Annotated in this window: 163 protein-coding genes and 2 tRNA genes (1 of these 165 only partly in view); 83 read left to right on the forward strand and 82 right to left on the reverse strand. The window is 69.8% G+C overall.

The genetic code is table 11. From position 1 onward, the window contains the following. The 3 genes from FHT26_RS22460 to FHT26_RS22470 form a co-directional block, all read right to left on the reverse strand. Positions 1 to 1,451: the 5' portion of a bifunctional metallophosphatase/5'-nucleotidase gene (locus tag FHT26_RS22460; RefSeq protein ID WP_168562328.1), read on the reverse strand. Its footprint begins 421 nt before the window's first position; the window shows 1,451 of its 1,872 coding nt (coding positions 1–1,451); it begins with the start codon at positions 1,449 to 1,451; its stop codon lies beyond the left edge, outside the window. Between the two features lie 87 nt (positions 1,452 to 1,538). Next, positions 1,539 to 2,144 carry a PEPxxWA-CTERM sorting domain-containing protein gene (locus FHT26_RS22465; protein WP_168562329.1) on the reverse strand — a complete coding sequence of 202 codons (606 nt, stop codon included), beginning with the start codon at positions 2,142 to 2,144 and terminating at the stop codon, positions 1,539 to 1,541. A gap of 92 nt (positions 2,145 to 2,236) precedes the next feature. Beyond that, positions 2,237 to 3,193 (reverse strand): LysR family transcriptional regulator, encoded by a 957-nt coding sequence (locus FHT26_RS22470; RefSeq protein WP_210427538.1) that lies wholly within the window; start codon positions 3,191 to 3,193, stop codon positions 2,237 to 2,239. 101 nt (positions 3,194 to 3,294) lie between these two features. On the opposite strand from FHT26_RS22470, the gene FHT26_RS22475 reads away from it, so the two are divergent. After that, complete coding sequence (locus tag FHT26_RS22475) at positions 3,295 to 4,515, forward strand: MFS transporter (protein WP_168562330.1); 1,221 nt, start codon at positions 3,295 to 3,297, stop codon at positions 4,513 to 4,515. A gap of 13 nt (positions 4,516 to 4,528) precedes the next feature. On the opposite strand, the gene FHT26_RS22480 is transcribed toward FHT26_RS22475, so the two are convergent. Then, a complete protein-coding gene (locus FHT26_RS22480; RefSeq protein WP_168562331.1) occupies positions 4,529 to 5,539 on the reverse strand; it encodes a transporter in 1,011 nt (336 codons plus the stop codon). Between the two features lie 171 nt (positions 5,540 to 5,710). On the opposite strand from FHT26_RS22480, the gene FHT26_RS22485 reads away from it, so the two are divergent. Then, positions 5,711 to 7,885, forward strand: a complete 2,175-nt coding sequence (locus tag FHT26_RS22485) for a M66 family metalloprotease (RefSeq protein ID WP_168562332.1) — start codon at positions 5,711 to 5,713, stop codon at positions 7,883 to 7,885. Between the two features lie 92 nt (positions 7,886 to 7,977). Then, the gene (locus FHT26_RS22490; RefSeq protein ID WP_168562333.1) at positions 7,978 to 8,736 is read left to right on the forward strand and encodes a substrate-binding domain-containing protein; all 759 of its coding nucleotides are present in this window, start codon (positions 7,978 to 7,980) and stop codon (positions 8,734 to 8,736) included. A 34-nt stretch (positions 8,737 to 8,770) separates the two neighbouring features. Here the strand turns inward: FHT26_RS22490 and pcp are convergent, their stop codons facing one another. Then, on the reverse strand, positions 8,771 to 9,436 hold the full coding sequence (gene pcp / locus FHT26_RS22495) for a pyroglutamyl-peptidase I (protein WP_168562334.1): 666 nt from the start codon (positions 9,434 to 9,436) through the stop codon (positions 8,771 to 8,773). 119 nt (positions 9,437 to 9,555) lie between these two features. Between pcp and FHT26_RS22500 the strand changes: the two genes are divergently transcribed. Together FHT26_RS22500 and FHT26_RS22505 are read left to right on the forward strand one after the other, a co-directional pair. Then, positions 9,556 to 10,116, forward strand: a complete 561-nt coding sequence (locus tag FHT26_RS22500) for a YgjV family protein (RefSeq protein ID WP_168562335.1) — start codon at positions 9,556 to 9,558, stop codon at positions 10,114 to 10,116. Between the two features lie 43 nt (positions 10,117 to 10,159). Next, entirely contained in the window at positions 10,160 to 11,272 is a 1,113-nt protein-coding gene (locus tag FHT26_RS22505) for a DUF748 domain-containing protein (RefSeq protein ID WP_168562336.1), read from the forward strand. Here the strand turns inward: FHT26_RS22505 and FHT26_RS22510 are convergent. Together FHT26_RS22510 and FHT26_RS22515 are read right to left on the reverse strand one after the other, a co-directional pair. Beyond that, a complete protein-coding gene (locus FHT26_RS22510; RefSeq protein ID WP_168562337.1) occupies positions 11,229 to 11,750 on the reverse strand; it encodes a DNA-binding protein in 522 nt (173 codons plus the stop codon). The genes FHT26_RS22505 and FHT26_RS22510 overlap by 44 nt on opposite strands. Positions 11,751 to 11,795: 45 nt before the next feature. Further along, positions 11,796 to 12,635 carry a class II glutamine amidotransferase gene (locus FHT26_RS22515; RefSeq protein ID WP_168562338.1) on the reverse strand — a complete coding sequence of 280 codons (840 nt, stop codon included), beginning with the start codon at positions 12,633 to 12,635 and terminating at the stop codon, positions 11,796 to 11,798. Positions 12,636 to 12,850: 215 nt separating this feature from the next. Between FHT26_RS22515 and FHT26_RS22520 the strand changes: the two genes are divergently transcribed. Then, entirely contained in the window at positions 12,851 to 14,752 is a 1,902-nt protein-coding gene (locus FHT26_RS22520) for a TonB-dependent receptor plug domain-containing protein (protein WP_168562339.1), read from the forward strand. Positions 14,753 to 14,777: 25 nt separating this feature from the next. Here FHT26_RS22520 and FHT26_RS22525 read toward each other — a convergent pair whose 3' ends face one another. Further along, positions 14,778 to 18,485 (reverse strand): ATP-binding protein, encoded by a 3,708-nt coding sequence (locus FHT26_RS22525; RefSeq protein ID WP_168562340.1) that lies wholly within the window; start codon positions 18,483 to 18,485, stop codon positions 14,778 to 14,780. 124 nt (positions 18,486 to 18,609) lie between these two features. Between FHT26_RS22525 and FHT26_RS22530 the strand changes: the two genes are divergently transcribed. Then, positions 18,610 to 18,963 (forward strand): hypothetical protein, encoded by a 354-nt coding sequence (locus tag FHT26_RS22530; protein ID WP_168562341.1) that lies wholly within the window; start codon positions 18,610 to 18,612, stop codon positions 18,961 to 18,963. On the opposite strand, the gene dapA is transcribed toward FHT26_RS22530, so the two are convergent. Together dapA and FHT26_RS22540 are read right to left on the reverse strand one after the other, a co-directional pair. Further along, positions 18,947 to 19,828 (reverse strand): 4-hydroxy-tetrahydrodipicolinate synthase, encoded by an 882-nt coding sequence (dapA, locus tag FHT26_RS22535; RefSeq protein ID WP_168562342.1) that lies wholly within the window; start codon positions 19,826 to 19,828, stop codon positions 18,947 to 18,949. The two genes, FHT26_RS22530 and dapA, sit on opposite strands and share 17 nt — an antisense overlap. A 111-nt stretch (positions 19,829 to 19,939) precedes the next feature. Further along, positions 19,940 to 20,845: a LysR family transcriptional regulator gene (locus tag FHT26_RS22540; RefSeq protein WP_168562343.1), complete on the reverse strand. Its 906-nt coding sequence runs from the start codon at positions 20,843 to 20,845 to the stop codon at positions 19,940 to 19,942. A gap of 98 nt (positions 20,846 to 20,943) precedes the next feature. Between FHT26_RS22540 and FHT26_RS22545 the strand changes: the two genes are divergently transcribed. Together FHT26_RS22545 and FHT26_RS22550 are read left to right on the forward strand one after the other, a co-directional pair. Then, positions 20,944 to 22,131 (forward strand): MFS transporter, encoded by a 1,188-nt coding sequence (locus tag FHT26_RS22545; RefSeq protein WP_168562344.1) that lies wholly within the window; start codon positions 20,944 to 20,946, stop codon positions 22,129 to 22,131. 13 nt (positions 22,132 to 22,144) lie between these two features. Beyond that, positions 22,145 to 23,398 (forward strand): SGNH/GDSL hydrolase family protein, encoded by a 1,254-nt coding sequence (locus FHT26_RS22550; RefSeq protein ID WP_168562345.1) that lies wholly within the window; start codon positions 22,145 to 22,147, stop codon positions 23,396 to 23,398. Here the strand turns inward: FHT26_RS22550 and FHT26_RS22555 are convergent. From FHT26_RS22555 to FHT26_RS22600, 10 genes are all read right to left on the reverse strand, one after another. Then, positions 23,377 to 24,585, reverse strand: coding sequence for a beta-propeller fold lactonase family protein (locus FHT26_RS22555; protein WP_168562346.1), 1,209 nt, complete (start codon positions 24,583 to 24,585; stop codon positions 23,377 to 23,379). The genes FHT26_RS22550 and FHT26_RS22555 overlap by 22 nt on opposite strands. A 168-nt stretch (positions 24,586 to 24,753) precedes the next feature. Then, positions 24,754 to 24,951 carry a zf-HC2 domain-containing protein gene (locus FHT26_RS22560; RefSeq protein ID WP_168562347.1) on the reverse strand — a complete coding sequence of 66 codons (198 nt, stop codon included), beginning with the start codon at positions 24,949 to 24,951 and terminating at the stop codon, positions 24,754 to 24,756. Beyond that, positions 24,948 to 25,505, reverse strand: coding sequence for a sigma-70 family RNA polymerase sigma factor (locus FHT26_RS22565; protein WP_168562348.1), 558 nt, complete (start codon positions 25,503 to 25,505; stop codon positions 24,948 to 24,950). The genes FHT26_RS22560 and FHT26_RS22565 overlap by 4 nt, the downstream gene beginning before the upstream one ends. Before the next feature lie 268 nt (positions 25,506 to 25,773). Next, a complete protein-coding gene (rbsD, locus tag FHT26_RS22570; RefSeq protein ID WP_168562349.1) occupies positions 25,774 to 26,169 on the reverse strand; it encodes a D-ribose pyranase in 396 nt (131 codons plus the stop codon). Continuing rightward, the gene (gene rbsK, locus FHT26_RS22575; RefSeq protein ID WP_168562350.1) at positions 26,166 to 27,071 is read right to left on the reverse strand and encodes a ribokinase; all 906 of its coding nucleotides are present in this window, start codon (positions 27,069 to 27,071) and stop codon (positions 26,166 to 26,168) included. Before rbsK ends, rbsD begins: the two co-directional genes overlap by 4 nt. Then, positions 27,068 to 28,144 (reverse strand): LacI family DNA-binding transcriptional regulator, encoded by a 1,077-nt coding sequence (locus tag FHT26_RS22580; protein WP_210427539.1) that lies wholly within the window; start codon positions 28,142 to 28,144, stop codon positions 27,068 to 27,070. Before FHT26_RS22580 ends, rbsK begins: the two co-directional genes overlap by 4 nt. Continuing rightward, a complete protein-coding gene (locus FHT26_RS22585; RefSeq protein WP_210427540.1) occupies positions 28,141 to 29,151 on the reverse strand; it encodes an ABC transporter permease in 1,011 nt (336 codons plus the stop codon). Before FHT26_RS22585 ends, FHT26_RS22580 begins: the two co-directional genes overlap by 4 nt. Positions 29,152 to 29,187: 36 nt before the next feature. Further along, a complete protein-coding gene (locus FHT26_RS22590) occupies positions 29,188 to 30,780 on the reverse strand; it encodes a sugar ABC transporter ATP-binding protein (RefSeq protein ID WP_349238205.1) in 1,593 nt (530 codons plus the stop codon). A 26-nt stretch (positions 30,781 to 30,806) separates the two neighbouring features. Next, entirely contained in the window at positions 30,807 to 31,766 is a 960-nt protein-coding gene (locus FHT26_RS22595; RefSeq protein WP_168562352.1) for a sugar ABC transporter substrate-binding protein, read from the reverse strand. Between the two features lie 276 nt (positions 31,767 to 32,042). Next, entirely contained in the window at positions 32,043 to 32,471 is a 429-nt protein-coding gene (locus FHT26_RS22600) for an H-NS histone family protein (protein WP_349238206.1), read from the reverse strand. A 136-nt stretch (positions 32,472 to 32,607) separates the two neighbouring features. Here FHT26_RS22600 and FHT26_RS22605 point away from each other — a divergent pair, with 136 nt between their 5' ends. The 4 genes from FHT26_RS22605 to FHT26_RS22620 all read left to right on the forward strand — a co-directional run bounded on the left by FHT26_RS22605 (position 32,608) and on the right by FHT26_RS22620 (position 35,352). Next, on the forward strand, positions 32,608 to 33,342 hold the full coding sequence (locus FHT26_RS22605; RefSeq protein ID WP_168562353.1) for a phosphatase PAP2 family protein: 735 nt from the start codon (positions 32,608 to 32,610) through the stop codon (positions 33,340 to 33,342). Between the two features lie 57 nt (positions 33,343 to 33,399). Then, positions 33,400 to 33,990 carry an SIS domain-containing protein gene (locus FHT26_RS22610; protein WP_168562354.1) on the forward strand — a complete coding sequence of 197 codons (591 nt, stop codon included), beginning with the start codon at positions 33,400 to 33,402 and terminating at the stop codon, positions 33,988 to 33,990. A 19-nt stretch (positions 33,991 to 34,009) separates the two neighbouring features. Then, positions 34,010 to 34,432, forward strand: coding sequence for a thioredoxin TrxC (gene trxC / locus FHT26_RS22615; RefSeq protein WP_168562355.1), 423 nt, complete (start codon positions 34,010 to 34,012; stop codon positions 34,430 to 34,432). A 98-nt stretch (positions 34,433 to 34,530) separates the two neighbouring features. Next, a complete protein-coding gene (locus FHT26_RS22620) occupies positions 34,531 to 35,352 on the forward strand; it encodes a bestrophin-like domain (protein ID WP_168562356.1) in 822 nt (273 codons plus the stop codon). Between the two features lie 125 nt (positions 35,353 to 35,477). Here the strand turns inward: FHT26_RS22620 and FHT26_RS30540 are convergent, their stop codons facing one another. Continuing rightward, positions 35,478 to 35,927 carry a hypothetical protein gene (locus FHT26_RS30540; protein ID WP_210427541.1) on the reverse strand — a complete coding sequence of 150 codons (450 nt, stop codon included), beginning with the start codon at positions 35,925 to 35,927 and terminating at the stop codon, positions 35,478 to 35,480. A gap of 32 nt (positions 35,928 to 35,959) precedes the next feature. On the opposite strand from FHT26_RS30540, the gene FHT26_RS22625 reads away from it, so the two are divergent. Further along, positions 35,960 to 37,048 carry a pectate lyase family protein gene (locus FHT26_RS22625; RefSeq protein WP_210427542.1) on the forward strand — a complete coding sequence of 363 codons (1,089 nt, stop codon included), beginning with the start codon at positions 35,960 to 35,962 and terminating at the stop codon, positions 37,046 to 37,048. A 49-nt stretch (positions 37,049 to 37,097) separates the two neighbouring features. Here FHT26_RS22625 and FHT26_RS22630 read toward each other — a convergent pair whose 3' ends face one another. From FHT26_RS22630 to FHT26_RS22660, 7 genes are all read right to left on the reverse strand, one after another. After that, the gene (locus tag FHT26_RS22630) at positions 37,098 to 37,832 is read right to left on the reverse strand and encodes a hypothetical protein (RefSeq protein WP_168562357.1); all 735 of its coding nucleotides are present in this window, start codon (positions 37,830 to 37,832) and stop codon (positions 37,098 to 37,100) included. Positions 37,833 to 38,176: 344 nt separating this feature from the next. Then, complete coding sequence (locus tag FHT26_RS22635; RefSeq protein WP_168562358.1) at positions 38,177 to 38,632, reverse strand: hypothetical protein; 456 nt, start codon at positions 38,630 to 38,632, stop codon at positions 38,177 to 38,179. A 67-nt stretch (positions 38,633 to 38,699) separates the two neighbouring features. Then, entirely contained in the window at positions 38,700 to 38,864 is a 165-nt protein-coding gene (locus tag FHT26_RS22640; RefSeq protein WP_168562359.1) for a hypothetical protein, read from the reverse strand. A gap of 9 nt (positions 38,865 to 38,873) precedes the next feature. Further along, the gene (locus FHT26_RS30630; RefSeq protein ID WP_168562360.1) at positions 38,874 to 39,041 is read right to left on the reverse strand and encodes a polymorphic toxin type 17 domain-containing protein; all 168 of its coding nucleotides are present in this window, start codon (positions 39,039 to 39,041) and stop codon (positions 38,874 to 38,876) included. A gap of 69 nt (positions 39,042 to 39,110) precedes the next feature. Further along, positions 39,111 to 39,365, reverse strand: a complete 255-nt coding sequence (locus tag FHT26_RS30635) for a DUF7684 family protein (RefSeq protein WP_490362807.1) — start codon at positions 39,363 to 39,365, stop codon at positions 39,111 to 39,113. A gap of 80 nt (positions 39,366 to 39,445) precedes the next feature. After that, entirely contained in the window at positions 39,446 to 39,736 is a 291-nt protein-coding gene (locus tag FHT26_RS22655; RefSeq protein WP_168562361.1) for a hypothetical protein, read from the reverse strand. A gap of 91 nt (positions 39,737 to 39,827) precedes the next feature. Beyond that, positions 39,828 to 40,226, reverse strand: coding sequence for a hypothetical protein (locus tag FHT26_RS22660; RefSeq protein WP_168562362.1), 399 nt, complete (start codon positions 40,224 to 40,226; stop codon positions 39,828 to 39,830). A gap of 471 nt (positions 40,227 to 40,697) precedes the next feature. On the opposite strand from FHT26_RS22660, the gene FHT26_RS22665 reads away from it, so the two are divergent. Then, positions 40,698 to 42,992 (forward strand): carbohydrate-binding protein, encoded by a 2,295-nt coding sequence (locus tag FHT26_RS22665; RefSeq protein WP_168562363.1) that lies wholly within the window; start codon positions 40,698 to 40,700, stop codon positions 42,990 to 42,992. On the opposite strand, the gene FHT26_RS22670 is transcribed toward FHT26_RS22665, so the two are convergent. Genes FHT26_RS22670 through FHT26_RS22700 form a run of 7 tightly spaced genes read right to left on the reverse strand, consistent with a single transcriptional unit; the run spans position 42,946 to position 49,933 of the window. Next, positions 42,946 to 44,127: an MFS transporter gene (locus FHT26_RS22670; protein ID WP_168562364.1), complete on the reverse strand. Its 1,182-nt coding sequence runs from the start codon at positions 44,125 to 44,127 to the stop codon at positions 42,946 to 42,948. The two genes, FHT26_RS22665 and FHT26_RS22670, sit on opposite strands and share 47 nt — an antisense overlap. 28 nt (positions 44,128 to 44,155) lie before the next feature. Then, complete coding sequence (locus tag FHT26_RS22675) at positions 44,156 to 44,803, reverse strand: hypothetical protein (RefSeq protein WP_168562365.1); 648 nt, start codon at positions 44,801 to 44,803, stop codon at positions 44,156 to 44,158. A gap of 4 nt (positions 44,804 to 44,807) precedes the next feature. After that, positions 44,808 to 46,292, reverse strand: a complete 1,485-nt coding sequence (locus FHT26_RS22680; RefSeq protein WP_168562366.1) for an aspartate aminotransferase family protein — start codon at positions 46,290 to 46,292, stop codon at positions 44,808 to 44,810. Beyond that, positions 46,289 to 46,984, reverse strand: a complete 696-nt coding sequence (locus FHT26_RS22685) for a class II aldolase/adducin family protein (RefSeq protein WP_168562367.1) — start codon at positions 46,982 to 46,984, stop codon at positions 46,289 to 46,291. Before FHT26_RS22685 ends, FHT26_RS22680 begins: the two co-directional genes overlap by 4 nt. Continuing rightward, a complete protein-coding gene (locus FHT26_RS22690; protein ID WP_168562368.1) occupies positions 46,981 to 48,570 on the reverse strand; it encodes a xylulokinase in 1,590 nt (529 codons plus the stop codon). The genes FHT26_RS22685 and FHT26_RS22690 overlap by 4 nt, the downstream gene beginning before the upstream one ends. Before the next feature lie 13 nt (positions 48,571 to 48,583). Then, on the reverse strand, positions 48,584 to 49,474 hold the full coding sequence (locus FHT26_RS22695; RefSeq protein ID WP_246868063.1) for a TorF family putative porin: 891 nt from the start codon (positions 49,472 to 49,474) through the stop codon (positions 48,584 to 48,586). A gap of 39 nt (positions 49,475 to 49,513) precedes the next feature. Then, positions 49,514 to 49,933, reverse strand: a complete 420-nt coding sequence (locus FHT26_RS22700; RefSeq protein WP_168562369.1) for a DUF2147 domain-containing protein — start codon at positions 49,931 to 49,933, stop codon at positions 49,514 to 49,516. Between the two features lie 114 nt (positions 49,934 to 50,047). On the opposite strand from FHT26_RS22700, the gene FHT26_RS22705 reads away from it, so the two are divergent. Next, complete coding sequence (locus FHT26_RS22705; RefSeq protein ID WP_168562370.1) at positions 50,048 to 50,731, forward strand: TetR/AcrR family transcriptional regulator; 684 nt, start codon at positions 50,048 to 50,050, stop codon at positions 50,729 to 50,731. Between the two features lie 10 nt (positions 50,732 to 50,741). On the opposite strand, the gene FHT26_RS22710 is transcribed toward FHT26_RS22705, so the two are convergent. The 5 genes from FHT26_RS22710 to FHT26_RS22730 all read right to left on the reverse strand — a co-directional run bounded on the left by FHT26_RS22710 (position 50,742) and on the right by FHT26_RS22730 (position 58,614). Continuing rightward, the gene (locus FHT26_RS22710) at positions 50,742 to 51,239 is read right to left on the reverse strand and encodes a DUF1269 domain-containing protein (RefSeq protein ID WP_168562371.1); all 498 of its coding nucleotides are present in this window, start codon (positions 51,237 to 51,239) and stop codon (positions 50,742 to 50,744) included. Between the two features lie 405 nt (positions 51,240 to 51,644). Continuing rightward, a complete protein-coding gene (locus FHT26_RS22715; protein WP_168562372.1) occupies positions 51,645 to 53,438 on the reverse strand; it encodes a hybrid sensor histidine kinase/response regulator in 1,794 nt (597 codons plus the stop codon). 93 nt (positions 53,439 to 53,531) lie between these two features. Next, positions 53,532 to 56,315 carry a magnesium-translocating P-type ATPase gene (gene mgtA, locus FHT26_RS22720; protein ID WP_168562373.1) on the reverse strand — a complete coding sequence of 928 codons (2,784 nt, stop codon included), beginning with the start codon at positions 56,313 to 56,315 and terminating at the stop codon, positions 53,532 to 53,534. 78 nt (positions 56,316 to 56,393) lie between these two features. Beyond that, positions 56,394 to 58,025 carry a rhodanese homology domain-containing protein gene (locus tag FHT26_RS22725; protein WP_168562374.1) on the reverse strand — a complete coding sequence of 544 codons (1,632 nt, stop codon included), beginning with the start codon at positions 58,023 to 58,025 and terminating at the stop codon, positions 56,394 to 56,396. A 22-nt stretch (positions 58,026 to 58,047) separates the two neighbouring features. Continuing rightward, positions 58,048 to 58,614, reverse strand: coding sequence for a cysteine dioxygenase family protein (locus FHT26_RS22730; RefSeq protein WP_168562375.1), 567 nt, complete (start codon positions 58,612 to 58,614; stop codon positions 58,048 to 58,050). A 149-nt stretch (positions 58,615 to 58,763) separates the two neighbouring features. On the opposite strand from FHT26_RS22730, the gene FHT26_RS22735 reads away from it, so the two are divergent. Together FHT26_RS22735 and FHT26_RS22740 are read left to right on the forward strand one after the other, a co-directional pair. Then, a complete protein-coding gene (locus tag FHT26_RS22735; protein WP_168562376.1) occupies positions 58,764 to 59,855 on the forward strand; it encodes an LLM class flavin-dependent oxidoreductase in 1,092 nt (363 codons plus the stop codon). A 40-nt stretch (positions 59,856 to 59,895) separates the two neighbouring features. Further along, positions 59,896 to 60,810, forward strand: coding sequence for an ABC transporter substrate-binding protein (locus tag FHT26_RS22740; protein ID WP_210427550.1), 915 nt, complete (start codon positions 59,896 to 59,898; stop codon positions 60,808 to 60,810). Positions 60,811 to 60,857: 47 nt separating this feature from the next. On the opposite strand, the gene FHT26_RS22745 is transcribed toward FHT26_RS22740, so the two are convergent. After that, the gene (locus FHT26_RS22745) at positions 60,858 to 63,119 is read right to left on the reverse strand and encodes an arginine/lysine/ornithine decarboxylase (protein WP_168562377.1); all 2,262 of its coding nucleotides are present in this window, start codon (positions 63,117 to 63,119) and stop codon (positions 60,858 to 60,860) included. Positions 63,120 to 63,262: 143 nt separating this feature from the next. Here FHT26_RS22745 and FHT26_RS22750 point away from each other — a divergent pair, with 143 nt between their 5' ends. The 23 genes from FHT26_RS22750 (at position 63,263) to FHT26_RS22860 (ending at position 76,146) form a co-directional block, all read left to right on the forward strand. After that, positions 63,263 to 63,703, forward strand: coding sequence for an NfeD family protein (locus tag FHT26_RS22750; protein ID WP_349238207.1), 441 nt, complete (start codon positions 63,263 to 63,265; stop codon positions 63,701 to 63,703). 36 nt (positions 63,704 to 63,739) lie between these two features. Continuing rightward, entirely contained in the window at positions 63,740 to 64,657 is a 918-nt protein-coding gene (locus FHT26_RS22755) for an SPFH domain-containing protein (RefSeq protein WP_168562378.1), read from the forward strand. Between the two features lie 68 nt (positions 64,658 to 64,725). Further along, a tRNA-Ser gene (locus FHT26_RS22760) sits at positions 64,726 to 64,816 on the forward strand. Positions 64,817 to 64,980: 164 nt separating this feature from the next. Further along, entirely contained in the window at positions 64,981 to 66,189 is a 1,209-nt protein-coding gene (locus FHT26_RS22765; protein WP_168562379.1) for a tyrosine-type recombinase/integrase, read from the forward strand. Between the two features lie 232 nt (positions 66,190 to 66,421). Then, positions 66,422 to 66,613, forward strand: coding sequence for a hypothetical protein (locus tag FHT26_RS22770; protein WP_168562380.1), 192 nt, complete (start codon positions 66,422 to 66,424; stop codon positions 66,611 to 66,613). A 95-nt stretch (positions 66,614 to 66,708) separates the two neighbouring features. Further along, on the forward strand, positions 66,709 to 66,990 hold the full coding sequence (locus tag FHT26_RS22775; protein ID WP_168562381.1) for a hypothetical protein: 282 nt from the start codon (positions 66,709 to 66,711) through the stop codon (positions 66,988 to 66,990). Continuing rightward, positions 66,983 to 67,237, forward strand: a complete 255-nt coding sequence (locus FHT26_RS22780; RefSeq protein WP_168562382.1) for a hypothetical protein — start codon at positions 66,983 to 66,985, stop codon at positions 67,235 to 67,237. Before FHT26_RS22775 ends, FHT26_RS22780 begins: the two co-directional genes overlap by 8 nt. 123 nt (positions 67,238 to 67,360) lie before the next feature. Then, positions 67,361 to 67,852 (forward strand): HNH endonuclease, encoded by a 492-nt coding sequence (locus tag FHT26_RS22785; RefSeq protein ID WP_168562383.1) that lies wholly within the window; start codon positions 67,361 to 67,363, stop codon positions 67,850 to 67,852. After that, complete coding sequence (locus FHT26_RS22790; protein WP_168562384.1) at positions 67,845 to 68,102, forward strand: hypothetical protein; 258 nt, start codon at positions 67,845 to 67,847, stop codon at positions 68,100 to 68,102. Before FHT26_RS22785 ends, FHT26_RS22790 begins: the two co-directional genes overlap by 8 nt. A 156-nt stretch (positions 68,103 to 68,258) precedes the next feature. Then, a complete protein-coding gene (locus tag FHT26_RS29575) occupies positions 68,259 to 68,903 on the forward strand; it encodes a helix-turn-helix domain-containing protein (RefSeq protein ID WP_210427543.1) in 645 nt (214 codons plus the stop codon). A gap of 142 nt (positions 68,904 to 69,045) precedes the next feature. Continuing rightward, positions 69,046 to 69,267 carry a DNA-binding protein gene (locus FHT26_RS22800; RefSeq protein WP_168562385.1) on the forward strand — a complete coding sequence of 74 codons (222 nt, stop codon included), beginning with the start codon at positions 69,046 to 69,048 and terminating at the stop codon, positions 69,265 to 69,267. An 8-nt stretch (positions 69,268 to 69,275) separates the two neighbouring features. Further along, a complete protein-coding gene (locus FHT26_RS30130) occupies positions 69,276 to 69,563 on the forward strand; it encodes a helix-turn-helix transcriptional regulator (protein WP_246868064.1) in 288 nt (95 codons plus the stop codon). Next, positions 69,560 to 69,784: a hypothetical protein gene (locus tag FHT26_RS22810; protein WP_168562387.1), complete on the forward strand. Its 225-nt coding sequence runs from the start codon at positions 69,560 to 69,562 to the stop codon at positions 69,782 to 69,784. Before FHT26_RS30130 ends, FHT26_RS22810 begins: the two co-directional genes overlap by 4 nt. Continuing rightward, entirely contained in the window at positions 69,781 to 70,593 is an 813-nt protein-coding gene (locus tag FHT26_RS22815) for a helix-turn-helix domain-containing protein (RefSeq protein WP_168562388.1), read from the forward strand. Before FHT26_RS22810 ends, FHT26_RS22815 begins: the two co-directional genes overlap by 4 nt. After that, positions 70,590 to 71,939 carry a replicative DNA helicase gene (locus FHT26_RS22820; RefSeq protein WP_168562389.1) on the forward strand — a complete coding sequence of 450 codons (1,350 nt, stop codon included), beginning with the start codon at positions 70,590 to 70,592 and terminating at the stop codon, positions 71,937 to 71,939. The genes FHT26_RS22815 and FHT26_RS22820 overlap by 4 nt, the downstream gene beginning before the upstream one ends. A gap of 208 nt (positions 71,940 to 72,147) precedes the next feature. Further along, the gene (locus tag FHT26_RS22825; protein WP_168562390.1) at positions 72,148 to 72,579 is read left to right on the forward strand and encodes a DUF5681 domain-containing protein; all 432 of its coding nucleotides are present in this window, start codon (positions 72,148 to 72,150) and stop codon (positions 72,577 to 72,579) included. After that, positions 72,576 to 72,815: a hypothetical protein gene (locus FHT26_RS22830; RefSeq protein ID WP_168562391.1), complete on the forward strand. Its 240-nt coding sequence runs from the start codon at positions 72,576 to 72,578 to the stop codon at positions 72,813 to 72,815. The genes FHT26_RS22825 and FHT26_RS22830 overlap by 4 nt, the downstream gene beginning before the upstream one ends. Beyond that, positions 72,808 to 73,947: a hypothetical protein gene (locus FHT26_RS22835; protein WP_168562392.1), complete on the forward strand. Its 1,140-nt coding sequence runs from the start codon at positions 72,808 to 72,810 to the stop codon at positions 73,945 to 73,947. Before FHT26_RS22830 ends, FHT26_RS22835 begins: the two co-directional genes overlap by 8 nt. A 38-nt stretch (positions 73,948 to 73,985) precedes the next feature. Beyond that, positions 73,986 to 74,498 (forward strand): DUF2280 domain-containing protein, encoded by a 513-nt coding sequence (locus FHT26_RS22840; RefSeq protein WP_168562393.1) that lies wholly within the window; start codon positions 73,986 to 73,988, stop codon positions 74,496 to 74,498. Then, positions 74,485 to 74,751, forward strand: a complete 267-nt coding sequence (locus tag FHT26_RS22845) for a hypothetical protein (protein WP_168562394.1) — start codon at positions 74,485 to 74,487, stop codon at positions 74,749 to 74,751. The genes FHT26_RS22840 and FHT26_RS22845 overlap by 14 nt, the downstream gene beginning before the upstream one ends. Before the next feature lie 65 nt (positions 74,752 to 74,816). Next, the gene (locus tag FHT26_RS22850) at positions 74,817 to 75,302 is read left to right on the forward strand and encodes a hypothetical protein (RefSeq protein WP_168562395.1); all 486 of its coding nucleotides are present in this window, start codon (positions 74,817 to 74,819) and stop codon (positions 75,300 to 75,302) included. A gap of 170 nt (positions 75,303 to 75,472) precedes the next feature. After that, positions 75,473 to 75,811 (forward strand): hypothetical protein, encoded by a 339-nt coding sequence (locus tag FHT26_RS22855; protein ID WP_168562396.1) that lies wholly within the window; start codon positions 75,473 to 75,475, stop codon positions 75,809 to 75,811. 8 nt (positions 75,812 to 75,819) lie between these two features. Continuing rightward, positions 75,820 to 76,146, forward strand: a complete 327-nt coding sequence (locus tag FHT26_RS22860) for a hypothetical protein (RefSeq protein ID WP_168562397.1) — start codon at positions 75,820 to 75,822, stop codon at positions 76,144 to 76,146. 239 nt (positions 76,147 to 76,385) lie between these two features. Here FHT26_RS22860 and FHT26_RS22865 read toward each other — a convergent pair whose 3' ends face one another. The 3 genes from FHT26_RS22865 to FHT26_RS22875 form a co-directional block, all read right to left on the reverse strand. After that, positions 76,386 to 76,874, reverse strand: coding sequence for a hypothetical protein (locus FHT26_RS22865; protein WP_168562398.1), 489 nt, complete (start codon positions 76,872 to 76,874; stop codon positions 76,386 to 76,388). A 122-nt stretch (positions 76,875 to 76,996) separates the two neighbouring features. After that, entirely contained in the window at positions 76,997 to 77,620 is a 624-nt protein-coding gene (locus FHT26_RS22870; protein WP_168562399.1) for a hypothetical protein, read from the reverse strand. 67 nt (positions 77,621 to 77,687) lie between these two features. Continuing rightward, a complete protein-coding gene (locus tag FHT26_RS22875) occupies positions 77,688 to 78,032 on the reverse strand; it encodes a hypothetical protein (protein WP_168562400.1) in 345 nt (114 codons plus the stop codon). A 28-nt stretch (positions 78,033 to 78,060) separates the two neighbouring features. On the opposite strand from FHT26_RS22875, the gene FHT26_RS22880 reads away from it, so the two are divergent. From FHT26_RS22880 to FHT26_RS22890, 3 genes are all read left to right on the forward strand, one after another. Beyond that, on the forward strand, positions 78,061 to 78,279 hold the full coding sequence (locus FHT26_RS22880; protein WP_168562401.1) for a hypothetical protein: 219 nt from the start codon (positions 78,061 to 78,063) through the stop codon (positions 78,277 to 78,279). 96 nt (positions 78,280 to 78,375) lie between these two features. Beyond that, complete coding sequence (locus FHT26_RS22885; protein ID WP_168562402.1) at positions 78,376 to 78,666, forward strand: hypothetical protein; 291 nt, start codon at positions 78,376 to 78,378, stop codon at positions 78,664 to 78,666. Positions 78,667 to 78,692: 26 nt separating this feature from the next. Beyond that, positions 78,693 to 78,986 (forward strand): hypothetical protein, encoded by a 294-nt coding sequence (locus FHT26_RS22890; RefSeq protein ID WP_168562403.1) that lies wholly within the window; start codon positions 78,693 to 78,695, stop codon positions 78,984 to 78,986. 128 nt (positions 78,987 to 79,114) lie between these two features. On the opposite strand, the gene FHT26_RS22895 is transcribed toward FHT26_RS22890, so the two are convergent. From FHT26_RS22895 to FHT26_RS22910, 4 genes are all read right to left on the reverse strand, one after another. Next, complete coding sequence (locus FHT26_RS22895; RefSeq protein WP_168562404.1) at positions 79,115 to 79,903, reverse strand: hypothetical protein; 789 nt, start codon at positions 79,901 to 79,903, stop codon at positions 79,115 to 79,117. Between the two features lie 24 nt (positions 79,904 to 79,927). Next, the gene (locus tag FHT26_RS22900; RefSeq protein WP_210427544.1) at positions 79,928 to 80,326 is read right to left on the reverse strand and encodes an SHOCT domain-containing protein; all 399 of its coding nucleotides are present in this window, start codon (positions 80,324 to 80,326) and stop codon (positions 79,928 to 79,930) included. A gap of 276 nt (positions 80,327 to 80,602) precedes the next feature. After that, entirely contained in the window at positions 80,603 to 82,093 is a 1,491-nt protein-coding gene (locus FHT26_RS22905) for an ATP-binding protein (protein ID WP_168562405.1), read from the reverse strand. Continuing rightward, positions 82,090 to 82,770: a response regulator gene (locus tag FHT26_RS22910; protein ID WP_073467003.1), complete on the reverse strand. Its 681-nt coding sequence runs from the start codon at positions 82,768 to 82,770 to the stop codon at positions 82,090 to 82,092. The genes FHT26_RS22905 and FHT26_RS22910 overlap by 4 nt, the downstream gene beginning before the upstream one ends. A 187-nt stretch (positions 82,771 to 82,957) precedes the next feature. On the opposite strand from FHT26_RS22910, the gene FHT26_RS22915 reads away from it, so the two are divergent. Both FHT26_RS22915 and FHT26_RS22920 read left to right on the forward strand, forming a co-directional pair. Further along, positions 82,958 to 83,815, forward strand: a complete 858-nt coding sequence (locus tag FHT26_RS22915; RefSeq protein ID WP_168562406.1) for a MipA/OmpV family protein — start codon at positions 82,958 to 82,960, stop codon at positions 83,813 to 83,815. Between the two features lie 115 nt (positions 83,816 to 83,930). After that, positions 83,931 to 84,374: a DUF2000 domain-containing protein gene (locus FHT26_RS22920; protein WP_349238208.1), complete on the forward strand. Its 444-nt coding sequence runs from the start codon at positions 83,931 to 83,933 to the stop codon at positions 84,372 to 84,374. 1 nt (position 84,375) lies between these two features. On the opposite strand, the gene FHT26_RS22925 is transcribed toward FHT26_RS22920, so the two are convergent. Then, the gene (locus FHT26_RS22925) at positions 84,376 to 85,194 is read right to left on the reverse strand and encodes a helix-turn-helix transcriptional regulator (RefSeq protein WP_168562408.1); all 819 of its coding nucleotides are present in this window, start codon (positions 85,192 to 85,194) and stop codon (positions 84,376 to 84,378) included. Positions 85,195 to 85,329: 135 nt separating this feature from the next. Here FHT26_RS22925 and FHT26_RS22930 point away from each other — a divergent pair, with 135 nt between their 5' ends. Further along, a complete protein-coding gene (locus FHT26_RS22930; protein WP_246868065.1) occupies positions 85,330 to 86,844 on the forward strand; it encodes a methyl-accepting chemotaxis protein in 1,515 nt (504 codons plus the stop codon). Between the two features lie 86 nt (positions 86,845 to 86,930). Next, positions 86,931 to 89,534, forward strand: a complete 2,604-nt coding sequence (locus FHT26_RS22935; protein ID WP_168562410.1) for a serine/threonine-protein kinase — start codon at positions 86,931 to 86,933, stop codon at positions 89,532 to 89,534. 12 nt (positions 89,535 to 89,546) lie between these two features. Here FHT26_RS22935 and FHT26_RS22940 read toward each other — a convergent pair whose 3' ends face one another. Together FHT26_RS22940 and FHT26_RS22945 are read right to left on the reverse strand one after the other, a co-directional pair. Continuing rightward, positions 89,547 to 90,146 carry a M15 family metallopeptidase gene (locus FHT26_RS22940; protein ID WP_168562411.1) on the reverse strand — a complete coding sequence of 200 codons (600 nt, stop codon included), beginning with the start codon at positions 90,144 to 90,146 and terminating at the stop codon, positions 89,547 to 89,549. A gap of 2 nt (positions 90,147 to 90,148) precedes the next feature. Beyond that, on the reverse strand, positions 90,149 to 90,625 hold the full coding sequence (locus tag FHT26_RS22945) for an MgtC/SapB family protein (protein WP_168562412.1): 477 nt from the start codon (positions 90,623 to 90,625) through the stop codon (positions 90,149 to 90,151). Positions 90,626 to 90,807: 182 nt separating this feature from the next. Here FHT26_RS22945 and FHT26_RS22950 point away from each other — a divergent pair, with 182 nt between their 5' ends. Together FHT26_RS22950 and FHT26_RS22955 are read left to right on the forward strand one after the other, a co-directional pair. Beyond that, positions 90,808 to 91,992 (forward strand): hypothetical protein, encoded by a 1,185-nt coding sequence (locus tag FHT26_RS22950; RefSeq protein WP_168562413.1) that lies wholly within the window; start codon positions 90,808 to 90,810, stop codon positions 91,990 to 91,992. Beyond that, positions 91,989 to 93,266 carry an HAF repeat-containing PEP-CTERM protein gene (locus tag FHT26_RS22955; protein WP_168562414.1) on the forward strand — a complete coding sequence of 426 codons (1,278 nt, stop codon included), beginning with the start codon at positions 91,989 to 91,991 and terminating at the stop codon, positions 93,264 to 93,266. Before FHT26_RS22950 ends, FHT26_RS22955 begins: the two co-directional genes overlap by 4 nt. On the opposite strand, the gene FHT26_RS22960 is transcribed toward FHT26_RS22955, so the two are convergent. Together FHT26_RS22960 and FHT26_RS22965 are read right to left on the reverse strand one after the other, a co-directional pair. Continuing rightward, positions 93,187 to 93,825 carry a LysE/ArgO family amino acid transporter gene (locus tag FHT26_RS22960; protein ID WP_168562415.1) on the reverse strand — a complete coding sequence of 213 codons (639 nt, stop codon included), beginning with the start codon at positions 93,823 to 93,825 and terminating at the stop codon, positions 93,187 to 93,189. The genes FHT26_RS22955 and FHT26_RS22960 overlap by 80 nt on opposite strands. Before the next feature lie 106 nt (positions 93,826 to 93,931). After that, complete coding sequence (locus FHT26_RS22965; RefSeq protein WP_168562416.1) at positions 93,932 to 95,932, reverse strand: putative bifunctional diguanylate cyclase/phosphodiesterase; 2,001 nt, start codon at positions 95,930 to 95,932, stop codon at positions 93,932 to 93,934. A gap of 235 nt (positions 95,933 to 96,167) precedes the next feature. On the opposite strand from FHT26_RS22965, the gene FHT26_RS30545 reads away from it, so the two are divergent. The 3 genes from FHT26_RS30545 to FHT26_RS22980 all read left to right on the forward strand — a co-directional run bounded on the left by FHT26_RS30545 (position 96,168) and on the right by FHT26_RS22980 (position 98,842). Next, positions 96,168 to 97,316, forward strand: a complete 1,149-nt coding sequence (locus FHT26_RS30545) for a diguanylate cyclase (RefSeq protein ID WP_168562417.1) — start codon at positions 96,168 to 96,170, stop codon at positions 97,314 to 97,316. A gap of 73 nt (positions 97,317 to 97,389) precedes the next feature. After that, positions 97,390 to 98,388, forward strand: a complete 999-nt coding sequence (locus FHT26_RS22975; RefSeq protein WP_349238209.1) for a S1C family serine protease — start codon at positions 97,390 to 97,392, stop codon at positions 98,386 to 98,388. 106 nt (positions 98,389 to 98,494) lie between these two features. After that, complete coding sequence (locus FHT26_RS22980; RefSeq protein WP_168562419.1) at positions 98,495 to 98,842, forward strand: CU044_2847 family protein; 348 nt, start codon at positions 98,495 to 98,497, stop codon at positions 98,840 to 98,842. On the opposite strand, the gene FHT26_RS22985 is transcribed toward FHT26_RS22980, so the two are convergent. Then, positions 98,808 to 103,391 (reverse strand): nSTAND1 domain-containing NTPase, encoded by a 4,584-nt coding sequence (locus tag FHT26_RS22985; protein ID WP_168562420.1) that lies wholly within the window; start codon positions 103,389 to 103,391, stop codon positions 98,808 to 98,810. The genes FHT26_RS22980 and FHT26_RS22985 overlap by 35 nt on opposite strands. Beyond that, complete coding sequence (locus FHT26_RS22990) at positions 103,388 to 105,430, reverse strand: CHAT domain-containing protein (RefSeq protein ID WP_168562421.1); 2,043 nt, start codon at positions 105,428 to 105,430, stop codon at positions 103,388 to 103,390. Before FHT26_RS22990 ends, FHT26_RS22985 begins: the two co-directional genes overlap by 4 nt. Positions 105,431 to 105,648: 218 nt before the next feature. Here FHT26_RS22990 and FHT26_RS22995 point away from each other — a divergent pair, with 218 nt between their 5' ends. The 6 genes from FHT26_RS22995 to FHT26_RS23020 all read left to right on the forward strand — a co-directional run bounded on the left by FHT26_RS22995 (position 105,649) and on the right by FHT26_RS23020 (position 115,895). Continuing rightward, entirely contained in the window at positions 105,649 to 108,075 is a 2,427-nt protein-coding gene (locus FHT26_RS22995; protein WP_168562422.1) for a hypothetical protein, read from the forward strand. Then, on the forward strand, positions 108,068 to 109,354 hold the full coding sequence (locus FHT26_RS23000; protein ID WP_168562423.1) for a hypothetical protein: 1,287 nt from the start codon (positions 108,068 to 108,070) through the stop codon (positions 109,352 to 109,354). The genes FHT26_RS22995 and FHT26_RS23000 overlap by 8 nt, the downstream gene beginning before the upstream one ends. 53 nt (positions 109,355 to 109,407) lie before the next feature. Beyond that, on the forward strand, positions 109,408 to 109,713 hold the full coding sequence (locus FHT26_RS23005; protein ID WP_168562424.1) for a hypothetical protein: 306 nt from the start codon (positions 109,408 to 109,410) through the stop codon (positions 109,711 to 109,713). 29 nt (positions 109,714 to 109,742) lie between these two features. Next, positions 109,743 to 110,870, forward strand: coding sequence for a hypothetical protein (locus FHT26_RS23010; RefSeq protein ID WP_168562425.1), 1,128 nt, complete (start codon positions 109,743 to 109,745; stop codon positions 110,868 to 110,870). Positions 110,871 to 110,887: 17 nt separating this feature from the next. After that, entirely contained in the window at positions 110,888 to 114,919 is a 4,032-nt protein-coding gene (locus FHT26_RS23015; RefSeq protein WP_168562426.1) for a D-alanyl-D-alanine carboxypeptidase family protein, read from the forward strand. Positions 114,920 to 114,986: 67 nt separating this feature from the next. Further along, on the forward strand, positions 114,987 to 115,895 hold the full coding sequence (locus FHT26_RS23020; RefSeq protein WP_168562427.1) for a cation diffusion facilitator family transporter: 909 nt from the start codon (positions 114,987 to 114,989) through the stop codon (positions 115,893 to 115,895). Between the two features lie 24 nt (positions 115,896 to 115,919). Here FHT26_RS23020 and FHT26_RS23025 read toward each other — a convergent pair whose 3' ends face one another. The 8 genes from FHT26_RS23025 to FHT26_RS23060 all read right to left on the reverse strand — a co-directional run bounded on the left by FHT26_RS23025 (position 115,920) and on the right by FHT26_RS23060 (position 129,557). Further along, positions 115,920 to 117,020: a PA0069 family radical SAM protein gene (locus FHT26_RS23025; protein WP_168562428.1), complete on the reverse strand. Its 1,101-nt coding sequence runs from the start codon at positions 117,018 to 117,020 to the stop codon at positions 115,920 to 115,922. A gap of 74 nt (positions 117,021 to 117,094) precedes the next feature. Beyond that, on the reverse strand, positions 117,095 to 118,156 hold the full coding sequence (locus FHT26_RS23030) for an SDR family oxidoreductase (protein ID WP_168562429.1): 1,062 nt from the start codon (positions 118,154 to 118,156) through the stop codon (positions 117,095 to 117,097). 65 nt (positions 118,157 to 118,221) lie between these two features. After that, positions 118,222 to 118,926, reverse strand: a complete 705-nt coding sequence (locus FHT26_RS23035; RefSeq protein WP_168562430.1) for a hypothetical protein — start codon at positions 118,924 to 118,926, stop codon at positions 118,222 to 118,224. A 125-nt stretch (positions 118,927 to 119,051) separates the two neighbouring features. Further along, the gene (locus FHT26_RS23040) at positions 119,052 to 122,423 is read right to left on the reverse strand and encodes a hypothetical protein (RefSeq protein WP_168562431.1); all 3,372 of its coding nucleotides are present in this window, start codon (positions 122,421 to 122,423) and stop codon (positions 119,052 to 119,054) included. A 295-nt stretch (positions 122,424 to 122,718) separates the two neighbouring features. Further along, positions 122,719 to 124,128: a DUF3999 family protein gene (locus FHT26_RS23045; RefSeq protein WP_168562432.1), complete on the reverse strand. Its 1,410-nt coding sequence runs from the start codon at positions 124,126 to 124,128 to the stop codon at positions 122,719 to 122,721. Beyond that, positions 124,125 to 127,880 (reverse strand): DUF2339 domain-containing protein, encoded by a 3,756-nt coding sequence (locus FHT26_RS23050; protein WP_246868067.1) that lies wholly within the window; start codon positions 127,878 to 127,880, stop codon positions 124,125 to 124,127. Before FHT26_RS23050 ends, FHT26_RS23045 begins: the two co-directional genes overlap by 4 nt. Before the next feature lie 92 nt (positions 127,881 to 127,972). Next, positions 127,973 to 129,010, reverse strand: a complete 1,038-nt coding sequence (locus tag FHT26_RS23055; RefSeq protein WP_349238210.1) for a DNA topoisomerase IB — start codon at positions 129,008 to 129,010, stop codon at positions 127,973 to 127,975. A gap of 85 nt (positions 129,011 to 129,095) precedes the next feature. Continuing rightward, entirely contained in the window at positions 129,096 to 129,557 is a 462-nt protein-coding gene (locus tag FHT26_RS23060; RefSeq protein ID WP_168562433.1) for a PA2169 family four-helix-bundle protein, read from the reverse strand. Between the two features lie 214 nt (positions 129,558 to 129,771). On the opposite strand from FHT26_RS23060, the gene rpoN reads away from it, so the two are divergent. Together rpoN and FHT26_RS23070 are read left to right on the forward strand one after the other, a co-directional pair. Beyond that, the gene (gene rpoN, locus FHT26_RS23065; protein ID WP_168562434.1) at positions 129,772 to 131,247 is read left to right on the forward strand and encodes an RNA polymerase factor sigma-54; all 1,476 of its coding nucleotides are present in this window, start codon (positions 129,772 to 129,774) and stop codon (positions 131,245 to 131,247) included. Positions 131,248 to 131,389: 142 nt separating this feature from the next. Then, positions 131,390 to 133,288 carry a PAS domain S-box protein gene (locus FHT26_RS23070; RefSeq protein ID WP_168562435.1) on the forward strand — a complete coding sequence of 633 codons (1,899 nt, stop codon included), beginning with the start codon at positions 131,390 to 131,392 and terminating at the stop codon, positions 133,286 to 133,288. Between the two features lie 64 nt (positions 133,289 to 133,352). Here the strand turns inward: FHT26_RS23070 and FHT26_RS23075 are convergent, their stop codons facing one another. Continuing rightward, on the reverse strand, positions 133,353 to 134,807 hold the full coding sequence (locus FHT26_RS23075; RefSeq protein ID WP_168562436.1) for a sigma-54-dependent transcriptional regulator: 1,455 nt from the start codon (positions 134,805 to 134,807) through the stop codon (positions 133,353 to 133,355). Between FHT26_RS23075 and FHT26_RS30550 the strand changes: the two genes are divergently transcribed. Continuing rightward, on the forward strand, positions 134,728 to 135,495 hold the full coding sequence (locus FHT26_RS30550; protein ID WP_349238211.1) for a DUF1003 domain-containing protein: 768 nt from the start codon (positions 134,728 to 134,730) through the stop codon (positions 135,493 to 135,495). The two genes, FHT26_RS23075 and FHT26_RS30550, sit on opposite strands and share 80 nt — an antisense overlap. A 319-nt stretch (positions 135,496 to 135,814) precedes the next feature. Here the strand turns inward: FHT26_RS30550 and FHT26_RS23085 are convergent, their stop codons facing one another. Then, a complete protein-coding gene (locus tag FHT26_RS23085) occupies positions 135,815 to 136,105 on the reverse strand; it encodes a hypothetical protein (RefSeq protein WP_168562437.1) in 291 nt (96 codons plus the stop codon). 281 nt (positions 136,106 to 136,386) lie between these two features. On the opposite strand from FHT26_RS23085, the gene FHT26_RS23090 reads away from it, so the two are divergent. Continuing rightward, positions 136,387 to 136,896: a hypothetical protein gene (locus FHT26_RS23090; protein ID WP_168562438.1), complete on the forward strand. Its 510-nt coding sequence runs from the start codon at positions 136,387 to 136,389 to the stop codon at positions 136,894 to 136,896. 84 nt (positions 136,897 to 136,980) lie between these two features. Here the strand turns inward: FHT26_RS23090 and FHT26_RS23095 are convergent, their stop codons facing one another. Continuing rightward, positions 136,981 to 138,930: a GGDEF domain-containing protein gene (locus tag FHT26_RS23095; protein WP_168562439.1), complete on the reverse strand. Its 1,950-nt coding sequence runs from the start codon at positions 138,928 to 138,930 to the stop codon at positions 136,981 to 136,983. A gap of 267 nt (positions 138,931 to 139,197) precedes the next feature. Between FHT26_RS23095 and FHT26_RS23100 the strand changes: the two genes are divergently transcribed. Next, complete coding sequence (locus FHT26_RS23100) at positions 139,198 to 141,210, forward strand: DEAD/DEAH box helicase (RefSeq protein WP_168562440.1); 2,013 nt, start codon at positions 139,198 to 139,200, stop codon at positions 141,208 to 141,210. Positions 141,211 to 141,218: 8 nt separating this feature from the next. Here the strand turns inward: FHT26_RS23100 and FHT26_RS23105 are convergent, their stop codons facing one another. The 3 genes from FHT26_RS23105 to FHT26_RS23115 are packed head-to-tail and all read right to left on the reverse strand — an operon-like array spanning position 141,219 to position 144,876. After that, complete coding sequence (locus FHT26_RS23105; RefSeq protein WP_168562441.1) at positions 141,219 to 142,745, reverse strand: amidase; 1,527 nt, start codon at positions 142,743 to 142,745, stop codon at positions 141,219 to 141,221. Between the two features lie 5 nt (positions 142,746 to 142,750). After that, positions 142,751 to 143,722, reverse strand: coding sequence for a Bug family tripartite tricarboxylate transporter substrate binding protein (locus tag FHT26_RS23110; RefSeq protein ID WP_168562442.1), 972 nt, complete (start codon positions 143,720 to 143,722; stop codon positions 142,751 to 142,753). A 26-nt stretch (positions 143,723 to 143,748) separates the two neighbouring features. Then, positions 143,749 to 144,876 (reverse strand): NAD(P)/FAD-dependent oxidoreductase, encoded by a 1,128-nt coding sequence (locus FHT26_RS23115; RefSeq protein WP_168562443.1) that lies wholly within the window; start codon positions 144,874 to 144,876, stop codon positions 143,749 to 143,751. A gap of 53 nt (positions 144,877 to 144,929) precedes the next feature. Here FHT26_RS23115 and FHT26_RS23120 point away from each other — a divergent pair, with 53 nt between their 5' ends. The 3 genes from FHT26_RS23120 (at position 144,930) to FHT26_RS23130 (ending at position 146,753) form a co-directional block, all read left to right on the forward strand. Then, positions 144,930 to 145,553, forward strand: coding sequence for a helix-turn-helix domain-containing protein (locus tag FHT26_RS23120; protein ID WP_168562444.1), 624 nt, complete (start codon positions 144,930 to 144,932; stop codon positions 145,551 to 145,553). 71 nt (positions 145,554 to 145,624) lie between these two features. After that, positions 145,625 to 145,912, forward strand: a complete 288-nt coding sequence (locus tag FHT26_RS23125; RefSeq protein WP_168562445.1) for an immunity protein Imm33 domain-containing protein — start codon at positions 145,625 to 145,627, stop codon at positions 145,910 to 145,912. Between the two features lie 64 nt (positions 145,913 to 145,976). Next, positions 145,977 to 146,753, forward strand: a complete 777-nt coding sequence (locus FHT26_RS23130; protein ID WP_168562446.1) for an FmdB family zinc ribbon protein — start codon at positions 145,977 to 145,979, stop codon at positions 146,751 to 146,753. Between the two features lie 251 nt (positions 146,754 to 147,004). Here the strand turns inward: FHT26_RS23130 and FHT26_RS23135 are convergent, their stop codons facing one another. The 7 genes from FHT26_RS23135 to cysS form a co-directional block, all read right to left on the reverse strand. Further along, entirely contained in the window at positions 147,005 to 147,721 is a 717-nt protein-coding gene (locus tag FHT26_RS23135; protein WP_168562447.1) for a hypothetical protein, read from the reverse strand. Between the two features lie 1,132 nt (positions 147,722 to 148,853). Further along, positions 148,854 to 148,946, reverse strand: a tRNA-Ser gene (locus FHT26_RS23140). Positions 148,947 to 148,983: 37 nt separating this feature from the next. Then, complete coding sequence (locus tag FHT26_RS23145; RefSeq protein ID WP_056808167.1) at positions 148,984 to 150,252, reverse strand: aspartate kinase; 1,269 nt, start codon at positions 150,250 to 150,252, stop codon at positions 148,984 to 148,986. 71 nt (positions 150,253 to 150,323) lie between these two features. Continuing rightward, positions 150,324 to 151,631 (reverse strand): tRNA lysidine(34) synthetase TilS, encoded by a 1,308-nt coding sequence (tilS, locus tag FHT26_RS30555; RefSeq protein WP_168562448.1) that lies wholly within the window; start codon positions 151,629 to 151,631, stop codon positions 150,324 to 150,326. A 7-nt stretch (positions 151,632 to 151,638) separates the two neighbouring features. Next, positions 151,639 to 152,610 carry an acetyl-CoA carboxylase carboxyltransferase subunit alpha gene (locus FHT26_RS23155; RefSeq protein ID WP_168562449.1) on the reverse strand — a complete coding sequence of 324 codons (972 nt, stop codon included), beginning with the start codon at positions 152,608 to 152,610 and terminating at the stop codon, positions 151,639 to 151,641. 63 nt (positions 152,611 to 152,673) lie between these two features. After that, on the reverse strand, positions 152,674 to 153,315 hold the full coding sequence (locus tag FHT26_RS23160) for a DNA-3-methyladenine glycosylase family protein (RefSeq protein WP_056808161.1): 642 nt from the start codon (positions 153,313 to 153,315) through the stop codon (positions 152,674 to 152,676). A 3-nt stretch (positions 153,316 to 153,318) separates the two neighbouring features. Then, positions 153,319 to 154,707, reverse strand: coding sequence for a cysteine--tRNA ligase (gene cysS / locus FHT26_RS23165; RefSeq protein ID WP_168562450.1), 1,389 nt, complete (start codon positions 154,705 to 154,707; stop codon positions 153,319 to 153,321). Positions 154,708 to 154,934: 227 nt separating this feature from the next. Here cysS and FHT26_RS23170 point away from each other — a divergent pair, with 227 nt between their 5' ends. The 6 genes from FHT26_RS23170 to FHT26_RS23195 all read left to right on the forward strand — a co-directional run bounded on the left by FHT26_RS23170 (position 154,935) and on the right by FHT26_RS23195 (position 160,022). Then, entirely contained in the window at positions 154,935 to 156,005 is a 1,071-nt protein-coding gene (locus FHT26_RS23170; RefSeq protein ID WP_168562451.1) for a nuclear transport factor 2 family protein, read from the forward strand. Further along, positions 156,002 to 157,258, forward strand: a complete 1,257-nt coding sequence (locus FHT26_RS23175; protein WP_349238212.1) for a L,D-transpeptidase family protein — start codon at positions 156,002 to 156,004, stop codon at positions 157,256 to 157,258. Before FHT26_RS23170 ends, FHT26_RS23175 begins: the two co-directional genes overlap by 4 nt. Positions 157,259 to 157,284: 26 nt before the next feature. Next, the gene (locus FHT26_RS23180; protein ID WP_246868078.1) at positions 157,285 to 157,836 is read left to right on the forward strand and encodes a peptidylprolyl isomerase; all 552 of its coding nucleotides are present in this window, start codon (positions 157,285 to 157,287) and stop codon (positions 157,834 to 157,836) included. A 1-nt stretch (position 157,837) separates the two neighbouring features. Then, entirely contained in the window at positions 157,838 to 158,338 is a 501-nt protein-coding gene (locus FHT26_RS23185) for a peptidylprolyl isomerase (protein WP_168562453.1), read from the forward strand. A 61-nt stretch (positions 158,339 to 158,399) separates the two neighbouring features. After that, positions 158,400 to 159,212, forward strand: coding sequence for a UDP-2,3-diacylglucosamine diphosphatase (locus tag FHT26_RS23190; protein ID WP_168562454.1), 813 nt, complete (start codon positions 158,400 to 158,402; stop codon positions 159,210 to 159,212). Between the two features lie 6 nt (positions 159,213 to 159,218). Beyond that, positions 159,219 to 160,022: a zinc-dependent peptidase gene (locus FHT26_RS23195; RefSeq protein WP_168562455.1), complete on the forward strand. Its 804-nt coding sequence runs from the start codon at positions 159,219 to 159,221 to the stop codon at positions 160,020 to 160,022. A gap of 64 nt (positions 160,023 to 160,086) precedes the next feature. On the opposite strand, the gene clpA is transcribed toward FHT26_RS23195, so the two are convergent. After that, complete coding sequence (gene clpA, locus FHT26_RS23200; protein ID WP_168562456.1) at positions 160,087 to 162,390, reverse strand: ATP-dependent Clp protease ATP-binding subunit ClpA; 2,304 nt, start codon at positions 162,388 to 162,390, stop codon at positions 160,087 to 160,089. After that, on the reverse strand, positions 162,387 to 162,740 hold the full coding sequence (gene clpS / locus FHT26_RS23205; protein WP_082541734.1) for an ATP-dependent Clp protease adapter ClpS: 354 nt from the start codon (positions 162,738 to 162,740) through the stop codon (positions 162,387 to 162,389). Before clpS ends, clpA begins: the two co-directional genes overlap by 4 nt. A 226-nt stretch (positions 162,741 to 162,966) precedes the next feature. On the opposite strand from clpS, the gene FHT26_RS23210 reads away from it, so the two are divergent. After that, positions 162,967 to 163,248 (forward strand): cold-shock protein, encoded by a 282-nt coding sequence (locus tag FHT26_RS23210; protein ID WP_056808144.1) that lies wholly within the window; start codon positions 162,967 to 162,969, stop codon positions 163,246 to 163,248. Between the two features lie 362 nt (positions 163,249 to 163,610). On the opposite strand, the gene icd is transcribed toward FHT26_RS23210, so the two are convergent. Then, positions 163,611 to 164,864, reverse strand: coding sequence for an NADP-dependent isocitrate dehydrogenase (gene icd, locus FHT26_RS23215; protein ID WP_168562457.1), 1,254 nt, complete (start codon positions 164,862 to 164,864; stop codon positions 163,611 to 163,613). A gap of 163 nt (positions 164,865 to 165,027) precedes the next feature. Between icd and FHT26_RS23220 the strand changes: the two genes are divergently transcribed. Continuing rightward, on the forward strand, positions 165,028 to 165,225 hold the full coding sequence (locus FHT26_RS23220; RefSeq protein ID WP_056808139.1) for a hypothetical protein: 198 nt from the start codon (positions 165,028 to 165,030) through the stop codon (positions 165,223 to 165,225). Between the two features lie 160 nt (positions 165,226 to 165,385). Continuing rightward, positions 165,386 to 165,838, forward strand: coding sequence for a DUF192 domain-containing protein (locus FHT26_RS23225; RefSeq protein ID WP_168562458.1), 453 nt, complete (start codon positions 165,386 to 165,388; stop codon positions 165,836 to 165,838). Positions 165,839 to 165,944: 106 nt separating this feature from the next. On the opposite strand, the gene FHT26_RS23230 is transcribed toward FHT26_RS23225, so the two are convergent. Both FHT26_RS23230 and xseA read right to left on the reverse strand, forming a co-directional pair. Continuing rightward, positions 165,945 to 166,526 (reverse strand): Fe-Mn family superoxide dismutase, encoded by a 582-nt coding sequence (locus FHT26_RS23230; protein WP_056808135.1) that lies wholly within the window; start codon positions 166,524 to 166,526, stop codon positions 165,945 to 165,947. Between the two features lie 23 nt (positions 166,527 to 166,549). Next, positions 166,550 to 167,890 (reverse strand): exodeoxyribonuclease VII large subunit, encoded by a 1,341-nt coding sequence (gene xseA, locus FHT26_RS23235; RefSeq protein ID WP_168562459.1) that lies wholly within the window; start codon positions 167,888 to 167,890, stop codon positions 166,550 to 166,552. A gap of 442 nt (positions 167,891 to 168,332) precedes the next feature. On the opposite strand from xseA, the gene FHT26_RS23240 reads away from it, so the two are divergent. From FHT26_RS23240 to FHT26_RS23270, 7 genes are all read left to right on the forward strand, one after another. Continuing rightward, a complete protein-coding gene (locus FHT26_RS23240) occupies positions 168,333 to 168,968 on the forward strand; it encodes a MotA/TolQ/ExbB proton channel family protein (RefSeq protein WP_056808131.1) in 636 nt (211 codons plus the stop codon). Positions 168,969 to 168,980: 12 nt separating this feature from the next. Continuing rightward, positions 168,981 to 169,409, forward strand: coding sequence for an ExbD/TolR family protein (locus FHT26_RS23245; RefSeq protein WP_168562460.1), 429 nt, complete (start codon positions 168,981 to 168,983; stop codon positions 169,407 to 169,409). Positions 169,410 to 169,452: 43 nt separating this feature from the next. Continuing rightward, positions 169,453 to 170,484 (forward strand): tetraacyldisaccharide 4'-kinase, encoded by a 1,032-nt coding sequence (lpxK, locus tag FHT26_RS23250; protein WP_168562461.1) that lies wholly within the window; start codon positions 169,453 to 169,455, stop codon positions 170,482 to 170,484. Positions 170,485 to 170,498: 14 nt separating this feature from the next. Further along, entirely contained in the window at positions 170,499 to 170,702 is a 204-nt protein-coding gene (locus FHT26_RS23255) for a Trm112 family protein (protein WP_056808127.1), read from the forward strand. Beyond that, the gene (gene kdsB / locus FHT26_RS23260; protein WP_168562462.1) at positions 170,699 to 171,451 is read left to right on the forward strand and encodes a 3-deoxy-manno-octulosonate cytidylyltransferase; all 753 of its coding nucleotides are present in this window, start codon (positions 170,699 to 170,701) and stop codon (positions 171,449 to 171,451) included. Before FHT26_RS23255 ends, kdsB begins: the two co-directional genes overlap by 4 nt. A gap of 187 nt (positions 171,452 to 171,638) precedes the next feature. Then, the gene (gene adk / locus FHT26_RS23265; protein ID WP_168562463.1) at positions 171,639 to 172,292 is read left to right on the forward strand and encodes an adenylate kinase; all 654 of its coding nucleotides are present in this window, start codon (positions 171,639 to 171,641) and stop codon (positions 172,290 to 172,292) included. A gap of 10 nt (positions 172,293 to 172,302) precedes the next feature. Continuing rightward, the gene (locus FHT26_RS23270; RefSeq protein WP_168562464.1) at positions 172,303 to 173,061 is read left to right on the forward strand and encodes a 3-hydroxyacyl-CoA dehydrogenase; all 759 of its coding nucleotides are present in this window, start codon (positions 172,303 to 172,305) and stop codon (positions 173,059 to 173,061) included. Between the two features lie 194 nt (positions 173,062 to 173,255). Here FHT26_RS23270 and FHT26_RS23275 read toward each other — a convergent pair. Continuing rightward, positions 173,256 to 174,143: hypothetical protein (locus tag FHT26_RS23275; protein WP_168562465.1), on the reverse strand; the 888-nt coding region annotated here is incomplete at its 5' end.

Raw genomic sequence — 174,143 nt, forward strand, 5'->3', positions numbered from 1 at the left:
CAGCCGGCGAACTGCTGTTCGAGCACGTCCTTGATGTTCTGCGTCGTCAGCGTCAGCGTCACCAGGCTGTTGCCGAACGGCTGCACCGTGAAGGCCTCGCCGTAGGTGATGTTGCCGTCGCCCTCGCCGACCGCGCTCGACGCGAAGTTGAAGCCCGGGCTGCGCACGCCGCCGCGGTTCATCAACGCGAACTGCGCGCCGCCGAATTGCGGCGCGGCGGTCGCCGCGAGCTGCGCATCGGCCACCAGTTCGCCGGCCGGCGTGTTGCAGGCCGCATCGGCGGTCACCGGCAGCGCCTGCGTGATGCTGCCGATCACCTGGTTGGCGATCGGCGCGACCAGCGTGCCGTAGGCCGACACCAGCGCCGCCACCGCCGCATTCGGCGTGGTCGCCGCATCGCTGCGGTCGACGACGCGGTTGGTCGCGCTGACGGCTGTCACGTCGCCGTTGGACGGGTTGATCGTCAGGTCGATGTCGCTGACGACGCGGCCGAACGCACCCGCCTGCGTCACCGGAATCATCCGCCCGGCCGCGTTCGGCAGCTGGCAGTTGTAGGCGGTGTGGGTGTGGCCGCTGACCACCAGGTCGACCGCGTTGTCGAGCTGGCGCACCACGTCGGCGATGGCCGAGCCGGCCAGCCCGCCGGCACAGCCGTTGATGTCGTTGCTGCCGACTTGCGAGCCGCCCTGGTGCACCAGCACGACGATCGCCTCGACGCCGAGCGCGCGCAGCCGCGGCACCAGCGCATTGACGGTGTCGGCCTCGTTGCGGAATTCGAGCCCGGCAACGCCGCTGGGCGTCACGATGGTCGGCGTGTCACGCAGCGTCATGCCGATGAAGGCGACGCGCACGCCGTCGAAGCTCTTGATGCCGTAGGCCGGCAGCAGCGTCTTGCCGGTCGCCGTGACGTAGACGTTGGCCGACAGCCACTTGAACGACGCGCCCTCGAACGGCACCGGCGTGCCGACCTGCGCGCCGCGGCAGCTGTTGGGGTCGGCCGCGCCGCCGGGCAGCGTCGCGCAGCCGCCGCGCTGCAGGCGCAGCAGGTCGGGCGAGCCGTGGTCGAACTCGTGGTTGCCGACCGCATTGAACTCGAGGCCGATGCGGTTCATCGCCTCGACGGTCGGCTCGTCGTGGAACAGCGCCGACACCAGCGGCGATGCGCCGACGATGTCGCCGGCGCCGACCACCGCGTTCAGCGGGTTCTGCGCCTTCAGCCGCGCGACGAAGCCGGCCAGCATGTCGGCGCCGCCGGCGGGCACCAGGCCGGCACCGCTGGTCGAGCTCTGCGTCGCCGGGCTGAAGTTGCCGGGCGATTGCAGGTTGCCGTGGAAATCGTTGAAGCCGATGAGCTTGACGTGGACGGGCGCGCTGCTTTGCGTCGCGGTGACAGGTGCGCAGGCGCACAGCGCGACGGCGGCGGCCGCCATCAGGTTGCGAAGGAAATGCATGAAGGTCCTTGTTGGGTGTTGCGAGCCCGGATGGGCATCCGGGCTGCACGGCTGGCAGCCCGGACGCCGATCCGGGACGCGCGTTTCTCAGCGGCGGCGGCGCGCGGCGATGCCGACCGCGGCCAGCCCGGCGAGCATCAGCGCCCACGCGGCCGGCTCGGGCACCGGCGTCAGCATCACCGCGCCGACGGTCGCGTTCAGCGGCGTGCCGTCGAGCCCGACGCTGTGCAGCAGCGAACCGGTGACGGTGTAGTCGCCGGGCGTGCTCAGCAGCCACGCACCATGGCTGTAGGCCGGGTTGGCCCAGGCCGCGTCGAAGTTCAGGCCGACGTTCGGCGCACTGCCGACGCTGCCGGCCGGCACGTCGCTGGTCGACCAGTTCTGGCCGTTCACCCGCACGTTGAAGCTGTCGCCGGCATAGCCCGCATCGACCACGCGCAGCCAGGTCGGCGTCGTGATCGCGAAGCTGAACGACAGCAAGGAGCCGTCGCTGATGTCCATCCATTCGAGGCCGGACGATGCGGCCGTCTGCTCGTCGACGTCGAAGGCCACCCACTGGCCGAGGCCGGGTTGCACGGTGGTGGCGTGGGCCGGACCGACCGCGCCGACCAGGGCCAGCACCCCGGCCGTCGCAGCGCGCAGCGTGGGTCGTCGGAACCGGTCGGACAGCTGGAATCGCTTGGTGTTTTTCATGATCCTCCTTGAGACGGCATCCACTCGGGCCGCGGGACCGACTTTCGCGGCTCTGGCCGACCGCTGTCCATCCCCTTTTTGCGACAGGGGAATCAGACCGGCCGCGTCACCTCGGCCAGCGCGGCGGGCAACTTCGCCCGCATCGCTTCGATGAAGCGGCGCAGACGCGCCGGATGGAAGCGCGACGGCGGGTAGATCAGGTGCACCGGCAGCGCCGCGGCGCGCCATTGCGGTGCAAGGTGCAGCAGCCGCCCGGCCGCGATCTCGTCGGCCAGCATCCAGGTCGACATCAGCCCGACGCCGATGCCGCGCACCGCGGCACTGCGCAGCGCGTAGAAGCTGTCGGTGGTGAAGCGCGGGCGGAAGGTCACGCGATGCGCCTCGCCGGTGTCGACATGGCTCAGCAGCACCTCGGTGCGGTAGAAGTTGCGCGCACTCAACCAGGGCAGCGCGGCGAGTTCGCGTGCATGCACCGGCATCGCGCGCCCGGCCATCAGCGACGGAGCGGCGACCACGATGCGCGGCACCTCCGACAGCTTGATCGCGACCACCGACGGATCGGTCACCTCGCCGACCTGGATCGCGCAGTCGATGCCGTCGCCGACGAAGTCCGGCGTGCGGTCCTGGGTGCTGTCGTACAGCAGCCACTCGACCGTGACGCGCGGGTGGTCGCGCATGTAGTCGGACAGCGGGCCGACCAGCAGTTGCTGGCCGAACGCATGCGGCGCCACCACGCGCAGCAGGCCCTCGGGCTCGTCCTCCGCGCCGCGCAGCTCGGACTCGAAGACTCGCCAGCTCGCGATCAGCTCCTTCGCGCCGTCGTAGCAGCGCTCGCCGTCGGCGGTCAGCGTCATCGCGTGGGTCGAGCGCTGCAGCAGCCGCAGTCCGAGCGATCGCTCCAGCGCCTGCAGGCGCCGGCTCACCGTCGGCTGGGTCGTGCCCATCTGGGCCGCTGCGGCCGACAGGCTGCCGGCCTCGACGATGCGCACGAAGGTTTCCATCAGCTCGATGCGGTCGGCCGGCGGGCTCGCGGTGCTGGGCTTGCTCATGCGCCGAGCGTATAGCAATTCTGCGGACCGCCGGGCTACACAGACGCGGTCGTCCTGGAGACACTGCAGCCCTTCGTTCATGCACTCAGGGTTTACGCGAGATGACCACCATTCCTTCAACGCATGCCGCACCGATCGCCTTGACGCCGTCCGGCAATGTCCCGCTGCCGATGGTGCTGCTGCTGGCCACCGGCACCGGGCTCGGCGTGGCCTCGCTGTACTACAGCCAGCCGATGCTCGGCGTGCTGGGTGCCGAGATCGGCGGCAGCGCAAGCGGTGGCCAGGCCATCGGCTTCGTGCCGACGATGACGCAGCTCGGCTACGCACTCGGCATCCTGTTCCTCGCGCCGCTCGGCGACCGCTACGACCGGCGCCGCATCATCCTCGCGAAGGCGGCCGTGCTGTGCGCGGCGCTGCTGCTGGCCGGCGCGTCGCCGTCGGTCGGCGTGCTGCTGGTCGCAAGCCTCGCGATCGGGCTGGCCGCGACGATGGCGCAGGACATCGTGCCGGCTGCAGCGACGCTCGCACCCGATGCGCACCGCGGCAAGGTGGTCGGCAGCGTGATGACCGGGCTGTTGCTCGGCATCCTGCTGTCGCGGGTGGTCAGCGGTTTCGTCGCCGAGCATTTCGGCTGGCGCACGATGTTCATCGCCGCCGCGGCCGCGATCGCGCTGCTCGGCGTGGCGCTGTGGCGCGGGTTGCCGCGGCTGAAGCCGACCACGCACCTGGCCTACCGCGCACTGCTCGGCTCGCTCGGCAAGCTGTGGCTGAAGCACGGTGCGCTGCGCCGCGCGGCGCTGGCGCAAGGGCTGCTGTCGGTCGGCTTCAGCGCGTTCTGGTCGACGCTGGCGGTGATGCTGCACGGCGAACCGTTCCACCTCGGCAGCTCGGCAGCCGGTGCGTTCGGGCTGGCCGGTGCGGCGGGCGCCCTCGCGGCACCGATCGCCGGCCGCATGGCCGACCGCCGCGGGCCGGAGCTGGTGACGCGCGTCGGCGCGGCCCTGGTGCTGGTGTCGTTCGCGGTGATGGGGCTGATGCCGTTCGTGCCGCCGCAGGCGCAGCTCGGCCTGCTGGTCGCGAGCGCGGTCGGCTTCGACCTCGGCATCCAGGTCGCGCTGATCGCGCACCAGACCATCGTCTACGGCATCGACCCCGGCGCCCGCAGCCGCCTGAACGCGGTGCTGTTCACCACCGTCTTCATCGGCATGGCAACCGGCTCGGCGCTGGGCAGCGTGGCGCTCGCGCACTGGGGATGGATGGCGGTGACGGCGCTGTCGGCGGGTGCGGCCGCCCTGGCGCTGGCGGTGCGCCTCTGGCGCTGAGTCCAGTCCGGGTTCAGTCTTTCTTGCGAAAGGCCAGCCAGCCCGCCAGCGCGGTGAACACCACGACCAGCAGCACCACCACCAGGAAGCCGTGCTTGTGCTCGCCGAACGGGATGCCGCCGACGTTCATGCCGAAGAAGCCGGTCGTGATGTTGATGGGCAGCGCGAGCACCGTGACCATCGTCAACGTGAACAGGCTGCGGTTGGTCTGCTCGCCGACCTCGGCGGCGATCTCTTCCTGCAGCAACTTGATGCGCTCCTGGAGCGCGGCCAGGTCGCGGATCACCAGCGAGAACTCCTCGGTGGCCTGGCGCAATTCGTCGAGGTCGTTGGCCGCGACCCACGGCGGCGGCTGGCGCAGCAGCCGGAACAGCGCGCCCGGCTCCGGCGCCAGCAGGCGCTGCAGCCGCACCAGCACCCGGCGCAGCTGGCCGAGCTCGGCGCGGCGGCGGTCGAGGCGGCCGCGCAGCAGGCTGTCCTCGATGCCGTCGACCTTCAGCGTGGCTTCGCGCACGATGCGCACCAGCACGTCGCCCTGGTCCTTCAGCAGGTGGTTCAGCAGGTCGACCGACGAGCCGAAGCGCACGCCCTGCTTCACCGCCTCGCGCAGCCGGTCGATCGAACGCAGCGGATGCGCCCGCGCGCTGACGGCCAGCCGCGCATCGACGCTCATCCACAGCGTCGCGATCTCCGACGGGTCGAACGCGAACTCGTAGGCCACGTCGTTGACGACGGCGATCAGGTTGTCCTGCGCGTCCTCGATGCGCGTCGAGCGCGAGCCCTGCTGCAGCGCCTCGAAGAACTCCGGCGCGAGCGGCAGGTTGGCCTGCATCCAGGCCTGCGACGTGGCGGAGGTCAGGTCGAAGTGCAGCCAGATGAAGGCACCGTCGCCGGGCCGGGCGTCGGGCGGCGTCTTCAGCCACTCGACGGCCTGGGCCAGGTCGATCGGCTCGCCGCAGGCACTGGGCGCAAAGCGGTAGCCGCACAGCAGGCCGTTCTGCTGGGCTCCGTAGGTGATGGGCATTGGGGGCTCCTCCTGTGATGCACGCGCGGCAACCCGCGATGAGAACACGGCTTGATGACACGCGCCTGCAGTTGCAAGCGGGTGTAAAAGCAGAAAGGGGCAAGGTGCCGTGAATGCGCTTTCATGATTCTTCGCGGATCATCGCGGCGCTGCCACCCCGGACCCCGAAGCATGAAGCGCCTGCCCCTGCCCACGACGACCCGCATCGCCCTGCTGTTCACTGCCGTCGCGCTCGCCGCATGCGGCGGCAAGGACGATGGCGACGCCTCCGCGCCGCCGCCGGTGTCGACACCGTCGCCCGCCCCTGCGCCGGCGCCGGCCCCCGCGCCTGCGCCGGCTCCATCGCCGGCACCGTCTCCCGCACCTGCACCTTCCCCGGCTCCATCCCCGGCTCCATCCCCGGCGCCGGCCCCTTCGCCTGCGCCCGCACCGGCCCCCTCGCCTGCTCCAGCACCCGCCCCGGCCCCGACTCCCGCGCTCTCCAGCGTCGAGCTCGCGCAGACCCACGTCATCCCGGCCACCGGCCGCAGCATGCAGTCGCCGAACGACGTGAAGAACAAGGTCACGAAGCGCCTGCTGCTGGTGGCCGACCGTGCCGCGCTGCTGATGGTGCAGCCGGCCGCCAGCGTCAGCTCGCTGGTGGTGCGCGCCAAGCTCGCCGACGGTCGCATGCTCGGCCCGCTGGCGATGACCCCGCCGGCGAAGCTGCCCGCCACCGACGGCGGCCGCCCGGCGTATTCGAGCGTCAAGTACAGCGCGCTGCTGCCGCGCGAATGGATCCAGATCGGCAGCACGCTCGAGGTCGGCCAGGGCGATTTCTCGTCGCCGCGCAGCGTCGCGCTCAGCGTCACGCCGGCCACCACGCTGACGCACCACACGATCCCGGTCTACCTGTTCGGCGCACGCGCCGCGCAGTCGGTGGTGCCCGACTGGGCGCTGTCGTCGGCCTCGACCAACGGCTACACGCTCGACCAGGAGTACCAGCAGAAGCTGCCGATCGCGAAGCTCGCGCAGGTGACGACCGGCGCCGTCACGATCGACCAGCTCGCCGTCGGCCCGCGCAACGACGACCAGTTCTGCTACCCGGCGATGAGCTTCGGCTCGTGGGCCGACTTCAAGGCCGCCGGCGGCGACACCAACGCCCGCATCTACCGGCTGCTGTCCGACATGCGCGGCAACAGCGCGAACCGCAACGGCTCTTTCGCCGACGGCTTCTACGGCTTCGTGCAGACGGTCGACGGCGGCCGGCAGGTCGCCGCGTCGACCGGCGGCGGGCTGGGCGGCGGTGGCGTCGGCACCTCGGGCGGAGACTACCGGCCCGACCAGGTCTACTCGGCCATCTTCAACCACGAGATGGGCCACGCCTACGGCTTGCCGCATGCCGACGCCGCGGCCGATGCCGGCGACTACCCGTACCCGATGGGCACGAAGAGCGGCTCGACCTGGGGCTACGACGCGCTGAAGAACCAGCTGCTGACGACGCTGGAGTACAGCGGCCAGTCGTGCGACGGCCGCACCGTCGACGGCACCTGCTTCCAGCGCACGCCGATGTCCGGCGGCGACGACGACCGCGACGGCAAGACCTACCGCTGGAACGCGTTCTCCGACTACCAGGCCGCGCAGATGCAGGAAGGCTTCCTCGACAAGGTGTTCCCCGACGACAGCTACGACGGCGGATACAAGCGCTGGAACCGCGGCACCGGCGCGTTCGAGAAGCTCTCCGCCAGCGACCGCGCCCGCATCGGCACCGACGTCGTGAAGACCGGGCAATCGGTGCAGACGGTGATCGGCACGGTGTCGCACTTCAACCTGTCGCCGACCGCCAGCGGCATGGTGGTGACGCCGGCGTGGACCGGCAACCTGCCGAAGCAGCTCGACCCGACGGTGCAGGCCGACCTGGACCTGACGCTCGGCAGCGCGCCCGGCGCCTGGGGCGGCTACTACTGCGTCTACAACGGCTGCGACTACACGCTGGTGGCGACCTATGCCGACGGCACCGTGCTGCGCAACCTGCTGTCGATGGGCTACCACGTGATGGACGGCGACGTGCGGCCGAGCACGAAAGACGTGCTGAGCGGCGACAACTTCGCGAGCTATGCGGTGAACCTGCCGACCGGCCATGGCGGGCTCTCGAAGCTGCAGCTGTTCAACACGCCGTTCGGCTCGAAGTGGCAGGCGAAGCTGACCGCGATCCGCGTGGCCGACCTCGGCACCAGCGGCTACCCGTTGGTCAACGAATGGACGCCGGCCGCCGGTTTCGGCGGCGGCCCGGGCGCGCCGGGTGTGACGCAGTTCGATGCCGGGGCCTGCAAGCCCGGCGCGGTGGTCAAGCGGCCGGCGCGCTGACGGCCGGCTGAAATGAGCCGACGCACACGCTGACACACGCCACGCCCGGTCGGGGCACACTGCGGGCCTTGCCGCTTCCAGGAGGTCTTGCGATGCACCGATCCTTCTCGTCACTGACGTTGGCCTGGCTGGTGCTGGCCGCCGCCCCGGCCACGGCCGACACCGTGAAGGTGCTGACCAGCGGCGCGTTCAAGCCGGTGGTCGCCGCGATGGTGCCGGCCTTCGAGGCGCGCACCGGCCACAAGGTGGAGGTCGCGAACGACACCGCCGGCGCGCTCGCGAAGCGCGTGGCCGGCGGCGAGGCCTTCGACGTGCTGGTGCTGACGCCGGCGGCGCTGCAGCCGCTCGCGAAGGACGGCAAGGTGCTGCCCGACAGCATCGCGCCGCTCGCGAAGGTGGGCATCGGCGTCGCGGTGAAGGCCGGCGCACCGAAGCCGGCGATCGGCACCGTCGAGGAATTCAGGCATGCATTGATCGACGTGCGCAGGATCGCCTACATCGATCCGGCCTCGGGCGGCTCCAGCGGCATCTACCTCGACGGGCTGTTCGAGAAGCTCGGCGTCGCGCCGCTGGTGCGGCCGAAGGCGGTGCTGGTGAGCGGCGGGCTGGCGGCCGACAAGCTGGTCAGCGGCGAGGCCGACCTGGCGATGCAACAGGTCAGCGAGATCCTGCCGGTGGCTGGCGTCGACCTGGTCGGGCTGCTGCCGCCGGAGATCCAGAACTACACGACCTATGCCGGCGCGCTCGGTGCCGGCAGCACGCACCGGGCGGCGGCGGCCGATTTCCTGAAGGGCCTCGCGAGCGAGGACGCCCGGCAGGCGCTGCGCAGCAAGGGAATGCTGCCGCCCTGAGCCTGCTTCAGTTCGCGGCCTCCATGCGCGTTTTTCAGTGCGTGCTTCCGGCAGCCAGCCGGATGTCGCGCTCGACCGCGAGCGCCGTCGCCGCCATCACCCGCACCGCCCTCACCACCGCCTCGAGCGCGAGGCTCGGCGCGCCCGCGTGGCGCGTTGCCATCACCGGCAGGTATGGCACGTGGATGAAGCCGCCGCGCAGCGCCGGCCGTTCGCTCGCGGCGTAGTGCGACAGCGCGTAGAACACCGCATTGCACACATACGTGCCGGCGGTCGACGAGATCGATGCCGGGATGCCGTCGTCGTGCAGCGCGCGCAGCATCGCCTTGATCGGCAGCGTCGAGAAATACGCGGCGGGCCCGCCCTCCACCACCGGCTCGTCGACCGGCTGCCGGCCGGCGTTGTCGGGGATGCGCGCATCGACGATGTTGATCGCCACCCGCTCGATCGAGACATCGGTGCGCCCGCCGGCCAGGCCGAGGCACAGCACCAGCGCCGGGTCCAGCGCCTCGATCGCGTCGATCAGCGCCGGCCCGGCGTCGTCGACCACGCAGGGCAGCCGGCGCGCCGCGAACACCGCGTCGCCGAGGCGTTCGCCGTCGAGCGTGCGGGCCGCCTCCCACGACGGGTTGAGGGTCTCGCCGCCGAACGGCTCGAAGCCGGTGACGAGCACGGTCTGCGGGGGGCGGGGTCGGGTCATGCGGCATCCTACGGCTTCGAGGGGCTTTGGCGGCGCCGAGGCCGGAGATGGGCCTGCAACCCGGGTCGATTCCGCGGACCGGCACCGCGGCGGCGGCCGGAGACTGTCGGCATCCCGCCATGCCGATCGACGACCTGCTCATCCATGCCACCGGCCTCGCCGCGCTGGCCCTGAACGCCTTCGCGATGCTGCGCCGCTGCGAGAAATCGCTGCGGCTGCAGTCCGGTTTCGCCGGGCTGCTGTGGGCGCTGAACAACGTGCTGATCGGCGCCCACACCGCGGCGGCGCTGAACCTGGTCAGCGCCGGCCGCACGGCCACCTCGGCCGCCACGCTGCAGCATGGCGATGGCGCACGCAGCCTCGGCCTGGCCGCGTTCGGCGTCCTGACGGTCGCCACCGGCCTGCTGACCTGGACCGGCTGGAGCACGCTGTTCCTGATCGGCGCGTCGCTGTGGTCGACCTACGCGATGTTCTACATGACCGGCCGTTCGCTGCGGCGCTCGATGCTCGCGATCTCGGCGCTGTGGATGTACCACGCGTGGAGCTACGAGGCCTGGGAGCAGATGGCGGCCAACGTGCTGACCGCTGCCGCGGCGCTCTACGGCGCCTGGCGTTTCGACCGCGAAACCGTGGACGACGGCACCGAAAGCGACGACAACGTCGCCCCCGCGCCGCGCTGACCCCCGGCATTGGGTAGCATGGCGCCCGCCCATGATTGCCCCGATGCTCGCCCGCCTTTCGACCCTCACCCGCCTCCAGCGCCGCGTCGCCATCGCCGGTGCGATCTTCGTCGCCCTGCTCGTGCTCGCCGTCGTCGCGCTGCAGATCGCGACGCGCCAGCTGCAGGCCGAGGTGGCGCTGGCGCTCGGCCCGCGCGCCAGCATCGGCGCGATCCGCCCCGGCTGGACCGGCATCGACGTGCTCGACCTGCGCATCCAGGGCCCTGCCGGCTGGCCTGCCGCCGACGAACTGCGCGCCAGCCGCGTGCGCATCACGCCCGATCCGCGCAGCCTGTTCGGCGGGCCGTGGCGGATTGCGCAGGTGCGCGTCGAAGGCGCCTACCTGGCGGTGCTGCGCACCCGCGACGGCAAGACCCGCGTGCTGCCGTCGCTGCTGGAGCGGCCGCAGGACAAGGCCAGACCGGCGTCCGGCGCCGCGAAGCCCGACCCGCAGGCGAAGCCGCTGCTGGTCATCGGCCGGGTCGCGCTCGACGCGGCGCAGGTGGAGTTCTTCGACAACTCGGTGCGCCAGCCGGCACTGCGCCTGACGCTCGACGCGGTCGATGCCGACGTCGGCCCGCTGGTGCTGCCGCAACTCGACAAGCCGCTGCAGGTGCAGCTCGACGGCGTGTTCAAGGGCGTGCAGCGCGACGGCCGCATCCGCATCGACGGCGACTACACGGTGGCGTCGCGCGATGCCGACATCCACGCCCGCTTCAACGACGTCGACCTGGTCGCGCTGCAGCCCTACCTGCTGAAGGTGGCCGACAAGGGCATCCGCCGCGGCAAGCTCGACCTCGACCTGCGCGCCACCGTCGTGCGCAACCAGCTGAAGGCGCCCGGCAAGCTGACGCTGACCGGCCTCGAGTTCGCGAGCGACGGCGCGCTGTCGACCTTCGCCGGCGTGCCGCGCCAGGCGGTGCTGGCCGCGATGTCGAAGGACGGCAGGATCGACGTGAAGTTCACGCTCGAAGGGCGGCTCGACGACCCGGCCTTCTCGCTCAACGAGAACCTCGCGACCCGCATCGCGTCCGGCATGGCCGAAAGCCTCGGCGTCAGCCTGTCGGGCATGGTCAAGGGGCTGGGCGGGATGGTGAAGGGCCTGTTCGGGCGCTGAGCTCGCGGTCCAGTTCGTCGATGCGCCGCTGCGCTTGGGCCAGCGCCGCATCGCGCCGCGCCAGTTCGGCCTGCAGCCGCACGGCCCGGCCCGCGGCTTCGAACGCGGCCGCGTCGGCGATCGCCGCCCGCTCCTTCTCGGCCTCGACGTTGGCGACCGCGGCCGCCATCGCCTCGCGCAGCCGCTGCTCGAAGACCCGCTGGTCGACATCGCGCCGGGCTTCGGCCTGCGCCACCTCCCAGACATGGCGCGCCGCCTGCATCACCGGCTCGGGCACGTCGGGCGGCACGCCGAACGCGCCAGGGTCCTTCAGGCGTCCGCCGAGGTGGCGGTACCAGTCGTCGAGCAAGGGACTGACGGTGTTCGGCGATCCACGGCCCAGCTGGCGCCGCACGCGCTCGATGGTCGGGCGCTCGCCGGCCAGCAGCAGCGCGTCGCACGCTGCCCAGACGTCCTTCGCTTGGATGCCGGTGGCCATGTTGCGCATCATACAAACGCTGTATGAAATGCAACAGCCCGCCGCTCAGGTCGCCGCCACCGCCTCGCGTTCGTCGGCCGGCGCGAAGGCCTGGGTGCGCGGGTCGACCTGGCGCCAGACGGTCTCGCCGCCGACGAACACCCGCATCTCGCCGGTCGCGAGCCGCACCCACGGCTCGGCATCGGTCAGCGGCTCGGTCGCGACCAGCGCCATGCGGTCGTCGACGCCGTTCAGCCGGCCGAGGTCGAGGCTGATGTCGCAGTCGAGCAGCCGCGCGGTCGGGAACGGGTGCTGGCGCTGCAGCAGGTAGAGCTTGCTGGAGCAGTGGGCGTAGAGCGCCTCGCCGTTCGACAGCAGGAAGTTGAAGTTGCCGTGGCGCGCGATGCGCTCGGCGAGCAGCGCGATCTGCGGCGCCAGTTCGGCCCAGCTGACCGGCCGCACGCGGTCGGCGAACTGCGCGCGCAGTTCCTGCAGCAGCCAGCAGAACGCCCGCTCGCTGTCGGTGCCGCCGATCGGGCGGTAGGGGCCGGTCAGCGTGGGTTCGAACCCGCGCAGGTCGCCGTTGTGCGAGAACAGCCACGGCTGCCCCATCCACTCCCGCTGGAATGGATGGCAATTGGCCAGCGACCGCACGCCCTGCGTCGCGCGGCGCAGGTGGGAAATGACGATCGCCGACGGAATCGGGTAGTCGCCGAGAAAGGCGGCCAACGGCGATTCGCTCGCCGGCTGGTCGTCATGGAAGACCCGGCAGCCGCCCGGCTCATAGAAGCCGACACCCCAGCCGTCCACATGGTGCGAGGTGCGCCCGCCCCGTTGCCGGAAGCCGGTGAACGAGAACGTGATCGAGGCCTTGCTGTTGCAGTTCATGCCGAGAAGCTGGCACATGTGGATGCATCCGGAAGATCTGGTTGCGCAATGGTTTGCGTCATGCAGACATCGTGCCCGGGCCGAGGTGACGAATCGCGCACTCTCCAAATCCTGCAGCGACCCTGCCCCGTGATCCAGGGGGTCAGACAGATGTCCCTTGTGGGTTTCGCCGTAGTTGATTTGACGGAAGCATTCCTACACTTTGTTTCACAACATGAAGTGAGCGAGGTTGTATGCGAGCCCACCACCGCACCCCGACGTCCGTTGCCGCCCGTGACCGATTTCCATTCTCCCGAAGCGCCGTCGCACTGCTCGCGGCGCTGGCCTGCAGCGACGGCCTGCGCGCCGAGGCGCTGCTCGATCAACCGCTCGAAGCCTTGATGGACATGCAACTCACGACGCTCGGGCGCCGGGTCCAGCCCGAGCAGGACCTGGCCATCGCGACCAGCGTCTTTTCCGGCGACGACCTGCGCCGTGGCGGCGCGCGCACCGTGCTCGACGCGCTGGACTGGATGCCGGGCGTGTCGGTCTCGGCCTTCAACGGCCGCACCACCAGCGTGGCCACGCGCGGCGACGGGAGTTCGCTGATCGCGCACAACACGCTGATCATGCGCGACGGCCGCCCGCAGGAGAGCGCCGGCGGCGGCCCGCCCTGGGCGTTCCTGAACATGCCGATCGAGCACGTGCAACGCATCGAGGTCCAGCGCGGCGCCGGCAACACGCTGTGGGGATCGAGCGCCGCCAACTGCGTGATCAACATCGTCACGCGCAGCGCGGGCGACAGCAACACCGGCGCGGTCGACGTCGACAGCAAAGGGCGGCAGGCCGCGGCGGCCCAATGGGGAATGCGCACGCCGTCGGGTTGGAGCAACTCGTTCTGGATCGCCGGCAACCACCAGCCCGGCACCGACAGCTTCGCCGGGCGGGACGACTGGGACAACGTCGACGAACGCTCGATCGATGCGACGGCCCGCCTGGCGGTCGACGGTGGCAGCGAAGCGACCTTCAACCTCAACACCTACGACGGCGTCGGCGGCAGCAGCGCGACCGTCGGCCGCGCGGTGCTGCGCCGCGAACAGCGCACCGTCCATCGCGAAGCCAGTGCCCGGCTGACCGTGCCCCAGGCCGACGGCGGACAGGTCGAGGTGGCCGGCTACACGCAGGACATCAAGGTCCTGACCGAAGGCGGCGGGCGCTCGACCCGCCGCAACAACGACGTGTCCGGCCGACGCTTCTGGCGCCTGGGCGCGCACGACGTGATGGCCGGCGGCAGCGTGCACAGCACCTCGGCGACACGTGGCGCAGCCGTCACGACGGAGGAACAGGACCTGCAGGTCTACGCGCAGGACGAATGGCACTTCGGCGACGACCGCGGCGCGCTGATCGTCGGTGCGCAGGCCCAGCGCGAGTTCACCAGCTCGGACGTCGACAACATCTACGCCGCGACGCTGCGGCTGCGCTGGGCGGCGACACCGCAGCTGTCGCTATGGGCCGGCCTGTCGCGCTCCGGCACCTCGCCCAACGGCGGCCAGAAGCTGGACATCCCGTCCTTCGAGACCGGGCTGCGCTGGCGGGCCGGTCCCGGCCTGCAGGTCAACGCAGCGGTGTTCGAACAGCGCTTCGCCTCGTTGCAGGTGTCGAACTCGGCCGGACCGGGGCAGCCGGTGCCGCCGGGACCGCCCGTGCCGCCGCTGGACACCCGGCTGCGGGTGCACGGGGCAGAGGCCGATCTGCACTGGCAGGCGGCACCGCGCTGCAGGGTCGATGCGTCGTTCGCCGCGATACGGGCCCGCTTCGACATCGCCGGCAACCGCAGCTCGCCGCTGGCCACCGAGGCGGGCTACTTCGGCGCGACGCCGCGCAACACGCTGAAGGCGCGAGCCCTGTACGAGATCGACGAAAGACAGTCGGTCGAGCTCGGCTTGCGTGCCCGGTCGAACCTCGACTTCGGCTCCTCGCCCGGGCGCGGCGTGCTCGACCTGGCGTGGCGCCATCGCCTGCCGGACGCCGTCGAGCTGGGCGTCGCGATCAAGCAGTTGAACCACGACAGCCTGCCCGACTTCCGCCCGGCCAACACGCCGTTCGCGTACCGCGAGGTGCGCACGCTGGCGCTGTGGCTGTCGTGGGGCGTCTGAGCCTGCGCCGGCTCGACGACCGCCCTCAGCGCAGCAGCTGCAGCAGCGTGTCCATGTCGACCGGCTTCACGAGGTGCTCGTCGAAGCCGTGCGCGGCCGACTTGAGCCGGTCGTCGGCCTGGCCGTAGCCGGTCAGCGCGATCAGCTTGAGCACGCTGCCGCCCGCCTTCGCGCGGATGCGCTGCGCGAGTTCATAGCCGTCCATCACCGGCAGCCCGATGTCGAGCACCGCGATGTCGACCGGATGCTGTTCCAGCAGCTGCAGCGCCGACGGCCCGTCGTGCGCCACCAGCGGCCGATGGCCGAGCGCCTCCAGCAAGGTGGCCATCGTGGTCGCCGCGTCCTGGTTGTCGTCGACGACCAGCACGCGCCGCACGCTGTCGTTCGCGGCGACGCGCCAGGCATCGGCGGCGGCCGGCGCTTCGGCCCGCACATCGGCGGCCAGCAGCGGCAGCCGCAGCGTGAACCGGCTGCCGCGTCCCGGTCCGTCGCTCTGCGCGCCGAGCGTGCCGCCGTGCAGCGCCGCCAGGCTGCGCGCGATCGCGAGGCCCAGGCCGAGCCCGCCATGCGGCCGGTTCAGCGCCTGCCGCTTGCCCTGCACGAAGGGCTCGAACACCACCGCCAGCTCGTCGGACGACATGCCGATACCTTCGTCCTCGACCTCCAGCAGCGCATCGTCGCCGTCGCGCCGCGCGTGCAGCGTCACATGGCCGCCGACCTCGGTGAACTTGGTCGCATTGGTCAGCAGGTTCGCGACGATCTGCCCCAGCCGCACCGCATCGCCGTGCAGCGGCAGGTCTTGCGCCACCTGCACCTGCAGGCGCTGGCGCTTCTGCTCGAACAGCGGGCTCACCGTCTCGACCGCCTGGCCGATCACCGTGCCGAGGTCGAGCGGCGCGCGCTGCAGCTCGACGCGCCCGCGCGTGATGCGCGCGACATCGAGCAGGTCGTCGACCAGCCGCACCATGTGCCGCACCTGGCGCTCGATGATGCCGCGCTCCTTGATCGCCGCGTCCTGCCAGTTCATGCGCATCAGGTGCAGCGCGGTCAGGATCGGCGCCAGCGGGTTGCGCAGTTCGTGGCCGAGCATCGCGAGGAACTCGTCCTTCGCGCGGCTCGCGTCCTCGGCCTGCTGGCGCGCGCCCAGCTGCTCGGTCACCTCGTAGGCGACGACGGCGATCTTGACCGGCTCGGCACCGTCCGGCTCGGTCAGCGGCTGGTAGACGAAATCGAAGTAGCGCGGACCGGACATCCGCACCTCGAAGGCCTTCTCGAAATGCGGTTCGCCGGTACGCATCACGCGGGCGAGCACCTCCTGCAGGCCCAGCCCCTGCAGCTCGGGCAGCGCCTGCATCAGCGGCAGGCCGAGCAGCGGACGGTCGCCGACCAGCCGCCGCTGCTCGTCGTTCGCATAGCTGAACACATGCTGCGGCCCGTCGAGCAGCGCGACCGCGACCGGCGCGTTGTCGAACACCGCGACCAGCCGGCGGTTCGCCGCGTCGCGCACCGCATGCATCTGCTCGCGCACCAGCAGCACCTCGACGCGCGCCGCCAGTTCGCGTGCCGAGAACGGCTTCACGACATAGTCGTCGGCGCCCTTGGCCAGCCCGTGCAGCCGCGCCTCTTCGCCGGCATGCGCCGACAGCAGGATCACCGGCAGCGTGCGCAGCGCGTCGTGGCCGCGGATGCGCTCGAGCAGGCCGAAGCCGTCTAGCGCCGGCATCATCACGTCGGTCACGACCACGTCGGGCCGGCGGCGCGCGATCGCGTCGAGCGCCTGCAGGCCGTCGGCCGCCCCTTCGACGTTCCAGCGCGCGCCCAGCACGCCCGCGATGTAGCTGCGCATGTCGGCGTTGTCGTCGACGACCAGCACGGTCGCACGCGACGCATCGGCGGCCCGCTCCGGGCGCTGCGCCACGGGCGGTGCATGACCGGCCCGCAAGGCGTCCTCGACGAACGCGTCCAGTGCCGCCGGCGCGCCCACCGCCGCCGGCGCGACGCCCACGCGGTGCGCCGGCAGGTGCGCCGCGCCCAGCGGCACGCGCACCGTGAAGCAGCTGCCGCGCCCCGGCGCGCTGGTCACGGTGACGCTGCCGCCGTGCAGCCGCACCAGCTCCTTCACCAGCGCGAGCCCGATGCCGGTGCCCTCGTGCGAGCGCGAGCGTGCCCCGGCAACGCGGTGGAAGCGGTCGAACACATGGGCGAGCGCGTCGTCGTCCATGCCGATGCCGGTGTCGCGCACCTCCAGCACGGCCTCGCCGGCCTCGGTGCGCAGCGACAGCGCGATCTCGCCGTCGAAGGTGAACTTGAAGGCGTTCGACAGCAGGTTCAGGACCACCTTCTCCCACATGTCGACATCGACGAACACCTCGTTCGCGAGCGCCTCGCAGTCGACCACGAAGCGCAGCCCGGCATGCTCGATCGCCGAGCGGAAGGCCGATGCGAAATCGCGCGTCAGCGCCGCCAGGTCGGTGGGCTGGTAGCTGGCCTCGACGCGCCCGGCCTCGATGCGCGAGAACTCCAGCAGCGAATTGACGAGCTTGCGCAGCCGCTCGCCGTTGCGGTGCGCGAGCCGCAGCGCCTCGGCCAGGTCGGGCGGCAGGTCGGGGCGCAGCAGCGCATCCTGCAGCGGCCCGAGCATCAGCGTCAGCGGCGTGCGCAGCTCGTGGCTCACGTTGCTGAAGAACAGGTTCTTCGCGCGGTCGAGCTCGGCCAGCGCCTCGGCCTTCTGGCGCTCCTCCAGGCGCGCGCGCACCTCGCCGAGCCGCGACGCGACCTGCGAGGCGACCAGCGACAGGAAGCTGCGGTAGTCGTCGTCGAGCCGCCGGCGCGGGCTGATGCCGACCACCAGCGCGCCGACGTTCGGCGCCTGCCCGGCCACCACCAGCGGCAGCACGACCGCCTGCTGCACCGGCTCGGTCCAGGCCCCGCGGATCTCGCCGAAGTGCGCCGCGATGCCGTCGGCCAGTTGCGGCAGCCCGCTCAGTTCGGCCTGGCGAACCGGCAGCGGCGACGTCGCGTCGCGCGCCAGCCGGCGCGGCAGCGCGTCGGGCGGCACGTTGGCGGTCTGCGTGACGCGTGCCAGTTCCGGGCCGCGGCCGTCGGCCGCATCGGGCAGGTACAGCGCGGCGAACGGCAGGTCCTGCGGGCTGTTGCCGAGCGTCGAGACGAGCTGCGCCGCGGCGGCCGCGAGCGACGGCAGTTCGCGGATCGGCAGCGCAGCCAGTTCGCGCAGCAGGCGCAGCCGGCGCTCGCCGATCGCGCGCCCGGTGTCTTCGACCACCACGCACAGCATGCCGGCCACGCCGCCGGCATCGTCGTAGACCGGGCTGTACGAGAAGGTATGGAAAGTTTCCTCGGGGTAGCCGCTGCGTTCGAGGAACAGCTGCAGGCCTTCGTCCCAGGTGGCGGTGCCGGTGCTCAGCACCTGGCCGATGCGCGGGCCGATGTCGTGCCAGATCTCGGCCCAGACCACGTCGGCGCGCGCGCCGAGCACCCAGTCGCGCTTGATGCCGACGGTGGGCAGGTAGGCGTCGTTGCAGAAGAACGTGGCCTCGCTGCCCCAGGCCATCCACATCGCGAAGCGCGAGTCGAGCATCACCCGCACGATGGTCTTCAGGCTCTGCGGCCAGCCGCGCGGGTCGCCGAGCGGCGTGCGCCCCCAGTCGAACGCGCGCATGCGCTCGCCCATCTCACCGCCCCGCTCCAGGAACCTCAATGATGCGTCGACCATCGTCAGATGCTAGCGTCGAAAGCAACAGCCGGTGACGCGCGTTACGGCCGGACCGCAGGCTGCATCACCCACGGCCGGTGGCGGCTCGGTTAACCTCGTGGACCTTGCAACTCCGACCCGTCCCATGCGCCTCGTGCCGATCGCCTGCCTGCTGTGGTTCTCCTGCGCCGCCATCGCGCAACCCGTCGCGTCGAAGGACGACGTCGTCGAAGGCGGGCTGCAGTCCGGCCAGCGTTACCAGCTGGCGCAGCATTGCGGCGCGAGCGATGCCGCGCTCGACGCCTACAAGGACCGTTTCGAGGCCGAGGCGCGCGGCCGCCAGGACCTGCTGGCCAGGCTGGACATCAACATCCTGAAGCTGTTCATGCAGGGCCGCCTGAACGGCGACCTGGCGTTCGAGGAACTGAAGGCCAGGCCGCAGGCCGAGCGTGACGCCGCCTGCCGGCAGGCGCTGAAGTCGATCAGCCCGACAGGCTGACCCCGGCCTGCTGCCAGGCCTCGCGCAGCGCGGCCGCCACCAGCGCGCTGGCCGCGGTCATCGGCGCGCGCAACGCCGGGCCGACCTGGCCGAGCGCCGCGAGCTGCGCCTTCAGCGGGCCCGGGTTCGGCTCGGCGAACAGCGCGCCGACCATCGGCGCCAGCGCATGGTGAAGCCGGCGGGCGCGCGGCAGGTCGCCCGCCTGCACCGCGTCGTACATCTCGACGAAGCGCCGCGGGTGCAGGTGCGCACTGGCCGCGATGGCGCCCTGCCCGCCCTGGCACAGCGTCGTGAAGATGTTGTGGTCTTCGCCGGACAGCACCGCGAGCCGGCCGTCGGCGATCAGCGCCTGCGTCTTGCGCGGGTCGCCGCCGCAATCCTTCAGCCCGCGCACGCCGGGGATCGCTGCAATGCTGCGCAGCGTCGCCAGGCTCATCTCGGTGCCTGTGCGGTACGGGATGTCGTAGACCACGATCGCGCTCGGCGCGGCGGCCGCGACCTCGCGGTAGAACTCGACGATGCCCTGCTGCGACGGCCGCACGTACGACGGCGGCGGCACCAGGAAGCCCGCGACCGGCTGCTCGCCGAAGCGCCGGCAGGCGGCGGCGACCTCGCGCGGCGCGATGCCGCTGACGCCCATCAGCACCTTGCGCCCGCCGGCGGCCCGCAGCACGGTGCGCAGCACCGCGGCCTGCTCGGCCTCGTCGAGCGTGGCCGCTTCGCCGGTCGTGCCGCAGGCCACCAGGCCGTGGATGCCGTCGGCCACCAGGCCGGCGACCAGCGCCGCGAGCCGTTCATGGTCGACCCGACCGTCGGCCGCGAACGGCGTGACGACGGGAACCCAGATGCCGGAAAGTTGCTGCATGACGGCCTTCCTCTCGTGCGCCGGGGGAGAACAGGGAGCACCCGGACAGGCTGGGCATTCTAGGCACCCTGGCCAGGTCGGCCTGGCGGGCGCCCCCGAGGTGCCGCACCGTCAGCCGATCCGCACGTTCTCCACCAGGAAATCCAGCAGCGCCCGCACCCGCGACGGCAGGTGGCCGCCCTGGCCGACGAACACCGCGTGCACCTCTTCGACATCGCCGGGGTTGAACGCTTCCAGCACCGCCACCAGCCGCCCGGCGGCCAGGTCGTCGCGCACCTGGAAGGCCGCCAGCCTCGCCAGCCCGAGCCCCGCCACCGCGAGCCGGCGCAGCGATTCGCCATCGCTCACCTGCGCATTGCCGTTCAGCGGCATCGGCACGACCTGCCCGTCCTGCAGCAGCGGCCAGCCCTCCAGCGCCCGTGCATAGGTGAAGCCGAGGCGGTTGTGCAAGGCCAGGTCGGCCGGCGTCATCGGCGTACCGCGCTGCTGCAGGTAGGCCGGCGAGCCGACGATCAGCTTGCGCGTCTCGCCGAGCTTGCGGGCCAGCAGCCGCGAGCTCTTCAGCGGCCCGGCGCGCACCGCGACGTCGGTGCGGCGTTCGAGCAGGTCGATCACCTCGTCGGTCAGCACCAGGTCGAGCGTGACCTCGGGATGCAGCGCCAGGAAGGCCGGCACCAGCGGCAGCAGGAAATGCTCGCCGAACGGCACGTTGACGTTCACGCTGAGCCGCCCGCGCGGCGCATCGTTGGTGGCTGCGCCGCGCTCGGCTTCGTCGAGGTCGGCCAGCACGCGCACCGCGCGCTCGTAAAACACGCAGCCCTCCGGCGTCAGCTGCACCTGGCGCGTCGAGCGGGTGACCAGCCGCACCGCGAGCCGCGCCTCCAGCCGGCCGACCAGCTTGCTGACGGCCGACGGCGTCATCCGGAACGCCCGGGCCGCGGCCGAGAAGCCGCCCAGCTCGACGACCCGTACGAACACCTCCATCTCGCCCGAACGGTTCACCTCCAGCCGTGCCATGTTGAACTCGGTTCACAAGTGTTTTTCCGGCGGGCAGTCTAGTTCAAGAGGGGATTCGAACTCATCATTTCCCACTCGATGGCATTTGAATTCACAACATGAAGAACACCAGACTGGCGCTGTATGCGCTGACCGTCGGCGCCTTCGGCATCGGCGTCACCGAATTCGTGATCATGGGCCTGCTGCTCGACGTCGGCACCGACCTCGGTGTGTCCGTGTCGGCCGCCGGGCTGCTGATCTCCGGCTATGCGCTCGGCGTGGTGGTCGGCGCGCCGCTGCTGACCGCGCTGACGCAGCACTGGCCGCGCAAGACGCTGCTGCTGGCGCTGATGGCGATCTTCACGCTCGGCAACCTGAGCTGCGCGCTGGCACCGAACTACGAGCTGCTGATGGCCGCGCGCGTGCTGACGGCGCTGGCCCACGGCAGCTTCTTCGGCGTCGGCTCGGTCGTCGCAACCGGGCTGGTGCCGCCGCAACAACGGGCGTCGGCGATCGCGATCATGTTCACCGGCCTCACGGTGGCCAACATCCTCGGCGTGCCGTTCGGCACCTGGCTGGGCCAGCAGGTCGGCTGGCGGGCCACCTTCTGGGCCGTCGGCGCGGTCGGGGTGCTGGCGATGGCGGCGCTCGCGCTGTTCGTGCCGGCGCAGCCCGCCAGCCGCGACGGCAGCTCGCTGCGGGCCGACCTCGACGCGCTGCTGCGCCGCCCGGTGCTGCTCGGCTTCGCGACGACGGTGCTTGGGTTCGCCGGGCTGTTCGCGCTGTTCACCTACATCGCGCCGCTGCTGACGCAGGTCAGCGGCTTCAGCGCCGCGGCGGTGTCGCCGATCCTGCTGGTGTTCGGCGGCGGCCTGGTGATCGGCAACCTGGCCGGCGGCAAGCTGGCCGACAGGCACCTCGCCCGCACCGTGCTCGGCTCGCTGGCGTTGCTGGCGGTGGTGCTCGCGCTGACCGGCTGGGCGCTGCACAGCCGGGTGGCCGCGGTGCTGTTCGTCGGGCTGCTCGGCGCCGCATCGTTCGCGACCGTCGCGCCGCTGCAGATGTGGGTGCTCGACAAGGCCCAAGGCGCCGGGCAGAGCCTGGCATCGAGCTTCAACATCGCCGCCTTCAACCTGGGCAACGCGCTCGGTGCGTGGCTGGGCGGCGCGGTGATCGCGAACGGGCCGGGCCTGGGCTCGCTCGCGTGGGTTGCCGCGCTGCTGCCGCTGGCGGGCCTGGCCATCGCCGCGCTCGCGATGGCGCTGGACCGCACGCCGGCGCCGATCGCTTCCTCTGCCAACGCCTGACCCGGGAGACCCCATGACTGCACGCCGCACGCTGCGGCGCGGCCTCGCCGCGACCGTGTCCGCCCTCGCCTGCCTCGCCGCGATGCCCTCGCGCGCCGAGCCCGCATGGATCACCAGCTGGACCGCCAGTCCCGAAGCGAGCTGGGGCGCGGAGTTCGCGCTGCCGACCGGCACGCCGCCGTTGCTCGACAACCAGACGCTGCGCCAGGTCGTGCGGCTGAGCCTCGGCGGGCGCCGCGTGCGGCTGCAGCTGTCGAACGAGTACGGCCGCGAGCCGCTGGTGATCGGTGCCGCGCAGGTGGCGCCGGCGGCGGCCCCCGGGCGCGGTCGCGTGGTCCGCTTCGGCGGCCGGGCCGGCATCGTCGTACCGCCGGGCGCTTCTGTTCAAAGCGACCCGGTGGACCTGAAGGTGGCCGCGCTCGCGCCCCTGGCCGTCAGCCTCTACCTGCCCGGCCCCACGCCGACCCGCACCTTCCACTGGGATGGCCGGCAGGCCGCGTCGCTCGCGCCCGGCAACCAGGTGGCGGCCGCACGGCTGCCGCCCACGCCGGGGCTCAGTGCACGGCTGTTCGTGAGCGGCATCGCGGTCGAAGCCGACGCGCCGAACGGCAGCGTCGCCGTGATCGGCGATTCGATCACCGACGGCAACGGCGCGACGATGGATGCCGACACGCGCTGGCCCGATTTCCTCGCGGCCCGGCTCGCGCCGCAGCGCGTCGCGGTGCTGAACGCCGGCATCTCGGGCGGCCGCCTGCTGAGCGACGGCATGGGGCCGAGCGCGCTCGCCCGCTTCGACCGCGACGTGCTGATGCAGCCCGGCGTGCGCAGCGTGATCGTGCTGATCGGCATCAACGACATCAGCTGGCCCGGCACGGCCTTCGACCCGCAGCGCCGGCCGCCCGAGCTCGCCGAGCTGATCGCCGGCCATCGCCAGCTGATCGCCCGTGCGCACCGGCGCGGCGTGCGCGTGCTCGGCGCGACGCTGACGCCGTTCGAAGGCGCCCTCGCCGGCACGCCGCTCGCCGACTATTTCCAGCCGACCAAGGACGCGCTGCGCCGGCAACTCAACGCGTGGATCCGCGACAGCGGCGAGTTCGATGCGGTGCTCGACTTCGACGCGCTGCTGCGCGACCCGTCGCAGCCGTCGCGCCTGCAGCCGGCCTTCGACTCCGGCGACCACCTGCACCCGGGCGACGCCGGGCACCGCGCGATGGCCGACGCGGTGCCGCTGCGGGCGCTGTTCGATCAGATCCCGACCAGGCCCTGAAGGCTCAGGTGCGTCGCGGTGCCGATCACCGATTCGCCCAGCTTCGCCAGCGAGCCGTTCAGCCCGATCGCGTACGCGACGACCTTGTCGTCGCCGAGGTACGCGGTGTACAGGAACTTGCCGTCCGGGCTGATCCACGAATCGGCTGCAACACTGTTGACCCCGGCCTGCGCCGGCGGTTCGAGCGCCGCGGTGGCGTCGAGCAGCGTCAACGTGTTGCCGCTGATCGCATACGACGAGATCGACCCCGAGCCGTTGCCGACGAACGCCGTCTTGCCGTCGGGCGTGACGACCAGCCAGCACGGCGCCGCGGTGCCCGGCGCGCTGGCCTGGCCCAGCGCCGCGAGTGCGCCGGTCGCGGAGAACGAGAACGCGTTCAGCGATTGCGTCGAGATGCCGGTCGACAGGTAGACCGGCGACGCGGCGCCCGGCACGAAGGCACCGGCGAACGGCGTGGCCAGCACGCCGGCCGACGTGACCGGGGTGCCGAGCGTCCCGTCGGCCGCGATCGGGAACGACAGGATCGCGTTGCTGCCGGTGCCGGCGCTGACGACCGCGAAGCCGCCGTCCGGCGACACGATGACCTGCGTCGGCGCGGCGCTCGCGAGGCCGCCGAGGGCGAGCAGGTCGTAGCTGCCGAGCTGGGTCAGCCCGCCATCCGCCTCGACCTTGAAGGCGGCCAGCTGCGACGCGCCGCCGATGAAGGTGGCGTACAGCACGCCGTGGTTCAGCGCGAGGCTGTTCGGGATGTGGCCGGCCGCCGTCGTGCTGCGCTTCTTCAGCGTCAGCGCGCCGGTGCCGGGGTTGACCGACATCACCGAGATCGAATCGTCGCCGCCGTTGACGACGAACACCAGCGAGCCGTCGGGGCTCGCGATGATGCTGTGCTGGCTGACCAGCGAATCGGGCACGGTGTTGCCGGCGGCGTTGACCGCATTGGTGCCGGCACCGCCGGTCGGCGTGGTCTCGCCGCGCAGCAGCGTGCCGTCGGCCCGTCGGGTGAAGTGCACGACGGCGTTGGCCGTCTCGTTGGTCTCGGTGTAGAGCTGGTTCGACAGCACGGGCTGCGGGGCCGGCGTTGGCGCGTCGTCGTCGCCACCACCGCAGGCGGCGACGAGCAGCGTGGCGGCGAGTGCGGTGGCGAGCAACGCGACGCGGTGGCTTGAAAGGTTCCTGGCGTGGTGCATGTTGTTTCCTTCGAGTGATGTGGGCAGCGCCAAAGCCTTGGCGCCGCGGTTCGTCGAAGGAAAACCGACCCACTTACCCGTTGGATGCACCCGTTCCGAAATGTGATGCTCGCGTGATCTTCGGGGACGCGGACCGGGCGCCGGCCCGCTTGACGCCGCACATGGAAGCTACGAGCTGCCGAGTTGCCGCACCGCGTCGCGCAACACCCCCAGCTGGCCCTGCACGTGGCGGCACATGCTGCAGACGCCCAGGTGCTCGACCAGCCGCCGCTCGTCGTCCGGCGGCAGCGCCGCGTCCTGCGCTGCGCTCAACAGGTGCGATGCCGCGCGGCAGTCGATGCCGTCGTCTTCGGTCGTCTCGCTCATGTCGCGTCCTCGAACCAGCGCAGTTGCAGGCACTCGCGCAGCTGCATGCGGGCACGGTACAGCATCACGCTGCAGTTGTTGCTGGTGATCTGCAGCTCGCCGCAGATGCCGTCGATCTCCAGCTCGAGCCACTCGCGCATCATGAAGATGCGCGCGAGCTTCGGCGGCAGGTTGTCGATGCACAGCTGCAGCGTGTCGAAGAACTGCGCCTGCTCCAGCGCCCGCTCCGGATGCTGCCAGGCCGGCGGCGCCTCGCGCCAGTGCCCGTCCGCCGCGAACAGCGCATCGAGCGCGTCGTCGACGCTCTGCTCGGCCAGCGGCTCCACATGGATCTCGCGGCCGCGCCGGCGCAGCACGTCGATGATCTTGAACTTCAGGATGCCGGTCGCGTAGGTCTTCAGCGAGCTGCGGCCCTCGAAGCGCTCCGGCGTCTCGAGGATCGCCAGCAGCGTCTCCGACACCACGTCTTCGGCCAGGCTGTCGTGGCGCAGCTGAAGCTGCGCGAAGCGCAGCAGCGGCTGGTGCAGGCTCGACAGTTCGGCGGCGATGTCCATGGGCCGCGACTGTATCGCGCCGGAGAACCGTTCGGGCTGAGCTTGTCGAAGCCCGGTGCCGCGCGCGCAGGCGTTTCGACAAGCTCAACGCGAACGATTTCCCTTTCGGGCTGAGCCTGTCGAAGCCCTGGTTCAAGGCGAACGGGCCCTTCGACAGGCTCAGGGCGAACGGGGGTTGTCGCTCAGAAAACCGTTCATCGAAGCACCTCGGCGCCCGCGCGTGCCTGGCTTCGCGGCGGCTGGCGCGTTCAGTGCTTCGAAGCAACGCTCAGAACACGACCCCGGCGTACAGCAGCAGGTTCGCATACGGCGTGAACTCGCCGGTGCGCACGATCGCGCGCGCCGAGGCACTGCGCCGCTTCAGTTCGTCGTGCGACAGGCGTTCGACCGGCACGCCCGGCAGGCGCTCGCCCGCCTGCGCGACGAACGCCGGGCTGCGCTGCAGCGCTTCTTCGGCCAGCGCCGCGCGTTCCACCTGCATCTCGCTGAGCAGCGCCTGCAGCACCTGGTCGAACGACGGCACGCCGCGCGTCAGCGCGAGGTCGATGCACGGCGTGCCGGCCGGCACCGGCAACCCGGCATCGGCGATCACGACCAGGTCGCCATGGCCCAGCCCCGCCACCAGCTGCGACAGGCCGACGTGCAACAGCGCGGTCTTCTTCACGAGGGGGACAGCGCCGTTTGCAGGTCGCGCGCGTAAGGCATCGCGTCGATCGTGCCGGGCCGCGCGACGCTGAACGCCGCGGCCTGCTGCGCATGCGCGATGGCCGCATGCAGCGGCGCGCCGGCGCAGCGTGCGGCCGCGAACGCGCCGATGAAGGTGTCGCCGGCGCCGGTGGTGTCGACCGCCTGCGTGCGCGGCGCCGGTGCGTGCAGGTTGGAGTGCTCGTCGGCGCACTGCACGCCCTCGGCACCCAGCGTGACGATCACCGTCGACGGCCCGCGCTCGCGCAGCCGCGCCGCCGCCTCGGCCGGTGCGAGCGCCGCGCCGAGCAGCACCGCCGCCTCGCTCTCGTTCGGCACCAGGATGTCGACCTGCCGCAGCAACGCCGCCGGCAAGGCCTGCGCCGGCGCCGGGTTCAGCAGCACCGGCACGCCGGCCGCATGGGCGATGGCAATCGCCCGCGCCACCGCCGCGAGCGGCGATTCGAGCTGGCACACCAGCAGCACCGCCGACCCGATCAGCGCCGCCGCCGCATCGACCTGCGCCACGCCGAGCGCCGCGTTCGCGCCGGCCGACAGCGCGATGCTGTTCTGCCCGCGGTCGTCGACCAGGATCATCGCGACACCGGTCGGCTCTGCCACCTCGGCCAGGTGCGCGAGCGCGATGCCTTCGGCCGCCAGCCGGCGCCGCGCCTCGCGCCCATGGTCGTCGGCACCGACGCAGCCGATGAAGCTGACGGCTGCGCCGAGCCGCGCCGCGGCCACCGCCTGGTTCGCCCCCTTGCCGCCGGGCAGCACCTTGAATTCGCGCCCATGCACCGTTTCGCCGGGGCCGGGCAAGCGTTCGCAGCGCAGCACCAGGTCGGCATTGACGCTGCCGAGCACGACGATCGGCCCCGTCATGTCGCCACCGGCCCGGTCGACTGCCGCACCGTCAGCGACGGCTGCAGGATCTCGCGCTGCAGCGCCCGCCCGCGGTCGGCGATGCGCTGCATCAGCAGCTGCGCCGCCAGCTCGCCGGTGCGGTGCTTCGGCTGCGCGACCGTCGTCAGCGGCGGGTTGCTGTAGGCCGACAGCGCGATGTCGTCGAAGCCGATCACCGACAGGTCCTGCGGTATGCGCAAGCCATGCGACGCGGCCGCGCAGATCGCGCCGATCGCCATCAGGTCGTTCGAGACGAACACCGCGGTCGGCTGCACGCTGCCGTCGAGCAGCGACGCCATCGCGGCATGGCCGCCGGCGCTGGTGAAATCGGCGCTGCGCAGCAGCCGGTCGTCGACCGACAGGCCGGCCTCGCGCAGCGCGCGGTGGTAGCCGAGCACGCGCTGGCGCGCCGACGACAGCGTCTGCGGCCCGGCGATGCAGGCGATGCGGCGGTGCCCGAGCGACAGCAGGTGCTGCGTCGCGATCACGCCGCCCGCCTCGTGGTTGACCTCGACCAGGTCGGCCTCCAGGTCGTCGATCTCGCGGTCGACCACCACCTGCGGCATGTTGGCGTCGCGCAGCGTGTCGAGCAGCTCGCCGTCGGCGCCGGACGACATCACGATCAGCCCGTCGACCTGCTTCTCGCTGAGCAGGCGCACGTAGGTGCTCTGTTTCAGCGGGTCGTCGTCGGAATTGCACAGGATCACGTTGAAGCCGGCCTCGTAGCAGGTGTCCTCGATGCCGCGGATGATCTCGGCGAAATACGGGTTCGAGCTGTTCGGGATCATCATCCCGACGGTGTGCGTCCGGTTGCTCTTCAGGCTGCGCGCCAGCGCGCTCGGCACGTAGCGCAGCTCCTCGATGGCCTGCTGCACCCGCTGGCGCGCCGCCTCGCTGACGAAGCGCGTGCCGTTGACCACGTGCGACACCGTCGTCACCGACACCTGGGCCTGCAGCGCGACGTCCTTGATCGTGCTGATGCGCGCCGGCGCGCGGGCCGGCGTGCGGGCCTCGCGGCCCGGGCTGCTGCCGCTGCGTTCGCCGCCGTTCATCGCGCTGCACGCTGCGCCAGGCGTGCGCGCAGCACGTCCAGCACCACCGCGAGGATGATGACGAAACCGGTGACCATCTGCCGAAGGAAGTCGCTCATGCCGATCAGGATCAGGCCGTTGGCCAGGACCCCGATGATGCACGCGCCGAGCAGCGTGCCGATGATCGAGCCGCGCCCGCCCGACAGGCTGGTGCCGCCGATGATCACCGCCGCGATCGCGTTCAGCTCGAAGCCGATGCCCGAGATCGGGCTCGCGATCGTCAGCCGCGTCATGTAGATCACCGCGCCGACGCCGACCGCCGCGCCGCAGATCACGAAGGCCGCGATCTTGTAGAAGCGCACGCTGTGGCCGGCCAGCCGCACCGCCTCTTCGTTGTTGCCGATCGCGTAGACCAGCCGGCCGAACACGGTGCGGTTCAGCACGAACCAGCCGGCCAGCACCAGCGCCAGCGCCACCAGGAAGATCGCCGGCACGCCCAGCAGCGTGGCGCTGCCGAAGTTGTTGAAGGCATCGGGGAATTCGTAGATGGAGCGGGCCTGCGTCCATTGCAGCGCCGCGCCGCGCGCGATGTTCAGCATGCCCAGCGTGACGATGAACGACGGGATGGCCCACCAGGCCGACACCGCGCCGTTGACCAGCCCGCACACCGCGCCGACCGCGATGCTGGCCGCCAGCGCCAGCGCGATCGCCAGCGCCGGGTCGAGCCCGTCGAGCTTCAGCACCGTGCCGGCGACCACCGCGCAGAACGCCATCACGGAGCCGACCGACAGGTCGATGCCGCCGATCAGGATCACGAAGGTCATGCCGACCGCGAGGATCACGTTGATCGAGATCTGCGTGAAGATGTTGGTGATGTTGCCGGCGGTCAGGAAGATCGGCGACAGCAGCGCGAAAACGCCCAGCAGCACCAGCAGCGCCAGTCCGATGCCGGCCTCGCGCAGCACCAGCGCGGCGCGGTCGCCCATCGAGGCGGCGGCGGCAGGGGTCGAAGAAGAAGTCAGGTTCATCGCTTGCATTGCATCCAGGCCTGTGCCGTTTGTCGCTCAAGCCGCTTGCTGCGGCCGAACGAGGTATTCGCGGTACGCCATCGCGAGGATGGCCTCTTCATCGAACTGCGCGCGCGGCAGCTCGCCGACCAGCACGCCGCGGCTCATCACCAGCATGCGGTCGCACAGCCCGATCAGCTCGCGCAGGTCGGACGACACCACCAGCACCGCCATGCCCTGCGCCGCCATGCGTTCGAGCAGCGCGTGGATCTCGGCCTTCGCGCCGACGTCGACGCCGCGCGTCGGCTCGTCGAGCAGCAGCACCTTCGGGTCGCGCAGCAGCCACTTGCCGAGCACCACCTTCTGCTGGTTGCCGCCCGACAGCTGGCGCACCGGCTGCGCGATCGACGCGAGCCGGATCTGCAGCTCGCCAGCCATGCGGCGCGCGGCCGCGTTCTCGGCCTCGGCGCTCAGCAGCCCGCCGCGCGATACCGCGCCGAGGCGGGCCAGGCTCAGGTTGGCGCGGATCGGCAGGTCGAGCACCAAGCCTTCTTCCTTGCGGTTCTCGGTGACCAGGCAGATGCCATGCGCCAGCGCATCCCGCGGGCTGGCGATGCGCACTGGCTGCTCGTCGCGCAGGATGCGGCCGGCGGCGGCGCGGTCGGCACCGAAGATCGCGCGCAGCGTCTCGGTGCGGCCGGAGCCGACCAGGCCGGCCAGCCCGACGATCTCGCCATAGTGCAGGCTGAAATCGATCGTTGGTGCAGTGGACGAGGTGTCGCGCCGGCCGGCGTGGCGCAGGCCCTCGACGCGCAGCGCGGCCGGGCGCCCCGCATCGAGCAGCGGCGCGACGCGGGCCGGCCGCTCGACCAGCTCGCGTCCGACCATCAGCCGGACCAGCTCGCCGGTCGAGGTGCCGGCCATCGGCTGCGTGGCCACGTGCCGGCCGTTGCGCAGCACCGTGACGCGGTCGCAGACCTCGAACAGCTCCTGCAGGTGGTGCGACACGAACACCACCGTGACGCCGTCGTCGCGCAGCTTGCGGATGATCGCGAGCAGCCGATCGGTCTCGCGCGGCGTCAGCGTCGCGGTCGGCTCGTCCATGATGACGATGCGGGCTGCGCCCCCCCTTTGGTTCGACAGCGCCTTCGCGATCTCCAGCAGCTGCTGCTGCGCCATGCCGAGCGTGCCGACGCGCGTCGCCGGCGACAGCTCGTCGAGCCCGACCAGCGCGAGCAGCTCGCGCGCCCGGCGGTCCATCGCGGCGCGGTCGAGCAGCCCGAGCCGGGTGCGCGGCAGCCGCTCGAACAGCAGGTTCTCGGCGACCGACAGCTCGCCCAGCATGTGCAGCTCCTGGTGCACGACGCGGATGCCGGCGCGCATCGCGGCCAGCGGCGTCTGCGGCGCATAGGCCTCGCCGAACAGCCGCATGCGGCCGGCGTCGGGGCGGTCGGCGCCGCACAGGATCTTGATCAGGCTGGACTTGCCGGCACCGTTCTCGCCGGCCAGCGCATGCACCTCGCCGCGCATCAGCGTCAGGTCGACGCCGTCGAGCGCCGTCACGCCGGGATGCCGGCGCGTCAGCCCCTGCAGCTCGAGGGCGACGGCGGCCAAGCCGGCGCCGGTTCGGAGGGTGTCGTCGTGGTCCACGCGCGGGCTCCCGGGGGCAGCGCGGCTTACTTCAGGTTCTTCGCCGTGACCAGCTCGATCGGCGTCTTGACCCAGCCCTTCAGCGGCTGCTTGTCCTTGCGCGACTTGATGCCGTAGTCGATCGCGTTGGCCGCCATGTCGGTGCCGAACTGGTCGACCGTCGCCAGCACCTTGCCCTGCTTGATCAGCGGGCGGATGGCCGGGATGTTGTCGAAGCCGACCACCTTGATCTGCCCGGACTTGCCGGCGGCATCGAGCGCCTTCGAGACGCCGAGCGCCATCGAGTCGTTGGCCACCATCACGCCCTTGATGTCGGGATTGGCCGTCAGGATGTTCGTGAAGACCGCGTTGGCTTCCTCGGTCTCCCAGTGCGCCGTCTGCGATGCGACGATGTTCAGCTTGCCGGCCTTGGCCGCGTCCTCGAAGCCGAGCTTGCGCTGCAGCGCGTTGTCGGCGCCGGGGTTGCCTTCGATGATGACGATCTTGGCGCCCGGGCCGATCGCCTTCGCCAGCTCGTCGCCGGCCAGCTTCGCGCCGGCGCGGTTGTCGGGACCGACGAACGCAAGGTCGAGGCCGGCCTTCTTCATCGCTGCCGGGTCGAGCGCGACGTCGAAGTTGACGACGGTGATGCCCGCCTTCAGCGCCTTCGCGATCGGCGCGACCATCGCACGCGAATCGGCCGGTGCGATCACGATCACGTCGTACTTCTGCGTCACGAAGTTCTCGACCGCCGCGGTCTGCGCGTCGAAGTCGGTTTCGGATTGCATGCCGACCGCCTTCAGCGTGAAGTCGCCGCGCTTCTTCTCGTGGGCCAGCGCGCCTTCGGTCATGTTCTTGAAGAACTCGTTGGCCAGCGATTTCATCACCAGGCCGACGCGCGGCTTGGCGTCGTCGGCGTGGGCGGCGGTCAGGAAGAAGCCGGCGGCCAGGGCGGCTGCGGCCACCGCGATGCCGCGGCGCTGGCGGCTGTTGAAAGCGATCGTCATGTTCGTGTGTCTCCTCGAAGCGTGGATTGTTGCCCGGGCGGCGGGACGATCAACACCCGGACGGTACTGCGTTCGCACCACGTTCTGGTTGCGGCGGTCCATCCCGTACGCAAACGTTTGCGCGAACGTTTGCTATTTGAGGATCGCCAGGAGACTGACGCCAGAGGGAATACCCGCAGTGGCGGCGGAAGCGGGCCGAGCGCCGGGTGGCCCCAGGCCGGCCCGCATTCCGTTGGGAAATCGGTCGACGTACCCGTCGACCGAGGGGCTGTCACCTCAAACTGCGAAATCCGTGAGCTGCTTGCCGGCCGCGAGCGCATCGCGCAGCCACTTCGGGCGCGGGCCGCGGCCGCCCCACACGTTGCCGTTCTCGTCGCGGAACTTGACCGCGCCATCCGCCTTCTTGCGGCCGCGCTTCGCGGCGACCTTCTTGCCGGCCGCCTTCGGGCCGCGCTTCGCGCCGCCGAGGCCCAGGTCGGCGGCGGTGAGCCCGTAGGCTTCGATCGCTTCCTTGATGCGGACGACGACGCCTTCGATTTCCTTGCGTTGCAGCTTCTCGGCTTCACGCGTGAGGTTGGCAATCTCTTTTTTCAGTTGGGCCAAAGTTTTCGACATCGGAGTTTCCATGAGTTGCGACAGGCGCCGCCTCCCGTGCCGGTTCTTGATGTGACCGACTTTCCTTCGTACGCCGAGACCGGACCGCACGCCGTGGGCTGAGCCCCGCAGCGTGCCGGCGCGACCATAGCACAGCGTCCAGGGGGCGTGATGGAGTTGGCGCCGCCGCGTCGGCAACTGCCCCAGCTAAGGCGGGCCTAAGTCTGGCTCGCGAGCATCGCGGCCCATGTCTCCCGTCCTTTCTGACACGCCGGCCCGGCCTGCGGACCTGCTGCGCGCCGACCTGCGGGTCGTGCTGCTGTCGCTGGCCGTGCTGCTCGCGTGGGACCTGAGCGGCCTCGACTTCACGCTCACCGCCTGGTTCGGCAACGCCCACGGCTTCGCGTGGCGCGACCGCTGGCTCACCGCCACGCTGCTCCACGATGCCGCGCGCTACCCGGCCTGGGCGCTGTTCGGCGTGCTGCTGGTCGGCATCTGGAAGCCGCTGCCGTTCGCCCGCGCGCTGAGCCGGCGCGAGCGGGTCTGGTGGGTGTCGACCACGCTGGCCTGCGTGGTGCTGATCCCGCTGCTGAAGCGCAACAGCGCCACCAGCTGCCCGTGGGACCTGGCCCGCTTCGGCGGCGACGTGCTCGACTACGTGCCGCACTGGCAATTCTGGAAGCGCGACGGCGGCCCCGGCCGCTGCTTTCCGTCGGGCCATGCGTCGACCGCCTTCTCGTTCCTGGCCGGCTGGTTCGCGCTGCGCCGGGCGTCGCCGGTCGCGGCGCGCCGCTGGCTCGCGGTCACGCTGGCCTGCGGCGGCCTCTTCGCCTGGGTGCAGGTGATGCGCGGCGCGCACTACCTGAGCCACTCGCTGTGGACCGCGTGGGCCTGCTGGACGGTCTGCGTGCTGGCCGTTCACGCCGCGCGGCTGCGGCGTGCGGTGCCGGCGGCGGCCGGACTGGGTGCGGCCAAGGGTTAACCTCGGGGCATTGCGGACGGGCTGGCCGTCCCCAGATGCCTTGATGGAACACCCGCCATGATCGAACACATCCAATCCAACCTGCGCGAAGCCCAGCGCGCGCTCGACGCGCTGCTGTCCGACGGCCCGGCACTCGCGAGCGTCGAGCAGGCCGCCGCGCTGCTGATCCAGGTCTTCGAGCGCAAGGGCCGCGTCTACTCATGCGGCAACGGCGGCTCGATGTGCGATGCGATGCACTTCGCCGAAGAGCTGACCGGCCGCTACCGCGACGACCGCCCGCCGCTCGGCGCGGCCGCCATCAGCGACGCCAGCCACATGAGCTGCGTCGGCAACGACCTCGGCTACGAGCAGGTGTTCTCGCGCTATGTCGAGGCGCACGGCCGGCCGGGCGACTGCCTGCTGGCGATCAGCACCAGCGGTACCAGCAAGAACATCCTGCGCGCCGCCCGCGCCGCGAAGGACAACGGCCTGTCGGTGATCGCGCTGACCGGCAAGCGCAACCCTGCGTTCGAGGCGCTCGCCGACGTCTACGTCTGCACGCCCGGCGGCCGCTATGCCGACCGCGTTCAGGAACTGCACATCAAGGTGCTGCACATCCTGATCGAACTGATCGAACGCCGTTTCTTCCCCGAGAACTACGCGGCCTGAGGACCGCCCGGAGCCCTGCATGCAACTCGTCTGCCCCGCCTGCCTGACCCGCAACCGCGTGCCCGATGCGCGGCTGGCCGATGACCCGTTGTGCGGCCAGTGCGGCGCGAAGCTGCTGCCGGCGCACCCGATCGACGTCGACGACGCGAGCCTGGAGCGCCATGTGGCCGGCAACGAGATGCCACTGCTGGTGGATTGCTGGGCCGCGTGGTGCGGGCCCTGCCGTTCGATGGCGCCGCAGTTCGAAGCGGCCTCGCGGCAACTGCCCGGGGTGCGCTTCGCAAAGCTCGACACCGAGGCGGCCCAGCGCAGCGCGGCAGCCTACGGCATCCGCAGCATCCCCACGCTGCTGCTGTTCCGCGGCGGCAAGGAGATCGCACGGCGCAGCGGGGCCTTGCCGGCGCAGGAGATCGTCTCTTGGGTGCGCTCGCAGGGCGCTTAGGCTGAGCCGCCCGCGGCGGCCCGCTCGCGGTTTTTTCGAAGGTCGATCTCAGCATCCCGCTGATGGCCGCTCACGCCGGGCGTGGCTATCGTGCCGGCATGCCTCTCGCCTTCTACGACCTTCCGAACTGGCTCTTCGGCCTGTTGATCAGCGGCGGCTGGGTGCTGGTCGGGCTCGGCGGCTACCTGGTCTTCCAGCGCGTCTGCCGCGTCACGTTCGCGGAAGGAGACCGCAACCTCGCGATCGCGCTGCTCGGCGTGATCGCCACCATCAACTCGCTGCTGCTGGCGTTCTCGGCGATCTCGGTCTGGGAGTCGTTCGGCTCGGCCGAGAAGGCGGTGCGCAACGAGGCGGTCATCATGACGGCGCTGGGCCGCGACCTGATGGTGTTCGACACCGTGCAGTCGCGCCATGCACGGGACCTGCTTCAGAAGTACGGCACGGCGGTGGTCGACCAGGAGTGGTCGGCGATGCGCCGGGGCGAACTGCCCGAACAGGCGCGGGACTTGCTCGACGACATGTTCCGCGCGGTCGGGCGCATCGATCCGCTCGGCGCGCGCGAAGCGGCGTTGATGCCGGAGATCTGGGCCCGCACCAACGAGCTGGTCAAGGCCCGCCGGGAACGCACGCAGGCGAGCGAAGCGCAGGTGCCGGGCACGCTGTGGAGCGTGGTCGTGCTGGCCACGATGCTCACGCTCGTGACCACCTACGTGCTGCCGCGCTCGGCCTTCAATCTGGTTGCGGTGGGCCTGCTCTCGGGCGTGTTCGGGCTGGTGTTCTTCTTCATCGCCGCGATGGACCGGCCGTTCGCCGGCGCCGAAAGCATCGGCCCGGAGCCGATCCAGCGGACCGTGCAGACGATGGCGCGGTGGTCCGCGCAGGCGGCCGAGCCATCGGCCGCGAAGACCGCGGCGCGCTGAGGCCGGCGCCCGCGCAGCTTCTGTCACTTTGGTGCAATTCGCGGCACCCGCGCCGCCGGATCGATGTCGCCCCATGTGCTGCGGCTTGCATCTTGTTGCACCGCGTCTCGTGGCGCCAACGGCAGTCATGGTGCGCACAGTTTCTTCAATGTTCCGTCAAGTCTTCCGTCATCGCGCCTCCCAGAATCGCGCCGGACTTCAAGAGCAACGCGACGGGACCTGGACGATGAGCACGCAACGACACCCCCTCTCACGAACCGGCGCAGCGAGCGCCCTGCTGTGCACGATGCTGCTGTCGGCCTGCGGTGGCAGCAGCGACTCGGCCAGCACTGGGGCACCGGCCCCCAGTTCAGCGGCTCCTGCACCTGCACCTGCACCTGCACCTGCACCTGCACCTGCACCTGCACCTGCGCCTGCGCCTGCGCCTGCGCCTGCGCCTGCGCCTGCGCCTGCGCCTGCGCCTGCGCCTGCGCCTGCGCCTGCGCCTGCGCCTGCGCCTGCACCCGCACCCGCACCCGCACCCGCGCCTGCGCCTGCGCCTGCGCCCGCGCCTGCGCCCGCTCCGGCACCGGCACCCACGCCGGCTGCCGACGACAACACCCGGGACGTGGCACCGGCCACTGGCTGGGCAAGCGAAGCGGGTGGCACCAGCGGCGGCTCGGCGGCTGTGTCCACGGCGGTCTACAAGGTGACGACGGCCACCGAGCTGCTGGCCGCGTTGAAGGCCGGCGGCAGCGCGCCGACGATCGTCAAGGTGATCGGCACCATCGACATGGCTGCGGCCGACAACGGCGGCGCCTTCAAGAGCACCAGCGACCAGAAGGCCCGCGCCCGGCTCTCGCTGAAGGCCAATACCACGCTGATCGGCACCGGCAGCAATGCCGGCCTCGTCAACGCGTACATCCAGGTCAGCGGGGTCCAGAACGTCATCATCCGCAACCTGCACATCGTGAACCCCTGCGACGTCGGCCCCGTCTGGGACCCGAACGACGGCGACGCCGGCAACTGGAATTCGGAATACGACGGCATCACGGTCGATGGCTCGAACCATGTCTGGATCGACCACAACACCTTCACCGACGCACCGCAGACCGATGACCTGTCACCGGTCGAGAACGGCAAGATCAAGCAGTGCCACGACGGCGCCCTCGACGTGAAGAACGGCTCCGACTACGTGACGGTGTCGAACAACATCTTCGACCAGCACGACAAGAACAACCTGATCGGCTCGTCGGACAGCGCGACCAGCGACGACACCCACCTGACCGTCACCTTCCACGGCAACCTGTTCAGCCAGGTGACCGAGCGCGCCCCGCGCGTGCGCTTCGGCAGCGTGCACGTCTACAACAACTACTACGAAGGCAGCAAGTCGCACCCGGTGTACGCCCACCAGTACAGCATCGGCGTGGCCTACAAGGCGAAGATCATTTCCGAGAACAACGCCTTCGACATCCAGGGCGCGAGCGGTTGCGGCAGCGTGCTGAAGAACCCCGGCTCGTCGAGCAAGACCGGCGCGATCAAGGAAAGCGGTTCGCTGCTGAACGGGGCTGCGCTCGACCTGTCCGCCTGCAGCTTCAGCAACGCGGTCGGCTGGACCGTGCCCTACGCCTACGGCAAGGCCTTGCTGCCGGCCGCGAGCGTGAAGGCGGCCGTCAAGGCGTCGGCGGGGTCGGGCAAGCTGGTTGCGGCGCCGTAGCTCGAGACGGTCAGGTCTTCGGGGCGGACCGGCGTCGCGCGGACCGGATTCAGGGCTGCGTGGCGAGCAACGCTTCGACCGCCTTCGGCACGTGCTCGTCGATGAGTTCCTTCAGCGCATCGATCTTGCCTTTCGACGTCAGCGCATCCCAGGCGTCCGGCGACTGTGCGACACCCACCGACGCCGCCGATTGATTCACCTTGATGCGGGCTTCGCTCACCACCTGCAGCGACGCGAGGTCGATCAACGAGACCTTCGCGAAGACGTACGGCGCAAAGAACCCGCGGCCGGTTTCTCCGGTGGTGAACCGGATCATCTCGACGGCGCGGTCGATGTAGAAACCCAGGCCCTGCAGTTGGCCGCTGCCCAGGCTCTCGTGCTCGCCTGCCTGCAGCTGTGCGGTCGAGAGCAGCTTGGTGATCAGCACCAGGTGCGTGGCGCCGTCCTTGCGCATCGCCGCCACGACGGCCGGCGAGAACTTCAGCCGGCCGCCTTCGACGAAGCGGTCCTGCTGTTCGAACATCGCTGGCGACGACAGATCGTACAAAGTCACACGCGCGCCGGCGTCGAGGCGCTTCAGCGCCGCTTCGACCTGCGTCATGGCTTCGGCATCGAACACGCCACCGCCCACCGGCAGCGCCTGCGTGCGATTGCGCTCGATCGTCGTGCCGGTGCTCGCCTCGTGCGTCACCACCGAGAGCTTGTCGCCGATCAGCGAGACCACCGCATACCCGGGGCGCGGTACGTCGGCCGCCCAGGTGACGGCGCTTGCTGCCAGCAGCAATGCGCCGATCCATCCACGAAACACAAAACCACTCGTCTTCACTCTCATCAAAGGACTCCTTCTATTGATTCCATTTGCGGCCACGCAAGGGCCTCAATTCAAGCTGTCGGCATACGTCGCGACGGCGGCAAAGCTCTCATTGGAATTGTCTGAACCTGCATCCAGGTAGCGAGTGCGCTGACGGTAGGGATACCGTCCGTCTATCAGCGTGTCGCTCGCAAGCATTGCCTACGGCAGCAATGCCAATAGCTGCACTGCCTGCATGCCGAATTCTCTTATTTGATCCTCCAGCATTCGAAACAGCGACTCATCGGGAAGGTGGTGGCTCGCACTGTTTGCCCCAACTAATCGGAACTTGATCCGACAAGAACTGTTGCCATCTCATTTCCGAAGAAGGCGTATGCGAAGTCCCAAAAGACTGGATATGCTGGATGCCCTGCAGCAAACCAAAAGCGCTTGATAGTCTTCGCTTGGCTAGTCAACTGCGAGATATCACCTTCCAACTCCGTTAGCAACTCGGAAAGCTCCTTTGACCCAAGCACCGGTTCGGCCGGGCCGGCTCCCGGGTCACCAGCGTACCGTAGGAGTCCATCCATTTCGGCGATGAGATTCGCGGCGGTGATCTCCTCGGCGCCGCCAATCTCCGCATCTGCGCGCATGGCCTCACGAATGCAGGCTTCAAGATCGTCGGCGCCACTTGCCGTCGATAGCTGATAGAGCCGAAGGAAGACGGTGTAGTTGGTTGCATCACGGTTGAGCAACCCGGCAATTCGGTCCAGCAAACCTTGAGTGAGTGTCATGGATTTCTCGGCGTATTGGTGGGGAAGCCGGTGACTATGCGGCCGCCTCGGTTGTCCGGCTCGACGATCAGAAACGGCCGGCAATCGCCTCAAGCCACATCGCCCCGAGTCGGGCTGCCACACCCTTTGCCTCGTCACATCCTTGGCCGACGATGTGATGCTGGACGCGGTCCGCGTCGCCGTCAATGAGTGGAACGACCACCGCGCGAAGCTCAAGTCGAAGCTTCTCCATGCATGGCTTTCAGTGTGTGATTTTTCCTGTCCAGGAGACATTGGCATGCCCACCGGTTCCGTCGTTCAACTGCACATCCCACTCGAAAGTTTCTCCCGCAGTGCGCGATGGACCCTTCACCCACTCGCGACCCAAAGTGTCGGCAATTGCAGCCAGAAGACCGCGTGAGCTATGCAAGCCTACAGCAGCGAGGCTTTGGAGTGCGGACCATCGCGCGGACGCTCGACCTCAAGACCTGCCGTGCAATCACCTCTTGCTTGGCACTACAGCGCGAACAGCCTTCAGAAGCTCATCCACACCAGCGACCGCGTCATCATAGCCAACGCAACAGCACAGCCTGCTTTCGCCGGGCACTGCAGCGTTCGCCATGAACCAAGCAACGTCATCAGCTGGCTCCCCTTTGTGGGACGCCGTGACAGCGGCCAAGGAATCGCCACCTCGATCTTCGAGCACTTCATCCAACGCGTCGTGTAGCTCCTCAGCTGCCGCGCCCCAAGTCATGAAGTAGCGGCATCCGGCAGGAACCAGGCGATCAACTAGCGCCGAGAGATCGAGCGACGGACCGAATGGTGGGGTTCGCCTTACGCCTTTTTTTCTTCCCGAGTCAGCTCTCGCTCGTTCGAGTTCTCATCATCAGGCGGCGGCGAAGCACCACCCGCTGCAGTGTTTGCCCCACCCGCATCCGCCTCCAGACTCGAAGGCGCCGAACTCTCCCCCGCCGCGTTGATTTCCTGAACGATGGCGATCAACACGCCGCTGACAAGGATAGCCGCGCCCGCTGCATCATTGCCTGGATTGCCTGCCCCTGCTGCTGCCACCATCGCACCGAGCCGGGCAGCCCGCACCGTCGCTGCGCCGACGTCGCTGCTCAACGGGGCTGCGCTCGATGTGTCCGCCTGAAGCTTCAGCAACGCGATCGGCTGGGCCGTGCCCTACACCTTATGTCAAGGCCGCCGGTGCTGATCACCGCTGTCCGTCGCAGCGGAACGCAATCACTCGACGCGGATGACTCTCTCTGCAAAGGCGCATCCCGATTGCAAGCGCGTCGGGATCATTGCCGGCACTCAAGACGACTGGATCGCCGTGGCCTGCCGTCACGACGTCGTGGGAGAACGCGGCCACCACAACCTCATGCCGGATGCTGTTGACGCCTGCCTCCGGCATGGGAGTGACGCTGCTGAAGAGATTGCCGACATTGGATCCGCCATGGCCGAGAGCGAGCCAGTCCCTGTCTGCGGAGACGGCAAACCAATCCTGCTCTCGGAGGACTCGAACGTCTGTTGCGCCAAGCGCCAGTGAATCGACGACCAACAGCTGCGCGAGCTTCACACCCAGATGAATATCGCCGGCCGGCAGGTACATGCCTGGGTTGAGCCGTATGTATTCAAGGACAGGCACGGAGAGGATTCGAATTGAGTCAGTCATGGCTTGATCTGCCCTTCTCGCCGAAGCGCCTCAAAAGCCGGAAACGCAGTAGCGGAACAAAGAACTCATTACCCGGCAGCCGACCTCCTGTTCCCTGCGGGATCGGTCGAACAATTGCTCCCAAGCCCAACAAATCGACAACAAACCGCACTGCTTTTGAACGCAGGCTGGTCAGTCGACCGCCCTCACTGCTGGCGCGGGTCGGTGAACCCGCAAGAAGGCGCGGATCGTAGGGAGAGTTCGTGGGAGCGTCAACATCTGCTTACGCGTCGCCCGCAAAGAGACGGCCCTTGCCGGCACCGACCGATGCACAATCGATTCACTGGTACTTAATTGGTTATGTTCGTGCCAGAGCTGTCAAAGCGCGGCCCCTGCGGGGTCACGACCAACATTTCAGGGCGAACTCCAATGGTCCATTCCCACCTCACGCAGGGCGTCACCGCACGCCGCACCCTTGCCGCATTGACGCTGGCCGTGGCGGCCGTCGCGGCGCATGCCGCCTATCCCGCCTGGAAGGCCGACACCTTCTACCCGGCCGGCACCATCGTGTCGTACGCCGGGCACGACTACAAGGCCTGGGTCGCGCAGACCGACTACACCGGCACCGGCTGGAACCCGACGACGGCGAGCCTGTGGCAGGACCTCGGACCGAGCAGCGGCACGCCGCCCGCGCCGGCACCCGCACCGGCGCCGACCCCTGTGCCCGCGCCGGCACCAGCCCCTGCACCCACACCCTCACCGGCGCCCTCACCCGCTCCCGCGCCAGCCCCATCGCCGTCGCCGGCACCAGCTCCTGCCCCGGCTCCCGCGCCTGCACCAGCACCGGCCCCCGTCGGCGCACCCGCCAAGCCCACGCTGCAGATCCAGAACTACGACCACGCCGGCAACTTCCCGATTGTCTGGAACAAGTGGTGGGGCATCAGCGGCACCGCGTGGGAGCTGTATGAAGACGGCGTCAAGGTGCAGTCCGGCACGCTGGCCGACGTCGGCAACGCCGCGCAGACCGCGACGATCCAGATCACCGGCAAGAAGCTCGGCCTCTACACCTACCAGCTGAAGCTGATCAACGCCGCCGGCGCCACGCTCAGCGATGCATCGTCGACCACCGTCGGCAACGCGTCGCTGATCGGCATCAAGCAGTGGGACATCGGCGGCCAGTCGCTGCAGAGCACGCTCGCGACCGGCTCGGTCACGCTCGACCTCAGCGTCGCCGGTGTCGCCTACCCGACGTTCACCGTCGCGTCCAACAACCCGAAGGTCGCGACCGTCTCGGTCAGCGGCAGCAAGCTCACCGTCACCGCGCTCGGCGCCGGCCGCGCCGGCATCCGCATCCTCGACAACAACGGCAACGGCCGCTGGGTCGGCGTGCGCGTGAAGAAGCCCGACGGCAGCCTGCCGGGCCTGCCGTCGCACGTGTCGATCGGCTCCGTCTCGGACGACAGCGGCAGCGCGCTCGCGAACTGGCAGAACTTCGGCACCGGCGACCTCAACACCCGCGCCGACCTGCGCTACATCTACCTGAACGGCGGCGCCTCGGTGCCCGGCAACACCAGTTGGTGCACCTGGACCACGGTGCCGTGCTTCCGCGCCACCAGCTTCATCCGCGAGTCGAAGAAGCTCGGCATGGTGCCGGTCTTCGTGTTCTACAACATCGCCGACGGCGGCGAGAGCTACCCGACCGACCTGGCCCACATCCAGGACGCGACCTACATGGCCGCCTACTTCAAGGACTGGGTCAGGACCATCGACATCGCGAACACCGAGGCCGGCGACGACCCGGTGGGCTACGTGATCGAGCCGGACTTCATCGGCTACATGATGCAGAACTCCGGCCTGCAGCCTTCGCAGATCACCGCGCGCGTCGACCAGGCCTACGCCGCCGGCGTGCTGACCGCGAGCGACCCGCAGTTCCCGAACACGCTCGAGGGCCTGGTCAAGGCGGTCAACTACATCGTGCAGAAGCGCAGCCGCAACGCGTGGTACGGCTGGCAGATCAACATCTGGAGCGATGCGCAGAGCGGTGCCTCGACCAACGGCCTGATGCACATCACCGACACCGCCGAGAAGGGCTGGAGCGCCGGCCGGCCGTACATCGCCGCCAGCGCGCAACGCGTCGCGAACTACTACAACGCCGCCGGCATCACCAGCTACGGCGCGAGCTTCATCTCGTTCGACAAGTACGGCTACGACGGCGGCGCGGCCGGCAACGCGAAGTGGCAGTTCAACGCCGACCACTGGAGCAACTACCTGTACTACGTGCAGACGCTGAATGCCGCGCTGAAGAAGCCGGTGGTGCTGTGGCAGCTGCCGGCCGGCCATGTGAACGGCTCGGTGGGCAACAACCCGGCCACCGGGGCACCGTTCGCGACGCTGACCAACGCCAGCAGCCGGCACTACGAGGACACCGCGCCGACGTATTTCTTCGGCGACACCTTCACCGCGACACCGAGCGTCTTCGCCGCGAGCTACTACCAGACCAACGCCGCCGGCGACCCGAAGGTGACGTCCAACGGCGCGCAGATCACCTGGGGCAGCCACCTGCAGGAGGCGAAGAATGCCGGCGTGGTGTCGCTGATGTTCGGCGCCGGCGTCGGCGATTCGACCGACAACATCGGCCTCGGCAACCTGCCGCTGACCGATGACCGCTGGTGGCTCGTCAAGGCGAACCGGTACCTGCAGGGCGCGCCCGTGCCGCTGCCCTGAAGGCGACGAGGGCCAGCAACAGCGCCGCGGCCGCCACCGCGAACGCGGCGCTGAGCCAGGGCACGGCGCCGGCATCGTCGCCTTCGACGATGAACGACGCCATCAGCGGCCCGAACGCGCTGCCCAACAGCTGCGCGGCCGGCACCAGCCCGGCCAGCCGGCCGCTGGGGTCGACCCCGAAGGCCAGGCCGATGTGGAACGGCAGCATGAACATCCACACGAAGCCGAACAGCGCGCAGCCGATCGCGAAATCGAACGAGCGCCCGGCCGGCAGCGCGTGCAGCACGAGCATCACCCCGACCAGCACCGCCGAGCAGGCGACCAGCGTCGCCCGCGCCGGCAAGCGTCCGACCGCGAACGCGGCGATGCTGCCGCCGATGACCTGCATCACCAGCACGCCGGCGATCAGCGTCTGCGCAGCCTTGGCATCGAAGCCCGCGGCTTTGCCCAGCGGCTCCAGGTAGGCCCAGAACGCGCCCAGCGTGGCCAGTTGCAGGAAGGCCACCGCCAGCGGTAGCCCCGTCGGCAGCGACCAGCGGAAGCCCGACACCGCCGGTGCCGCCAGCGGCGCGAGCCGCGCCGGCTGCCGGAAGGCCAGCATGCAGGGCAGCAGCGTCAACCCCGCGAGCACCGCGAAGCCGCCCTGCCACCCCGCGCGCGGAATCACCGCGTGGGCCAGCACCGCGCCGAGCGCCGCCTGCGCGATCGTCTGCACGACGAAGAAGATGCCGCCGAGGCGCGCCGGGTTGGCGTGGCGCACGATGACGCCGGTGGTGCCCCAGACCAGCACGCCCTCGGCCAGGCCGGCGGCGGCGCGCACCGCCGTCATCGCCGCATCGCCCGAGGCGCGCATCGTCAGCAGGTCGAGGCACGCCGCCAGCAGCGCGGCGACCAGCGTGATGCGGCGCAGCTGCGCGCCCGGCAGCAGCGCATCGCCGAGCGCGACCCCGAGGCCGAGCGCGACGATCTCGGCCATCGCGACGATGCCGACGCCCTCCAGGCTCACCTGTTTCGCATCGACCAGCTCACCGAGCAGGATCGGCTGCACGCCGATCATCAGCACGGCGATCGTGCCCACCGCCAGCGCCGCGGCGACCGGGAGGGTGGGCATCGGCGGGGCGTCGTTCGCGGTCATCCGTGGCTCTCCTGTCGGGGTGTCCGGCTCAGTATCCCTTGCTCTCTTCGGGCAACAGGCCTTGCGCGAAGCGGGCTTCGGCCCGCGCTGCATCCTTGCGCATCCGGCCGTTGGCGATCCACCGCACCCACCACGGCAACGCGTGCACGCGGCCGCCGGCGGCCACCGCCAACACATGCGCCTTGACGCATTTCTCGAACAGCTCGGCGTTCAGCGCCAGCCGGGTCGCGGTCGTGCCCAGGCACAGCGGCCGGCGCTGCAGCAGCAGCACGTTGCCGCCGGATCGCAGCGACCGGGTCAACGCTTCGGGCGGATGGGTCGACGCCGCCGGGGCCATCGGACCGAGGTGGCGGGCCTGTTCGTCGAACAGCTGCGGCATCGTGCCGCCGAAGTCGGCGAGCGCGATGCCGAACGACCCGCCACCCCAACCGATGGCCCCCACGTCAGGGCGTGCGCGGTAGACCGCGGCATGGGCGCCCTCTTCCCCTCCTGCGTTGTCTTGCTGCTGCAGCGACACCCGCCGCGGCGCCGCCTCGTGCGCGCCGCCGAACCACATCGCCGCGGCACCGGGCACGCGCAGCGACAGGCTCGCGCCGGTGCCGCCGAGCAGGTGCTTCAGTTGCAGCCGCTCGCGCAGTTGCAGCCATTGCGTGCGCAGGATCTCGTCGATGTCCATCGCGTCAGACGAGCTTGAAGACGTCTTCGAAGCGGTTCAGCGCATCGTCGATCACCTCGTCGGTGTCGGCCAGGCTGGTGTACAGGCGGCTGCCGGCCAGCGTGATCAGGCCGTGCGCGGTGTAGGCCGCGCCCATCTCTTCCATCATGTGCTTGCGCGCCTTGGCCTCGTCCTTCGCGCGGTACAGCTTGTAGAGGCTGCTGGTGTCCATCAGCAGCACGCCCGAGGTCTGCAGGTGCACGATCGAGCCGATGTTGTAGACGACGTATGGCAGGCCGCGCGCCGCGATCAGGCCCTCGAGCCCGCGCCGCAGCCGGTCGCCGGCCCGCCCCGCCACGCCTGCCGCATCGACGCGCTCGGCCTCCTGCAACGCATGGAAGCCGGCGACGCACGACAGCGGATTCGCCGACAGCGTGCCGCCGACGAAGGCGCGCCGCGCGGTGGTGCCGATGCCGCCGACCAGCAGCATCATCACGTCGCGCCGGCCGCCGATCGCGCCGGCCATCGGGTAGCCGCCGGCCAGGCACTTTCCGAGCACCGTCAGGTCGGGCTTCACGCCGAAGTAGCCTTGCGCGCCGCCCATGCCGAGGCGGAACCCGGTGACCACCTCGTCGAAGATCATCAGCGCGCCGAACTCGTCGCACAGCGCGCGCACCTGGCGGTTGTAGTCGGGGTGCACCGGGCGGGTGCCGCTCTCCGGGCCGAGCGGCTCCAGCAGCACGGCCGCGGTGCCGCCTCGCAAACGGTTGAGCTGCAGCCGGCGCCGCAGCGCGTCGAGGTCGTTCGGATGGCACTCCTGCGTGTGCGCCGTCGCGCCGCGCGGGATGCCGACGGCTTCCATGCGGCCGGTGCCGGGCAGCCGCATGCCGTAGACCAGCTGGTCGCTCCAGCCGTGGTACGCGCCGCCGATCTTGATGACCTGTTTGCGCCGCGTCCAGGCCCGCGCGAGACGCACCGCGCCCATCACCGCCTCGGTGCCGGAGCCGAGCAGCCGCAGCATCTCGATGCCCGGCATCGCGCGGCACACCAGCTCGGCGAGCTTCACCTCGTACTCGTGCAGCAGCCCGGTGACCGGACCGCACTCGTCGAGCACGCGGTCGACGGCCTCGCGCACCACCGGGTGGTTCGAGCCGAGCAACGTCGGTCCGCCGGCCTGCAGGAAATCGATGTAGCGGTTGCCGTCGACATCGGTCAGGTGCGCACCCTGCGCCTTCGCCGCCGCGATCGGGAACGGATGGTTGAAGGCCAGGTTGTGCTGCACGCCGCCGGGGATCACCGCCTGCGCCCGCTCGGCCAGGCGGCGCGAACCGGCGCAGCGCTCGTCGAAGTGGCGCAGCACGCCTGCCATCGCATCGCGGCGGATCGGGCGCATTGGCTGCTTCACGAGTTCGTCGAAGCGGCGGTAGAGCGAATCGACGTCGGGCCAGGCCGAGATGGCGCTGGCGGGGGCCGATGCGGCGGCGGAGTGGATCGGTGCGAGGTCGCTCATGGCGTGGGTCTGTCCGGGGTTGCAGGATTCGTGCTCGCGAGATGGATGGCATCGGCCAGCACGGCGTCGAGCCGCGCGAAGACCTCGCGCCGCGCCGGTTCGCGGGCCGCGCGCGCCGCGATGCGCTGCCGCAGGTGCATGCAGGCCAGCGTCTCCAGGTCTTCGACGGCCTGCACCGCCGCGGCGGCATTCGGGCCGCAGCACAGCACGCCGTGGTTCAGCATCAGCCAGGCGTGGGTGTCGTCGCGCAAGCGGCGCGCGAGCCGCGCCGCGAGCCAGGCGGTGCCCGACGGCGCGTAGCCGACGACCGGCACGCGGCGGCCGAGCGAATGCCGCCACGGACCGTCCGGCACCTCGAGCGGCTGCCCGAGCAGCGCACAGGCGCTGGCGATCGGCTGGTGCGTGTGGATGCTGCAGTGCACGCCTGGTCGCGCGCGCAGCACGCGCGCATGCAGCCCGGTCTCGACCGACGGCGGTTTCGTGCCTTCGAGCATCGCGAGATCGGCCAGTCGCAGCACGCACACATCGGCGGCCGTCATCGTCAGGTAGTCGGTGGCCGATGGCGTCACCGCGATGCGTCCGGCATCGATGCGCAGCGCGATGTTGCCGCCGGTGCCGGCCAGGTGGCCGCGCCGCGACAGCGCGACGCACAGGTCGACGACGAGCTGCCGCTCGGCCACGGTGCCGCTCATGCGGCGGCTCCCTGCGGCGCGTTCAGCCGGTGGTACAGCGGCGCGAGGCGCTTGTGCACCTCCTTGAAGGTCTCGAACTTGTCGCCGTACAGCCGGCGCAGCGCGCTCGCCGGCTCGTAGGTGCGGCGCGTGCGGCGCAGCGCCGCCAGGTCGCTGAACTCCAGCGCGCCGATGCCGACCCACGCGATGCTCGCGGCGCCGATCGCATTGGCCTGGATCGCACCGTCGAGCTGGCGGATCGGCTGGCCGGTGACGTCGGCGATGATCTGGCACCACACGTCCGATTGCGCGCCGCCGCCGACCGCGGTGACGGTGCCCACGTCCCGCCCCAGCAGCCGCGCGAACGGCTCCAGCATCCAGCGGGTGTTCAGCGCGACGCCTTCGAGGAAGGCCCGGAAGATGTCCTCGCGCGAATGCTCCAGCGACAGGTTCAGCAGCCCGGCGCGCAGCCGCGGGTCGTCGACCGGCGTGCGCTCGCCGTGCAGCCACGGCGTGTACAGCAGCCCGCGGGCGCCCGGCGGCACGCGCGCGGCGATGCGGTTCAGCAGCTCGTAGACGGCGGGGTGTTCATCGTCGCTCGCCAGCTCGTCCGGGTGGTACAGGATGCGGTCGCGCAGGAACGACAGGTTCGCGCCGGCGGTCGACTGCAGCGCCATCGCGAGGTAGCGGCCGTCGACCGCGCACGGCACCGCGGCGATCTTGTGGCGCACGTCGGTCTTCATCGCCGGCACGTGCGCGCCCAGCCACGACGAGGTGCCGAGGTACAGGTGGGTCTGGTAGTCGCCGACCGCCGCGCCGACCGCCACCGCCGAGGTGTCGATCGCGCCGCCGACCACCACCGTGGCCGGGTCCAGCCCGAGCGCCAGCGCGACGCCGGGCAGCAACGGGCCCAGCACCTCGGTCGAGCGGACGATCTCGGGCAGCTTGTCGGCGTCGACGCCCAGCAGGCGCAGCAGGCCGGCGTCGTAGCGCACCCGGTGCGAGTCGCGGTTGTCGGTGACCCAGCTGGTCAGCGCCGAGTCCTGCGTCGCGCAGAAGCGGCCGGTCAGGCGCAGGTTCAGGTAGTCGGGCACGTTCAGGAACTTGTGCGTGCGCGCGCAGCGCTCGGGATCGTGCGCCTGCAGCCACGCGATGTGCCCGGCCGAATCGCGGCCCGACAGCGACGGCGCGCCGCCGCTCAGCCGCAGCCAGCGCCACAGCTTCAGCGGGCCGTAGCCTTCGATGTTGAGCCCGCGGCCGCGCGCCCGGCGCGCGATGGCATCGGCGCCGCGCGCATCGAGCCAGGTCATCGCGCGGCCGATCGGCTGGCCGGCGCTGTCGACGCACACCGTGCCCTCGGTCTGCGCCGAGCAGCACACCGCGGCCACGCGGCGGCGCAGGCGCTCGTCGGCCAGCAGCTCGCCGGCCGCGCCGATGAAGGCCGTCCACCAGTCGTGCGGATCCTGCTCGGCCGCGGCGCCCTGCACATGCAGCGGCACCGCGCGGAAGGCCCAGGCCTGCACCGTGCCGTCGATCGCCACCAGCGCGCATTTGCAGCCGGAGGTGCCGAGGTCGACCGCGAGCACCAGCCGTTCGTCGGAAGTCATCTCGGGCTCGTGCTCAGAACTTGCGCGAGACCGTCACGAAGAACTTGTTGTTGTCGGTGGCCTTCAGCTCGTCGCCGTCTTGGGCGAGGTACAGCTCGCGCACCCGGGTGTGCGTGGTGACCCAGTCGGCGCTCCATTCGAAGCCCCAGCGCTTGTGCGTGATGCCGACGCGGTAGTCCGAGAAGTTCGCCTCCTTGAAGTTGGCGATCTTCTGGTAGCCGGCATGCAGGTTCAGCGTGGTGGCCGGGTCGAGCGAGTGCTTGTAGTCGAGGTCGTAGAGCCAGCTGCCGCGCGAATCGTGGTCGCCGCGCGCGTAGCACTCGAGTCCGGCGGTCGGGTCGGGCATCAGCGACAGCATCGTGCCGCAGACGCCGCCGGTGTCGGCGCCGCGGTAGGTCTTCGAGATCACGTTCAGCACGCGGCCTTCGATCGCGCCCCAGCCCACTTCGAGCACCGCGAACTGCGAGTTGTAGTTGGTGCTGCGAAAGTCGGTCGGCACGAAGTTGACGAAGTCGAAACCGTGCGGCGCATCGAACTTGGCGCCGGGGAACAGCTCGGCCGCGAGGCCGAGGCCGAAGTGCCAGCCCTCCGGATCGCCGGCGCGGTAGCCGGCGCCGAGCGTCAGCCCGAAGCCGTCGCCCTCGAGGAACTGCTTCTTGCTGACCGACGACACTTCGACCAGCCCGATCGCGCCGCTTTCGTGCGCGGCCTGCACGCTGAGCTTGATGCCCGGGCCGTTCAGCGAATCCGAGATGCCGCGGGTGCGCTGGTCGGAGGTGACGCGCACCTCGGTGTCGACGGCGTAGCTGGCCGTCTGGCTCTCGGCCGCGAACGACGGCACGGTGATCGCGAGCAGCATCAGGCCGATGGGCACCAGGGGCCGGCTGGACAAGGTCGGTTGCATGGGCGTCTCCAGGGGTGGGGTTGAATCAGGGGGGACGGATCAGAGCTTGCAGACCGGCGTGTCGGGCAGCGCCGGCACGCGCTTGAGTTGCTCGGTCTGGCCGAGCACTTCGACGCCGACGAAGGCGCGGATGTGGAGGTCGCCGCCCTTCACGCGCAGCACGCCCTTGTATTTCTTCTTGTCGCGCGGGTCGTAGACCCAGCCGTCGCGCCAGGCGTCGGCGTCGTAGCGCTCGAGCTGGGCGATCAGCACGCCGCAGGTGTCGGCGGGCGTGCCGGCGTCCTTGTCCCAGACGATGCGGCCGCACAGCGCGGAGGGCCTGTCGGAACAAGGCTTGAACTCGATCACCGCGTCTTTCTCGGCGGTCTGCCACAGGCCCTTCGCGTCGTCCGGGCCGGCGGCCGTGGCGCTCAACGCCACCAGGCCCAAGACCATGCCCACGCAAGACATCAACTTCATGCCGCGATCTCCTGATCAGTAGTCATGACTAGTTTATAGTGATGACTATCGTTTTGTCATCGCCTGGAACGACCTCCGATCACCGGACAATCCCTGAGTCACCTGCCCACCACGATGCCGACCCCCCGGAAGAACCAGCCCGCGCTGGCGACCAAGAAGCAGCCGGCGCAGCAGCGCGCGACCGACACCTACGAGCGGATCCTCGAAGTGACGGCGCAGACGCTGGCCGATGTAGGAATCGAGCGGCTGTCGACGAACCTGGTGTGCGAGCGCGCCGGGCTGACGCCGCCGGCGCTGTACCGCTACTTCCCGAACAAGTACGCGCTGCTGAGCGAGCTGGGGCAGCGGCTGATGCAGGCGCAGAACGAGCGCATCGGCGACTGGATTTCGCCGGAGGTGCTCGGGGGTTCGGCCGAGGGGCTGGAGCGTGCGCTGGAGGGGCTGATCCTCGCGACACATGAAGCGACCGCGCAGACCGAAGGCGGCGTGTGGATCATGCGGGCGCTGCGGGCGGTGCCGGCCTTGCAGGAGGTGCGGCTTGCGTCACACGCCGCGGTGACCCGCGAGCAGGCGCAGATGCTGGCGAGTGCGCTGCCGGGGGCGGATGCGGCGCAGCTGCAGCTCGTCAGCCGGATCGTCGTGGAGCTGATCTATGCGACGGTGGAGATGCTGTTCGACGAGCCGCTCGACGCCACCGCCGTGGCGCGCACGGTGGCGGGGATGATCGCCAGTCACCTGGGTCGCGTGAAGCCGGCGGAATTGCCCGGCGCAACGCCCACGCGCCGACGCAGGCGCTGAACCACCGGCCCTACAAGGCCACAGCCCCGCCCGACAAGGCCAGCAGACGCGTGGCGGTGGCCTGGTCCTGTGCCGTGCCGTGCACGACCAGCAGGTACTTGTCGGCCTTGAGCGCCGCATCGTACTTGAGCGCCTTCTCGCGCGGCATGCCGACTTGCGCCAACGCCACGGCGACCGCGGACACCCCGACCACGGCCGCGCCGTCGAGCGCAGCGACCAGCGCTGCCACCATCGGGCCGGCCAACGCGACCACGCCCACCCCCGGCAGGAAAAAGACCGCCGGTGCGATCAGCAAGCCCCAGATGTCGCCCCAGAACGTACCCGCGCCGCCCCACGCCTTGATGCGGTCGCCGACGGTGTAGAAGCCCATCGGCTTCTCGTCGCCGTGGGAGCCCTTGCCGATCAGCGACAGCTTCTTCATGTCGAAACTCGCCTGATCGAGCGCACGGATGGCCCGGTCCGCGGCGGCGCGCGTGTCGAACACACGGAAGGTCGATGACTTCGTCATGTCGGTTCGGGGATGGAGGATGGTCGAGCCTGGATCGGATCCGCGCGCGGGTCTGTGCGCGAGGACACCGACGCGCCCCCGGCGATCGGCTACGGTTGATTCGGCTCGTGCATGCCTGCACGCCACCAGGGAGACCCGATGCCCCCCGACGACGAACCGCAGCGCACCGACGCCGGCAGCTCCAGCCACGCCTGGGCGCGCCGCAGCCCGTCCATCGAGAACGAGCGACTGACGAGCGCCACCGTGCACTGGCTGGATGCGTTGCCCCATGGCGTGCGACCCGTGCACCTGCCCGATGATTTCCCGCGCATCGCCAATGACTTGTGCAGGCTCTGGCCGACCACGCCGGCGCTCGACCTCTTTGCTGGCCCTGCACGTCCACTCGCTGCACACCCGGCCGCTGTCCTACGAAGTGCGGGCGCCGCAGAGGGCATCGCTGCTCGGTTGAACTGCACCCGGCAGCAAGCTCGCCAGGCCGGCCCGGAACGCCTCCAGCGCCAGCGGCTTGGTCCAGTAGTAGAGCGCGCCCAGGTCCAGTGCCGCGGCCACGTCGGCCGGCGTCGCGTTGGCCGATACCGCCACGACCTGCAACGCTGCCGTCGCCGGATCGTCGCGCAGGGCAGACAGCAGCTCGAAGCCGGACAGGTCCGGCAACTGCATGTCCAGCAGGATCAGGTCGGGCTGCCGGCTGCGTGCCAGGGCCAGCCCGTCGCGGCCGTTCACCGCCTGCAGCAGTTGAATGCCCTCGCAGCGCGTCAGCAACTGCTCGACGAGGAGCTGGTTGACCGGCTCGTCCTCGATGTAGAGCACCAGCGCCCCGCCCTTCGGTGACGCCACCGCCGCCGGCTTCGGCATCCCGGCGGCAACCTTGCCCGCCGCGAGGATGCAGGACGGCAGGACCACCCGCGCCCGCGTGCCCGATTCGGGGCTGCTTTCGACCTCGAGCCGGCCGTTCATCAGGCGCATCAGCTGGTGCGCGAGCGTCAACCCGATGCCCGAGCCTTCGACCGCAAGGTCCTCGCGACCCAGCCGGTTGAAGGGCTCGAACAGGTGGTTCAGGTGCTCCTGGGTCATGCCGATGCCGTTGTCCACCACGTCGAGGCAGACCTCGCTGCCGGCCTGCGTCACGTCGATCCTCACCTGGCCGCCAGGGCGGTTGTACTTGCAGGCGTTGCTCAGCAGGTTCAGCAGCACCTGCAGCAGCCGCCGCGGGTCGGCGACGGCACCGATGCCGACGTGCGAGGCCACAGGCTCCGAGAGCTCCAGCCCGCTCGTCCTGGCAAGCGGCTGGGTGAGCGCGACGGCCTCGTCCAGCACCGCCGAGATGTCGCCGCAAACGTTGACGACCTCGATGCGCCCGGCCTCGATGCGCGAGATGTCCATCACGTCGTTGACGAGGCCGAGCAGGTGCCAGCCGGCATGCGTGATCAGCCGCACCCGCTCGGCTTGCGGCGGCGACAGCAGCTCGACCGGGTCGGTGGCCAGCAGTTGTGCAAAGCCCAGCATCGCGTTCAGCGGCGTGCGAAGTTCGTGGCTCATGCGCGCCAGGAACTCGGTCTTGGCCCGGTTGGCGTCCTCGGCCACCTTGCGCGCGTGGTCGGCGAACGACGCTTCGTGCCGCTCGCGCTCGCGGTCGGCGTTGTCGAGCGCGAACGACAGGTCCGCACCGAGTTCGCCCAGCAGCTCGGTGACCTCGCCGTCGAAGTAGCCCGGTGTCTTCGAATGCAGCAGCAGCACGCCGATCGGCATCTCGGCCCGTTTCAGGAGCACGGCTGCCAACGCGCAGACACCCGTCGCCGCGCACCAGGCGCGGGTGTCGTGCAGCCGCTCGTCGGTCGATGCATCGCCGACCACGACGGTGTTGCCGGCGCGCATCGCCAGCGACATCATCAGCGCCTGCATGCGAGCGCCGTCCAGCAGGCTCTGGGGCGACTCGGCCGCCGCACGCCGCATCGTGCCGGCCGTGGCCCGGTGGACCTCCCGGCCCTCCGAGAGGTCGATGACCGCGATGTCCAGGTGCCCGGCCGCCACGCACACCTCGCACACGCCCTTGAACAGCTCGCGGGGGTCGGGTCGCCTCAGGATGAGGCGGTTGACCTGGGACATCACCGCATGGAACCAGGTCAGACGCAGCGCCGCAGCCCGGCCGCGCAGCGGCGGTGAGGGTGGCGAGGGCGTCTGCAGGTTGTTCGAACTCATGCCCCAGTGTGGGCGACCGGGCCCCTGCCCTCCGTGCGCTGTCGCACACAGCCACCGTCGCGCGCCATTGCCCTACACAACTCGCGTACGCCACTACTGCCAGCCGAAGCGTCGGATATAGACGCGCTTCATCAGCGTCGCGAGCGTGCAGTAGCCCAGCAGGATCGCCGCCAGCCACAGGAAATATGGCGGCGGCAGCGCCACCAGCCGGAAATGCGCGGCCAGCGGCGACACCGGCAGCCACAGGCCGAGCGCCATGATGAGCAGCGTCATCGCGATCAGCGGGGCGGCCGCGCGGCTCTGCACGAACGGCAGCCTGGGCGTGCGCACCATGTGCACCACCAGCGTCTGCGTCAGCAGCCCCACGACGAACCAGCCGGTCTGGAACAGCGCCTGCCGCTCGGGGCTGTTCGCCCCCAGCACCCACCACATCACCGCGAACGTCACCAGGTCGAACAGCGAGCTGATCGGCCCGAAGAACAGCATGAAGCGGCCGATGTCGGCCGGGTTCCACTTCAGCGGGCTGGCCACGAGCTCGGCATCGACGTTGTCGAACGGGATCCCGGTCTGGCCGACGTCGTACAGCAGGTTCTGCACCAGCAGCTGCAGCGGCAGCATCGGCAGGAACGGCAGGAAGGCGCTCGCCACGAGCACCGACAGGACGTTGCCGAAGTTCGAGCTCGCCGTCATGCGGATGTACTTCAGCATGTTGCAGAAGGTGGTGCGGCCCTCGACCACGCCGTCGTCCAGCACCAGCAGGCTCTTCTCCAGCAGGATGATGTCGGCCGCTTCCTTGGCGATGTCGACCGCGCTGTCCACCGAGATGCCGATGTCGGCCGCGCGCAGCGCCGGCGCATCGTTGATGCCGTCGCCCATGAAGCCGACGACGTGGCCGTTGGCGCGCAGCGCCCGCACGATGCGCTCCTTGTGCAAGGGCGTCAGCCGCGCGAACACGCCATGGGTCTCCGCGGCCGCCTTCAGCGCCTCGTCGTCCAGTGCCTCGACCTGCGGGCCGAGCAGCATCGCATCCACCGGCAGGCCGACCTGGTGGCATACCTTGCGCGTGACCTGCTCGTTGTCGCCGGTCAGTACCTTCACGGTGATGCCGTGCGCGGCCAGCTTGCGCAAGGCCGGCGCGGCGGACTCCTTCGGCGGATCGAGGAAGGCGATGTAGCCGATCAGCGTCAGCCCGGATTCGTCGGCGACGGAATAAGTGGATTGCGCCGGCGGCATCGTCTTCACCGCGACGGCCACCACGCGCAGCCCTTCCGCGCCGAGCGCCTCGGTGACGGCCTGCGTGCGTGCACGCAACGCGGCATCCAGCGGTTGCGTGGGCATCGCGCGCCCGCCGTCGAGGCAGGCATCGGTCGGGCCCGGCACGCGCACCGACGTGCAGGCGGCCAGCACCTCGGCCACCGCGCCCTTGCAGATCAGCTCGTGGTGCAGGTCCTGCCCGCCTTCGAGCGCCGCGACCACCACCGACATGCGCCGCCGCTCGAAATCGAAGGGGATCTCGTCGACCTTGCGGTAGGCATCCTTCAGCTTCAGCACCGCCGGCAGCTCGACGTGGTCGAGCACCGCATGGTCCAGCAGGTTCTTCAGCCCGGTCTGGTAGTAACTGTTGAGGAAGGCGAAGTTCAGCACCTCGTCGGTGTCCTGCCCATACGCATCGGCATGCCGGGCGAGCGCGATGCGGTCCTGCGTGAGCGTGCCGGTCTTGTCGGTGCACAGCACGTCCATCGCGCCGAAATTCTGGATCGCGTCCAGCCGCTTGACGACCACCTTCTTGCGCGACAGCAGCACCGCGCCCTTGGCCAGCGTGCTGGTGACGATCATCGGCAGCATCTCGGGCGTCAGCCCCACTGCCACCGACAGCGCGAACAGGAAGGCCTGCAGCCAGTCGCCCTTGGTGAAGCCGTTGACGACGAACACGACCGGCACCATCACGCCGGCAAAGCGGATCAGCAGCCAGCTGACGCTGTTGACGCCGGCCTGGAAGGCGTTCGGCGCGGTCGACGCCATGCCTGCATGCGCGGCCAGCGTGCCGAAGCAGCTGCGCGGGCCGGTGGCCACGACGACCGCGGTGGCCGTGCCCGAGACCACGTTGGTGCCCATGAACACCAGGTTGTGCTGGGCCAGCGCGCCCTCGGCGGCCTCGGCATGCGGCTGCACGAACTTCTCGACCGGCAGCGATTCGCCGGTCATCGCGGCCTGCGCGACGAACAGGTCGCGTGCGGCGAGCACGCGGCAGTCGGCCGGGATCATGTCGCCGGCCGACAGCGCGACGATGTCGCCGGCGACCAAGTCGCGTTGCGCGAGCTCGGCCGGCGCAGCCGCACCCGCGCCACCGCCCGCCGGCCGGCGGATCACGCTCGCGGTGTTGCTCACCATCGCGCGCAGGCCTTCGGCCGCGCGGTGCGAGCGGCCCTCCTGCACGAAGCGGATCAGCGTGCTCAGCGCGACCATGGCCGCGATCACCACGGTCGCGCTCGCGTCGGCGCTGACGAAGGACAGCGCGGCCAGCGCGGTGAGCAGCAGGTTGAAGGGATTCAGGTAGCAGCGCCACAGGTGCAGCCAGCCTGGTAGCGGCTTCTCGTGGGCGATGTCGTTCGGACCGTCGCGGGCCAGGCGCCGCGCTGCCTCGTCGGCATCCAGCCCGTCCGCGCGGGATTGCAGGCGATGCAGCACGGCATCGGCCGGGTCGCGCGCGACGGCCAGCAGGTCGGGCGCGAGGAGCACGCCCGCGGAGGCCGGCGGCAGCGCGCGGGTCAGCGACTCGAGCAGCGGGCGGCGCTCGAAATGCCGCTGCGCGCGCCGGTGGTGCAGGAAGGTGCTGAAACCCTGGGTCAGGTGCCGGTGGCGTGCCGCTTTGCTCATGAGGGCCGAGCCTGCAGGCTGGCGGCGGCCGGCACTTGACCTGGATCAAATGGCGTGCCGGCTCTTGTTCGCGCCGTCTCAGACCGGTGCGAAGTGGTGCGTGCCGTCGTGCTTCAACTGCGCGACCAATCCGGATTCCCAATCGAGATACGCCTGCATCGCGGCGTGCGGGTTGTCGGTGCCCTCGTACGGGCGGCGGTAGCGGTCGGTGCGTGGCGAGGCCAGCCGCTGTTCGCCCGCCTCCACCGGCAAGCCCGCGTCGGCCCAGGCCACTGTGCCGCCCTGAAGCACATGCACCTCGGCCTGCGGGCCCAGCAATTCCTGCAGATCCTGCGCCGCGAACGGTGCGAGCAGGCTGGTGCCGCAGGTCACCACATGGCGCTTCGCTGAAGGCAATACCTTCAGCGCCCCGCGCAGCTGCGAGCGCAGCACGAACCATGCGCCGGGGATGTGCCGCTTCACATGGCTCGCGCTGGTGGCCACGTCGATCACCTGCACATCGGCGCCGGGGCTCGCGAGCCAATCGGCCAGCGCCTGCGGCGTGATGGCGTGCACCGCCGGCGGCGCGGGCCGTGGCGGCGCATCGGCGCCGGTCTCCCATCCGTCCGACGCCGCATCGGCCTCGAGCAGCGCCACCTCCCAGCCCATCTGCGCCAGCCACGAGGCACTCATCTCGGCACGCACGCCCGCATCGCGAGACCCGGCCGGCGTGCCGTCGTGGTCGACCAGCACGATGCGCGCGCCGCGCACCGGCGCGTGCACATCGGTCTCCTGCACCAGCTGCCCGCCGGGCGCACTGCGGAACCCTGCGCGATGCCCCGCGGCGTATTCCTCCGGCGTGCGCACGTCGAAGCGGTACGTCGTGCGACCCGGCTCGGCCGCCCAATGCGCGAGCTGCGCGGCACCGATGCGCCGCACGCCCGCCCGCTCGGCCACGGCCCGCGCATCGCGCCGCGCCGCGTCACGTGCCGCATCGCTCGCCGGCCCGAAACGCCGTGCCGCGCCATGCTCCAGATGCTGGCCGGCCAGCGTCCAGCCGATGGTGCCGTTGCGCAGCGCGCTCACCGGGTTCGGGATGCCCGCGTTCAGCAGCGACTGCGTGCCGATGATGCTGCGCGTGCGACCCGCGCAATTGACGATCACCCGCGTCGCCGGATCGGGCGCCAGGTCGCGCACGCGCAGCACCAGTTCGGCACCGGGCACGCTGGTCGAGCCCGGGATGTTCATCGTCTGGTACTCGTCGAAGCGGCGCGCATCGAGCACCACCACGTCGGCCTTCGCGTCGAGCAGCGCCTGCACCTCCTCGGCCGCGAGCGACGGCGTGTGGCGCGCCTCCTCGACCCATTCGCCGAACGACTTGCTCGGCACGTTGACGTCGCGGAACAGCTCCAGCCCCGCGGCCGCCCAGCCGGCCAGCCCGCCGGCCAGCAGGTGCACCTGCGTGTAGCCGAGGCTGCGCAGGCGTTGCGCCGCACGCACCGCGTCATCGGCGCCCTCGCCGTAGACGACGATGCGCGTGTCGCGCCGCGGAATGCGGCCCCACGCGTCGAGCTCGATGCGGCCGAGCGGAAAGTTCGCCGCCCACAGCGGATGCGATTGCGCGAACGGATCTTCCTCGCGCACGTCGAGCAGCGCGGTCTCGTCGCGCGCCAGCAGCGCGGCATGCACATCGGTGGGGTTCAGCGCGGGGATCACGGTGGTGTCGGTCATGGATGGGGTCCGGAGGATTCAATCAAGGCAGCGGCGAATAGCCGGAAACGAACGAGCGGCGCTGGCCGTCTTCGGTGTAGACCGAGCGCTCGACCGCGCCGATGTCGGCGCCATACACATGGATGCTGATCGACGTGCGGTCGTCGAAGGCGTTGGTCACGCGGTGGATGTCGCCGACGCTCGGCGACACCGCGTCGACCGCCCCGCGCTCCAGCCGCACCGGCGCACCGGCCGGCACCAGTTGGCTCGGCCCGGCAAAGCGGTAGCCCTGCGACAGCTCCGCGCCGCGCAGCACGCCGATCAGCCCCCACACGGTGTGGTCGTGGATCGGCGTCGCCTGGCCCGGCCCCCACACGAAGCTGACGACCGAGAAGCGCGCCTGCGGATCGCGGTGCAGCAGGTACTGGCGGTAGCGGTCCGCGCCCGGCTGCGCATGCGAGGCCGGCAGCCAGTCGTCGTGCGCGACCAGGTCGGCGAGCAGCGCGCCGACGTCGCGGCGGATCGCCGCCTCGTCGGACTGCTCGTCGAGCCGGCGTGCGACCCGCTCGATGAAGTGCTGCAACGCGTGCTCGGGATGTTCGGTTCGCATGACGACTCCTTCCTGCGCGCAGGCTACACGCGCCGGTGCGGCTCCCGAATCGCGCAGATCGCATATCGAGCGCCGAAATGATTATTTGCGATGCACGGGCCGCCGTCGCTACCGTCGCCTCTCCCCCTTCCAGACCGCAGGACACCGCAATGAGCATCGAATTCATCGGCATGATCCAGACGCAGAAAGTCTCGGAGACGCACGCGGCGCAGGGCCCGGCGATCGACCGCGACTACGTGCGCCGCTTCGCGCAGGCGCACGAGCAGGCCGGGTTCGACCGCATCCTGGTGCCGCACCATTCCACCGGCCCGAGCGCCACGCTGACGATCTCGTACGCCGCAGCGCACACCGAGAAGATCCACTTCATGCTGGCGCACCGGCCGGGCTTCACCGCGCCGACGCTCGCAGCGCGCCAGATCGCGTCGCTCGACCAGTTCAGCGGCGGGCGCCTGGGCGTGCACGTCATCTCCGGCGGCTCCGACGACGAGCAGCGGCGCGATGGCGACTACCTGACGCACGACCAGCGCTACGAGCGCACCGACGAGTACCTGGCCGTGCTGCGCCGCATCTGGACCGAGGACCAGCCCTTCGACCACGACGGCAGGCACTACCGCTTCCAGGCCGGCTTCTCCGAGGTGAAGCCGCTGCAGCAGCCGCACGTGCCGATCTACTTCGGCGGCGCATCCGATGCGGCGATCCCGGTGGCCGGCAAGCATGCCGACGTCTACGCGCTGTGGGGCGAGTCGCTCGACCAGGTCGCCGAGCTGACCGGCCGCGTGCGCGCTGAAGCCGCGAAGCACGGCCGCAGCGTGCGCTTCTCGGTGTCGTTCCGCCCGATCCTCGCGGCCACCGAAGACCAGGCCTGGGCGCGCGCCGAACGCATCCTCGAAGACACCCGCCGGCTGCGCGTACAGGCCGGCTACAGCCGCGGCGGGCCGCAGCAGAGTGTCGGTGCGCAGCGGCTGCTGGCCGCCGCGGCGAAAGGCTCGCGCGTCGACAAGCGGCTGTGGACGGCCATCGCGCAGGAGACCGGGGGCCGCTCCAACAGCACCGCGCTGGTCGGCACGCCCGAGCAGGTGGCCGAGGCCTTCCTCGACTACCACGCGCTCGGCGTCACCACCTTCCTGATCCGCGGCTTCGACCCGCTGGAAGATGCGATCGACTACGGCCGCGAGCTGATCCCGCGCACGCGGCAGCTGGTGGCCGAACGGCTGGCCGCCGGCACCCGCCGCGCGGCCTGAAGGAGACCCCGTGACCCACCGCCACATCACCCGCCGCCACCTGCTGGTCGGCACCGCTGCCGTGCTGGGCGTCGGCTCGGTGCGCGCCGAGCGGACCCTGCTGAAAGCCGGCGACCAGAAAGGCGGCCTGCGCGCGCTGCTCGAATCCGCCAATGAACTGCAAGGCCTCGCCTATGACATCCAGTGGGCCGAGTTCCCGGCCGCCGCGCCGCTCGCCGAGGCCCTGAATGCCGAGGCCGTCGACCTGGGCCCGATCGGCGATGCGCCGCTGATCTTCGCGCTGTCGAACGGCGTGCGCGTGAAGGCGATCGGCGTGAACCGCTGCGATCCGTACGGCACCGCGGTGCTGGTGCGCCCCGATTCGCCGCTGAAGAGCGCGGCCGACCTGAAGGGCAGGCGCATCGCGACCAACCGCGGCTCGATCGGCCACCACGTCGCGCTGAAGGCGCTGGCCTCGGCCGGGCTGAAGCCCGATGCCGACACCTTCCGCTTCCTGCCGCCGGCCGAGGCCAAGCTCGCGCTGACGCAGGGCTCGGTCGACGCCTGGGCCACCTGGGAACCCTACACCGCGATGGCCGAGACCGCCGGCCACGCGCGCGTGCTGGTCAACGGCCGCGGGCTGTCGTCGGGGCTGAGCTTCCTGGCCGCGACCGACAGCGCGATCGCCGCGAAGCGCCCCGCGCTGCAGGATTTCTCGCAACGCGTCGTGCGCGCGCAGCGCTGGTCGTACCAGCACGTGCCGGAGTTCTCGGCGGCGCTCGCGCGGATCATCGGCATCCCGCCTGACGCCGCGCGGCTGCAGTTCGAGCGCCGCCGGCAGCGCTGGATCGCCGTTGATGCGCAGGTGCTGGCCGACCAGCAGGAAACCGCCGACTTCTACCTCGAGGCCGGGCTGCTGAAGCAGCGGCTCGAGGTGCGCCACGCCTTCGACAGCGGCTTCGCACCGGCCGGCTGAAAGGGTCGCTCAGCGCGGCCCGGCCACCAGCGCGTCGACCGCCGCCATCAGGTTTCCTTCACGCAATCCACGTGGTACGTGCGCGAGCCTTCGCCGCTGTCGTGTTCCACCAGCCCGTGCACGTCGGTGTCGAAGCCGGGGAACTTGCCGTTGAACTCGCGCGTGAACTTCAGGTAGTCGACGATCTTCTTGTTGAAGCGCTCGCCGGGGATCAGCAGCGGGATGCCCGGCGGGTACGGCGTCAGCAGCGAGGTGGTGACACGGCCTTCGAGGTCGTCGATCGCCACCCGCTCGGTGTCGCGGTGCGCGATGCGCGCGAACGCATCGGTCGGCTTCATCGCCGGCTGCAGGTCCGACAGGTACATCTCGGTGGTCAGCCGCGCGATGTCGCCCTTCGCGTACATCTCGTGGATCGACTGGCTCAGGTCGGCCAGCCCCATGCGCTCGTAGCGCGGGTGCGCCGCGACGAACTCCGGCAGCACGCGCCACAGCGGCGCATTGCGGTCGTAGTCGTCCTTGAACTGTTGCAGCGCGGTCAGCAGCGTGTTCCAGCGGCCCTTCGTGATGCCGATCGTGAACATGATGAAGAACGAGTACAGCCCGGTCTTCTCGACCACCACGCCGTGCTCGGCCAGGAACTTGGTGACGATGGACGCCGGGATGCCGGTCTTCGCGAACTTGCCCGAGACGTCGAGCCCGGGCGTGATCAGCGTGCACTTGATCGGGTCGAGCAGGTTGAAGCCGCTCGCCAGGTCGCCGAAGCCGTGCCACTTCTCGCCGGCCTTCAGCACCCAGTCGCTGCTCTTGCCGATGCCTTCGCCGACCAGCTTGTCCGGGCCCCAGACCTTGAACCACCAGTCCTTGCCGTATTCCTTGTCGACCTTGCGCATCGCGCGGCGGAAGTCCATCGACTCGGCGATGCTCTCCTCGACCAGCGCGCGCCCGCCCGGCGCTTCCATCATCGCGGCGGCCACATCGCAGCTCGCGATGATCGCGTACTGCGGGCTGGTCGACGTGTGCATCAGGTAGGCCTCGTTGAAGAGGTGCGTGTCGAGCTTGCGGTGCTGCGCGTCCTGCACCAGCACCTGCGAGGCCTGGCTGATGCCGGCCAGCAGCTTGTGGGTGGACTGCGTCGCGTAGACGATCTGGTCCTTCGGGCGCGGCCGGTTGCGGCCCATCGCATGGAACTCGCCGTAGAACTCGTGGAAGGCGGCGTGCGGCAGCCAGGCTTCGTCGAAATGCAGCGTGTCGATGTAGCCGTCGAGCGATTTCTTGATGCTCTCGGTGTTGTAGAGCACGCCGTCGTAGGTGCTCTGCGTCAGCGTCAGGATGCGCGGCTTGACCTTCTTCGCATCGACACCGGCCAGCAGCGGGTTCTTCGCGATCTTGCGGCGGATGGCCTCGGGCGAGAACTCCGCCTCGGGGATCGGGCCGATGATGCCGTAGTGGTTGCGCGTGGGCGGCAGGAACACCGGCACCGCGCCGGTCATGATGATCGAGTGCAGGATCGACTTGTGGCAGTTGCGGTCGACCACCACCACGTCGCCCGGCGCCACGTTGTGGTGCCACACCATCTTGTTGCTGGTGCTGGTGCCGTTGGTCACGAAGAAGCAGTGGTCGGCGTTGAAGATGCGCGCCGCATTGCGTTCGCTCTCGGCGATCGGGCCGGTATGGTCCAGCAGCTGGCCGAGTTCGTCGACGCTGTTGCAGACGTCGGCGCGCAGCATGTTCTCGCCGAAGAACTGGTGGAACATCCGCCCGACCGGGCTCTTCAGGAACGCGACGCCGCCCGAGTGGCCGGGGCAGTGCCAGGAGTACGAGCCGTCCTGCGCGTAGTCGACCAGCGCACGGAAGAACGGCGGCGCGAGGCCGTCCATGTAAGACTTGGCTTCGCGGATGATGTGGCGGGCCACGAACTCCGGCGTGTCCTCGAACATGTGGATGAAGCCGTGCAGCTCGCGCAGCACGTCGTTGGGCAGGTGCTGCGAGGTGCGCGTCTCGCCGTACAGGTAGATCGGGATCTCGGCGTTCTTGAAGCGGATCTCCTGGATGAACTTGCGCAGGTTCAGCACCACCGGGTCGAGCTCGGGCCCCTGGGTGAACTCGTTGTCGTCGATCGACAGGATGAACGCGCTGGCACGGCTTTGCTGCTGCGCGAACTGCGACAGGTCGCCATAGCTGGTGGCGCCCAGCACCTCGAAGCCTTCCTTCTCGATGGCCGCGGCCAGCGCCCGGATTCCCAGGCCCGAGGTGTTCTCGGAACGGAAGTCTTCGTCGATGATGACGATCGGAAAGTTGAAACGCAGCATGGTCACCTCAAGGAAAACGCCGGGCGGCAACAGAATGGAAGGCGCGAAGTGTAGGGCCGTTCGATGACGGGTGTGGGGCCCCCTTACACTGCCCTTCGGTGCGTGCGGGGTGGACGCAACAGACCTTCAAACGAGGAGAGTCCATGGACATGAGCCCGTCGACGTTCTGGTGGGTGGCAGCCGGGGTGGCCGTGGCCGCCGAGCTGGCCACCGGCACCTTCTACCTGCTGATGTTCGCGCTCGGCCTGGCCGCTGCGGCGCTGGCGGCCCTGCTCGGCTTCAAGCTGCCCGGCCAGCTGGTGATGGCGGCCGTGGTGGGCGGCGGCGCGGTCGCGCTGTGGCACTGGCGGCGCCTGCAGCGGCCAGCCGCCGGCCCGGTGCGAGAGAACCGCGACGTCAACATCGACATCGGCGAGCGGGTGAGCGTGGCGGCCTGGGCCGACGACCGCACCGCCCGCGTGCCCTACCGCGGCTCCACCTGGACCGCGCGGCTCGCCCCCGATGCGCCCGCACTGCCCGGCGAGCACGTGGTGCAGGCGGTGGAAGGCAACTGGCTGGTGCTGGTGCCCGCCGCGGGCCGCTGATCCCTCTCCCCTCCCCTACTCCCTGGAAAGCCTCTCATGGAAATCGCGTTGATTCTGGTGGTGATCGTCGGCATCTTCATCGTGCGCACGCTGAAGATCGTGCCGCAGCAGCATGCCTGGGTGGTCGAGCGGCTGGGCAAGTACGACCGCACGCTGGTGCCGGGGCTGAGCTTCGTGGTGCCGTTCATCGAGCGGGTGGCCTACAAGCATTCGCTGAAGGAAGTGCCGCTCGACGTGCCGAGCCAGGTCTGCATCACGAAGGACAACACGCAGCTGCAGGTCGACGGGATCATCTACTTCCAGATCACCGACCCGATGCGCGCGAGCTACGGCTCGAGCAACTACGTGTTCGCGATCACGCAGCTGGCGCAGACGCTGCTGCGCTCGGTGATCGGCAAGATGGAGCTGGACAAGACCTTCGAGGAACGCGACACGATCAACGGCGCGGTGGTGAGCGCGCTCGACGAGGCGGCCGGCAACTGGGGCGTGAAGGTGCTGCGCTACGAGATCAAGGACCTGACGCCGCCGGCCGAGATCCTGCGCTCGATGCAGGCGCAGATCACCGCCGAGCGCGAGAAGCGCGCGCTGATCGCCGCGTCCGAAGGCCGCAAGCAGGAACAGATCAACATCGCGACCGGCGAGCGCGAGGCCTCGATCGCCCGCTCCGAAGGCGCGCGGCAGGCCGAGATCAACAAGGCGCAGGGCGAGGCCGCGGCGATCACTGCGGTGGCCGACGCCACCGCTGGCGCGATCCGCAAGATCGCCGAGGCGATCCGCGAGCCCGGCGGCGAGCAGGCGGTGCAGCTGAAGGTGGCCGAGAAGGCGGTGGACGCCTATGCGCACCTGGCGCAGAAGAACAATACGATGATCGTGCCGGGGAACATGACCGAGGTCGCCGGGCTGATCGGCACCGCGATGGCGCTGATGAAGGCGAAGGCGCCGGGCCAGGCCTGACGCCCGAGCGAAATTCCCGTGGGGCCGGGCCGAAGCCGCCCCGGAGGTAGGCTAAACTCGCCGGCTCCGGAGAGATGGATGAGCGGTTTAAGTCGCACGCCTGGAAAGCGTGTGGGGGCTAATAACCCCCCGCGGGTTCGAATCCCGCTCTCTCCGCCAGTTATTAATCGCAGGACCTCCAAAGTCCTCGCAAAAGTCGGCTGCAACGGCCGATTTCCCTCGGTAGATCGCCTCAGGTCCTCGCTTTTGGTCCTTTGACATCGCGCCGAACACAGGGGTAGATTCACGACGCCGTACCCCGCGCGGCGCCTCCACTACCCCCAATGCCTCTCACCGACACAGCGATTCGCAACGCGAAGTCCGCACCCAAGCCCGTCAAGATGTTCGACGCCGGCGGGCTGTTCCTGCTGGTGCAGCCGACGGGCTCGAAGCTCTGGCGGTTGAAGTACCGGTTCGGCGGCAAAGAGAAGCTCCTCGCGCTCGGCGCGTACCCCGAGGTGGGCCTGCGCGATGCACGCACGCGCCGCGATCGGGCGCGAGAGCAACTGGCCAATGACGAAGACCCCGGCCAGCTGCGCAAGATCGACAAGCTGCTGAAGCGCACCGCGGCCGACAACGCCTTCGAGAGCGTCGCGCGCGCCTGGTGGCAGAACTGGAAGGCCGACAAGACCGAGCGGCACGCCGACCAGGTGCTGCGCCGGCTCGAGGCCGACGTCTTCCCGGACCTGGGCGCCCTACCCTTGTCGAGCATCACGGCGCCGCTGCTGCTGTCCGTGTGCCTCAAGGTGCAAAACCGCGGCGCGGCCGACATCGCGAAGCGCGCCTACCAAGGCTGCAGCCAGATCTTCCGGTACGCGATCGCCCATGGCCTGATCGACCGGAACCCGGCAGCCGATGTGCGCCCGTCCGATGCGCTGCGCCCGACCAGGAAGGTCAACCACGCCCGCCTCGACGCCAAGGAAGTGCCGGAGTTGCTCCGGAAGATCGAGGCCTACGACGGCTCGCCGCTGACGCGGTGCGCGCTGAAGCTGATGGCGCTGACCTTCGTTCGGACGACCGAGCTGATCGCCGCGCGGTGGTCCGAGTTCGACCTCGAGGCCGGTCAGTGGCGTATCCCGGCGGAGCGGATGAAGAAGCGCCGGCCGCACATCGTGCCGCTGTCGAAGCAGGCCCTGGCGGTCGTCGCGGACCTGCAGACCTTCCGCAACCTGAGCGACATGGTGTTCCCCGGCGAGCGCGATCACGACAAGCCGATGAGCAACAACACGATCCTCTTCGCGCTCTACCGCATGGGCTACCACTCGCGCATGACCGGGCACGGCTTCCGCGGGGTCGCGTCGACCATCCTCCACGAGCTCGGACACCGGCACGACCTCATCGAGCTGCAGCTGGCCCACCAGGAGCAGAACGAGGTCTCCGCCGCGTACAACCACGCGACCTACGTCCCGCAGCGGACGAAGATGATGCAGGAGTGGGCCGACCACCTGGACGCTCTGCGAGACGGCGCGAAGGTACTGCCGTTCGCCGCGTGAAGGCCATGAGCCCGTATCGAAACGAGGCGTCGGCAGGCGCTCGCCCCTGCGGCGGTCGCGTCATGCGAGAGGCCAATGCAGGCACCGCCCATTTCACTCCGAGACCTCTCCAGGCGACGCCTGCTGTCAGCCACCTTGTTTGACAGGGGCAATACAAATCGAGGTCCTCTGCACGGCCCGATCCCAGGAAAGAGCCCTTGCAAATTATTGAAAAAGGATTACTATTTCAATCATGGATGTACCGAGCAAGAAGGGTGGTGCGCGAGCCGGCAGCGGCAGGAAGCCCCTGCAGCCAGGCGTCACGGCCGTCGCCGTGGTGGTGAAGATGACCGCCGCCCAGAAGGAGAAGCTGCAGCGCCTCGGTGGCGCACCGTGGGTCCGCGACAGCATCGACCGAGCGCGCGAGCCGACCCCGAAGGAATGAATCCGGCGCCTCAGCGGCCCTGAGGCAAAGCGGGCCCGCAAGGTGGTGGAACACCAAGCGGGCCCTGACCACAAACGATCGAAAGGAGATCGGATATGGCTACCAGAGATTCTGCCCCTCAGTCGGTCGAGACTGACCGCATCGAACTTGGGCTTGAAGCCCTGAGCGAGCAGCGCGACACATTCCACGCACTCGCGAGCGCCTTGACTGACCGTTTCAGAATGACCAAGGACGCCAACGGGGACATCCGCGACGTTGTCGGCCTGAAGCTGAGCGAGCACCTCGAAGATCTGTTGGCAAGCGCAGCCGACTTCAAGACAGCGCGGGCCCTGATGGGCCTGCCCGAGTGGCCCGCGAAGGAGGATAGTCATGCCTGAGAACCTTGCATCGAACCTGCAGCCCGAGTTGCTCAGACGTGCCCAAGATGCGCTGATGGTCGCATCCAGGATGGGTTGCGCGATGAAGGATCTTGTCGGGCGCGTAGAGGATGACCTCGCCCTGGCCGACCAGTACGGCATCGTCTGCGCCATGCAGGCTTGCATTGACGCGCTGGAGAATGCCGTGCAAAACACGCTCGACGAGATGGGCGGACTTGTGAAGCGGGCGGAGGTGAATCATGGCTGAGGACGCAAAAAGAGCTGCGGCGCTTGAGCGGATGGACGCGCAATGACTGAGCGAGCCTCTGCCCTCCTTCATCGGCCAATCTTCGGCGGCGTCTTCGGCAAGGGTCGTTACGCATTGGCGACGTTGCCGACGGTCACCCGCGGCCTGCACGCCGTCCGCCACCTGGTGATCGAGCCGACCACCGGCACGGTCATCGGCGCCGGCGACGACAAGCTGCAGGCGTTGGCCGCCGCGCGCAAGGTGCTCCGCGCCACCGAGGCACTCGCGCGGGTCGAGGCCCAGGCTCGCGTACAGCTCGAGGGACAGGGCCTGCTGTTCCATCCCGACGAACTGGCGCAGCCGCCGGTGCGCGAACGCGCGCGGCCGGTGTCGAAGCGTCGCCGCGACGTGCACGCGAAGTGCGACGGCCGGTGCCACTACTGCGGCAAGGTGCTCGCGCTCGATGGGTCGTGGCACGTCGAGCACGCTCTGCCTCGCGCGCTGGGCGGTCTCGACGAGATCAGCAACCTGTTCGCCGCGTGCGCTCCGTGCAACCTGGCGAAGCGCGATCGCACGGCGCTGGAGTTCGTCGCTGCGGAACTGCGGCGCATCGCGAAGGGAGGGTCCAATGGCTGACACATCGAGCGCCGCTGAGACAGGCCGTCTGCTTGCCGTCGTCCACGTGCAACTCGCAGCCCTGAGCGCCGTGGTGGCGAGCATCATCGAAGCAGCGCCGGAACAGGAGCGCATCGTCATGCTGGCGAAGGCCCAACAGGCGATCGAGACCATGCACGCCAGCCTGCTCGCGCAGAGCGGGCCCATCTCCGAGATCGAGCTGGGGGCGCTCGAGAACTTTCGGCGGATCCTGCTGGGGGACGTGACGTGAATCGCCGTGACAATTCGGGGGTAGCCCTGGGGGCCCGGTGGATGTCGGCAGGCTGTGGCGCCCAGCGTCGACGCCAGCCACCGGGCGACGTTCGCATCCCTATTGAGCGTCAGAGCGCCATGTCCGCGCAGCGCTCGACCTAGGACGGGCCGCTGCATGGCTACATCCCGTTGGAGAGAGCTTGCGGACGACGGTCTGCAGTACGACGTTTCAGCGGAGACGGAACGGCTACTCGCGGAGGCTCGATCAGTGGAGCGCAGGCGCAAGGAGCCTCACCCCACCCAGCTCTCGGCCATTGGCGCGGCCATTTCGGCGCTGGTGGGCCCCACCGCGACCTTCGCACCCGTCGCGGCTCGCATAGCACTCGACGACGGGAAAACCGAGCCGCCAGCGCGCAGAGTTTCGGCCATCCCGTTCTATGACGTACACGCCCGGCTGAGGGAGGCCCGTGAGTTCGATCGTCAAGAAGCGATTGAGACCGCAAGGCTCGTTGAACTTGCTCGGCTGAGCGCACGCGCCGAGTACGAAGCGCAGATTGGCACCGCATCGTCCGCAGAGGTCCGCGTCGATGCGCGCAGCGCCCGTGAGGCACACGAGCGGCGTCTGACGCCGGCTCAGGAGACGGAGATCCGGGCGCGTCTGGCCAAGGGGGACACGAAGGCTTCGCTGGCCAGGGAATTCGGCGTATCGCGCCCGATCATCGCAAAGTACGAGTCCACCTCTGAGCGTGGCAACGGCGGGCACTCCAACGATCCGTTTGGCCTCGCCGCGGCTCCAAAGGTCAACCGCAAATCGAGGTGAAACCGTTTCAGGGGTTGCACCGTGACACCGCGGCGGCCCGCATGAAATAAGGCTTTGTGCCCGACAGGCGCCAGTCTCTTGACTGCAACTGGGGTTGCACTCAGACAGTTCGGCCATGTTCAACGAATCGAGAGATTCAAGCATGGCTGCAAGCAGCGCTCAACCCCTCCCGCTGGAGCAGGAACGTCGGGCCAATCTACCGACGGCCGACGCGGCTTTCCACCTGAACCGATCGGCCCAGACGCTCCGGCTCTGGGCGTGCAAGGACCTCGGGCCGGTGCACCCGCTGCGCATCAACGGCCGCCTCGCCTGGCCGACGGCTGACCTGCGCCGCGTGCTCGGCATCGAATCGGCCCAGCAGTGAGGGCCGTGATGCAACCGAGCCAATCATCCGCGACCGCGCGCTCAGGCTTGCCCGAAGCCGTCCCGCCGGCCCCCCCGCCCACTTCGCCACGCAGCCGATGGGTACGCGCGAAGGAGCTGTCGCAAACCCTGGGCGTGTGCGAGCAGACGGTCTGGCGCTGGGCAAGCGAGAAGCTGATGCCCGCGCCGGCGAAGCTCAGCGCGCGCACCACCGTGTGGGACATGAACGCCATCGACGCCTGGCTCGACGCGAAGGCCGCCGGCGCGAACCCGGCTCACGCCAAGGGGGCTGCATGAGCACCGATCACGCCTACTGCACCCCGGAGGTCGCAGACCAGGCCGCGGGCGCCATCGAGGCGCAACAGCTGGTCGACGCCATCGCTGACGGCCGACTCGAGCCGCAGCACGCCTGGGTGGCGTTCACCGAGCTGCAGGGCCGCCACGGTCGCAACGCGCAGGCGCTGAAGGCCTTCGTCATCCGCCTCGCGAAGGCGGCCCGCACGGTGCGCAGCGAATGAGCGTCCAGACCATGGCGGCGGTCTGGCGCGGCTCGCAGCACAGCGGCAGTGCCCTGCTGATGATGCTCGCCATCGCCGACTTCTCCGACGACAAGGGCGTCGCCTACCCGGCCGTCTCCACGCTGGCCGAGAAGACGCGCATGAAGCCGCGGAACGCGCACTACCTGCTGACCACGCTGCAGGAGAGCGGTGAACTGGTCGTGAAGATCGGCGCCGGGCCGCGCGGCACGAACCTGTATCGCATCGCCCTTGATCGGCTCGACCGGGTGCAACCGGTTGCAGGGGTGCAAGGCAATGCAGGGATGCAACACGGTGCAGGGCTGCAAGCGGCTGCAGGGATGCAACCCAGTGCGCGAGGGGGTGCAACCGGTTGCGCAAACCCCCTGCACCCCATTGCACCCGAACCATCATTGAACCATCAGGAACCATCAGGTAGGTCGCTGACGCGACCGAAGCGCCCCAAGTTGCCGGTTTGCCCTCACGACGAGATCGTCGACGCGTACCACGAGATCCTTCCCGAACTGCCCCGGGCCTTGCTCATGGAGGCGAAGGGGCGGAAGGAGAAGATCTCCGACTTCTGGGGCTGGGTGCTGACGAGCAAACGCTCGAACGGCACGCGGCGCGCGGAGACGCCGGAAGAGGCCATCGCCTTCATCCGGACCTACTTCGAACGCGCCCGGTCGAACGACTTCATCATGAACCGCGGCGTCCGAAGCGGGGCCCACGCGAAGTGGCGGGCCGACCTCGAGTACGTCATCGGCGACAAGGGCCGTGTCCAGGTCATCGAGCGCACGGAGGTGACGGCATGACCGATGCCATTGAACCGTCTGCGCCCACATCGAGCATCGAGGCCGAGCAATCCGTCCTCGGCGCCTTGCTCGCGGACGACGGCGCATTCGACCAGGTCGCCGACATGCTCACCGCGGCGCACTTCGCGAGCCGCGATCACGCGATGATCTGGACGGCCATCGCGGGCCTCGCGACCGCGCGCCGGCCGGTCGATGCGCTCACGGTGCACGAGGTGCTGCGCGACCGCGGTCAGGACGAGACCTGCGGCGGCGTGACCTATCTCGCCCGGCTTGCTACCGGCTGCCTCACGATCCGGAATGTGCGTCGGCATGCCTCCGTCGTGCTGGACCGCTACGCTGCGCGGATGCTGCTGCATGCGGCGGAACAGGCGCTGGAGATCGCCAGCGCGCACGGCGCCGTCGGCGACAAGGTCGACCAGATCAGCTCGCTGTTCGCCGGCCTGCAGCGCGAACAGGTGCGCAAGGCGCCTCGTCCGATCGCCGACCTGGCCATCGAGCGCATCGGGGAGTACGAAGCCCTGTCCGAGGGTCGGAAGGTCGCCGGCTGGCCCACCAGCATCCCTGCCCTGAACCGCTGGCTGAATGGCGGCGTCCGCCCCGGCTCGCTGTACATGCTCGCCGCACGGCCCGGCATCGGGAAGTCGTCGTTCTCGCAGCAGCTCGGCATGCACTTCGCCGCGGACGGTCTGCCTACCCTGTTCCTCTCGCAGGAGATGGCGGACACCGAAGTCGCGGACCGCGCTGTCGCCAACTCCGGCCGCGTCAGCTACAGCGCGCTGCTCACGGGCAAGATGGAGCGCGAGGACTGGGCTCGCACGACCGAGGCGATGGAGAGCCTGGCGGCCCTGCCCCTCTACATCGACGACCAGCCCGCGCTGACGCTGCGCGACATCCGCTTCAAGGCGAAGCTCGTGCCCGGCCTGAAGGTGCTGATCGTCGACTACCTGCAGCTCACCGCCAGCAGCCGGCGCGACGGCAACCGGAACGCCGAGATCGAGGAGGTCACCCGCGGTCTGAAGACCCTCGCGAAGGAACTCGGCATCGCGGTCATCGCGCTGTCGCAGTTGAATCGAAACGTCGAGACGCGCAACACCAAGCGCCCGATGCTCAGCGACCTCCGCGACTCGGGCGCTGTAGAGCAGGACGCTGACGTCGTGCTGTTCCTCTGGCCGGTCCGCGAGTTCCCGAAGGAAGGCCGCTGCATCGTCGGCCTGTGCGCCGAGAAGAACCGCCAGGGTGCGCGTGGCGAGGTCGGCCTCGACTTTCACGGCGACACGCAGCGCTGGGCCGAGAGCACCGCCGACATCAACCCGCCCGCCCGCAACGCAAGGGACGGCGAGCTGTGACCCACCACACTTCCCCGTCGCAGGCCTGGGCGCGCGCGAACCGCGCCGGCGGCCCAGTGAATGACCAGCAAGCCTCCGAAACCGGCTGCGCGCCCCATGCAATCGCCGAATCGGCGGCCGCGCGGCGCACCGATGTACCCCCGCCCGTATCCCCTCCCCCAGGCCCGTGCGCCGAATCGCCGGCCATTGATAGAGCAGGAAAAGAGCAGTGACGAACGAACAGAAGAAGCGCGGCGGCTGGCAGCCCGGCACGAGCGGCAATCCGCGAGGGCGAAAGCCCGGCACGGGCAAGGTCGCCAAGCTGCGCGCCGAGATCGAGAAAGAGGTGCCCGCCCTCGTGAAGGTGCTGCTGCAGCGCGCGCTGGCCGGGGACGTAGGTGCCGCCCGATTGCTGCTCGAGCGGACGATCGCACCGCTGAAGGCCAGCGAGGTCGCGGCACCGGTGTCCCTGCCCGATGGGTCGCTCACCGACCAGGGCCGCGCCGTCCTCGGTGCTGCCGGCGCCGGCACGCTCACGCCTGGCCAGGCGGCGCAGCTGCTCGCCGGGCTCGGCGCACTCGCGAAGCTCATCGAGACCGATGAACTCGCGCGGCGCATCGCTGCGCTCGAAGAAAAGCAATCCGGCGGAGGCACCCCATGACCGGTTTCTGCGAACTCCCGGACGGCTCGCCGGCCAAGCCGCTGCTGGCGTCGATCGTCCACGTCGGAGACCTGATGGCCGAGCACCCGGATCTGCTGCCGCCGGTGTTCGCCGATGCGTTCTTCCGTTCGCTGTGTGCCGCGGCCCAACTCCTCCTGCGCGCGGAACTTGCCAGCGCTGCCGCAGCGCGCGCAGCCGTCGCAGGCCAGACCGGGCGACCAGACGCGAATGGATGATTGCACCAACCCCATGCGCGTGGCGCTCGACCAACTCCTGACGCTGGTCGGTGAGACGACGGCCCGCGATGTAGTGCGCGAAATCGGGCGTCGATCCGCACAAGTCGAGTTGGAGCGCGTGATCGTGCGCCGCATCGCCATGCAGCTGCTGCAAGAGCGCGCTCCGCGCTGGGCGATCCGCGATCGCCTGGTTTCACGCGGCATCAACTTGCGCACGGCCTATCGCGTGATCGACGCCGTGTTGAGCGCCGGGCCACGTTGTGACAACAACGCCCCTCCGATGACAAACACGCTCCGCAGCATTCGATCTCCTCAATCAACGGCCACGCCCATGACCCTCACCCTGAAAGATCTCACTGCGAAGCGCGAAGCCTTGCAGAGTCAACTGACCCGAATCGACGTCCCGGGCCGCCGCTTGGCGGAAGCGAACGCCCGGGCGAAACACGATCGCCTGAAGAGCGACGGTCGAGACCAGCGGGACCGGAGCGTGAGCGAGGAGCTGCAGGCCGCAAGCCAAGCCGCCGCCCAGGCGCGACGCGATCTTGTATCAGCGGAACACTCGGCCGGTCCCCTCCAACGCGAGTTCAACGAACTGTCGCAAATGCTGGGCGGGGCCGAGGCCGCCGACAGAGCCCAGCACGAATTGGATTCGATCCGCGAAGTGGTAGCCGAGGCCGTGAAGGGTGTGACCAAGGCCGAATCTGCTGTCAAGGCCATGCAGCATCTCATCGAGAGGGAGCAGGCGGCCTTCGAAGTCGCGCGCACCAGCGCAGCGGCCAATCTGTTGGCCGCGGTGAAAGCCGGTGCCGATGCGACGAAGGTGTCCAGTCCGAATCTGGACAAGCTCGCCACACTCGAGTTGGCGAAGGTCAGCGCCGAAGAAGAGTTGGCGGCAGCGAAGGCAACCCTGGATGCCGCGAGGAAGCGCGAGGTGGCCATCAGACATGACCTCCGGGTAGCTCAGGCGGCGGTTGCCTCCCTCGGCCATGAGCTCGCCCTGGCCACCTACACCGAGGCGCTCGGCGCATACATGGCAGCGCACTGGCGCGCATACAACGATCGCTGCGGCACCGCGGATCCGCGCGGCGCCGCCGGCGAGATCGCGCAGCGGCTCTTGGATCGCGAGGGCTGACCACGGGCAGCGGCATTACTCGATCAGGCATTAACGGAATGACAACCCTCAATGAACCCGTGAAGCTGGCGATGGTGCAGGCGCTGGCGTGCTTCGACACCCCCGCCCAGGTGGTCGATCACATCAAGCAGGAATTCGGTGTCGTCATCACTCGCCAGCGGGCCAGCGCCTACGACCCGACGAAGGTCAGCGGCAAGAAGCTCAGCGCAAAGCTGAAGGCGGTGTTCCACGCCAGTCGTGAAGCGTTCCTGACGCAGACGAGCGACATCCCCATCGCGCACCGCTCCTACCGCCTGCGGGTCCTGCAGAGGGAATTGGAGCGGGCCGAGGCACGTGGCAACGTCGCCATGGTTCTGCAGTTGCTTGAGCAGGCGGCCAAAGAGGTGGGCGGCATGTTCACGAACCGACGCGAGGTGTCGGGCCCGGGCGGCGGTCCGGTGCAATCGGTACAGCTGACCGTGCCGATCGACCCCATTGAGGCCGCGGCCGCCTACCAGAAGCTCATGCAGGAACTCGATGTGGCATCGCGGACCGTCCGTGAACTTTACTGAACATGTGCACATGGCAGGAGCCCTGTCGCTGCGGGCGCGGCTCGCGCATCTCGAGCGAGCGGCCAGCGTGGAAGGTGAGTTCCGCGGCGTCATCGAGTTCGACAGCGCGTTCGAATCCGTTGCCGCTGCAGCGGGCCGCGCACCGGCGCCAGGCCTCTACATGCTGGCCGACGCTCGAACGGACGCGGGCTGCCTCATACAGGCGCTGGGTCGCGGCGCATTCAAAGTCATCCACGACGAAATCTCTTCCTAGTATTTCTACAGCCCGACATGGCGAGGGTGAACAGCCGAGAGCCGCGGCGATTGAACGAGGCCCCTATGCCCCAATTCACGACCAACATCCAGCCCGGCGGCCACCCGCCGCCGGCCGACCGGCGCACGACCGCTTCTCCCACCGCCGAGAGGAACGCAGCGCCCACGGCTGAGGAGTTCGAGTGCATGGAGATCGCCGGGCGCCTGAAGCTGAGCCTCAACAGCTGGCTCAGCGTCGAGGATCTCGCCGGGCTCGGGCTGACGCGACTCAAGGAGCTGCAGCAGAAGAATGCCGCCGGGACGCAAACACCTGCACCGGCAAACCGGTATGCGAGCTACGACCTCAACGCGATCAACAGCGGCGAGCCGGACGAAGGTGAGTTGCTGCGGCTGATCAGCGAGGTCGTCTCTTTGGTGCGCGGCGCAGGCACCGAGGCGATGAAGGGCCTGGGTGAGGCAACGCTCAAGGACCTGAAGAAGCGCCTGACGACGGCCAGCAACTCGAATGGCAACTATCTCGGCTACGACCTCAACAACCCTTCGGGCCTGTGACCTCTCGGACCTTCCGCTGCGCACCAGACCTGCTCAGTCGAGTCTCTGGCTGCGCGGTCGCCGCGGCTGAGGCTCCACCGATCGAGCGTGACACGCCGTGGGACCATCCAGTCCACAAACTGACCTCGGCTGCTGCCTGCGATCGGCCAGCCGTCGAGGGTCCGCGGTCGGTGTTCGACCTGGCCGCATGGGACCTGCGCGTCCGCGTCGCGCAGCAGGACGTGGGACCCGCCAACAGCGTCCAAGTCGCGCGCGTCGACGGTGTCACGCGGTGCACCGGCGCTCAGTACCCAGACAACCGCTGGACGGAAGAGAAACAGGAGAAGGAGATCGCCCGCCGCGCGCGGCAGCGGCCGCCGCGCAACAACTGGGGCGCGCGCCGCATCAGCAAGAAGCTCGAGGAGCTGGTGGGCGTGAAGCGCGTCCGGTCCGAACCTCTCGCGAGCGCCAACGACAGCGATGACTTCTCGGACGGCGGCAGCGCGCTCGCTGCGGCGGGCTTCAGGTGATTCGTTGCGTGGGCAACCTACGAACGCGCCTTGCCAATCTCGAATCCGTCTCTGAACGTGGCCGGAGTTCTCGCGACAACGAGTTACAGAACGCCGTATCGGCGCTCTTCGATGCGCTCGAGCGTCACTATCTCCACGGCGGCTACGTCCGTGCCACGGATGGAACGATCGCCCGCCAGACGGCGTGGGTGCAAGTCACCGCGGCGGCGAAACGACTGGAGGCCGGCGCGTTGACCGAGCAGGATCGCGCCGCACTGGAAGCGATGCCCGATGCCGCAATTGGCATCTTCGGGCACACCGCCCAGGCGTTCCTGGTCGCGGCGGGTTTCGGCTGATTCGCTGCTGGACCAGCATTCACATCAACGGATGCCGGCCGCAACCACCGCCTCACCCTACCCGGTTCGCATCAAGCGACACCCCGCGACCTACCCCCAATCCCGGACTCGCTCCGACCCGATTCAGGAATGACCAAAGACGCCGGCGACGATCCTCTAGAAAACGCTGCAGAGCGGCATGTCGAACGAGAAGAAAGCCGGGCAGAGCCGCTACGACAATGGCTAACAGTGCACGCTCGTCAGAACCCGATGCGCGATCGGTTGGGAGTTGGCGAGGAGAGGGTCTGCAGCGTCTCGCCCGCAATCCGCTCGAACAGAGGCGCCAGAGTCGGGCTGGCGTTCTGCGGATCGAAGTCGAACTCAGTGCCGCTGTAGACGATCCGCGCGGCTGCGCCATTCACCGCAAGGCCGATGTTGAACGACTCCGTCAAGTTGTTCGGCGCTGCAGTTTCGTACTTGAGTCGGACTCGAACATACCGGTAACCGTCGTGGCCGCTGGGCATTTTCAACGTTCCAACCAACCCAGCTGGCGCGATAGCAAAGGTGGCCGGCGTGGCCTTCAACTCTTCATCAACCTCGACGAGGCGGAACTTGTCTGTCGAGCACCCGAGGAAAGTGGCGTACTCCCGCACGAATTGATGGGCCATGTACTCGCACTTTTTGGCGTTGCTGTACTCCCTTTGAGACACCACGACTGCAAGCGCAGCGAGTTCCTGGTATTTGGTCATGAAGCCTCCAAGACGTGCCCTGATTCTGATCCAAACGAAGTGCTGCCGACGCTGGCGACTCAGCGAATCACCGCCGACTCTTCATTGTTCGCGGAGGTCGCTCTGTGATGTTCCTTTCCAGTCTATTGACCAGGCGGCGGATCGCTCGGATCGCGCACTGCCCGAAGTGCCCACTGCATCCGCTGAAAGTCGTCATTCACGGCGGCGTACTCCGCGCGCCAATGCGCGTGCGCCTGAGACACACCGTTGGTGGAGATCACCAAGGGACCGACCGGAACCCCGCCCCCCAGTTTTTCTATCGCTTCGTGGGTGCGGTCGATAACGTCGATGACGACATTCACGGAGTAGGCGTTGCTCAGTGTCTGCAGCGGCACGGACTCCAGACTGTCGAGCGCACGTATGAGGGCGGAGCGACTCTTCCGGACCACAGCGATCGTCAAATTCTGGTTGTTCTGTGCGGTCGAGTACAGGCGGTGAAACTGAATGTGTACTTCCCGCACCAGGCTGATGAAGAGGGACAGCACGCGCTCTTCCTCTCGCAATCGGGATTCCTCGGCGCGGGCCTCGGCATGCCGGTGCTGGAGCAGCGGGACGCCAACTGCGATAGCCAATGCTACGACCGCAGCGAAAGCCTGCATCCAAGATGCCCAGTCGCTTCGGGGCATGCAGACAGCGTCCCAGTTGTGGAGCCACAGCAGGCAGTACTGCGGCGTGGGCGGGCTCGCCGGCACGGTCAGAGCATCCATTCGTCTCCTCCTGGCGCGATGGTACGTCGCCCCAAAGCAGCGCGATTGGCGGAGGTGGCAGCTTGAGCTACCTCGCCAGCCTATCTATCGTCTCGAGCAGCTTCATGTACGGCCAGGCCGTCGCGACCAGCGCTGCCACCGCGGTGAAACCACCCAGCATTGCCCATCGCGCTGACACCTCGGCAGCGCGCGCGGAGATCTCCGCGGCAATCGTTTGTCGGCGCATGAACTCGTGGCTCTCATCCTCCCGTGCGAGGTTCCCGGCTTCCTGCTGGCCCTGGAGCCATTCGTGCCCGATCCGGCGGTTCTCCGGGTGCGTGCGCATCGGTGATGCGATCAGGTCGCGCAGTTCGTCGACGCTGTGCTCCGCGACCCATTTATCAACGTCCGCGAAGGTCTGGAAGTTCGCCATCTGTTCTCCCCGAGGGAAAGGTCGAAGTATGGCCGCTCGATCGAAAGGGAAAGCCGACCTGCGCTTTGCCCGCCCGCTGGCCAGCCAGATGAACGCCGGCAACGTGGACATGGTCAAAGCCGCGTGGAACGACGAGTTCACCAACGAGTTAAAGATGTTCCCGAACGGGCGCTACGACGACCAGGTCGACGGCGCCTCGCGCGCGTTCAATGGGCTGCTGCAGCCTGCGGCCGGGATCTTCGCTTGAGGCAGCGTAGGTAAGCTGCGTATCACACGATGCAGGAGTACGCTTTGTGGCTCGCAAGGGAGCGCATGTCGTGCTTCGGCGATCTTGGAGGGGTAGATGAAATACTTCGTGGATTTTCAGCATCACCATGCCGGCTCACCGAGGCCATCAGATGACGGGCCGGCGGCACCGATCGAATTCGACCCAAGCGAGGCATCAGCAATTGTCCCCAATGTTGGTGATTATGTGCAATTGCTTGCCCTGGGGGGGAATGCCGCGCAGTTTTCAGGCAAGGTAAGTTCAAGATTGTTTCGATACTTTGTGAGCGAAGACGGTGTTCAATCCGTTCAGGTAAACGTCGTAGTCAAGGACACCGAGGATGACTGGGGACAACTGGTCAAGGAGTAGGGGATCGCCCTTCCTAGCACGGCCGAATGACCGGGCACCTCCTCGACCAGATCAACATCTTTGACTACGAGACGCGCAACGCCCGCGAGGAGTTCTTCCGCGGCTTCGGCGCGCTGGATGCGAAGCGGCCCAACGCCTGGAAGCAGTACGGCTACCCGGACACGGTCACCTTCGACCAGCTGCTGACGGCCTACCAGCGCGGCGGCCCGCGATCACGCGCGTCGCGATGTACCGAGTCGACGAGACTGACCGGCCGACCCGAGAGGTTCACCGCGGCCAATGGAGACCACTACACGCTGCCGACGGGCAGCGACACATGACGCAATGCGACCAGGTCAGATCTCCTGAGGACGCTCACCAAACTGGCCGCCATAAGGCCTCCGCGCCTGCATTGCCGCTCCGAGCGCTCGAGCGCGACACCTTGACTGAAGCTTGGCCGGCCGACCGACTACACCTCATGCACGCCGTCAATCACTTCTGAAAGGAACCGGCCGAGTGGTCTCATAGGACATGCGGCAATGGCCCTCGATGGTCGATGCCACGCGCTCTGGATGGCGTGCAACCAGTACTTCAATTCCCCGGCCTCGTTCCTTCGCAATCCGAGTATCGGGCCGCCGCTCATGCCGTCGATGTCCGACAGGCCCTCCGGGTGCCCGACATACCCGTACCAGCGTTCAGCTTCGGTTTCTTCGAGATCCGCCGGACGCTGATCGGCCCTGCGGACTGCAGCAACGACCGCAGTCAGGCGGCTGATGGGTTCATCCGGTTGCGCCAAGGTCGATGGGGCGCCGACCAGAAGGTATGCGAAGGCATCTCCCGGCTCGAAGTCCCACGCTTGCTCCGTGATCGCGCGAACACCATTCGCTTGAAGCTGACGTCTTGTGAAGTCGTCAATCAGAAGCAGACCGAAGTCGTTGGCCTCGTCCCTGAACGGGACCGAAGGCAGTGCCGCCTCCCAATCGAACGGAACTGGGTGATCGTGCTTCGCCTGCAAGCCGATACTGTCGATCAGGAAAGCACGGTCCAACTTCCAGCCACTCGTTTCATTCTGACGGACGTCGCGAATGCAGTGCCCCGCAGTGACGAGCAGCCATTGCTGCTGAACCGACAGCACGAAGGACGTGATGATGCGGTGCTTGGTCTCTTGCTCGTTGCGAAATCTCAGCTGGATGGGAACGACATGCTGGAAGAACAGCCCGACGACATGATTGGTCTCCGTCTTCTGCGAATCGTTCATGGGTGGCCATCGAGCTTCGGGTGATCAATTTGAAGCCTTGGCCAGCGCGGCTCGCTTCTGGTGCTGGAACTCCTCATCGGTGAGCACGCCGCGATCACGCAGGCTGGCCAGCTTCTCGAGTTCGTCCGCAACGGAAACAGGCGGCGCCGCGCTCGCGGGGGCCGCCACAGGCGGTGCCACGGACTTCGCGATGGCATTGATCGACGCGACCTGGCGCTCGTGCTCCCGCTGGCGATCAAACGCCGCCTGAGCAGCGTCCTGAGCGACCTGCTTGAGGTTCTTGGTCACGAGCACCGCGATCAGGCCGATCAGTGGCGAAAGGACGAACGAGAGGAGGAAGAAGCCGAACCCGCTACGCCCGCGCGAATCGGCGAGCAGTCCGACGCCGACGCTCAGCACCAGCCACCCAATGACGACTTCCATGCACCCTCCCCGGCCTCGGCGGGCCCGCTGTGATTCGACCGACTGGGCGGCGAACCTGCCCACGGCGATGGTCGAGATCATTACTCGCGCCAGCGCGCGCGTCAAAGCCGACATCGAGCGGGCACCTCGGTGTTTGCCCGCGGACGCGTGTGGCGAACGGCACACAGGAGGAAATATTTCTCGAGCATCCGATCGACCTGATCGAGGCCGAGTGATGCGTGCGCCCGGCGCCGCGCGAGGACTTCCGCCTCGGGGGTATGAACAGGGGTAGAGGAACTATGCTCCGTCGCGGAAATTAAGCATTGGCGCGGCTTTCAAGCCGTCGTGTGGACGCCGCTCTCCCGCCATATTCCAGCGCACCGTCACGCGCAGGCCGCGAGCTTCGGGACCTCCAGGGCCTCCGCTGCCTCCGGCACCTCCGGCACCTCCGGCACCATCAGCCAGTTCAACCGTCGCCCCATGGCGATCGGCCACCGACTTCACGATGGCCAACCCCAGCCCACTGCCCGGCTGCGCCTGGTCGGGCACTCGGAAGAAGCGATCGAACACCCGCTCGCGCCAATCCGCCGCGATGCCCGGACCGGCATCCTCGACCACCAGCGACGCATCGGCCCCCACCCGCACCGACACCGTCGACCCGGCCGGCGCGTACTTGATCGCGTTCTCGACCAGGTTGTCGACCAGCGACGTCAGCCCCTCGCGCTCGGCCTCGATCTCGCAGCGCTCGGCGCACGCGAGCTCCAGTTCGACACCACGCTTCATCGCCAGCCCCGACAGCGCCGCCAGCCGGTCCTGCACCAGCCCGTCGAGCGACAGCCGCACGACCTGGGTGCGCCCGCTGTCGCTGCGCATCAGCCCCAGCAGCTGCGCCACCAGGCGGCTCGCCCGCTCGCCGCTGCGCACCAGCCCGTCGAGCAGCTCGGCATCGCGCGCGTCGCCACGGTGCGCCTGCAGCGCCTCGATGTTGATGCGCATCGCGGCCAGCGGCGTGCGCAGCTCGTGCGCAGCGTCGGCGATGAAGCTGCGCTCGCGCGCCAGGCTCGCCGCCACGCGCGCGAGCAGCGTGTTCACCGCGTCGGCCACCGGCCGCAGCTCGCGGTAGGCGCTGCCGAAGCGCAGCGGCGCCAGGTCGCCGGGGCTGCGCGTCTCGATCTCCTGCGAGAAGCGGCGCCATGGCCGCAACGCCAGCCGCACCGACCACCAGGCCGGCAGCACCAGGAATGGCAGGCTGATCAGCAGCGGCAGGATCAGGATGCCGCGCTCGCCGAGCGCGAACAGGATCGACACCGCGTGGCCCGAACGGATCAGCGTGACGCGCGCCGCGGACCGTGCCGACGGCTGCGTGTAGGTGCGCCACGGCAGGCCGTCGATGACCAGCTTCTCGAGCCGGCGCTGCTGCGTCGCCGGCACCACGCCGGGCGAACCGGGCGAGGCATAGAGCAGCCGGTCGCCGAGCCAGACGTTCATCGACATGCGCAGCGCCAGGTCGTCCTGTTCATGGTTCTCGCGGCGCTGGAACACGTCGAGCTTGCGCAGCACCTCCTGCAGCTGCTCGGGCCGGTCGGCCAGGCTGTCGACCAGCGCGAGGATCATGTCGGCCCGCGGGCCCATGTGGCCGGGCTCGAAGATCTCGTCGTAGCGCGCGGTGTCCCAGACGAAATAGGCCATCGCCGCCGACCACAGCAGCAGCACCGTCAGCATCTGGGCCAGCACCAGGCGGCCGACCAGCGAGCCGCGCAGCCGCCGCCACAGCGCAGCGGCCGTCATGCCCCGCCCCTGGCCGGCGCAGTGCGGTCGATCACGTAGCCGACGCCGCGCACCGTGCGGATGTAGCCCGGCCCGATCTTGCGGCGCAGGTTGGACATGTGCACGTCGAGCACGTTGCTCTCGTTGTCGAGCCCGCCGGGCAGCACCTGCTCTTCGAGCACGCGGCGCGTCAGCACGCGGTCGGCGCGCTTCATCAGCAGGCACAGCAGCTCGAACTCGCTGCGCGACAGCTCGACCGCCCGCTCGTCGACCGTCACGCGCATCGTCGCCTCGTGCAGCGCAAGCTGGCGGATCTCGATCGTGTCGTTGACCAGGCCGAAGCTGCGCCGCGCCAGCGCCCGCACGCGCGACAGCAGCTCGGCCAGCGCGAACGGCTTCACCAGGTAGTCGTCGGCGCCGCTGTCGAGCCCGGCCAGGCGGTCTTCGAGCGCATCGCGCGCCGTCAGGATCAGCACCGGCATCGGCAGGCGCTCGCGGCGCAGGCGCGCCAGCAGCGCCAGGCCGTCGCCGTCGGGCAGGCCCAGGTCAAGCAGCACCAGGTCGCAGGCCTGGGTGTCGATCGCGTGCAGCGCATCGCCCAGCCGGCGCACCCAGGTGACCTGCAGGCCCTGGTCTTCGAGCGCGATGCGCACGCCGTTCCCCAGTTCGAGGTCGTCTTCGATCAGCAGGATCTTCATGGCATGGCTCATGGACACCGATTGGAGACGCCGAACCTGAAGGTTCGGTGAAGCCGCGCCGGGGTCGCGGCGCGCGCCTTCATCGAACCTTCATCAACGGTTCAGGTTCGCTTCAGGCGGGGTTCCGACACTGCCGTCCATCCCAACGTTTTTCCCCTGATCCCGAAGCAACCGAGCGAGACTTCCGATGTTCACCGATTCCAACGCCTTCCGAAAGACCTGCATGACGCTGCGCCAACGCCTCTTCCACCCGATGATCCCGACCCTGCTGACCGGCGCGCTGGCGCTGCTGAGCGCCACGCTCGCCGTGGCGGAAGAACCGGCCGCACCCGCCGACGACGACTGGCAGTTCACCGCCGGCCTCGGCGTCGGCAGCATTCCGAAGTACCCCGGCAGCGCCGAGCACAAGCTGCGCGCGTTCCCGGTGCTGGCCGCCAGCCACGGCCGCTATTTCATCGGCGGCGTGCCCGGCGCCGGCGTGCCGGCCGGCATCGGCGCGTTCATCATCACCGACCCGCACTGGCGCGTCGGCCTGGGCATCGGCGGCGACCTCGAGAAGCCGCGCAAGGAATCCGATGCCGACCGCCTGCGCGGACTGGGCGACATCGACGGCACCGCGCTCGGCGCGGTGTTCGCGAGCTACTCCGACGGCTGGTTCACCGCCCGCGGCAACGTGGTCGGGGACATCGGCGGCAAGCACCAGGGCGGGCGGCTGTCGTTCGACCTCGAAGGCAAGTACAGCCCGGCGCCGGGCCTGATGCTGTCGGCCGGCCCGGGGGTGACCTGGGCCAGCCGCAGCGCAATGCAGACCTGCTTCGGCATCGACGGGCAGCAGGCAGCGCGGTCGGGCCGCGCGGTGTACACGCCGCGCTCCGGCATCGAATCGGTGGGCTTCACCGTCGGGGCCGACTTCCAGATCGACAAGCAGTGGGGCATCGGCACCCGCGTGTCGACGCGCCGCCTGCAACGCGACGCGGCCGACAGCCCGATCACCGAGAAGAAGTCGCAGAACAGCGCCGTGGTGTTCACCGCCTACCGGTTCTGACCGGGCACCAGCCCTCCGACGATCCGTCGCGGCACCTCCAGCTGCAATGGCGTTCAAGACGAGGCCGCGTCCTCGTGGAAGCATCGCCGCTTTCATCGCAGTTGCAGGAGAAAACGTGTCGGAAGCGAATTCGTCTCGAGAAGCGGTGCCGCTGGTGGCGCCGCGTTGCGTGATCGTGGTCGACCAGGCGCTGCCGGTCGGGCGGGCGGCCAACGCCGCGGCCGTGCTGGCGTTGACGGTCGGCCAGCGACACCCCGGCCTGGTCGGTGCCCCGCTGGTGGATGCGAGCGGCGGCGTGCACCCCGGTTTGATTCCTTACGGCATCGCGGTGCTGGCCGCCGAAGCGGATGGGCTGGCCGCGCTGCGGGAACGCGCGCTGGCCGCCGGTTGCGATGTGGTGGACTTCGCGGTGCAAGGCCAGCAGACCACCGACTACCAGGCGTTTCGCGACGCCGTGGCGCTGCTGCCCACCTCGGCACTGGGCTATGTCGGGCTGGCGCTGGTCGGCGAGAAGAAGCCGGTCGGCAAGCTGGTCGCCAACCTCGGGCTGCTGAAGTAGCTCAGGCCGCCACGGCCAGCCGGTACTGTCCGGGCGTGATGCCCATGAAGCGGCGGAACCAGCGCGTCAGGTGCGCCTGGTCGGCAAAGCCCGACAGCGCGCTCGCCTCGCTCAGCGAATGGCGGGTGCGGATCAACTGCATCGCCAGCCGCACCCTTGCCTGCCGCTGGTAACCATGAGGCGTCATGCCGACGGCACGCTCGAAAGCGCGAAACAGCTGGAACGCCGGCAGGCCGGCCGCGCCGGCGATGTCGTCGAGGCTGACGTGGTCCCCCAGGTTCTGGTCGAGGTAGTCGCGGGCCCGGCCGATGGCCGCCTGCTCGCGGCCGACCGGCTCCGGCGTGCCGGCATGGACCAGGTGGCGCTGCACCAGCCGCGACGCGAATTCGAGATAGGCCTCGTCGCGCAGCAGGGCCGGGCCCCGATCCTGCGAGCACCGGTGCATCGCGTACAGCCGCTGCGCCATCTCGGCGTCGCGCACGATCGGGCCGGCCACGCGCAGCGGGTGCGCATGATGCGCATCGCCCGCCAGCCGGCGCAGGTGCTGCAGGTCGACGTACAGCGTGCGCTGGCGCCAGCCCCCGGCATCGACCGGCCAGCCGGCATGCGGCTCGTCGGCATCGATGGCGTAGAGGTCGCCGGCCCGGGCGACGAACTCGCCGCCCCGCATGCGGATGCGGATCGCGCCTTCGGTGAGCAGCGCGAAGCACGCGGTCTCGTGCGTGTGCACGTCGTAGCTGAAGTCGACGAAGCGGCCGCGCAGCAGCTCGGCCTGCAGCTCGGGGGCGTGCCAGAGGGTGATGTCGGGGGCGTCGGGCATGGGGGTCGATTCTGGCTCGAAGCGTCGGGACGTCTTGTCGGATACAGCACGTGCGCCTCAAGTGGCAGGCCGTTCGGTCGACAACCCGAACAGCCCACAGCCCTCCACCCTGGCACCACCATGCGCTCACTGCGATTGACCCTGGTCCTCCTGATCGGCTCTGGCATTGCCGCGGCCAGCGTGCTGATGGCGGTGTCGCTGTGGGGCGCCGGCACGGCCGCCGGCGCGGCCCAGCGCACCTTCGTCGCGAAGGACGTCACCGCCGACATCCTGCCGCCGCCGATGTACCTGATCGAGCTGCGGCTGGTGCTGTCGCAGGCGGTCGAAGGCAGCATCGCCCCTGACAAGGCACAGGCCGAAGCGGCACGCCTCGAGAAGGAATACCAGGAGCGCGTCACCTACTGGCGCGCCCACCCGCCGTATGGCCTCGAGGCGCAGTTGCTGGGCCCGCAGCACGAGGCGGCGGAGCGCTTCATCGCGGCCTCGCGCGGGGTGCTGAAGGCCGCATCCACCGGCGACACCCCGGCGGCGCAGGTCGCCCTGAAATCGGCCGACGCGCTGTACCTGCAGCACCGCGCCGGGGTCGACGCCACCGTCAAGGCGTCGACCGCCTTTGCCGACGCGGCCTCGGCCACCTTCGACGCGACGCTCACCCGCGTGGCCTGGGCGCAATGGAGCGTCTTCGTCGCGGCGGCCGTGCTGCTGCTCGGCTTCGGCCGCTACGCGTGGACGTCGGTCTGGGCCCAGGTCGGCGGCGAACCGGCCGACGTGGCGGCGGTGGCCAATGCGGTGGCCGCCGGCGACCTGCGCCAGCGCGTGCCGCGGGTGGCCGGCGACGACGACAGCATCATGGCCGCGATGGCGGCGATGTGCGAACGGCTGACGCAGGTGGTGGCCACCGTGCGGGCCAGCAGCGATTCGATCGCGACCGGCTCGCAGCAGATCGCGCGCGGCAACGCCGACCTGAGCCAGCGCACCGAGCTGCAGGCCGGCAACCTGCAGCAGACCGCCGCGTCGATGGAGCAACTGACCGGTGCGCTGAAGGCCAGCGCCGATGCGGCCCGCGGCGCGGCGCTGCTGGCGGCCGAGGCCGGTGCGGCCGCCAGCCAGGGCGGCGCGGCCGTGCAGCAGGTGGTGCACACGATGGACAGCATCGCCGAGGGCTCGCAGAAGATCGGCCAGATCGTCTCGGTGATCGATGGCATCGCGTTCCAGACCAACATCCTCGCGCTGAATGCCGCGGTGGAAGCCGCGCGCGCCGGCGAACAGGGCCGCGGCTTCGCGGTGGTCGCCAGCGAGGTGCGTGCGCTGGCGCAGCGCAGCGCCGAGGCCGCGCGGGAGATCAAGGCGTTGATCGGCGCCAGCGTCGAGCGGGTGCAAGCGGGTGCCGAGCTGGTGAACAGCGCCGGCCGCCACATGGGCGGCATGGTCGAGCAGGTGCAGCGCGTGGCGGGCCTGATCGCCGAGATGGGCCAGGCCAGCCAACAGCAGACGGCCGGCCTCGACCAGCTGAACGCGACGGTGGCCGGGCTGGACGAAGCCACGCAGCGCAATGCCGCGCTGGTCGAGCAGTCGGCCGCCGCTGCCGACAGCCTGCATGTGCAGGCGCACCAGCTGGTGGCAGCGGTCGGCATCTTCCGGCTGGCCTGAGCCGTCACAAAGCCACTACAACTTCGCCCGCGCGCCGCAGGTAAGCTCGCTCTCCCCGCCCCCCACCGGGCGGACAGGGAGCCTCGATGGAACCAACTGCACGCAGCGGCGACGACCGCGCGGCCGGGACCGGCAACACCGCTTGCGATCCCGCGCCCGACCAGCCCATGACCCTCGACCGCGAACGCTGGCAGCGCCTGAAGGAGCTGCTGGCCGATACGCTCGAACGCCCCCCGCGCGAGCGCAGGCACTTCATCGCGCAGGCCTGCCCCGACGACGCCGCACTGCGCGCGGAGCTCGAATCGTTGGTCGCCGCGGCCGAAGGCACCGGCCCGCTCGACCAATCTCCCGCGGCCGGGCTGCTCGATGCGCTGTCGGCCGAAGCCGCCGCGGCGCCGCACGACGCCAGCGGCCAGCGCCTGGGCGACTACCGCCTGATCGCGTTGATCGCCCGCGGCGGCATGGGCGAGGTCTACCGGGCCGAGCGCGCCGACGGCCAGTACGAGCAGCAGGTCGCGGTGAAGATCGTGCGCGAAGGCGCCGACACCCGCTTCCTGCTCGACCGCTTCCATGCCGAACGGCGCATCCTCGCGACGCTCGACCATCCGAACCTCGCGAAGCTGCTCGACGCCGGCGTGTCGCCCGAAGGCGCGCACTACGTCGTGATGGACCTGGTCGACGGCGGCCTGCCGATCGACGCTTACTGCACCGAGCACGCGCTGCCGCTGGCCGACCGGCTGCGCCTGTTCCGAAGCCTCTGCCAGGTGGTCGACTATGCGCACCGCCAGGGCGTGGTGCACCGCGACCTGAAGCCCGGCAACATCCTGGTCGGGCGCGACGGCGTCGTGAAGCTGGTCGACTTCGGCATCGCGAAGCGCCTGGACCCCGCCGGCGACCGCACCGCGACCGCGATGCGCGCGCTGACGCCGCAATACGCCAGCCCCGAGCAGGTGCGCGGCGAGCCGGTCACCGCGGCCAGCGACATCTACTCGCTGGGCGTGGTGCTGTACCGCCTGCTGACGCAGGCGAGCCCCTACGGCCGCGCGACCGACGACAACTACGCGCTGACGCGTGCCATCTGCGACACCGAGCCGCCGCCACCGAGCCGGGCGCTCGACGACGCGCCGCGCACCCGGCGGCGCCAGCTCGAAGGCGACCTCGATGCGGTGGTGCTGATGGCGCTGCGCAAGGACCCGCGGCGCCGCTATGCGTCGGCCGAAGCGATGGCCGACGACGTGTTCCGCCACCTCGAAGGCCTGCCGGTGCAGGCGCGCCGCGGCGCGTGGAGCTACCGCGCCGGCCGCTTCGTGCTGCGCCACCGCGCCGCGGTGGGCGCGGTGATGCTGGCCAACCTGGCGCTGGTGGCCGGCATCGCGTTCGCCGGCTACCAGGCCTACGAGGCGCATCGCCAGCGCGAGCGCGCCGAGCGGCATTTCGCGAACGTGCGCAAGCTGGCGAGCTCGATGATGATCCCGATGCACGACGCGATCCGGGTGCTGCCGGGCTCGACGGCGGCGCGCAAGCTGCTGGTCGAGAACGGCCTCGCGTACCTCGAAGGCATCGCGCCCGAGGCGCAGAACGAACCGGCGCTGCAGGTCGAGCTGGCGAACGGCTACCGCAACATCGGCGACATCCAGGGCCGGCCCGGGGTGGCGAGCCTCGGCGATCCGCAGGGCGCGATCAGGAGCTACCGCCGCGCCATCGAGCTGCTGGCGCCGGTGCTGGCCGGGCCGCCACCGCATGACGCGGTATACCGCGACGCGCAACAGGAAGCGGCGGTCGCGCACCAGCGCGAAGGCGCGGTGCTCGGCTTCATCGGCAAGTTCCCCGAGGCCCTGCGCACGCTGCACGCCGGCATTGCGGTGGCCGACAACCTGGCGGCCACCGACCCGTCGAACCGCACCTGGCGGCTGCTGCGCGCCACGCTGTACGGGCAGCTGAGCCAGGTGCAGATGTTCTCGGGCGACATCGACACCTACCTGAAGACCTCGGACGAAGCCGCCGCGCAGCTGGAGGCGCTGGTCGCGCAGGACCCGGCCGACAACGACGCCGGCCTCAACCTGGCTTCCAACTACTCGACGCGCGGCGAACAGCTGATCCAGCGCGACACCACCGTCGAGAGCGCGCAGCTTGCGCTGGCCGCCTTCCGCAAGAGCCTCGGGGTGCTGGAGCGGCTGGCGGCGAAGAGCCCGCAGAACTCCTCGCTCGCGCGGCATGTCGCGACCGACCTGGAGAACGTCGCATGGTGCCTGCGCCGCACCGGCCAGCCGCGCGAGGCGGTGGCGCAGGCGCGGCGCGCGCTCGACATGATGCGCGGGCTGAGCGCCCGCGACCCCGGCAACACGCAGTTCCAGGCCGACGTGGCGAGCATGCAGACCTCGCTCGGCGAGGCACTGCTGGCCGACCGCGACGCGCGCGCCGGCGTGCAGGTGCTGACCGACGCGGTGGCGTCGTTCGCCGCGTTGCCGGCTGGCCTGCGCGAGGACAACTACGTGCACCACCACCAGGGCCTCGCGCACCACCTGCTGGGCGTGGCGCTGCAGGCACGGCAGCAGCCGGGCGATGCCGGCGCGGCCTGCGCCCAGCAGCGGCTCGCGCTGCCGATCCTCGAAGAGATGGACAAGCAGGGCATTCCGCCCGGCGTCACCGGGCCGGGGCCGGTGCGCGACGCGTTGAAGGCGTGCGGATAGCGGGCTCGGCCGTCAGTCCACCCGCATGAACTGCTGCCGCACGCGATGCCGGTCGAGCATCTCGAAGTGCCACCATTCGTTGTCGATGCCGTTGAAGCCGGCCGCGGTCAGCGCGTCGCGCAGCAGCCGGCGGTTGTCGACCTGCACCGGCGTCAGCGCGCCGCTCGCGAGGTGCGCCGCTTCGAGCACCGGATGCGACAGCGCCGTCATCTCGTCGAAGCCGCTGCCCATGTCGAGCTCGCGGCCCTGCGCGTCGAGCACGGTCGCGTCGAGCGCCATGCCGAACGAATGGATCGAGCCGCGCGCCGGGTCGGCAACGTACTGGCGCAGGCCGGTTCCGTCGAGGTGATCCCACAGCTCGATCTGCACGCGGTGCGGGCGCAGCGCGTCCAGCACCAGCAGCCGGTGCCCCGGCGCCACCGCGGCCAGCCGGGCCACGGCCTGCGCGAGCCCGTCGGCGGCCAACCGATGCAGCCAGCCGCAATCGAGCGTGCCGTACAGGTCGCGCCCGACGAAATTGCGCACGCTTGCGTAGCGCAGGTCCACCGCGACGCCTGCGATCGCGGACAGCCGGCGGAAATCGGGATGGGTGGCGATGGCTTCGCAGCGCATGGCTACTTCGGCTTCGAACCGCGATCGACGATGCGCGGCACCAGCATCAGCACGACCAGCGCGAGCAGCGTGCTCAGCAGCGCCGTCGACTCGCGGCCGAGCCCGCAGGCCACGCCGATGGCGGCGGTCATGAAGACGCCGGCCGCGGTCGTCAGGCCCAGCACCTGTTCTTCCGATCGCAGCTTCAGGATCGCGCCGGCCCCCAGGAACCCGACACCCGCGACCACGCCCTGGATCACCCGGCTCAGGTCGCCCACCTGCATGCCGCCCTGCTGCGGCACCAGCACGAACAGTGCCGCGCCCATCGCCACCAGCATGTGCGTGCGAACGCCGGCGGCCTTGCCCTGGCTCTGGCGTTCGTAGCCGAGCATGCCGCCCAGCAGCGCCGCGAGCGTCAGGCGCAGCAGCACGCGGGTGATCTGCTCCGGGTCTGCGAGGTCTGAAAACTCCGCGCGCAACGCCCGCATCACCTGGTCCATCGGCACTCCTTGTTCACGTCGACGGATGCTAATGCGCGCATGCCGACAAAGCCCGGGTAACGAGCCGAAACCGACGTAGGAGCGTACCTACGCCGAGTCGCGCCGATCCGCCTTGTTGGCACCGAGGCCGGCTCCTACAGTCATCTCAATCTCGCGCCGCTGCGAGTTCAAGGGGGAGAAGAATGAAGAAGTCGCTGCGCCTGCTGGCGTCGCTCGCGCTCGGATGCGGCATCGCCGCCGCCGTGCCCGCTCAAGCCACCGAATACACGCTGTTCGACCTCGGCTCGCTGACGCCCGGCCAGCAGATGTGGGCCACCGGCATCAACGACCTCGGCCAGGTCGTCGGCTATTCGTATGGCGACGGCCGCAACGGCGATTCGTCCAGCAACCTGTACAACGCCTTCGTGACCGGGGCGAACGGCACCGGCCTCACCGGCCTGGGCACGCTCGGCGGCAGCTGGAGCCGCGCGTTCGGGATCAACAACGCCGGCCAGGTGGTCGGCGATTCGCAGACGGCGTCGGGCGGCTTCCGCGCATTCATCGGCACCGCCGGCGGCCCGCTCAACGACATCGGCACGCTCGCCGGCAGCACCAGCAGCAGCGCCACCGCGATCAATGCCAGCGGCCAGGTCGTCGGTGTCGCGATCGACCCGATGGGCGGCGACCCGCGCGGCTTCGTTTCCGGCCCGAACGGCAGCAACCTGCAGGCCCTCGGTACCCTGAACGGCCAGCCCCTGTATGGCCACGACATCAACGACAGCGGCCAGGTCGCCGGCGGAGTGACCTACTCCTACCTCAACACCAGCTTCGTGACCGGCCCGAATGCCACCTCGCCCGGTGGCGTCTTCGCCGACACCAGCCGGGTCAACGCGATCAACAACCACGGACAGGTGGCCGGCACCTACGGGGCCGACCTCGTCTACGTCGATGCGTTCATCGGCACGCCCGGCGGAACCGAAACCCACCTCGACTTCCACGGCGTGGCGAACTACGAGTTCGGCCAGCTCGGCGGCTTCGGCCAATACGGTCCGATCTCGCAGAGCCAGGCGCTCGCGTTGAACGACAGCGGCCAGGTGGCCGGCACCTTCAACAACGGCCGCATCGCGGACTATTTCGCGTTCATCACCGCCGCCAACGGCCAGGGCGTCGTCAACCTCGACAGCCTGTTCACGCTCGGCGACGGCGACCATTTCGTCTACGCGACCGGCGTCAACAACGCCGGCCAGTTCATCGCGAACACCGCGCAGGGCCACGCCTACCTGATCTCGCCGATCCCCGAGCCGGTCACGCTCGCGCTGTGGACCGGCGGGCTGCTGCTGGTCGGATGGCGTGGCCGTCACGCCGCCACAACCCGGGAAACCCCATGAAGACTCCGAGCTTCCTCGCTTCGCTGGCGCTCGCCGCCGCATTCGCCTGCACCGCGAGCGCCCAGGCGCAGACCACGCAGTACCAGCTGTTCGACATCGGCCAGCTGAACACCGGCGACCTGATGTACGCGACCGGCATCAACAACAGCGGCCAGGTCAGCGGCTATGCGTACACCAACGGCTTCAACGGCTGGTCGTCGGTCGGCGACTATCGCGCCTTCAGCACCGGTGCCGACGGCAGCGGCGTGACCGCCCTCGGCACGCTCGGCGGCAGCTGGAGCAAGGCCTACGGCATCAACGACGCCGGCCAGGTGGTCGGCACCGCCCAGACGGCCGGCGGCAGCTTCCACGCGTTCCTGCGCGGCGGCACCGGTCCGATGCAGGACCTGGGCACGCTGGGTGCCGTCAACAGCGTCGCCACCGCGATCAATGCCAGCGGCCAGGTGATCGGCAGCACCGGCGGTGGCCCGTTCTCCAGCGACCCGGATTCGCTCGACCCGCAGCAAGGCTTCATCACCGATGCGAACGGCCAGGCGATGCGCTCGCTCGGCAGCCTGAACGGCCAGCCGCTGTTCGGCAACGGCCTCAATGACGCCGGCCGCGTGGTCGGCCACATCGGCTACAGCGAACTGAACCAGGCGGGCACCTTCGTGACCGGCGCGAACGGCAGCGCGCCGGTGGCCTTGAATGCCGCGGTGCACTACCAGGAAAGCTCGATCAACAACGCCGGCCAGATCGCCGGCACCTACATCGGGCCGCAGGACTACACCGGCCGCAACGCCTACATCGGCAACGACTCCGGCACCGTGAAGCCGCTCGATTTCACCGGCGTCCAGTGGTACACGCCGGGCAACGAAGGCGGAGAGGGCCAGTACGGGCCGTCCTCGTTCAGTTTCACCACGGGCATCAACGAGTACGGGCAGGTGGCCGGCTGGATCCAGAACATCCACTTCCGTCGCGACTTCGCGTTCATCACCGGCGCCAACGGCCAGGGCGTGATCGACGTCAACAGCCTGTTCACGCTGGCCGACGGCGACTGGTTTCGCAATGTCACCGGCATCAACGACCAAGGGCAGTTCGTCGTCAACAGCGGCTACGGGCACGTCTACCTGATCTCGCCGGTTCCGGAGCCGGCGACGCTCGCGCTGTGGGGCGTGGGCCTGCTGCTGGTCGGCGGCGCGGCGCGGCGCCGCATCAATGCAGCATCGGGGTCAGCAGGCCGACCCACTGCCACAGCGCGAAACCTGCGAGCAGCAGCGCCGATGCCCTGTTGATCGCACGCCGCCACGCGGGCCGGAAGCTGTGCCGCAACCGGCCCACCGCGACCGACAGCACCAGCCACCACAGCGCCGAGCCGGCGAACACGCCGGCCACCATCACCAGCGGCGAACCGCCGGCCACCTGCGCGCTCATCGCGCCGAAGATCGCGATGAAGGACACGATCGTCATCGGGTTCGACAGCGTCAGCGCGAACGTGGTGGCGAAGCAGGTCCACGCCGAAGGCACCGGTGCCGGCACCGCGCGGGCGTCGTCGCCGGCCGACTGGCGCCAGCCCGACCACGCGAGCCGCAGCAGCACCAGCCCGCCGAACACCGCGAGCCAGGTCTTGGCACCGACCAGCCACGCGATCAACGCGGTGGCTCCGAACGCACCGACCGCGCCGTAGACCGTGTCGGCGACCGCGGCGCCCATGCCGGTCGCGAGGCCGGCGCGCCAGCCGGCATCGAGCGTGCGCTGGATCGTCAGCAGCCCGATCGGGCCGACGGGGGCCGCGATCGACAGGCCGATCAATCCGGACTGGAAGAAGAGAAGCCAGGAGTTCGCGGGCGTCATGACACGCATTGTCAGGGAGGCGTGAGCGGGCCGAGCGCCGGGCCGCCCCAAGCCGGCCCGCGTCCCCCCGGGGGACCGCCCGGCGTACTCGCCGGGCGAGGGGTCGTCATATCACGGGATCCAGGGTGCTCATCCGCGGCCCGCTTTTCGTCGGCCGCCAGCCTTGCGGATCGTCGTGCCGCAGCAGGTGCGCCGGCACCGGCCGGCCGAGCAGGAAGCCCTGGATCTCGTCGCAGCCGTGGGCCCGCAGCCGCGCCAGCTGCGACGCCGTCTCGGCCCCCTCGGCGTTGACCTTCATGCCCAGCGCATGCGACAGCGAGACGATCGAGCCGACGATCAGGTCGACCTTCGGATCGCGCTCCATGTTCTGCGTGAACGCGCGGTCGATCTTGACCTTGTGGAACGGAAAGCGCCACAGGTAGGCCAGGCTCGAATAGCCGGTGCCGAAGTCGTCCATCACGATGCGCGCGCCGAGCGCCTGCAAGGTCCGCAGCGTCTGCAGCACCTGCTCGGTGTTGCGCATCAGCAGCGATTCGGTGATCTCCAGCTGCAGCCGCTGCGGCGCAAGGCCCGAGCGCATCAGGCATTCCGACACCACGCCGACCAGGTCGCCCTGGAACTGCGCAGCCGACAGGTTCACCGACACGTCGAGCTGCGACGGCCAGCGCACCGCCTCTTCGCAGGCGCGCAGCAGCACCCAGCGGCCGAGCGGCTCGATCAGCCCGGCCTGTTCGGCCAGCGGGATGAACTCGGCCGGCGAGATCGCGCCGCGGTCGGGATGCGACCAGCGCGCGAGCGCCTCGTAGCCGCTCAGGCGCAGCGCCTCGGCCTCGAACAGCGGCTGGAAGTGCAGCGTCAGCTGGTCGTCCGCGATCGCGTGGCGCAGGTCGTGCACCAGCGCGCGGCGCAGCTGCAGGTCGGCGTCCATCGCGGCGTCGTAGAAACTGAACTGGCCGCGGCCGTCGGCCTTCGCGCGGTACAGCGCCAGGTCGGCCTTGTGCAGCAGCTCGTCGCGCGTCGAGCCGTCGGTGCCGTAGATCGCCGCACCGACGCTCGCGCCGCCTTCGACGCGCCGTTCGCCGATGTCGTGCGGTGCGGCCAGCACGTCGACCACGCGCTGCGCGAACGACGACACGTCCTCCGAGCCGCGCACGCCGCTCTGCAGGATCGCGAACTCGTCGCCGCCGAGGCGCGCCACCAGGTCGAACTGCCGCACCACCTCGCGCAGCCGCGTCGCCACCAGGCCCAGGCAGGCATCGCCGACCGCCTGGCCGTGCGTGTCGTTGATCAGCTTGAAGTGGTCGAGGTCGAGGCACAGCACCGCGAACTTCGGGCCGCCGGCGCGCGAGCGCGCCTCGGCGTCGCTCAGTGCGGCGTTGAAGCTCGCCCGGTTCATCAGCCCGGTCAGCGGATCGTGTTCGGCCAGGTAGCGCACCTGGTCTTCGGCCTGGCGCTCGCGGCGCGTGCGCACCATCCACTGCCGCAGGCTCAGCCCGAGCAGCAGCGCCAGCGCGGCCACCACCGCGATCGCCACCCGCAGGAAGGCCGACGCGATGCGTGCCGACCGGTCGGCCTGGTCGACATACACCTCGACCACGCCGCCGATGTTGCCGTTGCCGCCCTGCACCGGGATGTAGGCCTCGCTGTAGACGCCCGGCCGGTCGGCGCGCTGCGACCGGCGCAGGTAGACGATGCTGCGCCCGCCGAGCACCAGGTCGCGCACCTCGGGGCTGCGGGCCAGCGTGTCGAGCGGCGCCGCGGCGCGGGCGCGCGCCAGCTCCTCGGCGCCGAGCCCGAGCTGTTCGGACACCAGCAGCTCGCGGCCGTGCGGGTCGTAGAGCTTGAAGCGGAACACCTCGCCGAGGTGGCGCAGGCGGCTGAGCTGCTCGATGGAAGCCGGCGTCAACGGGTCGCCGGCGAAGATGCTGTCGAGCTCGGGCACCGTGTCGCGCACGTAGCTGGCCCATTGCAGCGCACTGTGCTCGGCATCGGCACGCAGCTGTGCGCGCGACGCCGTCTTCATCGCCCAGGCCACCATCGCGCACGCGAGCGCGCCGGCCAGCAGCCAGCCGAGCAGCGCACGCCAGGTGGGATTGAGCGAGGTCATTCGAATGAGGGCCTGTTAGCACTACGGCAACCGTTCGAGCCCGGTCCAACTGCCGGGCGACGGCTTTTCATCGTGGGATATCGGCAGCGTCGGTGCGGACCTGAGCGGCGGCAGGCCGGCGCGCCGGCCTCCTTGCGTGAGGTCTGCACGCCTGCTTGCACCCCGACGGTGCAGCCGTGGACGATGGCACGCCCCGCTGGCTCAAGAAGGGGGCTCCCGGGCCGAGATTGATGGCGTGCACACCCTTCCCCACGGCCTTCAATCCGTTCCATTCCCCGCCGCCGGCAGCCACCTGCCGCCGACCGCGCCGGAAGACGTCCCTGCGCGCGCGCTGCGCCGCCGCGGCGAGCGCATGCGCATGCTGCGCATGGTGGTTGCGAGCTACGCGATCGACGCGGTGCTGCTGTTCCTGTTGCATGCCGCCGGCGCGGTCGGCCTGCTGGCCCCGTTCGTCTACCTGGTCGGCGGCGCCCTGGCCGGCGGGGCCTTCTTCCTGATGCTGCACCGCGGCTGGAGCGAGCGCTTCGCCGATCCCTACCTGACGGGACCGCAGATGCTGACGGCCTCGGGCCTGCAGCTGGTGCTGGTGGTGCTGGCCCCGGAGGTCGGCGTGCTGTCGATCACCATCATCTTCATCGTGTTCGCGTTCAGTGCGCTGCGGCTCACGCCGCGCCAGCTGGTGCCGTTGTGGGTCGCGATCTCGCTCGGGCTGGCGCTGTCGATCGGGCTGGCCGGCAGTGCGCCGGCGCTGCCCTGTGCGACGCCGTGGCAGGCGGCGCTGTCGGCCATGTGGCTGTCGATGGCGATCGGGCGCTGCGCGGTGGTCGGCTTGTATGGCGCCTCGGTGCGGCAATTGCTGGGCACGCGCAACCGCGAGCTCGCGCAGGCGCAGAACCAGCTGCAGGCGCTGGCGACGCGCGACGAGCTGACCGGCGCGCTGAACCGCCGCGCGATCCTCGGCGCACTGGACGACGCGCTGCGGGCCGGTGCGCGGCCCTCGGTCGCGCTGATGGACCTCGATCACTTCAAGCTGGTCAACGACGGCCACGGCCACCTGGTGGGCGACACCGCGCTGCGGCGCTTCGTGCTCGGGGCGGTGCGCTCGCTGCGGGCCGACGACCGCATCGGCCGCTACGGCGGCGAGGAGTTCCTGCTGCTGCTGGCGACCAGCGAGCCGGCCACCGCGCTGGGGATCGCCGAGCGGGTGCGTCGCGCGGTGGCGGGCGAACGCTGGGGGGATGTGGCCGCGGGGCTGCAGCTCACCGTCAGCATCGGGCTGGCGACGGCGCGCGAGGGCGAGAACGCCGAGCAGGTGCTGCAGCGCGCCGACGACGCGCTGTACCGCGCGAAGGCCGACGGCCGCGATCGGGTGGTCGCGGGCTGAATGACCACCCCCGCCCGCCTCCCTTGAAAGCGCCGGGAGCCAGTCCCACATGCGCTGTCTGGAGGATCTCCCCGTGGGTGCGAACGACGGCTTTCTGCTCGATGCCTATTCACAGACCGTGTCCGACGTGGTCGAGCGCGCCGGGCCGAGCGTCGCGTCGGTCAAGCTGGTCGGCAGCAGCAGCAACCGCGATGCCCCGGTCGGCGGCGGCTCCGGCTTCCTGTTCACGCCCGACGGCTACCTGCTGACCAACTCGCACGTGACGCGCGCCGGCGCGGCCACGCTGCCGTCGCCGCAGGTCACGCGCCAGCGGGTGTCGCTGAGCGACGGCCGCGAATTCGACGCGCGCTGGGTCGGCGACGATCCCGACACCGACCTCGCGCTGCTGCACATCGACGGCATGTCGCGCGGCGGACTCACGCCGCTGCCGCTCGGCCGCTCGGCGCTGCTGCGGCGCGGCGAGATCGCGATCGCGATCGGCAACCCGCTCGGCTTCGAGCACACCGTGACCGCCGGCATCGTCAGCGCGCTCGGCCGCAGCATGCGCGCCGGCACCGGGCGGCTGATCCCCGACGTGATCCAGACCGACGCCGCGCTGAACCCCGGCAACTCCGGCGGCCCGCTGCTGAACTCGCGCGGCGAGGTGATCGGCGTCAACACCGCGATCATCCGCGGCGCGCAGTCGATCAGCTTCGCGGTCGCGATCGACATCGCCGAATGGGTGATCCCGCAGCTGCTGCAGCACGGCCGGGTGCAGCGCGGCTACCTCGGCGTCGGCGGCAGCACGACGGTCCTCGACCGCCGCATCGTCGTCGGCCTCGGGCTCGCGCAGTCGCACGGCGTGCGGGTCTCGGCGGTCGAGCCCGGCAGTCCCGCCGCGCGCGCCGGACTGCGCGAAGGCGACCTGCTGATCGGCATCGACGGCCTCGCGATCGAATCGGTCGACCGGCTGCACCAGGCGCTCGACGCGAGCCGCATCAACCGCGACTGCGTGCTGAAGCTGCTGCGCGGCAACGCCACCGGCCAGCCGACGTACCTGACGGTGCGGCCCCTGCCGCAGGCCTCGCGCTGAACCCGGCGGCGGCGCATCCCCAACCCTGACGACGGCGCCGCGGGCCGGGCGGCCTATGCTCGGTGCAGCCCTGAACTTCGCGCGGCAACGCGCCGGGAGAACCGCGATGGCCACACGAGAGATCCTGATCGACGGCGTGCTGCTGAGCGTCGAGGTCGATGCCACCGACGTGATCGCGATGCCGCCCGCTGCCGGCCTCGTCGAGCGCGGCGGCCTCGCCGAACGCGGCGTGGTGGCCGACAAGGTGCGCGACATCGGCCAGGAGATGCGCAGCCTGCTGTCCGCGGTGACGCGGCCGGTGCGCGAGGCGCTGGAGGCCACGCAGCCCGACAGCTGGAGCGTCGAGCTGAACCTCGGCTTCAAGGGCGAGGCCGGCATCCCCTGCCTCACCAAGGGCGAGGCCAACGGCTCGATCAAGGTCAGCGCGAGCTGGAAGAAGCCCGCCGCGGCGTGAGCTTGTTGCCCAGGCAGCCGACCGGCGCCCCGAGCAGCCGGCAGCGCTCGCCGGGGTCGAGGTCGCGGCTGGCCTGGGCCTGCGCTTCCGCCATCACGCGCCGGCCGTCGGTCGGGACGATGCGGCCGTTGCGGTCGACCATGTAGCCGCCCTGCGGCGTCAGCTGCGTCGCGGAAAAGCCCTGCAGGTCGGTCTCGAGCACCGGCTCGGTCGACGGCAGCCGGTAGAGACGCAGCCGCTGCTGGTCCGGCAGGCGCACGGCCATCACGTTGCCGCCGCGGCTGAAGGCCGGCTGCGCCGGCCAGCCCTTCAGCACGATCGGCGGCGCCGCCGGGTCGTCGAGCAGGCGCAGCTCCAGCCCGTCGCCGGACGCGCTCTGGCCGAACGCATGGCGCCCGCTCGGGTCGACGTCCATCTCGGCGCGCAGCCCGCCGAGCAGCGCACCGCCGTGCAGGTCGAGCAGGTCCCAGCCGGACAGGGTGCGCAGCGCGACGAGGCCGGTCGCCTCGTTGACGACCAGCCGGCCGCGCGCCGACGCGCCGAGCTCCATCGACGGCGACGGCGCGTCGCTGCGCAGGTCCCACAGCTCGGTGTGCCGCGCGTCCCACAGCTGCAGCACCCGGCCGCCGCCGCGCAGCGCGATGTTCATGCCGTCCGGCGCCGGCCGTTCGATGCGGCGCAACACCCGCGCCACGCCCTGCTCGATCGCCTGCACCTCGATCCGCACCCGTCCCGGCAGCACGGTCTTGGTCGCGAACAGCCGGGCGTGGCCGAGCACCAGCGCATCGGCGCGCGGGTTGGAGCGGCTCATGCGGCTGTCCCGGGCGGCGCCCTCGGGCTCGGGCATGCGGAACACCGGCTGCTCGGCGGCGGTGTAGAGCAGCCACTCGTCGCCGTCGCGCACCAGGTGCAGGTCGTCGGCACGGGCGATCACGCCATCGTGCCGGTGCCGCGACAGCTGCCGGCCGCTCGCGAGGTCGAAGCCGCTCAGGCACTGCCGCTCGGCGCTCTCGCAGCGGCCCGACAGCACCAGCTGCGACTCGTCCGGCGACACGCCGATCTCCGGCGGCGAGTCGTACAGGTCGGGGGTGTCCAGGTGCTGCAGCAGCTGGCCGTCGCGCAGCCGGCGCAGTTCCAGCCCGTCGCCCGCCGGACCGCGCATCGCGACCAGCATGCGCGTCTCGTCGCGGCTGACCCACCAGGGCGCCACCCGGTCGCCGAGCGGGCGCAGCCGCGGCCGCAGGTCGTAGATGCGCACCGCATCGTCGGCCGCCTTGATCGCCAGCCGGTTGCCCTGCTCGCTCAGGCTCACCAGCGACTCGTAGGACTCGCGCACCGGCATGTCGAACGCCCCCTGCAGGCGCCACAGCCCGCTCGACACCAGGTCCGACACCTGCACCTCGCCGGCGCCGCGCAGCAGCTTGACGATGCGCCGGCCGTCGCGGTTGATGACGATGTCGTCGACGCCGCCCGATTCGCTGCGGTCGATGTGCTGGTACGGCACCCGCCGTTCGCCCTGCAGGCGTTGCAGGTCGAGCAGGCACAGCTGCGGTATCACCGACACGCCCAGCGTGCCGCCGCCTTGCGCGAAGGCATAGCCGAGGTCCTTGCACGGCTGCGCGTCGACGCTCGAGGCCAGCGTCCCGTGGACGTCGTAGCTGAAGAGGCGCACGCCGAAGCCGGGCCAGCCCGGCCGCTGCGCCGCGACGATCTCCTGCCCGCCGTTGCGGAACACCGCGCCCATCAGCCCGCCGACCAGCCCGGTGTCGACGTTCTCGGGGCGCCGGCTGAACAACAGCCGGCCGTCGTCGACCGACCACACCCGCAGTTCGTTCGCATCGGCGGTGATGCCGGCCAGCAGCCGGCCGTCGGGACTGAAGTCCAGGTGGCCGACGTCGCCGCTGCCATCGAGCGCGCGCGGCGGCGCCTCGGCGGTGGCCGTCGACGGCGCCGGCCACAGCACCACGCCGGCGTCGGCGGCGGCCACCACCTGCCCGCGCGGGCCGTAGGCGACGTGGTGCACCGTGCCCGGCGTCGCCGGCCAAGCCAGGCGGCGCTGCGGCCGCAAGGCCGGCAGGCCGAGTTCCCATTCGCCGATGCCGTCGGCACCCGCCACCAGCAGGCGCTGGCCGTCGGGCGCCAGCGCCAGCGCGTCGACCGGCCCCAGTTGCTCCCGGGTCAGCCGCTGCGAGGCCCAGCGGTACTGGGTCGCCTCGATCACGGCCGGCGCCACCGCGTTCTGCCGCTGCGGGTCGTGCTCGACGACGTCGTTGGCGAGCGCCAGGCTCTGCTCGGCGTTCACCGCGGCGACGCTGCCGGCGCGGGAGGCCAGCATCGACAGCCAGGTGTCGTCGCGCTGGCGCTCCGCCTTCGCGGTCGCCGCGTTCGCCGCGGCGGTCTGCCGCTGCGCCGTCGCGGCCTGTTGCCGCGCCTCGTTGCTGACCTGCGTGGCTTCTTGGCTGGTCTTCACCGCGGCCTCGCTGATCTTGCGGGCCTCGACCTGCGCGGCGTTGGCATTGGCGTAGGCCACCTGGGCCTCCGCCTTCGCCTTGCCGAGCAGCGCGACGGCCTCTTCCTTCGCCTTGTCCTTCTCGCGTTCCGCCTGCTTCTGCGCGGCCGACGTGGCGATCCAGCCGAAAATCGCCAGCACGAACAGCCCGAGCGCCGAGAAGCCGGCGATCGTGGCCCAGCGCAGCCGCTTCGCGATGCGGCGGTTCGCATGCAGCTGGTCGGCCGCGGCCTGCGCCTCGATGCGGGCGCGCGCCTCCGCCAGGTCGGCGCGCTCGCTCTCGACGGCGATGCGCCTGGCCTCCTCGTCGGCCCGCGCGTACTGCAGCGCCAGCTCGGCCGCGTCGCTCGCATCGAGGAACTCGCGCTCCAGCGGCGTGATCGCACCGCGGTCGAATTCCGCATTGGCCTGCTCCAGCGCCAGCCCGCCGAGCAGGAACGCCTTGTCGAAATCGCCCTCGCGCCATTTCTCGGCCTGCTTGCGCAAGAAGGCGCGGCGCTCGCGCTCCACCCGCTGCTCGGCGAACAGGTGGTCCAGCAGGTCCCAGTTGCGCAGCAACGATTCGTGCGCGACCTCGGCCACGTCGTCCCGCGGGTCGCCCGACGCGGCCGGCGTGAGCCGCACCAACCGCGCCCGCACGAACTTGTCGAGCACCGCCTCGACGTTGGTCGGGTCGGCCACGCCGTGCAGCACGCGCCGCGTCGCGCGGCTGCGGAACACGCTGGCCGCCTCGCCGGGGCGCGACAGCGCGAGGAACACCTTCTGCGCGGCCAGCTGCTGCTCGCGCGACAGCTGGTTCTCGTACACCCGCCGGGCCGCCTCGGCCATCGCCTGGCGCGGGCTGCCGACCTCGCGGTAGGCGTCGCGCGTGATCAGGTTGCCCTTGCGGCGCGCCCACAGCGAGGTCAGGCTGAACTGCAGCAGCGGCAGGCTCGCGTCCTCGCCGACCACGCTCTTGATCAGCTCGTCGACCAGCCCGGCCTGGAACTTCAGGCCGACCTGCAGGGCCGGGCGCTCGATCGCCTCGCGCAAGCGCGCGGCCTCCATCGAGTACACCGAGAACTCGGCCTCGCCGTAGCGCCGGTTCAGGTCGGGGTACTCGCGCGCCAGCTGCGGCTCGACGTCCTTGCGCATCGTCGCGACGACGCGGTGCGCCGGGCCGGGCGCGTCGACCACCGCGCACAGCGCCGCGACGAACGCCAGGTGCGCGGCCGAGGTCTGCTCGGTGCGCAGCGTCAGCGCCTCTTCGAACTGGTCGACGACCAGCAGCGCCGGCTGCACCAGCGGCGACAGCATCGCGACCGCATGGCCCGGGTCGCGCAGCAGCTGCGCTGCGTGGTCGGCGATGGTTGCCTCGTCCGGCTCGGTGCGGCCGCCCGCCGCCAGCACCAGCGCATGGGCCAGCGCGTGGGCCAACTGCCGCAGCGGCGTCACGCCCGGCGTCAGCGGCGGCGGGTAGACCCAGCCGGCGCTGCCGTCCACCGCACCGCCGCGCAAGGCCGGCAGCAGCCCGGCCAGCACCAGCGACGATTTGCCGCTGCCCGACGCGCCGGTGACGATCAGCAGCCGCTGCCGCCGCAAGCGCTCCAGCAGCGCGGCGATCTGGTCGTCGCGGCCGAAGAAGTGCTTCGCATCGGACTCGCCGAACGCGGCCAGCCCGAGGTAGGGGCAGGCCTCGTCCGCCAGCTGCGGCAGCAGCGCGGGGTCGTGCGGCACGAGCAGCGGCCGCGTGACGTCCAGGCCGTGGCTGTAGCAGCGGCCGGCCCAGTAGTCGAGCATCGCCTGGCAGGCGCGCCGCTCCCGGGTCTCGTCGAGGTAGGCGCCGCCGGCCGAGCCGCGCTGCAGGAACGCGGCGACGTCGGGGAACATGCCCAGCAGGTGCTGCCGCTCGCGCTCGGCATGCCCGTCGTCCCGGGCGTCGCCCACCTCGGCCATCACGTCGGCCTCGATCTCCACCTGGTCCAGCCGCAGCATCAAGGCCTCGTGGACCTCCTGGAACTCGGCGATCGTCTGGAACGGCAGTCGCTCCGGCGGGTTCATGCGCGCCGCCCGCCGGACACCCGGTCCTTCATGTCGCCGCACAGGTTCTTCAGGTCGGTGTCGATGGTGTAGAAGCCGTAGTCGAAGTCGTCGCAGAACTCGCCGAACGCGGTGCAGGTCGACAGCGCATCGTTGGCCGCGACGCCGATGCGCAGCAGCTCGGCATGGCGGCCCAGGTCGGCACAGCCGGCCGAGGTCCAGTCGGGCAGCATGCGTGCGATCGAATCCGACAGCATCCGCCACTGCCGGCGGATCTCGTGGAAGCGCTGCGCCTCGGCCGCCTTGCGGATCACCGCGAGCCGGTTGTCGAGGCCCTGGCACAGCGTGTGCACCGTGGCGCCCTTGCGCAGCCGTGCCCCCAGCGCGCGGATCTCCTCGACGGCACCGGCGTCGAAATCGGCGCCCATGCTGCCCAGGAAGGCCAGCAGCAGCTCCAGGTCCAGGTGCTTGGCGAGCGAGGCCATCGTCGTGTCGACCAGCGCCGGCTGCACCGTCAGCAGCGTGTCGAACGCGGCCAGCGCATCGTCGAGCCGCTCGACCGAGCGCTCGGCCAGCGCCTGCTCCAGCGTGCCGAGCGCGGCGGCGAATTCGGCGATCAGCGGCTGCATCAGCTGCGCATCGCAACGCTCCTGCTGCGCGACGCGCCGCACGTCGAACAGGCACTTCTTCATGTCGCGGCAGTGCGCCGAGAACTGCGCGACCGAGCTGCCGGCCGGAAACTCGTCGCGCCGCAGCTGGATCATGTTGAAGTCGCCGCGCGCGGAGTGCAGTGCGTCGTGCACCACCTTGTGGTCGTGCAGCTCGGCGATCTCCGACAGCACGATGGCGACCTCGCTGCTGGCGCCGGTCTTCGCTGCGGCGGGCGGCGCGGCCGGGGGCGTCGCAGCCGGCACCGCGAGCGCCGCCCGCAGCCCCAGCTCGTGCCCTTCGGCGATGCGCATGTAGAGCACCGGCGTCGCGAAATCGCGGCCGGTGGGCAGGTTCAGGTTCAGGATCGCGCCGCGCGCCTCGGCCATCGCCTCATCGATGGTGTCGACGCGCGACAGCGCCAGGTACAGCATCTTCGAGAACGCGACAGCGCTCGCGTCGTACACCGAGTACTGCATGCCGATCACCACCGGGATGCCGGCCCGCACCAGCGACGGCGCGACGCCGGCCCACTTGTTGCGCCCGTCGGTGCGCGCCGACTGGCAGGCCGCGAGCACCGCGAGCCGGATGCCCTTCGACGCCAGCGAGCGTGCCAGCGCGTCGACCTCCCACGGGTCGCTGGCACCGTCGTCGCGCTGCAGGACCAGGTGGGCCGACGGTGCACCGCCGTGGGCCGGCGTCACGAACTCGCCGTGGCCGCTGAAGTGGAAGATCTCGGTGCCGTCGAGCAGCACGCGCTGCAGCGCCTCGCGGGTGGCCGGCTGGCAGACCCTCATCTCCAGGCCCGCGACGCCGGCGATCGCGTCGCGCAGGTTCTGCAGCTCCTGGTCCACCTGCAGCGGCTGGCCCGGCGTGCGGCGGTCCTCGGGCTCGCACGGCACCGCCAGCAGCCGCCAACCGGCCCGCCGGCCCTGCACCGGCACCGCGAGCTGCGAGCAGACCTCGTAGCGCACCACCGAGACGCGGCTGTCGCCGACCAGGAAGCCGCGCAGCCCGAGCGCGTCGCCGCCGTCGTCGAGCCCGCGCTCGACATAGGCGAACTCCCAGGGCACGGCATCGAGCTCGATCGCGCTGCACTTGATGCGCAGGCGCAGGCCCTGCGTCGCGTTCAGCTTGGCCAGCGAGCTGGTGAAGAACTCGCGCGCCTTCGGCGGCAGCAGCAGGTCGCCGAGCCGCCGGCCGAGCGCGACCAGCTCGCCGCGCTGGCCGCCCAGCCGGCGCGCATCGAGCGCCGCGAGCTGCTGCGCCAGGTCCGGTGGCACGCGGACCTCTTCTTCCTTCTCCTGCTCGCCGACCGGCGACGCCATCACCTGCACGCAAAAGCGCTCCTCGCCCGCGGAACGGACGTGGTCGGACAGTCGGATGTCGAGGTTCAGGTACTCGTCGATCATCGGGCGCGCCTCTAGGTAAACAGGCCGAGTGGACGCCAGCCGATGGCGCTGCGCATCCTCATTCGAACGGACGCCGCAGCCCGGCCCCCCGCACCCCGGGGGGCCGCCCCTCCCCCCCTAGTTCGAGCTGTCGGACTCCCGCCCGCCTTTGCGTTTTCACAGTCAAGAGATGCCGTGCCGCGACGTCTCGCCCGTGAATCCAACGAGGAGTGCCTGCCGTGAGTGTTGCCACCATCCCCGCGCCGTTCCTGGCCTTCGACAGCTTCAGACCGGCTGCCGAATCCGAAGCCGCCGAGCCCGCCGCCGGCTACGGCATCTCCGGACGCGCCGCGACGCGCTCGCCCTTCGTCTCGGTGTACGAGGCCGGCGACGACGAGACCGCCTACGACGACCCGATGCGCGAAGCGTATGCCGGGCTGATCGACGAACTGCACGACGAGGAGTTCGACGAGACGCTGTTCGAACTCGAATGCCATGCCCGCGCGATGCACGACCGGCAGCTCGCGGCCGGCCTGCCGCGCTCCCAGGCCGACCGCGCGGTGATGCAGCATTTCTCGCCGCTGGTGCGCGAATGCGAGGCGATGGTCGACGCGATGGCGCAGCAGTTCGGCCCGCGCGAAAGCGGCGGGCTGGTCGAAGGCGAGATCGACGCCTTCGTCGACCGCTATGCGCCGACCGGGCAGGAGGTGCAGCAGGACCCGCAGTTCGAGCAGTTCTTCGGCAAGCTGCTCGGCAAGATCGGCGGCGTCGTGAAGAAGGTCGCCGGCACGGCGCTGCAGGGCATCAAGAAGCTCGCGCTCGGGCCGCTGCTGTCGCGCCTGAAGGCGCTGGTCAAGCCGCTGCTGCAGCGCGTGCTGCAGAAGGCCATCGGCCACCTGCCGGCGCCGGTTCAGCCGGCGGCGCTGGCCCTCGCCCGCAAGCTCGGCTTCGCGGCGCCGGAACCCGCGCCGGCACCGGCGCCCGCCGCCGACACCACCGACGCGGCCCTCGCGGCGGCCGGCGTGCAGGACGTGGCCGGCGCCGACGCGCCGCTGCCGCAGCAGGAGTTCGACCAGCAGGTCGCGAACGCGGTGCTCGCGCAGGACGAGACGCAGCTCGACATGGAGGTGGCGCAGTCGGTCGCGCTCGGCCAAGGCGAAGCGCCGCCGGTGTTCGCCGAACTCGACGACGCCCGCGAGCGGTTGGTGCAGGAGCTGCAGGACCTGCGGCCCGGCGAGAGCCCGCAGCCGATGCTGGAGAACTTCATCCCGGTCGCCGCGGCGGCGCTGAAGGTCGGCCTGCGGCTGATCGGCCGGCCGCGGGTGGTCAACTTCCTGGCGTCGCTGCTGGCCAAGCTGATTGCCAACCTGATCGGCCCGCAGCAGGCGACGGTGCTGTCGCGCGCGATCGTCGACTCCGGCCTGAAGCTGCTGAACCTGGAGATGACCGACGAGCAGGAGGCCGGCCTCGCCGCGTCGGCCGTCGCCGCGACGGTCGAGGACGCGGTGGGCCGCATCGCCGCGCTGCCCGATCACGTGCTCGACCAGCCGGAGCTGCTCGAAGGCTACGCGATGGAGGCCTTCGAGCAGGCGGCCGCCGCCAACCTGCCGGCGGTGCTGCCGCCCGGCACCTACCGCCAGCGGCCCGAGCTGCTCGAAGCCGGCATCGATGCCGGCTGGGTGATGCTGCCGCTGCGCGGTCGCAAGCGCTACAAGCGCTGCACGCGGGTGTTCGACGTGCGCATCACGCCGCACATGGCAGCCGAGGTCGCGAGCTTCGAAGGTGCGCCGCTGGCGGACTTCCTGCACGAGCAGCTCGGCCTGCCCGAGGGCGAAGCGGCCGATGCCCAGGTGCACCTCTATGAAACCCTGCCCGGCACCGAGCTGGCCGACATCGCGCGCAACGAGTTCGAACAGGGCGACGGGTCGGGTGCGCTCGGCAGCCAGGAGCTGCACCCGCTGACGCCGCAGGCCGCGGCGACGCTGCTCGGCGCGCCCGGCCTCGGGCGGCCGTTCGACGGCAACGGGCAGCGCCCGGCGATGGGCCAGCGCTTCTACCGGATCGATGCCGGCGGGCGGCGGCCGCACCTGCACGGCCGGCACGGCCATGGGCACCGCCACCGCCACGGTCACGCACGCCGCGCGATGCACCTGAACCTGCGCTTCGACTGCACCCAGGACCAGATCCGCGCCTGCATCTTCCTCAGCGAGGCGAAGGCGCAGAAGCTCGCGATGCGGCTGCGCCAGTCGACCAACGCCGGCGTGCTGAGCGCCGGCTTCGGGCGGGCGCTGCAGGGCCGGCTGCAGCACATCCTGTCCGGCCCGCCGGGCCGCCGCCTGCGGGTGGTGGATGCCGGCGCCTCGCCGGCCGCGAAGCCCGGCCTGCAGAACCTGCCACAGGCCCAGGCCAGGCGCTACGCCGGTGCGCTGCAGAACTGGCTGGTGCTGGGCTTCGCGAGCTTCATCCAGGCGCAGTCGGCCGCCTTCATCGCGGCCACCGAGAACGCGGCCGACGGCGTCACGCTGCGTTTCGCGCTCGCCCATCCGCCGGCGTTGAAGGCGGTGTGCGACGCGATGGGTGGCCGCGGCGCCGTGCCGGCCGCACTGGCGCTCGACCCGCCGCCGGCGGTGACCGTCACCGTCGCACCGGGGCACCGCTGTGGCTGACCTGCAGACTGCCGCCGCGCTGCAGACGCAGCGCCAGATCGCTCACTGGGTGCTGGCCGCGTCGCGCCTGGCGCTGGACGACCTGGCCGGCGAGGCGGCGTGGGGCCGGCTCGAGCAGTACCTCGGGCTCGCGCTGCGCCGCCACCTGCAGGCCAAGGTCGATGCGCTGGCCGCCGATGCGCAGGTGCTGCTGGCCCATGCCCAGGCGGCGCGCAGCCCGGCCGCGCAGGCGCAGGTGCGGCGCATGCTGCTGGCCTTCCGCCGGCAGTACCTGCGCACCGAGACCACGCTGGATTTCTTCGCCGACGCGATCAACACCCGCACCAACCCGCAGGTGGCCGCGATGCTGCGCGCCTGCGACAGCCTGGCCTACCGCAGCATGTCGCAGGTGCTCGACGAACTGGGCCACCCGACGCCGGTGGTGCTGACCTACCTCGATTGCGGCGCCGGCGCGGCGATCATGAAGGCCGGCCTGCGGCTGTGGGACGGCGGCGCGGTGTGCCCGGTCGCGACCATCAAGATCACCCGCCACAACCTGCTGCGGCCGACCGCGCTGGTCCACGAGACCGGCCACCAGGTGGCGCAGATCACCGGCTGGAACGACGAGCTGCGCACGCTGCTGCAGCATGGCCTCTCCGGTGTCGGCTCGCAAGCGGGCTCGCACGGCGAACTGGCCGACGTGTGGGCCAGCTGGGCCAGCGAGATCGCGGCCGATGCGTTCGCGTTCGGCCACACCGGCTTCGCGAGCGTGGCCGCCTTGCACGACGTGCTGTCCGGCGAGCCCAGCCTGGTGTTCCGCTTCTCGCCCGGCGACCCGCACCCGGTCAGTTACCTGCGGGTGCAGCTCGGCGCGGCGCTGTGCCGCCACTGCTACGGCGCGGGCCCCTGGGACGACCTGGAGCTCGCGTGGACCGGGCTGCATTCGCTGGAGCGCGTGGACGCCGCCACGCGCGCGCTGATCACCGATTCGCAACCGCTGCTGCCCGAGCTGGCGCGGCTGCTGGTCGAGACGCCGATGCGCTGCTTCCGCGGCCGCTCGCTGCGCGAGCTGCTGCACCCGCAGCGCGTCAGCCCGGCCGCGCTCGACGAACTGCAGTCGACGCTCGGCCCGGCGCTGTTCACGTCGGCCCACTGGCTGTGGTCCGAGCCGCTGCGCACGCTCGGGCTGACCGGCCTGCAGCTGGCGCGCTGCGGCGGCCAGCCGCAGGAAGCGAAACGCATCCTCGAACAGCAGCAGCAATCGATGTTGCGGATGGGCGGCGCGTTGCAGTCCGCCTGAGCCCCGCCCTTCCATCCCCTTCCCCACCACCACGCACCCACAGGAGCCGTTCCATGGCCAAAGCACTTCCCCCTCCCGCCCGCGGCGCGCGCCGCACCGTCATCGCCGCGAGCGTCGAACCCGCGGTGCAGACCGATGTGCACACCGACGCACAGACCCAACAGTGGGGCAGCCACAACCCGCCCTCCACCGACGCGATCACGCAGCTGCTGCTGGCCGTGCTGACCAAGGCCAAACAGCAGATCACGACCTCGACCGGCCTGGATGGCCCGGCGCTCGACGTGGCGCTGCGCTTCCAGACGCTCTCGGCCCAGCTGGCCACGCTCGCCGACCCGGTCGGCGTGCGCAACCTGCCTTGAGCCGACCCCTGACCCACGGAGACCCTGTCATGTTCAGACACTTCGCCACCCTCGTCTCGCCCGACACCTTGTTCAGGGCGCATCCGGCCGAGCTCGCCTGGCTGCTCGAAGAAGCCTGGCGCCAGCGCTTCGACGACCCGGCCAAGGCGCTCGGCGACCCCGACCGCCGCAGCCCGTTGTCCGCCTTGCCGCCCCCGAGCAGCGAAGGCGCACCGCTGCCGACCGCGCTGGCCGACATCCTGACCACCGTCACCGCCACCGACCCCACCGAGGTGCCGCGGCCTTTCCGCTGGGACCACCTGATCTACGCCTACATGATCGAGAACACCCGCCTGTACGAGGTGTTCAGGCGCGTCGTGCACGAGTTCGTGCATGGCGAGAAGCTCGGCGTGCCCGATGCCGATTCGCAGGCCTGGCTGCGCAACACCGAAGAACTGTTCTTCAAGGACGGCGCGCCGTTCTTCGCGACCTCGCTGGCCGGCCACATCCGCAGCGACCTGCGGGCGAACCGCCGCAACCCGTACCAGCGCATGTTCGGCATGGAACTGAACCACGGCATGGACGACGGCAAGCCGCAGCCGTATGTGCGCGCCGAGTCGGCGAACGCCGAGTTCGTGCCGACCTTCGAGGAGTTCCTGCGCGAGGTCTGGGTCGGCATGACCTACGTCGGCGCGACCGCCAGCAGCAACCCGACCGACCCGGCCAAGATCGTCACGCTGGTCAGCAAGCTGAAGAACATGCTGTTGTCGCGCCGCCAGGACGGCAACCTGGCGCGCGAGGAGTTCTCGGCGGTCACCGCGATGTCGTGGTTCCACCTCACGCTCGAGTACAAGAACGACGGCGCCAGTTCGCCGATCATCAACTCGCTGCGCGCGCAGGCCAACGGCACCGAGCAGCGGCTGTTCAAGGTGGCCGAGCGCGTCGGGCTGCCCGCGCACGGCCTGTCGAAGCACTACTTCGACATGGCCGATGCCATCTCGCGGATCCTGACCCAGATCGAGAGCAACGACTACGACACCACCGACAAGGTGCGCGCGCTGTTCACGCCGGACACCACGCTGCAGGCCACGCCCGAGGCGGCGATGCGGACCATCATCACGCACTGGACGGCCATCACCGGGCGCGATGTCAAGGCCCGCAAGGTCGCGCCCAACTGAGCGGCGAGGGAGATGCCATGAAGCCCGATTCCCCTTTCCTGTCGGCCTACCCGGCGCAGGAGCAAGAGACCGCTCCCGACCTGCCGATGCGCGGCGGCGCCGGGCCAGGTGCGCTGCTGTTCGAGAGCCCGTACGTGCAGCTCGCGCTGGTCGGCCACGAGGCCGCCTTCGGCGCCGACTCGCAGCAGGAGTGCGAGGCCTGCGGGTGCCATGAGCTCGAATCGGCCGATGAGCCGGCCGGCGAACTGGACAACGAGTGCGAGGTCGACGACACGCCGGTGGTGAACGCCCCGCTGTCGGCCGGCGACCGCGCGTGGGTGCTCGACCTGCAGCATTCGGCGCTGGAGCGCCTGCCGGACCCGGCGCTGCAGCGCAAGTACCTGAAGGAGGTGGCCTGGAAGGACATCGAGTTCCCCGACAACGTGCCGCCCGGCGGCTCGGCCACCGCGGCCGTGAAGGCGCACTGGGCCTTGTCGGAGCGGCTGTTCGTCGACATGGCCCGCGTGACGCCGGAGCGCCGGGTGAACCTGGGCGACACGAAGATCGCGTTCCGCGCGCACCGCCCGGTGGCCGTGCCGGGCCAGGCAGGCCAGCAGCTGTACGCCGAAGCCGCGGAGGCCTTCCTGCGCATGCGGGAGGCGGCGCTGCAGGAAGGGGTACAGCTCGACATCGCGTCGTCGTGGCGCTCGCCGGCGCACCAGGCCCAGCTGAGCGCGGGGCAGCCGAACGCGAAGGCGGTGGCCGGCAAGAACTCCGCGCACATGTACGGGCTGGCGGTCGACCTGCAGATGTCGGTGCGCGGCCTCGACCTGACCGGCAAGAGCCAGACCCGCACCGCCGAGAAGATGGCCAAGCTGGTGCGCATGTACCGCTCGCCGGTCTACAAGTGGATGATGCTGCGCGCCAAGGGCTTCGGCTGGTACCCGTACCGGCGCGAGCCGTGGCACTGGGAATACAACCCGCCGGGGCTGAAGGCGCGCTTCGAGGGCGGCTCGTCGGCCGCGCCGGCACTGCCGTCCGGCACCTCGACCACCACGCTGTCGGGCGGCGGCCAGACGCCCGCCTGGGTCCGCTTCGCGCAGCGGGTGCTGAACGCGACCGAAGGCGAACGCCTGTCGGACGACGGCAACGCCGGCCCGATGACGCGTGCCGCGCTGGCGCGCTTTCGCGACAAGCACCGGCTCGGCAGCAGCTCGGGGCCGGGCAGCACGACCGACATCGCACTGACGCAGCGGGCGCTCGAACGGCTGGCGCAGGCGTCGATGTTCGCGTCGTACGGCACGCGCGACGCGAAGCTCGACCAAGCGCTGGCGGCGTTCCGCGCCGAGCGCCACCTCGGCTTCGGCGCGGTGCTCGACCCCGCCATCCGCAACGCGCTGGCGGATGCGCTGCCATCGGCGTCGTCGGCGACATCGGCGAAGGCGCCGGCTGCTGCATCGGCGGCATCGGCGGCATCGGCCGCGCCCTCGGTCGGCGCCACGCCGGTGCCGCACCTCGGTGGCCAGGTCTGGCTGCTGAAGTCTGCCGCGCACCCGGAACCCGTCGCGATCTTCGTGCCGAAGGCCGCCCTCGGGCAGGCCAGCGTCGACGTGCTGTTCCACGTGCACGGCCTGCTCATCGGCGCCTCGCTGCCGCCGAAGCCGCCGGCCGGCTTCATCACCGCGGCGCCGTTCCGCCTCGGCGCGCTGGTGGATGCAGCGGGCCTGCCGATGGTGGTCGTCGTGCCGGCGATGAACTGGAACGCGCCGGGCGGCGTGACGGCCTCCGGCCAGAAGCACCCGCGCTGGAGCGCGCTGGCGCGGCCCGAACGGCTCAACGCATTGCTCGCCGACGTGCTGGCCGACGTGGCGCGCGTGCAGGGCCTGGGCCAGCCGCCGTCACTGCAACGGCTGGTGGTCTCCGGGCATTCGCGCGCCTACGACTTCCTCGAGCCGCTGCGCGCGCTGCACGCCGATCCGCAGATGGGCCAGGGCGCGCTCGCGCAACTGGCGCAGGTGTGGGCCTTCGACTCCACCTACGCCGGCGATCCGGCGGACTGGAAACGCTGGCTCGCCGACCGACCCGGGCTGCAGGCGCACTTCTTCTACATCGCTGGCTCGCCGACCCACGGCCGCGGCGATGCGTTCCACGCCGCACGGGGTGGCAACCTGCATGTGACGAAGGTGTCGAAGGCGCAGCACCACCAGGTGCCGGGGCTGCAGCTGCCGGCGCTGCTGGCGGGCTTGACTGGCGCTGCCGACCACGAGCTGGACGACTGGCTGCCGATGGAGGGCGAGGACCCCGATGCGCTGGAGGAGATCGACCGCCAGGACGAGTCCGGCGACGACGAGATGGACGAGCTCGTCGATGAGCTGTCGGACGAACTCGAAGCGGCGCACGACGACGAGGAGCCCGCCTGCGAAGATCCAGGCCACGAAGATGTCGACCACGAGCGAGCCGACGACGAAGGCGCGGACGACGAGGCCGAGTCCTTCGAGAACGACGAGGAAGCAGCCGCCGAGGCCGAGGTCGACGAGGCCTTCGAGGCCGGCCCGCAGACGGAAACGCCCGACGCGCTCGACCTGGCCCTGGGCGACAAGGCCCCGCTGCCGGTGCCCGCGGCGCGACCGGTGCCGTTCGCGCCGCTGCCGCCGCAGGGCAGCCACTGGCCGCTGCGCACCGCGCACCCGCAGGCGCGGGTGATCTCGTACAAGTTTCGCGAGCCCGACGGCATCGAAGGCCGCGCCGGCCGCATGTTCCTCGCCGAACGCAAGGGCCAACGCCACGGCGTCGTCACGCGCCGCCGGCATGTCGGCGTCGACCTGTTCGCGAAGGTCGGCGACGTGGTTCAGGCCTGCGAGAGCGGCACCATCGTGTCGTTCGCGTTCTTCTACAAGGCGGCCTCGGGCCAGTCGACCTACCGGCTGCTGATCGAGCATGAGGGCTCGGGCGTCGTCGTCAACTACGGCGAGCTGACGAAGGCGTCGCTGAAGCAGCACGGCCTGGCCGTCGGCGACCGGGTGAGCGCGGGCCAGCCGATCGGCTTCGTCAGCGACACCGCGATGCTGCACTTCGAGACCTACGTGAAGGGCAGCCGGGCCACGGCCCGCTGGTGGCGCGACGAGAAGAACGCGCCGGCCTCGCTGCTGAACCCGACGCGCTACCTGCTGGCGCTGCGCGAGAACGTGGCCGGCACCGACGCCGCAGGCAGCGGCGCCGCCGCGGGTGCGGCAGGTGGTGCCATCGCCGGTGCCATCGCCGTCGCCGGCACGCCGGCATCGACCACCCGGCCGCAGCCGCCCGCCGACCCCGCGGCCTTCCGCAGCTTCAGGCTGACGACCTACCACGTCGTCGACCAGGCCGACGAGCCGACGCACGACATCCGCATCCCGATCCTCGGCGCCGACGGTCGCGCGATCGCCGATGGCAGCCCGGCGTTCTTCGCGAAGCTGGCGCTGGAGGGCACGGCCCGCCTCAGCGACGGCCGGCTGGTCAACGTGACCGGCCAATCGACGCCGGTGGCGCACGAACGCTATGCCGCCGTGCTCGACTACCACGAGCGGGTCTATGCGCGGCGCAATGCCAGGCTGAAGGCGCAAGGCCGGCCGCCGGTGCCGACGCGCTACTCCGGCATCTCGGTCGAAGGCGGCCGCGTCGTGCGCGCGATGACCTTCCACGAGGTGCCGGCGGCGAAACGCGGCGTCGGCTACGGCACGCAGCGCCAGGTGCCGTACACGCCGTTCCGCACGCTGGCCGCCGACCTCGGGCTGAAGGCGAACTCCGAGCCGCGCTGGAAAGGCCACGGCGGCCTGGTGCCGGCGCACACGCCGGTCTACATCCGGGAGTTCGACGGCCTGACGCTGCCCGACGGCCGCGGCGGCAGCTTCGTGCACGACGGCTGGTTCACCGTCAACGACACCGGCGGCGCGATCTTCGGTGCGCACTTCGATGTGTTCACCGGCAGTGCCGCGCTCGGCCGGCAGGTCAGGCTGCCGGCGGTCGGGCAGGTCTGGTTCCCGGGCATCGAGACGCGGGTGCCGCCGGGGTACGCGCACGGCCTGAAGGCATGACGGGCAGGCGCGTGGACCGGCACGGCGCAGGTAAAGTCGCCAGCTCGATCGACTCGCCCGCCCTGCCGTGTCCGCCTCGTCCGATTCGCTCAAGTCCATCTTCTTCGCCCTCGGTGCCAACTTCGCGATCGCGATCGCGAAGACCGTCGGCGCGGTCTTCACCGGCTCGTCGTCGATGCTGGCCGAGGCCATCCATTCGTACGCCGACTGCGGCAACCAGGGCCTGCTGATCTGGGGCCTGAAGGAAGCGAAGAAGGCGCCGACCGCCGACCACCCGCTCGGCTACGGCAAGGCGATCTACTTCTGGAGCTTCATCGTCGCGCTGATGCTGTTCAGCATGGGCGGCCTGTTCTCGATCTACGAAGGCGTGCACAAGCTGCACGACACCGAGCCGGTGAAGTACGCCGGCGTCGCGATGGCCATCCTCGCGTTCGGCGTCGTGGCCGAGAGCGTCTCGCTGTGGGGCTGCCTGCGCGAGATCAACAAGGGGCGCGGCACGCAGACGCTGTGGCAGTGGTTCCGGCGCTCGCGGCAGAGCGAGCTGATCGTCGTGCTGGGCGAAGACCTGGCGGCGCTCGGCGGGCTGGTCGCCGCGCTCGGCTTCATCGGCCTGGCGGTGCTGACCGGCAACCCGATGTGGGATGCCATCGGCTCGATCGCGATCGGCGTGCTGCTGGTCATCGTCGCGATCCTGGTCGGCACCGAGGTCAAGTCGCTGCTGGTCGGCCAGAGCGCCGAGCCGACGGTGCTGGCCGCGATGCGAGCGCACATCGCCGCGCAGCCCGAGGTGGCTCAGATCTACAACCTGCTGACGCAGCAGCTCGGCAACGACGTGATGGTGGCGGTGAAGGCCCGCATGGCGCCGCAGCCGTCGGACGTGGCGCTGATCGACGCGATCAACCGGGTCGAGGCCGGCCTGCGGGTGGCGTTTCCGTCGATCCGCTGGATCTTCTTCGAGCCCGACCTGAAGGACTGACCGGCCCGGCGCTCGGCCCGCGCGTCAGAACAGCTCCTGTTGTCCGTTGGCCGGCGGCAGCCGCGGCTTGCGGAACTGCGTCAGGTCGAGTTCGGTGCGCACCCGGTTCATGCCGTGGCGCGCGCAGGCCTTGTGGAAGCGCTGCGAGATCAGCTCGGCCCACACGCCCTCGCCCTTCATGCGCTTGCTGAAGGTGGCGTCGTAGTCCTTGCCGCCGCGCATGTCGCGGATGCGTGCCATCACGCGGGCCGCGCGCTGCGGGAAGTGCTGGTCCAGCCACTGCTGGAACAGCGGGTTCACCTCCCACGGCAGCCGCAGGATGATGCTGAAGGCCGAGCGTGCGCCGGCGTCGGCGGCGGCTTCGACGATGCGCTCGATCTCGGGCTCGTTGATGAACGGGATCACCGGCGAGATGCTGACGCCGACCGGCACGCCGGCCTCGGCCAGTGTCTGGATGGTGCGCAGCCGCCGCTGCGGCGACGCGGCGCGGGGCTCGAGGATGCGCGACAGCCCGGCGTCGAGCGAGGTCACCGACACGTAGACCGCCGCGAGACCGCGCGCGGCCATCGGCGCGATCAGGTCGAGGTCGCGCTCGACGCCGGACGACTTGGTGACGATCGAGAACGCATGGTCGCAGCCGTGCAGCACCTCGATCACCGAGCGGGTGATGCCGAGCTTGCGTTCGACCGGCTGGTAGGCGTCGGTGGCCGAGCCGAGGTTCAGCATCTGCGGCTCGTAGGCGCGGCTCGCGAGCGCCTCGCGCAGCCGCTCGGCGGCATTGACCTTCGCGATGATGCGGGTCTCGAAATCGAGCCCGGGCGACATGTTGAGGTAGCTGTGCGTCGGCCGCGCGAAGCAGTAGATGCAGCCATGCTCGCAGCCGCGGTAGGGGTTGATCGACAGGTCGAAGTGCACGTCGGGCGATTCGTTGCTCGCGAGGATGCTCTTGACCCGTTCCTCGATGATGTGCGTGCTGCGTGGCAGGTGTTCTTCGCTGGCCTCTTGATCGAGCGTGCCCCAGCCGTCGTCGAAGTCTTCGCCGCCCTGCTTCGTGAAGCGGTGTTCGATGGCCCATGCGGTGCCGCGGCCCTTGATGGCGCCCGGGGTGGGCATGGACACGGGCATGGGAACGAGGGGCTGGATCAACTTCGGCGTCATACTGTAAATATATACAGTATTTTCCGCCGAAGCCAGCCGGATCAGATCGCGCCGACACTCCCCGTCACCGGCAGCACGATGCCGGTGATGTAGCCGGAGCAGGCCGGCGACGCCAGGAACACATAGGCCGGCGACAGCTCCTCCGGCTGCGCGGCGCGCCGCATGTCGGTGTTCTGCCCGAAGGTGGCGACCTTCTCGGCCGGCGAATCGGCCGGGTTCAGCGGTGTCCACACCGGCCCCGGCGCCACCGCGTTGACGCGGATGCCGCGGTGCAGCACGTTGCTCGCGAGCGATTTCGTGAACGCGTGGATCGCGCCCTTGGTCGTCGAATAGTCCAGCAGGTGCGCGCTGCCTTCGAGCCCGGTCACCGAGCCGGTGTTGATGATCGCCGCGCCCTTGCCCATGTGCGGCAACGCGGCGCGGGCCATGTGGAAGTAGCCGTAGACGTTGGTGCGCAGCGTCTCGTCGAAGCGCTCGTCGGTGATGTCCTCGATCGACTCGGCATGCTCCTGGAACGCGGCATTGTTGACCAGCACGTCGATCTTGCCGAAGGCCTTGACCGCCTGGTCGACAGCATGCCGGCAGAACGCCGGGTCGCGCACGTCGCCGGGAATCAGCACGCAGCGGCCGCCTTCGGCCTCGACGCAGCGCTTCGTTTCCTCGGCGTCTTCGTGCTCGTTCAGGTAGACGATCGCGACGTCGGCCCCTTCGCGGGCGAACAACACCGCCACCGCGCGGCCGATGCCGGAATCGCCGCCGGTGATCAGCGCGGCGCTGTCCTGCAGCTTGTGGCTGCCTTCGTAGTACGGCGCGAGGAATTTCGGCTTCAGCTCGAGTTCGGCTTCCAGCCCGGGCTTGTCGATGTGCTGGGCCGGCAACTGCACCGGCTGCTCGCGGGCGCCGGCCTGCACCGGGGCCTTCTGGGCCTTGCGGGCCGGCTGGCCGGCAGGCTCCTTCTTCGCGTCGGCACGGTCCTGCGTCGCCTGGATGCGGCGCTGCTTCACCGCCACCGCTTCGCCGTCGTCGGCATGCGGGCGATCGGGGTTCGCGGCCTTGGCGGTCTTGGCGGTCGGCGAGGTCTTGCGGGCGGTCTGGGTCGGCATGGCGCACTCCGGTTCGGGTCGATCCCGAACGGCGGCAAGCCGCATGCCCGCGGCGGCCTGTCGGATCAGACCGGCAGCAACTGGCTGTCGCTGCGCCAGCTGGCGCGCACCGCGTTGTGCGTCAGCGCGCGCGCCGCACGTACCGCGGCGGTGGCGCCGGAGCGGCGGCTGGCCACCTGGTCGAGCCAGGCGGCGAGGATCGGGTTGCGGCGCGCGAGCGTCGTCCAGCTGCTGCGCCAGCAGCGCGCCAGGTCGGCATGCGGGTGCAGCTGGCGGCGTGCGCTGCGCGGCAGGTCCTGGCCGGCGTGTTCGCTGAACACCTTGCCGAGGTCGAACAGGAAGGCGGTGGCCGAGCAGACCTGCTGCAGCTCCGAGACGATCGGCGGCAGCGGCTTGCGGCTGCGCGCATCGTGGTCGGCGTTCATCGCGAACTCGGCCGCGGTGATGCTGGCTTCGAGCAGGCCGTACATCTCAGGATGGTGGTCGGTCGCGGCGGGCTGGGTCAGGAAGTGATCGAGGTTGCCGCTGCGCTCCAGCACCTGCGCGATGAACTCCTGCAGGTCCGGCGACCAGCGGCTGCACAGGCAAGCCAGGCGGTAGACCAGGTCGGCCGGCACGCCGAGGTAGGCGAGGTTGCCGGCGTTGATGCGGCGCACCAGCGTGGCCAGCAGGTTGTCGCCGCCCTGCCCGTGCTCCTCCAGGAAGCCCGACAGCGGCAGACGCAGCGCCGGCAGTGCGCGCCAGGAACGGTCGATGGAATCAGAGTTCATGCAGGTCTCGCTGGTGTATCCCTGAAAACGGATTCTGCGAGACGGACCGGTCGGCCAGCCAACGATAAAGAGGCAATACCGTGCCTATTCCTCGGGGGTGTCAGACAGCGGCAACACGCCGGGTTTCAGGCTGTCAGTGCCTGTAACCCGATGTGCAGTTTTGCTCGCATGTCGCTGAACCACGTCGCATCCAGCAGGCCGGGTTCGACCTTGCCGACGTGCGCGTCGACCCATGCCAGATGGTCGGCGCAAGGCGCAGGATCTTTCATGTCCAGCGCCAGGGCTGCACACATCAAGCGCGCCAACAGCGCGACCTGCGAGCTGTCGTCCATCGGCATCGAGCGCCCCGCCAGCACCCACCGACAAGCCAGCAGACTGGCATGAGCGAACAACTCCGAGCGACCATACTTTCTGGATCCGCGCGACACAGCGGCGGTCACGACGGCATCGAGTACGTCGTCGGCCACGCCCGCGCTCGCACGCAAGGCCACGCGAATGGCGAACACCAGGCCCGCCGCGCTGTCGCGCCATTCGCTGCCGCTGGCGTCGCGTCGATGGCGAAGAACGGCCGCCAGACTCTGCAGCAGGTTCGCAGGCTTGCCGGCATCGGCCACGCCGGTCCCGAGCCATGTCGCGAAAAGGCTCGGGGCGGCCGTGACGAAGCCAGGTGGACGCTGGCCCGAGCGCCGACTCCACGTCGACGAGATCGGTTGCCCGAGCGTGGTGGCCAAGGCCGTCAGGTCGCCAAGGTCGACCTCCTTGTTCCTGGCGTTCAGATGCGCCATCACCTGATCGACAAGCGGCTTGCGCAGCCCGTGATCGAGCAAGCACAAGGCCTCGATCAGTGCAAGGCCTCGGGGCGAGCGATCGTTCAGGGTCTGCAACAGCATCGGGCGCGCCATCGCCCTCAGGCTGCCTCGGCATGCGCGCGGCGTGATCATCTGGCGAAGCAAGCGGCGCGTTCTCGTGCGCCGCAACGACATCGGGTCCGTGCCGATCTGCGCCAAGGCTTCGTCGAGCATGCAGGGCGCCGACCCGCTGGCCATGACGACCGCAAACTCCGCGCTGTCGACGATGTGCTTGAAGACCTTCTTCCTCACATCGGTCGTGAACCAATGCGCCTGAACGAGCGTGCACAGCACCACCGGAAGGTCCGACACATCGCCTTCCAGCATGGCGTCACGCACTGCATCGCCCGCCAGAAGGTCGTCCACCACGGCATCCAATGCCTCGTCCCGCAGGTCGGGACGCGCGGCCGAACAACGCAGTGCCAGTGCCAGCAGGGCTGCCCGCAGCGAAGTGTCGGACGCGGCGATCCGGGGGTGCAAGAGCTTGATCAATGACGATGCATCGCCCGCCGTGGCCGTGAAGCCCGGTCGGCACAGGCGCACATGTGCGATGGTCAAGGCGCTCATGCAGGAAAGCGGCTTCCACGAAAAGCTGCTGTCGTCGGGTTCGACGAATTTTCCTTGCCGCCATTGGATGCCTTGTTGCGTCAGCGGTACACGCAGTTGCGCGATCACGCTGCCCTGGTGCGCCTCGCACAACGCGGCAAAGCGTTTCACGCTCGGCAGAGCGCCCCCTGCGCCCTGGATCGTTGCCCGCTGCAGACTGCGTTCGATGCGCCGTCGCCCCGGCCCGGAGTCGACCGCCGCAAGGCAGGCGGCAGCCTGCCCGATCTTCTGGCCCTGTTCCTCGGAAGAAGCCCGGCCTGCCAGCCCATCCAGGATGTGGCACACCCCGTCGATCGTGCCGATCGGCAGCATCTCTCTCGTGCCGCCCGTGCTGACGACCACGGCACCGATCAGGTTCTCCTCCAGCGTTGCCAACGCATCGCCGCACTGCGCGTCGGCAAACAGCTCGCACTGCCTTATCAAGCGAGCGTGCAGCAGGATGGCCCGCGCCGCCCGCATGGCCAGGCCGTTCAGCAGGTCGGTCTTGCTCGCGATCTTGGTGGCGAGCGCGACACACGGCAGGTCGGCCCCTGTCAACTCGACCATCTCAGTCAGGTGGGCGGCAAGCAACTGCAATGCGAATCCAGGCAACCCGGCGCGCTCGAAGGCCGACGCGACCGTCAGCACGTCGTGCGATGTGCCGGGCTTGCACAGACTGAAGTCGAGGAAGCCGTGCTTGTCGTCGCCCACCCATTGCTTCGGATTCGACCAAGGGGAATGCAACGAAAACAGACGGACCAGCGAGTCAAGCGTGCCACCGTCGGCCAGCATGGCGTGACTGTCCGACGGCGATATCCCCCAAGCGGCCATGCCGGCGATCGCGGTCGCCCGAAGGCCTCCTGGCTGCTGCTCGGCCAAGGCACGCTCCGTCACCGCGCAGGACCGCTTCCGGACGGCTTCGAGCAACTCGTCGCCCGCGAGAAAGTTGCAGTCGTGAAGCGGAGCGGTGACAAGCAACACCTGATCAGGATCTGGCGCGGCCTCGAGTGTCAGCAGTGCCCGGACATGCGTGGAAAGTTCGCCCAGGATTCTCCACAGCGACAGAGACGGCATGTCGATCCGCCCCTTCAGTTTGAGCACAGACGCGATGGCCTCGAGGAATTCCTTCTCTACACAGGTCTCGTTCATCGCCCAAGCAGCCCAGAGCAGCAGCGCAAGCACCGGTTCCGTTTTCTCGAGCGCCGTCGCGACGTTCGCCACCGTGTCGCTGTGGCAGCCGGGCTTCAATGTGAAGCCGATGATCTCCGATTCACCCTCGCCTTCGCCGTCCGCAGCACGGTCGCAGATGACGGATCCGTTGTCGAGCAGTGCGGTGAATGCCTGTTCGAGGCGCGAGTCGAGAAGCCAGCCTGTCCGGCCCGACCAGCGTCGCCCGTTGCCGACCCGCCCGGTCAGCTTGCGCAGATCGAAGCCGTCGCTTTGCGAGAAGGTCCGGCGGCGAGACGACTTGGGAGGAGCGTCCAGCGCGATTTGCTCCAAGCGCATGTCGACACTGCTGCCCATCGAAACGGGGTCGCACAGCATCCAGCGCCGTTCCAGCGACACGATGACGTCGTTGAGTGCGTCAAAAGGCTCACCTGGCCTGGCCTCCTCGGCGGACAGAGACCCAAGGAAACCGGGGTTGCCCAGGTAGCCGAGATCGCCGAAGCGCTCGAACTTCTCGCGGCTCGCCAATACGCGCAGGCTGCGGCAGTGCGCCAACAGTTCTTCTCGCGATCGATGGCTCATCGTCCCTTCTGCAGTCGGCAGCAGGCCGATGAATGCGTTGAGGTTGGCCATGAAGTTCGTGTCGACCGCGCGTGCGTCCAGCATCAGCGCCACGCGCAGCTGAAAAGCGCACACGCATTCGCCTCCCGACTCAAGCGCTTGCGCGATCCTGGTCAGTTCGCCAGGATCACAGCCGGTCTTCATCCGGAAGGCGGCGACAACCCGACCCTGCGCGTTCCGCTTGATTCGGCCCGCGATCGAGCCTGCGATGACAAGCGTTGTCAGACGCCCCAGCGCGCTGCTCAGATCGAGGCTCTCGCTGTCAGGCTCGCGCAATGACGGCTCAGAAGCCGAAGGCCGCCGGAGAGTCCGCAGAGAAGGTCGCTGCGTCTCGAGCAACTGCCGAGCCCCGGCCAACGCCTCGTCGCTGTCTGCGCGGGACCGCCCCAGCCGTGTCTCGGAAAACGGCTTGGCGTCAGCACGAGGAGAAGGCTGCGGCGTCCTGCTTCTTCGAAACGGACTGCCCCCGCCACGCTGCGCCTCCATGCGAATCCTCCGGTCGATGTTCGATGCCGGTGGGTGACACCACCGCGCGAATCGTTCCGTCGGGTTTCAATCGCCAGGCAGGCGCTCAGGCCTTCTCTTCCTTTTCGTTGCCCTTCCCTGGCCCCTTCAACAGCGACCACGCCATCGCCGCCATCAGCGCGACACCCGCCGCCAGCGCGCCCCACAACCACGCACGCGACAGGTCCGGCTGCACCGCGGCCATCGGCACCGACGCCGCCTTCACCACCGGCGACGCCACCGCCGCCCCATCGGCCTGCAGCACCGCCCGGTCGGCCGGCAGCGCGTCGCCGCTGCGCCGCGCGGGCATCAGTTCGGCCACCGTCATCGCCGGGGCGGCCGCCGCCGGCTCGACCCACGCGGTGCGGTACGGCGCGGCACCGCGCGCCAGCATCACCAGCGTTCGCGGGCGCACGCCGATGCGCAGCTGCGGCGGCTGCGTGCCGAGCTGCGCGACGCCGCCGGCCACCTGCAGCCGCAGTTGCAGGTGCACCGCGCCATCCAGGTGCTGCACCGGCGAGCGCGATTCGCCGGTCGGCAGGCGCAGCCACCAGACGCTGCCGTCGGCCAGCGGCTGCCAGCCCGGCTCGGGCGCCGGCAGCGGCGGAATGCGCTTGTCGCGCAGCGCGTGCAGCGGATGGTGCAGGTGCCGGCGCAACCCGTGGCGGTGCGCATGCGACAACGGCGCCACCTCGCCGCGCGCCAGCCAGCCGACCTGCGCCACCGTGTTCGCATCGTGCGGCAGCAGCTCCACCGCCTCCAGCGCCACCGCCGGCAGCGCATAGTCGCAATGCTGCGCATCGCAGCCGGTCGGCGCGATCGGCTCGCTCCATTGCAGCGCGGGCTGCGGCCACTGCAAGCTGGCCGTCGTGACCTCGGCGCCGGTCAGCTCGGGCACCGGGCCGCTGCCGAGGCTGCGCAGGCGCAGGTAGGTCGCGCGCACGCCGCCCAGTTCGAGCACGCTGCTGTCCAGCCGCTGCCCCTGGTGCTGCAGCGCCACCAGCTGCACCTCGCTGCGCACGGTGCGCCAGTGCGTCAGGTCGTCGCTCGCCTCCACCGCCACCGGGTAGACGCCGTTCGCGCGCTCGGGCAGCGCGAGCGCGACCTCCATCACCGCGCCCTTCGCGCCGCGCAGGTCCAGCACCCAGCCGCGCGGAGCGTCGTCGGGCGCATCCTTCTTCGCGGGCTTCGGTGCCGGCAGCTTGAAGACCGGCACGCTGCCGCTGGCCAGGCTCTGCTGCGCCGGCGCGGCATCGGCCCAGGCGTACGGCAGCGGTTCGCCGAGCGCGTTGCGCAATTGCAGCCCGCGCAGGTCGGTCGTGCCGGCCTGCACCTGCCACGCGAGCGGCAGTTCGAGCGTGTAGTACGGCCCGACCCCTTCGAGCCGCAGCACGTTCGACGGCGGAGCGGCCACCGTCACCATCGTCACCGCGGCGGCGGCCGCCCCCATCGCCATCGCGACCCGGTTCGTCTTCATGCGGTCACCTCGCCTTCGGCCACCGCCGCCGCGCGCCGCGGTGGCACCGGCGCAAAGTACCCGACCACCAGCAGCAGCACGCCAACCACGATGAAGGACACGATGCGGTACAGCCCGCCCTGGTCGGCCAGCTCGACGAAGAACAGCTTCAGCACCACCACGCCCAGCAAGCCGGCGCCGGCGATCCACACGGTGCGCATCGCGCGCCGGTGGCCGAGCAGCATCAGCCCGACGCCGACCAGCGACCAGGCGACCGACAGCATCGCCTGCGTCAGCGTCGATTCGAACAGCGAGGCCTCGTCCCACGGCACGCCGGCCGCATGGTGGACCAGCCGCAGCACGAGGCCGGTGTAGACCGCGAACGCACTGAGGCCCAGCACGCCGCGGACCACGGCCGGCGGCACCTGGTCGCGCACCGCCTGCGGCAGCGCCCGCAGCCACAGCGCGAGCACCAGCAGCGCCAGGCACAGGCCGATCTCCAGCGGATTGAGCAGCGGCAGGTACGGCAGCGGCGCGGCCGTGCCGTCGTGCGCGTTCGCGGCCCACACCCACAGCAGCAGGCCGAGCGCGAGCGGCGCGGCACCGGCCACCAGGTAGGCGTCGCGGAAATCCGCGACCGGCCAGCGGCGCAGCACCGCCGGCCGCGTCAGCGCGAACACCGTGGCGGCGATCACCGGCACCCAGCCGAGCACGCGCCAGGCCGAACCGGGCGCGCTGGCATCGGCCAGGTGCAGCGCCAGCTCGGTCGACGCCAGCCCGACGAACAGCCACAGCCCGAGCACATGCAGCGCCTGCAGCGGCCAGCCGCCGAACCAGCCGGCCTGCCGGCGCAGCAACAGCCCGTGCCACAGCAGCGCCACCGGCCAAGCAAGCCAGCCGAGGTGGGCCGACGGCGTGACATCGAGCGCCGCCATGACGAGCGCGACGAGCACCAGCGCCGGCAGCGTCGGCGCGGTGGCCTGCCCGAGCACACGCCAGTCGCGCCAGGCCGCGAGCATCGTCGCGAGCAGCGAGCTCGCGACCACGCAGCCGACCATCGCGGCCGGCCAGCCGTGCAGCGCCTCGGCCTGCCGCAACAGGTGCAGCACCTGCGGCACCAGCATCAGGCCCCACCACGCGAGCGACCAGCCGACGATGCCCCATTGCACGACCGCCTGTCGCGTCCAGGCGAGCGCCGGGTTCGAGGCCGGCCGTGCCGCGCGCTGCAACGCATCGCCGGCCAGCAGCCCGGTCAGCGCGAGGCTGAGCGGCAGCCCCAAGCCGAGGCCGCCGAACGGCACGTCGGCGAGCAGGTCCGGCCCGAAGGCCAGCGTCGCGATGGCCGCGCCCACCTGCAGCAGCAGCCAGCCGAGCGCCAGCGCCGGGTGCGCGATGCGCAAGCCGAGCCACAGCGCGCCGACGCCCAGCCACGGCCACACCAGCGCCGCGCGCTCCGGCGGCAGCACGCACAGCAGGCCGAGCGCCACCACCGCCAGCCCGGCCAGCAAGGCCGCGCCACTCGCCAGCGACCAGCGCGGCAACGCGTCGCGCTCGTCCAGCGCCCGCAGTTGCGCACGCAGCTCCAGCCACGCCGTTGCCAGCAGGCTGCCGCCGACCAGCAGGGCCGCGGCCAGCCCCGGCCAGCCGTCGCGCGGCGCGTTCTCGGGGTCGAGGTGCAACGAACCCGCCAGGCCGGCCAGCGCGGCCAGGTGCAAGGCGCCCGCGCATGCCGCCAGCACGCGCAGCGCAAAGCGGTGAGACAGCGCGGCCAGCACCAGCGCGAGCAGCGCCGTCGCGACCGAGGCCCACAGCGGCGCCAGCAGCATCCAGCCCGGCAGGGCTGCCGCCACGGCGGCCAGCCACGGCAGCGCGATGTCGTTGCCCTGCTCCCAGGCCGCGCGCTGCACGACCGGATGGCGGTGGTGCACGCGCCACATCGCAAGCACGCTGCCCAGCAGCAACAACACGCCGATCAGCGAGCCGTCGATCAGCGGCGTGCCCGGCCGCAGGTCGAGCGACAGCGAAGCCGCCAGCCGGACCGCCGCGCCGGCCAGCACCGCGAGCGCGAAGGCCCGCGTGTAGAGCCGGTGCTGGCGCACGCCGAGCCAGAACATGCCGGCCGCTTCGACAGCCCAGGTCGCGCCGGTCCACGAGCCTTCGAGCGCCAGCGGGATCGCGAGCGTGCCGAAGATCACGCCGACGATCGCATGCGCTTCGCCGAGCAAGGCATAGCGGCTGCGCGCGCTGCGCAGCAAGCCGCCGCCGATCAGCAGGTAGAAGAACGCGAAGCCGAGCGCCGCCCAGGCCGGGCCGAACCCGGTGTGCCTGACCATCAGGTACTGCAGCCCGAAGGCGGCCAACGGCACGCCGAACACCAGCGCGCTGTCGACCCGACCTACCTGCTGCAGCGCCTGCCGCGCGCGCTGCGCCAGCGGATCGCTCGCGGCGCTGTCGTCGCCGAGCGCCAGCGCGCGCCGCGCGAACAGCACGCCGATCGCCGTGAACAGCACGAAGAACAGCAGCAGGAAGGCCTGCGTCGACGCATACAGCGCATCGGTGTAGTGCGCCTGTGCCCACGCGCCGGCGAGCGTGAAGGTGCCGACCGCGCCGATCAGGTTCAGCGGCCGCCAGGCCTTGTGCCAGGCCATCAGGAAGATGCCGGCGTCGAGCACCGCGAGGTAGCTGAACAGCGCGACGTGGTTGCCGCCGCCGGTCGACACCAGCACCGGCGCGAGGAAGCCTTCTGCCACCGACACGTAGGCGAGCCACGGCGCGTTCTGCAGCACCGCGAGCGCCGCGCCGAGCACCGCGACCGCCGCCATCACCGCGAACGCCGGCCCCGGCGGCAGCAAGGCGTTGAGCCGCAGCGCGGCCAGCGCCGTCAGGTAGAAGACGCCGATGCCTGCCCCCTGCAGGATCAGCCCGTAACCGGTGCCGCCGGCGGCATCGCGCCGCTCGCGCAGGCGCCAGCCGAGCACCAGCATCACGACGCCGACCAGCGCGACGCCGGCATAGCGGAACTCGACCGGCAAGGTGGCGCGCTCGGCCACGTAGCGCAGCAGGAAGGCGAGGCCGAGGAACAGGATCAGCACGCCCACCTTGACGATGGTGTTGCCGCCGAAGATCCAGCGCGCGACGAACGGCGGCAGGCGGTCGCGCGGCGGCACCGGCGGCTCCGCGGGCGGCGGCGGAGCAACCGGCGCGGGCGGGTTCGCGCGCGAGGGCTCGGTCCAGCTCGGCGGCGCGGCCGGCTCCGCGGCGGCCACGGGCTCGGCGGCCGGTTCGACGACGGGCTCGAAGGTCGTGACGGCAGGCGGTGCGGCCGGCGGCTCCACCAGCGGCTCGGTCGCGGAGCGGCTCGCCTGGCCGGCGACCTGCGCGGCCTGCGGGTCGAGCAACGGCTCCAGGTCGATTTCGAGGACGCGGTCGGCGATCGGCTGCGGAACCGCTTCGGTCCCCCCTGCCACAGTGCCAACCGACAGCCGCTGCACCTGCAGCCGAAGCGCGCTGACCTCGTGCTCCAGCGCCGCCACGCGCTGCGCGAGATCGGGTGCCTTCGGCGCAGAAGCCTGCGGCACGGGCGGCGTCGCGGTGGCGGCCTCGTCCGGCATGTCGGGCCACGGCGCCTCGGCCGGCGCGGCCGCGTCGGCCTGCTTCGATTTGCGGATCTGCCAGATCACGATCGGCGTCACGATCAGCATCACCAGCCCACCGGCCGGCCCACCGAGCGCCAAGCCGACCAGGCCGCCCAGCACTGCATAGACGAAGCTCATCGGCCCTCCACCACTGTCGTTGTGGCGGCGATTATGACGACCGGTCGTGGCCCGTCGGGCCGCTCGCCGGCCCCTCTTCCGAGGGGGGCCGCTCAGCCGGCGGTGAGGTAGGCGACCAGCTGCCGCTCGGCGACCGACCAGCCGCGCCGGTTGCGCAGCCCGGCCAGGCGCTCGCCGGCGGCACGCAGCAGCTGCGGCGTCGCCTGCAGCACCCGCGGGTGCACATACGACTTGCGGCACACCGCGACGGTGTTGCCGAGCCGCTTCGCGACATCGGCCAGCACGTCGTTCACTTCGCGCCGCGTGAAGCCGGTGTCGTCGACCCGCTCGCCCGGCAGTTCGCCGAGCAGCGCCAGCGCATGGACGCTCGCATGCCAGGTGCGGAAGTTCTTCGCGGTGAATTCGGCACCGCTTGCTTCGCGCAGGTAATCGTTGACGTCTTCGCTGCCGATGCCGTGCAGTTCGCCGTCGTCGCCGACGTACTGGAACAGCGCCTGGCCCGGCATCGCCTGGCAGCGCCGCACCACGCGTGCGACGCGCGGGTCCTCGAGCGCCACGCGGTGCAGCACGCCGCTCTTGCCGCGGAACTGCAGCGTGATCTCGCAACCGTTGACCTGCGCATGGCGGTTGCGCAGCGTCGTCAGCCCGTACGAGCCGTTGCTGCGGGCGTATTCGTCGTTGCCGATGCGCACGAGCGTGGTGTCGAGCAGCCGCACGACGGTCGCGAGCACCGTCTCGCGGCCCGGCCGCGACGTCGCGGCCTTCAGGTCGCGCTGCACGCGCGCGCGGATGCGCGGCAGCGCATCGCCGAATTCCAGCATGCGGTCGAACTTGTCCGCATCGCGCACCCGCCGCCATTCGGCGTGGTAGCGGTACTGCTTGCGTCCCTTCGCGTCGCGCCCGGTCGCCTGCACGTGGCCTTGCGGAGACGGACAGATCCACACCTGCGTGTAGGCCGGCGGGATCGCCAGGCGCCGGATGCGCTCCAGCTCGCTGCGCTCGCGCAGCGGCCGGCCGTCCGGTGCGATGTAGCTGAAGCCCTTGCCGCGGCGTGCCCGGCGAATGCCGGGCACCGTGTCGCTGACGTACTGCAAACGTGGGGGGCGCTCGGCGCGTTCGGTGGCGGGCACGATTTCAGTGCAAAAACGACCGGGTGAAGTTTTCTGACGCCGGTAAGAACATCGGCAGCATTTACGCGCCGCCGATGCCTGTCTGTTACGACGAGCTCTTCGCGCGTTCGCGGTCGCGCAGCATCTTGATCTGGTCGTGGTTGCGCTGCACGCCGAGCTGCATGCGCGCGACGATCGACTTCACCGGTTCCGGCAGGTCGTCGTCGCGCAACGCAGCGCGGTAGCGGGCCAGCGCCGCGTCTTCGCCGCGCTCGCATTCGTCCAGCATCGCCTGGTCGGTGTAGCCGACCAGCGAGCCGCGCACCGCGACCCAGCCGCGGTGCAGCGAGCCGGCGGTGGTGCCGTCGTCTTCCGGTTCGCCGCCGTATTGCGCGACCAGCGGCGCCAGCTCTTCGGCAGCGCGGCGGCATTCGTTGGCGCGTTGCGTGAACAGCGTGCGCAGCTCTTCCGACTGCACGTGCTTCGCGCAGGCGAGGAAGCCGAATTCGCCGTCCTTCGAGGTCTCGATCAGGTCGTTCAGGGTGTCGACGATGTCATCGTGGCTCATGGTCAGTTCCTTTCAGTGGGAGGCCGCGAGGCCCGTGCCTTTCTTCGGCAGTTGGCGTGCCCGACCGGGTGCGCCGTCCTCTCGTTGAAGGGGTGGTGGCATATGTGTTGCAGAGTGATGACTGCACATCCTCCCGTGCGGGGCATCGTCCTACGGCGCCCTTCCGATCGGGAGCAGGGAACACACCACAACGAGCATCCAGGAGACCGCGGACATGAATGCACCGATCCTTCGAACCGAGGCGCGCCAGGTCCAGGGACTGACGCCGCGCCTGCAGCGCGCCGTGCGCCTGCTGCAGCTGTCGTCGCAGGACTTCGTCCAGGAGATCCGCGACAGCATGGTGACCAATCCCTTCCTCGAACTCGAAGAGCCCGGCCCCGACGCCGCGCCGCCGGTGCTGCACGACCCGGTGCTCGCCGAGCCGCTGCCGATCGCCGACCTGACGGCGCTGACGCCGGCGAACGACGCGACGATGGACACGCTGCCGTCGGCCGAGGTCGAGGCCGACATGGCCTTCGAGCGCGACAGCTGGCAGGCCGGGCCGGGCAGCGCCGGCAGCGGCGGCTCGGGCGACAGCGACATCAGCGCGATGGAGCTGGTCGCGGCCGACGTCGGCCTGCGCCAGCACCTGCGCTCGCAGATCAACATGCTGCCGCTGGTGGCACGCGACCACGTGCTGGCCTGCACCATCATCGAGTCGCTCGACGACGACGGCTACCTGCGCACCGGCCTCGACGAACTGGCGGCGCTGGCCGCGTTGTCGCCGGCGGTCGACGACTGCGAGATGAGCACCGCGCTGAAGCTGGTGCAGTCGCTCGAACCGGCCGGCGTGGGCGCGCGCAGCGTCGCCGAATGCCTGCTGCTGCAGATGCCGCAGATCGAGGACGCCGACGAACGCGCGCTGGCCGAACGCATCGTCGCGCAGCACCTGGCGCAGCTCGCGCAGCGCGACATCGCCGGCATCGCGAAGGCGCTCGGCGCGACCGCCGCGCAGGTGGGCGCGGCCTGCGAACGCATCCGCCACCTCGACCCGCGCCCCGGCTGGCGCTACGGCGCCGAGAACCTGAACTACGTGACGCCCGACGTGATCGTCAAGAAGGTGCGCGGCACCTGGGCCGCGGCGCTGAACCATGCGGTGATCCCGCGCGTGAAGCTGAACCAGATGTACGCCAGCCTGTTCCAGCAGCACCGCGGCGGCGGCCACGGCGAGATGGCGGCCCACCTGCAGGACGCGCGCTGGACGGTGCGCAACGTGCAGCAGCGCTTCTCGACCATCCTGTCGGTGGCGCAGGCGATCCTGAAGCGGCAGCACCGCTTCCTCGACGTCGGGCCGCTCGCGATGAAGCCGCTCGGCCTGCGCGAGATCGCCGACGAGGTCGGCATCCACGAATCGACCGTGTGCCGGGTCACCAACAACAAGTACATGGCGACGCCGGTCGGCGTGTTCGAGCTGAAGTACTTCTTCTCGCGCGGCATGCACACCGCGAGCGGCGGCAGCACGTCGCCGACCGCGGTGCGCGGCGTGATCCAGGGGATCATCGAATCGGAAGACCCGAAGAAGCCGCTGTCGGACGCCCAGATCGCCCGGCTGCTGCTGCGCCAGGGGCTGACGGTGGCGCGCCGCACGGTCACCAAGTACCGCCAGCTGCTCAAGGTCGAACCGGTGGAACGCCGCCGACGCGCAGCTTGACCGACTGACAAAGTGCACAAACAGTCACAACTGCGCGGGCACGACACTTGCCAGTAGAAGTCAAGCGGCCAGCCGACATCCGGTGTCGGCCCCGTCCGACAGACCCGGTCCGCGCACCCGCTCGGGCCCCCGAAAGCCTTTCATGCAGGACTGCGCCCAAACGCTCCACGCCCTCGGCCCCACGCTGTTCGAACGCCTGCCGCAAGCGGCCCTGCTCGTCGACGCCCAGGGCCATGTGCTGGCCGCCAACCGTGCCGCTCAGGCCCTGGTGCGCGGCGGCGACCTGCCGTCGGACCTGCTGCGCTTCGTGCCGTCGCTCGCGATGGGCCGCGCGCTGGATGCCGGCGAGGAGTGGTCGGGTGAAGTGCAAGTCGGCTCCGGCGACGGCGTGCGCCCGTTCGACGCGCAGCTGTTGCAACTCGGCGTGCAAGTTCCGCTGCAAGATTCGCAGGGTGCCGATGGTGCCCGCTTCATCTGCCTGCTGCAGCCGTCGCCGGTGCGCGGGCGCGACGGCGAGCGCGATTTCCGCAGCATGGCCGATGCCGCGCCGGTGATGATCTGGCTGGCCGGCCCGGACCGCTGGTGCGAATGGGTCAACAAGCCGTGGCTGCAGTTCACCGGCACGACACTCGACGAAGAGCGCGGCAACGGCTGGACCCAGGTGGTGCACCCGGAGGACCTGGAGCGCTGCATGGGCATCTACTCCACCAGCTTCCACGCGCGCCAGCCCTTCGTGATGGACTACCGGCTGCGCCGCCACGACGGCATCTACCGCTGGGTGCTCGACAACGGCGTGCCGCACACCAGCGGCGACGGCCGCTTCCTCGGCTACGTCGGCAGCTGCGTCGACATCCACGAGCGCAAGGAACTCGAGGAACGCCTGGCCGAGCGCACGCAGGCGATGCGCCTGTCCGACCGGCGCCAGGGCGAGTTCCTCGCGCTGCTGTCGCACGAGCTGCGCAACCCGCTGGCGCCGATCGCCAACGCGGCCAGCGTGCTGCGCACGATGGAAGCCGAGAACCCGACCATCGGTCGCCTGCGCGAGATCGTCGAACGGCAGGTCACGCGGCTGCGCCGGCTGATCGACGACCTGGTCGACGTGACGCGCGTCGCGCAGGGCCAGATCACGCTGATCAAGGAGCCGGTGGCGATCGACACCGTGGTGCGCGGCGCGCTCGACGGGCTGCGCACCAAGCTCAGTGCCGCCGGCCACACACTGAAGACCGAGTTTCCGAAGGAGCCGGCCTGGGTGGACGGCGATGCGCTGCGGCTCGCACAGGCGGTGTCGGCCATCGTCTACAACGCGTCGATCTTCTCGCGCGACCCGGGCGAGATCCTGGTGTCGGTGCAGGCGCGCTGCGGCGAGGCCAGGGACCAGGTTCAGGTGCGCGTGAAAGACCGCGGGCAAGGCATCTCCGCCGATTTCCTGCCGCATGTGTTCGAGCTGTTCGCCCGCCACGATGCCGGCACCGCGGCACGCCGGCCAGGGCTGGGCGTCGGGCTGACGCTGGCGCGGCGCATCGCGATGCTGCACGGCGGCGACATCTCGGCGTCGAGCGACGGGCCGGGCCTGGGGGCCGAGTTCGTGATCAGCCTGCCGCAGGTGGCGTCGCCCGCGGCCACGACGGGCTCGCGCCAGAAGCCGCTGGTGATGGTGCCCGAGGACACCTACCGCGTGCTGGTGATCGACCCCGACCCGGAGACGCGCGACGTGCTGCGCCTGCAGATGGAGCTGTGGGGCCACGAGGTGCAGACCGCCCCGACACCGGAAGCCGGGCTGCGCATCGCGCGCAGCACGCGGCCGCAGATCGTGCTGTGCGACATCAGCCATCCCGACTTCGAAGCGGCCGAGCTGCTCGAACCGCTGCGCAGCAGCCTGGTCGGCATGCCGGTGTTCTTTGCCGCACTGAATGCGCGCGGCCGCCACGACGACGACGAGGCGCGCGCGCTGGAGGCGGGCTTCGACGCCTACTTGGTGAAGCCGCTGCGGCCCGAGAACCTCGGCCGCCTGATCCACGCCTTCGCGACGCGGACCACGTAGCCCGCAAGCCCGTCCGGGAATCGTCGGGCCATGCTCCACCCCGGATTGGCATCCGGGCGACGGATCACGACGACGACGACGCCCAGCTCCGGTCCTCGAGCCCGGCCGGCCGCGTGTCGAGCACGTCGACGGCGCCACCGGCGGCCTGGTATTCCTTCAGCCGGTTGTAGAGCGTCTTCAGGCTGATGCCGAGCGTCGCCGCGGTCTTTTCCTTGTGGCGCCCGAGGTACTCGAGCGTCGCCAGCGTGACCTGCCGCTCGATCTCGGCCAGCGGCGTGCCGACCCACACGGTGATCGCCGGCGCCCCGCCTTCGACGGCGGCCGCCGGCGAGGTCGGGATCGACGCGCCCGACACCTCGCCATCGGGCGACTGCGGCAGGCATTCGTCGTCGATCGTGCTGTCGAGCGCCATCACGTACGAGCGGTACACCACGTTGCGCAGCTCGCGCACGTTGCCCGGCCACTCGTAGCGCGCCAAGCGCTGCAGGGCCTGCGGCGAGAAGCGCTTGGCCATGCCCTCGCGCTCCGAGATCTGCTGCACGAAGTGCTCGGCCAGCAGCGGCACGTCTTCGGCGCGCTGGCGCAGTGCCGGCAGGTGGATCGGGAACACGTTCAGCCGGTACAGCAGGTCTTCGCGCAGCTTGCCGCTGGCCACCGCCTGCAGCGGGCTGCGGTTGGTCGCGGCGATCATGCGCACGTCGGTCTCGAGCGTCTGCGTCGAGCCGACCCGCATGAAGGTGCCGGTCTCGAGCACGCGCAGCAGCTTGACCTGCAGGTCCAGCGGCATCTCGGTGATTTCGTCGAGGAACAGCGTGCCGCCGCTCGCGCGTTCGAAGAAGCCCTGGTGCTGGCGGTCGGCGCCGGTGAAGCTGCCCTTCTCGTGGCCGAAGATCTCGCTTTCGATCAGGTGCGGCGAGATGGCGCCGCAGTTGACCGCCAGGAAGGGCTTGGCGCGCCGGCGGCTCAGGTCGTGCACCGTGCGCGCGACCACCTCCTTGCCGGTGCCGCTCTCGCCGGTGATGAACACCGTGACGGCCGTGGCGGCCACGCGCGCCACCTGTTCGTAGACACGGCGCATCGGGGCCGCGCGCCCCCACAGCGCACCGAAATGCCCTTCGCTCTCCAGCGTGGCCATCAGGTCCGACGACTCCGCCTTCAGCACCGACGGCTTGGTCACGCGCGACAGCACGCCCTTCAGCTGCTTCAGGCTCATCGGCTTGACGAGGTAGTCGGCCGCGCCCAGGCGCAGCGCCTGGATCGACGTGTCCAGGCTCGCCTGGCCGGTCATCAGCACCACGTCGGTGTTCGACATGCCCTTGGCCTCGTTCAGCAGTTCCATGCCATTGCCATCGGGCAGCATCAGGTCCAGCAGCACGATGTCGGGTTCCTGCAGCGCCAGCTGCCGGCGCGCGTCGCGCAGCGACCCCGCGGTGGCCACGGTGAAGCCCTCGCTCGCGATCAGCATCGCCATCGTCTCGGCCGAATCCGGCTCGTCATCCACCACCAGGGCGTGCGGCATCACAGAACTCCTCTTGCGGACCCGAAAGCCCGCAGCAAGCGGCCCGGACACGCCGGGACCACGCGGAACCGTCGGGCACAGCGATTGCCATGACAGTTCGTCGACCACTCCACCGCTGACCATGCACCGGTCACCATCCAAAGCTTCCTCTCGAGCAACCCACCGCAGCGACTACCGAAGCGCCGAGTCGGTGGACGACCTGACGCAAGCCAATGTGAAGGCCATCCAGCGACTCGAGCACGAAGCGAGCCGGGTCCGCGGCCCGATGGACCGTTTTGCCGACCAGGTCAGCCGCTTCTGCGGCAGCCCTGCCTTCTTCTGGGTGCACGTCGTGTGGTTCGCCGGCTGGATCGCGTTCAACGCACGACCCGGCCCGAGCACCTTCGATCCGTATCCGTTCACGTTCCTGACCCTGGTGGTGTCGCTGGAAGCCATCTTCCTGTCGACCTTCATCCTCATCAGCCAGAACCATGCCGCCCGCATCAGCGAACGTCGCAACCAGCTCGACCTGCAGATCAACCTGCTGACCGAACAGGAGAACACCAAAATGTTGCAGATGCTTGACCGCATCGCGCACGCGGTCGGTGCGGACGATCACAAGGACCCGACGCTGCAGGTGCTCGAGCAGGCGATGCGGCCCGAGAAGCTGGCCGAACAGATCGACAAGGCGGCCGAACGCAAGGCGTGAGGCAGCCCGCTCGCCATCGACGGTGCGTTGGCTGTCCCTGCCGTCTTCGTTACTGCTGATCACCGGGTCGTTCCCTTGTCGAGCCGAGCCAGCGGCCAAAGTGCGCGACGATAGCGTGCGTCGGCGGCCCCACCGGCCTGCAGTGGTAACGAGGCGTCAACGCGGCCGTCGGCAGTGCTGCGGCGCGGCTTGCGTGTTGTCACACACGCAGTGCGAGTGCGCGTCGACGTGTGTCGCCGCGCCAACGCACCACGCGGCACCTTCACTCCGGGGATGGACGCGAGGGGGCACCACATCGGAACAGCCCGTTGCCACCCCATCAGCCGAGCGCGAAGCACCGCAGGTGCAGGTCGGCACCGGGCGCGGCACCCGCACTGGCCCCGCTTCGACGGACCTGCTTCGCACAGGCCCGCAACGCTTGTGAAACCGCTGCCACGAGCTTCGACGGCGGTCGCACCGCGCGGCCTTCGCGCAGCAGGCTGTCGACCAGGAACCCGTCGTCGTCGATCATCTCGGCGAGCAGGCGCTCTTCTTCGTCGAACAGCACGGCCCGCGGCGACTCCTTCGAGCCGAAGAGCAGCAGGTACCGGGCGCAGTTGTTTTTGTTCATGGCGGCGATCTGGGAGTCAACATCTGGATGGCGGATGCTCCCGCAGCTCGCCGGCCCGGACCAGTCGCCGGCACCCGATTCGAGCGTCGGACAACGCCTACGCGGTCCTACAAGGGTCGGGCCGCGCCGAAATGCAGGGAGCCGGCCTACCCGACGGCCTCCTCCACTCCTACAACGCCACGGGTCCGCGGCCGCTGTCCGTGAATCCGGTGCCCGCCTATCGTTGCGCGACGCGATTCGCCGCCTGGGATCGCCGCCCATCCACCCGGGAGTTCACCCACATGCGAGCCCAAGCCGCCCCCTTCGCCACCCGTTCCCGAGAGGCCGGCTTGCCGATGCCGCACGACGTGCACCCGTGGAATGCCCCGGGCCTGGATGTCGGGCTGGTCATCGACCGCGACCGGCAGTTCGTGCAGATGCTGCGCCACTACCGCGAGAGCGGCGGCCTGGCGCGCGGCGACGAGGTGGTCGAGCGGCTGGCGCAGTGCGGCAGCCGCGGCGTGCCGACGCTCGCGCGGCAGATCGTCGAGCGCAGCGTGCTGAGCTTCGAATGGCGCGGCGAGCTGTGGCTGCCGATGTTCCAGTTCGAGCGCACCGACATGGCGGTGAAACCGGGTCCGCAACAGGTCGCGATGGAACTGGCGTCGGTCTTCGATGCGTGGAACACCGCGTTCTGGTTCGTGCAGCCGAACCCGTGGCTGAAGGGCCGCATGCCGGTCGACGTGATCAACACGGACCTGGCCGAAGTCATCCAGGCCGCAAGAACCGACCGCTTCGTCGCGGCCGGCTGATGACGACCCCTCGCTCGGCGGATACGCCGAGCGATCCCCCAGGGAATGCGGGCCGGCCTGGGGCGGCCCGGCGCTCGGCCCGCCCTACGACGTGACGCTGCCGGCTGGGACGGTCGGCGCGGGCGCTTCAGCCGCGGCCGCGCCACGCGCCGGCGGCAAGCCCATCGCGCCGATGCGCGCGACGCAGCGGTTGCGGCCGCCTCGCTTGGCTTCGTAGAGCGCCTCGTCGGCGCGCCGCAGCACGCTGCTGACGGTGTCGCCGCTCTCGGCGAGCGTGATGCCGATGCTGATCGTGATGTTGCGGTCGGGCAGCCAGCGCGACACGTCCAGCTCGGCCACCTTCAGGCGCAGCCGCTCGGCCGCGGCGATGGCGGTGTCGAGGTCGACCTCGGGCAGCACGACGATGAACTCCTCGCCGCCCAGCCGGCCCAGCTCGACCGGCGCGCGGCCGCTGTCGCGCAGCACGGTGGCGATGGCCCGCAGGATGTCGTCGCCGACCAGGTGGCCGTGCGCGTCGTTGATCATCTTGAAGAAATCGAGGTCGACGATCAACAGCGCGCAAGGCTGCGCCTGCGCCAGCAGGCCCTGCAGCCTGCCCAGCACGTGGCGGCGGTTCGGCAGGTGCGTCAGCTCGTCGGTCATCGCGAGGTCCTGCATGCGGTGGCTGGTGCGGCGATGGCGCCAGACCAGCACCCCCATCACGACCACCAGCAGCGCGGCCAAGGCGATCACCACCGCGCGCAGCGCGCCGGCGCGGCGCTCCTGGTCGAGCGCGCGCTCGGTGGCCGCCTTTTCGCGCATCAGCAGCTGGTTCTCCTTGTCCTTCGCGGCGCTGTCGAACTCGACCTTCAGCGTCGCGAAGCGCTGGTCGAGCTGGCGGTGCAGCAATTCGTCGGAGACGGCCTTGTACTTCTGCTGCTGCTCGAACGCGCCGCGCCAGTCGCCCTGGTCGGACAGCGCGGTCGCCAGCTCGCCGTAGGTGGTGGCCAGTTCGGCGCGCGAATCGGCGCTGGAAAACACCTTCTGCGCTTCGCCCAGCGCGGACAGCGCCTCGGCCGGGCGGCGCAGCAGCCGCATCGCGATGCCCCGCTGCAGCAGGATCTGCGCGCGCAGGCGCTCGTCGGGCGTGCGGTGGTGCAGCTCGCTCGCCTGGTCGAGCAGGCCGAGCGCACCGGCCGCATCGCCGCGCGCGTTGCGCACGCTGGCCAGGCCCCGCAGCGCGTAGGCCTCGCCGCGCGGGTAGCCGATCTCGCGGCTCAGCGCCAGCACCGCCTCGAAGGCGTGCTGCGCGGCGTCCCAGTCCTTCAGGTTCTCGAGCGCCCGGCCCAGGTTGTGCTGCGTGACGGCCTGCTCGCGGCGCAGCCCGGCCGCCTGCTGCGCCTTCAGCGCCGCCTCGAAGTAATAGCGCGCCTGGGCATGGTCGCCCATGCGGTTGTAGAGGATCGCGATCGCGTTCAGCGAGGTCAGCGCCTGTTGCGGCATGCCCAGCCGCTCGTACAGCTGGTTGGCCAGGCGCAGGTCGAACAGCCCGTTGGCGAACTCGCCGCGCACGCCGCGCAGGTAGCCGCGGCGGTACAGGCCGTCGGCGCGCTGCTCGTCTTCGTGCATCTGCTCGGCGACCGCGACCGACTGCTCGTACAAGGCCATCGCCTGCACGCTGTCGCCGGCCAGCTCGCGCAGGTCGCCTTCGCAACCGAGCAGGCTGGCGCGCAGGCGCGGTGCGCGCGGCAGCAGCGCGCGGGCCTGGCCGAGGTGCACTTCGGCGGCCGCGCGGTCGCGCTCGGCGTGGTAATCGCACAGCAGCCAGTGGGCGAGCACCAGCGCGTCGGGGTCGGCGGCGGCACCGGCCTGGTCGAGGTCGGCCAGCGCCTGCTCGGCCAGCTTGCGACCCTGCTCGGGGTCGCTGCGCATCGCGGCGCGGCTGCGCTCGAGCATCGATCGCGTCGGCGTCTCGGGCGCGGCCGCCCGCGCCTGCGGCGACAGCAGGCTCGGCAGCACGACCAGGAGGCAGATCAGCAGGCGCGACAACAGCATGGGTTCCGGAGGAGTCAGGTCGGGATGGCGCAGTGGCGACAGCCGGGGATTGTCGCCCGGGCGTCGCCCGATGCAGCCGGCCGCGGCGAGGAATGTTCACGGACTGCGCCGGGGCCCGACCCGCAGGCGCGCCGGTGGCGCCGGACGACACCGCTATGATCCGCGGCAGCCATTTTCACTTGGTGATTAGGTGCGGATGGTCAGGTCGGGCCGGATGTTTGCGCATCCGGCCCGACCGCTTTTGACGACCCGCATTCCGAGAGCACCATGAGCCTGGCCGACCTGCGTGAGGCGCTGAACGCCGAACTGGCGGCCACCCCCGAGTACTGCGACTTCAAGGTGCTGCGCAGCGAGCGCGACGGGCCGCTGTGGCGCGTGACGCTGGTGCCCGGCCACGTGCACGCCGAAGGCCAGCGGCCGGGCCAGGCGTCGGCCCAGGCGCTGCTGGACGACAGCCTCGACGGCGCCTCGGCCTGGTGGGGTGCACCGGCCAAGGGCGGTGCCAGCGTGCTGGCCGTGCTGCCCGAAGACGACCAGCTGGTGCTGCAGAACGCGAGCGCCCCACCGCCCGGCCCGGACTTCCTGCTCCGCCTTTATCCGACCCGCTTCCTGAATGCGGTGGCCGACGCCTGGTGGGACACGCCGTGGGCCGAACGGGCGCTCGCCTGCCTGCCCGACCTGGCCCGGCCCCGCCCGCTCGACGGGCCGGCGCTCGGCGGCACGCCGTTCCGCTGGCTGCGGCCGGCGCAGCGCGAGGCGCTGTCGCTGGTGCGGCACGGCAGCGGCTTCCTGTGGGGGCCGCCCGGCACCGGCAAGACGACGACGCTGGGCGTGCTGCTGGCCGAATACCTCGACGCCCGGCCCGCCGCGCGCGTGCTGCTGCTGTCGACCACCAACCAGGCGGTCGACCTGGCGACGCTGGCGGTCGACAAGGCGCTGCAGAAGGGACGGCGAGAGCATTGCCGGCCCGCCGTGCAACGGCTGGGCACGCGCTTCGACGCGGCGGCCTATGCCGGCCGCGAGCACCTGATCCCGACCGACGACCACGACCTGATCGCACGGCTGGCGCGGGCCGAGGCGGCGCGCCCGTCGTCGCGCGACGCCATCGGGCTGAAGGCCTGGGCCGACCGCGTGGCGGCGCTGCGCGACGAGCTGCGCCGGGCATCGCTGCGGGTGCTGCAGCGTTGCCGACTCGCCGCGATGACGACGACGCGCGCGGTCTTCACGCTGAAGACGCTGCGCGAGCTGTCGCCCGGCGACGAGCCGCCGTTCGACCTGGTGGTGTTCGACGAGGCGAGCCAGGTGAGCCTGGCGCATGCGCTGGCGCTGATGCCGCTGGGCCGCGCCAGGCTGTTCGCCGGCGATCCGCAGCAGCTCTCGCCGGTGCTGCGCAGCACCGACCGCGGCGCGCGGCGCTGGCTGGGCCGCTCGGCGTTTGCCGAGATGCCGCGCGGCGGGCCGTCGGTGGTGCTGCTCGACGAGCAATCGCGGATGGCCGGGCCGATGAGCGAGCTGGTCGGCGACCTGTTCTACGACGGGGCGTTGCGCGTGGCCGCCGATGCGCAGGCCTCGCCGGCGTGGCAGGCGGCGCGCCGGCGGGCGCTGGGGGGCGTCGATGCCGACACGCATGTGCATGTGCATCGGCTGAAGACCGATGGCGCGTGGTCGGCGGCCGAGCGCGGGCCGGTGCGGCGCGAATCGGCCGATGCGATCGCTGAGGCGGTGGCCGGTGCGCTGGCGAGCGGCGACTGGCAGCCGCAGGAGTTGATCGTGCTGACGCCGTTCCGGGCGCAGCGGGCGCTGATCCGGCAGTGCCTGCGAACGCGCGGGGTGCCCGAGGAGGTGAAGGTCAGCACCGTGCACCGCGCGCAGGGCAGCGAGGCGTCGGTGGTGCTGTTCGATCCGGCCGACGGCGCGCAGCCCTTCCTGCAGACCGAAGAGGCGCAGCGCCTGGTGAACGTGGCGCTGAGCCGCGCGCAGGCCAAGGTGATCGTCTACCTGTCGCCGGTCGATGCGACCAACCCGCTGCTTGCGCCGATCGTGCAGCGGATGCGGCTGGCGGGGGACGTGCGCGAGGCGGTGCCATTGCTGGCGCTGGCTCGCCATGCGGAGTTCCCGGCCAACGCGCTGGGGCGGCGCGTGGTCGCGGGCCGGCACACCGGCGAGGTGTGCGGGCTGAGCCCGGACGGGTCGCAGTTCTGGATGGTCAACGAGCGGACGGGGGCGCGGCAGCTGTTCGACGCGGCGTTCTGGCGGGGGCGGGCTCAGGGCCTGGGCTGAAACACGGGCTACACGGCGTTGGACCCGGCCGCGCCAGACTGTGTTCCGCCGAAGATCGGCGGATGCGTGACGATGCTCTTCAGCGCCGGCTGCGGCTCGCGCAGCGCCTCGAGGTCGGGGCGCGGGCGGCCCAGTTCGGGCACCGCGGCGAACGCGCGTTCCAGCGCCTGCGCGGCGCCCAGCAGCGCGGCGTCGCCCCGCAGCCGGCCGATCACCTGCAGCCCGAACGGCATGCCGTGTTCATCGCGCCCGCACGGCAGCGACAGCGCCGGGTTGGTCGCCAGCGTGACGACGTACGTCAGCGCGAGCCAGTGGTAGTAGTTGCGCATCGCCTGACCGTCCACCTGCTGCGCGTAGAGCTCGGTCCACGGGAACGGGCTCACCGGCGTCGTCGGCGCGACGATCACGTCGAAGCGCTCGAAGGCCTGCGCGAAGCGGCGCGCAATGCGCGTCTGCGCCAGGTGGGCCTGCGCGCGATCGGCCAGTGTGAGGGCGGCCGCCATCTCGACATTGGCGCGCACGTTCGGACCCAGCGTGTCCGGTGCGGTCCGGTAGGTCTCGGCGTAGGCGGCGAGGAAGGCCTCGGCGCGCAGCACGTCGAAGGCCCGGTCGGCGTCACCGAGCTGCAGGTCCACCGGCTCGCAGCTCGCCACCCAGGGCCGGATCCGCTCGACGCGGGCGCGCAGCACGCGGCGGATCTCCGGGTCGACGATGCACACGCCGAAGTCCTCGGTGAAGCCGACGCGCAAGGTCGACAGGTCGACCTCGGGCAGCGGCCACAACGAAGCCGCGTCGACCGGGTACGACAGCGGATCGCGCACATCGAAGCCGGCGCTGGCGGCGAGCTGCAGCGCGGTGTCTTCCACCGTGCGGCCCATCGGCCCGAGCACCGAGATGACCGACCAGCCGAGCGCCTTCGCGTCGTTCGGCACCAGGCCCGGCGACGGGCGCAGGCCGACGACGCCGCACAGCGCCGCCGGGATGCGCAGCGAGCCGCCTGTGTCGGAGCCGGTGGCCAGCGGCAGCATGTCTGCGGCGAGCGCCGCGGCCGAGCCGCCGGAGGAGCCGCCGGCGTTCAGCCGCGGATCGAACGGATTGCCGGTCGCGCCCCAGACCGGATTGCGCGTGTTCGCGCCGGCGCCCATGTCAGGCACGTTGGTCTTTGCGGTGACGATGGCGCCGGCCGCCTTGAGGCGCGCGACCAGCGCGATGTCGCGCGCCGGCACGTTGCCGCGCAGGCCGACGTTGCCGTAGGTGGTCAGCAGGCCCGCGGTGTCCTGCAAGTCCTTCACGCCCAGCGGCAGGCCGTGCAGCAGGCCCAGCGGCGCGCCGCTCATCACCTGGCGTTCGGCGGCGCGAGCGGCTTCGCGGGCACGCTCGAAACCGGTCGCCGCGATCGCATTGACGGCGGGGTTCAGCGCCTCGATGCGCGCGATGAACGCGTCCATCACGTCGAGCGGCGAGACGTGCCGCCCGCCGATCAGGCGTCGCAGTTGCAGCGCGGACAGCGCCGTCAGTTGGGGGTCGCGGGACATCGCGTTCACTCCACCGAAATTTTGGCCTTGTGCACGTAGGCCCGCAGCAGCGGCAGCTCTCTGGCCACGCGCGCATCGTAGAACGAACCCGGCGCGTAGGTCACGTCGACGCCGGCCTTGACCAGCTCGCCGCGCAGCGCAGGGTCGGCCAGCGAGTCGGCGAGCGCCTTGCCGAGTGCCTTCTGCACCGGCTCGGGCAGTCCGCGCGGCGCGACGACGGTGATCCACGGCTCCATCGCGTAGTCGGGATAGCCGGCCTCGGCCACCGTCGGCACGTTCGGCAGCGACGGCGAGCGCTTCGCCGAGGTGACCGCCAGCGCCTTCACCCGGCCCGCCTGCAGCATCGGCAACGCGGCGACGTTGGTGTCGAAAGTGAGCTGCACCTGGCCGCCGATGAGGTCCGTCATCGCCGGCGAGCTGCCCTTGTACGGAACGTGCAGGAGCTCGGCGCCGGTGACGATCTTGAACATCTCGCCCGCCAGGTGCGAGGTGGTGCCGTTGCCGAACGAGCCGTAGCTGAGCTTGCCCGGCGCGGCTTTCGCGAGCGCGACCAGCTCGCGCACGTTGCCAGCCGGCAGCGACAGATGGGCCAGCAGCACGAGCGGCGAGTTGCCGATCAGGCCGATCGATTCGAAGCTCTTCTGCGCGTCGTACGGCAGTTTGTCCTTCAGCGCGGGGTTGACCGTGAAGGTGGTGTTCGAGCTGATCAGCAGCGTGTAGCCGTCGGGGGCGGCATGGGCGACCGCGCCCGCACCGATCGCTGTGCCGGCGCCGGCCCGGTTGTCGACCACCACCGTCTGGCCCAGGCGCTGCGTCATGCCCTTGGCCACGATGCGCGCGATGGTGTCGGTCGCGCCGCCGGGTGGAAAGGGCACGACGAGGGTGATCGGCTTGTCGGGGAAGCCGGCCGCGAACACGGGCATCGCGGCGAGGCTGGCCGCGATCAGGAAGGCGGCGGCAGTGGCGGTCTTGATCATCGGACAGTCCTTTCGGTTGGAAGATTTCAGCGCAGGCGTTGTGGCGCGACGGTCCGAGGGTCGACCCCGTGGCGCGCCAGCTCGGCGGGCAGCGGCTCGCCGCAGAGCAGCGCGGCGGCCAGCTCGGAGGCGCCGGCAGCGCTCTGGATGCCGTAGCCGCCCTGGGCTGCGAGCCAGAAGAAGCCGTCGCGCGCGTCGTCCCAGCCGATCACCATCTCGCCGTCGCGCACGAACGAGCGCAGGCCGGCCCAGGTGCTGGCCGGGCGGCGGATCGAGAGCGTCGTGACGGCCTCGATCTGGTGGATGCCGAGGGCGATGTCGAGCTCCTCGGGCACCACGTCATGCGGCTGCGTCGGGTCGGCGTTGGCCGGCGAGCCGAGCAGCTGCCCGGCGTCCGGCTTGAAGTAGTAGCTCTCGTCGACACCGACCACCGCCGGCCAGCGCGATGCGTCGACGCCCTCGGGCGGCTTGAAGGTGAAGGCGCTGCGTCGATGCGGCACCAGGCCGACCGGCGCCACGCCGCAGAGTGCCGCGACCTCGTCGGCCCAGGCGCCGGCGGCATCGACGACGCTGCGCGCGCGAACGGTCGCGCCGTCGGCCAGGCGCAGCGTCCACAGGTCGCCCGTGCGCGTCGCGGCCGCAAGTTGCGCGTCGACGCGCAGCTCGGCGCCATCGCGGCGCGCCCCGCGCAGGAAGCCCTGGTGCAGCGCGTTCACATCGATGTCCTGCGCATCGCGTTCGAACAGGGCGCCGTGCACGACGTCGGGCTTCAGGCACGGAACGCGGGCGAAGGCTTCCTCGGCCGCCACGGTTTCGATCGGCATGCCGCCGCCCGCGAGTTCGTCGTGCAGCGCTTCCAGCAGCGCCTGCTGCCCGTTCGTCGCGAGGTACAGCACGCCGCGCGGCGACAGGATGCGCCCGGCCGCGAACTCGCGCGGCGGCTGCTCATAGAAGGCGCGGCTCGCCCGCGTGAGCGCGCGCACGCCCGGCGGACCGTAGCTTTCCATGAACATCGCCGCCGAGCGGCCGGTCGAGTGGTAGCCGGGCTGAGCCTCGCGCTCGAGCAGCAGCACGCTGCGCCGGCCGGCGAGCCGGTACGCGAGCGAGGCGCCGGCGATGCCGGCGCCGATGATGGCAACATCGAATTCTCTCATATGAGAATTCTCTCATGCGAGAATCATGCCCGGCAAGAAACCCGAGGAACGAGATGCTCGCCCGCCCCCCCGCAAAGGCACGCCGCCGCACCAGCGCCTCGCTCGACCGAGAGCGCGTCGGCGAGCGGTTGCGCGCGCTGCGAAAGTCGCAGGGCCTCACCTTGAAGGGGCTGTCAGAACGCAGCGGCGTCGCGCTGTCGACCTTGTCGAAGATCGAGCTCGGCCAGATCTCGGTGAGCTACGAGAAGCTGGCCGCTGCCGCGCATGCCCTCGATGCCGACATCGCGCAGCTCTTCGACGCGCGGGCCGCGGCCTCGTCGGCGAAGGGCGGGCGGGGGCCGGTGGTCGTGCGCTCGACCCCCGAGGATGCGCCGAGCTACGACGCCGACAACTACGACTACCTGATGCTGGCGACCGACTTTCCGGCCAAGCGCATGACACCGCTGCTCGGCACGATCGTCGCGCGCGCGCTGTCGCAGTTCCCCGACTACATCCGCCACGCCGGGCAGGAATTCGTGATGGTGCTGTCGGGCAAGGTGCGCATCCTGTTCGAGACCGGCGATGTGATCGAGCTCGGGCGCCGGGAGTCGGCGTACTTCGACAGCGGCGTCGGGCATGTGTATCTTTCCACCGGCAAGGCCGATGCCCAGGTGGTGGTGGTCATGTCGCAGCGGTAGCACCTCTTCGGGGCGCGCGGTCGGGTACGCTCTCCCCCTCCGGCTCAATGGCCCTTCCAACGTCTTCCTGCATGACCCTTTTCACCTGCGTGGCCACCGAGGTCATCACCACCCACCAGAAGCCTGTCGGCTATGCCTACCGCACCGCCCCGGCGACGCCCACCGACAGCGGCTGGCGTTTCCTCAGCGGCAGCGAAAGCGAGAAGTACATGAACCAGCCCACGCACTACATCACCTGCGTGCTGACGGACTTCGCGCTCGAGCATCCCGACATCGCGCCCCTGCTGGACCACCCGGCCGGCTCGGCCTTCGAGCGCGCCGATGCGAGCGACGTGTTCGAGGCGGTGCCGCTGGATTGAGCGGGCCGACGACGGTCCCGCAGATCGACCTCGCGAGCCTGGCCACCTCCTGACGCCGCAGCCCATGTTCAGCCGATGCCCCAAGTGCGGTCATGCTCCGCTGCCGGCCGACCAGTCGCTGCCGGCCGCGTGCCCGGCGTGCGGTGTCATCCTGGCCAAGCTGGCGATGGCGCCGGCGGGCAGCGAGCCGGCGGTTCGCGCAGGCCGGCGAACGGCGCCGGTCGACGACGCCGAGGCGCCGCAGCAGGGGTGGTTGGCGCGGCTGGCGCACGTGCCGCCACGCGTGGACGCCGTGCGCTGGTGGCTGCGGGCCGCGCTGCTGGCCGGCTTCGGCCTTTGGGGACTGCGGTTGATCTCGATGGATTTCCGCGACGGCAGCATCGCCCAGTCCTTCGTGCACGGGCCGCTGCTGGTCTTTCACGAAGCAGGGCATGTCGTGTTCATGCTGTTCGGCGAGTGGATGACGATCGCAGGCGGCACGCTCGGGCAATTGCTGATGCCGGCCATCCTCGGCGGTGCGCTGCTGCTGAAGAACCGTGACCCGTTCGGCGCAGCCATCGGCCTGTGGCTGCTCGGCGTGTCGCTGCTCGACGTGGCGCCGTATGTGTACGACGCGCTGGTGCCGCAGCTCACGCTGCTCGGCGGCCACACCGGCGAGGACGGCCCGCACGACTGGATCTACCTGCTCGACTCGATGGGCCTGCGGAAGAAGGCGCAGATGCTCGGCACCCTGATTCACAAGCTCGGCGCGCTGGTCGTGCTGGTGGCGCTGGCGTGGGGCGCATGGCTGCTGAAGCGCCAGCACGCGCGGATCGATGACAAGGTTCTGTTCGAGGAGTGAGGCTGCCGTGAAGACGGCACCATGAAAACAAAAAAGCCCCGCAACACAAGGTTGGCGGGGCTTCGATGGTGTCCAGCGAATCTCGGTGATGGAACTCGCTGCACACGGGTCTGGCAGGGTCGGAGGCGTCCGAATATTCCTCGGAAATGGCGTGGATGCTCGCTTTGCGACGATCCACACGCGACAGATGCCCCGATCCGTTCCCCTACATCGACCGAAAGGTCGCCCGATCGCCTCCCGCAGGGAGGCGATCAGTCATTGTGATCGTGGTCGGTAGGCGGCGGCGCCAATACGGGGATAGTCGCCCCGCTTGGCAGCTCTTCTGCGCGCACCTGGGTGCGCCAAATGATGTCAACCACTTCCCGAAGCCGATCCACGATTGGCTTTGCGTCGCGGCCCAACTTGTTGAGCACAACCCCGGCATCACCCACCAAACCCCACAACCGATCGAGATCGGAGACCTTCTTGTGCAGTTCACGTTGCACATGTTCTAGGCGACGCAGAAGCCGCTGACGATGTTCATCTTTCAGCCCGTCTGCGTTGGCTACGTGATCTCGTAGCTCGTTCAGCAACTCCTGAACGCGATCAAGGTCACCTTGAGAAAATTCGTAGGCAAATGCCGAACCCAAGGACGCTCGAAATTTTGTTCGCAGCGACTCAATCTTCGCCTTAGCGGCAGCGGACTCCAACGTCTGGATGATGTGACGCAAGACGTCCAGCATCTCGCGGCACTGCGTTTCGCGATCCTCACTAAGCTTCGAGAATCTAAAACCAATTTCGGGTAGAAGCCTCGCCTCCACGACAGCCATGATCAGCGTGTATGCCTCTGCCAAGATGTCGTAGTCGCCGTCCTCCCAGTCACTCTTGCCCTCAAGATCGAGTCGATCAATTGCCATCTGGCAGGCCTCAACAAGCCGCAACGCGGGCTCCAGCCGCAAAGCCTCAAGGAATTTGTCGTCGTAGAGCATGCAATCTCCGTTGGCCATTACACGTTTGCGATCCTACAGGTAGAGCACCAGTTGAAAGCGCGGAGCAGCGGCCGAGGCAATGTGTCAAAGCATTGGGAATACACCCCCCCTACGGGCGCGTCGTAACTAGAAAGCGATCGGGGTGCGAATTACCCTTGATCGGGGCTCCCCAGGGAGGACCCAACAGGGGGGTGGGGTGCCAATCGCCTCCTTTACCCCTCTCGCTGCGGACGTGCGGACGAGCCGTCGCATCGGCCGCCAGCCCGCATGGATGCGTGGTTTGCGCGTCCTCGACGTGATCGCGGACAGTGCGTCAAAGGCTGTGGACGCCGCGGACGGCGGACCGTCGAAGTCCGGCGACATGTGACGCTCGCACTGGCCAACGCCTTCCCCTTCTCAAAATCTCTGCGGACACGCGGACAAACGCCAAAATCGGCCGCTAACCCGCATGGATGCTGGGTTTGCGTGTCCGCAGTGGCACTGCGGACAGATGCTCGCGGGTTGCAGACATGTGGACAAATGCTGCGGACAGACCTACCCGAGCCAGCGGACAACCTGCTCTTCTCTGGAGCATCCGGCGTCAGCCGTCATGCGTGAGTCGGAGCCATCAGCGGCGCGAAAGGAGCTGCGCCCCCCGCCCTAACGCGGGCCGTGTGACACTGGGTATCGACCCACTCAGAAGGAAGAAGTGATGGCAGGCCCTGGAGGACCGGACGACGGGACATGGAAGCGAATGACGCCCACTGCCAAGCGGGTGTACTGGATATTCATCGCTGTCGTCTTCGGCTGCATTGCGTACATCTGGCTCAAGTAGCCAGTTTGAACAACGCAAAGCGGCCCACATGGGGCCGCTTCGCACTCACACCGCGAGCTGCTTCTCGCACGGCACCTGCCTTGCCCGCTTACCTGCCTGGGTTCTTGGCTCGTCAGCAACTGCTTGGCCTTCGTCTTCATCACCATCGGCAGCAGCAGGAAGCGCGCTGGCCAACGAAGTAGCTCAGCCACAGCAGATCCTTCAGAAGCGCCAGCCACGCCCTCTCGCCCCAAAACAAAAAAGCCCCGCAACACAAGGTGGGCGGGGCTTCGATGGTGTCCAGCGAATCTCGGTGAGGAAACTCGCTGCACACAGGTCTGGCGGAGTCGGAGGGATTCGAACCCTCGATGCAGGTTTTGCCCACATACTCCCTTAGCAGGGGAGCACCTTCGGCCACTCGGTCACGACTCCGGCGAAGACTGCGATTCTAGCCGCAGTTTTGGCGATTTCAGGCGGCGGGCTGTTCCAGGTCGAAAGCCTTGTGCAGCGAACGCACCGCCAGCTCCATGTACTTCTCGTCGATCACGACGCTGGTCTTGATCTCGCTCGTGGTGATCATCTGGATGTTGATGCCCTCCTCGCTCAGGCAGCGGAACATCTTGCTCGCCACGCCCACGTGCGAACGCATGCCGATGCCGACGATGCTCACCTTGCAGATCTTGGTGTCGCCCATCACCTGCGCGGCGCCGGTCTGCGGCAGCACGGTGTTCTTCAGCAGCTCCATCGTGCGCGTGTAGTCGTTGCGGTGCACGGTGAACGAGAAGTCGGTCTTCCCCTCGTGCGAGATGTTCTGGATGATCACGTCGACGTCGATGTTCGCGTCGGCCACCGGGCCCAGGATCTGGTACGCGATGCCCGGCTTGTCGGGCACGCCCATCACGGTGATCTTGGCCTCGTCGCGGTTGAATGCGATGCCCGACACAACGGCTTGTTCCATTTTCTCGTCTTCCTCAAAGGTGATCAGGGTGCCCGAGCGCGCTTCCTCGGCGATGTCGATGTCCCACGGCGTGAAGCTCGACAGCACGCGCAGCGGCACGCGGTACTTGCCGGCAAACTCCACCGAGCGGATCTGCAGCACCTTGGAGCCGAGGCTCGCCATCTCGAGCATCTCCTCGAAGCTGATGGTGTGCAGCCGGCGCGCATCGGGAACGATGCGCGGGTCGGTCGTGTAGACGCCGTCGACGTCGGTGTAGATCAGGCACTCGTCGGCCTTCATCGCGGCCGCCACCGCCACCGCCGAGGTGTCCGAGCCGCCGCGGCCCAGCGTCGTGATGTGGCCGTCGCCGTCGATGCCCTGGAAGCCGGTGATGACCACCACCTTGCCCTGCGCCAGGTCGGCGCGCACGCGGGCGTCGTCGATGCTCTGGATGCGCGCCTTCGTGTACGAGCTGTCGGTCTGCACCGGCACCTGCCAGCCGGCGTAGCTGACGGCCTGCATGCCCTCGGCCTGCAGCGCGATCGACAGCAGCCCGACCGAGACCTGCTCGCCGGTCGACGCGATCATGTCGAGCTCGCGGTCGACGGCGGTGGTCGGCGACGCCGGCGACAGTTCCTTGGCCAGGCCGAGCAGGCGGTTGGTCTCGCCGCTCATCGCCGAAGGAACGACCACCATCTGGTGGCCGGCGCGGGCCCATTTCGCAACGCGTTTCGCGACATTGCGAATGCGCTCCGTGCTGCCCATGGAGGTGCCGCCGTACTTGTGAACGATGAGTGCCATGAAAGGGTCTTGCCGCGAGTGGAGAAAAGGGTCGCGAGTCGATCGCAACCGGGCATTTTAACCGCGCGGAATCAGGCGTCCGACATGGCCGCGCGCCGCCACGCGAGACTCACCTGCGGCTGCCCCGGCAGCCCGATCGCGCGGGCGTCGATGCCGAGCCCCGGCACGAACAGCAGCTGCCCGCCGCTGTACACCAGCGGCCCGTCGCGCTCCCAGGCCGGCACCTCCGCGGCCTGGTACTGCTTCTTCAGGCTGCGCGGCGGGCGGCCCAGCCCGGCCTGGAACTGTTCGCCGCCCTCGCGCGCGCGCAGCGCCAGTGCGCCCAGCCATGCGAGCGGAATGCCGTCGCGCTTCACGCGGGTCACGACGAGTTCGCCGCCCCAGCCGGGCAATGCGTGGCGGCCGGCGCGCCGCACGCTCAGCGTCGATTCGCGCTCGGATGATCGGCGTGATTCAGCGCACGGCGCCTGCGATGCCACGAAGGCAAGGCGCCCCCGGTTCGCCCGCAGTTCGCCACCGACGGCCGGCCACGCGCCCTGCCCGCCCAGTTCCTGCTGCAGCCGCAACACCAGGCTGGCAGGAGCCGGCTGGCCGATCGATGCGAGCCAGGCCCGCAATGCGTTCGACTGCCGCGCGTCGCTCAGCGTCCGCCATTCGCTCGCGATCAGTCCTCGCGCATCGGCCACGCGCGCGAGGTCGATCGCCGCCAGTTCATCGAGCGCGGCCGCAGCCTGCTGAGCCCAGCGCGCCGACTGCGCGAGCGATACCTCAGCCTGCGGAAAGGCGCCCACCAGCGCCGGCCACACGGCAAGCCGCAGCCGGTTGCGGGCGAAGCGCTCGTCGGCATTGCTGTCGTCGTCGATGAAGCGCAACCGGTGCTGGCGCACATAGGCCTCGATCGCTTCCCGCGAGATGTCGAGCCACGGCCGTTCCCAGACCACGCCGTCGCGCTCGATGCGGCGCGGCATGCCGGCCAGCCCGGCGACGCCACCGCCGCGCAAGGCCTGCAGCAGCAGCGTCTCGGCCTGGTCGCGCCGGTGGTGGGCCAGCAGCACGATGCCCGCCTGCTCGGCGAGCGCCATCGTGCGCAATGCGTCGTAGCGCGCCTGCCGCGCCCAGGCCTCGATGCTGTCGCCGCTGCGTGGTGCGTCGCTCAGGCGGTGCTCGATGAAGCGCACCGGCAGGCCGCGGCGCGCCCAGCGCGCGCATTGCTGCCGGCCATGCGCGAGCCACGCATCGGCGTGCGGGCTCAGGCCATGGTGAACATGCAGCGCAAGCACCTCGACATCGCTGCCGAGCGCCGCATGCAGCGTGGCATGCAGCAGCGCCGTCGAGTCGCGGCCCGCGCTGTAGGCCACCGCGACGCGCTTCGGCGCCACGGCGGTGTCAGTGGTCCTTGGTGTCGCTGAAGCGGCCGTAGGCGCGCAGGCGCTCGTAGCGGCGCTGCAGCAGTTCCTTCGGCTTCAGGTCGCTGACCTGGCGCAGCGCGTCGTTCAGCGCGCGCTTCAGGAACGAGGCCATCTGCTTGGTGTCGCGGTGTGCGCCACCGACCGGCTCGTTGACGATCTTGTCGACCAGCCCCAGCGCCTTCAAGCGGTGGGCGGTGATGCCCAGCGCTTCGGCGGCGTCGGAGGCGCGCTCCGAGGTCTTCCACAGGATCGACGCGCAGCCTTCCGGCGAGATCACCGAGTACACCGAGTACTGCAGCATCAGCACCTGGTCGCCGACGCTGATCGCCAGCGCGCCGCCGGAGCCGCCTTCGCCGATGATGGTCGAGATGATCGGCACCTCGAGCTGCGCCATCTCGAAGATGTTGCGACCGATCGCTTCCGATTGCCCGCGCTCTTCGGCGCCGATGCCCGGATAGGCTCCCGGCGTGTCGACCAGCGTGAACACCGGCAAGCCGAACTTCTCGGCCAGCTTCATCAGGCGCAGTGCCTTGCGGTAGCCCTCGGGGCGCGACATGCCGAAGTTGCGCGCGGCGCGCTCCTTGGTGTCGCGGCCCTTCTGGTGGCCGACCACCATGCAGGCCTGGCCGTTGAAGCGCGCGAGCCCGCCGACGATGGACTGGTCGTCGGCGAAGGCGCGGTCGCCCTTCAGCTCCTGGAAGTCGGTGAAGATCTCGCCGATGTAGTCGAGCGTGTACGGGCGCTGCGGGTGGCGGGCGATCTGCGTCACCTGCCACGGCGTCAGGCTCGCGTAGACGTCCTTCGTGAGCTGCTGGCTCTTCTTGCCCAGGCGGTCGATCTCTTCGGAGATGTCGACGGCCGATTCGCTTTGCACGTAGCGCAGCTCTTCGATCTTGGTTTCGAGTTCGGCAATGGGTTGCTCGAATTCAAGGAAATGGCGTTTGCTCATTTGTCTTGATCCTGTACTTGAAGGAGGATGCCCTGGCGGCCCGATGGGCCTGCTTGCGGGCGGTCAATATGCCACGGCAAGCGGGTCGAGACTGCGCCAAATGTACCATGTGGCCACCGAGCGGAAAGGCGCCCAGGCGTCGCCCACCTCGCGCGCCTCGGCCCGCGAAACCGGCTCGCCGCTGAAGTAGTTGTGGCTGATGCCCTTGATCAGTCCGGGGTCGTCCAGCGGCAGCACGTTGGGGCGGATCAGGTGGAAGATCAGGAACATCTCGGCGGTCCAGCGGCTGATGCCGCGGATCGCGACCAGCTCGTCGACGATCGCCTCGTCGTCCATCTGCTGCCACTGGCGCACGTGCACGCTGCCGGCCTCGAAGTGCTGCGCCAGGTCGACCAGGTAGTCGACCTTGCGCGCCGACAACCCGGCTTCGCGCATCTGCGCGGTTTCGATGGCGAGCACCGCGGCCGGCTGGATGCGCTGCGAGCCGCCGTCGAGCAGCGCGGCCACGCGCTCCCACGACGCCTGCGCGGCCTTCACCGAACTCTGCTGGCCGACGATCGAACGCGCGAGCGTCGTGAACGCATCGCCGCGGCTCTGCAGCCGGCCTTCGCCGAATTGCGGGATCAGCTTGCGCATCACCCGGTCGCGCTTGACGAGGTGCCGGCACGCCTCGTCCCAGTACTCGGGAGTGACGGAGCGCACCACGGATCAGGCCTTCATCCAGGTCGTGCCTTGCGCGGAGTCCTGGAGCACGATGCCTTGCGCCAGCAGGTTCTGGCGGATGCTGTCGGCCAGCGCGAAATCGCGCGCCTTCTTCGCATCGGCCCGGGCCTGGATCTGCGCCTGGATCGCGGCGTCGTCGAGCTGGCTGCCGGCCTGCAGGTAGCTGCGCGCGTTCTGCTGCAGCAGCCCGAGCGTCGCGGCCAGTCCCTTGAACAGCGCTGCCTGCTGCGGCGAGCGGCTCTTGTTCAGCTCGGTCGCGAGCTCGAACAGCACCGCCACCGCCTCGGGCGTGTTGAAGTCCTCGTTCATCGCGGCGCGGAAGCGCGCGGCCTGCGGCTGCGTCCAGTCGACCGCGATCTCGGGCACGTCGAGGTCGACCAGCGCGGTGTAGAGCCGGCGCAGCGCGTTGCGCGCGTCGTCGAGGTTGGCGGTGCCGAAATTCAACGGGCTGCGGTACTGCGTGCGCAGCATGAAGAAGCGGATCGTCTCGCCGTCGTAGCGCTTCAGCACGTCGCGGATCGTGAAGAAGTTGCCGAGCGACTTCGACATCTTCTCGTTTTCGCCCTGGTCGTTGACGACGTTCAGGAAGCCGTTGTGCATCCACACGTTGACGAAGGGCCGGCCGGTCGCGCCCTCGCTCTGCGCGATCTCGTTCTCGTGGTGCGGGAACTGCAGGTCCATGCCGCCGCCGTGGATGTCGAAGTGCTCGCCGAGCAGCGCGCAGCTCATCGCCGAGCATTCGATGTGCCAGCCCGGCCGGCCAGCGCCGAATTCGCTCGCCCACTTGGCGTCGTCGGGCTCGGCGGGCTTGGCCGATTTCCACAGCACGAAGTCGAGCGGGTCTTCCTTGCCGTCCAGCACGGCCACGCGCTCGCCGGCGCGCAGCTGGTCGAGCGACTTGCCCGAGAGCTTGCCGTAGCCGTCGAACTTGCGCACCGCATAGTTCACGTCGCCGCTCGGCGCGCGGTAGGCGTAGCCCTTGCGCTCGAGCGTGGCGATCATCTCCAGCATCTGCGGCACGTACTGGGTGGCACGCGGCTCGTGCGTAGGCGGCAGGATGCCGAGCGCGGCCACGTCTTCGTGCATCGCGGCCGTCATCTCGTCGGTGAGCTGGCGGATCGGGATGTTGCGTTCGAGCGCGCGCTTGATGATCTTGTCGTCGATGTCGGTGATGTTGCGCACGTACGTGACCTGGTAGCCGAGCGTGCGCATCCAGCGCGCGGCGACGTCGAAGGCCATCATGAAGCGCGCATGGCCGACGTGGCACAGGTCGTAGATCGTCATGCCGCACACATACATGCGCACGTGGTTCGGTTCGATCGGCGTGAACACCTCGGTCTGGCGCGACAAGGTGTTGAAGATGCTCAGGGTCATCGGCGGAGTGCTGCAGTGGAACCGCTCATAGGGCCTGGCCAGCGGGCATTGTCCGGCGGCGCATCGCGCCGGCCGGTGCCGCACACCCGGGGTGTAGCGAGGGTCGAAGGGCTTGCAGCCACGGGGCTGCTATACAATTTTCGCAGTATAGCGGGCCGTTTCCGCACACCGTTGCGCCCCGCTGGCGCCCGCCAACGTCGTCCATCCACCAACCTCGCGGCCCCCAGATGACTCCACGCCTTTCGCTCGTCGCCCTGGCCGTCTTCGCCGCGCTTGCAACCGGCACCGCCCGGGCCGACGAGTACGGCGATGTCGACGGCCTGCTGGGCGCGGGCCGGCTGGCCGAGGCGAACCAGAAGGCCGACCAGTTCCTGTCCGCGAAGCCGAAGGACGCGCGCATGCGCTTCCTCAAGGGCCTGGTGCTGTCGGAGCAAGGCAAGTCGAACGACGCGATCGCGGTGTTCGTCAAGCTGACCGAAGACCACCCCGAGCTGCCCGAGCCGCACAACAACCTCGCGGTGCTGTACAGCAAGCAAGGCCAGTACGACCAGGCGCGGCGTTCGCTCGAAGCGGCGATCCGCACGAACCCGAGCTACGCGACCGCCTACGAGAACCTCGGCGACGTGTACGCGAAGCTGGCGAGCCAGGCCTATTCGCGTGCGCTGCAGATCGACGGCGGCAGCACCGCGAAGGTCAGCCCGAAGCTCGCGATGATCCGCGACCTGTTCTCGCCGATGACGCGCTCGGAGCCGCAGGTGGCGGTTGCCGCCAAGCCGGCACCCGCGCCTGCGCCCGCGCCGGCACCGGTGGTTGCCGCGGCGCCGAAGCCGGCTGCCGCTGCGGCGCCCGCACCCGTCCCCGCGCCTGCGCCGGCCCCGGTGGCGGTGACACCGCCTGCGCCGGTCCCCACGACCAAGCCTGCCCCGGCGCCGGCCGCCACGCCGGCACCGGCCACCGCCAGCGAAGACGCGAAGGACGTGCAAGCCGCCGCACTCGCCTGGGCCGCCGCCTGGGCGCGCAAGGACATGGACGCCTACTTCGCGTCCTACACCCCCGACTTCAACGGCGGCAAGACGCGCGCCGCCTGGGAGGCCGAACGCCGCGCCCGCATCACCGGCAAGCGCAGCATCACCGTCACGCTGAGCGACTTCGACATCCGGGTGCAAGGCGACAAGGCCGTCCTGCAGGCACGCCAGGCCTACAGCGCCGATGCGCTGAAGGTGTCCAGTCGCAAGCGGCTCGACCTGGTGCGCGTCTCCGGCCGCTGGCTGATCCAGAAGGAAAGCACCGGTTCGTGACCCGACGCCTGCGTGAGTGGTGCCGCCGCGCGGCGCTGCCTGTGTGCCTGGCGCTGCCGTGGGCGGCAGGCGTGGCGCTGGCCGCACCGCGCGCACCGGCCGCGCTGAAACCCGCGGTGGCGCGCAGCGGCCTGCCGTCGGCGCCGGCCTCGCCCGAGGCACGGCTGATCGAGGTCTACCAGCTGATCCGCGACGGCGATGCCCGCACCGCGCTCGCGCGCGCCGAGGCGCTGACGCGCGACGTGCCGAACTTCCAGCTCGCGCAGCTGGTCCATGGTGACCTGCTGCTCGCCCGCCGCCAGCCGCTCGACGCGATGGGTGCCGCGCCGCCCGAACTGGCCGCGTCGTCGCCCGACCAGCTCGCGCAGCTGCGCCAGGAGGCCACGCTGCGGCTGGCGGCGCTCACCGAGCGGCCGCCGGCCGATGCGCTGCCGCGCCAGTTCACCGACATCCCGCCCAGCACCCGGCATGCGATCGCCGTCGACGCGAGCCGCTCCCGCCTGTACCTGTTCGCGAACGACGCGAAAGGCCTGCACCTGGTCGCCGACCACTATGTCTCGCTCGGCCGGCTGGGGGTCGACAAGAAGGAGCAAGGCGACCAGCGCACGCCGCTCGGCGCCTACTTCATCACCAGCCGGCTGACGAACCAGCAGGTCGCCGACTTCTACGGCCCGGGCGCGCTGACGCTGAACTACCCGAACGAATACGATCGCCGGCGCGGCAAGACCGGTGGCGGCATCTGGCTGCACGGCGTGCCGCCGGCCAACTTCGCGCGCGGCCCGCAGACCACCGACGGCTGCGTGGTGCTGGCCAACCCGGACCTGCTGCGGCTGCTGCGCGAGGTGTCGCCGCGGCGCACGCCGGTCGTGATCGCACCGAAGATCGAATGGGTGGCGCGCGCTCAGGTCGAGCAGGAACGAATCGCGGCGCATGCGATGGTCGAGCAGTGGCGCATCGCGCGCTCGCAGGGCGACGTGCGCAAGCTGCTGAGCTTCTACTCGCCGCAGTTCCAGAGCGGTACCGCCGACCTCGCGCAGTGGTCGGAGATGGTCGACAAGGAACTGCAGGCCACGCGCGGCCGCAGCGCCGAGCTGAAGGAGATGTCGATCCTCTCGTGGCGCGACGCCGGCGAGGTGCTGATCGTCACGTTCGGCGAGGTGCTGAGCGGCCAGTTGACCGGCCCGTTGAAGCGCCAGTACTGGGGCAAGGAAAGTGGACAATGGAAAATATTCTTCGAAGGAGTGATCTCGTGAAAACCCTCAAGTCATGGATGCCGCTGATGGCAGCCGGCGTCGTCGGCATCGCCGGCCTGACGAGCAGCATGGCGGCATTCGCCCAGAAGGTGAAGCTCGCCACCTCGCTCGGCGACATCGTCGTCGAGGTCGATGCCGCGAAGGCGCCGAAGTCGGCCGCCAACTTCCTGCAGTACGTGAAGGACGGGCACTACAACGGCACGGTGTTCCACCGCGTCATCCCCGACTTCATGATCCAGGGCGGCGGCATGACGCCCGACCTGAAGGAAAAACCGACCCGCCCGCCGATCCCGCTGGAAGCGCGCAACGGCCTCGACAACACCCGCGGCACCCTCGCGATGGCCCGCACGATGGACCCGAATTCGGCCACCTCGCAGTTCTTCATCAACGTGAAGGACAACGCCTTCCTGAACGCCGCGCAATCGCGCGACGGCAACGGCTATGCGGTGTTCGGCAAGGTCGTCTCGGGCATGGACGTGGTCGACAAGATCCGCGCCGTGCAGACCGGCAGCAAGGGACCGTACCAGGACGTGCCGGTCCAACCCGTCATCATCAAGCAAGCCACGCTGGAGAAATAACATGAGCAAACTCGTCGACCTGGTCACCAACCACGGCACCATCCGCGTCGAACTCGACGACGCCAAGGCGCCGTTGTCGGTCAAGAACTTCCTCTCGTACGTCGAGAAGGGACACTACGCCGGCACGGTGTTCCACCGCGTCATCAAGGGCTTCATGATCCAGGGCGGCGGCTTCGAGCCCGGCATGAAGCAGAAGCCGACCGATGCGCAGATCCAGAACGAGGCCGGCAACGGCCTGAAGAACGACCACTACACGCTCGCGATGGCGCGTACCAGCGTGCCGCATTCGGCCACCGCGCAGTTCTTCATCAACGCGACCGACAACGACTTCCTGAACTTCAAGTCCGAGACGCCGTCCGGCTGGGGCTATGCGGTGTTCGGCAAGGTCGTCGCCGGCCAGGACATCGTCGACAAGATCGAGCAGGTGAAGACCGGCAACAAGGGCGGCCACAGCGATGTGCCGACCGAAGACGTCGTGATCCTCGAAGCCAAGGTGGTCTGAGCCCCGGGCTCACCCACCTCGAGCGCCTCACCGCCCGCCACAACCTGCAGTACGGGGTTCCATGTCGCGCCAGACCGCCGTTGCACCGCCACCGTTGCCCAGCCTCTGGGAGTACATGGCGCCGACCGACTGGCGCAGCGTGGATTTCATCTCCGACCTGCACCTGAGCGCCGACACGCCGCGCACCTTCGACGCCTGGTCGGCCTACCTGCGCACGACCGACGCCGACGCTGTGTTCATCCTCGGCGACCTGTTCGAGGTGTGGGCCGGCGACGACAGCCGCCACGACGAGTTCGAGGCGCGCTGCGCCAACGAACTGGCCGAGGCGGCGTGCCGGCGCACGGTGGGCTTCATGGCGGGCAACCGCGACTTCCTGGTCGGGCTCGACATGCTGCGCGATTGCGGCGTGCTCGCGCTACCCGACCCGACGGTGCTGCAGGCCTTCGGGCAACGCGTGCTGCTGACGCACGGCGACGCGCTGTGCCTGGACGACACCAAGTACCAGCAGTTCCGCGCGTTGGTGCGCAGCGAGGCCTGGCAGCAGGATTTCCTCGCGAAGCCGCTCGACGAGCGCCGTCGCTTTGCGCGGGCGGTGCGCAACGAGAGCGAGCAGCTCAAGCGCAGCAACCCGGCCCCGATGGACTGGGCCGATGTCGACGGCGCGGCCGCGGTGCGCTGGCTGCATGAAGCCGGCGCGACGACGATGGTGCACGGCCACACGCACCACCCGGGCAGCGAGCCGCTGGCGCCAGGCATGCTGCGCCACGTGCTGAGCGACTGGGAACTCGACCACCCGCCGCACCGCGCCGAGGTGCTGCGGCTGAGTGCGCGCGGCTTCAGGCGCATCACGCCCCCCGGCGTGGCGCTCGCCTGAGCGGCCGTGCTGGGGCGGCTGGTCTCGGCTTGGCAGGCGTGGCGCGAGCGCCGCACGCTGGCGCGCCGGCCAATTCCCGATGCGCTGTGGCACGAGACGATGGCACGCTATCCGTTCCTCGGCGATCTCGATGAGGCCGACGCCGCGCAGCTGCGCCGCTTCGCAACGCTGTTCCTCGCCGACAAGCAGTTCCACGGCACGCACGGCGTGGTCGTCAGCGATGCGATGGCGGTCGCGATCGCCGCGCAGGCCTGCCTGCCGGTGCTGCGGCTCGGGCTCGGCTGGTACGACGGCTTCGTGCTGATCGTCGTGCACCCCGACGAGATGCTCGCGAAGCGCGAGGTGGTCGACGACGACGGCATCGTGCACGAGTACGAAGAAGCGCTGTCCGGCGAGGCGCCCGGCGCCGGGCCGATGACGCTGTCATGGCGCGACGTCGCGGAGGCGCAGGAGAACCCGGAAGACGGCAGCGGCTGGGCCTACAACGTCGTGATCCACGAGTTCGCGCACGTCATCGACATGCGCGACGGCCGTTCCGACGGCATCCCGCCGCTGCCGAGCCGCGAGGCGCATCGGCGCTGGCGCGAGGTGATGCCGGCCAGCTACGAGCGCTTCTGCGCCGAGGTCGACCGCGACGACGACATCTTCATGGACCCCTACGCTGCCGAGGGCCCCGACGAGTTCTTCGCAGTGGCCTGCGAGACCTTCTTCGTCGCGCCGCTCGACCTGCAGGCCTGGGATGCGCCGCTGTACGCACTGCTGCGCGACTTCTTCGAGCAGGATCCGGCGGCGCGATTTCCGGTGGCGTGACGGCCGGTTGAATGAAAAACGGGGCCCGAAGGCCCCGTCGTCTCGCGACTTGCAGACCGAAGGATCAGGCCGTCGCCGGCTCGGCCTTCGGCTTGTCGATCTTCTTCGACGGCTGGATGTCGAGCACCGTCTTGCCGTCTGCATCGACATCGACCGTCAGGCGGCCACCGTCGACCAGGCTGCCGAACAGCAGCTCGTCGGCCAGCGCTCGGCGGATCGTGTCCTGGATCAGGCGCTGCATCGGCCGCGCACCCATCAGCGGGTCGAACCCCTTCTTCGCCAGCAGCTTGCGCAGCCCGTCGGTGAAGGTGACCTCGACCTTCTTCTCCTGCAGCTGGCTCTCCAGTTGCAGCAGGAACTTGTCGACCACCCGCATGATGATCTCTTCGTCCAGCGCGCGGAAGCTCACCGTGGCGTCGAGGCGATTGCGGAACTCCGGCGTGAACAGGCGCTTGATGTCGGCCATCTCGTCGCCCTGCTCGCGGGCGTTCGTGAAGCCGATCGTCGACTTGTTCATCGTCTCCGCGCCCGCATTCGTCGTCATGATGATGATGACGTTGCGGAAGTCGGCCTTGCGCCCGTTGTTGTCGGTCAGCGTGCCGTGATCCATCACCTGCAGCAGCACATTGAAGACGTCCGGGTGCGCCTTCTCGATCTCGTCGAGCAGCAGCACCGCATGCGGCTTCTTCGTGATCGCCTCGGTCAGCAAGCCGCCCTGGTCGAAGCCGACATAGCCCGGAGGCGCACCGATCAGGCGGCTGACCGCGTGGCGCTCCATGTACTCGCTCATGTCGAAGCGGATCAACTCGATGCCCAGGATGAACGCCAGCTGCTTCGCGACCTCGGTCTTGCCGACGCCTGTCGGGCCGCTGAACAGGAACGAACCGATCGGCTTGTCGGGCTTGCCCAGGCCGGAACGCGCCATCTTGATGGCTGCCGCAATGGCCTCGACCGCCGGCTCCTGGCCGAACACCACGCTGTTCAGGTCGCGGTCCAGCGTCTTGAGCTTCGAGCGGTCATCGCTCGACACGCTGGTCGGCGGGATGCGCGCGATCTTCGCGACGATCTCCTCGACCTCGTTGCGGGTGATGGTCTTCTTCTGCTTGCTCTTCGGCAGGATGCGCTGCGCGGCACCGGCTTCGTCGATCACGTCGATCGCCTTGTCGGGCAGGTGGCGGTCGTTGATGAACTTCGCCGACAGCTCGGCCGCGGCCTGCAGCGCGCCCAGCGCGTACTTGACGCTGTGGTGCTCTTCGAAGCGCGACTTCAGGCCCTTCAGGATCTCGATCGTCTGCTCGACCGACGGCTCGACCACATCGACCTTCTGGAAGCGCCGGGACAGCGCCGCATCCTTCTCGAAGATGCCGCGGTATTCCGTGAAGGTGGTCGCACCAATGCACTTCATTGCACCCGAGCTGAGCGCCGGCTTCAGCAGGTTGCTGGCGTCCAGCGTGCCGCCCGACGCCGCACCGGCACCGATCAGCGTGTGGATCTCGTCGATGAACAGCACCGCGTTCGGCTGGTCCTTCAGGTGCTTCAGCACGCTCTTCAGGCGCTGCTCGAAATCGCCGCGGTACTTGGTGCCGGCCAGCAGTGCGCCCATGTCGAGCGAGTACACGTTGGCATCGGCCAGGATCTCCGGCACGTCGCCCTGGGTGATGCGCCAGGCCAGGCCTTCGGCGATAGCCGTCTTGCCGACACCGGCTTCACCGACCAGCAGCGGGTTGTTCTTGCGGCGACGGCACAGGATCTGGATCACGCGCTCGACTTCGAGCTCGCGGCCGATCAGCGGATCGATCTTGCCGTCGCGCGCCATCTGGTTCAGGTTCTGCGTGAACTGGTCGAGCGGCGAGCCCTTGCCTTCGCCTTCGTCCTTCTCGCCTTCGGCATTCGCGCCGCCGTCGCTCGGCTTGGCCGGCTCCGGCGGATCGGTCTTCTTGATGCCGTGCGCGATGAAGTTGACGACGTCGAGCCGCGTCACGCCCTGCTGGTGCAGGTAGTAGACCGCGTGCGAGTCCTTCTCGCCGAAGATCGCGACCAGCACGTTGGCGCCGGTCACTTCCTTCTTGCCGCTTCCAGTGGACTGCACGTGCATGATCGCGCGCTGGATCACGCGCTGGAATCCCAGCGTGGGCTGCGTGTCGACCTCTTCGGCCCCGCCGACGGTCGGCGTGTTTTCCTTGATGAACTGCGCCAGGCTCTTGCGCAGGTCGTCGATGTTGGCCGAGCACGCTCGCAGGACCTCTGCGGCGGACGGGTTGTCGAGCAGCGCCATCAGCAGGTGCTCGACGGTGATGAATTCGTGGCGCTGCTGGCGCGCCTCGACGAACGCCATGTGCAGGCTGACTTCAAGCTCTTGCGCAATCATGCGGCCTCCATAATGCATTGCAACGGGTGGCCACCCCGACGGGCAGCGGCCAGCACCAATTCGACCTTGGTTGCAGCGACGTCCTTCGTATAGACGCCGCAGACTCCGCGGCCCTCTTTGTGAACCTTGAGCATGATCTGCGTCGCGGTTTCGAGGTCGCGCTGGAAATACTCCTGAAGCACCATCACGACAAACTCCATCGGTGTGTAGTCGTCGTTGAGCAGTACCACCTGGTACATGCGCGGCGGCTCTGTCTTCGCGGCCTGCCTTTCGGCCACAACCGCTCCCTGCCCGTCATCGGGTGTCGGCCGCTTCAGCGGCTCTGGCGGTGTCGGTTTTTCCTCTGGCATGGAACCATTCTATAGAGTTGATTTTCGCAGTGCTCACCCGAACCGATATTGCGACATCCGAACGAACTGCAAGGGCCGGAAATGCATCACGACGCGCCCATTGTTCTACGACACGGCTGCGCATGGAATGCATTTGGTTGCATGGCCCTGAACCATGGTTTGCCGTGCCTTGACAGTCACCAAGGTGGCGCACAAAATTCTTCGCTCACAGGGATAGGAGACCAATATGGCCCAGAAGTTGTTCGGAACCGTGAAGTGGTTCAATGATGCGAAGGGATTCGGCTTCATTGAACCGGAAGGGGGTGGCGAGGATGTGTTCGCACATTTTTCGGCCATCCAGAGTGAAGGCTTTCGCACGCTCAAGCAGGGCGGCCGCGTGAGCTACGAAGTGGTGCAAGGCCCGAAAGGCCAGCTCGCGCAGAACATCTCTGCGCTCGACGCACCCGAGACGACCCCGCACCGCCGCAGTTCTGTCGGTGTGACGGAGTCCTCAGCTGCTGCAGCCTAGGGCGTAGGGCACGCGCCGCGCAAGCGGCGTGGAAGAACGCGCCGCGCGGGCGGCGTGGAAGAACGTGCGCCGCGCAGGCGGCGCGTGGCCTGCGGTTGCCGTTGCCACTTCGGTGGTCGGTGACCGTTGCCGTCGACGCACCTCGTATGGCCCACGTGGCCCGGCGCATCGCCTGGTGCGGAAAGCCTTCATCGGCTTCCCGAACCAGACGGCTCCGGGCCGTCTTCATTGTGGCTGGGCGTAGCGCGCGACGGATCAGGCCCAATGCAGCGCCCAACGAAAAACCCCTTGCTCCACGCAGGAACAAGGGGCTCGCAGATCCTTGCCGGGGCCAATGCCGCCAGCGGACGATCACATGAGGATCACATGTGGTCGATCATCACTTGGCCGAAGCCCGAGCACGACACCTGGGTCGCGCCGTCCATCAGGCGCGCGAAGTCGTACGTGACCTTCTTCGACAGGATCGACTTCTCCATCGAGCTGATGATCAGGTTCGCCGCTTCGCTCCAGCCCATGTGGCGCAGCATCATCTCGGCCGACAGGATCTCGGAACCCGGGTTCACGTAGTCCTTGCCGGCGTACTTCGGGGCCGTGCCGTGGGTGGCTTCGAACATGGCGACCGAGTCGCTCAGGTTCGCACCCGGGGCGATGCCGATGCCGCCGACCTGGGCCGCCAGCGCGTCGGAGACGTAGTCGCCGTTCAGGTTCAGCGTCGCGATCACCGAGTACTCGGCCGGGCGCAGCAGGATCTGCTGCAGGAAGGCGTCAGCGATCGAATCCTTGATCGTGATGTCCTTGCCGGTGTTCGGATTCTTGAACTTGCACCACGGGCCGCCGTCGATCAGCTCGGCGCCGAATTCCTTCTGCGCCAGGCCGTAGGCCCAATCACGGAAGCCACCTTCGGTGAACTTCATGATGTTGCCCTTGTGCACGATGGTCACGCTGGGCTTGTCGTTGTCGATCGCGTACTGGATTGCCTTGCGCACCAGGCGCTCGGTGCCTTCGCGCGAAACCGGCTTGATGCCGATGCCCGAGGTGTTCGGGAAGCGGATCTTCTTGACGCCGAATTCGTCCTGCAGGAACTTGATCAGCTTCCTGGCCTTGTCGCTCTCGGCCTCGAACTCGATGCCGGCGTAGATGTCTTCCGAATTCTCGCGGAAGATCACCATGTTGGTCTTCTCGGGTTCCTTCACCGGCGACGGCACGCCCTTGAAGTACTGGATCGGACGCAGGCACACGTAGAGGTCGAGTTCCTGGCGCAGCGCGACGTTCAGCGAGCGGATGCCGCCGCCGACCGGCGTCGTCAGCGGGCCCTTGATCGACACGACGTACTCGCGCAGGACCTGCAGCGTCTCTTCGGGCAGCCACACGTCGGGCCCGTAGATCTTGGTCGACTTCTCGCCGGCGAAGATCTCCATCCAGTGGATCTTCTTGCGGCCCTTGTAGGCCTTCGCCACCGCGGCGTCGACGACCTTGATCATCACCGGGGTGATGTCGTAGCCCGTGCCGTCGCCTTCGATGTACGGAATGATGGGCTGGTCGGGGACGTTGAGCGAGAAGTCCGCGTTGACGGTGATCTTCTGCCCGCCCTCGGGCACCTTGATGTGCTGATACATGAGATAGCTCCGCGCGCTGCTGATGTTGGAGTGACTGGGAACGGACCGCACTGAAGCCGGCGATTCTATGTCACGTGCCGTGTCAACCGACTTTCGAGAGCCCGCGTTACGGGCGGGTCGTCCACCGATGGACGGCGGATCCAAACTTTCGAAAGGTTTTCACATGAACAAGATTCTGGCCGCCCTGATTGCTTCCCTGTTCGCTGCCGGCGCTTTCGCCGCTGATGCCAAGCCCGCTGAAGCCGCCAAGCCGGCTGCCTCGGCCGCCGCCAAGGCTGACAAGAAGGCCGAAAAGAAGGCCGAGAAGGCTGAAGCCAAGAAGGCCGAGAAGAGCGAAAAGGCTGCTTCGGCTGCCAAGTGATTCAAGGGGAGCCGGGCTCTCGCCCGCTTCGCTGAGTTGCATGAAGAACGCCCGGCCATGCCGGGCGTTTTTCTTGGTGCTCGCTAAACTCGCCAGCTACCCCTTCGTCTGCAGCCGCCCTCTGTTGCGGCCACCTCTTCCACCGGATGTCCGCCAGCCCATGAAGACCCTCGCCTCCCGCCTGCTCGCCCTGCTCGCCTTCGGCCCGGTCGCCGTCGCCGCCATCGCGCAGGACGCTCCGCAGCAACTGCCCGCGATCCAGATCACCGCCGGCATCCACAACATCCAGGCGCAGGTCGCGCAGACGCCCGATCAACGGGCCACCGGCCTGATGTTCCGTCGCACGATGGGCACCAACGACGGCATGCTGTTCGCATTCGAAGACGCCGGCGTGCAGTGCTTCTGGATGAAGAACACGCTGCTGCCGCTGTCGGCCGCCTTCATCGCCGACGACGGCACGGTCGTCAACATCGAAGACATGAAGCCGCAGACGCTCGACTCGCACTGCTCGAAGAAGCCGGTGCGCTTCGTGCTCGAGATGAACCAGGGCTGGTTCGCGAAGCGCGGCATCAAATCCGGCGACAAGTTGTCGGGCACGCCGTTCGGTCGCTGACTTTCGGCGCTGTTCGCCGGGGGCCGGCCGAGCGCCGGGCCTCCCCAAGCCGGCCGGCATCCCCTCGGTGGGATCGCCGAAAGTATTCTTTCGGCGAGGGGCTCCACTACGCGAAGTTCTTTTCAGCGAAGTCCCAGTTCACGAGCGAGGTCAGGAAGACCTCGACGAACTTCGGGCGCAGGTTGCGGTAGTCGATGTAGTAGGCGTGCTCCCACACGTCGATCGTCAGCAGCGCCTTGTCGGCGGTGGTCAGCGGCGTGCCGGCCGCACCCATGTTGACGATGTCGACGCTGCCGTCGGCCTTCTTGACCAGCCAGGTCCAGCCCGAACCGAAGTTGCCGACGGCGCTCTTCGTGAAGGCTTCCTTGAACGACGCATAGCTGCCGAACTTCGCGGCGATCGCCGCGGCCAGCGCGCCCTTCGGCTCGCCGCCACCGGCCGGCTTCATGCAATTCCAGAAGAAGGTGTGGTTCCAGATCTGCGCGGCATTGTTGTAGATGCCGCCCGAGGCCTTCTTGACGATCTCTTCGAGGCTCAGCGATTCGAACTCAGTGCCCTTCTGCAGGTTGTTCAGGTTCACCACATAGGCGTTGTGGTGCTTGCCGTAGTGGTATTCGAGCGTTTCCTTGCTCAGGTGCGGGGCGAGGGCATCTTGCGCGTAAGGCAGCGGCGGCAGCGTGTGTTCCATGCGAATTCCTTTCGGGTATCGAGTCAGGTGGGGCGCATTGTAGGCAGAGCAGGCGTCGGTTGCAGGCGCGCGTCCGATGACGTCACTTGCCGCACGTCGACGGTGGCGCGGCCGTCCGACAACACCGCGCCCAGCTGCTGTCCGACCGCCAGCGCCGCGACGCTCGCGACCGGCGCGCCGTGCTCGTCTTCGAGCCAGGCGTAGCCGCGCGCGAGCACCTGGCGCGGATCGACCGCCTGCAGCCGCGCGGCCAGCGCATTGACGCGGTGCCCGGCGCCGTCGGTGCTGCGCTGCAGGCCGCGCGCGAGCCGCGGCGCGACGCTGTCGAGGCGGTGCGCGTCGGCCTGCAGGCGCCGCTGCGCACTGGCCTGCAGCCGGTGCGCCAGACCCTGCAGGCGCTGCGCCGTCGCCCGCAGGCCCTGCCCCGGCCGCGCGAGCCGCAACGCGGCATGGTCGATCCATTGCGACTGCTGGTCGAGCACCTGGTGCATGCGGCGCTGCATCAGCGTCGCGAACGCGGCGAGCATCTCGGCCAGCTCGCGCACCGGCGGCGCCGCCAGCTCGGCCGCGGCGGTCGGTGTCGGCGCGCGCAGGTCGGCGGTGAAGTCGGCCAGCGTCACGTCGGTCTCGTGGCCGACCCCGCAGATCGTCGGCAGCGGGCTGGCCGCGATGGCGCGCACCACGCGCTCGTCGTTGAAGGCCCACAGGTCCTCCAGCGAGCCGCCGCCGCGGCACACGATCAACGCATCGACCTCGTTGCGTTCGGCCGCCTGCGCAAGCGCGCGCACCAGCGCGGCAGGCGCCTCGGCGCCCTGCACCAGGCTCGGATAGACGATGACGGCGACATGCGGCGCGCGCCGCTCGAGCGCGGTCAGCACGTCGTGCAGCGCCGCGCCCGACGTCGACGTGACGACCCCCAGCCGCCGCGGATAGCGCGGCAGCCCGCGCTTGCGCAGCGGATCGAACAGCCCTTCGGCCTCGAGCCGCGCCTTCAGCCGCAGGAACTGCTCGTACAGCGCGCCGGCACCGGCCTGCTGCATCGATTCGACGACGAACTGCAACTCGCCGCGCGGTTCGTAGACCGCGAGCCGCCCGCGCACCTCGACGCGCTGCCCGTCGGCCGGGCTGAACGCCACCAGGCTCGCTGCGCGCCGGAACATCGCACAGCGGATGGTCGCCTGCTGCCCGTCGGCATCCTTCAGGCTGAAGTAGCAGTGGCCGCTGGCGGCGCGCGAGAAGCCCGACAGTTCGCCCTGCACGACACAGGCGCTGAACCGCGCCGCCAGCGCGTCCGACACCGCGTGGACCAGCCCTGCGACGCTCCAGACCAGGCGCTCGCCCCGTGCCGCGGACCGCTCAAGCATGGGGAAACCCAGCGTTCATGCGGGTCGAGAACTCCACAAGCCCGCCAATCAAGGGCTGGCGGCGCACTTCGGCTGTCATGCCGCATTCACAATCGCCTAACCCTTTGATTTTCAACATATTTTCCATGCTTAAAGTTTGAGCAATCTGTGGCGGAGCCTGAATTGGCGCGGCCTGGACGGGTTCGCCCCGGGGTTGCCCACAAAGTTATCCACAGTTGCGGTGGACTCAGGATGTAGTCGGCCGGTACTACATCGGACCACTGAGCCGGGTCCCCGCACGGGAGCGTCAGCGAACATGCGGTTGCCTTGCCGATGTGCGTGGCGGGCCTGCCTTGGGGTCATAATCGCGCGTCCAAAAAGAGACCGCCCGAGACCCTGTGGTGAGGCGGTCGACCGCGGCTCCTGTGCATCACCGCATCCCACCATTGCTGAGAGGACCGGATTGTTTTCGATCATACAAGCCGCTGGCTGGCCGATCTGGCCCTTGCTCCTGTGTTCCATCATTGCGCTCGCGCTGATCATCGAGCGCCTGTCGAGCCTGCGGGTCGCGCGCATCGCGCCGCCGCGGCTGCTCGATGAAGTGATCTCGGTCACCCGCGCGCACCTGCCGGCCGCCGACGTCGTCAACAAGCTGGCCGACAACTCGCTGCTCGGCCAGGTGCTCGCCACCGGCCTGCGGGCGATCATCGCCGACCCGCGCATCTCGCACGACAACCTGCACGGCGCGTTCGAATCCGCCGGCCGCAGCGCGGTGCACAAGATGGAGCGCTTCCTGAACACGCTGGGCACCATCGCGTCGGCCGCGCCGCTGCTGGGGCTGATGGGCACGGTGATCGGCATGATCGAGATCTTCGGGTCGCAGGCGCCCACCGGCGGCAGCAACCCGGCGCTGCTGGCGCATGGCATCTCGGTCGCGCTGTACAACACCGCGTTCGGCCTGATGATCGCGATCCCGTCGTTGATCGCCTACCGCTACTTCCGGGGCCTGATCGACGCCTACACGCTCGAGATGGAACAAGCCGCCGAGCGCATGGTGCCGCACCTGATGCGCTTCACCGCGGTGCGCAAGGCGAGCTGACAGGCCATGGCGATGAAGTTCCGCAAGCATCACCCCGAAGAACCCGAGATCAACTTGATCCCGTTCATCGACGTGCTGCTGGTCGTCCTGATCTTCCTGATGCTGTCGACCACCTACTCGAAGTTCACCGAGCTGCAGGTCAGCCTGCCGGTGGCCGATGCCGACAAGCCACGCGAGAACAACAAGGAAGTGATCGTCGCGATCTCGGCCGAAGGGCGCTACGCGGTCAACCGCAAGACGCTCGACGGCCGCAACGTCGAGATGCTGACCGCCGAGCTGCTGGCGGCCGCGGCCGGCTCGAAGGACGCGATCATCATCGTGTCGGCCGATGCGGCGTCGTCGCACCAGTCCGTCATCACGGTGATGGACGCCGCGCGCCGCGCGGGCCTGGCGCGACTGACATTCGCCGCCCAGACCTCGCAAGGCGGCGAAGCGCGCTGAGCGGTCGCGCGCCGCGTCGCTTCTTCGCTTTCCCGCTCGCTCCGTGTCGCTGTCCCTCCGACTGCAGCGCGCCTGGCTGGCGCGCGGCGCGCTTGCCTGGGTGCTGCTGCCGCTGGCGGGGCTGTATGGCGCGCTCGTCGCGCTGCGCGACCTCGCCTTCCGGGCCGGCTGGCGGCGCATCGACCGCCTTCCGGTGCCGGTGATCGTCGTCGGCAACCTGATCGCCGGCGGCGCCGGCAAGACCCCCACCTGCCTCGCGCTGGTCGAGCTGCTGCGGCAGCGCGGCTGGACGCCCGGCATCGTCTCGCGCGGCTACGGCCGCCATGCGGGCGACGCGATCGTGCTGGTGACGCCGGACACGCCGGCCAGCGCCTGCGGCGACGAGCCGCTGCTGATGCAGCGCCGCAGCGGCGCGCCGGTGGCCGTCGGCCGGCGGCGTGCGCAGGCCGGCCGCACGCTGCTCGCCGCGCACCCGGCGGTCGACGTGATCGTCTGCGACGATGGCCTGCAGCACCGGCAACTGGCGCGCGATGCGCAGGTCATCGTGTTCGACGAACGCGGCGCCGGCAACGGCTGGCTGCTGCCCGCCGGCCCGTTGCGCGAGCCGATGCCGTCGGCGCTGCCGGCGTGCAGCGTGCTGCTGTACAACGCGCCGGCGCCGTCGACGCCGCTGCCGGGCCATGTCGTGCAGCGCCGCCTCGGCCGTTTCACGCCGCTGCAGGCCTGGCTGGACGGCCTCAAGCTCGACCCCGATGCAGGCGCCGATCTGCGCGGGCGCCACCTGGTTGCCGCCGCCGGACTGGCGCATCCGCAGCGCTTCTTCTCGATGCTGCGCGACGCCAGCCTCGACATCGACGAGCTGCCGCTGCCCGACCACCACGACTTCGCGACGCTGCCGTGGCCGTCCGACACGGCCGACGTCGTCGTCACCGAAAAAGATGCCGTCAAGCTCGATCCCGCTCGCCTGGGCGCGACCCGCGTGTGGGTCGCGACGCTAGACTTCCAGTTGCCGCCGGCCTTCACGGTCGACCTGCTGGCGCTGCTGCCGAAGCACGCGCCGGCCGCCCACCCCTGACCCGAGGACACCCGATGGACACCCGACTGCTTCAACTGCTGGTGTGCCCCCTGTGCAAGGGGCCGCTGGAGCACAAGCGCCCGCCGCAGGACACCGCGCACGAGCTGGTGTGCCATGCCGACCGCCTGGCCTTCCCGGTGCGCGACGGGATGCCGATCATGCTCGAGGCCGAGGCGCGATCGCTGGACACCCCCGCCGAGGCCGGGAGCGCCGCGTGAGCTTCACCGTGCTGGTGCCGGCGCGGCTGCAGTCGACGCGGCTGCCGCGCAAGCCGCTGGCCGACATCGGCGGGCTGCCGATGATCGTGCGCGTCGCGCGCCGCGCCGCGTTGTCGGGCGCACAGCAGGTGGTGGTGGCGGCCGATGACGCCGAAATCGTCGCCGCATGCCGCGCCCACGACGTGGCCTGCGTGCTGACCCGCACCGACCACCCGACCGGCAGCGATCGCCTGGCTGAAGCCTGCACGCTGCTGGGCCTGCAGCCCGACGAGATCGTCGTCAACGTGCAGGGCGACGAACCGCTGATCGACCCGGCGCTGGTCGATGCCTGCGCGGCCTTGCTGCAATCGCAGCCCGACTGCCCGATGAGCACCGCGGCGCATGCGATCGACGGCGCTGACGAGCTGCGCAACCCGAACGTCGTGAAGGTCGTGCTCGACGGCGCGAACCGCGCGCTCTACTTCTCGCGCGCGCCGATCCCGTGGTGGCGCGACGGCTACGCGTCGGGCATCGAGACGCTGTCGTCGCCGGCCCCGTTGCGCCACATCGGCCTGTATGGCTACCGCGTCGGCTTCCTGCGGGATTTCCCGAAGCTGCCGCCCTGCCCGCTCGAGCAGACCGAATCGCTCGAGCAGTTGCGCGTGCTGTGGCATGGGCACCGCATCGCGGTGCATGTCAGCGCGGTGCGCCCGGGACCGGGGGTCGACACGCCCGAGGACCTGGCCCGTGCGCGGGCATTGATCGGCTGAAAACGCCGGCGCGATCCAGGCGGCGATTCGCGTGGCAAAGCGGGTGTAAACCCGGGGGCACCGAGGGTGCCGCGGCCTGCCTTGCGTCAGTTTCACGCAGGGGGTCGCATGCTATTCTCGACGGCAAAAGTCCGTGTCTGCGCCGGCCGGCACCGCGACCACGAATTCCATAAATTGAGGATGACTGATGAGACTGATTCTGCTGGGCGCACCAGGCGCCGGTAAGGGCACGCAAGCGGCGTTCATTTGCCAGAAGTTCGGCATCCCGCAGATCTCCACCGGCGACATGCTCCGCGCGGCCGTCAAGGCCGGCACACCGCTCGGCGTGGCCGCGAAGAAGGTGATGGACGCCGGTGGCCTGGTCAGCGACGACCTCATCATCGGTCTCGTCAAGGAGCGCATCGCCCAGCCCGATTGCGCGAAGGGCTTCCTGTTCGACGGCTTCCCGCGCACGATCCCGCAGGCCGACGCGATGAAGGCGGCCGGCGTCAAGCTCGATTTCGTGCTCGAGATCGACGTGCCGGATGCCGCGATCATCGAGCGCATCAGCGGCCGCCGCGTGCACCCGGCCTCCGGCCGCAGCTACCACCTGAAATTCAACCCGCCGAAGACCACCGGTCGCGACGACCTGACCGGCGACGAACTCATCCAGCGCGACGACGACAAGGAAGAGACCGTCAAGAAGCGCCTGGAGGTCTACCAGAAGCAGACGCGTCCGCTGGTCGAGTACTACGCCGGCTGGGCGGCCACCGGCGACGCCGCGGCACCGCAGTACCGCAAGATCTCCGGCACCGGCTCGGTCGAGGAGATCACGTCGCGCGCGCTGGCCGCACTGCAGTAAGAGGCTCCCCATGGACATCGCAGGCAAGGTCTTCATCGTGACCGGCGGGGCCTCGGGCCTCGGCGAAGGCACGGCGCGCATGCTCACGGCGGCCGGCGGCAAGGTCGTCATCGCCGACCTGCAGGCCGACAAGGGCGAAGCGGTCGCGAAGGAACTGGGCGGCGTGTTCGTGCGCTGCGACGTCAGCCAGGAGGCCGACGGCCAGGCGGCGGTCGCCGCGGCCACCGCGGCCGGCAAGCTGATGGGCCTGGTCAACTGCGCCGGCATTGCGCCGGCGGTCAAGACCGTCGGCAAGGACGGCGCGCATCCGCTCGCGGTGTTCGCGAAGACGGTGACGGTCAACCTGGTCGGCAGCTTCAACATGATCCGCCTCGCGGCCGAGGCGATGAGCCGCAATGCACCCGAGCCCACCGGCGAGCGTGGCGTGCTGATTTCCACCGCCAGCGTCGCGGCTTACGACGGCCAGATCGGGCAGGCGGCGTACTCGGCGTCGAAAGGCGGGATCGTCGGCATGACGCTGCCGATCGCGCGCGACCTGGCACGCAACGGCATCCGCAACATGACGATCGCGCCGGGCATCTTCGGCACGCCAATGCTGTTCGGCATGCCGCAGGAGGTGCAGGACGCGCTGGCTGCCGGCGTGCCCTTCCCGAGCCGCCTGGGCACGCCCGCCGACTACGCGAAGCTGGTGCACCAGATCATCACGAACGAGATGCTGAATGGCGAAGTGATCCGCCTGGACGGCGCCATCAGGCTCGCGCCGAAATAGAGCCCCCCAGTCGCTTCGCTCCTGCCTTGCAGGCCGCGCTGGGCCAGAGGCCCAGCCCCTCGCCAGGCACGAACAGTCCTCAGGATTGTTCATGTCCGGGCTCGGCCCCCAAGGGGGGCCTCCCAGCGGCCCGGCAAAGCCGGTTCCGCGGGAGTTGCTTGATGGGCACCGCGCTTCGCGGGTGCTTTGCAGCGCTACTTCTTTCTGGCGTACAGCGCCCACAGCCGCGCCAGGTCGGCGGTGCCGTCGTTGCCCTGCACGGTCCGGAAGGTCGCGGCCGACTTCGCATGGTCGCCGGCCACCAGCTGCGCGATCGCCAGGTGCAGCTTCGCATCGTCCGGGCGCTTCGTGCCCTTCGCGATGCCCTGCTGCATCAGCTCCAGCCCCGCCTTGGCCTGCCCGCCATAGACCTGGTCCATGCCGATGGCCAGCAGCTCGCCGCCGTCCTTGGCCGCCTTCGCCTCGCTCAGCGCCTGCGCCTGCCCGGCCTTCGATTCGGCCAGCCGCTTGGCCACCAGGTCCCTCAGCCGCTTGTGCCGCTCGGCCTCCGGGCCCACGCCCAGCACGCCGGCCGCGAAGCCCTTGTCCATCGCCTGCTGCGCCTCGTTCAGGCTGCCCGCCTGCACCGCCAGCTGCACCATCTCCATGTAGTCGGCCGCCGCGCTCGTCGCCCCCGTCGCCAGGCTCAGCCGGTAGGTGTCCAGCGCCAGCCGGTCGCTGAAGTTCGGCTTGCGCTGCAGCCGCCCCAGCAGGTCGGTCCAGTACTGCTTCTGCGGGTAGTACGTCACCAGCTTCTCGACCGCCCACACGTACGCGTTGGTGTCGTTCATGCGCTGCGTCGCATTGGCCAGCAGCTTCAGCCGGTCTTCGGCCGGGGCCTGCCCGGCCTTCTCCGACGCCGTGATCTCCACCTGCAGCTCGCGCGCGGCGCCCGCGAAGTCCCCGCCCAGGTACTGGCTCTGGATCAAGAGCGTGCGCACCGTGCCACTCGCGCCGCCTTCCTTGAAGTAGCGCTGGCCCCACTGCATCGTCTTCGCGTAGTCCTTGGCCCGGTAGGCCGTGCCCGCCAACGACTCCAGCAT

It is taken from the genome of Rhizobacter sp. SG703, assembly GCF_012275445.1.
Lineage (GTDB): Bacteria > Pseudomonadota > Gammaproteobacteria > Burkholderiales > Burkholderiaceae_C > Rhizobacter.

Excerpts from the sequence above, each read along its gene's own strand:
- FHT26_RS22765 (WP_168562379.1), top strand. The coding sequence starts at position 64,981 with ATGCCTCTCACCGACACAGCGATTCGCAACGCGAAGTCCGCACCCAAG.
- FHT26_RS22685 (WP_168562367.1), bottom strand. The coding sequence starts at position 46,984 with ATGAGCGGCACCGTGGCCGAGCGGCAGCTCGTCGTCGACCTGTGCGTC.
- FHT26_RS23095 (WP_168562439.1), bottom strand. The coding sequence starts at position 138,930 with ATGCTGTTGTCGCGCCTGCTGATCTGCCTCCTGGTCGTGCTGCCGAGC.
- FHT26_RS22565 (WP_168562348.1), bottom strand. The coding sequence starts at position 25,505 with ATGGACATCGCCGCCGAACTGTCGAGCCTGCACCAGCCGCTGCTGCGC.
- FHT26_RS22725 (WP_168562374.1), bottom strand. The coding sequence starts at position 58,025 with ATGACCGACACCACCGTGATCCCCGCGCTGAACCCCACCGATGTGCAT.
- FHT26_RS22890 (WP_168562403.1), top strand. The coding sequence starts at position 78,693 with ATGACCGGGCACCTCCTCGACCAGATCAACATCTTTGACTACGAGACG.
- FHT26_RS22755 (WP_168562378.1), top strand. The coding sequence starts at position 63,740 with ATGGAAATCGCGTTGATTCTGGTGGTGATCGTCGGCATCTTCATCGTG.
- adk (WP_168562463.1), top strand. The coding sequence starts at position 171,639 with ATGAGACTGATTCTGCTGGGCGCACCAGGCGCCGGTAAGGGCACGCAA.
- FHT26_RS22835 (WP_168562392.1), top strand. The coding sequence starts at position 72,808 with ATGGATGATTGCACCAACCCCATGCGCGTGGCGCTCGACCAACTCCTG.
- FHT26_RS23130 (WP_168562446.1), top strand. The coding sequence starts at position 145,977 with ATGTTCAGCCGATGCCCCAAGTGCGGTCATGCTCCGCTGCCGGCCGAC.
- FHT26_RS22470 (WP_210427538.1), bottom strand. The coding sequence starts at position 3,193 with ATGAGCAAGCCCAGCACCGCGAGCCCGCCGGCCGACCGCATCGAGCTG.
- FHT26_RS23085 (WP_168562437.1), bottom strand. The coding sequence starts at position 136,105 with ATGAACAAAAACAACTGCGCCCGGTACCTGCTGCTCTTCGGCTCGAAG.
- FHT26_RS22885 (WP_168562402.1), top strand. The coding sequence starts at position 78,376 with ATGAAATACTTCGTGGATTTTCAGCATCACCATGCCGGCTCACCGAGG.
- FHT26_RS22830 (WP_168562391.1), top strand. The coding sequence starts at position 72,576 with ATGACCGGTTTCTGCGAACTCCCGGACGGCTCGCCGGCCAAGCCGCTG.
- FHT26_RS23025 (WP_168562428.1), bottom strand. The coding sequence starts at position 117,020 with ATGCCCGTGTCCATGCCCACCCCGGGCGCCATCAAGGGCCGCGGCACC.
- FHT26_RS23255 (WP_056808127.1), top strand. The coding sequence starts at position 170,499 with ATGGACACCCGACTGCTTCAACTGCTGGTGTGCCCCCTGTGCAAGGGG.
- FHT26_RS23010 (WP_168562425.1), top strand. The coding sequence starts at position 109,743 with ATGTTCAGACACTTCGCCACCCTCGTCTCGCCCGACACCTTGTTCAGG.
- FHT26_RS22955 (WP_168562414.1), top strand. The coding sequence starts at position 91,989 with ATGAAGACTCCGAGCTTCCTCGCTTCGCTGGCGCTCGCCGCCGCATTC.
- FHT26_RS22605 (WP_168562353.1), top strand. The coding sequence starts at position 32,608 with ATGTCTCCCGTCCTTTCTGACACGCCGGCCCGGCCTGCGGACCTGCTG.
- FHT26_RS22940 (WP_168562411.1), bottom strand. The coding sequence starts at position 90,146 with ATGCGCTGCGAAGCCATCGCCACCCATCCCGATTTCCGCCGGCTGTCC.
- FHT26_RS22465 (WP_168562329.1), bottom strand. The coding sequence starts at position 2,144 with ATGAAAAACACCAAGCGATTCCAGCTGTCCGACCGGTTCCGACGACCC.
- FHT26_RS23045 (WP_168562432.1), bottom strand. The coding sequence starts at position 124,128 with ATGAAGACGAACCGGGTCGCGATGGCGATGGGGGCGGCCGCCGCCGCG.
- FHT26_RS22880 (WP_168562401.1), top strand. The coding sequence starts at position 78,061 with ATGGCCGCTCGATCGAAAGGGAAAGCCGACCTGCGCTTTGCCCGCCCG.
- FHT26_RS23105 (WP_168562441.1), bottom strand. The coding sequence starts at position 142,745 with ATGTCCCGCGACCCCCAACTGACGGCGCTGTCCGCGCTGCAACTGCGA.
- FHT26_RS22875 (WP_168562400.1), bottom strand. The coding sequence starts at position 78,032 with ATGGCGAACTTCCAGACCTTCGCGGACGTTGATAAATGGGTCGCGGAG.
- FHT26_RS22635 (WP_168562358.1), bottom strand. The coding sequence starts at position 38,632 with ATGACACTCACTCAAGGTTTGCTGGACCGAATTGCCGGGTTGCTCAAC.
- FHT26_RS22990 (WP_168562421.1), bottom strand. The coding sequence starts at position 105,430 with ATGATCGACGAGTACCTGAACCTCGACATCCGACTGTCCGACCACGTC.
- FHT26_RS22980 (WP_168562419.1), top strand. The coding sequence starts at position 98,495 with ATGGCCACACGAGAGATCCTGATCGACGGCGTGCTGCTGAGCGTCGAG.
- FHT26_RS22695 (WP_246868063.1), bottom strand. The coding sequence starts at position 49,474 with ATGCAACCGACCTTGTCCAGCCGGCCCCTGGTGCCCATCGGCCTGATG.
- FHT26_RS22965 (WP_168562416.1), bottom strand. The coding sequence starts at position 95,932 with ATGACCTCGCTCAATCCCACCTGGCGTGCGCTGCTCGGCTGGCTGCTG.
- FHT26_RS22710 (WP_168562371.1), bottom strand. The coding sequence starts at position 51,239 with ATGACGAAGTCATCGACCTTCCGTGTGTTCGACACGCGCGCCGCCGCG.
- FHT26_RS23070 (WP_168562435.1), top strand. The coding sequence starts at position 131,390 with ATGCAGGACTGCGCCCAAACGCTCCACGCCCTCGGCCCCACGCTGTTC.
- FHT26_RS23220 (WP_056808139.1), top strand. The coding sequence starts at position 165,028 with ATGAACAAGATTCTGGCCGCCCTGATTGCTTCCCTGTTCGCTGCCGGC.
- FHT26_RS22660 (WP_168562362.1), bottom strand. The coding sequence starts at position 40,226 with ATGTACCTGCCGGCCGGCGATATTCATCTGGGTGTGAAGCTCGCGCAG.
- FHT26_RS22815 (WP_168562388.1), top strand. The coding sequence starts at position 69,781 with ATGAGCGTCCAGACCATGGCGGCGGTCTGGCGCGGCTCGCAGCACAGC.
- FHT26_RS22555 (WP_168562346.1), bottom strand. The coding sequence starts at position 24,585 with ATGCACCACGCCAGGAACCTTTCAAGCCACCGCGTCGCGTTGCTCGCC.
- FHT26_RS23030 (WP_168562429.1), bottom strand. The coding sequence starts at position 118,156 with ATGCCGACCCAGACCGCCCGCAAGACCTCGCCGACCGCCAAGACCGCC.
- FHT26_RS23245 (WP_168562460.1), top strand. The coding sequence starts at position 168,981 with ATGAAGTTCCGCAAGCATCACCCCGAAGAACCCGAGATCAACTTGATC.
- FHT26_RS22775 (WP_168562381.1), top strand. The coding sequence starts at position 66,709 with ATGGCTACCAGAGATTCTGCCCCTCAGTCGGTCGAGACTGACCGCATC.
- FHT26_RS22670 (WP_168562364.1), bottom strand. The coding sequence starts at position 44,127 with ATGACCGCGAACGACGCCCCGCCGATGCCCACCCTCCCGGTCGCCGCG.
- FHT26_RS22865 (WP_168562398.1), bottom strand. The coding sequence starts at position 76,874 with ATGACCAAATACCAGGAACTCGCTGCGCTTGCAGTCGTGGTGTCTCAA.
- icd (WP_168562457.1), bottom strand. The coding sequence starts at position 164,864 with ATGTATCAGCACATCAAGGTGCCCGAGGGCGGGCAGAAGATCACCGTC.
- FHT26_RS22870 (WP_168562399.1), bottom strand. The coding sequence starts at position 77,620 with ATGGATGCTCTGACCGTGCCGGCGAGCCCGCCCACGCCGCAGTACTGC.
- FHT26_RS22665 (WP_168562363.1), top strand. The coding sequence starts at position 40,698 with ATGGTCCATTCCCACCTCACGCAGGGCGTCACCGCACGCCGCACCCTT.
- FHT26_RS22780 (WP_168562382.1), top strand. The coding sequence starts at position 66,983 with ATGCCTGAGAACCTTGCATCGAACCTGCAGCCCGAGTTGCTCAGACGT.
- FHT26_RS23060 (WP_168562433.1), bottom strand. The coding sequence starts at position 129,557 with ATGAGCCACGATGACATCGTCGACACCCTGAACGACCTGATCGAGACC.
- FHT26_RS23075 (WP_168562436.1), bottom strand. The coding sequence starts at position 134,807 with ATGCCGCACGCCCTGGTGGTGGATGACGAGCCGGATTCGGCCGAGACG.
- FHT26_RS22545 (WP_168562344.1), top strand. The coding sequence starts at position 20,944 with ATGAAGAACACCAGACTGGCGCTGTATGCGCTGACCGTCGGCGCCTTC.
- rbsK (WP_168562350.1), bottom strand. The coding sequence starts at position 27,071 with ATGACGGGGCCGATCGTCGTGCTCGGCAGCGTCAATGCCGACCTGGTG.
- FHT26_RS23110 (WP_168562442.1), bottom strand. The coding sequence starts at position 143,722 with ATGATCAAGACCGCCACTGCCGCCGCCTTCCTGATCGCGGCCAGCCTC.
- FHT26_RS22700 (WP_168562369.1), bottom strand. The coding sequence starts at position 49,933 with ATGAAGTTGATGTCTTGCGTGGGCATGGTCTTGGGCCTGGTGGCGTTG.
- FHT26_RS23090 (WP_168562438.1), top strand. The coding sequence starts at position 136,387 with ATGCGAGCCCAAGCCGCCCCCTTCGCCACCCGTTCCCGAGAGGCCGGC.
- FHT26_RS22560 (WP_168562347.1), bottom strand. The coding sequence starts at position 24,951 with ATGAGCGAGACGACCGAAGACGACGGCATCGACTGCCGCGCGGCATCG.
- FHT26_RS22910 (WP_073467003.1), bottom strand. The coding sequence starts at position 82,770 with ATGAAGATCCTGCTGATCGAAGACGACCTCGAACTGGGGAACGGCGTG.
- rpoN (WP_168562434.1), top strand. The coding sequence starts at position 129,772 with ATGAATGCACCGATCCTTCGAACCGAGGCGCGCCAGGTCCAGGGACTG.
- FHT26_RS22925 (WP_168562408.1), bottom strand. The coding sequence starts at position 85,194 with ATGCCCGACGCCCCCGACATCACCCTCTGGCACGCCCCCGAGCTGCAG.
- FHT26_RS22475 (WP_168562330.1), top strand. The coding sequence starts at position 3,295 with ATGACCACCATTCCTTCAACGCATGCCGCACCGATCGCCTTGACGCCG.
- FHT26_RS22585 (WP_210427540.1), bottom strand. The coding sequence starts at position 29,151 with ATGAACCTGACTTCTTCTTCGACCCCTGCCGCCGCCGCCTCGATGGGC.
- FHT26_RS22580 (WP_210427539.1), bottom strand. The coding sequence starts at position 28,144 with ATGAACGGCGGCGAACGCAGCGGCAGCAGCCCGGGCCGCGAGGCCCGC.
- clpA (WP_168562456.1), bottom strand. The coding sequence starts at position 162,390 with ATGATTGCGCAAGAGCTTGAAGTCAGCCTGCACATGGCGTTCGTCGAG.
- FHT26_RS23145 (WP_056808167.1), bottom strand. The coding sequence starts at position 150,252 with ATGGCACTCATCGTTCACAAGTACGGCGGCACCTCCATGGGCAGCACG.
- FHT26_RS22850 (WP_168562395.1), top strand. The coding sequence starts at position 74,817 with ATGCCCCAATTCACGACCAACATCCAGCCCGGCGGCCACCCGCCGCCG.
- FHT26_RS22620 (WP_168562356.1), top strand. The coding sequence starts at position 34,531 with ATGCCTCTCGCCTTCTACGACCTTCCGAACTGGCTCTTCGGCCTGTTG.
- FHT26_RS23270 (WP_168562464.1), top strand. The coding sequence starts at position 172,303 with ATGGACATCGCAGGCAAGGTCTTCATCGTGACCGGCGGGGCCTCGGGC.
- FHT26_RS22505 (WP_168562336.1), top strand. The coding sequence starts at position 10,160 with ATGCTCGCCCGCCTTTCGACCCTCACCCGCCTCCAGCGCCGCGTCGCC.
- FHT26_RS23035 (WP_168562430.1), bottom strand. The coding sequence starts at position 118,926 with ATGAACTCTGATTCCATCGACCGTTCCTGGCGCGCACTGCCGGCGCTG.
- FHT26_RS22675 (WP_168562365.1), bottom strand. The coding sequence starts at position 44,803 with ATGGACATCGACGAGATCCTGCGCACGCAATGGCTGCAACTGCGCGAG.
- FHT26_RS22915 (WP_168562406.1), top strand. The coding sequence starts at position 82,958 with ATGTTCACCGATTCCAACGCCTTCCGAAAGACCTGCATGACGCTGCGC.
- FHT26_RS22895 (WP_168562404.1), bottom strand. The coding sequence starts at position 79,903 with ATGAACGATTCGCAGAAGACGGAGACCAATCATGTCGTCGGGCTGTTC.
- FHT26_RS22905 (WP_168562405.1), bottom strand. The coding sequence starts at position 82,093 with ATGACGGCCGCTGCGCTGTGGCGGCGGCTGCGCGGCTCGCTGGTCGGC.
- FHT26_RS22960 (WP_168562415.1), bottom strand. The coding sequence starts at position 93,825 with ATGACGCCCGCGAACTCCTGGCTTCTCTTCTTCCAGTCCGGATTGATC.
- FHT26_RS22500 (WP_168562335.1), top strand. The coding sequence starts at position 9,556 with ATGCCGATCGACGACCTGCTCATCCATGCCACCGGCCTCGCCGCGCTG.
- FHT26_RS23125 (WP_168562445.1), top strand. The coding sequence starts at position 145,625 with ATGACCCTTTTCACCTGCGTGGCCACCGAGGTCATCACCACCCACCAG.
- FHT26_RS23210 (WP_056808144.1), top strand. The coding sequence starts at position 162,967 with ATGGCCCAGAAGTTGTTCGGAACCGTGAAGTGGTTCAATGATGCGAAG.
- FHT26_RS22745 (WP_168562377.1), bottom strand. The coding sequence starts at position 63,119 with ATGCTGCGTTTCAACTTTCCGATCGTCATCATCGACGAAGACTTCCGT.
- FHT26_RS23225 (WP_168562458.1), top strand. The coding sequence starts at position 165,386 with ATGAAGACCCTCGCCTCCCGCCTGCTCGCCCTGCTCGCCTTCGGCCCG.
- FHT26_RS23115 (WP_168562443.1), bottom strand. The coding sequence starts at position 144,876 with ATGAGAGAATTCGATGTTGCCATCATCGGCGCCGGCATCGCCGGCGCC.
- FHT26_RS22610 (WP_168562354.1), top strand. The coding sequence starts at position 33,400 with ATGATCGAACACATCCAATCCAACCTGCGCGAAGCCCAGCGCGCGCTC.
- FHT26_RS22680 (WP_168562366.1), bottom strand. The coding sequence starts at position 46,292 with ATGAGCGACCTCGCACCGATCCACTCCGCCGCCGCATCGGCCCCCGCC.
- FHT26_RS22715 (WP_168562372.1), bottom strand. The coding sequence starts at position 53,438 with ATGAGTTCGAACAACCTGCAGACGCCCTCGCCACCCTCACCGCCGCTG.
- FHT26_RS30635 (WP_490362807.1), bottom strand. The coding sequence starts at position 39,365 with ATGACTTGGGGCGCGGCAGCTGAGGAGCTACACGACGCGTTGGATGAA.
- FHT26_RS22515 (WP_168562338.1), bottom strand. The coding sequence starts at position 12,635 with ATGTGCCAGCTTCTCGGCATGAACTGCAACAGCAAGGCCTCGATCACG.
- FHT26_RS22985 (WP_168562420.1), bottom strand. The coding sequence starts at position 103,391 with ATGAACCCGCCGGAGCGACTGCCGTTCCAGACGATCGCCGAGTTCCAG.
- FHT26_RS23230 (WP_056808135.1), bottom strand. The coding sequence starts at position 166,526 with ATGGAACACACGCTGCCGCCGCTGCCTTACGCGCAAGATGCCCTCGCC.
- FHT26_RS22900 (WP_210427544.1), bottom strand. The coding sequence starts at position 80,326 with ATGGAAGTCGTCATTGGGTGGCTGGTGCTGAGCGTCGGCGTCGGACTG.
- FHT26_RS23005 (WP_168562424.1), top strand. The coding sequence starts at position 109,408 with ATGGCCAAAGCACTTCCCCCTCCCGCCCGCGGCGCGCGCCGCACCGTC.
- FHT26_RS22840 (WP_168562393.1), top strand. The coding sequence starts at position 73,986 with ATGACAACCCTCAATGAACCCGTGAAGCTGGCGATGGTGCAGGCGCTG.
- FHT26_RS22800 (WP_168562385.1), top strand. The coding sequence starts at position 69,046 with ATGGCTGCAAGCAGCGCTCAACCCCTCCCGCTGGAGCAGGAACGTCGG.
- FHT26_RS23185 (WP_168562453.1), top strand. The coding sequence starts at position 157,838 with ATGAGCAAACTCGTCGACCTGGTCACCAACCACGGCACCATCCGCGTC.
- FHT26_RS22750 (WP_349238207.1), top strand. The coding sequence starts at position 63,263 with ATGGACATGAGCCCGTCGACGTTCTGGTGGGTGGCAGCCGGGGTGGCC.
- FHT26_RS23170 (WP_168562451.1), top strand. The coding sequence starts at position 154,935 with ATGACTCCACGCCTTTCGCTCGTCGCCCTGGCCGTCTTCGCCGCGCTT.
- FHT26_RS23180 (WP_246868078.1), top strand. The coding sequence starts at position 157,285 with ATGGCAGCCGGCGTCGTCGGCATCGCCGGCCTGACGAGCAGCATGGCG.
- clpS (WP_082541734.1), bottom strand. The coding sequence starts at position 162,740 with ATGCCAGAGGAAAAACCGACACCGCCAGAGCCGCTGAAGCGGCCGACA.
- FHT26_RS22950 (WP_168562413.1), top strand. The coding sequence starts at position 90,808 with ATGAAGAAGTCGCTGCGCCTGCTGGCGTCGCTCGCGCTCGGATGCGGC.
- FHT26_RS22490 (WP_168562333.1), top strand. The coding sequence starts at position 7,978 with ATGCACCGATCCTTCTCGTCACTGACGTTGGCCTGGCTGGTGCTGGCC.
- FHT26_RS23050 (WP_246868067.1), bottom strand. The coding sequence starts at position 127,880 with ATGAGCTTCGTCTATGCAGTGCTGGGCGGCCTGGTCGGCTTGGCGCTC.
- FHT26_RS30130 (WP_246868064.1), top strand. The coding sequence starts at position 69,276 with ATGCAACCGAGCCAATCATCCGCGACCGCGCGCTCAGGCTTGCCCGAA.
- trxC (WP_168562355.1), top strand. The coding sequence starts at position 34,010 with ATGCAACTCGTCTGCCCCGCCTGCCTGACCCGCAACCGCGTGCCCGAT.
- FHT26_RS23155 (WP_168562449.1), bottom strand. The coding sequence starts at position 152,610 with ATGAGCAAACGCCATTTCCTTGAATTCGAGCAACCCATTGCCGAACTC.
- FHT26_RS22595 (WP_168562352.1), bottom strand. The coding sequence starts at position 31,766 with ATGACGATCGCTTTCAACAGCCGCCAGCGCCGCGGCATCGCGGTGGCC.
- FHT26_RS23100 (WP_168562440.1), top strand. The coding sequence starts at position 139,198 with ATGAGCCTGGCCGACCTGCGTGAGGCGCTGAACGCCGAACTGGCGGCC.
- mgtA (WP_168562373.1), bottom strand. The coding sequence starts at position 56,315 with ATGAGCAAAGCGGCACGCCACCGGCACCTGACCCAGGGTTTCAGCACC.
- FHT26_RS22735 (WP_168562376.1), top strand. The coding sequence starts at position 58,764 with ATGAGCATCGAATTCATCGGCATGATCCAGACGCAGAAAGTCTCGGAG.
- FHT26_RS22790 (WP_168562384.1), top strand. The coding sequence starts at position 67,845 with ATGGCTGACACATCGAGCGCCGCTGAGACAGGCCGTCTGCTTGCCGTC.
- FHT26_RS22525 (WP_168562340.1), bottom strand. The coding sequence starts at position 18,485 with ATGGTCGACGCATCATTGAGGTTCCTGGAGCGGGGCGGTGAGATGGGC.
- FHT26_RS22640 (WP_168562359.1), bottom strand. The coding sequence starts at position 38,864 with ATGGAGAAGCTTCGACTTGAGCTTCGCGCGGTGGTCGTTCCACTCATT.
- FHT26_RS22705 (WP_168562370.1), top strand. The coding sequence starts at position 50,048 with ATGCCGACCCCCCGGAAGAACCAGCCCGCGCTGGCGACCAAGAAGCAG.
- FHT26_RS22730 (WP_168562375.1), bottom strand. The coding sequence starts at position 58,614 with ATGCGAACCGAACATCCCGAGCACGCGTTGCAGCACTTCATCGAGCGG.
- FHT26_RS22540 (WP_168562343.1), bottom strand. The coding sequence starts at position 20,845 with ATGGCACGGCTGGAGGTGAACCGTTCGGGCGAGATGGAGGTGTTCGTA.
- FHT26_RS22935 (WP_168562410.1), top strand. The coding sequence starts at position 86,931 with ATGGAACCAACTGCACGCAGCGGCGACGACCGCGCGGCCGGGACCGGC.
- FHT26_RS23120 (WP_168562444.1), top strand. The coding sequence starts at position 144,930 with ATGCTCGCCCGCCCCCCCGCAAAGGCACGCCGCCGCACCAGCGCCTCG.
- FHT26_RS22945 (WP_168562412.1), bottom strand. The coding sequence starts at position 90,625 with ATGGACCAGGTGATGCGGGCGTTGCGCGCGGAGTTTTCAGACCTCGCA.
- FHT26_RS22690 (WP_168562368.1), bottom strand. The coding sequence starts at position 48,570 with ATGACTTCCGACGAACGGCTGGTGCTCGCGGTCGACCTCGGCACCTCC.
- FHT26_RS22770 (WP_168562380.1), top strand. The coding sequence starts at position 66,422 with ATGGATGTACCGAGCAAGAAGGGTGGTGCGCGAGCCGGCAGCGGCAGG.
- FHT26_RS23190 (WP_168562454.1), top strand. The coding sequence starts at position 158,400 with ATGTCGCGCCAGACCGCCGTTGCACCGCCACCGTTGCCCAGCCTCTGG.
- dapA (WP_168562342.1), bottom strand. The coding sequence starts at position 19,828 with ATGCAGCAACTTTCCGGCATCTGGGTTCCCGTCGTCACGCCGTTCGCG.
- FHT26_RS22520 (WP_168562339.1), top strand. The coding sequence starts at position 12,851 with ATGCGAGCCCACCACCGCACCCCGACGTCCGTTGCCGCCCGTGACCGA.
- FHT26_RS22485 (WP_168562332.1), top strand. The coding sequence starts at position 5,711 with ATGAAGCGCCTGCCCCTGCCCACGACGACCCGCATCGCCCTGCTGTTC.
- FHT26_RS22550 (WP_168562345.1), top strand. The coding sequence starts at position 22,145 with ATGACTGCACGCCGCACGCTGCGGCGCGGCCTCGCCGCGACCGTGTCC.
- FHT26_RS23015 (WP_168562426.1), top strand. The coding sequence starts at position 110,888 with ATGAAGCCCGATTCCCCTTTCCTGTCGGCCTACCCGGCGCAGGAGCAA.
- FHT26_RS29575 (WP_210427543.1), top strand. The coding sequence starts at position 68,259 with ATGGCTACATCCCGTTGGAGAGAGCTTGCGGACGACGGTCTGCAGTAC.
- FHT26_RS22510 (WP_168562337.1), bottom strand. The coding sequence starts at position 11,750 with ATGGCCACCGGCATCCAAGCGAAGGACGTCTGGGCAGCGTGCGACGCG.
- cysS (WP_168562450.1), bottom strand. The coding sequence starts at position 154,707 with ATGACCCTGAGCATCTTCAACACCTTGTCGCGCCAGACCGAGGTGTTC.
- FHT26_RS22530 (WP_168562341.1), top strand. The coding sequence starts at position 18,610 with ATGCGCCTCGTGCCGATCGCCTGCCTGCTGTGGTTCTCCTGCGCCGCC.
- FHT26_RS23135 (WP_168562447.1), bottom strand. The coding sequence starts at position 147,721 with ATGCTCTACGACGACAAATTCCTTGAGGCTTTGCGGCTGGAGCCCGCG.
- pcp (WP_168562334.1), bottom strand. The coding sequence starts at position 9,436 with ATGACCCGACCCCGCCCCCCGCAGACCGTGCTCGTCACCGGCTTCGAG.
- FHT26_RS22480 (WP_168562331.1), bottom strand. The coding sequence starts at position 5,539 with ATGCCCATCACCTACGGAGCCCAGCAGAACGGCCTGCTGTGCGGCTAC.
- FHT26_RS22810 (WP_168562387.1), top strand. The coding sequence starts at position 69,560 with ATGAGCACCGATCACGCCTACTGCACCCCGGAGGTCGCAGACCAGGCC.
- FHT26_RS22820 (WP_168562389.1), top strand. The coding sequence starts at position 70,590 with ATGACCGATGCCATTGAACCGTCTGCGCCCACATCGAGCATCGAGGCC.
- xseA (WP_168562459.1), bottom strand. The coding sequence starts at position 167,890 with ATGCTTGAGCGGTCCGCGGCACGGGGCGAGCGCCTGGTCTGGAGCGTC.